At 30.4% G+C, this 230,686-nt stretch carries 202 protein-coding genes, 3 tRNA genes, 1 rRNA gene and 2 riboswitches (2 of these 208 running past the window's edge); of the genes, 86 read left to right on the forward strand and 120 right to left on the reverse strand.

What is annotated here, in order from left to right; genetic code table 11:
* Window positions 1-874, reverse strand: a 16S ribosomal RNA gene (locus WG950_RS06325); it reaches 644 nt to the left of the window's first position.
* A 768-nt stretch (window positions 875-1,642) separates the two neighbouring features.
* Between WG950_RS06325 and thrS the strand changes: the two genes are divergently transcribed.
* From thrS to WG950_RS06370, 9 genes are all read left to right on the forward strand, one after another.
* Window positions 1,643-3,583 (forward strand): threonine--tRNA ligase, encoded by a 1,941-nt coding sequence (gene thrS, locus WG950_RS06330; RefSeq protein ID WP_340934950.1) that lies wholly within the window; start codon window positions 1,643-1,645, stop codon window positions 3,581-3,583.
* 112 nt (window positions 3,584-3,695) lie between these two features.
* Window positions 3,696-4,214, forward strand: a complete 519-nt coding sequence (gene infC / locus WG950_RS06335; RefSeq protein ID WP_077811209.1) for a translation initiation factor IF-3 — start codon at window positions 3,696-3,698, stop codon at window positions 4,212-4,214.
* Window positions 4,215-4,247: 33 nt separating this feature from the next.
* Window positions 4,248-4,445 (forward strand): 50S ribosomal protein L35, encoded by a 198-nt coding sequence (rpmI, locus tag WG950_RS06340; RefSeq protein WP_077811208.1) that lies wholly within the window; start codon window positions 4,248-4,250, stop codon window positions 4,443-4,445.
* A 94-nt stretch (window positions 4,446-4,539) separates the two neighbouring features.
* Window positions 4,540-4,884, forward strand: a complete 345-nt coding sequence (rplT, locus tag WG950_RS06345; RefSeq protein ID WP_036823323.1) for a 50S ribosomal protein L20 — start codon at window positions 4,540-4,542, stop codon at window positions 4,882-4,884.
* A 95-nt stretch (window positions 4,885-4,979) separates the two neighbouring features.
* Window positions 4,980-5,564, forward strand: coding sequence for a hypothetical protein (locus WG950_RS06350; protein WP_340934956.1), 585 nt, complete (start codon window positions 4,980-4,982; stop codon window positions 5,562-5,564).
* A 130-nt stretch (window positions 5,565-5,694) separates the two neighbouring features.
* Window positions 5,695-7,095: a glycogen/starch synthase gene (locus WG950_RS06355; RefSeq protein WP_340934958.1), complete on the forward strand. Its 1,401-nt coding sequence runs from the start codon at window positions 5,695-5,697 to the stop codon at window positions 7,093-7,095.
* 4 nt (window positions 7,096-7,099) lie between these two features.
* A complete protein-coding gene (locus WG950_RS06360; protein ID WP_340934961.1) occupies window positions 7,100-8,362 on the forward strand; it encodes a glucose-1-phosphate adenylyltransferase in 1,263 nt (420 codons plus the stop codon).
* Window positions 8,363-8,395: 33 nt separating this feature from the next.
* Entirely contained in the window at window positions 8,396-10,303 is a 1,908-nt protein-coding gene (gene glgB / locus WG950_RS06365) for a 1,4-alpha-glucan branching protein GlgB (protein WP_340934964.1), read from the forward strand.
* A gap of 275 nt (window positions 10,304-10,578) precedes the next feature.
* Window positions 10,579-12,984 (forward strand): glycoside hydrolase family 31 protein, encoded by a 2,406-nt coding sequence (locus tag WG950_RS06370; RefSeq protein ID WP_340934965.1) that lies wholly within the window; start codon window positions 10,579-10,581, stop codon window positions 12,982-12,984.
* Between the two features lie 222 nt (window positions 12,985-13,206).
* Here the strand turns inward: WG950_RS06370 and WG950_RS06375 are convergent, their stop codons facing one another.
* Together WG950_RS06375 and prfA are read right to left on the reverse strand one after the other, a co-directional pair.
* Window positions 13,207-13,362 (reverse strand): hypothetical protein, encoded by a 156-nt coding sequence (locus WG950_RS06375; protein ID WP_340934968.1) that lies wholly within the window; start codon window positions 13,360-13,362, stop codon window positions 13,207-13,209.
* A 129-nt stretch (window positions 13,363-13,491) separates the two neighbouring features.
* Window positions 13,492-14,568: a peptide chain release factor 1 gene (prfA, locus tag WG950_RS06380; RefSeq protein WP_077811202.1), complete on the reverse strand. Its 1,077-nt coding sequence runs from the start codon at window positions 14,566-14,568 to the stop codon at window positions 13,492-13,494.
* A gap of 94 nt (window positions 14,569-14,662) precedes the next feature.
* On the opposite strand from prfA, the gene WG950_RS06385 reads away from it, so the two are divergent.
* Entirely contained in the window at window positions 14,663-15,094 is a 432-nt protein-coding gene (locus WG950_RS06385; protein ID WP_340934970.1) for a hypothetical protein, read from the forward strand.
* Window positions 15,095-15,158: 64 nt separating this feature from the next.
* Here WG950_RS06385 and WG950_RS06390 read toward each other — a convergent pair whose 3' ends face one another.
* Together WG950_RS06390 and WG950_RS06395 are read right to left on the reverse strand one after the other, a co-directional pair.
* Complete coding sequence (locus tag WG950_RS06390) at window positions 15,159-16,337, reverse strand: AIR synthase related protein (protein ID WP_077811200.1); 1,179 nt, start codon at window positions 16,335-16,337, stop codon at window positions 15,159-15,161.
* Between the two features lie 70 nt (window positions 16,338-16,407).
* Window positions 16,408-18,591 (reverse strand): glutamine synthetase III, encoded by a 2,184-nt coding sequence (locus tag WG950_RS06395; protein ID WP_079738213.1) that lies wholly within the window; start codon window positions 18,589-18,591, stop codon window positions 16,408-16,410.
* Between the two features lie 167 nt (window positions 18,592-18,758).
* Between WG950_RS06395 and WG950_RS06400 the strand changes: the two genes are divergently transcribed.
* Window positions 18,759-19,784 carry a glutamine synthetase beta-grasp domain-containing protein gene (locus tag WG950_RS06400; protein ID WP_079738212.1) on the forward strand — a complete coding sequence of 342 codons (1,026 nt, stop codon included), beginning with the start codon at window positions 18,759-18,761 and terminating at the stop codon, window positions 19,782-19,784.
* Between the two features lie 58 nt (window positions 19,785-19,842).
* On the opposite strand, the gene WG950_RS06405 is transcribed toward WG950_RS06400, so the two are convergent.
* Window positions 19,843-20,781: a calcium/sodium antiporter gene (locus tag WG950_RS06405; protein ID WP_340934976.1), complete on the reverse strand. Its 939-nt coding sequence runs from the start codon at window positions 20,779-20,781 to the stop codon at window positions 19,843-19,845.
* Window positions 20,782-21,271: 490 nt separating this feature from the next.
* Here WG950_RS06405 and WG950_RS06410 point away from each other — a divergent pair, with 490 nt between their 5' ends.
* From WG950_RS06410 to WG950_RS06420, 3 genes are all read left to right on the forward strand, one after another.
* Window positions 21,272-21,424 carry an SsrA-binding protein gene (locus WG950_RS06410; RefSeq protein ID WP_079738210.1) on the forward strand — a complete coding sequence of 51 codons (153 nt, stop codon included), beginning with the start codon at window positions 21,272-21,274 and terminating at the stop codon, window positions 21,422-21,424.
* Window positions 21,425-21,439: 15 nt separating this feature from the next.
* Complete coding sequence (locus WG950_RS06415) at window positions 21,440-21,670, forward strand: DUF2007 domain-containing protein (RefSeq protein ID WP_077811195.1); 231 nt, start codon at window positions 21,440-21,442, stop codon at window positions 21,668-21,670.
* A 59-nt stretch (window positions 21,671-21,729) separates the two neighbouring features.
* A tRNA-Arg gene (locus tag WG950_RS06420) sits at window positions 21,730-21,803 on the forward strand.
* A 252-nt stretch (window positions 21,804-22,055) separates the two neighbouring features.
* Here WG950_RS06420 and WG950_RS06425 read toward each other — a convergent pair.
* From WG950_RS06425 to WG950_RS06450, 6 genes are all read right to left on the reverse strand, one after another.
* Window positions 22,056-22,292: a PID-CTERM protein-sorting domain-containing protein gene (locus WG950_RS06425; protein WP_340934979.1), complete on the reverse strand. Its 237-nt coding sequence runs from the start codon at window positions 22,290-22,292 to the stop codon at window positions 22,056-22,058.
* 45 nt (window positions 22,293-22,337) lie between these two features.
* Window positions 22,338-22,610, reverse strand: a complete 273-nt coding sequence (locus tag WG950_RS06430) for a hypothetical protein (protein WP_077811193.1) — start codon at window positions 22,608-22,610, stop codon at window positions 22,338-22,340.
* Window positions 22,611-22,615: 5 nt separating this feature from the next.
* Window positions 22,616-22,891, reverse strand: coding sequence for an ATP-dependent Clp protease adaptor ClpS (locus WG950_RS06435; protein ID WP_077811192.1), 276 nt, complete (start codon window positions 22,889-22,891; stop codon window positions 22,616-22,618).
* A 20-nt stretch (window positions 22,892-22,911) separates the two neighbouring features.
* Window positions 22,912-23,745: a 50S ribosomal protein L11 methyltransferase gene (prmA, locus tag WG950_RS06440; RefSeq protein ID WP_340934982.1), complete on the reverse strand. Its 834-nt coding sequence runs from the start codon at window positions 23,743-23,745 to the stop codon at window positions 22,912-22,914.
* Window positions 23,746-23,821: 76 nt separating this feature from the next.
* The gene (tpiA, locus tag WG950_RS06445) at window positions 23,822-24,580 is read right to left on the reverse strand and encodes a triose-phosphate isomerase (protein WP_340934984.1); all 759 of its coding nucleotides are present in this window, start codon (window positions 24,578-24,580) and stop codon (window positions 23,822-23,824) included.
* Window positions 24,581-24,693: 113 nt separating this feature from the next.
* The gene (locus tag WG950_RS06450; RefSeq protein WP_340934986.1) at window positions 24,694-25,188 is read right to left on the reverse strand and encodes a TlpA disulfide reductase family protein; all 495 of its coding nucleotides are present in this window, start codon (window positions 25,186-25,188) and stop codon (window positions 24,694-24,696) included.
* 97 nt (window positions 25,189-25,285) lie between these two features.
* Here WG950_RS06450 and pyrF point away from each other — a divergent pair, with 97 nt between their 5' ends.
* A complete protein-coding gene (gene pyrF, locus WG950_RS06455; protein WP_340934988.1) occupies window positions 25,286-26,095 on the forward strand; it encodes an orotidine-5'-phosphate decarboxylase in 810 nt (269 codons plus the stop codon).
* Window positions 26,096-26,098: 3 nt separating this feature from the next.
* The gene (locus WG950_RS06460; RefSeq protein ID WP_340934990.1) at window positions 26,099-26,863 is read left to right on the forward strand and encodes a helical backbone metal receptor; all 765 of its coding nucleotides are present in this window, start codon (window positions 26,099-26,101) and stop codon (window positions 26,861-26,863) included.
* 71 nt (window positions 26,864-26,934) lie between these two features.
* On the opposite strand, the gene WG950_RS06465 is transcribed toward WG950_RS06460, so the two are convergent.
* From WG950_RS06465 to WG950_RS06490, 7 genes are all read right to left on the reverse strand, one after another.
* Window positions 26,935-28,551: a RagB/SusD family nutrient uptake outer membrane protein gene (locus WG950_RS06465; protein WP_340934992.1), complete on the reverse strand. Its 1,617-nt coding sequence runs from the start codon at window positions 28,549-28,551 to the stop codon at window positions 26,935-26,937.
* Between the two features lie 26 nt (window positions 28,552-28,577).
* Window positions 28,578-30,101, reverse strand: coding sequence for a hypothetical protein (locus WG950_RS14130; protein WP_377500657.1), 1,524 nt, complete (start codon window positions 30,099-30,101; stop codon window positions 28,578-28,580).
* 237 nt (window positions 30,102-30,338) lie between these two features.
* A complete protein-coding gene (locus WG950_RS14135) occupies window positions 30,339-31,697 on the reverse strand; it encodes a SusC/RagA family TonB-linked outer membrane protein (protein WP_377500654.1) in 1,359 nt (452 codons plus the stop codon).
* Between the two features lie 259 nt (window positions 31,698-31,956).
* A complete protein-coding gene (locus WG950_RS06475) occupies window positions 31,957-32,133 on the reverse strand; it encodes a hypothetical protein (RefSeq protein WP_340934993.1) in 177 nt (58 codons plus the stop codon).
* A gap of 68 nt (window positions 32,134-32,201) precedes the next feature.
* Entirely contained in the window at window positions 32,202-32,906 is a 705-nt protein-coding gene (locus WG950_RS06480) for a DUF4197 domain-containing protein (protein WP_340934995.1), read from the reverse strand.
* A 57-nt stretch (window positions 32,907-32,963) separates the two neighbouring features.
* Window positions 32,964-33,128, reverse strand: a complete 165-nt coding sequence (locus WG950_RS06485) for a DUF5522 domain-containing protein (protein WP_172830876.1) — start codon at window positions 33,126-33,128, stop codon at window positions 32,964-32,966.
* A gap of 63 nt (window positions 33,129-33,191) precedes the next feature.
* On the reverse strand, window positions 33,192-33,734 hold the full coding sequence (locus tag WG950_RS06490; RefSeq protein WP_079738200.1) for a DUF4136 domain-containing protein: 543 nt from the start codon (window positions 33,732-33,734) through the stop codon (window positions 33,192-33,194).
* Window positions 33,735-33,911: 177 nt separating this feature from the next.
* On the opposite strand from WG950_RS06490, the gene WG950_RS06495 reads away from it, so the two are divergent.
* From WG950_RS06495 to WG950_RS06520, 6 genes are all read left to right on the forward strand, one after another.
* The gene (locus WG950_RS06495) at window positions 33,912-37,343 is read left to right on the forward strand and encodes a methylmalonyl-CoA mutase family protein (RefSeq protein WP_340934999.1); all 3,432 of its coding nucleotides are present in this window, start codon (window positions 33,912-33,914) and stop codon (window positions 37,341-37,343) included.
* A 38-nt stretch (window positions 37,344-37,381) separates the two neighbouring features.
* Window positions 37,382-37,993 carry a TonB-dependent receptor plug domain-containing protein gene (locus tag WG950_RS06500; protein WP_340935000.1) on the forward strand — a complete coding sequence of 204 codons (612 nt, stop codon included), beginning with the start codon at window positions 37,382-37,384 and terminating at the stop codon, window positions 37,991-37,993.
* Between the two features lie 453 nt (window positions 37,994-38,446).
* A complete protein-coding gene (locus WG950_RS06505) occupies window positions 38,447-38,986 on the forward strand; it encodes a sigma-70 family RNA polymerase sigma factor (RefSeq protein WP_340935002.1) in 540 nt (179 codons plus the stop codon).
* A 68-nt stretch (window positions 38,987-39,054) separates the two neighbouring features.
* Window positions 39,055-39,618: a PAS domain-containing protein gene (locus tag WG950_RS06510; protein ID WP_340935004.1), complete on the forward strand. Its 564-nt coding sequence runs from the start codon at window positions 39,055-39,057 to the stop codon at window positions 39,616-39,618.
* A gap of 82 nt (window positions 39,619-39,700) precedes the next feature.
* Window positions 39,701-40,588 (forward strand): dienelactone hydrolase family protein, encoded by an 888-nt coding sequence (locus WG950_RS06515; protein WP_340935006.1) that lies wholly within the window; start codon window positions 39,701-39,703, stop codon window positions 40,586-40,588.
* Window positions 40,589-40,667: 79 nt separating this feature from the next.
* On the forward strand, window positions 40,668-41,489 hold the full coding sequence (locus WG950_RS06520) for a class I SAM-dependent methyltransferase (RefSeq protein ID WP_340935009.1): 822 nt from the start codon (window positions 40,668-40,670) through the stop codon (window positions 41,487-41,489).
* A 44-nt stretch (window positions 41,490-41,533) separates the two neighbouring features.
* On the opposite strand, the gene WG950_RS06525 is transcribed toward WG950_RS06520, so the two are convergent.
* The 3 genes from WG950_RS06525 to WG950_RS06535 all read right to left on the reverse strand — a co-directional run bounded on the left by WG950_RS06525 (window position 41,534) and on the right by WG950_RS06535 (window position 44,810).
* Complete coding sequence (locus tag WG950_RS06525) at window positions 41,534-43,498, reverse strand: YgiQ family radical SAM protein (protein ID WP_079738194.1); 1,965 nt, start codon at window positions 43,496-43,498, stop codon at window positions 41,534-41,536.
* A 129-nt stretch (window positions 43,499-43,627) separates the two neighbouring features.
* Window positions 43,628-44,356 carry a DJ-1/PfpI family protein gene (locus WG950_RS06530; RefSeq protein WP_340935012.1) on the reverse strand — a complete coding sequence of 243 codons (729 nt, stop codon included), beginning with the start codon at window positions 44,354-44,356 and terminating at the stop codon, window positions 43,628-43,630.
* Window positions 44,357-44,450: 94 nt separating this feature from the next.
* A complete protein-coding gene (locus tag WG950_RS06535) occupies window positions 44,451-44,810 on the reverse strand; it encodes a dihydroorotase (RefSeq protein WP_340935015.1) in 360 nt (119 codons plus the stop codon).
* 183 nt (window positions 44,811-44,993) lie between these two features.
* Here WG950_RS06535 and WG950_RS06540 point away from each other — a divergent pair, with 183 nt between their 5' ends.
* The 4 genes from WG950_RS06540 to WG950_RS06555 all read left to right on the forward strand — a co-directional run bounded on the left by WG950_RS06540 (window position 44,994) and on the right by WG950_RS06555 (window position 50,473).
* Window positions 44,994-46,907 (forward strand): CocE/NonD family hydrolase, encoded by a 1,914-nt coding sequence (locus WG950_RS06540; RefSeq protein WP_340935017.1) that lies wholly within the window; start codon window positions 44,994-44,996, stop codon window positions 46,905-46,907.
* Between the two features lie 10 nt (window positions 46,908-46,917).
* Window positions 46,918-48,735, forward strand: a complete 1,818-nt coding sequence (locus tag WG950_RS06545; protein ID WP_340935019.1) for a Xaa-Pro dipeptidyl-peptidase — start codon at window positions 46,918-46,920, stop codon at window positions 48,733-48,735.
* Window positions 48,736-48,946: 211 nt separating this feature from the next.
* Window positions 48,947-50,008 carry a VOC family protein gene (locus WG950_RS06550; protein ID WP_340935021.1) on the forward strand — a complete coding sequence of 354 codons (1,062 nt, stop codon included), beginning with the start codon at window positions 48,947-48,949 and terminating at the stop codon, window positions 50,006-50,008.
* A 3-nt stretch (window positions 50,009-50,011) separates the two neighbouring features.
* Window positions 50,012-50,473 (forward strand): DMP19 family protein, encoded by a 462-nt coding sequence (locus WG950_RS06555; protein WP_340935024.1) that lies wholly within the window; start codon window positions 50,012-50,014, stop codon window positions 50,471-50,473.
* Between the two features lie 3 nt (window positions 50,474-50,476).
* Here the strand turns inward: WG950_RS06555 and WG950_RS06560 are convergent, their stop codons facing one another.
* Window positions 50,477-50,863: a nucleoside triphosphate pyrophosphohydrolase family protein gene (locus tag WG950_RS06560; protein WP_340935025.1), complete on the reverse strand. Its 387-nt coding sequence runs from the start codon at window positions 50,861-50,863 to the stop codon at window positions 50,477-50,479.
* A gap of 135 nt (window positions 50,864-50,998) precedes the next feature.
* Between WG950_RS06560 and WG950_RS06565 the strand changes: the two genes are divergently transcribed.
* Window positions 50,999-51,205, forward strand: coding sequence for a hypothetical protein (locus tag WG950_RS06565; RefSeq protein WP_077811171.1), 207 nt, complete (start codon window positions 50,999-51,001; stop codon window positions 51,203-51,205).
* 1 nt (window position 51,206) lies between these two features.
* Here WG950_RS06565 and WG950_RS06570 read toward each other — a convergent pair whose 3' ends face one another.
* From WG950_RS06570 to WG950_RS06580, 3 genes are read right to left on the reverse strand one after another with little or no spacing between them, the layout of a single operon-like run.
* The gene (locus WG950_RS06570) at window positions 51,207-51,962 is read right to left on the reverse strand and encodes a hypothetical protein (RefSeq protein ID WP_340935027.1); all 756 of its coding nucleotides are present in this window, start codon (window positions 51,960-51,962) and stop codon (window positions 51,207-51,209) included.
* Window positions 51,959-52,519, reverse strand: a complete 561-nt coding sequence (locus tag WG950_RS06575; RefSeq protein WP_340935028.1) for a DNA-3-methyladenine glycosylase I — start codon at window positions 52,517-52,519, stop codon at window positions 51,959-51,961. The genes WG950_RS06570 and WG950_RS06575 overlap by 4 nt, the downstream gene beginning before the upstream one ends.
* Complete coding sequence (locus tag WG950_RS06580) at window positions 52,520-53,836, reverse strand: M24 family metallopeptidase (RefSeq protein ID WP_340935030.1); 1,317 nt, start codon at window positions 53,834-53,836, stop codon at window positions 52,520-52,522.
* Between the two features lie 102 nt (window positions 53,837-53,938).
* Here WG950_RS06580 and WG950_RS06585 point away from each other — a divergent pair, with 102 nt between their 5' ends.
* A complete protein-coding gene (locus tag WG950_RS06585; RefSeq protein WP_340935031.1) occupies window positions 53,939-54,373 on the forward strand; it encodes a DUF6146 family protein in 435 nt (144 codons plus the stop codon).
* Here the strand turns inward: WG950_RS06585 and WG950_RS06590 are convergent.
* Both WG950_RS06590 and WG950_RS06595 read right to left on the reverse strand, forming a co-directional pair.
* Window positions 54,366-54,857: a dihydrofolate reductase gene (locus tag WG950_RS06590; protein WP_077811166.1), complete on the reverse strand. Its 492-nt coding sequence runs from the start codon at window positions 54,855-54,857 to the stop codon at window positions 54,366-54,368. The genes WG950_RS06585 and WG950_RS06590 overlap by 8 nt on opposite strands.
* A 1-nt stretch (window position 54,858) precedes the next feature.
* Window positions 54,859-55,287 carry a hypothetical protein gene (locus tag WG950_RS06595; RefSeq protein ID WP_340935032.1) on the reverse strand — a complete coding sequence of 143 codons (429 nt, stop codon included), beginning with the start codon at window positions 55,285-55,287 and terminating at the stop codon, window positions 54,859-54,861.
* 298 nt (window positions 55,288-55,585) lie between these two features.
* Between WG950_RS06595 and WG950_RS06600 the strand changes: the two genes are divergently transcribed.
* Window positions 55,586-55,882, forward strand: coding sequence for an isoamylase early set domain-containing protein (locus WG950_RS06600; RefSeq protein WP_340935033.1), 297 nt, complete (start codon window positions 55,586-55,588; stop codon window positions 55,880-55,882).
* A gap of 39 nt (window positions 55,883-55,921) precedes the next feature.
* Here the strand turns inward: WG950_RS06600 and WG950_RS06605 are convergent, their stop codons facing one another.
* The 6 genes from WG950_RS06605 to WG950_RS06630 all read right to left on the reverse strand — a co-directional run bounded on the left by WG950_RS06605 (window position 55,922) and on the right by WG950_RS06630 (window position 62,463).
* A complete protein-coding gene (locus WG950_RS06605) occupies window positions 55,922-56,746 on the reverse strand; it encodes a thymidylate synthase (protein WP_340935035.1) in 825 nt (274 codons plus the stop codon).
* A 139-nt stretch (window positions 56,747-56,885) separates the two neighbouring features.
* Window positions 56,886-58,643 carry a NupC/NupG family nucleoside CNT transporter gene (locus WG950_RS06610; RefSeq protein ID WP_340935037.1) on the reverse strand — a complete coding sequence of 586 codons (1,758 nt, stop codon included), beginning with the start codon at window positions 58,641-58,643 and terminating at the stop codon, window positions 56,886-56,888.
* Between the two features lie 15 nt (window positions 58,644-58,658).
* Window positions 58,659-59,270 (reverse strand): bifunctional nuclease family protein, encoded by a 612-nt coding sequence (locus WG950_RS06615; RefSeq protein WP_079738180.1) that lies wholly within the window; start codon window positions 59,268-59,270, stop codon window positions 58,659-58,661.
* Window positions 59,271-59,604: 334 nt separating this feature from the next.
* A complete protein-coding gene (locus WG950_RS06620) occupies window positions 59,605-60,561 on the reverse strand; it encodes an electron transfer flavoprotein subunit alpha/FixB family protein (RefSeq protein WP_079738179.1) in 957 nt (318 codons plus the stop codon).
* A 102-nt stretch (window positions 60,562-60,663) separates the two neighbouring features.
* Window positions 60,664-61,410: an electron transfer flavoprotein subunit beta/FixA family protein gene (locus tag WG950_RS06625; protein ID WP_340935039.1), complete on the reverse strand. Its 747-nt coding sequence runs from the start codon at window positions 61,408-61,410 to the stop codon at window positions 60,664-60,666.
* A 96-nt stretch (window positions 61,411-61,506) separates the two neighbouring features.
* Entirely contained in the window at window positions 61,507-62,463 is a 957-nt protein-coding gene (locus WG950_RS06630; protein WP_340935041.1) for a hypothetical protein, read from the reverse strand.
* A gap of 239 nt (window positions 62,464-62,702) precedes the next feature.
* Here WG950_RS06630 and WG950_RS06635 point away from each other — a divergent pair, with 239 nt between their 5' ends.
* The 3 genes from WG950_RS06635 (at window position 62,703) to WG950_RS06645 (ending at window position 66,973) form a co-directional block, all read left to right on the forward strand.
* Window positions 62,703-63,743, forward strand: coding sequence for a pyruvate dehydrogenase complex E1 component subunit beta (locus WG950_RS06635; RefSeq protein ID WP_302849550.1), 1,041 nt, complete (start codon window positions 62,703-62,705; stop codon window positions 63,741-63,743).
* Window positions 63,744-63,912: 169 nt separating this feature from the next.
* Window positions 63,913-64,440, forward strand: a complete 528-nt coding sequence (locus tag WG950_RS06640) for an inorganic diphosphatase (protein ID WP_340935043.1) — start codon at window positions 63,913-63,915, stop codon at window positions 64,438-64,440.
* A 244-nt stretch (window positions 64,441-64,684) separates the two neighbouring features.
* Window positions 64,685-66,973 carry a sodium-translocating pyrophosphatase gene (locus WG950_RS06645; protein ID WP_340935045.1) on the forward strand — a complete coding sequence of 763 codons (2,289 nt, stop codon included), beginning with the start codon at window positions 64,685-64,687 and terminating at the stop codon, window positions 66,971-66,973.
* A gap of 70 nt (window positions 66,974-67,043) precedes the next feature.
* Here the strand turns inward: WG950_RS06645 and WG950_RS06650 are convergent, their stop codons facing one another.
* On the reverse strand, window positions 67,044-67,631 hold the full coding sequence (locus tag WG950_RS06650) for a hypothetical protein (RefSeq protein ID WP_079738176.1): 588 nt from the start codon (window positions 67,629-67,631) through the stop codon (window positions 67,044-67,046).
* Between the two features lie 192 nt (window positions 67,632-67,823).
* Here WG950_RS06650 and WG950_RS06655 point away from each other — a divergent pair, with 192 nt between their 5' ends.
* A complete protein-coding gene (locus WG950_RS06655) occupies window positions 67,824-68,828 on the forward strand; it encodes an App1 family protein (protein ID WP_340935048.1) in 1,005 nt (334 codons plus the stop codon).
* A 53-nt stretch (window positions 68,829-68,881) separates the two neighbouring features.
* Here WG950_RS06655 and WG950_RS06660 read toward each other — a convergent pair whose 3' ends face one another.
* From WG950_RS06660 to WG950_RS06670, 3 genes are all read right to left on the reverse strand, one after another.
* Window positions 68,882-69,043: a DUF1328 domain-containing protein gene (locus WG950_RS06660; RefSeq protein ID WP_340935051.1), complete on the reverse strand. Its 162-nt coding sequence runs from the start codon at window positions 69,041-69,043 to the stop codon at window positions 68,882-68,884.
* Window positions 69,044-69,236: 193 nt separating this feature from the next.
* Window positions 69,237-69,686 carry a ferritin-like domain-containing protein gene (locus WG950_RS06665; RefSeq protein WP_077811152.1) on the reverse strand — a complete coding sequence of 150 codons (450 nt, stop codon included), beginning with the start codon at window positions 69,684-69,686 and terminating at the stop codon, window positions 69,237-69,239.
* 154 nt (window positions 69,687-69,840) lie between these two features.
* Window positions 69,841-70,281 (reverse strand): hemerythrin domain-containing protein, encoded by a 441-nt coding sequence (locus tag WG950_RS06670; RefSeq protein WP_340935054.1) that lies wholly within the window; start codon window positions 70,279-70,281, stop codon window positions 69,841-69,843.
* 149 nt (window positions 70,282-70,430) lie between these two features.
* Here WG950_RS06670 and WG950_RS06675 point away from each other — a divergent pair, with 149 nt between their 5' ends.
* The gene (locus tag WG950_RS06675; RefSeq protein WP_340935056.1) at window positions 70,431-71,462 is read left to right on the forward strand and encodes an AraC family transcriptional regulator; all 1,032 of its coding nucleotides are present in this window, start codon (window positions 70,431-70,433) and stop codon (window positions 71,460-71,462) included.
* 93 nt (window positions 71,463-71,555) lie between these two features.
* Here the strand turns inward: WG950_RS06675 and WG950_RS06680 are convergent, their stop codons facing one another.
* The 5 genes from WG950_RS06680 to WG950_RS06700 all read right to left on the reverse strand — a co-directional run bounded on the left by WG950_RS06680 (window position 71,556) and on the right by WG950_RS06700 (window position 74,754).
* Window positions 71,556-71,756 carry a DUF6327 family protein gene (locus tag WG950_RS06680; protein WP_340935057.1) on the reverse strand — a complete coding sequence of 67 codons (201 nt, stop codon included), beginning with the start codon at window positions 71,754-71,756 and terminating at the stop codon, window positions 71,556-71,558.
* 11 nt (window positions 71,757-71,767) lie between these two features.
* Window positions 71,768-72,115 (reverse strand): hypothetical protein, encoded by a 348-nt coding sequence (locus tag WG950_RS06685; protein ID WP_340935059.1) that lies wholly within the window; start codon window positions 72,113-72,115, stop codon window positions 71,768-71,770.
* Between the two features lie 4 nt (window positions 72,116-72,119).
* Window positions 72,120-72,452 carry a YtxH domain-containing protein gene (locus tag WG950_RS06690; RefSeq protein WP_079738169.1) on the reverse strand — a complete coding sequence of 111 codons (333 nt, stop codon included), beginning with the start codon at window positions 72,450-72,452 and terminating at the stop codon, window positions 72,120-72,122.
* 217 nt (window positions 72,453-72,669) lie between these two features.
* Entirely contained in the window at window positions 72,670-74,280 is a 1,611-nt protein-coding gene (pckA, locus tag WG950_RS06695) for a phosphoenolpyruvate carboxykinase (ATP) (protein ID WP_077811147.1), read from the reverse strand.
* A gap of 93 nt (window positions 74,281-74,373) precedes the next feature.
* On the reverse strand, window positions 74,374-74,754 hold the full coding sequence (locus WG950_RS06700; protein ID WP_340935062.1) for a DUF423 domain-containing protein: 381 nt from the start codon (window positions 74,752-74,754) through the stop codon (window positions 74,374-74,376).
* Between the two features lie 72 nt (window positions 74,755-74,826).
* Between WG950_RS06700 and WG950_RS06705 the strand changes: the two genes are divergently transcribed.
* Window positions 74,827-76,197, forward strand: a complete 1,371-nt coding sequence (locus tag WG950_RS06705; protein ID WP_340935064.1) for a saccharopine dehydrogenase family protein — start codon at window positions 74,827-74,829, stop codon at window positions 76,195-76,197.
* Between the two features lie 9 nt (window positions 76,198-76,206).
* Here WG950_RS06705 and WG950_RS06710 read toward each other — a convergent pair whose 3' ends face one another.
* The 4 genes from WG950_RS06710 to WG950_RS06725 all read right to left on the reverse strand — a co-directional run bounded on the left by WG950_RS06710 (window position 76,207) and on the right by WG950_RS06725 (window position 78,181).
* Window positions 76,207-76,929 carry a tRNA1(Val) (adenine(37)-N6)-methyltransferase gene (locus WG950_RS06710; RefSeq protein WP_340935065.1) on the reverse strand — a complete coding sequence of 241 codons (723 nt, stop codon included), beginning with the start codon at window positions 76,927-76,929 and terminating at the stop codon, window positions 76,207-76,209.
* 85 nt (window positions 76,930-77,014) lie between these two features.
* Window positions 77,015-77,101, reverse strand: a tRNA-Ser gene (locus WG950_RS06715).
* 2 nt (window positions 77,102-77,103) lie between these two features.
* Window positions 77,104-77,628 (reverse strand): ribosome maturation factor RimM, encoded by a 525-nt coding sequence (gene rimM / locus WG950_RS06720; RefSeq protein ID WP_340935067.1) that lies wholly within the window; start codon window positions 77,626-77,628, stop codon window positions 77,104-77,106.
* Between the two features lie 19 nt (window positions 77,629-77,647).
* Complete coding sequence (locus WG950_RS06725) at window positions 77,648-78,181, reverse strand: 30S ribosomal protein S16 (RefSeq protein ID WP_077811145.1); 534 nt, start codon at window positions 78,179-78,181, stop codon at window positions 77,648-77,650.
* Window positions 78,182-78,486: 305 nt separating this feature from the next.
* Between WG950_RS06725 and WG950_RS06730 the strand changes: the two genes are divergently transcribed.
* Both WG950_RS06730 and WG950_RS06735 read left to right on the forward strand, forming a co-directional pair.
* The gene (locus WG950_RS06730; protein ID WP_077811144.1) at window positions 78,487-78,933 is read left to right on the forward strand and encodes a ferritin-like domain-containing protein; all 447 of its coding nucleotides are present in this window, start codon (window positions 78,487-78,489) and stop codon (window positions 78,931-78,933) included.
* Window positions 78,934-79,097: 164 nt separating this feature from the next.
* Window positions 79,098-79,724, forward strand: a complete 627-nt coding sequence (locus WG950_RS06735; RefSeq protein WP_340935068.1) for a Crp/Fnr family transcriptional regulator — start codon at window positions 79,098-79,100, stop codon at window positions 79,722-79,724.
* Between the two features lie 39 nt (window positions 79,725-79,763).
* Here the strand turns inward: WG950_RS06735 and WG950_RS06740 are convergent, their stop codons facing one another.
* The 3 genes from WG950_RS06740 to WG950_RS06750 all read right to left on the reverse strand — a co-directional run bounded on the left by WG950_RS06740 (window position 79,764) and on the right by WG950_RS06750 (window position 85,054).
* Window positions 79,764-80,807 carry an alkaline phosphatase D family protein gene (locus WG950_RS06740; RefSeq protein WP_340935071.1) on the reverse strand — a complete coding sequence of 348 codons (1,044 nt, stop codon included), beginning with the start codon at window positions 80,805-80,807 and terminating at the stop codon, window positions 79,764-79,766.
* Between the two features lie 11 nt (window positions 80,808-80,818).
* Window positions 80,819-81,823, reverse strand: coding sequence for an endonuclease/exonuclease/phosphatase family protein (locus tag WG950_RS06745; protein ID WP_340935074.1), 1,005 nt, complete (start codon window positions 81,821-81,823; stop codon window positions 80,819-80,821).
* A 69-nt stretch (window positions 81,824-81,892) separates the two neighbouring features.
* On the reverse strand, window positions 81,893-85,054 hold the full coding sequence (locus WG950_RS06750) for a TonB-dependent receptor (protein ID WP_340935075.1): 3,162 nt from the start codon (window positions 85,052-85,054) through the stop codon (window positions 81,893-81,895).
* Window positions 85,055-85,340: 286 nt separating this feature from the next.
* Here WG950_RS06750 and dnaE point away from each other — a divergent pair, with 286 nt between their 5' ends.
* The 3 genes from dnaE (at window position 85,341) to WG950_RS06765 (ending at window position 91,800) form a co-directional block, all read left to right on the forward strand.
* Complete coding sequence (dnaE, locus tag WG950_RS06755; RefSeq protein ID WP_340935077.1) at window positions 85,341-89,681, forward strand: DNA polymerase III subunit alpha; 4,341 nt, start codon at window positions 85,341-85,343, stop codon at window positions 89,679-89,681.
* A gap of 132 nt (window positions 89,682-89,813) precedes the next feature.
* On the forward strand, window positions 89,814-91,148 hold the full coding sequence (locus WG950_RS06760) for a D-arabinono-1,4-lactone oxidase (RefSeq protein ID WP_340935079.1): 1,335 nt from the start codon (window positions 89,814-89,816) through the stop codon (window positions 91,146-91,148).
* Window positions 91,126-91,800: an HAD family phosphatase gene (locus tag WG950_RS06765; RefSeq protein WP_340935081.1), complete on the forward strand. Its 675-nt coding sequence runs from the start codon at window positions 91,126-91,128 to the stop codon at window positions 91,798-91,800. Before WG950_RS06760 ends, WG950_RS06765 begins: the two co-directional genes overlap by 23 nt.
* Here WG950_RS06765 and gldA read toward each other — a convergent pair.
* The 6 genes from gldA to WG950_RS06795 form a co-directional block, all read right to left on the reverse strand.
* Window positions 91,797-92,693, reverse strand: a complete 897-nt coding sequence (gene gldA, locus WG950_RS06770; RefSeq protein WP_340935083.1) for a gliding motility-associated ABC transporter ATP-binding subunit GldA — start codon at window positions 92,691-92,693, stop codon at window positions 91,797-91,799. The two genes, WG950_RS06765 and gldA, sit on opposite strands and share 4 nt — an antisense overlap.
* 39 nt (window positions 92,694-92,732) lie before the next feature.
* On the reverse strand, window positions 92,733-93,503 hold the full coding sequence (locus tag WG950_RS06775; protein ID WP_340935084.1) for a hypothetical protein: 771 nt from the start codon (window positions 93,501-93,503) through the stop codon (window positions 92,733-92,735).
* Window positions 93,504-93,575: 72 nt separating this feature from the next.
* Window positions 93,576-96,368 carry a carboxypeptidase-like regulatory domain-containing protein gene (locus tag WG950_RS06780; protein ID WP_340935086.1) on the reverse strand — a complete coding sequence of 931 codons (2,793 nt, stop codon included), beginning with the start codon at window positions 96,366-96,368 and terminating at the stop codon, window positions 93,576-93,578.
* Between the two features lie 22 nt (window positions 96,369-96,390).
* Entirely contained in the window at window positions 96,391-97,260 is an 870-nt protein-coding gene (locus WG950_RS06785) for a GLPGLI family protein (RefSeq protein WP_077811134.1), read from the reverse strand.
* Between the two features lie 110 nt (window positions 97,261-97,370).
* Entirely contained in the window at window positions 97,371-98,213 is an 843-nt protein-coding gene (locus tag WG950_RS06790) for a GLPGLI family protein (RefSeq protein WP_340935089.1), read from the reverse strand.
* Between the two features lie 12 nt (window positions 98,214-98,225).
* Complete coding sequence (locus tag WG950_RS06795) at window positions 98,226-98,582, reverse strand: hypothetical protein (RefSeq protein ID WP_340935091.1); 357 nt, start codon at window positions 98,580-98,582, stop codon at window positions 98,226-98,228.
* A gap of 120 nt (window positions 98,583-98,702) precedes the next feature.
* Between WG950_RS06795 and WG950_RS06800 the strand changes: the two genes are divergently transcribed.
* From WG950_RS06800 to WG950_RS06810, 3 genes are read left to right on the forward strand one after another with little or no spacing between them, the layout of a single operon-like run.
* Window positions 98,703-100,301, forward strand: a complete 1,599-nt coding sequence (locus tag WG950_RS06800) for a HAMP domain-containing sensor histidine kinase (RefSeq protein WP_340935093.1) — start codon at window positions 98,703-98,705, stop codon at window positions 100,299-100,301.
* Window positions 100,294-100,971: a response regulator transcription factor gene (locus WG950_RS06805; RefSeq protein WP_340935095.1), complete on the forward strand. Its 678-nt coding sequence runs from the start codon at window positions 100,294-100,296 to the stop codon at window positions 100,969-100,971. Before WG950_RS06800 ends, WG950_RS06805 begins: the two co-directional genes overlap by 8 nt.
* 53 nt (window positions 100,972-101,024) lie before the next feature.
* A complete protein-coding gene (locus WG950_RS06810; protein ID WP_077811129.1) occupies window positions 101,025-101,639 on the forward strand; it encodes a deoxynucleoside kinase in 615 nt (204 codons plus the stop codon).
* 67 nt (window positions 101,640-101,706) lie between these two features.
* Here WG950_RS06810 and WG950_RS06815 read toward each other — a convergent pair whose 3' ends face one another.
* Both WG950_RS06815 and WG950_RS06820 read right to left on the reverse strand, forming a co-directional pair.
* On the reverse strand, window positions 101,707-102,849 hold the full coding sequence (locus WG950_RS06815) for a cystathionine gamma-synthase (protein ID WP_340935098.1): 1,143 nt from the start codon (window positions 102,847-102,849) through the stop codon (window positions 101,707-101,709).
* Between the two features lie 152 nt (window positions 102,850-103,001).
* On the reverse strand, window positions 103,002-103,457 hold the full coding sequence (locus WG950_RS06820; protein ID WP_340935100.1) for a DinB family protein: 456 nt from the start codon (window positions 103,455-103,457) through the stop codon (window positions 103,002-103,004).
* 41 nt (window positions 103,458-103,498) lie between these two features.
* Between WG950_RS06820 and WG950_RS06825 the strand changes: the two genes are divergently transcribed.
* A complete protein-coding gene (locus WG950_RS06825; protein ID WP_079738152.1) occupies window positions 103,499-103,846 on the forward strand; it encodes an arsenate reductase family protein in 348 nt (115 codons plus the stop codon).
* Between the two features lie 17 nt (window positions 103,847-103,863).
* Here WG950_RS06825 and WG950_RS06830 read toward each other — a convergent pair whose 3' ends face one another.
* The 3 genes from WG950_RS06830 to WG950_RS06840 form a co-directional block, all read right to left on the reverse strand.
* Window positions 103,864-104,340: a DUF4252 domain-containing protein gene (locus WG950_RS06830; RefSeq protein ID WP_340935103.1), complete on the reverse strand. Its 477-nt coding sequence runs from the start codon at window positions 104,338-104,340 to the stop codon at window positions 103,864-103,866.
* A gap of 65 nt (window positions 104,341-104,405) precedes the next feature.
* Window positions 104,406-105,386, reverse strand: coding sequence for a glycosyltransferase family 4 protein (locus WG950_RS06835; RefSeq protein ID WP_340935105.1), 981 nt, complete (start codon window positions 105,384-105,386; stop codon window positions 104,406-104,408).
* A 10-nt stretch (window positions 105,387-105,396) separates the two neighbouring features.
* On the reverse strand, window positions 105,397-106,263 hold the full coding sequence (locus WG950_RS06840; protein ID WP_340935106.1) for a hypothetical protein: 867 nt from the start codon (window positions 106,261-106,263) through the stop codon (window positions 105,397-105,399).
* Window positions 106,264-106,363: 100 nt separating this feature from the next.
* Between WG950_RS06840 and WG950_RS06845 the strand changes: the two genes are divergently transcribed.
* From WG950_RS06845 to mscL, 3 genes are read left to right on the forward strand one after another with little or no spacing between them, the layout of a single operon-like run.
* Window positions 106,364-106,999, forward strand: coding sequence for a thymidine kinase (locus WG950_RS06845; RefSeq protein WP_079738148.1), 636 nt, complete (start codon window positions 106,364-106,366; stop codon window positions 106,997-106,999).
* 15 nt (window positions 107,000-107,014) lie between these two features.
* On the forward strand, window positions 107,015-108,115 hold the full coding sequence (alr, locus tag WG950_RS06850; RefSeq protein WP_340935109.1) for an alanine racemase: 1,101 nt from the start codon (window positions 107,015-107,017) through the stop codon (window positions 108,113-108,115).
* A 54-nt stretch (window positions 108,116-108,169) separates the two neighbouring features.
* Window positions 108,170-108,577 carry a large conductance mechanosensitive channel protein MscL gene (gene mscL / locus WG950_RS06855; protein ID WP_340935242.1) on the forward strand — a complete coding sequence of 136 codons (408 nt, stop codon included), beginning with the start codon at window positions 108,170-108,172 and terminating at the stop codon, window positions 108,575-108,577.
* Between the two features lie 59 nt (window positions 108,578-108,636).
* Here mscL and aat read toward each other — a convergent pair whose 3' ends face one another.
* A complete protein-coding gene (gene aat, locus WG950_RS06860; RefSeq protein WP_340935110.1) occupies window positions 108,637-109,266 on the reverse strand; it encodes a leucyl/phenylalanyl-tRNA--protein transferase in 630 nt (209 codons plus the stop codon).
* A gap of 124 nt (window positions 109,267-109,390) precedes the next feature.
* On the opposite strand from aat, the gene WG950_RS06865 reads away from it, so the two are divergent.
* Together WG950_RS06865 and WG950_RS06870 are read left to right on the forward strand one after the other, a co-directional pair.
* Complete coding sequence (locus tag WG950_RS06865) at window positions 109,391-110,020, forward strand: YqaA family protein (RefSeq protein ID WP_340935112.1); 630 nt, start codon at window positions 109,391-109,393, stop codon at window positions 110,018-110,020.
* 18 nt (window positions 110,021-110,038) lie between these two features.
* Window positions 110,039-110,290, forward strand: coding sequence for a DUF1456 family protein (locus tag WG950_RS06870; protein WP_077811117.1), 252 nt, complete (start codon window positions 110,039-110,041; stop codon window positions 110,288-110,290).
* Between the two features lie 60 nt (window positions 110,291-110,350).
* On the opposite strand, the gene WG950_RS06875 is transcribed toward WG950_RS06870, so the two are convergent.
* Window positions 110,351-110,722: a DUF3127 domain-containing protein gene (locus tag WG950_RS06875; RefSeq protein ID WP_077811116.1), complete on the reverse strand. Its 372-nt coding sequence runs from the start codon at window positions 110,720-110,722 to the stop codon at window positions 110,351-110,353.
* Window positions 110,723-110,737: 15 nt separating this feature from the next.
* Window positions 110,738-111,598 (reverse strand): flavin reductase family protein, encoded by an 861-nt coding sequence (locus tag WG950_RS06880; protein ID WP_340935116.1) that lies wholly within the window; start codon window positions 111,596-111,598, stop codon window positions 110,738-110,740.
* Between the two features lie 146 nt (window positions 111,599-111,744).
* Between WG950_RS06880 and WG950_RS06885 the strand changes: the two genes are divergently transcribed.
* Window positions 111,745-112,893: a sensor histidine kinase gene (locus WG950_RS06885; RefSeq protein ID WP_340935118.1), complete on the forward strand. Its 1,149-nt coding sequence runs from the start codon at window positions 111,745-111,747 to the stop codon at window positions 112,891-112,893.
* Between the two features lie 12 nt (window positions 112,894-112,905).
* Here WG950_RS06885 and WG950_RS06890 read toward each other — a convergent pair whose 3' ends face one another.
* From WG950_RS06890 to greA, 3 genes are all read right to left on the reverse strand, one after another.
* Complete coding sequence (locus WG950_RS06890) at window positions 112,906-113,097, reverse strand: hypothetical protein (protein ID WP_079738141.1); 192 nt, start codon at window positions 113,095-113,097, stop codon at window positions 112,906-112,908.
* A gap of 2 nt (window positions 113,098-113,099) precedes the next feature.
* Window positions 113,100-113,486 carry an HIT family protein gene (locus WG950_RS06895; RefSeq protein WP_079739004.1) on the reverse strand — a complete coding sequence of 129 codons (387 nt, stop codon included), beginning with the start codon at window positions 113,484-113,486 and terminating at the stop codon, window positions 113,100-113,102.
* A gap of 72 nt (window positions 113,487-113,558) precedes the next feature.
* The gene (greA, locus tag WG950_RS06900) at window positions 113,559-114,032 is read right to left on the reverse strand and encodes a transcription elongation factor GreA (RefSeq protein WP_154066957.1); all 474 of its coding nucleotides are present in this window, start codon (window positions 114,030-114,032) and stop codon (window positions 113,559-113,561) included.
* Between the two features lie 108 nt (window positions 114,033-114,140).
* On the opposite strand from greA, the gene WG950_RS06905 reads away from it, so the two are divergent.
* Genes WG950_RS06905 through purE form a run of 3 tightly spaced genes read left to right on the forward strand, consistent with a single transcriptional unit; the run spans window position 114,141 to window position 116,295 of the window.
* The gene (locus tag WG950_RS06905) at window positions 114,141-114,560 is read left to right on the forward strand and encodes a phosphoribosylaminoimidazole carboxylase (protein WP_079738139.1); all 420 of its coding nucleotides are present in this window, start codon (window positions 114,141-114,143) and stop codon (window positions 114,558-114,560) included.
* Window positions 114,561-114,610: 50 nt separating this feature from the next.
* Window positions 114,611-115,774, forward strand: coding sequence for a 5-(carboxyamino)imidazole ribonucleotide synthase (locus WG950_RS06910; RefSeq protein WP_340935121.1), 1,164 nt, complete (start codon window positions 114,611-114,613; stop codon window positions 115,772-115,774).
* 41 nt (window positions 115,775-115,815) lie between these two features.
* Entirely contained in the window at window positions 115,816-116,295 is a 480-nt protein-coding gene (gene purE / locus WG950_RS06915) for a 5-(carboxyamino)imidazole ribonucleotide mutase (protein WP_340935124.1), read from the forward strand.
* Between the two features lie 14 nt (window positions 116,296-116,309).
* Here the strand turns inward: purE and WG950_RS06920 are convergent, their stop codons facing one another.
* Both WG950_RS06920 and WG950_RS06925 read right to left on the reverse strand, forming a co-directional pair.
* Window positions 116,310-118,751, reverse strand: coding sequence for a LamG-like jellyroll fold domain-containing protein (locus tag WG950_RS06920; protein ID WP_340935126.1), 2,442 nt, complete (start codon window positions 118,749-118,751; stop codon window positions 116,310-116,312).
* Window positions 118,752-118,839: 88 nt separating this feature from the next.
* Window positions 118,840-121,329 carry a T9SS type A sorting domain-containing protein gene (locus WG950_RS06925; RefSeq protein ID WP_340935128.1) on the reverse strand — a complete coding sequence of 830 codons (2,490 nt, stop codon included), beginning with the start codon at window positions 121,327-121,329 and terminating at the stop codon, window positions 118,840-118,842.
* Between the two features lie 168 nt (window positions 121,330-121,497).
* Between WG950_RS06925 and WG950_RS06930 the strand changes: the two genes are divergently transcribed.
* Together WG950_RS06930 and WG950_RS06935 are read left to right on the forward strand one after the other, a co-directional pair.
* Window positions 121,498-123,525: a M3 family metallopeptidase gene (locus WG950_RS06930; protein WP_340935130.1), complete on the forward strand. Its 2,028-nt coding sequence runs from the start codon at window positions 121,498-121,500 to the stop codon at window positions 123,523-123,525.
* Window positions 123,526-123,570: 45 nt separating this feature from the next.
* Entirely contained in the window at window positions 123,571-124,785 is a 1,215-nt protein-coding gene (locus WG950_RS06935) for a carboxypeptidase-like regulatory domain-containing protein (RefSeq protein WP_340935133.1), read from the forward strand.
* A gap of 3 nt (window positions 124,786-124,788) precedes the next feature.
* On the opposite strand, the gene WG950_RS06940 is transcribed toward WG950_RS06935, so the two are convergent.
* Window positions 124,789-126,030, reverse strand: a complete 1,242-nt coding sequence (locus WG950_RS06940; RefSeq protein WP_340935135.1) for a glycosyltransferase — start codon at window positions 126,028-126,030, stop codon at window positions 124,789-124,791.
* On the reverse strand, window positions 126,031-126,504 hold the full coding sequence (locus WG950_RS06945; protein WP_340935137.1) for a heme-binding domain-containing protein: 474 nt from the start codon (window positions 126,502-126,504) through the stop codon (window positions 126,031-126,033).
* A 135-nt stretch (window positions 126,505-126,639) separates the two neighbouring features.
* Here WG950_RS06945 and lpdA point away from each other — a divergent pair, with 135 nt between their 5' ends.
* From lpdA to WG950_RS06990, 9 genes are all read left to right on the forward strand, one after another.
* Window positions 126,640-128,040 (forward strand): dihydrolipoyl dehydrogenase, encoded by a 1,401-nt coding sequence (lpdA, locus tag WG950_RS06950; RefSeq protein WP_340935139.1) that lies wholly within the window; start codon window positions 126,640-126,642, stop codon window positions 128,038-128,040.
* Window positions 128,041-128,129: 89 nt separating this feature from the next.
* Window positions 128,130-129,350, forward strand: a complete 1,221-nt coding sequence (locus tag WG950_RS06955; protein ID WP_340935141.1) for an acyloxyacyl hydrolase — start codon at window positions 128,130-128,132, stop codon at window positions 129,348-129,350.
* A gap of 62 nt (window positions 129,351-129,412) precedes the next feature.
* Window positions 129,413-130,717 carry an aminodeoxychorismate synthase component I gene (gene pabB / locus WG950_RS06960; RefSeq protein WP_340935143.1) on the forward strand — a complete coding sequence of 435 codons (1,305 nt, stop codon included), beginning with the start codon at window positions 129,413-129,415 and terminating at the stop codon, window positions 130,715-130,717.
* A 20-nt stretch (window positions 130,718-130,737) separates the two neighbouring features.
* On the forward strand, window positions 130,738-130,971 hold the full coding sequence (locus WG950_RS06965; protein ID WP_340935145.1) for a hypothetical protein: 234 nt from the start codon (window positions 130,738-130,740) through the stop codon (window positions 130,969-130,971).
* 25 nt (window positions 130,972-130,996) lie between these two features.
* A complete protein-coding gene (gene tilS / locus WG950_RS06970) occupies window positions 130,997-132,316 on the forward strand; it encodes a tRNA lysidine(34) synthetase TilS (RefSeq protein WP_340935147.1) in 1,320 nt (439 codons plus the stop codon).
* Window positions 132,317-132,407: 91 nt separating this feature from the next.
* Window positions 132,408-134,378, forward strand: coding sequence for a protein-disulfide reductase DsbD family protein (locus tag WG950_RS06975; RefSeq protein ID WP_340935149.1), 1,971 nt, complete (start codon window positions 132,408-132,410; stop codon window positions 134,376-134,378).
* A gap of 50 nt (window positions 134,379-134,428) precedes the next feature.
* Window positions 134,429-134,824, forward strand: a complete 396-nt coding sequence (locus WG950_RS06980) for a hypothetical protein (RefSeq protein WP_340935151.1) — start codon at window positions 134,429-134,431, stop codon at window positions 134,822-134,824.
* Window positions 134,825-134,950: 126 nt separating this feature from the next.
* On the forward strand, window positions 134,951-137,530 hold the full coding sequence (locus WG950_RS06985; protein WP_340935152.1) for a phosphoenolpyruvate carboxylase: 2,580 nt from the start codon (window positions 134,951-134,953) through the stop codon (window positions 137,528-137,530).
* A 48-nt stretch (window positions 137,531-137,578) separates the two neighbouring features.
* Complete coding sequence (locus WG950_RS06990; protein ID WP_340935154.1) at window positions 137,579-139,114, forward strand: YifB family Mg chelatase-like AAA ATPase; 1,536 nt, start codon at window positions 137,579-137,581, stop codon at window positions 139,112-139,114.
* Between the two features lie 55 nt (window positions 139,115-139,169).
* Here the strand turns inward: WG950_RS06990 and WG950_RS06995 are convergent.
* The 22 genes from WG950_RS06995 to WG950_RS07100 all read right to left on the reverse strand — a co-directional run bounded on the left by WG950_RS06995 (window position 139,170) and on the right by WG950_RS07100 (window position 163,792).
* Window positions 139,170-139,243, reverse strand: a tRNA-Asp gene (locus WG950_RS06995).
* A gap of 64 nt (window positions 139,244-139,307) precedes the next feature.
* Entirely contained in the window at window positions 139,308-140,231 is a 924-nt protein-coding gene (locus WG950_RS07000; protein ID WP_340935156.1) for a DUF58 domain-containing protein, read from the reverse strand.
* A gap of 66 nt (window positions 140,232-140,297) precedes the next feature.
* Window positions 140,298-140,615: a thioredoxin gene (gene trxA, locus WG950_RS07005; protein ID WP_036783166.1), complete on the reverse strand. Its 318-nt coding sequence runs from the start codon at window positions 140,613-140,615 to the stop codon at window positions 140,298-140,300.
* Between the two features lie 222 nt (window positions 140,616-140,837).
* Window positions 140,838-141,794, reverse strand: a complete 957-nt coding sequence (gene metF / locus WG950_RS07010) for a methylenetetrahydrofolate reductase [NAD(P)H] (RefSeq protein ID WP_340935157.1) — start codon at window positions 141,792-141,794, stop codon at window positions 140,838-140,840.
* Between the two features lie 283 nt (window positions 141,795-142,077).
* Entirely contained in the window at window positions 142,078-144,753 is a 2,676-nt protein-coding gene (gene metH, locus WG950_RS07015) for a methionine synthase (RefSeq protein ID WP_340935158.1), read from the reverse strand.
* A gap of 13 nt (window positions 144,754-144,766) precedes the next feature.
* Window positions 144,767-145,756: a homocysteine S-methyltransferase family protein gene (locus WG950_RS07020; RefSeq protein WP_340935159.1), complete on the reverse strand. Its 990-nt coding sequence runs from the start codon at window positions 145,754-145,756 to the stop codon at window positions 144,767-144,769.
* A 50-nt stretch (window positions 145,757-145,806) separates the two neighbouring features.
* Window positions 145,807-145,918, reverse strand: a riboswitch (SAM riboswitch).
* A gap of 131 nt (window positions 145,919-146,049) precedes the next feature.
* Window positions 146,050-146,943 carry a cysteine synthase CysM gene (gene cysM / locus WG950_RS07025; protein WP_079738118.1) on the reverse strand — a complete coding sequence of 298 codons (894 nt, stop codon included), beginning with the start codon at window positions 146,941-146,943 and terminating at the stop codon, window positions 146,050-146,052.
* 4 nt (window positions 146,944-146,947) lie between these two features.
* Window positions 146,948-147,703 (reverse strand): serine O-acetyltransferase EpsC, encoded by a 756-nt coding sequence (gene epsC / locus WG950_RS07030; protein WP_079738117.1) that lies wholly within the window; start codon window positions 147,701-147,703, stop codon window positions 146,948-146,950.
* A 9-nt stretch (window positions 147,704-147,712) separates the two neighbouring features.
* Entirely contained in the window at window positions 147,713-148,042 is a 330-nt protein-coding gene (locus tag WG950_RS07035) for a 2Fe-2S iron-sulfur cluster-binding protein (protein ID WP_077811087.1), read from the reverse strand.
* 57 nt (window positions 148,043-148,099) lie between these two features.
* Entirely contained in the window at window positions 148,100-149,155 is a 1,056-nt protein-coding gene (locus tag WG950_RS07040) for an NAD(P)/FAD-dependent oxidoreductase (protein ID WP_340935160.1), read from the reverse strand.
* Between the two features lie 69 nt (window positions 149,156-149,224).
* Window positions 149,225-149,800 carry a bifunctional precorrin-2 dehydrogenase/sirohydrochlorin ferrochelatase gene (locus WG950_RS07045; protein WP_340935161.1) on the reverse strand — a complete coding sequence of 192 codons (576 nt, stop codon included), beginning with the start codon at window positions 149,798-149,800 and terminating at the stop codon, window positions 149,225-149,227.
* 9 nt (window positions 149,801-149,809) lie between these two features.
* The gene (gene cobA / locus WG950_RS07050) at window positions 149,810-150,580 is read right to left on the reverse strand and encodes a uroporphyrinogen-III C-methyltransferase (protein WP_340935162.1); all 771 of its coding nucleotides are present in this window, start codon (window positions 150,578-150,580) and stop codon (window positions 149,810-149,812) included.
* Window positions 150,581-150,584: 4 nt separating this feature from the next.
* On the reverse strand, window positions 150,585-152,687 hold the full coding sequence (locus WG950_RS07055; protein WP_340935163.1) for a HEPN domain-containing protein: 2,103 nt from the start codon (window positions 152,685-152,687) through the stop codon (window positions 150,585-150,587).
* 145 nt (window positions 152,688-152,832) lie between these two features.
* Window positions 152,833-154,080 carry a sulfate adenylyltransferase subunit 1 gene (locus WG950_RS07060; RefSeq protein WP_340935166.1) on the reverse strand — a complete coding sequence of 416 codons (1,248 nt, stop codon included), beginning with the start codon at window positions 154,078-154,080 and terminating at the stop codon, window positions 152,833-152,835.
* Between the two features lie 115 nt (window positions 154,081-154,195).
* A complete protein-coding gene (cysD, locus tag WG950_RS07065; protein ID WP_340935167.1) occupies window positions 154,196-155,101 on the reverse strand; it encodes a sulfate adenylyltransferase subunit CysD in 906 nt (301 codons plus the stop codon).
* Between the two features lie 11 nt (window positions 155,102-155,112).
* Window positions 155,113-155,727, reverse strand: a complete 615-nt coding sequence (locus WG950_RS07070) for a phosphoadenosine phosphosulfate reductase family protein (RefSeq protein WP_340935169.1) — start codon at window positions 155,725-155,727, stop codon at window positions 155,113-155,115.
* Window positions 155,727-155,990, reverse strand: a complete 264-nt coding sequence (locus WG950_RS07075; protein ID WP_077811080.1) for a DUF2061 domain-containing protein — start codon at window positions 155,988-155,990, stop codon at window positions 155,727-155,729. The genes WG950_RS07070 and WG950_RS07075 overlap by 1 nt, the downstream gene beginning before the upstream one ends.
* A gap of 209 nt (window positions 155,991-156,199) precedes the next feature.
* Window positions 156,200-156,613 carry an RrF2 family transcriptional regulator gene (locus WG950_RS07080; protein WP_077811079.1) on the reverse strand — a complete coding sequence of 138 codons (414 nt, stop codon included), beginning with the start codon at window positions 156,611-156,613 and terminating at the stop codon, window positions 156,200-156,202.
* Window positions 156,614-156,642: 29 nt separating this feature from the next.
* Window positions 156,643-157,830 carry a polysaccharide lyase family 7 protein gene (locus WG950_RS07085; protein WP_340935170.1) on the reverse strand — a complete coding sequence of 396 codons (1,188 nt, stop codon included), beginning with the start codon at window positions 157,828-157,830 and terminating at the stop codon, window positions 156,643-156,645.
* Window positions 157,831-157,888: 58 nt separating this feature from the next.
* Window positions 157,889-159,058 carry an O-succinylhomoserine sulfhydrylase gene (locus tag WG950_RS07090; RefSeq protein ID WP_340935171.1) on the reverse strand — a complete coding sequence of 390 codons (1,170 nt, stop codon included), beginning with the start codon at window positions 159,056-159,058 and terminating at the stop codon, window positions 157,889-157,891.
* A gap of 46 nt (window positions 159,059-159,104) precedes the next feature.
* Window positions 159,105-162,506: a bifunctional aspartate kinase/homoserine dehydrogenase I gene (gene thrA, locus WG950_RS07095; protein WP_340935173.1), complete on the reverse strand. Its 3,402-nt coding sequence runs from the start codon at window positions 162,504-162,506 to the stop codon at window positions 159,105-159,107.
* A gap of 11 nt (window positions 162,507-162,517) precedes the next feature.
* A complete protein-coding gene (locus WG950_RS07100; RefSeq protein ID WP_340935174.1) occupies window positions 162,518-163,792 on the reverse strand; it encodes an O-acetylhomoserine aminocarboxypropyltransferase/cysteine synthase family protein in 1,275 nt (424 codons plus the stop codon).
* A gap of 125 nt (window positions 163,793-163,917) precedes the next feature.
* A riboswitch (SAM riboswitch) is annotated at window positions 163,918-164,028 on the reverse strand.
* A 363-nt stretch (window positions 164,029-164,391) separates the two neighbouring features.
* Here WG950_RS07100 and metK point away from each other — a divergent pair.
* The 4 genes from metK (at window position 164,392) to WG950_RS07120 (ending at window position 170,967) form a co-directional block, all read left to right on the forward strand.
* Window positions 164,392-165,648, forward strand: a complete 1,257-nt coding sequence (gene metK / locus WG950_RS07105) for a methionine adenosyltransferase (protein WP_079738107.1) — start codon at window positions 164,392-164,394, stop codon at window positions 165,646-165,648.
* A 156-nt stretch (window positions 165,649-165,804) separates the two neighbouring features.
* The gene (locus WG950_RS07110; RefSeq protein ID WP_079738106.1) at window positions 165,805-168,285 is read left to right on the forward strand and encodes a zinc-dependent metalloprotease; all 2,481 of its coding nucleotides are present in this window, start codon (window positions 165,805-165,807) and stop codon (window positions 168,283-168,285) included.
* A 77-nt stretch (window positions 168,286-168,362) separates the two neighbouring features.
* Window positions 168,363-169,946 (forward strand): carboxypeptidase-like regulatory domain-containing protein, encoded by a 1,584-nt coding sequence (locus tag WG950_RS07115; RefSeq protein WP_340935177.1) that lies wholly within the window; start codon window positions 168,363-168,365, stop codon window positions 169,944-169,946.
* Window positions 169,947-170,013: 67 nt separating this feature from the next.
* Window positions 170,014-170,967 carry a tRNA-dihydrouridine synthase family protein gene (locus tag WG950_RS07120; protein ID WP_340935179.1) on the forward strand — a complete coding sequence of 318 codons (954 nt, stop codon included), beginning with the start codon at window positions 170,014-170,016 and terminating at the stop codon, window positions 170,965-170,967.
* A gap of 7 nt (window positions 170,968-170,974) precedes the next feature.
* Here WG950_RS07120 and WG950_RS07125 read toward each other — a convergent pair whose 3' ends face one another.
* A complete protein-coding gene (locus tag WG950_RS07125) occupies window positions 170,975-172,603 on the reverse strand; it encodes a mechanosensitive ion channel family protein (protein WP_340935180.1) in 1,629 nt (542 codons plus the stop codon).
* A gap of 298 nt (window positions 172,604-172,901) precedes the next feature.
* Between WG950_RS07125 and WG950_RS07130 the strand changes: the two genes are divergently transcribed.
* Window positions 172,902-173,360 carry a hypothetical protein gene (locus WG950_RS07130; RefSeq protein WP_340935181.1) on the forward strand — a complete coding sequence of 153 codons (459 nt, stop codon included), beginning with the start codon at window positions 172,902-172,904 and terminating at the stop codon, window positions 173,358-173,360.
* Between the two features lie 165 nt (window positions 173,361-173,525).
* On the opposite strand, the gene WG950_RS07135 is transcribed toward WG950_RS07130, so the two are convergent.
* Genes WG950_RS07135 through WG950_RS07145 form a run of 3 tightly spaced genes read right to left on the reverse strand, consistent with a single transcriptional unit; the run spans window position 173,526 to window position 176,965 of the window.
* A complete protein-coding gene (locus WG950_RS07135) occupies window positions 173,526-174,041 on the reverse strand; it encodes a gamma carbonic anhydrase family protein (protein ID WP_077811069.1) in 516 nt (171 codons plus the stop codon).
* Between the two features lie 7 nt (window positions 174,042-174,048).
* On the reverse strand, window positions 174,049-174,780 hold the full coding sequence (locus tag WG950_RS07140; protein WP_340935183.1) for a LytTR family DNA-binding domain-containing protein: 732 nt from the start codon (window positions 174,778-174,780) through the stop codon (window positions 174,049-174,051).
* A 1-nt stretch (window position 174,781) separates the two neighbouring features.
* Complete coding sequence (locus WG950_RS07145; protein ID WP_340935185.1) at window positions 174,782-176,965, reverse strand: tetratricopeptide repeat-containing sensor histidine kinase; 2,184 nt, start codon at window positions 176,963-176,965, stop codon at window positions 174,782-174,784.
* A 202-nt stretch (window positions 176,966-177,167) separates the two neighbouring features.
* Between WG950_RS07145 and WG950_RS07150 the strand changes: the two genes are divergently transcribed.
* Complete coding sequence (locus WG950_RS07150) at window positions 177,168-177,866, forward strand: SIMPL domain-containing protein (protein WP_340935186.1); 699 nt, start codon at window positions 177,168-177,170, stop codon at window positions 177,864-177,866.
* A gap of 46 nt (window positions 177,867-177,912) precedes the next feature.
* On the opposite strand, the gene WG950_RS07155 is transcribed toward WG950_RS07150, so the two are convergent.
* The 3 genes from WG950_RS07155 to WG950_RS07165 form a co-directional block, all read right to left on the reverse strand.
* Window positions 177,913-178,764, reverse strand: coding sequence for a glucosaminidase domain-containing protein (locus WG950_RS07155; RefSeq protein WP_340935188.1), 852 nt, complete (start codon window positions 178,762-178,764; stop codon window positions 177,913-177,915).
* Window positions 178,764-179,702 carry a 1-aminocyclopropane-1-carboxylate deaminase/D-cysteine desulfhydrase gene (locus tag WG950_RS07160; protein ID WP_340935190.1) on the reverse strand — a complete coding sequence of 313 codons (939 nt, stop codon included), beginning with the start codon at window positions 179,700-179,702 and terminating at the stop codon, window positions 178,764-178,766. The genes WG950_RS07155 and WG950_RS07160 overlap by 1 nt, the downstream gene beginning before the upstream one ends.
* A gap of 92 nt (window positions 179,703-179,794) precedes the next feature.
* Window positions 179,795-181,714: an ABC-F family ATP-binding cassette domain-containing protein gene (locus tag WG950_RS07165; protein ID WP_340935191.1), complete on the reverse strand. Its 1,920-nt coding sequence runs from the start codon at window positions 181,712-181,714 to the stop codon at window positions 179,795-179,797.
* A 76-nt stretch (window positions 181,715-181,790) separates the two neighbouring features.
* Here WG950_RS07165 and WG950_RS07170 point away from each other — a divergent pair, with 76 nt between their 5' ends.
* Window positions 181,791-182,171, forward strand: coding sequence for a DUF983 domain-containing protein (locus WG950_RS07170; protein ID WP_340935245.1), 381 nt, complete (start codon window positions 181,791-181,793; stop codon window positions 182,169-182,171).
* A gap of 1 nt (window position 182,172) precedes the next feature.
* On the opposite strand, the gene WG950_RS07175 is transcribed toward WG950_RS07170, so the two are convergent.
* The 7 genes from WG950_RS07175 to topA all read right to left on the reverse strand — a co-directional run bounded on the left by WG950_RS07175 (window position 182,173) and on the right by topA (window position 191,733).
* Complete coding sequence (locus tag WG950_RS07175; RefSeq protein WP_340935192.1) at window positions 182,173-183,219, reverse strand: FAD-binding oxidoreductase; 1,047 nt, start codon at window positions 183,217-183,219, stop codon at window positions 182,173-182,175.
* Between the two features lie 195 nt (window positions 183,220-183,414).
* Window positions 183,415-184,269 carry a gliding motility protein GldN gene (gene gldN, locus WG950_RS07180; protein WP_340935193.1) on the reverse strand — a complete coding sequence of 285 codons (855 nt, stop codon included), beginning with the start codon at window positions 184,267-184,269 and terminating at the stop codon, window positions 183,415-183,417.
* 14 nt (window positions 184,270-184,283) lie between these two features.
* On the reverse strand, window positions 184,284-185,816 hold the full coding sequence (gene gldM, locus WG950_RS07185) for a gliding motility protein GldM (protein ID WP_340935195.1): 1,533 nt from the start codon (window positions 185,814-185,816) through the stop codon (window positions 184,284-184,286).
* A gap of 41 nt (window positions 185,817-185,857) precedes the next feature.
* Entirely contained in the window at window positions 185,858-186,502 is a 645-nt protein-coding gene (gene gldL, locus WG950_RS07190) for a gliding motility protein GldL (RefSeq protein ID WP_077811061.1), read from the reverse strand.
* 32 nt (window positions 186,503-186,534) lie between these two features.
* Window positions 186,535-187,908, reverse strand: a complete 1,374-nt coding sequence (gldK, locus tag WG950_RS07195; protein WP_340935198.1) for a gliding motility lipoprotein GldK — start codon at window positions 187,906-187,908, stop codon at window positions 186,535-186,537.
* A 106-nt stretch (window positions 187,909-188,014) separates the two neighbouring features.
* A complete protein-coding gene (locus tag WG950_RS07200; RefSeq protein ID WP_340935200.1) occupies window positions 188,015-189,175 on the reverse strand; it encodes a formimidoylglutamase in 1,161 nt (386 codons plus the stop codon).
* Between the two features lie 38 nt (window positions 189,176-189,213).
* On the reverse strand, window positions 189,214-191,733 hold the full coding sequence (topA, locus tag WG950_RS07205) for a type I DNA topoisomerase (RefSeq protein ID WP_340935202.1): 2,520 nt from the start codon (window positions 191,731-191,733) through the stop codon (window positions 189,214-189,216).
* A 373-nt stretch (window positions 191,734-192,106) separates the two neighbouring features.
* On the opposite strand from topA, the gene miaB reads away from it, so the two are divergent.
* The 7 genes from miaB (at window position 192,107) to groL (ending at window position 198,689) form a co-directional block, all read left to right on the forward strand.
* Window positions 192,107-193,564, forward strand: coding sequence for a tRNA (N6-isopentenyl adenosine(37)-C2)-methylthiotransferase MiaB (gene miaB / locus WG950_RS07210; RefSeq protein ID WP_079738088.1), 1,458 nt, complete (start codon window positions 192,107-192,109; stop codon window positions 193,562-193,564).
* An 82-nt stretch (window positions 193,565-193,646) separates the two neighbouring features.
* Window positions 193,647-194,870, forward strand: coding sequence for a sigma-54 interaction domain-containing protein (locus WG950_RS07215; protein WP_077811056.1), 1,224 nt, complete (start codon window positions 193,647-193,649; stop codon window positions 194,868-194,870).
* Window positions 194,871-194,872: 2 nt separating this feature from the next.
* Window positions 194,873-195,379, forward strand: coding sequence for an LptE family protein (locus tag WG950_RS07220; protein ID WP_077811055.1), 507 nt, complete (start codon window positions 194,873-194,875; stop codon window positions 195,377-195,379).
* 15 nt (window positions 195,380-195,394) lie between these two features.
* Entirely contained in the window at window positions 195,395-196,162 is a 768-nt protein-coding gene (locus WG950_RS07225) for a hypothetical protein (RefSeq protein ID WP_340935205.1), read from the forward strand.
* Window positions 196,159-196,488: a preprotein translocase subunit SecG gene (secG, locus tag WG950_RS07230; RefSeq protein ID WP_077811053.1), complete on the forward strand. Its 330-nt coding sequence runs from the start codon at window positions 196,159-196,161 to the stop codon at window positions 196,486-196,488. Before WG950_RS07225 ends, secG begins: the two co-directional genes overlap by 4 nt.
* A gap of 177 nt (window positions 196,489-196,665) precedes the next feature.
* Window positions 196,666-196,941 carry a co-chaperone GroES gene (locus WG950_RS07235; RefSeq protein ID WP_077811052.1) on the forward strand — a complete coding sequence of 92 codons (276 nt, stop codon included), beginning with the start codon at window positions 196,666-196,668 and terminating at the stop codon, window positions 196,939-196,941.
* Window positions 196,942-197,051: 110 nt separating this feature from the next.
* Window positions 197,052-198,689, forward strand: coding sequence for a chaperonin GroEL (groL, locus tag WG950_RS07240; protein WP_077811051.1), 1,638 nt, complete (start codon window positions 197,052-197,054; stop codon window positions 198,687-198,689).
* A gap of 119 nt (window positions 198,690-198,808) precedes the next feature.
* Here the strand turns inward: groL and WG950_RS07245 are convergent, their stop codons facing one another.
* Window positions 198,809-199,213, reverse strand: a complete 405-nt coding sequence (locus WG950_RS07245) for a hypothetical protein (protein WP_340935209.1) — start codon at window positions 199,211-199,213, stop codon at window positions 198,809-198,811.
* A 194-nt stretch (window positions 199,214-199,407) separates the two neighbouring features.
* On the reverse strand, window positions 199,408-200,949 hold the full coding sequence (locus WG950_RS07250) for a glycine--tRNA ligase (RefSeq protein WP_340935210.1): 1,542 nt from the start codon (window positions 200,947-200,949) through the stop codon (window positions 199,408-199,410).
* Between the two features lie 160 nt (window positions 200,950-201,109).
* On the opposite strand from WG950_RS07250, the gene WG950_RS07255 reads away from it, so the two are divergent.
* The 3 genes from WG950_RS07255 to WG950_RS07265 are packed head-to-tail and all read left to right on the forward strand — an operon-like array spanning window position 201,110 to window position 204,324.
* Entirely contained in the window at window positions 201,110-201,796 is a 687-nt protein-coding gene (locus WG950_RS07255; protein WP_340935212.1) for a ComF family protein, read from the forward strand.
* A gap of 54 nt (window positions 201,797-201,850) precedes the next feature.
* Window positions 201,851-203,473, forward strand: a complete 1,623-nt coding sequence (locus WG950_RS07260) for an Ig-like domain-containing protein (RefSeq protein WP_340935214.1) — start codon at window positions 201,851-201,853, stop codon at window positions 203,471-203,473.
* Between the two features lie 59 nt (window positions 203,474-203,532).
* Entirely contained in the window at window positions 203,533-204,324 is a 792-nt protein-coding gene (locus WG950_RS07265; protein ID WP_077811047.1) for a THC0290_0291 family protein, read from the forward strand.
* Window positions 204,325-204,832: 508 nt separating this feature from the next.
* On the opposite strand, the gene WG950_RS07270 is transcribed toward WG950_RS07265, so the two are convergent.
* Window positions 204,833-205,435 (reverse strand): RNA polymerase sigma factor, encoded by a 603-nt coding sequence (locus WG950_RS07270; RefSeq protein ID WP_377500554.1) that lies wholly within the window; start codon window positions 205,433-205,435, stop codon window positions 204,833-204,835.
* A 172-nt stretch (window positions 205,436-205,607) separates the two neighbouring features.
* Between WG950_RS07270 and WG950_RS07275 the strand changes: the two genes are divergently transcribed.
* The 3 genes from WG950_RS07275 (at window position 205,608) to WG950_RS07285 (ending at window position 208,749) form a co-directional block, all read left to right on the forward strand.
* A complete protein-coding gene (locus tag WG950_RS07275; protein WP_340931316.1) occupies window positions 205,608-206,471 on the forward strand; it encodes an RNA polymerase sigma factor RpoD/SigA in 864 nt (287 codons plus the stop codon).
* A 223-nt stretch (window positions 206,472-206,694) separates the two neighbouring features.
* Window positions 206,695-207,351 carry a ribulose-phosphate 3-epimerase gene (rpe, locus tag WG950_RS07280; protein ID WP_340931317.1) on the forward strand — a complete coding sequence of 219 codons (657 nt, stop codon included), beginning with the start codon at window positions 206,695-206,697 and terminating at the stop codon, window positions 207,349-207,351.
* Complete coding sequence (locus WG950_RS07285; protein ID WP_340931318.1) at window positions 207,352-208,749, forward strand: exonuclease domain-containing protein; 1,398 nt, start codon at window positions 207,352-207,354, stop codon at window positions 208,747-208,749.
* Between the two features lie 13 nt (window positions 208,750-208,762).
* On the opposite strand, the gene WG950_RS07290 is transcribed toward WG950_RS07285, so the two are convergent.
* On the reverse strand, window positions 208,763-209,893 hold the full coding sequence (locus tag WG950_RS07290; protein ID WP_340931319.1) for a PepSY-associated TM helix domain-containing protein: 1,131 nt from the start codon (window positions 209,891-209,893) through the stop codon (window positions 208,763-208,765).
* Window positions 209,894-210,183: 290 nt separating this feature from the next.
* On the opposite strand from WG950_RS07290, the gene WG950_RS07295 reads away from it, so the two are divergent.
* Window positions 210,184-221,310, forward strand: a complete 11,127-nt coding sequence (locus WG950_RS07295) for a PA14 domain-containing protein (protein ID WP_340931320.1) — start codon at window positions 210,184-210,186, stop codon at window positions 221,308-221,310.
* 70 nt (window positions 221,311-221,380) lie between these two features.
* Here WG950_RS07295 and WG950_RS07300 read toward each other — a convergent pair whose 3' ends face one another.
* From WG950_RS07300 to WG950_RS07340, 9 genes are all read right to left on the reverse strand, one after another.
* Window positions 221,381-221,833, reverse strand: coding sequence for a GatB/YqeY domain-containing protein (locus tag WG950_RS07300; protein WP_340931321.1), 453 nt, complete (start codon window positions 221,831-221,833; stop codon window positions 221,381-221,383).
* An 18-nt stretch (window positions 221,834-221,851) separates the two neighbouring features.
* Window positions 221,852-222,301, reverse strand: coding sequence for a retropepsin-like aspartic protease (locus WG950_RS07305; protein ID WP_340931323.1), 450 nt, complete (start codon window positions 222,299-222,301; stop codon window positions 221,852-221,854).
* A 46-nt stretch (window positions 222,302-222,347) separates the two neighbouring features.
* Window positions 222,348-223,139, reverse strand: a complete 792-nt coding sequence (locus WG950_RS07310) for an alpha/beta hydrolase (protein WP_340931325.1) — start codon at window positions 223,137-223,139, stop codon at window positions 222,348-222,350.
* Between the two features lie 82 nt (window positions 223,140-223,221).
* The gene (gene nqrF / locus WG950_RS07315; protein WP_079738076.1) at window positions 223,222-224,532 is read right to left on the reverse strand and encodes an NADH:ubiquinone reductase (Na(+)-transporting) subunit F; all 1,311 of its coding nucleotides are present in this window, start codon (window positions 224,530-224,532) and stop codon (window positions 223,222-223,224) included.
* Window positions 224,533-224,536: 4 nt separating this feature from the next.
* Window positions 224,537-225,262 (reverse strand): NADH:ubiquinone reductase (Na(+)-transporting) subunit E, encoded by a 726-nt coding sequence (nqrE, locus tag WG950_RS07320; protein ID WP_077811033.1) that lies wholly within the window; start codon window positions 225,260-225,262, stop codon window positions 224,537-224,539.
* A gap of 27 nt (window positions 225,263-225,289) precedes the next feature.
* Entirely contained in the window at window positions 225,290-225,937 is a 648-nt protein-coding gene (locus tag WG950_RS07325; RefSeq protein ID WP_077811032.1) for an NADH:ubiquinone reductase (Na(+)-transporting) subunit D, read from the reverse strand.
* A gap of 3 nt (window positions 225,938-225,940) precedes the next feature.
* Window positions 225,941-226,687 carry a Na(+)-translocating NADH-quinone reductase subunit C gene (locus tag WG950_RS07330; protein WP_077811031.1) on the reverse strand — a complete coding sequence of 249 codons (747 nt, stop codon included), beginning with the start codon at window positions 226,685-226,687 and terminating at the stop codon, window positions 225,941-225,943.
* A gap of 2 nt (window positions 226,688-226,689) precedes the next feature.
* Entirely contained in the window at window positions 226,690-227,901 is a 1,212-nt protein-coding gene (locus WG950_RS07335; protein ID WP_077811030.1) for an NADH:ubiquinone reductase (Na(+)-transporting) subunit B, read from the reverse strand.
* A gap of 4 nt (window positions 227,902-227,905) precedes the next feature.
* Window positions 227,906-229,255, reverse strand: a complete 1,350-nt coding sequence (locus WG950_RS07340) for a Na(+)-translocating NADH-quinone reductase subunit A (RefSeq protein ID WP_340931334.1) — start codon at window positions 229,253-229,255, stop codon at window positions 227,906-227,908.
* A gap of 284 nt (window positions 229,256-229,539) precedes the next feature.
* Here WG950_RS07340 and WG950_RS07345 point away from each other — a divergent pair, with 284 nt between their 5' ends.
* Window positions 229,540-230,686, forward strand: partial view of a DUF5103 domain-containing protein gene (locus WG950_RS07345; RefSeq protein WP_340931336.1) — the 5' portion only. It continues 80 nt past the right edge of the window; the window shows 1,147 of its 1,227 coding nt (coding positions 1-1,147); the start codon lies at window positions 229,540-229,542; its stop codon lies off the right edge, out of view.

Genomic DNA, 230,686 nt, shown 5'->3' on the forward strand with positions numbered 1-230,686 from the left:
CCCAGGTGGGACACTTATCACTTTCGCTTAGTCACTGAGATAAATCCCAACAACTAGTGTCCATCGTTTACGGCGTGGACTACCAGGGTATCTAATCCTGTTCGCTCCCCACGCTTTCGTCCATGAGCGTCAGTACATACGTAGTAGACTGCCTTCGCAATCGGTATTCTGTGTAATATCTATGCATTTCACCGCTACACTACACATTCTATCTACTTCCATATGACTCAAGTCAACCAGTATCAAAGGCAGTTCCATAGTTAAGCTATGGGATTTCACCTCTGACTTAATCGACCGCCTGCGGACCCTTTAAACCCAATGATTCCGGATAACGCTCGGACCCTCCGTATTACCGCGGCTGCTGGCACGGAGTTAGCCGGTCCTTATTCTTACAGTACCGTCAAGCTAGTACACGTACTAGTGTTTCTTCCTGTATAAAAGCAGTTTACAACCCATAGGGCAGTCTTCCTGCACGCGGCATGGCTGGATCAGAGTCTCCTCCATTGTCCAATATTCCTCACTGCTGCCTCCCGTAGGAGTCTGGTCCGTGTCTCAGTACCAGTGTGGGGGATCTCCCTCTCAGGACCCCTACCTATCGATGTCTTGGTAAGCCGTTACCTCACCAACTAACTAATAGGACGCATAGCCATCTTTTACCGATAAATCTTTAATTACAACCTGATGCCAAATCGCAATACTATGAGGTATTAATCTTCATTTCTAAAGGCTATCCCTCTGTAAAAGGTAGGTTCTATACGCGTTACGCACCCGTGCGCCGGTCGTCATCTGTGCAAGCACAATGTTACCCCTCGACTTGCATGTGTTAAGCCTGCCGCTAGCGTTCATCCTGAGCCAGGATCAAACTCTTCATTGTATATCTTAAATATTTTAATGAATAAGTTTCAAAAGAATTTACATTATTAATAATGTGGTTATTCTACTCTTTGTTTACGCTGTCAATTTCAATATTTTCAATGAACTTTTAAGGTATCAAATCTTGCTCTTTAAAAACAAAACCTAAATCTTAATCTTGTAGAAATGATAGAATCGAACTACCTAACTTAAATTACCGTTATTCCAAAATCTCTCTGAACGTTTTTGCTATCTCGTTTAGCGGGTGCAAATATAAAACTTATTTCTAATCTAACAAGAAAAATAAATCTTTTTTTTAATTTAATTTCTTAACCCGAAAACAATAAAACAATGAACTTAATTACTAACCCATATTTCCGTTAGCGGGTGCAAATATACACCGCATTTTTAATCCCGCAACTATTTAATCAACCTTTTTTGAAATTATTTTAAATTAAACCATTAAACAATTACAATTCAAATACTTATAATTTACAATAATTTTAAAAATTAAAACAAAACATATAATTCCTACTACTATTTCATGTATTGACAACGATCATTAAGTTTTAAACCATTTTGTATATCACTCCAAAACAATAAGTTGACGGATTTAACACATAATCAACACCTCCATTTCTTGATCAGAATAACACAAAGACTACATTTAAACATCATGAAAATAATCCTTAAAAAAGGAAACATTATGATTTAGTTAATAAGTACATATATATATTGTGTGAAATTATGTTTTCTAATATCTTTGCAAATTCAAACATTAATAAATTAAATGATTAAAATTACATTACCAGACGGAACAGTTAAGGAGTTCGAAAAGAATAGTACTCCTATGGATGTTGCTAAAAGCATTAGTGAAGGTTTTGCTAGAAACGTAATATCTGCAAATTTCAATGATAAAACAGTTGAAACCACCACTCCGTTAACCACCGATGGTTCTTTAATTTTATATACATTTAATGATGAAGGTGGTAAAAAAGCATTTTGGCACTCATCTGCTCACGTTTTAGCAGAAGCAATCTTAAGTTTTTATCCTAAAGCAAAACTAACAATAGGACCCGCAATAGAAAATGGGTTTTATTATGATGTAGATTTAGGCGATGAAGTAATTTCTGATAAAAACTTTAAAGAAATAGAAACTAAATTTTTAGAAATAGCTCGTGGTAAACATGAATTTTCTTTAAGATCTGTTTCTAAAGCAGACGCGTTAGAGTTATATAAGAAAGAAAACAATGAATATAAAGTTGAATTAATAGAAAATTTAACTGACGGTGATATAACTTTTTGTGATCATAGCAATTTTACAGATTTATGTAGAGGAGGACACATTCCTAATACTGGAATTATAAAAGCGATAAAAATAATGAGTGTTGCTGGTGCCTACTGGCGTGGCGATGAAAAGAATAATCAATTGACAAGAGTTTACGGAATCTCATTTCCGAAACAAAAAATGTTAACTGAATATTTACAAATTTTAGAAGAAGCTAAAAAACGTGATCACAGAAAACTTGGTAAAGAATTAGAACTTTTTACTTTTTCACAAAAAGTTGGCGCTGGTTTACCTTTATGGTTGCCAAAAGGAGCTGCTTTACGTTCTAGATTAGAAAACTTTTTGAAAGCAGCTCAGAAAAAAGCTGGTTATGAAATGGTAATGACACCGCATATTGGTCAAAAAGAGCTTTATGTAACTTCTGGTCATTATGAAAAATATGGAGAAGATAGCTTTCAGGCAATAAAAACTCCTAAAATGGATGAGGAATTCTTACTAAAACCAATGAATTGTCCTCACCACTGTGAAGTCTACAACTTTAAACCATATTCTTATAAAGATTTACCAAAACGTTTTGCAGAATTTGGTACAGTATATAGGTATGAGCAAAGTGGAGAATTGCATGGTTTAACACGTGTAAGAGGTTTTACTCAAGATGATGCACATATATTTTGTACACCAGAACAATTAGATCAAGAATTTAAAGATGTAATTGATTTGGTTCTTTATGTATTTGGATCTTTAGGTTTTGAAGACTTTACAGCTCAAGTTTCTATAAGAGACAAAAGCAATCCAGAGAAATACATTGGAGATACCGACACTTGGGAAATTGCAGAAAACGCAATTATTAGTGCAGCAAAAGACAAAGGATTGGATTATGTTGTAGAAGAAGGTGAAGCTGCTTTTTATGGTCCAAAGTTAGATTTTATGGTAAAAGATGCTTTAGGTAGAAGCTGGCAACTTGGTACAATACAAGTAGACTACAACTTACCTAAGCGTTTTGATTTGACCTATAAAGGATCTGACAATCAACAACACAGACCAGTAATGATACATAGAGCTCCTTTTGGTTCTATGGAAAGATTTATTGCTGTTTTGTTAGAACATACAAGTGGAAATTTCCCACTTTGGCTAACTCCAGATCAAGTTATCTTATTGCCAATCAGTGATAAATATCAAAAATATTCAGAAAAAGTTTTAGAATCGTTAGAAAATTCCGAAATTCGCGCCCTAGTAGACAATAGAAGTGAAAAAACTGGTCGTAAGATTAGAGATGCAGAAGTAAGCAAAATACCTTTTATGGTAATTGTTGGTGAGAAAGAAGAACAAGATGGCACAGTTTCTGTAAGAAGACATGGAGAAGGAGATATTGGAACCTTTACAATTGAAGAATTTATTTCTTTAATTAAAACAGAAGAAAGTAAAACATTGAAGAAATTTTAATTAATTTTGAATTTCAACAAAAATAAAAGGTTGGTAACACAACTAAATGTATAATTTAAATTTATAAGTCATAGCAATACGTAGAAGTAGGTCGAGAAGACCGTTAAGAGTAATCAAAGAAGATCAACATAGGATTAATGAAAAAATAAAATATGTTGACGAAGTTCGTCTTGTGGGCGATAATGTAGAAGTTGGTGTATATCCTTTAGCTAAAGCTAAAGAATTAGCCAGAGAACAGGAATTGGATTTGGTAGAGATTTCACCAAAAGCGAAACCACCTGTTTGTAAAATTATTGATTACAAGAAATTCTTGTATGAGCAAAAGAAACGTGAAAAAGCTTTAAAATCTAAAGCTACTAAAGTAACTATTAAAGAAATACGTTTTGGACCTCAAACAGATGAGCATGATTATGAATTTAAGAAAAAGCATGCCATTAAATTCTTACAAGAAGGAGCTAAATTAAAAGCGTTTGTATTCTTTAAAGGTCGTTCTATTATATTTAAAGAACAAGGACAAATTTTACTTTTAAAGTTAGCACAAGAATTAGAAGAGTATGGTAAAGTGGAGCAGCTTCCAAAATTAGAAGGTAAACGTATGATTATGTTTATTGCTCCTAAAAAAGTAAAATAACAATCTTATAAGCAAGATAAAAACGAAGGAGAAATGCCTAAAATGAAAACAAAATCTAGCGCCAAAAAACGATTTAAAGTTACTGGTACTGGAAAATTAAAAAGAAAGCACGCGTTTAAAAGTCACATCTTAACAAAGAAGTCTAAAAAACGTAAATTAAAGTTAACTCATGCAGCTTTAGTACATAAAGCAGATGAGTCTAACATTAAGCAACAGTTAAACTTAAAATAAGTTTAACCAGGGAATTTAATTATTAACCATGGAGTTAGGCCAAATATGAAAAGTATTCTGAAAAGAATCGCCTACTACAAAACACATTGAAATTATGCCAAGATCAGTAAATTCAGTAGCCTCAAGAAAAAGAAGAAAAAAAATCTTGAAGGCAGCAAAAGGTTACTTCGGACGTAGAAAAAACGTTTACACAGTAGCAAAAAATGCGGTTGAAAAAGGAATGCTTTATGCATACCGTGACCGTAAAAACAATAAGAGAAACTTCCGTTCTTTATGGATTGTACGTATTAACGCTGCAGCTCGTTTACACGGAATGTCTTACTCTCAGTTTATGGGGAAAGTAAAAGCTAATAATATCGAATTAAACCGTAAGGTTTTAGCTGATTTAGCTGTTAACAACCCAGACGCTTTTAAGGCAGTTGTAGAGAAAATTAAATAAATATAAATTACTTGCTTATAATAAAAACCCAAACGTATACGTTTGGGTTTTTTTATTACTTTTATTATTTTAAAAATTATATCAAATATTATAAAATGAGATTAAAACTGATAACACTTACAGCTTTATTTATTACTGTAATTTCAATTGCACAAGAAACTACAAAACCAGAAGACACATCACTTAGCGGGCAGTTCGATAAAATATATAGAACTTCTACAACTTACCAAACATATAAGGTTATAAGTAAAGACAAGTTTTTACAGTTAAAACAAAATGTTTTAGATTCTCTTAAAAATTCTAAAGAATTAGTAATCGAAAAGAACGGACTTTTAAATACAGAAAGGGAAAACACAAAAAAAACTTTAGAAACGCTTAACGATACAAAAAACAAGTTAGCAACTGCAATAAAGAAAGAAGGGTCTATATCTTTATTAGGTGCACAAGTTAGTAAAACAACGTACAACCTAATATTATGGACAATCATACTTGTCTTATTACTAAGTCTAGCCTATTTTATATTTAAATACACTAGAAACAATATACTTACTAAAAAAGCTAAAAGTGATCTTATAGAGGTAGAATCTGAATATGAAAAACATAGAAAAAAATCTATTGAAAGAGAACAAAAACTTAGAAGAGAATTACAAGACGAAATTAATAAACAAAGAAATTCGTAATTAAAATTAGTTAAATTGAGATAAATATAAATTAAATAACTGATTATTAGGTTAATATTAATTTTTGCATTCAAAATTTATAGTTCTACTTATATTTTGTAACTTTAAGAACTAATCAACTAAATAAGTTTTGAATATACTACATATTAGTGCAGAGTGCTTTCCTATTGCAAAAGTAGGTGGTCTCGCAGATGTTGTAGGTGCTTTACCAAAGTACCAAAAAGAAATAGGCACTACCAGTAATGTGGTAATGCCTTTTTACAATAATAAGTTTACTAAAAAAAATTCTTTTGATAAAATTCATGAAAATTTTATCGCTTTAGGACACAATTATTACAACTTTAAGGTTTTAAAACTTAAAGACAATGATTTAGGTTATGACATTTTTTTTATTGACATACCAGATTTAACTCATAAAGAATATGTTTATTCTAATGATGATACAAATCGTTTTTTAGCGTTTCAAATTGCCACTTTAGACTGGATTTTATCCATAGATAATAAACCAGATATTCTGCACGTTCATGATCACCACACAGGATTAATTCCTTTTATGGTTTCGCAATGTCATAAATACATAGCTTTAAAAGATACGCCAACCATTTTAACTATTCATAATGCACAATACCAAGGTTGGTTTTCTCATAATAAAGTAAATTTAATTCCTCCGTTCGATTTTACAAAAGTTGGTCTTTTAGATTGGGACGGAAGTATAAATCCGTTAGCTGCAGCAATTAAATGTGCGTGGAAAGTTACAACGGTATCGCCTTCTTATATGGATGAATTAAAAAATAATGCTAATGGATTAGAGGCACTATTAAGACATGAAAGCAAAAAATGTATCGGTATATTAAACGGAATCGACACAGATGTATGGAACACTAATACAGACAATCGTTTAATAGAAAATTATACTATTGAAAATGCCCAAAAAGGAAAACTAACTAATAAAAAATGGCTTTGTGATAAATATAATTTAGATATCGATAAACCTCTGTTTGCTTTTATTGGACGTTTAGTTGGTGAAAAAGGTGCGGATTTATTTCCAGAGATATTCACAAGGGCGTTAGCCAATAATAATATTTCTATATTTTTATTAGGTTCTGGCCATAAAGAAACCGAAGAAAAACTTAATAAAATACCTAAAAATAACTTTAATACATTTATTGGTTATGATGAAAAATTGGCACACATAATTTATGCTGCTGCAGATTTTTTATTAATGCCATCTCGCGTAGAACCTTGTGGGCTTAATCAAATGTATTCTCTACGATACGGCACTGTGCCCGTTGTAAACGCCATTGGTGGTTTAAAAGATACAATTGTAGATATTAAAGATCAAAATGGTTTCGGAATTTGTCATAAAGGCGTAACAGTTTCTAATGTTACCAATGCTATTTTAAAAGCTACAGACTTTTATAAAGACAAGCAAAGATTTAATAATAATATTCAAAATATAATGCAAATAGACCATTCTTGGAGCAATTCGGCTAAAGAATATGTCAATTTATATAATTCTTTAAAAAATTAAACAAATGATAAACGACAAAGTACTTGGAATTATTTTAGGAGGTGGTCAAGGTTCTAGATTGTATCCTTTAACTAAAAATAGATCTAAACCTGCTGTACCAATTGCAGGAAAATACCGTTTGGTAGATATTCCTATTTCAAATTGTATAAATGCAGATATTAAAAGAATGTATGTTTTAACTCAGTTTAACTCTGCCTCTTTAAATCAGCACATAAAAAATACATATCATTTTAGCTTTTTTAGTTCTGCTTTTGTAGATGTTTTAGCAGCAGAACAAACCATGGAAAGTGATAAATGGTTTCAAGGAACTGCCGATGCTGTAAGACAAAGCATGCATCATTTTTTAGAACACGATTTTAAATATGCTTTAATTTTATCAGGAGATCAATTATATAACATGGATTTTAGAGATATGATTGCTAAACACGAAGAAAGTGGCGCAAAAATATCGATAGCAACATATCCTGTAAATGCTAAAGACGCAACTTCTTTTGGTATTTTAAAAACAGATGAAAACAACACAATAACTTCTTTTATAGAAAAACCAAACGCAGAACTTTTACCAGATTGGAGGTCTGATGTGAGTGATGAAATGAAAGGTGAAGGTAGAAATTACCTGGCATCTATGGGAATTTATATTTTTAATCGAGAATTGTTGGTAGAATTAATGGCCAACCCAGATACTATCGATTTCGGTAAAGAAATAATTCCGCAAGCAATTGGAGAACACAAAACAATGAGTTATCCATATGAAGGTTATTGGACAGATATAGGAAACATTGATTCGTTTTTCGAAGCAAACTTAGGACTAACCGACGATTTGCCTAAGTTTAATTTATACGACGAAAACAGAGTTTATACAAGAGCGAGAATTTTACCAACATCAAAAATTTCTAATACAAAACTTAACAAAACAATAATTGCTGATGGATGTATTATAAATGCAGAAAAAATAGAAAAATCTGTGATTGGTATTCGTTCTAGAATTGGTAAAGAGACAATCGTTACAAATACTTACATGATGGGTAACGATTTTTACGAATCTTTAGAAGACATCAAAGAAAATAATATCGAAAATCAAGTTGGTATTGGAGACAGGTGTACAATTAACAATTGTATTATAGATAAAAATTGTCGAATTGGTGATGATACTAAAATTAATGGCGGACCACATTTAGAAGATATCGAAACAGAAACTTATCAAATTAAAGAAGGAATTGTTGTTGTTAAAAAAGGTGCAATTATACCCAAAGGAACAGTAATTTAATATCTGATTATTTTCAATTTTTAAAAGCATTACATGTCTAAAGTTATAGCACATTCACTATTTTCAGATTTTGATATTAATTTATTTAAAGCTGGTAAGCATTACAGATTGTATGAAAAATTTGGCTCGCACATTACAACAGTTGATGGTATAACTGGCACCTATTTTGCAGTTTGGGCACCAAGTGCTAAAGAAGTTTCTGTTGTAGGAGATTTTAATTATTGGAACGACAAAGAACATCAATTAAATGTAAGATGGGATTCTAGTGGTATTTGGGAAGGCTTTATCCCTTTTGTAGAAAAAGGAAGTGTTTACAAATATAAAATACAAAGTAACAATAACAATATTGTAACAGAAAAGGCAGATCCTTATGCTCGAAGATGCGAGCATCCACCAAAAACAGCATCAATAGTTTGGGAAGATAATTATTCTTGGAAAGATCAAAAATGGATGAAATCTCGTAAAGAAAAGAACGCGTTAAACGCTCCTTATTCTGTTTACGAAGTTCATTTAAACTCTTGGAAACAAAAAATTGAAGAAAACCGATTTCTAAGTTATAATGAATTGGCCGAAGAATTGGTAAATTATGTGGTAGAAATGAATTTTACACACGTAGAATTTATGCCGATAATGGAATATCCTTATGATCCAAGTTGGGGATATCAATTAACGGGTTATTTTGCGCCAACATCTAGATTTGGTTATCCTGATGAATTTAAATATTTAGTAGATAAATTTCACGAAAATAATATTGGTGTAATTTTAGATTGGGTTCCGTCTCACTTTCCTTCGGATGCTCATGGTTTAGGGTTTTTTGATGGCTCTAATTTATACGAACATCCAGATCTTAGAAAAGGTTATCATCAAGACTGGAAAAGTTTAATTTTTAACTACGGAAGAAATGAAGTAAAATCTTTCTTAATAAGTAATGCATTGTTTTGGTTAGATCAATATCATGCAGACGGTTTAAGAGTAGACGCTGTAGCATCCATGTTATTTTTAGATTATTCTAGAAAAGATGGCGAATGGGAACCTAATGAATTTGGTGGTAGAGAAAACTTAGAAGCAATTGCATTTATTAAAGAAATGAATGTTGCCGTTTACGAAAACTACCCAGATGTTCAAACAATTGCAGAAGAATCAACATCATTTCCTAAAGTTTCTAGTCCTGTTTTTTCTGATGGCTTAGGTTTTGGAATGAAATGGATGATGGGTTGGATGCATGATTCTTTAGACTATTTTGCCAAAGAACCAATTTATAGAAAACATCATCAAAACGATTTAACCTTTAGTTTAAATTATGCATTTACAGAAAACTTTATGTTACCGCTTTCGCATGACGAAGTTGTCTACGGAAAAAAAGCAATTGTAGAGAAAATGCCTGGTGATGAGTGGCAAAAATTCGCCAACTTAAGACTATTATATAGTTTTATGTATACACATCCAGGAACCAAACTTTTATTTCAAGGTGCAGAATTTGGTCAAACAAGTGAATGGAATTTTAACGGAAGTTTAGATTGGCATTTATTAGAATATGATGTTCATAAAGGTGTTCAGAATCTGGTTAAAGAACTAAACTTATTTTACAAAACAGAACCAGCTTTACATCAAAAACAATTTTCGTTCGAAGGTTTCGAATGGATAGATCATGGCGATCATGAGAATTCTGTACTATCTTTCATCAGAAAAGGAAACGAACCAAAAAATGATGTAATAATTGTTTTAAACCTAACACCTGTTCCTAGAGAAAATTACAGAATTGGCTTACCGAAATCGGGTACATTAAAAGAAGTTTTTAATAGTGATAAACAAATTTTTAATGGAACCAATAATTACAAAAACGTTAAACTAAAATCTAACAAAAAAAGTTGGAATAATAGATTAAATTCAATCGAATTAAACTTACCTCCGCTAAGTATGTTAGCTTTCAAATTTAAATAAACTTAAAATATAAATCCTCTTTATAAAAATACTAATAGTATCATAAAAAAAGAGGATTTAAATTTTAAACTTCACAAAAATAAACGTCATTTTTAAGACTTTAAAAAATCTTTTCTTATCATAGAAAAGAAATCTTATTTGCCTAATTTTTAAATAAATAAGTAATATTTTTGTTTTTAACACAGACTTAAACGTTATCGTAGAAATAACATTTTTATTACTAAAAAATCTAAAACTTTAACGATTTTTGAATGAATATTTAAACAACCAAGATTATGATTGTTAATACAGAATTAGAACAGAAAGGAAATTTATTTCCATCAGAAATAATAAGTTACCAAAAGGATGTAGATACACTTTATTTTAACACAAAAAATGGTGTTGTTTTACAAGTTACTGTTGTTAGAGACAGTGTAATTCGTTTTCGATACAGCACAACTGGTAAATTCGAAAATGATTTTTCTTATGGTGTTACTATACACGCTAGCAGAGGATATAGTTTTTTAGATGTATCAGAAGATGAAAAAAATTATATCATTACAACATCTAAACTTATCTGTAAAGTAGAAAAACTAAGTTTACAAGTAAAATTGTTCGATGCTCTTGACAATAAACTTATTAATGAAGACGAAATTGGTTTTCATTGGGAAGAAAGCTACGAGTTTGGTGGCGACATTGTAAAAATGAGTAAAATCTGCCAAAAAGGAGAAAGCTTTTATGGTTTAGGTGACAAACCTGTAGAAGTAAATTTAAAAGGAAAACGTTTCGAAAATTGGGCAACAGATTCTTATGCTTTTGGTAAAAATACAGATCCTATTTATAAAGCAATTCCGTTTTATACAGCAATACAAGACAACAAATCTTACGGAGTTTTCTTTGACAATACTTTTAAAACTCATTTTGACTTTGCACATGAAAGAAGAAATGTAGCAAGTTTTTGGGCGCAAGGTGGTGAAATGAATTATTATTTTATCTACGGACCAAAAATGGATGATGTTGTTAAAAATTATACAGATTTAACAGGTAAACCACATGCATTACCACCGTTATGGGCATTAGGTTTTCATCAATGTAAATGGAGTTATTACCCAGAAAGTAATGTAAAACAAATCACAAAAACATTTAGAGATTTACAAATTCCTTGTGATGCAATTTATTTAGACATCGATTATATGGATGGTTTTAGATGTTTTACTTGGGATAAAAATCATTTTCCAGATCCTAAGAGAATGGTGAAAGAATTAGAAGACGATGGTTTTAAAACTGTTGTAATAATAGATCCAGGAATTAAAATAGATTTAGAATACGACGTTTTTAAAGAAGCTTTAGACAAAGATTATTTTTGTAAAAGAGCAGACGGACCTTATATGAAAGGTAAAGTTTGGCCTGGTGAATGTTATTTTCCTGATTATACAAAGCCAGAAGTTAGAGAATGGTGGTCTGGTTTGTTTAAAGAATTGATAGAAGATATTGGTGTAAAAGGAGTTTGGAATGATATGAACGAACCTGCAGTAATGGATGTTCCTAACAAATCTTTTCCAAATGATGTACGTCATGATTATGATGGCAACCCTTGTTCTCATAGAAAAGCACACAATATTTATGGTACACAAATGGCACGTGCAACTTACCATGGTTTAAAAAAATATGCATATCCAAAAAGACCTTTTGTAATTACAAGATCTGCATATTCTGGTGCACAACGTTACACATCAACCTGGATGGGAGATAATGTTGCAACTTGGGAACATTTAGCAATTGCAAACAATCAAGCGCAAAGAATGGCAATGTCTGGTTTTTCTTTTGCCGGAAGTGATATTGGCGGTTTTGCAGAACAACCTCAAGGAGAATTATTTGCTAGATGGATTCAGTTAGGTGTATTTCATGCATTTTGTAGAGTACATTCTTCTGGAGATCACGGAGATCAAGAACCTTGGGTTTTTGGAACTGAAATAACAGATATTGTTAGAAAATTCGTGGAACTTAGATATCAATTATTGCCTTATTTATATACCGCTTTTTGGAAATATATAAATGATGGTAGTCCTATTTTAAAATCTTTGGTTTTATACGATCAAGAAGATACCTCTACACATTATAGAAGTGATGAGTTTGTTTACGGAGAACAAATTTTAATTTGTCCAATTATAGAACCGAATGCCAAAGGTAGAAGAATGTATATACCAAGAGGAAAATGGTATAACTTCTGGACAAACGAAGTTGTAGAAGGTGGTAAAGAAATGTGGGTAGATGCAGATATTGATAGCATGCCAATTTTTATTAAAGAAGGTGCTGTTATTCCTAAGTATCCTGTACAACAATATGTAGGTGAAAAAGAATTTGATGAAATAACATTAGATGTTTATTACAAAAAAGGAAAAGAAACCTCTCAATTATTTGACGACGCTCACGATGGTTACGACTATAAGAAAGGAAGATTTAGCTTAAGAACTTTTAAAGTTACTGGTAAAAAAGAAGAATTAATTTTACAACAACACAAATCTGGAGATTTTGATGCAAACTATCATAGTTTTAAAATCAACTTCCATAATTTACCATTTGCAATTCAATCTGTTCAAATAGATAATGTTGAAATTGAACTAGACAATATTAATAGTGATAAAAATCAATCTATCACTATAAATAAAGAGTTTACAGAATTACACTTATTTGGAAATTAGTTTACTTATACCTGAATTCAGGGTTATGTATCCCTGAATTCGGGGATACTAAAATTTCACTGATTTCAGGGATTGTGAGATACTCTTAACTACAATATCTTTGTAGTGTTATTAGATCAAATTCCCCCAAATTGTATAATTTATTGGATTTTTTAACGAATATTTGTTTAACACGAAAAAGGCGGTTATTAGTTTGTAATGAACTTTAATCGCTTTTTTATTTTACATACTTTCATCGGTACCTAAACTTGCTTTTTCTTTTTTATTACTTTTATAAGCTACTGCAATAATTGCAATCTCTAATAAAAGTAAACCTATTTTTGCTTTCTTACTCTTTGTTAACGCAGAAGTTAATCCTATAATTTTTGTAGCTATCATAATATTTGTTTTTATGTAAAGATAACTTCAACTTAAAAATTAAATTAATTCATATCATTTAAAAAATACCTGAAATAAAAAAGCCTCAGATTTAAATCTAAGGCTTTTTTTTATGAATTAACGATAAAATTAAATTCCGTCATTTAAACTCTTTAGCTTTTCTGTATTTTCAGCAAGCATTAATTCGTCAATTATTTTCTGAATATCACCGTTTACAATATTTGGTAAATCATATAAAGACAAACCAATTCTATGATCTGTAACTCTACCTTGTGCATAATTATACGTTCTAATTTTCGCACTTCTATCTCCAGAAGAAACCATAGAACCACGTTTTAACGCATCTTCTGCATTTTTCTTTTCTAGCTCCATATCATACAATCTAGAACGTAAAACTTTAAATGCTTTTTCTTTATTTTTATGTTGCGATTTTTGATCTTGACATTGCGCCACTAAACCTGTAGGAATGTGTGTTAAACGCACTGCAGAATATGTAGTGTTAACAGATTGCCCACCAGGACCAGAAGAACAGAAAAAGTCTATTCTTACATCTTTCGGATTAATTTCTACATCAAATTCTTCTGCTTCAGGAAAAACCATACATGTTGCTGCAGATGTATGTACTCTACCTTGAGTTTCTGTTTGCGGAACTCTTTGTACACGATGTACACCCGCTTCAAATTTTAAAGTACCATATACATCATTACCAGAAACCTCAAACTGAATTTCTTTAAAACCACCATTTGTTCCTTCAGAATAATCTACAGTAGAAACTTTCCAACCTTTACTTTCGCAATATTTAGAATACATTCTAAATAAATCTCCTGCAAAAATACTTGCTTCATCTCCACCAGTTCCTGCACGTAATTCTACAACCGCATTTTTAGAATCTTCAGGGTCTTTTGGTATTAATAATATTTTAATTTCCTCTTCTAATTGAGGAATTCTAACATTAGCTTCTTCAATTTCCATCTTTGCCATTTCGTTCATCTCTGCATCAGAACCGTCGGCTAAAATTTCTTTAGCTTCTTCGATGTTGTTTGTTAAAGTTTGATATTCATCACCCTTTTTAACCACATCACCTAAATCTTTATATTCTTTCATTAATTGCGCGTAACGCTTTTGATCCATGATAATTTCTGGCTGAATAATCAAATCAGAAACCTCATCATAACGTTGCTTAACAATTCTTAATTTATCTAACATCTTCTACTCTTTTCTTGGATTGCGAATTTACAATTTTTATCGGAAAGTTAAATGTTTCGTTTTGAGTATATTTGAATATTTCTAAATTTTAAAAATGAAACCAACACTAATTTTATGCTGTTTCTTAATTATTTTTTCTTGTAATAAAGAAAAAACAATATTAGAAAAACCTTCATTTTTAATAGGAAAATGGATTCGAGTAGAAAAAGCAGATAGCACTTTAACATTAGAAACTTGGCATAAAAATTTCACAGGAGAAGGGATTACTCTAAAAGGTAAAGACACCACTTTTTACGAACAAATGGAAATTATTAATTTAAAAGATACTTTATATTTAAAAGTTACAGGCGTAAATGAAACTGCTACTCTTTTTAAATTTACAAAACAAACCGACACTTCTTTTATTTGTGAGAATTTAGAAAATGAGTTTCCCACAAAAATAAAATACTACCTAGAGAACAAACTTTTAAAAGCCGAAGTTTCTAACAACGATTTTAAGATTGATTTCGTTTTTAAGAAAAGATAATTCAATAAAAAACTCTAAACGGTAATGTTTAGAGTTTTTAGTAAAATTTATTTTTTTAATAAGCTTAATACTCAAAAGTACCAAACTCACTTTTTATTGTCAGTTTTTTAGTTTCTGATGCTTCTACTCTACCTACAATTTTAGCATCAACATTAAAAGATTTAGAAATCTCTATAATATTTTCTGCAATTTCCGGAGAAACATACACTTCCATTCTATGACCACAGTTAAATACTTGATACATTTCTTTCCAATCTGTTTTAGATTGTTCTTGTATCAATTTAAACAAAGGTGGTATTTCGAACATGTTATCTTTTACAATGTGTAAATTATCTACAAAATGTAAAATTTTAGTTTGCGCTCCGCCAGAACAATGAATCATACCATGCACTTTATCCGAAGAAAAATTATTTAAAATTTCTTTAATAATTGGCGCGTATGTTCTTGTTGGAGATAAAACTAATTTACCTGCATCGATAGGAGAATTTTCTACTTTATCTGTTAATTTTGTATTACCAGAATACACTAAATCTTCTGGCACAGCCGCGTCAAAGCTTTCTGGATATTTTTCTGCTAAATATTTATGAAAAACATCGTGTCTAGCAGAAGTTAATCCGTTAGAACCCATTCCGCCATTATATTCAGTTTCATAAGTTGCTTGTCCAAAAGACTCTAAACCAACAATTACATCACCTGCTTTAATATTTGCATTGTCAATTACATCAGTACGTTTCATTCTTGCAGTTACTGTAGAATCTACAATAATTGTTCGCACCAAATCTCCAACATCTGCAGTTTCTCCTCCTGTAGAATGAATTGTAACTCCGAATTTCTTTAAATCTTCAATTAATTCTTCGGTACCATTTATAATTGCTGATAAAACTTCACCAGGAATTTTACTTTTATTTCGTCCAATAGTAGACGATAACATAATATTATCTGTAGCACCAACACATAATAAATCGTCGATATTCATTATTAATGCATCTTGAGCAATACCTTTCCAAACAGAAACATCACCAGTTTCTTTCCAATACATGTATGCTAATGAAGATTTTGTACCAGCACCATCTGCGTGCATTATTAAGCAATAGTCATCATCGTTTGTTAAATAATCTGGCACAATTTTACAAAATGCCTTCGGAAACAAACCTTTATCTATATTTTTAATAGCATTATGTACATCTTCTTTAGATGCAGAAACACCTCTTTGTGCGTATCTTTTAGAAACTTCTTTACTCATGTTGTTGTGTTGTTGTTGATGCAAATTTAGTCTTTTGATTAAAAAAAGCCATACTTGTTCTGTTATATTTTTATCTAGTAAATAACAGCTCTCTGTATTTTGTTAAAGGCCAAATATTATCATCTACCATTGTTTCTAATTGATCGCAATGAAAACGAATTTCTTCGAAAAAAGGTTTTACTTTATTGCAATATTGTTGTGCAGATTTTAACCCATTTTGCTTATTTGCTTTCGATCTTTGTTCTTCCATTTTAATTACCAAAGCATTAATTTCTGTAATATGGTTAGAAATTACCATAATTAATTCTACTTGCTCTTTGGCTATCTTTTTAAACTCATCTCCAAAAATTTCTTTTAAATTCTTAGTATTCTCTAATAATGTATTCTGATAAATTATAGCTGTTGGCACAACATGGTTTCTTGCAACATCTGCCAAAACTCTGCTTTCTATTTGCATTCGTTTGGTGTACTCTTCTAATTTTATTTCGTAACGAGCCTCTACTTCTACTTTACTCATTACATCCATTTCTTCGTATAAGCTTACAACTTTATCCGAAGTAATAATTTTTAATGCCTCTGGTGTATTTTTATTATTACTTAATCCTCTTTTTACAGCTTCTTTTTCCCAAGCATCACCGTAACCGTCTCCATCAAATCTAATTTTTTTAGACTCTTTAATATATTCTCTTAAAACATTAAAGACTGCTTCGTCTTTTTTAAGACTTTTTGTTTCGATTAATTTATCTACTTCAATTTTAAATTCTTTTAATTGTTTTGCAACAATTGTATTTAAAACAGTCATTGGTCCTGCACAATTTGCAGAAGAACCTACTGCTCTAAACTCAAATTTATTTCCAGTAAAAGCAAAAGGAGAAGTTCTATTTCTATCAGTATTATCTAATAAAATCTCTGGAATTTTACCAATGATATTTAATTTTAAATCTGTTTTTTCTTGAGGTGATAATTTACCTTTAGTAACATTTTCTAATTCATCTAAAACTGCCGATAATTGATTTCCTATAAATACAGAAATTATTGGCGGTGGCGCTTCACTTGCTCCTAACCTAAAATCATTTCCTGCAGATACTACAGAAGCTCTTAACAGTTCTTCATATTCGTAAACCGCTTTAATTGTATTTACAAAAAATGTAAGAAATTGTAGGTTTTTCATCGGCGTTTTACCTGGACTTAGCAAATTTGTACCATTATCTAATGATAAAGACCAGTTGTTATGTTTACCAGAACCGTTAATTCCTGCAAATGGCTTTTCGTGAAAAAGAACTCTAAAATTATGTCGTTTTGCAACTTTCTGCATAACATCCATCAGTAAAGAATTATGATCTACTGCTAAATTTGCTTCTTCAAAAATTGGGGCGACTTCAAACTGATTTGGAGCAACTTCATTATGCCTTGTTTTTACAGGAATTCCTAAAAGCATGCACTCTTCTTCTAAATCTTGCATAAAGCTCATAACTCTCACCGGAATAATACCAAAATAATGATCGTCTAATTGTTGACCCTTTGCAGAAAAATGGCCTAATAATGTTCTACCTGTTAATTGAATATCTGGTCTAGACAATGCCAATGCATTATCAACTAAGAAAAATTCTTGCTCCCAACCTAAGGTTGCATTTACCTTGCTAATTGTTTTATCAAAATATTTACAAACAGCTGTAGCGTGCGTATCGATGGCTTGTAAAGCTCTTAAAAGTGGAGTTTTATTATCTAAAGCTTCACCTGTATAAGCAACAAAAATAGTAGGTATACATAATGTTCTTTCGTAAATAAAAGCAGGCGATGTAGGATCCCAAGCAGTATAACCTCTTGCTTCAAAAGTATTTCTTATACCGCCTGTAGGAAAACTAGAAGCATCTGGTTCTTGTTGCACCAATTGTTCTCCGTCAAACTTTTCCATTGCCAAACTACCATTTATAGACTCGAAAAAAGCGTCATGCTTTTCTGCAGTTGCACCGGTTAATGGCTGAAACCAATGTGTATAATGAGTAGCACCTTTAGACATGGCCCAATCTTTCATGCTAACTGCAACCTGATCTGCAATTTTTCTATCTATTCTTGTACCATGCTCAATAGCATTCATTACACTTTCATAAGCGGAACGTGTAAGATACTGTTGCATAGCATATTTATTAAACACATTCTGTCCGAAAAGAGTAGATCTTTTTTCACTTTGTTGTACTTTAATCGGTTTTCTTCTTAAAGTTTCCTGTAAAGCATTGAACCTAATAATTGACATATTGTTATTTTTTTAAGTCTTTTTTTTACTTTTAAATAAATGACCCCCATTAAAATTAGGGATTAAATTATTTTTTTACAAAATTAGACATTTTACCCCTATTTTTTTTGATATGTAGGTAAAATATTTCATTTTTGTAATGTTAACATCATACACAATTATTTATTATGGCAAAAATTAAATTAGAATACATTTGGTTAGATGGTTATTACCCTACTCAGAACATGAGAAGTAAAACCAAAGTTGAAGAACATGAAAACTTTCAAGGAACAGTTGAAGAATTAAGTAATTGGTCTTTTGATGGTTCATCTACAAAACAAGCTTCTGGAGGTGACTCTGATTGTTTATTAAAGCCTGTTGCAATCTATCCAGATCCAGCGAGAATAAACGGTTATTTAGTTATGACTGAAGTTTTAAATGCAGACGGAACACCACACGTTTCTAATGGTAGAGCTACAATTGATGATGATGATAACGATTTCTGGTTTGGTTTCGAACAAGAATACTTTATTATGGATACGAAAACTCAATTACCTTTAGGTTTCCCTATTGGTGGTTATCCAGCTCCACAAGGAATGTATTACTGTTCTGTAGGTGGAAAAAATACTCACGGAAGACTTTTAGTTGAAAAACATGCAGATCTTTGTATTGATGCAGGTTTAAATTTTGAAGGTATCAATCAAGAAGTTGCATCTGGTCAATGGGAGTTCCAATTATTTGCTAAAGGAGCAAAAAAAGCAGGTGATGAAATCTGGATTGCGCGTTACTTATTAGATAGATTAACTGAACAATATGGTTACTATATCGATTATCATCCAAAACCATTAGGAAAAGATATGGATTGGAATGGTTCTGGTATGCACGCAAATTTCTCTAACGAAGTTTTAAGAACTTGTGGTTCTGAAGAAATTTATGGTAAAATCTGTGAAGCATTTAGACCAGTTGTAAAAGAACATATTGCTGTTTACGGTGAGTTTAACGACCAACGTTTAACTGGTGATCATGAAACTGCATCTATTAACGATTTCTCTTGGGGAATTTCTGATAGAGGAGCATCAATTAGAATACCAATTATTACAGTAGAAAAAGGATGGAAAGGATGGTTAGAAGACAGAAGACCTGCTTCTAATGGAGATCCATACAAAATTGCTGGTAGAATTATAAAGACTGTAAAGTCTGCAAACATTAGCTAAGACTAATAATCAAAACTAAAAAAGCTCGCAAATTGCGAGCTTTTTTTATACCTAATTTTTAAAGAACTAAATAGATAAATAGTACATAAGCAATAAATAGAAATATACCTTTAAACCTACTTAAAACATACTTTTTAGGCAGAAACACTAAAGGAATTAAAACAGCGGCAAAACCTAGCATCCAAAAGATATCTCTTGACAAAATTTGATCTTCTGTAACATAGATGTTTTTTACTAAAGATGTTACACCTAGTACAGATGCTATATTAAATATATTAGAACCAATTAAATTCCCTAGAGATATTGCTTTTTCTCCTTTAACAGCCGCTATTACAGATGCAGCCAATTCTGGTACACTAGTTCCTATCGCAATCATTGTTATTGATATCACTCCTTCACTTACCCCCATGTTTTTAGCAATATCCTTGGCTCCGTCAACTAGAAATTCAGATCCATAATAAAGTGCAATAGCTCCAATTAACAACCAAATAAAAATTTTGCCGTAACCAATTGACTCCAAAGCTTCATCAACATCCTCTAAAGAAACATCTTCTTTACGTGCATTCCTTATTAAAACAAATAAGAAAATAGTTAAACCTATTAATAAAATAATTCCTTCTGCTGTAGTTAAAATATTGTCGTTTTTTAAGAAATAATAAAGAACCAAAGAAAACACCATCATAACCGGCCAATTCAATTTATAAAACCCTTTATCTACAGCTATTGGCCCAATAATCGCTGTAATACCTAAAACCAAACCAATATTTGCAATGTTAGAACCAATAACATTATTTATAGCAATTGCCGGAGAGCCATCTAAAGCAGCTTGTAAACTTACAAGTAACTCTGGTGCAGAAGTAGCAAAAGAAACTACCGTCATACCAATAACCATTTTAGATATATTTAGTTTAAATGACAAACCTATAGAAGATTTTACTAAAAACTCACCACCAACAACCAACATAACTAAACCAATAATTACATAAAAAATACTCATAAAATTTGTTTTTTGCGAAGATACATTATTATCACTTTAAGATAAAGGAAAAGATAGAAAGCGAAAAATACTACATATAAAATATCTGTTTTGCTTTATTTTGAAAAAACAATAAAATAAAACGCTTAATTTAATTACATATTAAAACATTATTACAGTTACTGATTAATAAAACAAACTTATATAAAGAATAATAAGTTACATATTATAACTAATTATTATTTTTTAATTACAAACTTAAAATCAATCTAATAAATAAGTATTAAAGTGTTTGGTAGCAAGCTTTCAATCTATATATATTGATAAGACAATTTCGAAATTACCTCAATTTATTAACTTTTAAAACTTATATTATGATACTTATTATTACAAAAACCGTTAAAGATATTGCAGACATTATTTTTTCTGTACTATTCTAATCTTCATATAAAACAACTCTTTAAAAAGAGTTGTTTATTTTCATTAAATTTGATATTGAAATTAACATCTAATGAAAAAACGAGTATTTAAATTTCTTGCAAAAATTAATAAACTTTTTCTACCTTCTTATACTAAAAGAGGTTTAGATCTCTCTAAAGCTACAAAACTGCAAATGGCTATCATTGGTTGGCGAGCTTTTGTAACACAGAACTCATTAGAATAAAAAAAACTATATATTATGAAAACAGAACATGTAACAATATTCTCTGGTTCTTTTATTATTGTAAAAGGACTACAAAACAGATTAGACAGCATCAACATAGGGTCAATAATTAAAGATAGAGTAGAATCTGCCAGATTAGGTGGCTTTGGAGAACATAGAACAGCTGTTGAACTACTTATCTTAAAATCTGATATTGAAAAAGCCCAAACTATTATAGATACGTATGCTAAAGAAATAAATTCGTAAAAAAACCGCATAAGATTTCTTAGTTTAAAAAAATGCATTTATATTTGCACCCGCAAAAAGGCCATGTGGCGCAACTGAATAGCGCACTTGATTACGGCTCAAGAGGTTCTAGGTTTGAATCCTAGCATGGTCACAAAAAAAGCTTCCATTTATATGGAAGCTTTTTTATTTAATTAAAAAATTAAATCCGTTTTAATAGTTATTATTCAAAAACAATTAACTAAATTTAAGTTTTTAATACTATTCTTAAAATTTATAACAATATATTATACCCCTTATCTTTACGCAATAAGCGTCCCACTTCTTTTGAAGTGGGTTTTTTTTACACAAAAAGACCTTAAACTTTCGTTTAAGGCCTTTTATCTAACCAAACTTAGTATTAAAACTAACTACTACTATCTTTAAATAATTTTTTTGAACCATAAGCTACACCTATAGCCAATAAGACACCTGTAAAACCATCTATTGGAAGACCTGGTGGCGGTGGCGGTGGAATTGGAGGTGGAACCATTTGACTGTAACCTAAAAAAGGAACCGTCAAAACCACTACAAATATTATTATAAATCTTAAATTCATTTCTTGCTTTCTATTATATAAGACACATACGAATATAAAAGTCACATGGTTTTTATAAAAAAATAAAAAAACTTGAGATTTACCTCAAGTTTAGCCTAAATATTGCCTCAATGCAATTCTATGTTCTGGTTTACTTTTATCGTAATTTTGAACTACTAATTCTAAAATTTCTGGCGCTTTTTGCCCTACTTCTTTTTTATTTGAAAATTTAGAAACATATAAATTATATATTGAATCTTCTTTCTCGAAAATTAAAAAATGAGTTTCATTTAAATCTGTAAAACAAATTTCATTCCCAGAAAAAGAACCTGACTCATCTTTAAAAAAGTCAGAAAATTCGAAATACTTAAAAACGTTTTCCATACACCTTATATTAATTCTGCTGATAAACCCAATTGTAATAATTTAGAGCATCTTGGCTCTAAATCTTTAAATTCACCAGATTTTACAGTACACTTACCTTTATAATGCACTAAAGTTGCACATTGTTCTGCTTGCTCTACTGTATGATCACAAACACTTACTAAAGAATCTATTACATGATCAAAAGTGTTCACATCATCATTATGCAAAACTATTTCGTGCTGAAAAACTTCCTGCTCTAATACGTCTACCTCTTCTTGATTTTTTTCTTTTGTGCTCATATTATAAATATATTAAAAATTTATTTATTGTACTTTAACGCCACCCAATCGTTTCTCTTAATAAAAGTCTCTAGCTTTAAATTGTATTTAGAAACTTCTGCATCTATAACAGGAATATCATCTTCATAGAACCCGCTTAATAACAAAACGCCGTTTTCATTTAAACATTCTGTATAGATTTTCATATCCATTAATAAGATATTTCTATTAATGTTCGCAATAATTACATCGAATTTTTTATTAATTAATAATGATGAATCTCCCTCAAAAACAGCAATATTCTTACAATTATTTCTAGCTACGTTTTCTAATGAATTTTCGTAGCACCAATTATCTATATCTATAGCTTCTAATTTAGAAGCTCCTTTCATTTCTGCAAAAATTGCTAAAATACCTGTACCGCATCCCATATCTAGAACAGATTTACCTTCTAAATCTAAATTTATTAAATGTTGTACCATCATATGTGTAGTTTCATGATGACCTGTACCAAAACTCATTTTTGGCTCTATAACAATATCATATTTTAAATTAGGGTTTTCATGAAAAGGTGCACGAATACTAACTAAATCATCTACTTTGATTGGTGTAAAGTTTTTTTCCCATTCTGCATTCCAGTTGGTTTGTTCTACTTCATTTTTTGAATATTCTATAGAAAACTCATCAGAATTTAAGACAAAAATAGATTCTAGAATTTCTAAATTCCATTCGCTTTTCTGAATATAAGCTGTTACTCCGTTTTCATTTTCTACAAAACTTTCAAAACCAACGTTTCCTAACTCTGCTATTAAAATCTCTGTTGCTGGTTCTTTTGGTGAAACAGTAAAATTATACTCTATATATATGTTATCCATAATTATTATATCAAAAAAAATGCATCGAGAAAATATCTCGATGCAAATTTATTGGTTTTCTTTTAAAGTTACCTAATTAGATAGCATTAATAATTCCTGTAAAATCTTCTACTTTTAAAGCTGCTCCTCCTATTAATCCTCCGTCTACATCTGGTTTAGAGAAAATTTCTTCAGCATTTGCAGGTTTCACACTTCCGCCATATAAAATAGAAACACTATCTGCTACTTCTTTAGTATACTTTTTCTCTATAATACTTCTAATAAAAGCGTGCATTTCTTGTGCTTGTTCTGGACTTGCAGTTTCACCTGTACCTATTGCCCAAACTGGTTCGTAAGCTAAAATTATGCTACCCCAATCTTTTGCTTCTAAATGAAATAAAGCGTTAGAAAGCTGGCTTTCTACTACTTTAAAATGATTATCTGACTTTCTATCTTCTAACAATTCGCCGAAGCAAAAAATTGTTTCCATACCGTTTTCTAAAACCGCATCTACTTTTTCTGCCAATGCAGCATCAGTTTCATTAAAATAAGTTCTTCTTTCAGAATGACCTAAAATTACAGTTTCTACTCCGATAGCTTTTAACATATCTGCAGAAACCTCACCTGTAAAGGCACCATTTTTAGCCTGATGCATATTTTGAGCAACTACTTCTATCACAGATTTTTTTGCCGCTTTAACAGAAGATGATAAGTTTACAAAAGTAGGCGCTACTATTACACGTGTATTTTCTAACGGTAAATTTTTAATCGCTTTTTTTAATGATTTTATTAAACTTTTACTTTCTTCTTTATTGTTATTCAACTTCCAATTTCCTGCAACAATCTTTGTTCTCATAATTATTATTTTAAAAGCCTTAACAGCTATATTTTTAATTTTAATTTCTGATGTAAATTTAAGAAATGGAACTTAAATTATTAGTTACAATCGAAATTAGTTACTAAAACGATTTATATAGCTTTATTTAGAGCATCTACAATAGCTCTATCTGAAGCCCTTGTTGCATTAAACAGTAAGATTCCTCCTTTTTCATCAACAACTAAATACCTAGGAATCCAACTAAGGTCTATAAAATCCACAAAGTCGCCGTTGTTCATTCCTTTAGGTAAATTATAATGTTCTCCATTAATTTGAAATCTTTTAATTCCATTTTTCCATGCCGTTTGACTTTTATCCACAGATAAAAACAAAAAAACTACATCTGGATATTCTTTTTGAAGATTCTTAACACTTGGCAAACCCTTTAAACAATCTGAACACCAAGAGGCCCAAACATCTATTACAATTTTCTTACCTTTATATTGATTTAAAACACTTTTAAATGTTTTTTGAGATCCATTTAAATCAAAAACAACTTCTTCTAAAGCTAAATTTGAAAATTCGGTTGGCTTTTCTAAATTACAACTAGAAATGATTACTACTAAAATTAATAAGATTTTTTTCATTAGAGATACATAATAATTTATTTTATGGTCTTCTTTACTTATTAAATCTTACAAATTAAAGTGAAATTAAGTATTTTTGTGCAACTTTATTAAAATTATGACAACACAAGAATTAGTAGCTCAAATTAGAAAGAAAAAATCGTTTTTATGTATCGGATTAGATGTAGATCTAAACAAAATTCCGGAACATTTGCTTAAAGAAGAAGATCCTATTTTCGAATTTAATAAAGCAATAATTGACGCTACACACCATTTATGTGTTGCCTATAAACCAAATACCGCTTTTTATGAAGCTTATGGTTTAAAAGGATGGAAATCTTTAGAAAAAACAATTAGCTACTTAAATAAAAAGTATCCAGAAATTTATACAATTGCAGATGCAAAACGTGGTGATATTGGAAACACCTCTACAATGTACGCAAAAGCTTTTTTTGAAGATTTAGCATTTGACTCTGTAACTGTTGCGCCATATATGGGTAAAGATTCCGTAGAACCTTTTTTAGCTTTTGAAAACAAACACACCATTATGTTGGCATTAACTTCTAATGAAGGTGCTTTTGATTTTCAAACAAAAAAAATTGATGATTTAGAAGTCTATAAACACGTATTAGAAACTTCTAAAAACTGGCAAAACTCTCAAAATCTAATGTATGTTGTTGGAGCAACAAAAGCCGAATATTTTAAAGAAATTAGAAAAATAGTACCAAATTCTTTTTTACTTGTGCCAGGTGTTGGTGCACAAGGCGGTAATTTAGAGGATGTGTGTAAGTATGGTTTATCAGAAAACATCGGACTTTTAATAAATTCTTCTAGAGGAATTATATATGCTTCTAAAGATGTAAACTTTGCCAATGAAGCTGCTAAAAAAGCCGAAGAACTTCAGGTTAAAATGGCTACTTTAATATAAGTATTGAAAGACGATTTAAGAATCATATCATTAGTACCTAGCATAACCGAACTGCTCGTCGATTTAGGTTTAGAAGCTCAAATTGTTGGTATTACAAAGTTTTGTGTACATCCTAAAAATCTTTTAAAAGAAAAAACAGTTGTTGGTGGCACAAAAAATATCAAGATAGATAAAATTGAAGCTCTAAACCCAACAATTATTCTTTGCAATAAAGAAGAAAATACAAAAGAAATCGTAACAAAATGCAGCAAAATCACTAAAACTTATGTTTCTGATTTGTTTACTATTAAAGACGTACTTAATTTAATTGATTATTACGGAAAAATTCTTTTTTGTGAAGATAAAGCTTCTGAAATAATATCAGAAATTGAATTAAAATTGAACGATTTCAATCAATTTATTAAAAATAAACCTACCTTAAATGTTGTTTATTTTATATGGAAAAACCCATGGATGATTGCTGCTAATAACACATTCATTAATCACTTATTAGAAATAAATAATTTTAATAATATTTATAAAAATTTAAGTCGATATCCAGAGATAAACATTGATGATTTAAAAACCCGAAACATAGATTGTATCTTTTTATCATCAGAACCTTTTCCTTTTAAAGAAAAAAATAAAAATGATTTTATTTCTAACTCGAAAGTATATTTGGTTGATGGCGAATATTTTTCTTGGTACGGAACCAGACTTATAAAAGCGTTTGATTATTTTAAAAAATTAAGAAACGATATAGAATCATTTAATGCTTTAAATAATTAGTTTTGTAAACTAAAATTTAGCACAAAAAAACCACCTTTTTAAAGGTGGCTTTTTACATATATAAATCAGATTTAATTTTGATCTGCTTCAGTTAAATTTGGATTTGCATCAATTTCTCTTTGAGGAATTTTCCAGATCCAAGCATCATTTAAAGAAGGTTTGTCTTGTTTAAATCCGGCTTGATACAATACTTCTGCAGCTCCAGAATTTGTTAAATCAATACCTTCATCCCAACGAATATGATCTAACCAACTAAACCCTTCTCCATATAACTCTACCCTTCTTTGAAGTTTAATTTGATTCATTAGTTTTTCTTTTGTATCGAAAACAGTTACATCAAAAGCACTATCTCTTTCTTCAGCTAAAGGTTTTAAAGCTGTTTGAGCGCCAGTTACATCGTTCATCATAGCTTCTGCTTCTGCTTCAATTAAATACATTTCAGAAGAACGCATATAAATTACATCATCTGGATCTATAGTTCCTGGATTTTTTTGTCTAAATTTCACATGCATGTATGGGTGAGTATTATGTCTTGTTGTAACACCCCATTTACTTACAATTTCTGCTTTAGCTGCATCAAACTCCTCTTCAGTATCGTAGTTAGGATCTGTTAAAAAGCTTCCTCCTTCACCATTTGCAGCTGCACCATTTGTATTAGGAGCCATTGGTAAAAATAAATCTGCCCTGTAATCTGTATCCGGAATCGCATCGTAAACTTCTTTACTTATTGTTTTAGGGTTACCTCTGTTTTGACTTCCTTGAAAGGTAGGAGAAATATAATAGAAATAAGAACGGAAAAATGTAGTTTCAGATTGAATTACATTACCTCCCCAAATTACTTCTGATAAATCTACTGTGTTAAACCCAGACTTCCAATCTGCTTCGTTAATTAAAGGATAACCTTCACGAGCTTTCTTTGCCGCATCAGAAGCAGCTTGCCAATCACCTTCAGATAAAGCAACTCTAGCTTTGATACCATATGCTGCATTTATATTTAATTGAGATTTATCTACTCTTGCAGATGCATTTTCAAAAAATTCAATAGATTTTCCTAAATCTAAATTTATCTGATCATAAATGGCCTGAACAGAAGATCTTGGTTCACTTGTATAAGGCGCTTCTGTTTTAAATAACAAAGGCACACCAGGGTCTGTAGAAGGATTACCAATTAAATATCCTTTAGCATAAGTTGTAACTAAAGAATGATAAGCCCAAGCTCTATATGCATAAGCTTGCCCTAATATATTACTCATATTAGCATCGATGGTTAAACCATCTTCTTCTACTTTATTAATTATTGCGTTACAACTAGCTATAAAATGATAACGTTGATACCATAATTGGCTTACTGATTCAGAAGTTTCTAAAGTATGAACATTCCATTGTAATTCTGCTCTCATCCATCCATTAGCCCTAGCCGTATGAATTAAATCTCCAGTTAAAACATCAAACATCGGAATCCAATATTGCATACCAGCTCTACTATTAGATCCACCAGGAATTATACCTGCTTGAGCATACATTAATCTATGTAGCCCATTTAAAACCAATGCCATATTTTCTGGCGTAGACAATGCATCTCCTGCAGAAATTGCATCTGTTGGTTTAGTTTCTAAAAAATCTTCGTTACATGATGTTAAAGTGATCGTTAAAACCACTAGCAACAATGCGCTTATTTTTTTTAACATAATTATTCTTTATTTTTTATTATTTATTAAAATGACACATTTAAACCAAAAGTTATAGTCTTAGATGGATTAAAATCATTTCCAGAAGGAGTTCCTCCTAAATTATACTGTGGATTTAAACCTGTTCTAGCACTTTGTAAAAATAAATTTTCACCAGAAACATAAACCCTTAAACTATTTACACCAAATTTCTCTGTAATATCATTATTAAAAGCGTAACCAAAGTTTGCATTTTTTAAAGCTAAAAAAGAAGCACTAGTTAAAAATCTAGTTGATTGTGCCTGAACTTGATCTGTATTTCCAACTTCTAATCTTGGTACACTTGTAATATCACCTGGCTGTTTCCATGCGTTTAAAGCATCTGGGTGATATGAATCTCCGTATGATCCTGAGTGCATCATATCTGAATATCCGTAATCTAAAAACTTACCTCCAATACCATAAGTAAATAATAAATCTAAAGAGAAACCTTTATAAGAAAAAGAATTAGATATAGAACCTAATACATCTGGAATAGTAGTCTCATCTGCATATGCTCTACCTGCATCTTGCCAACTATTGGTAGTATCGTGATTACCGTCTGCATCTAAAACAGGAACTCTATCTCCATTTTCTCCGTCTTCAAACATATAATATAATGCATCTCCGTTAGCAGGATCTACACCAGCTGAGTGAAAAATATAAAAATCATACCTAGACCTTCCTTCTTCCCATCTTTTTGATCCAGTAACAAAAGGATCTGGTAAAGACGTAATTTCATTTTTAAATGTAGAAGCTTGTACACTTAAATCCCACTTAAAATCATTCTTGTTAATTAAATGCCCTGTTAATCCTAATTCATAACCAGAATTATACATGTCTGCAATATTAAAAGGAGCAGAATTTATACCATTAGATAAAGGTATTGGTAAGTTGTATAATAAATCTGTAGAATTCTTTTTATAGTATTCTATAGAACCTTCTAAGAAATTATTAAATAAACCGAATTCTAAAGCAACATCCCAACTACCTACAGTTTCCCATGTTAATTCATTATTTCCTGGATCAGTAAAAACTAGACCAGGTGCACCTGCATTAGATGTAATACTGTATAAAGCTTGAGAAATAAAGAACCCTAAGTTATCGTTACCTACTTGACCATAAGATGCTCTTAATTTTAAACGATCTATAAATGAAACGTTTTCCATAAATTTTTCTTGGTCAATTCTCCAAGAAGCTCCTAAAGAATAAAAGTTACCCCATCTAGCGTCTCTACTAAAAGAAGACGAACCGTCTCTTCTAGCCGAAGCTGTTAAGTAATATTTATTATCAAAATTATAGTTTAATCTAGCAAAATAACCTTCTACTCTTTTTAAAGTACTAGAACCATTTAAACTAACTGGCACAGAAAAATTGTCGAATTCAAATATACCACTTGCAGTTTCTGTAGTTGCTAAAGCATTATTATTAGAAAATGCTCTATCATAGCTTTCGTGACCTGCAGTAATATCAAAATTATGCACATCATTAAAAGATTTTTTAAAGCTTAAAACTTGAGAAAAGTTTTGCACATCTCTTCTAAATCTAGTTTCACCATATCTAGCCGTAGGTTGTCCGTCTCCAACAATTGGATTTTCATAACTTTTATTAATTCCTTCATTAATATCTCTACCATAATTAAATTTTAAATTTAGCCCTTCTGCTAATTTAAAATCTGCATAATATCTAAAACCATAAGTATTATTTCTATTTAACTCATCGTTTAAAATAGCTTCTGCTATAGCATGACGACCAGCATTGTATGGTCTTTAACCTTGATTTAAAGAAAAATCTCCTTCTCCAAGATCATACTGAGGATTACCAGCAGCATCTAATATTAAGTTACCATTTGCGTCATTTAAGTAAACTGGATAAATTGAAGCTATGTTTTTAGCAAAAGCAAATGGATTTGCGATACTAGTTCCTCTAGACGGTGGTCCTTTAGATTCTGATATCGAAACGTTTGCACTACCTCCAATAGACAACCATTTGTTAACATCAAAATCTGCATTAAGACGAGTAGTAATTCTATCGAATTTAGATGTTATTATATAACCTTCTTCTTCTAAATAAGATGTAGAGAAAAATACTTTGTGATTCTCACCACCAGTAGCCACATTTACAGAATGATTAACTCTTGTACCAACCTGATCTAATTCGTCATACCAGTTTAAACTTTTATAAATTAAATTAGCGTTTGGATTTAATTTACCATCTACACCAACTATTTGATCATTAGCAACATTAAAAGGATTATAACCTAGACGATTATAAATTTCTGCTGAAGCTCTCGATTCTCTATCCGCTCCTGTTAATGAGTTCTTGTAAGCTTCCCACATTAACTCGTAATATTGACCAGGATTGGCATAATCATATTCTGGTATACCTCTAGTTACTAAACCATACTGTGTAGAAAAGTTTACTTGTGTTTTACCTTTAGTACCACTTTTAGTAGTAATTAAAACTACACCATTTGCAGCACGAGCCCCATAAAGAGCTGTTGAAGCTGCATCTTTAAGAATAGTCATAGATTCGATATCTTCTTGATTTATTGTATTTAACGAACCTTCAAATTGAATACCGTCTACAATATATAAAGGTGTAGCTGAACCATTTAACGTACCAACTCCTCTAATAACGATTCCTGGGGAAGAACCCGGTTGACCAGAAGAAGATACTATTTGAACACCAGTAGCCTTACCTTCTATAGCTGCAATAGGTGATGTAACATTTCTTAATGCTAAATCTTTAGCACCAACTACGTCTGCAGAACCAGTAAATGCAGCTTTTGTTGTTGTACCATAAGCCACAACAACAACTTCATCTAAAACACTACTATCTTCTTTTAAGCTTACGTTAATAACATTAGAGTTACCTATTATTTTTTCAATAGTTTTATAACCTAAATAACGAAATACTAAAACATCTCCCTTGCTTGCATTTATCTTGTAAACACCATCAAAATTTGTTTCTGTACCATTGGTAGTTCCTTTTACCAAGACACTAACACCTGGCAAAATACCAGAGGGGTCAGTTACTGTTCCAGATACTGAAACTTGCTGCGCATTTGCCACAATTGCTCCCATAAAGAGAAATAGCAACAAAACATTCTTTTTAATTTTTTTCATAAAATATTTGAGTTGAATTATTATTATAAAACGAATCTAAATATTATGTTAAGAATGAAGGTTGCAAAAGAAAAAATTAACACAGGCGTGGTAGATACTTTAACAATTCCTTAACTAATCGGGATTGTAAGTTGAATTTTTTAAGGAAAATTTATTAAAACATAAAATCTACAAAGAATAATTTAACAAAACTTGTTAAATAAAAGTTAATTAAAAACTTAAAAAACTAAAAATGAGAGACATAACTTTGAAAAAAAAATTAACGTTGCAAGTAATTAAGTTTGTTTAATTTTTCTAAAATTCTCATGGCTTTATATGCAGCAAAATCGCTTATAGTTTCATCTATAAAACGATAGCTGTTAGATTTTTCTAACAATTTAAAATAACTGTCTTCTAAATGCTTACTGTAGGTATGTAGTTGATGTATACGTGACATAATTAAAACAATTTGTCTTTAAATATAATAAAATATTTAAAGACAAATTGTTAAAAATCAGTATTTTATTAATCTTGTAAAGCAAAAACTTGCTTTAGTAGCGCTGTATTTCTTAATCCAACTTTTTCTCTAATTCCTTTTTCTTCAACCTCTATCATCGTAAATACTCCTTTTAAGGCTTCTGTAGTTACATAATTCGTTAAATCTGGATTTACTTTTTTAACAAAAGGAATATTATTGTATTTTGAAATTAAATTATTCCAAACCTTATCTGCACCAACTTTAGAAAAAGACTTATCTATTACAGGTGTAAAACTTGCATATAAGTTTTGCTCTGTCTTTGTTTGCAAATAATTAGTTGCGGCGTTTTTATCTCCTAAAAGGATGTTTTTTGCATCATTAAAAGTTATTTCTTTTACCGCATTTACAAAAATTGGTGTGGCAGTTTTAACAGCATCCTCTGCCGCTCTATTTAAAACCTTAATACCTTCATCAGCTAAATTACCTAACCCTAAACTTCTTAAACCTTTATCTACAGCCTGAAGTTCTTCTGGTAAAATTATTTTAACTAATTCATTTCTATAAAAGCCATCTTTAGAGGTTAACTTAGTAACTTGATTCTTGATACCGTTATCTAAAGCTTGTCTTAAACCATTACCAATTTGATCTTGGGTTAAGCCACCTCCACTAGGTAAATTCTTTACTACATTTTGCAACTCTGCACAACCTACAAATTGAAGCGCTACAACTAAAACTAATATTCTTTTTATCATTATTTATTTTTTATACTTTATATTATTAAGATACTTTTAAAATTTTAAAGTCACTATTTATTTAAAAGAATCTGTTTTTTTATCATAACCATAAGGGCAATGTTTACAACCACTTTTACAACAGTAACCTCTTCTAAGATGAAACTTTTCTGTAAAAACCTTATAACCCTGCTCGTTTATATAGTAATCGCCTTCTTCTAAAGGAATTCTTTTATTATACATCCTGCAAAAGTATCAATTTAAAACATAAAAAAAGCGCTCTTACGAACACTTTTCAATTAAATATTATTCTTTTTTTTCTGGAGGAAATTTAGACACAATTTCTTTTACAAACTCCTTTATTCTTTCTTCCTTTTTTTCTCTGTTCTGAACTTTTAAGGCACCCGTACCAACACCTTGCCAAACCAACTCTTTTTTATTTTTATCTATAAAATCAATAAATAAAGTACCTTCTGTATATTGCGAAACGTTAATATTATTGTTGCCATTCCACATCCAAGGATTCCATCCCCAACCAAAACCATAACCTAAATTATTATTTTGATTTACATTTACTTTTTCTCTAGATTTTGTAAAAATACTCACTAACATATCTGGGTTTGTAGACTTTGTGAATCCTAAAAGCAACAACTCACTTTCTATAGCATTCAAAATTCTTTTTTTATCCAAATCTGAAATAGCTGCTTTATCTATGCCTGTTTTATAAAAAGCAAAGGTTTTGTACTTATTAAAGTCTACTTTTGTATCGTAATCTGTAACTACTTTTACAGAATTACACGACGAAAAAACAATAACAAATAGCAATAACGTAATTTTAATATATCTCATAATGATTATTTTAACAGTTAAATTCTGCTTTAAAATACACCAATTATTATGCCATATTTAAAGAAATTAAGCAACATCAACTTAATAAGATATTTTTAATTTATAAAACCATAAAGAATTGTAGAATTTTTTAAGATTTTCGTAAATTGCAACTTCAAATTATAACATTTATTACGAATGGAACAAATTACACCATATAAACCTACATATAAAGTTAGAATAGTAACAGCTGCCGCTCTTTTTGATGGACACGATGCTGCTATTAACATCATGCGAAGAATTATACAATCTACTGGCGTAGAAGTTATTCATTTAGGCCATGATAGATCTGTAGAAGAAGTTGTAAACTGCGCAATACAAGAAGATGTAAATGCCATTGCAATTACTTCTTACCAAGGTGGTCACAACGAGTATTTTAAATACATGTACGATTTATTAAAAGAAAAAGGCGCTGGACACATCAAAATTTTTGGTGGCGGTGGCGGTGTAATTCTTCCGGAAGAAATAAATGAATTAATGGATTACGGTATTACAAGAATTTATTCTCCGGATGACGGTAGAGAATTAGGTCTGCAAGGAATGATAAATGACTTGGTACAACAATCTGATTTTGCAATTGGAGATAAACTTGATATTGATGTATCTAAATTAGCCGAAAAAGAAATCGGACATATTGCAAGAGTTATTTCATCTGCAGAAAACTTTCCTGAAATTGCAAAGGACACTTTAGATGACATCCATAATAAAAATAAGAATTCTAAAACTCCGGTTTTAGGAATTACAGGAACTGGTGGAGCAGGAAAATCTTCTTTAGTAGATGAATTGGTTAGACGTTTTTTAATCGATTTTCCAGAAAAAACAATTGGTTTAATTTCTGTTGATCCATCAAAAAGAAAAACTGGTGGTGCACTTTTAGGTGACAGAATAAGAATGAACGCAATTAATAACTCTAGAGTTTATATGCGTTCTTTAGCAACTCGTCAATCTAACTTAGCTTTATCTAAATATGTAAACGAAGCGGTAGAGGTTTTAAAAGCTGCTGAATTCGATTTAATTATTTTAGAAACTTCTGGAATTGGGCAATCTGATACAGAAATTATAGAACATTCTGATACTTCTTTATATGTTATGACGCCAGAATTTGGTGCTGCTACTCAATTAGAGAAAATAGACATGTTAGATTTTGCTGATTTAGTTGCAATTAATAAGTTTGATAAAAGAGGTGCTTTAGATGCTGTTAGAGATGTAAAAAAACAATATATGCGTAATAATAATTTATGGCATATACATCAAGATGACTTACCTGTTTATGGCACAATTGCTTCTCAATTTAATGACCCAGGAATGAATACTTTGTATAAAAGTATTATGGATAAATTGGTAGAAAAAACAAATGCTGATTTGAAATCTAAAATGGAAATTACTAAAGAGATGTCAGAAAAAATCTTTGTAATTCCGCCGGCAAGAGTTCGCTATTTATCTGAAATCGCAGAGAATAACAGAGCTTACGACAAAACTGCTAATGACCAAGTTAAGGTTGCGCAAAAGTTATACGGAATTCACAAAACTATCGAATCTATTGTAGAAAAATCCGTAGCAATTACAAAAGCTGGTATCGATTTAGATACAATAATTAATGATTTAAACAATGATGATACTGATTTTGTAAAATTATTAGTAGCTCAATTTGAAAAGGTTAAACTAAATTTAAATCCTTATAACTGGGAAATTATTTTAAATTGGCAAGAAAAAGTAGAAAAATATAAAAACCCTATTTATACGTTTAAAGTACGTGATAAAGAAATTAACATAGAAACACATTCAGAATCACTTTCTCATACGCAAATACCAAAAGTAGCATTACCTAAATATGAAGCTTGGGGTGATTTATTACGTTGGAATTTACAAGAAAATGTTCCTGGAGAATTTCCGTTTACAGCAGGTTTGTATCCGTTTAAAAGAACGGGTGAAGATCCTACAAGAATGTTTGCTGGAGAAGGAGGACCAGAAAGAACCAACAGACGTTTTCATTATGTAAGTTTAGGAATGGATGCCAAACGTTTGTCTACAGCTTTCGATTCTGTTACCTTATATGGTAATGATCCTGGTGAAAGACCAGATATTTATGGTAAAATTGGTAATGCCGGAGTTTCGATTTGTTGTTTAGATGATGCTAAGAAATTGTATTCTGGTTTCGACTTGAGCCATAATATGACATCAGTTTCAATGACAATTAATGGTCCTGCACCAATGTTGCTAGGTTTCTTTATGAATGCTGCCATCGATCAGAACTGCGAAAAATATATCAAAGAAAATAATCTTGAAGCAGATGTTGAAGCAAAATTCAAAGAAATTTATGATGATAAAGGATTAGAAAGACCAACTTATCAAGGTAATTTACCAGAAGGAAACAATGGTTTAGGACTAATGTTATTAGGTTTAACTGGTGATTTGGTTTTACCTTCGGATGTTTATCAGCAAATTAAAAAAGACACTTTAGCGCAAGTTAGAGGAACTGTACAAGCAGATATTTTAAAAGAAGATCAAGCACAAAATACTTGTATTTTTTCTACGGAATTCGCATTACGTTTAATGGGTGATGTACAAGAATACTTTATAGAAAAACAAGTTAGAAATTTTTATTCTGTTTCTATTTCTGGCTATCATATTGCAGAAGCTGGCGCAAACCCAATTACCCAATTAGCGTTAACTTTATCTAACGGATTCACCTATGTAGAATATTATTTAAGTAGAGGAATGGATATTAACAAATTCGGACCAAACTTATCTTTTTTCTTCTCTAACGGAATTGATCCTGAATACTCTGTAATTGGTAGAGTTGCTCGTAAAATTTGGGCAAAAGCCATGAAAAATAAATACGGAGCAAATTCTAGAGCACAAATGTTAAAGTATCATATTCAGACTTCTGGTAGATCTTTACACGCTCAAGAAATAGACTTTAATGATATTAGAACTACGTTACAAGCTCTATATGCAATAAACGACAACTGTAATTCTTTACACACAAATGCCTATGATGAAGCCATTACAACACCTACAGAAGAATCTGTAAGAAGAGCAATGGCGATTCAGTTAATCATCAACAAAGAATTAGGTTTAACTAAAAACGAAAACCCAATACAAGGTGCTTTTATTATTGAAGAATTAACAGATCTTGTTGAAGAAGCTGTTTTACTAGAGTTTGATAGAATTACAGAACGTGGTGGTGTTTTAGGAGCTATGGAAACAATGTACCAACGTTCTAAAATTCAAGAAGAAAGTTTGTATTATGAAACACTTAAGCATAACGGAGAATTCCCTATTATTGGTGTTAACACGTTTTTAAGTTCTAAAGGTTCACCAACAGTGCAACCGGCAGAAGTTATTAGAGCAACAGAAGAAGAGAAAAAACATCAAATACAAACTAAGGAATTATTAAATAAGGCGAATCCTGAAAAAGTTGCTGCTCAAATTGAAATTTTACAAGAAGCAGCAATTCAGAACGAAAACTTATTTGATAAACTAATGGAGGCGACCAAAGTTTGTTCTTTAGGACAAATTACAGAAGCGCTGTTTAAAGTTGGTGGACAGTATAGAAGAAATATGTAATATCTTTTTATTACCTTAACAATCTCAAAATTATTTACATGAAAAAAAAACTCACTATTCTACTAAGCTTTTTATTATTAAGTTTTGGTATTAATTCTCAATCACAAAAAATCACTATCAAAGTAAAAAACCAAAGAAATAAACCTATTTCTGGTGCAATTATTTTAATAGATGATTTAAAGCAAGATAAAACTACTAATTTTAATGGAGTATTTAAAACTCGATTAAATAAAAAACCAAAAACAATTAGTGCATTTCATCCAGAGATTGGAATTACTAAAATTGCATACAACGGAAAAGAGAAAATTAACATTTACATAAGAGGTGGTAATGAAAAAGTAATAGTAAAAAATGCTGCAAATGAAGTCTCAGGAAACTCAATACAGTTTAATTCTATTTATGACTATCTAAGAGGAAAAGTTTCTGGAGTTAGTATTTCTGCTGATAATGTTATAAGAATAAGAGGTTATAATAGTTTCTCTGGAAATATGGATCCGTTATTCGTTCTTAATAATATTGAAGTACCAGAAAGTGTATTTGCAGCTATAGATCCAAATGAAGTAAAAAAAGTCACCATACTTAAAGGACCAGATTCATCTAGCTATGGTGTTAGAGGAGCAAATGGTGTTATTGTTATTAAAACTAAGTAATTTACTTTTAAGTTCTAATAAGTCTAAAAAAATCATTCTTTTAATAATTGATAAACTCCGCATAAATTATGCGGAGTTTTTTTTATAAACTTACTGCGTTACTTAAATCTTTTTAATAGCGTTTTTATCTGTTTTTTACTTCAATCAATTATACTTTAAAATTCAAATCTCCACTCTTTTTTAATAATACTATTATTTTAAATAAAAAAGATTTTAAATTAATGCGTCTTTTTAAACTTTTTTGAGTCTATTATATGAACATTAAAACAAATATCATGAAAAATAAAAATTGTACATGCGATTGTAATGGCTGCAAAAACGGATCTTGTAAAGACTGCACTTGCGTTAATTGCACATGTAATTCTTGTAATTGCTAAAAATTAATTCACAAAAAACGAAACAATCTTAACACTTTAAAATTGTTTCGTTTTTTATATTTTTTTACATTTAAAAATGACTACAAAAGAAGTTTGGACATCTTATTCTGATGATTTAAAAAATTTTATACTAAGTAAAGTAAAAAACTCTGAAATAGCAGATGATATTTTACAAGAAACTTTTATAAAAATACACACCAATCTTCATACTTTAAAAGATTTAAATAAATTAAAATCTTGGTGTTTTACCATTGCTAGAAATTCAGTTTTAAATTATTGGAAAACCACAAATCAAACTTTTGAAATCGCAAATTTCGAATCTGAAACGAACATTACTCTAAATAACCACACAGAAAAAGATTGCCTTAGAGGAATTATACAAAGTCTGCCAGAAAAATATAGAAAACCATTATTTTTATCTGATATCAAAGGTCTAAAACAACAGGATATTGCCTTTAAATTAGAACAAAGTTTATCAACCACAAAATCTCAAATTCAACGTGCAAGAAAACTAATTGCAAAAGGCTTTATTGATTGTTGTGGCTTTAAATTCGATAAAAAAGGGAATTTAATAGGTGAAATTCAAGATAAAAAGGACTGTAAAGTCTGTAAATAAGTTTTTTAACACAAATTCTAAGCATTTTTTTATAGCTTAGCTTTTTAATTTAAAAAACTCTTTTTATTATGAGAAATAATTTGGCTGGTATGATGTGTTTAGATTTGTTTATGTCTTCACAAAATGAACACGATTATACGTATTTAAAAAGTCAAATTTCATCTTCGGATTTTCTTAAAGCCCCAATAAAAAGTTTTGACTTTTACATAGATTATTTTACTGATGAAATAAAAAAAATCAACAGAAAAAACGATATCAATACAATAAAAGACTTTGCAAATAAGTTTAATTGGTGTAATGATGTAGATGCTATTTTTAAAAATCAAGATTTCGAAACAATTGTGCTTACGAATAAAGCTCAGGAAATTATTTGGGTGAATGATGGCTTTAAAAAAATGACAGGTTTCAGTAAAAAGTACGCTATTAACAAAACACCAACTTTTCTTCAAGGAGACAATACTTGTGAAGAGACAAGAGCTAGAATTAGAAAAAAATTAATAGCAAACAAGCCTTTTGAAGAAACAGTTTTAAATTATAAGAAAGACAAAACTGCATATAAATGCGAAATTAAAATCTTCCCTTTATCAATAGAAAACACAACGCATTATATAGCTCTCGAAAAGGCAGTTTAACTTAAACTTAAACGTTAAATATAATATTTTACTTCATTTTTAAGTACTTTAGATTTAAATTAGAATCCTAAATAAAAGCAACATGCAAAATTTAAAAAAAGAAGATATAAGTCAAGAAGTTTTTGATTTATATGACGATTATGCGCACAATAAAATGGACAGAAAAGAATTTTTACAAAAACTTTCTTTATTTGCTGTTGGTGCAATTACCTTACCTTCTTTGTTAAGTTTTATTTCTCCTAATTATATTGATGCCATTACGGTTCGACCAGACGATCCAAGATTAAAATCAGAAACAATACATTACGAATCTCCAAAAGGAGGTAAAAAAATGAATGGATTACTTTCTAAACGTGCAAAAAATATTAGAAAACTACCTGGCTTAATAGTAGTTCATGAAAATAGAGGTTTAAATCCGTATATAAAAGATGTTGGTAGAAGAGCAGCTTTAGATGGTTTTATAACATTAGCTCCAGATGCATTAGCCCCTTTAGGAGGTTACCCAGGAAGTGATGATGAAGGTAGAGCAATGCAGAAGAAAAGAGATCGAATAGAAATGCTAGAAGACTTTATTGCTGGTTACAATTATTTAAAAAATCATAAAGATTGCAACGGTAAAGTTGGTGTTGTAGGTTTTTGTTTTGGCGGATGGATTTCTAATATGATGGCGGTAAGATTACCAGAATTATCTGCTGCTGTACCTTATTACGGTAGACAACCAGAAGCAAAAGATGCAGTTAAAATAAAAGCTCCTTTACTTTTACAATATGCTGGTTTAGACAAAAGGGTAAACGAAGGTTGGCCTACATTTGAAAAAGTATTGAAAGAAAATAAAATAACATATACTGCACATTTTTACCCAGAAGTTAATCATGGTTTTCATAACAATACAACACCAAGATTTGATGAAGCTGCTGCAGATTTATCTTGGGAAAGAACTATAGCTTTCTTAAAAACACACGTTAGATAATATTTATTTACAATCACTTTTACGGTTTTATACTTAATTGTTTTAAATTATTTACTTTTAACTTTTTTAAAAGTACAACTTGAAGAAACAGCAATTAATTAGTAAAGAATTAGAAGATTTTTACAACAAAGCTTCCGAAGAAACTCGCCTAGAAAAAGGTATGGGAATTTTTGAATTTGAACGTATTAAAGAATTAATACAACTTCATATTTTAAAAGATAAAATTACTGTTGTAGATGTTGGTGGTGGAACTGGCAAATATTCTGAATGGTTAGCGAAACAAAATCATACAGTGCATTTAATAGAACCTGTTTTAAAACATATAAAGCTTGCAGAAAAAAGAGCAAAAAAATTAAAAAAACCTTTTTCTGTAACTATTGGCGAAGCAAAAGAACTTCCTTTCAAAGACAACTCAGCAGATTTAGTGATATTACATGGCCCTTTATATCATCTACAAAAAAGAGAAGATAGAATTGCAGCAATACTAGAAGCAAAAAGAGTTCTTAAAAAAGGCGGAATTATTTTAGGTTTCGCAATAAACGCAACTGCATCTACTGTTGTTGGGCTAATGAACGGAATGATACATGCAAATTCATTTTTTGATATGTGTAAAAAAGAATTAACTTCTGGTGTGCATAATGCGCCTAAAGATTTTCCTTTTTTATTAGCTGATTCCTATTATCATAAACCTGCAACTTTAAAAACAGAGTTTTTAGAGCAAAACCTTTCTTTTATAAATCTTTATGCTGTCGAAGGTATGATTTGGTTAGACAATGAATACTTTGCAAATATGTTAGATAAAAAGAAATCTAAAACTTTAAAATCTTTACAGAAATTAACTCAGAATGACGAGTATTTACTTCCATTTAGTCCGCACATGATGATTGCTGTAAAAAAATAACCATTAAATCATAGTAAATTTAATGGTTATCACTTTTTATTAATTTATCGTCTTCTTTTTTTAGAAGAACTTCTACTAACTTTTTTCTTTCTTCTATTAAAAGGAACAGCATCATCAAAAGTATTTTTAGCAGGTTTTGCTTTTTTATTCTTTTGCCACGAATTTGTTTCGGGTAATAATACTTTTAATAAATCTGGCCTACCAACTTTACTTAACGTATTTCGAATCCAATCTTTATTTTCTTTTTTGTACCAAAAGAAAAATTTATGCTGATCTTCTCTTTCCTTTTTTGTTTTAGGAGTTTTGGTTGGTTTTAATGTATATGGATGATAACCTGAATAATAAATTACGGTTGCAACAGTCATAGGCGTTGGTGTAAACCCCTGAACTTGCTCTAACTGAAACCCCATATCTTTGGTTTCTGCAGCTAAATTTGCCATATCTTCTACTTCACTTGCCGGATGACTTGAAATAAAATAAGGTATCAATTGTAGGTTTAATCTTCTCTTGATATTTATTTTGTCAAAACGCTCTTTAAATAAATGAAAATATTTAAACGAGGGTTTACGCATCAATTTTAAAACAGGATCAGATGTATGTTCTGGCGCAACTTTTAAACGCCCAGAAACATGTTTTGTCATTACTTCTTCTGTATACGCATCTAATTCTTTTGCATCTGCATTTTTATTGAATTCTGGCACCAACATGTCATGTCTAATTCCACTACCAATAAAAGATTTTTTTATCTTCGGATGTTTATCTACAGCTTGATATAATTCTGTTAAAGGTTTGTGAGAAGTATCTAAATTAGAACAAATTACTGGCGAAATACAACTTGGTGCAACACACTTATCGCAAATAGATTGTACTTTACCTTTCATTTGATACATATTTGCAGACGGACCACCAATATCAGATAAATATCCTTTAAAATCTGGCATATTTGCAACTTTATCAACCTCCTTTAAGACAGATTCTTGACTTCTACTTGCAATAAATTTACCTTGATGCGCAGAAATTGTACAAAAGCTACATCCACCAAAACATCCTCTATGTATATTTATTGAGAATTTAATCATTTCAAACGCAGGTATTGGTCCACGTTTGTTATATTTTGGATGCGGTAAACGAGTGTAAGGTAAATCGAAAGACCCATCAATTTCCTTTTCTGTCATTGTTGGGTAAGGCGGATTAATTACCAAGGTATTCTCTCCTATTCCTTGTAGAATTCTTCTAGCTTTTAACTTGTTAGATTCTTGTTCTATCACTTTAAAATTAGAAGCAAATGTTTTTTTATCTTTTAAACATGCTTCATGAGAATTAATTGTAACATCTTCCCAACCATTAACTACAGGTATTTTTTCTTCTTTTTGATTGATTAAAACCGCAGTTTGTTTGATGTTTTTTAAGCTAGAAAAAGGCACACCTTTTTGCAACAACTCTACAATTTCACGCAAGGGTTGTTCTCCCATTCCGTAAACCAACATATCTGCTTTAGAAGTTTCTAAAATAGAAGGCAGTAACTTATCCGACCAATAATCATAATGAGTTACACGTCTTAACGATGCTTCAATTCCTCCAATTAAAACAGGTACATCAGGAAACTTTTCTTTTAAAATTTTAGAATATACAGAGGTTGCATAATCAGGTCTAAAACCTTTATCTCCGTTAGGTGTATATGCATCTTTATCTCGTCTTTTTTTACTTGCTGTATAATTAGAAACCATCGGATCCATACAACCACCAGTAGCGGCAAAGAATAAACGAGGTTTACCTAATTTTTCAAAATCTTGTAAGTTATCGTTTACACTTGGTTGTGGTACAATTGCCACACGCAAACCATAACTTTCTAAAATTCTACCAATTACAGCAGGCCCAAAAGACGGATGATCTACATAAGCATCTCCGCTAAATAGAATCACGTCTAATTCTTCCCAACCTCGAATTTTAACTTCTTTGTTTGTAGTTGGTAACCAATCTGTTAGTTGATGTTTCTTTGTTTCTTGCATAGTTTGCAAAAATAAGGAGAAAATCTGTCAACTACTTAGACTTAAAAGGAATTTTTCTATTTTTTGATGAAAAACAAGCTCTACAAGAAATGCGCAAGTAAATAGGAATTTATTACGCAAAATTATTGCTTAATCTACAATTAAATGTGGTACATTTTCTAAATTCCAATCTATAACTAAACCACCTGCTAACGATTTTGCTATTTCCTTTCCGTACAAATACTCGCATAAATACAAAGCCGCTTCAAAAGATTTTGCGCCACCAGCAGAGGTAATTACGTTACCGTCATGCACAAATAAAACTTCTTTTCTAATGTCTAAATCTGGAAACGTTTCTCTCATTTTATCTATATCACTAGGGAAAGTTGTCGAAATTTTATCTTTTAACAACCCTGCTTTGGCTAACACAAAAGCACCGTCGCAATGTGAAGTAATAAAACTTGCATCTTCAGCAACTTGTTTTAAAAAATCTATCATTTTTGTATCATCTAAATCTGTATCTAAATGATGTTCTGCAGACGGAACAACTAAAATATCTATTTTAGGTAACTTATCTTTTAGATAATTATAATCTGGTAAAATCCTCATTCCTTCAAATGTTGTAACAGCTTCATTTGTATTTGCTACCGTAAAAACATTCATAGCTTTTATATTTTTTCTAAAAATAGTATGCTGAAAAATATCAAATGGTGCTGTTAGTTCTGTATTAAATGTACCATCCATAATAAGAAATGCAACATTATATCTTCCGTCTACTAATGTTGGTAATGGTTTTTCTTTTATGTCTACTTGTTCTACTTTTTTATTTGAGCAACTCAAGCTAAAAAAACACAAAAACAATAAAAATATATTTTTCATAAGTATAGAATTTTAAGAAATCACAATATAAAGCATAAAAAAAACTTTCTAGGAAGAAAGTTTTTTAATTTTAATTTAGTTTATAAAAGCAAAATTAACTTGCAATTAATTCTTTAGAATTTAATGCTTTATTTAAATCTACTTTAATGTATTTGTGGCTTTTAAAAAAATAACGTCCAGATGTTAGTTCAATTACAGCTTCTAAACTACCATCTTTTTTTTCTTCTAAAGAAGTAACTTTCACTTCTTTATTTACAACATTTTTATAAGTTGCAATACCACCTCTTTTAATAATAAAGTTATTTCTAGGAAATTTAATGTGCTTATAATTATTCATTTCAACTTTGCCTACTGTAAAAACATCACCTACTTTAATAGCGTCACTTTTAGATTGAGCAAAATTAGAAAATGACAAAAAACAACACATCACAAGTGTAAAAATTGAAGTTTTCATAATTTATAGTTTTTAAATTTATCTATACAAAAATAAAAGATAAAGTCTAAAAAACCATGTATAACTAGAAGACACAATCAATTTTAAGAAATAATTATGATTTTAACTAAGCCTCTTCTATGCTTTACTGGAGCAATTTAAGTTAAGTTTTTGTAGTTTTATAACCACAAACCAATCATCATTATGAAAACAAAATTTATCTTATTATTATTTAGCATTTTTATCATCACTTCTTGTGAAAAAACAACAGAAGAAGAAAAGAAAAAAGATTCTTACGTTGCAGATAATTACACAAAAAAAGAGGTTGATATCGAAATGCGAGATGGTACTAAATTGCATACCACAATTTATTCTCCAAAAGATACTTCTAAAAAATATCCTATTCTAATGCAAAGAACTCCGTATAGTTCTACGCCATACGGAGAAGGTAAAATGAAATCTAAAATTGGCCCAAACGTTCATCTAATGAAAGAAGGCAACATTGTGGTTTACCAAGATGTTCGTGGTAGATGGATGAGTGAAGGTGTTTATGATAACATGCGCGCCTACATCCCTAATAAAGAAGCAAACCAATCTGATGAAGTTTCTGATACTTACGATACTATCGATTGGTTGGTTAAAAATGTTGAGAATAATAACGGAAACGTTGGTACTTGGGGAATTTCATATCCTGGACATTACGCTACTGTTTCTTCTATAGATGCACACCCGGCATTAAAAGCAGCTTCACCGCAAGCAAGTATTGGTGATTTTTTCTTTGATGATTTTCATCATAACGGAGCTTTTTTATTAAGTTATTTTAGAGCAATTTCTTTATTCGGAACTTACAAAGACACACCAACAGATTCTGCTTGGTACTCTTTTCCTAAAATGGAATCTAAAGATCAATATCAATTTTTCTTAGACAAAGGACCTTTAAAGAATTTAAATGAGTATTTTCAATATGACAAATTAGATGTAACTTCTGCTGAAAATAAAGATAGAATTGATGATTTTTTCTGGAAGGAAATCGTAGAGCATCCTAATTATGATGAAAACTGGAAAAGTAAAGGAATCATTCAGCATTTAAACAGAGTTCCATCTACAGTTGCAACAATGGTTGTTGCTGGTGAGTTTGATGCAGAAGATTTATACGGACCTTTAGAAACTTACAAAGCTATAGAAAAACACGGTAAAGACAATTACAACACGTTGGTTTTCGGCCCTTGGGATCACGGTAAATGGTCTAGAACTGGCGTAGAGAATTATGTTGGTAATTATTATTTTGGCGACTCTATTTCTTTAAAATTTCAAAAAGAAATTGAAACTAAATTTTTTAATCATTTCTTAAAAGGAAGTGGAGATAAAAACTCTGGTTTACCAGAAGCTTATGTTTTTGATTCTGGTAGAAAAGAATGGAAATCTTATGATACTTGGCCACCAAAAAACATTGTAAAAGAAAACTGGTTTTTATCTGAAAACCAAGAATTAACTGCATCAAAAAAATCGACGAAAGCTGTTAAGTTTATTAGTGATATTAAACATCCTGTACCTTATTCTGAAGACATTAAAACGGTTTTTACACCAAGAAAGTACATGACAGATGACCAACGTTTTGCCGCTAGAAGACCAGATGTTTTAGTATTTGAAACAGATGTTTTAACTGAAGATTTTACATTAGCAGGAGACATCTTAGCAAAATTAAAAGTAGCTACTACAGGTTCTGCAGCAGATTGGGTTGTAAAAGTTATAGATGTACATCCTGATAATGTGAAAGAAGACAATAAAAAACTTCAAAACCACTTAAAAATGAGCAACTACCATTTAATGGTTAGAAGTGAAGTTTTAAGAGGAAGATTTAGAAATAGTTTTGAAAAACCAGAACCTTTTACTCCAAATAAAAAAACAGCTGTAAATATTAAACTACAAGACGTTTTTCACACATTTAAAAAAGGACACAAACTACAAATACAAGTGCAGAGTACATGGTTTCCTCTAATCGATTTAAATCCGCAGACCTATGTAGATAACATTTACAAAGCAGATGAAAAAGATTTTAAAACTCAAACACACACTGTATTTACAGATTCTTCAATAGAATTTTCTGTTTTAAAATAAATAATAACGTATGAAAAAAATACATCAATTTTTAATTATCTTTCTTATTGCTTTTACCATTAGTGCTCAAGAAAAATCGAAACCTTTTTTTAAAGATGGCGAAGCACAAATTGTTGAAGGTTTTAAAGATTCAAGCAAGTGGATTCGAACAGATTTATGGGTAGAAACCACCTTTGACACCGATGGTGACGGAAAACTAGATAGAATGCATGTAGATGTTACAAGACCTCTACAAACAGAAACAGAAGGTTTAAAATTACCTATTGTTTACGAATCTAGCCCTTATTATGCAGGAACAGCAAGTGACACACCTGGTTTATTTTGGGATGTTAAACATGAAATTGGCGCAAAAGAAAAACAAAGAACAAGAGTAGAAGTTGTTCGAAGAGGAAAAAGACCTATAATTTCAAATTCCCAAGTTAGAACTTGGGTTCCTAGAGGTTATATTGTTGTGCATTCATCATCACCAGGAACTGGTTTATCTGATGGATCTCCAACTGTTGGAGGAGACAATGAATCTTTAGCGCCAAAAGCAGTAATAGATTGGTTAAACGGACGAGCAAAAGGTTATACCGAAAGAGAAGGAAACAAAGAAGTTAAGGCATATTGGAGTACCGGAAAAGTTGGTATGACAGGTACTTCTTACAATGGTACAATTCCGTTAGCTGCAGCAACAACGGGTGTTAAAGGCTTAGAAGCAATTATACCTGTTGCACCAAATACTTCTTATTATCATTATTACAGATCTAACGGTTTGGTTAGATCTCCTGGCGGATATTTAGGTGAAGATATTGATGTTTTATACGATTACATTCATAGTGGTAAAGAAGAAAATAGATCACATAATAATAAGGTTATTCGAGATACTGAACTGGCCAACGGAATGGATAGGCAAACAGGAGATTATAATGATTTTTGGGCTGGTAGAGATTATCTAAATGATATGAAACCAATGAAAGCTGCATTATTAATGTCGCATGGTTTTAATGATTGGAACGTAATGCCAGAGCATAGTTACAGAATTTATGCAAAAGCAAAAGAAATGGGACTTCCATCTCAGATATTCTATCACCAGAACGGTCATGGTGGTCCACCGCCAATGAAAATGATGAATCGTTGGTTTACGCGTTATTTACACGGTGTTCAAAATAACGTAGAAAAAGATGATAGAGCTTGGATTGTAAGAGAAAATGATAAAAGAACGCAGCCAACTCCGTATAGAGATTATCCAAATCCGGCAGCAAAACCGGTAACTCTTTATTTAGAATCTGGTGCTCCAAAAGCTGGGAAACTAATAACAACTAATTCGTCTAATACAAAAGAAACTTTAGTTGATAATTATTCTTTTTCTGGCGAAAGTTTAGCGCAAGCAGAGAACACAAATCATCGTTTAATTTATGTTTCTGAGGTTCTAAAAGAAGATTTACATATTTCTGGTTTGTCTTCTATAACAATTAAAGCATCAAGTAGTAAACCTGCAGTAAACTTATCTGTATGGTTAGTTTCTTTGCCATGGACCAAAGGTAGAAGAGCCAAAATAACAGACAATATTATTACTCGTGGTTGGGCAGATTTACAAAATCATAAATCCTTAACTAAAAGTGCTCCTTTAAAACCAGGTAAATTTTATGAAATGACTTTTGATTTACAACCAGATGATCAAATTATCAAAAAAGGACAACAAATTGGGTTAATGATTTTTTCTAGTGATAATAATTTTACTTTATTACCAGAACCTGGCACAGAACTAACTGTAGATTTAAATGGTACTTCTATAACATTACCAATTGTTGGCGGAAAAAACGCTTTTGATAAAGCAACAAAATAAAAACAATTCTACACACATACTAAAAGTCTTGATATTAATTTATCAAGACTTTTTTTTGCTTAGAAAAATTAGAAGAAAACTCTTTACTAAAAATTTACGTACTTATAAAAGAGACTTCAGAATAGATTCAGTAATTTAGTAGAGCTTAAAAAAAGGTTTGTTCTGAAAACATTGAAACTCTGTTTTACAAAAATTGCAAACTAACTATAAAATGAAAGAAAAATTAATTTACGGTATTCAGCAAATTGGTATTGGTGTAAAAAATGCAGACATTGCTTTTAAATGGTACGCAACAAAACTTGGTGCAGATGCTTTAATTTTTGATGATAGTAATGAAGCAACATATATGGCAAAATATATGGGCGGTAAACCAAGAAAAAAAAGAGCTTTACTAGGCTTAAACATGCAAGGTGGTGGCGGTTACGAAATTTGGCAATACACAAATAGAAAACCATCTAAACCAGAAAATGAATTTAAAGTAGGCGATTTAGGCATTCAGTTTCCGTTTGTTAAAACAAATAATATTACAGCAACCTATAACCGCTTAAAAATTAGCAACGAAAATATTCTTTCTGAAATTAAAAAGGATCCAAGCGGCGTAAAATGTTTCTTTTTAAAAGATCCTTTTGATAATATTTTAAAAATAAAAGAGCACACTTCTTTCTATCAAAATAAAAAAATTGATGTTGGTGGTATTTTTGGAGCAGCAATCGGAGTTTCTAATATTGATGTTTCACTAAAACTTTATAAAGACGTTTTGGGTTATGATAAAGTTATTTTCGATAAAACTGATAATTTTGATGATCTTGAAAATTTAAAAAATGGTAGTAAAAGGTTTAGACGCATTTTACTTACACATTCTAAAAAGCGAGTTGGTGGCTTTTCGAAGTTTTTTGGAACCAGTGAAATAGAACTTATTCAGTGTTTAGAAAACGAGCCAACAAAAATATTTAAAAATAGATATTGGGGAGATTTAGGCTATATTCACTTATGCTTTGACGTTAAAATTTTAAAGGTATTAAAAGAAGAATGTAAACAAAAAGAAGTTCCTTTTCAGGTGATTAGTCAACCTTCTTTTAATATGGGTGATGCAAATGGGCATTGGGGATATATTGAAGATAATGATGGTACGCTTATCGAATTTATCGAAACAAATAAAGTACCGCTAATTAAAAATTTAGGCATTCATATCAATCTAAAAAATAGAAACCCTAAAAAACCTTTACCCAATTGGATGATTAAAGCTATGGCATTAAAACGTGTGAAAATATAATTTATGACATCAACAGAAATTGCACTTTTATTAAATGATGATTCTGAAAAAATTAAAAGAATTGGAGAAATTATTGGTAAAAAAATACCTGAAAAAAATAATTTTGAAAATTTAAACGAATTTGAAAAAACGTTTATTTATATAGATATTTTAGAAGATAATGTTACAAATGGCGGATTTATTCAGTTTTTTTTTAGTTCAGCAGGTGAATTTGCACATGAGATTTTTCATGCGTACTTAGCTATAAATGCAGAAAAGACAATAGATATTCTATCTGAAGCGATTATGTTATTTCCGCAAATTCCAGTTCCAAAAGATCAAACAATAAGACAACGCATCTTAATGCAAAAGGAATCTAATATCGATCTTTGGGATGAATTAGATCATCGATTTTATAAATATGAAGACGATATTGTAAAGTTGACTTTAGCTTATGTTGAAAAAAATATATCAAATTTCGATTGAGTTTTATCTATCTAATATTTCTTTAATATTTGGTTTAAAATAATCAGGTCCTTTTAAAACTTTACCATCTTCTCGGTAAATTGGTTTTCCGTCTTCGCCTAACTTACTCATATTACTCCTATGAATTTCGTTAAAAACTTCGGTAATTTTATCTTGCATACCGTGTTCTATGATTGTGCCACACAAAATATATAGCATATCACCTAGAGCATCAGCAACCTCTACCAAATCGTTATTATTGGCAGCCTCTAAATATTCTTCATTTTCTTCTTTCATTAAATTATAACGAAGCAAATTTCTACTTTCTGTAATATTTGCAGTTGGTTCATTTTTTATTCCTGCACCAAATGCTGTATGAAAATCGTGTACAGAATTAATTTTATCTTTCATATATATTTTAATTATTAGAAGTTTATAAATTCGTAATTTTGCAACTTATAATGTTTGTTACATCTTTACAAGGTATCGAAAAATCTTAGATAAGAAAAAATAATAATTATTCAATTTTACAAAAAATTATAACCTATGTTTTTAAGCGCTTATTTTACAACCGGTAGAATTATTTTTATGATTTTCTTTATTCTATCATTTATAGCTTTAATGGTTTATAGCTACAGAAAAGATATTAAAAGTCATGAAAGATATTACAAAAACGCTGGTAAAAAAGTACTAATTTATGGTAGTTTGGTTATCATTATATTTGTAACTATACGATTATTGGCAGGTAGTTAATTTATATCTTTTCTATATTCTTTAATCTTTTCCAAGCTATTTTATTGCGTTGAGTATAGATAAAGAAACAACCAATATCTAATAAAAAATAGAACAAGCTAATACCACTTGGCGGATTATTACTAGGTAAAAAATCGAAAACACCAAAGGCCGTACTTGGCCATTTCCAGCAACCAAACGCTGTACCTCCTATTTCTAAAATCGCCACCAAAATGTACATCGAAAAAAAGAATAATTTTTCTTTTGGACGAGTCCACAGTAGCAAGAAAACTACAATAGTCATTACAAAACCAAACACATCGTTAAAGAAAACTACATAAACTGTTGCCAATAAAACAATTATTAAAGCAAACAGTCCTTCTACTACCTCGTGGTATTTTCTAACTATTGGTGCTTTGCTAAACATAAAAATTCTACCATATAATGCTGCATGACCAAATGGTACATATAAAGGCACATTTTCTAATCTATATGTGTACATATTTAAAAGTCTCGAAAAAAGATACTCGCCTCCAAAGCCTAAAATTACCGCATAAATCATTAACTCTTGGGTTCTTTTATTCGCTCTAAAATACATTACTACAAAGCCAATTAACATTAAAATATTAATGGGTAATTGAGAGTTTGTAACGTTTTCTGCAAAATATAAACTATCAAAAAATAGAAAAAACACAAATATTACAAATATGCCTATTCTTCTACTAAATGTATAAAATATAGCTTTTAAGTCTTTAGCTGGTACTTTTAAAATTTTCATTCTGTTGGATATTTAAAACAGTTTGTTGTGTGATCGTTAACCATACCGACAGCTTGCATATAAGCATAAACCACGGTAGAACCAACAAATTTGAATCCGCGTTTTTTTAAATCTTTAGAAATAATATCAGATAATTTAGTAGTTGCTGGCACGTCTTCTCTTTTATGAAATTTATTTAAAATTGGTTTATGATCTACATATGACCAAATAAACTTAGAAAATGAACCAAACTCTTTCTGTATATCAATAAACAATTGCGCATTTGTAATTGCACTTCTTATTTTTAATTTGTTTCTGATAATACCAGCATCTTGAAGCAAAGATTCATATTTTTTTTCTGAATATTTAGAAATTTTTTGATAATCAAAATTATCAAATGCTTTTCTAAAGTTTTCTCTTTTATTTAAAATTGTTATCCAACTTAAACCCGCCTGAAAAGTTTCTAAAACTAAAAATTCAAAGAGTGTTTCATCATCAAAAACTGGTTTTCCCCATTCGTTATCATGATAATCAATATATAATTGACTATCACTAACCCAAAAACACCTATTTTTCATCTACTTAATTTTAACTGGTATAATTTCAGTTTGCCTAGAATTTACATATTCAAAAATATTATTTCCAAAAAAACCAGCTTCTTCTAACATAATTCTAATGTTTTTGCCCCATTCTTTTAAAGCTACAGTTGTATTTAATTCTATGGCATATACTGTATTTTTATGTAAAGGATAATCTCCGTTTACTGGCACTCCGTTTTGAGAATCCCACATACCAATTGTTGTACCAGCACTATGCCCAAACATACCCAAAGGATGCGTATATATAGAAGGAACAAAACCTTCTTTTCTTCCTTGAATTAAAGATTCTTTTAATATTTGATTTCCTGTTTTACCAACTTTCATGTTAGAAGTTAAAATATCTTGTACTCGATTTCCTTTTTTAAAGGCATCTACTAAAAATGTTGGCACAGAATTCTCGTTATCCTTTAAAACATATGCGTGCTGCTGGCAATCTGTATTTAGACCAATATAGGTAATTCCGAAATCGCAATGTAATAAATCGCCTTTTAAAATAATTTTCTTCTCTTTTCCTTTAGAAAAAGACTCTATGTGCGATTTTAAAACTTCGTTATTTCTTTGGATATCTATAGTAGGATGAAACCATGTTTCTAAACCTAAATCGGTTACTTTTTGACGTAGACACCACACCAAATCTTCTGTAGTAGTTTTACCTGGAATGATTTTTTTTGATGAAAAAGTATCTGCAATAATATTGTGTGTAATTTGTACTAGCTCTTTGTACAATTTCATTTCTTTGGCAGTTCTTGTTTCAATCCAACCAATGGCAAGTTTTTCTGCAGAAACCACTTTATTAACATACGATTTTGGTAGATTTTCTAATAACTCATCATAATCTGTTTTAACCAAACCATCTGCCAAAGCAAAATATTTAGAAATATTAACTCCTATTTTATTCGGATTTCTATTCTTTATAATTTCCGATAAAGCTTTCCATTGATCTGGCTCTTTTTCTTTATCCCAAGCAGATTTTATATTTTTACCAATATCATATCTTGCAACAGCTAATCTTTCTAACGTATTTTTAGCTTTATCTCTATAAAAAACAATAATAGTTCTTCTTCGCGCATTTAACCAAGTAGCGGGTAACATGGTTTTTAAAACAGGATCTTCGTTGTATTCTCTAGAAATTAACAGCCACATATCTATGTCTGCAGCATCCATTAATTGTGGCAATAAATTAGTAAATCGGTCTTCTAATAAATTATCTTTTAATATTGCTCTTTCTCTTTCTGATAAAATCTGAGCTTGAGAAAATTGAAAAGTAAAGACAAAAAGTAGAATTAAATATTTCATAATTAAAGGTTGGTTAATGGATAAAATTAATGTTAAATCAATTAAAAATCAATCTATTTTAGATTATTTTTTGCAACTTTACTAACATTAAAATCTCTGATTATGAAAATCTTAAAATATATTTCTTTTCTAATTTTATCTTGTATTGTACTTTTTTCTTGTGCATCTACATTAAGCAACTCAAATAATAACACTAAAGAAGAACCTGTTGTAATTGCAAATGATAGTTTAGAATACGAAATAATTATTATTGATCCGGGTTTTTCATCTTACCTTGCTAGTGTTGCAAAACCAGAAGGGTTTTATGACCAAAATTATCTAGAAGCTAGAAATAAAGCTTGGGTACTTACCTGGAATCAGCGCGCTCAGAATCCAACAAATTATAATCAAGGAGTTTATGAAAACATAATAGATTATAATTCTAACACAGATTATGGCTATGAAGTTAACTACAAACTTTTTAATTATTTTTTATTTGCTCAAAGAAAATATAAAATGAGTTTGGTAGGCGGTTTTAGAACCGGAAGAATTAATTAACTTTTGTATAAGAAACAAAACTGTAATCTAATTTATTTTTTTCATCCGCTGTAAAATCTTCCCTTGAATCTTCTTTCCAAATTTTTGGGTCTATTTCCGGAAAAAATACATCCGCTTCAAAAGATTTATGAACCAATGTAATATCTAGTCGATCTGCTAAATTTTTAGCAATTGTTTCTTTGTAAATTTGTGCACCACCAATTATAAAAATCTTTTCTTCTTCTTTCGCCATTTCAATAGCTTCTTCTAAACTATTAGCAATTAAGCAACCATCTTTAAAGTAATTTTTATTTCTTGTAATAATAATTGTGGTTCTATTTGGCAAAGGCTTACCAATAGATTCAAAAGTATTTCTACCCATTAATATATAATGACCAGTTGTAACTTTTTTAAATCTTTTTAAATCTGCAGGTAAATGCCAAATTAAATCGTTGTCTTTACCTAAAGCGTAATTTTGTGCAATAGCAGCTATAACTGTAATCATATTAATTGAATAAATTATTAATTTTACTATTTATCTTAAAAGGTAGAATAAATGTTACTGCCACACTTTTGCCATTTAGCTTTGCTGCTTTTTTAACTTTAAACTCTTCTACCACTCGTACGATTTCCTTATGTAAATCTTTATCTTTCTCACTTGTATTTATAACTTTTACATTCTTATTTAGATCAATATGAATTTCAACATAAAATTTATAATCAGTTATTACAAGTCCTAAAATTTTATAATCTACTTTAGATAGGAACTTTTTTTGTAAAAAGGAATTGAACTTTGCTCTATTTTTTGAATACAAAGCCTTTGTTCCTTTAAATAATGGATACTCATCTACTTGAATTAATTTATAACTCTTAGTTTCTTGAGCATTACTGTAACAGGTAACTATTAATGCAATTATTATAAATATCTTTTTCATTATACAAAAATAAGAGAAACTTTACTTAGTTACACTTTTTTATGCCTTTTTACAATTATACAAGAAAAAATTTAAATCGATTTCGTTAGAAACTACTGATTTTCAAGTGATAAAAAGATTAAAAACTATTGTATAAATACTAAATTAAAAGAATCATTTTATAGATTTTATAATATAATTATATCAGAATTACAAAAGTGATAATTCTTTATTAAAACACTAATTTTAGGCTTGTTATGTTCTAATACTTGTATACTTTTACTTAAAAATTTGAGACAATTTTTAAATACAAAATACTATGGCAATTAAAAAACAATTTTTAAAAAGCAAACCTGTTTGCAAAGTAACTTTCTCTATTTCACCAAAAGAAGCTAGTAATGTAGCTGTAGTAGGAAGTTTTAACGAATGGAATGCTGCTTCTACTCCTTTAAAGAAATTAAAGAACGGTACTTTTAAAACAACTGTAGATTTAGAAGCTAATAATTCTTACGAATTTAGATATGTAATAGACGGCGTTTACACTAATGATGCAGAAGCAGATAGTTTTTCTTGGAACGATTATGCAGGTGCAGAAAACAGCGTATTAACTGTATAAAATAAAAAAGACTCTCAATTAATTGAGAGTCTTTTTTATTTAAATGGCAACTTTTCCTTTTATATGAGGATGCGGATTGTAGTCTAACAATTCGAAGTCTTCGAATGTAAAATCTTCAATATTTTTTATATTCGAATTCATTTTCATTTTTGGTAAAGGCCTTAAATCTCTAGACAATTGCAATTCTAATTGTTCTTTATGATTATTATAAATATGAGCATCACCAAATGTGTGAATAAATTCTCCTGCCTCATAACCACAAACTTGTGCAACCATCATTGTAAATAAAGCATAAGAAGCAATATTAAAAGGTACACCTAAAAATATATCTGCACTTCTTTGGTATAATTGACATGATAATTTTCCGTCTGCTACGTAAAACTGAAAAAAAGCATGACAAGGAGGTAAAGCTGCTTTTCCGTTCGCTACATTTTCAGAAAATGAAACTGACGTATCTGGCATTACAGAAGGATTCCAAGCAGAAACCATCATTCTTCTAGAATTTGGATTTTCTTTTAAAGTTGCAATTACATCTTTTAATTGATCAATTTCATCACTATTCCAATTACGCCATTGATGCCCATAAACAGGACCTAAATCTCCGTTTTCATCTGCCCACTCATTCCAGATTCTTACGCCATTTTCCTGCAAATATTTAATATTTGTATCTCCTTTTATAAACCATAAAAGTTCATAAATTATAGATTTTAAGTGTAATTTCTTTGTGGTAACCATCGGAAAACCTTCACTTAAGTCAAATCTCATTTGATAACCAAAAACACTTTTTGTTCCTGTACCTGTTCTATCTCCTTTTTCGTTTCCGTTTTCTAAAACGTGCTTTACTAAATCGTGATATTGTTTCATTTTATGATGTAAAGTGTTAATTAGATTTATTTTTCTAAAATAAATAAGTGTAAAAATAAAAAAAGCTTCAAATGGTTTTATGAAGCTTTTTAAATAATATTTTAAAGTTATTAACTATTTAAAAAATAGTTTTTTTGTCTTAACCAATAATCATACCTGCAATAGTTGCAGACATTAAAGAGGCAATTGTACCACCAATTAATGCTTTCATTCCGAATTCTGACAATACTTTTCTTTGACCAGGAGCCAAAGAACCAATACCACCAATTTGAATACCGATTGAAGCAAAATTCGCAAAACCACATAACATATAAGTCGCCATAATTATCGATTTATTATATGCTAAATGTGTTGCATTTGCAACATTTTTTAATTCTGCTAACTGTATGTAACCAACAAATTCACTTGCTGCTAGTTTAATACCTAATAATTGCCCCATAAGTGTCATATCTTCTGTTGGCACACCTATTAACCACATTAAAGGTGCAAAAACATATCCTAAAATAAACTCTAAAGACAACTGATCATATGCTGTATTATTTGCTATAATTTCATTTAAAGAAGTTAAATCTCCTATTAAACCTAAACCTCCGTTTATCATTGCAATTACAGCTACAAAAACCAATAACATTGCACCAACATTTACAGCCAATCGCAAACCTTCTGTTGTTCCGTTTGCAATTGCATCTAAAATATTAGAACCTATTTTTTCTTGCGAAACGGTAACATCTGTATTTACCTCTTCTGTTTGCGGATATAGAATTTTAGAAATTACAATTGCACCAGGAGCTGCCATAACAGACGCTGCTAATAAATGCTTTGCAAAAACCAATTCTAATTCTTTGTCTCCGCCACCCAAAAAGCCAATGTAAGCAGCCAATACTGCTCCGGCAACTGTTGCCATTCCGCCAATCATTACTAAAAGCATTTCAGATTTATTCATCTTTTCTAAATATGCTTTAATTAATAATGGTGCTTCTGTTTGTCCTAAGAAAATATTACCTGCAACAGATAAACTTTCCATACCAGAAATACCTAAAAACTTAGACAATACAATTGCTAAGATTTTAACCATCCATTGTATAATTCCTAAATAAAATAACAGTGAAGTTAATGCAGAGAAAAATATAATTGTAGGTAAAACTTGAAAAGCAAAAATGTATCCAAACGTGTCCATATCTGCAATTAAACCATCAAATAAAAACTTACTTCCAGCTTTTGTATATTCTAAGATTTCAATAAAAAGCTTACCAACCAATTCAAATGCTTTCTGAATAAAAGATACTTTTAAAACGCCAATTGCAATAATTAACTGTAGCGCTAAACCAATTCCTACTTTTTTCCAATCGATAGCTTTCTTTTTAGAACTAAATAAAAAAGCGATTACAATTAAAGAAAACATACCTAATGCACCACGCCAAAAACTCGTAAAAGTAAAGCTACCACTTTCTATAATACCTTCATTTTCTACAACTGATTTTGTTTCTTCTACTTCTTCTACCTTTTTAATTGGTGTTACGTTATCTGTTTCTGCTAATACAATTTTAGTATATTCTGGCGATGCTAATGTATATGTTACATCTCCTTCAGATAAAACCAAGCTTGCATTATCAAAAGATACAATATTAAAATATCTTAATTCTTCTTTTGGTGTTGTAGCATTAAGAATTATAAGATTATTTTGTCTTAAGTAAGTTCCTGTAGAAGCTGGTTTATATGCGTATGCAGGAAGTTGAAATTTACCATCGGATAAAGAAAAAACTTTTGTTTCTTCTGATTGAAGTAAAGATGTCCCGTCTGATTTTTTTACTGAATTAAAGGTCCAATTTTGTTCTAAATCTTGCCCAAAAATTGAAATTGAAATAAAACAAAAGGCAATTAAAAATATATTTTTCATAAGGTAAGTTTCGTGTTAAGACCGTTTACTAATTTCGTCTCTAATTTTTGCTGCCAATTCATAATTTTCATTAGCAACTGCTTTGTCTAACTCTTGATTTAGCTCTGTTATAGATTTTTCTGCATAAGAATCTGATTTATCTACTTCTAAAATTGTATCAATTTCTGATGTAATTTCATCTTCAGCATCATCTGTTAAACCTAATTCTTCTTCAATTTTTAAATAAACACCTGCTTTGTCTAAAATGTTTTCGTAGGTATAAATTGGTGCTTGAAAACGTACTGCAATTGCAATTGCATCTGATGTTCTTGCATCTATAACTTCTTGTTCTCCGTCTTTTTCGCAAATTAAACTAGAAAAGAAAACACCGTCTACTAATTTATGAATAATTACCTCTTTTATTTCTATTTGAAATCTATCTGAAAAGGTTTTAAACAAATCGTGTGTTAATGGTCTAGGTGGTCTTATTTCTTTTTCTAAAGCTATGGCTATAGATTGTGCTTCAAAGGCTCCAATAATTATTGGTAAAGTTCTACTTCCTTCCATTTCACTTAAAACTAATGCGTATGCACCAGTTTGTGTTTGGCTGTAAGAAATTCCTTTTATGGTTAGTTTTATTAAACTCATATATCTTTCTGCGGGAAATAAAATTAGCTTTTTTTAAAATTATTTTAGGCTAATTTTTAAGGGCACAATTTACTAAAAAATTAGATAGTGAAAACAGTTATTTTTTATACTTTACTTTTTTAGTTATAATAAAGCCTGCCTGAAGGATAGAGCTATTGTTTGAGCTCTTTTGTTTTGTGAAATAAAATGGAACAAAACAAAAAGCGAGTAGCGAAAGCCTGACGAAATTATGATTTTAGAAATTGTTTAATTTAAAAAAACCTATCAAAACAATAAATTCTGATAGGTTTTTGAAATGCTATTACTTCATAATTTGGGCACGCCCAAACTATTTTTAAGCAGCTTTAAACGCTTTTAATTTTTCTATTAATTTAGGTACAACTTCAAAAGCATCTCCTACAACTCCGTAATCTGCTGCCTTAAAAAATGGTGCTTCTGGATCTGTGTTAATAACTACTTTTACTTTAGATGCATTTATACCTGCCAAATGCTGTATTGCACCAGAAATACCAATTGCAATATATAAATTAGAAGCAACTGGTTTACCTGTTTGCCCAACATGCTCTCCGTGAGGTCTCCAACCTAAATCTGAAACTGGTTTAGAACAAGCTGTTGCAGCGCCTAAAACTTCTGCTAACTCTTCTACCATTCCCCAATTTTCTGGTCCTTTTAAACCTCTACCAGCAGAAACTACAGTATCTGCATCTGCAATTGTTACTTTACCGGTTACTCTTTCTATATTTTCTGATGTTACGCCTGATGCAGCAACTTCTGCATCAAAAGCCTCTACAGTTCCTTCTACTGCATTCTCATGTATACCAAAAGAATTTTTTGCTAAACCAATAACTTTTTTGTCTGTAGAAATTACAGTATTAGAAAATGCTTTGTTAGAAAATGCCTTTCTTTTTACTGTAAAAGGACTTGTACTAGATGGTGCAGCAACTACATTAGATGCATAACCTGCTTCTAAAGAAACGGCTACTAAAGGTGCTAAATACAAACCATCTATACTAGAATCTACAACTACAACAGATGCACTTTCTTTTGCTGCTGCTTGTTGTACTACTGCTGCATATTGTTTTGCATTAAATGTTGCTAAACTATCGTTAGAAACCGCTAAAACTTTTTCTGCACCATATTTATGTAATTCTGAAGAATCAGCAGCGTTTATTGTTAAAACAACAACATTTTCACCTAACTGTTCTGCAACTTTTTTTCCGTAAGAAACTACTTCAAAAGCAGTTTTCTTAAATTTTCCGTCTGTTGAATCGGCAAATACTAAAACTGACATATTTTTTATTTTTATATTTTCTAAAGCATTAAAGCGCTTAGAGAAAATGAATTTTTAATTATTTTTTTGATAAAATTTAGAATGTAAAACTTTTACCGAAACTTAAATAACTTTAGCCTCGTTGTGTAATAAGTTAATTAACTCATCTAAATTATCTGCATCTACTAATTTAACAGCTCCTTTTGGTGCTGGTTTTTCGTAAGTTTGAATATTTGTTGATGCATTTGCGCCAGTAGCTTCTACTACTTGTAATGGTTTTTTACGTGCCATCATAATTCCTCTCATGTTAGGAATACGCAAGTCTTTTTCTTCTACAATACCTTTTTGTCCACCAACTACTAATGGTAAAGTTGTTGCTAAAGATTCTGTACCACCATCAATTTCTCTTTTTGCATTTACGCTTGTACCGTCTACTTCCATCTCTACACAACCGTTAACAAAGTTAAAATCTATTAATGATGCTAACATTCCTGGTACCATTTGACCATTATAATCTGCAGATTCTTTACCTGCTAAAACTAAATCGAAACCACCGTTTTTTACAACTTCTGCTAATTCTTTAGCTACTAAAAACCCATCTGTTGGTTTTGCATTTATTCTAATAGCGTCATCTGCACCAATTGCCAAAGCTTTTCTTAGCGTTGGTTCTGTTTCTGCACCACCAACATTAACAACCGTTACTGTAGCACCTTGCTTTTCTTTAAACCACATTGCTCTTGTTAAACAAAATTCGTCATAAGGATTAATTACAAACTGCACACCGTTTTTATCAAACTCAGCATCATTATTTGTAAAATTAATTTTTGAAGTGGTATCAGGTACGTGACTAATACAAACTAATATTTTCATAAATTATAATTTTATATTCTTTTCTTGTTGACGAAATTACGGCTTTTTTTTAAAAAATACTATGCGTGCATAGTATTTTTTTATTTATTTATCAATTTAAGATAAATTGTTGTTTAGATTTTTAGCCTTTTCTAAAAAATACATGAGAATAAATGGAAGTATCATAGACAAATACGAAATATCAAATAAATTACCATGTATGTTTGCATAAAAACCTTCCTCAATTACATTTAATATAAAAGTAACAAACATTAATCCTGATAAAATATAGGTTGAAAACAAAAACACATCACTACTATTTTTAACTTTAAACGAAAAAACGAATGGAAGTAATAGAGAAATTAAGATTAAAATCTTTGGAGCATATCTGGTTTGATGATTAAACGGATTGTGTTCTTTTATGAATGTTAAACTTGGTAAGTCTATAAAAACAGGTAATGAAATAAAAATTAATGACATTAAAAAACATAAAATAAAAAGCAACTTCTTATAAGGTTTTACTTTTATAAATTCTGAAAACATAAATATGGTTAAGGGTATTGCGACAATACCTCTTGTTAATACTAAAAAAGCAGAAAAGAATGCAATTAAATAGGACTGTTTAAAAATATTATTCTTGAATTTTTGCTGCCAAATTGAAATAAAAAGAAGGACTAAAATACAATTACTCATCAAATCGCTTTTACCAATAACTTCCCAAAAATATGAAGGTGCTAACGTAAATAGTAAAAAAATAAAAACCTTTTCATCATTTTTAATTTTAGAAAGTATAATAAATATAGACAAAAACAAAAAAGTAAATGGTTGTAAAAAACCAACATCTCCTAACAAATAAAATGGCAACCCAACATAAAATAAACCTGGTAAGTTAGAGGTAGTATTGCCCAAATGATCTAAAATAGCATAAGGATATTTTCCTTCTAAAATACTTTTTATTAAAACCTCTAAAGCAGACCATCTATCCGTATTTAAGCTTAATCCGTCTACTTTTAAATTAATAAACATCAACAAGCAAAAAAAACACAAAGAAAAAGCAAACAAGATAAAATTCATTTTTTTAACATTGTTTAAAATTGCTTTTACTTTATTATACAGTAATAGACTAAAAATAATTAAAACAATATAAAATAGCATAAAAATAAAACTAGGTAACCCCTCTATTCTATTTGAATACTTTAAAACAAAAAGTGAATTTATAATTATATATACAATTAAAAAAAACTTTTTTTTACTAACAAAATCAATAAACATGTTCAAAATATAAAATTCTTCTATTTTTGATATAAAAGTACATTTTATTTACTCATAAATTCCTTACTTTTGCTTATCAAAAAACAAACAATAATTTAGATTCAATGAAGACAGTTCAATTTAGAGAGGCAATTTGTGAAGCCATGAGCGAAGAAATGCGCAGAGATGAAAGCATTTACTTAATGGGTGAAGAAGTTGCAGAATATAATGGAGCTTATAAAGCTAGTAAAGGAATGTTAGACGAGTTTGGTGCAAAAAGAGTTATAGATACTCCTATTGCAGAACTTGGTTTTGCAGGTATTGCAATTGGTTCTGCTATGAATGGCAATAGACCTATTGTAGAATACATGACTTTTAACTTCTCTTTAGTTGGTATTGATCAAATTATTAACAACGCAGCAAAAATTAGACAAATGTCTGGTGGGCAATTCAATTGTCCTATTGTTTTTAGAGGACCAACTGCATCTGCAGGTCAATTAGGAGCAACACACTCTCAAGCATTTGAAAACTGGTTTGCAAACACACCTGGTTTAAAAGTTATTGTACCATCTAACCCATACGACGCTAAAGGATTATTAAAAGCAGCTATTAGAGATGATGATCCGGTAATTTTTATGGAGTCTGAACAAATGTATGGTGATAAGATGGAAATTCCGGAAGGAGAGTACATTATACCTATTGGTGTTGCGGACATTAAAAGAGAAGGTACAGATGTAACTATTGTTTCTTTTGGTAAAATTATTAAAGAAGCTTACAAAGCTGCAGACGAATTAGCAAAAGACAATATTTCTGTTGAAATTATAGATTTAAGAACTGTGCGCCCAATGGATCACGCAGCTATTTTAACTTCTGTAAAGAAAACAAATAGATTGGTAGTGTTAGAAGAAGCGTGGCCATTTGCAAGTGTAGCGTCAGAAATTACATATAGAATTCAAAACGAAGCATTCGATTATTTAGATGCTCCAATCAAAAGAATAACTACTGCAGATGCACCAGCACCTTACTCTCCGGTTTTATTCGAAAAATGGATTCCGAATGCACAAGATGTTATAAAAGCAGTAAAAGAAGTAATGTATATTTAATACATAATTTTACATAAATTTTAAAAATCCTTTTTTCTTAGTTTGAAAAAAGGATTTTTAAATTCTAGATAAGTTCGAAAACCATTGCGCAAATACACTATAAAATATATTGAAAAACTTATAAGATTTACTACTTTTGCAATAAGTTTAAAAGATAAATAAGAAATTTATGAGTTCAGAAGATAAGAAGACTTTTGATGTTTTAATAGAGATACCTAAAGGAAGTAGAAATAAATATGAGTATGATTTTGATTTAAATAAGATTCGTTTTGATAGAATGTTATTTTCTTCTATGATGTACCCTGCAGATTATGGTTTTGTACCAGAAACTTTAGCTTTAGATGATGATCCGTTAGATGTATTAGTATTAGGTCACGAGCCAACTTTTCCTATGTGTGTTATCGAAGTAAAACCAATTGGTGTATTTCATATGACTGACGAAAAAGGACCAGATGAAAAAATTATTTGTGTGCCAATTTCAGATCCTATCTGGAACAATAAAAGTGATATTTCTGACTTAAATCCTCATAGATTAAAAGAAATAGAACATTTCTTTAAAGTTTATAAAGATTTAGAAAAGAAAAAAGTAGATGTTGGTGGATGGGGAGATGCTAAAGAGGCTTACCAAATATTCTCTGAATCTGTAAAAAGATATGAAGAAAGCGACTACAAAAAAGTAGATCAATTTAAAATCTAAATACATGTTATAAGTATTTTAAAACTCTTTAAATAATTTTAAAGAGTTTTTTTTTGTTTCAAACTTTATTCCAAGTCATATTTTTATCATATTACCACAAATCAATTATTCAGAATAACTATCAAAAAAATTACATAATCCTTTATTTTAAGCCTATTTTATGTGAAATTTATTTTTTTATACACTTTAAATTGAATTTATTACATTTACAATCATTTTTTAACTAATCAAATAAATTTAATATATGGAATCACTAATGATTTGGATGCCGATTGCAATGGCAGTATTAGGTTTAATCTACATGTGGATTAAACAAACTTGGGTAATGAAACAAGATGCAGGAGACGGTAAAATGAAAGAAATTTCTGATTACATTTATGAAGGTGCGCTTGCTTTTCTAAGCGCAGAATATAAGCTATTAGCAATTTTTGTAGTTATTGTTAGTATTGCACTAGCAGCAGTTTCTTTTATTGTACCAACCACTCACATCTTAATTGTTGTTGCTTTTATATTTGGTGCTGTTTTTTCTGCTTTTGCAGGTAATATCGGTATGAAAATAGCTACAAAAACAAATGTTAGAACTACACAAGCAGCCAGAACAAGTTTACCAAATGCATTAAAAATTTCTTTTGGCGGTGGTACTGTTATGGGACTTGGTGTTGCAGGTTTGGCTGTATTAGGCTTAACTGCTTTCTTTATTGTTTTTTATCAAAAATTTATGGGCGGAGTCTGGACTTCTACCACCGATATGACAATTGTTCTAGAAACTTTAGCTGGTTTTTCTTTAGGTGCAGAATCGATTGCTCTTTTTGCTAGAGTTGGTGGCGGAATCTACACAAAAGCTGCAGATGTTGGTGCAGATTTAGTAGGTAAAGTAGAAGCAGGAATACCCGAAGATGATCCTAGAAACCCAGCAACTATTGCAGATAATGTTGGTGATAATGTTGGTGATGTTGCAGGTATGGGAGCCGATTTATTTGGTTCTTACGTTGCTACCGTATTGGCAGCAATGGTTTTAGGTAATTATGTTATTAAAGATATGGGCGGAAGTATAAACGACGCTTTTGGAGGAATTGGCCCTATTTTATTACCAATGGCAATTGCAGGTGCTGGAATTATAATTTCTATTATCGGTACAATGTTGGTAAAAATTAGTGATAACAACGCTAAAGAATCTCAAGTTATGGGAGCTTTAAATAAAGGAAATTGGACTTCTATTATTTTAGTTGGTCTTTCTTGTTTTGGTTTAGTTACTTGGATGCTACCAGAAACTATGACTATGGAGTTTTTTGGTGAAGGTCTACAAGAAATTTCTTCTATGAGAGTGTTTTACGCAACTTTAGTAGGTTTAATTGTAGGTGCAGTAATCTCATCTGTAACCGAATATTATACCGGTCTAGGAAAATCTCCTATTCTTAAAATTGTGCAACAATCTTCTACAGGTGCAGGTACAAATATTATTGCAGGTTTAGCAACAGGTATGATTTCAACTTTTCCTTCAGTATTATTATTTGCTGGTGCAATTTGGGCTTCTTATGCTTTTGCTGGTTTTTATGGAGTCGCATTAGCTGCTTCTGCAATGATGGCAACTACAGCTATGCAATTAGCTATTGATGCATTCGGGCCAATTTCTGATAATGCAGGTGGTATTGCAGAAATGAGCGAGCAAGAACCAATTGTAAGAGAGCGTACAGATATTTTAGATTCTGTAGGTAATACAACAGCTGCAACAGGAAAAGGTTTTGCGATTGCTTCTGCCGCTTTAACTTCTTTAGCGCTTTTTGCTGCGTATGTAACATTTACAGGAATAGACGGAATTAACATTTTCAAAGCTCCGGTTTTAGCAATGTTATTTGTTGGCGGTATGGTACCAGTTGTTTTTTCTGCTTTGGCAATGAATGCCGTAGGTAAAGCTGCTATGGAAATGGTACAAGAGGTTCGTAGACAATTTAGAGATATTGCAGGTATTATGGAAGGCACAGGAAAACCAGAATATGATAAATGTGTAGCAATATCTACACAAGCGTCTTTAAAAGAAATGATGTTACCAGGATTATTAACTATTGGTTTCCCTTTAGTAATAGCATTTCTTCCTTTGGCTTTTGGTATGGATAAATTAGCTATCGCAGAAATGTTAGGTGGTTATATGGCAGGTGTAACAGTTTCTGGAGTTTTATGGGCAATTTTTCAAAATAATGCTGGTGGAGCTTGGGATAATGCAAAAAAATCTTTTGAAGCTGGTGTAGAAATTGATGGAGAAATGACGTATAAAGGTTCTGATGCACACAAAGCAGCTGTTACCGGTGATACTGTTGGAGATCCTTTTAAAGATACTTCTGGTCCGTCAATGAATATTTTAATTAAATTAACTTGTTTAATTGGTTTGGTTATAGCTCCTATTTTAGGTGGACATACTGAAAATAAAGTTCAAGGTAAAGAGGTTAAAAAAGAAATAATAATAAAGCAAAAAGACAATAAACTTGCAAAAGTTTCTAAAACTGAAACTGTAAACAAAAGTTATAACTTGAAATAAAATACTTTAAAAATAAGAGCATAAAAAAAGCTGCATTAACTGCAGCTTTTTTTATCAATAATAAGATAAATTATTTCTTATAAATTACTTTGTAATCATCACCAATTTTTTGGTTTAAGTCTTCTATTGTTTTAAAATACTTATATCTTGTATTAAAAATTCTATCTGGTTTTTCACCAACAATATAATATTTTACATTTAAATCTGGCGCGTTTAATGTAATCTGATCTGAGATTCTCATCTTTTTATCATTTATAGATTGATCCATTTCTTCTAACATAGAAATAACAACTAAATTATTGTTCATGGCTCTAATCTCTTTAATGTCAATCTTGTGCTCTTTATCTGTAACTTCTACTTCTACCATTAAAGTTTGCTCTTCCTTTTCTAACGTATCATCATCATTTGGCATATCTACGTCTACATAAGGCACTTCTACCTCTGTTTCTTCCATTACCACCACTACTTTAGGCACTTTTACAGTTTTAGTAGTTGTACCTACGTTTACATCTGCCCAATCTACATCAAAAGATGGTAATTGTCCTGCTTCTGTATCTACATCAATATCTACATCTGGTAATTTAGTTTTTTTCGTTTGATCTACATCACAGCTATACAATACAGTTGCTGCCATTATTGTCATAATAATTTTTTTCATAATATTTAAAATTTTGGTTAAACTTAATATGCTCTTTATAAAAGCACATGCCAAAACTAAAGGTATTTAACAGTTCTTATTAGCTCAAAAAAAAATCTTCTTAACTCAAATAATAGTAAGAAAATTCATTACTTCCTCTATACAATTAGTATTTTTGTTTGAACCTAATTAATTTATAAACCCTAATAATACATGTCACTTTTCAGTAAAGATCCTTTACAAATAATTGTTTTTAATAGTTATGGTAGCGATACACATTTTTATGTTAGAGGTAGAGCTTTACAAGATGAAAATATCAACCTAGAAAAAAACAATATTTTTAGTTTGTTTGTAAATACCTGGAAACGCTTTGAAAGTGATGAAGTTCGAAATACAGCCTTAACAATTCAATTACCAAATAACCATAAAATTGAAACTAAAACAGATAATAAAGGTTATTTTGAAGTTTCTGAGACCTTAAATAATTTAACTAGTTTAACTGATACCGAAGGGTGGTTAAACTTTGAAATTTCGTTTACCGATACTAATATCAACAGAAAAATTACCAAAAACAATAGATTTTTAGGTAAAATGTTGATACCTAAATTGACAGTAGACTACGGAATTATAAGCGATATAGACGACACCATTTTACATACAGGCGTTATTTCTAGAATGAAATGGCGTGTACTTATAAATACATTTTTTGTTTCGCCTTTAAAAAGGAAAGCGCTTGTTGGTGCTGCAGAATTTTACAACTTGTTACATCTTGGTAAATCTGGCAAAAACGCAAACCCTTTGTTTTATGTTAGTCATAGTCCTTGGAATTTATATCGATATTTAGACTTTTTTCTTGAAAAAAATAATTTTACGGAAGGAGCTGTTTTGCTAAGAACTGCGGGTAGTCTTTTTAAGAAAAAAACTATTGAAGAAAAACCACAAAAACAAAACGAAATTAGAAATATTCTTAACACTTATAACGATTTAAAATTTATCTTAATAGGAGATGCGGGTGAACATGATGCTGATATTTATATGGAAATTACTAAAAATTATCCCAATAAAATAAAAGCTATTTATTTAAGAAGTGTGCTACACAGTAAAAAAATGGAACGCATTAAGTTATTGATAGAGAATTATAATGACACCGAATTTTTTATTGTTGATTCTTCTAAAGAAGCTATAGAACATGCAAAAAAACATCATTTTATTGCATAAAAAAAACTGTTTAAATTTAATTAAACAGTTTATTTATATATAAAGTTTTAGTTTTATCTTTTTAATCCGCCTCTAATTAAAGAAAGCACAAATAATACTAAAAATACAAAAAATAATATTTTAGCAATTCCTGCAGAAGCTCCTGCAATTCCTCCAAATCCTAATACAGCAGCAATTAATGCAATTACTACAAATGTGATTGTCCAACGTAACATAATTTTAAAGTTTTAATGGTTAATATATAAATAGATATTCCTATTTCTTACACTACAAATTTACTTGGTTTATAGTGCTTTACTTAACTCTAATAGATTGATTATTAACTCTAACAGAACACAAGAAGTAACTCTAACAAAAAAAAAAAATGCTTTGCAGCATCTTTTTAGAGTTCTAACTAAAGTTTAAATCTTATGATATTTCTTCTAAAGATTTAATATTGTAAAGACCTGTTTCTATAGTAGCTTTTTGCGATTCTAACACATCTTTAGTACTACTTGGTAAACTTGTTTCTTTTAAAACATCATTATATTCTTCAATAGAAGCTTTCTCTCCTCGTATTGCTTCTTCTAACATAGACTCTTCGTCATCTAAAGAAAATAAAGATTTAACGTCCATCCAAGCTCTGTGAGCTGTTCCTGTTAAACTACCACCTTTATCTACATCTTGGTTAAAAGATTTGATTTCTTTTTTTAATTCGTGCCCAAAAGTATATCTTTCTTCTGCCTTTCTATTAAAGTATATTTTAAGAGAATTGTTCTCTATATTTTCTGCAGCTTTTTTAAATCCTTTTTCTGCATCGTATGTTTTCTCTAAAAGAGCATTTAATTTCTGTCCAACTTCTTGTGTGTAAGTATTCATTTTTCTATTTTTTTTAATGAACGCTCGTTTCGTTTTAAGATGCCAAACGCTTTACATCTATTTGATATTTCAAAATTAGCTCTTATCTAAAAGAACTATTAGTGCAAATACTTTTATAATTAACTCTATAAATTTTTAGAGTTTTTTTTGATATTTATACAGCTATGTTCTCTTTCATGTACTTTCTATAGCTAGTTGCCAAAGTAGTTTTTTCTTTTTCTGAAAAAACTTTACCTGATAATTGAAAAAACTGATGTTCTTCATCTTCTAGATGATGCTCTACTTTTTCTTTTAAATCTTTTGCTGTTTTTAACCATGCAGAAGAATCGTAGTCGGTTTCTTCTAATTTTTCTATCAACTCATCTATTTCATGATGTTCTGCAATACCGTGTCTTGCTTTTTCCTGCATCATATCATTAGTAATTAAAGGCTTGTAAAAATGACGTTCTTCTGCGTTTGCATGCACTTCTAACTCTTCTTTTAATTCTTTAAATAATTGATCTCTTAAGCTTGTGTCTCCAGAAGTATCAACTAATTTGTCTAAAAGTTCTCTTTGCTTGTCGTGGTCTATTCTTATTTCCTCGTAAATGTTCATGATATATTTTTTTTATTTGTTCAAATTTACAGCCGAAATCGAAAATTTTTTAGCTCTTTTCCTAAAAGTATTAATCGATATGATTTTTCTAAATAATTTTAAGTTATCTTTATAAGTAGAACATTTACAGTAACTTCAAGTATTTAATTATGATAACAATTGATATAATTGCGAACAGTCAGAAAGATTTACTTGAACAAATACAGCAAAAAATTGGCGGTTCTATTATAAATAATTGGAACGAAAGTATTCTAACCATAGACAATGAAAATGCTATAGGCACTTTACGATTTGTACCTTTTGATTGGGGCGTGAATCTACTAGATTTTGACATTACACTTCGAAAAGAGTTTGTTTTTAAAATCTTAGCGCAACCAGAGTTTAATCCTATCCGATTTTTATATCCTTCAGTTGGTTCTTTTAAACATCGATTTGGTGTAGACAATACAGAAAAAAAGGTAGAACAATTTCAATCTTTAATTTTCACAAATAAATCAGGCGGTTATAATTACCTACATTTCATCAAAAACGAACACTTAAATCTAAATTTAATAGAAATTGTAAGAAAACAATTTTTACAAAAGAGAACCTCTAACGTTTCTAGCCTAAACAAAAAATTATATGAAGTTTTTGTTGATACAGATCATGAAAATCGTTTTTCTAATTATGGTACGCTTAATTTAAAAATGGCCGATTTAATTAAGAAGCTCAAAAAAGTAAAAGGCAAAGGGATGCTTAGAATTCTTAAAATTGAAGCTGTAGTGTACGAAATATTGTCTTTACACATACAACAACATAATAGACTTTTAGCTGGTGTACCACTACCAACTTCTTTAGATAAAAGCGAATTAAAAATTATTAGAAAATTAAGTGTACTTATTTTAAAAAGACCAGAAAAAGATTATTCTTTAGAAGATTTATCTTTAAAATCTGGTTTAACGCAATCGAAATTACAAGATGGTTTTAAATTTTTATACAATAGAACAGTTACAGAATATATAAGACATGTTCGATTAGAATCTGCTAGAGATTTAATTAGAACTACAGATTTAAATATTTCTCAAATAGTATATTCAATCGGTTTTAGTAGCAGAAGTTATTTTTCTAAAATATTTAGAGAAAAATATGATATTACTCCTAATCAGTTTAAGAAAAAATTAACCGCAGTATTAGAGCAATAAAAAAACCTCAGCGCATTCACGCTGAGGTTCATCAATCAACCAACCACTTATTCGAATATTATAAAAACAATCGAATAACTTTGCTGTTATATTTTATTTAAAAATCTTTTTTATAAACACTAAAGCACTGTATTTACTTAAAAACTTTAGAGAACTACTTAAAATATTTAATGGCTTTAAGCTTTCTTCAAAATCATTTTTCACAACTTTTAGTTCTTCTAATGCGATGTCTCTTTCTAAAGCTAATTGCTTTAAGTCTCTATCAATTTCTTCGAAACTAGTATAGTTTTTCATAACTTTTATATTTAATTAAAAAATACATCAGACATTTTACTAATAACTTTTTTATCTAAAGTTTTTCTAAAAAGATAACAAAGCAATGCAACGACAATTATAATTCCTGCTACAGCTAAATACCCTAAAGCACTACTGTTAAAAAGTTCTCCTAATGCTATTGCTGCCGATATTGATAAGAAAACAAAGCCAATAAAAGCCAAACCTCCTATTAAAAGTATTTTAGCAATCATACCTATAGTTAAGGCAGATATTTGAAACGCTTTTAATTTTGCATGCTCGTAAGATTTTGAAACAAACTCTTTACCAGCATCTGTACCTTTGTCTGCAGAATTACTAAAACTTTTAAAAATGCTCATCTATTTAGACAGATTTTTGTAATTTTTTATTTTTCTCTTTTAACTCTTTCAGCTTTTTCTCTAAAGTAGTAATTACATCTTCTGCTTTATGACTAACGTTAGAAACTACATTTTCTAATTGCGTATCTAAAGTTTCTTTTTTGTCTGAAACAGTAGAAGAAACTTGACTTTGCAATTCGGAAGCTCTTTCTGTCATTTTGTCTTTTGCTGCAATCGCTTCTTCAGAAATTCTCTTTCTTGTTTTTTCTCCTTTATCTGGTGCAAATAAAATACCTAAGGTTGCCCCTATTACTGTACCTGCTAATAAACCTACTACTGTGTTGCTACTATTGCTCATATTTATTTTTTTTATGGTTAACTTTCTCTGTTGTTCTAATTATTGCAATTTCTGTACCATTATAAGTACACCGCAAAGATAATTTGAAAGAGTAGTTTACATTAACTCTATAACTTCAAATCTTGACTCAAACCAATTTTTAATTAAAAATATGCTTAAAAACGCAAAAAACACCTCAAAAAGAGGTGTTTTTATTAAAAAAATATGTTTTTTTTATCTAAAAAGCATAACGCTGTGGTCCTCCTCTTCGGATGTCTTCACTAGCTACATCTTCAAATTGTTTAAAGTTGTGTCTAAATGCATTAGATAATTTAAAAGCTGTTTTATAGTAGGCTTCATCATTGTTCCATGTAGCTCTCGGACTTAATAATTCCGTTGGTACACCAGGACAACTTCTAGGTTGCGCCACACCAAAAACAGAGTGAATATGATAATCTTCGTATGTGTAACTTCCTAAATCGCCGTTTAAAACAGCAGAAATCATTGCTCTTGTATATTTTAATGGCATTCTTCTACCAACACCATATTGTCCACCAGACCAACCTGTATTAATTAACCACACGTTTACACCTGCATCTTTCATCTTCTTACTAAGCATTTCTGCATATTTAGTTGGATGTAAAGGCATAAAAGGCGCACCAAAACACGCAGAAAAACTTGGTGTTGGTTCTGTTACACCTGCTTCTGTACCTGCAACTTTAGCTGTATAACCAGATATAAAGTGATATGCAGCTTGGTTAGGTGTTAATTTAGATATTGGAGGCAACACACCAAAAGCATCTGCCGTTAAAAAGAAAATATTTTTAGGATTTTTACCAATTGATGGTTTTTTAATATTTTCTATATGATAAATTGGATAACTAACTCTAGTATTTTGTGTTATTGATATGTCTGCAAAGTCTATTTCACCTTTATCGTCCATAATAACATTTTCTAAGATTGCTCCTTTTTTAATGGCTCCAAAAATTTCTGGTTCTTGCTCTTTAGAAAGGTTTATTACTTTGGCATAACAACCTCCTTCAAAGTTAAAAACAGAGTTTTCTGCAGTCCAACCGTGCTCATCATCACCAATTAAACTTCTATCTGGATCTGTAGAAAGTGTTGTTTTACCTGTACCAGATAATCCGAAGAAAATAGCCGTATCACCATCTTTACCAACGTTTGCAGAACAATGCATTGGTAAAGTGTTTTTATAAACTGGTAAGATAAAATTCAAAGCAGAAAAAATTCCTTTTTTAATTTCACCAGTATATCCTGTACCACCAATTAAAGCAATTTTTCTTGTAAAGTTTAAAATTGCAAAGTTATGCTGACGTGTACCATCTACCGCTGCATCTGCCATAAAACCAGGTGCATTAACAACTGTCCATTCTGCATCAAATGTTTTAAGTTCTTCTTCTGTAGGTCTTAAAAACATATTATGAGCAAACATATTACTCCAAGGATATTCGTTTACAACGCGAATATTTAATTTATAATCTTCGTCTGCACAAGCATAAGAATCTCTTACAAATAATTCTTTATCCGAAAGGTAATCGGTTACTTTGTTATAAAGTGCATCAAATTTATCAGCGTCAAATGGTAAGTTAATATCACTCCACCAAACTTGGTCTTTGGTAATATCATCTTTTACGATAAACCTATCTTTTGGTGATCTTCCTGTAAACTCTCCGGTATTAACCGCAATTGCGCCTAAAGAAGATTCTACACCTTGTTCTTTTTCTAAAGTTTCTGCATGCAGTTCATCCGAAGTTAATTGGTAACGAACAGTTGCATTTCTGATTCCTAAATTTTCTAACGAAATCGATTTCGTATTTAGATTTATCATTTCTATAATTTTAGTTGTGTTTCTATTATTACACGACAAAATTAAACAATATTTTTTTACAGAAAAGTTATTTACCTCTTTTTTATGAATATATTATTTATTTGATATTTTTTTTACGAATAGTGTAATCATTAAAATCCAACCAATTATAAAAAACAAACCACCCAATGGTGTTACAAACCAAATAGATTTTGCCGTAATTGAAGTTAAATTTATTGCATAAATAGAACCTGAAAAGAATAAAATTCCTAAAAAGAAAAATAAACTTATCTTATTTTTTTGAGAAATTGTAAATCCGTTATAAGTATTTACAAAAAGTAAAACTATTACATGATACATTTGATATCTAACCGCTGTTTCGAAACTAAGCAACTCTGTTGCAGATAAACTTTCTTTTAATGCATGCGCGCCGAAAGCACCTAAAACAATAGCCAAAGCACCAAGCACACTAGTAATAATTAAATTTTTAAACATTTTTAATGGTTTTTGTTTAATTTTAAACAATTAATGTATATTCGTATTACATACAAAAATACATCTTATTCCATGAAAAACATTCTAATTATTGGCGCAGGTAAATCTAGTTCTTCTCTTATAAAATATCTTTTAGACAAATCTGAACAAGAAAATATCTACATTACAATAGGTGATGTATCTGTTGATAATGCAAAAAAATTAATTGGAAAACAAAAGAATGCAAAAGCTATTCAATTGGATGTTTTTGATCAAGAAAATCGCTTAAAGTGTATTGAAAATGCAAATATTGTAATTTCTATGTTACCTGCAAGATTTCATATTGAAGTAGCAAAAGATTGTATCAAATTAAAAAAACATTTGGTAACCGCTTCTTATATATCCGAAGAAATGAAAGCCTTAGATTCTAAAGCAAAAGAAAATGGTTTGGTATTTATGAATGAAATTGGTGTAGACCCAGGAATTGATCACATGAGTGCAATGCAAGTTCTTGATAAATTAAGAGAAAAAAATGCCAAATTACTTTTATTTGAATCTTTTACAGGCGGATTAGTAGCACCAGAAAGCGACACTAACTTATGGAATTACAAATTTACTTGGAATCCGAGAAATGTAGTTTTAGCAGGACAAGGCGGTGCCGCAATGTTTATACAAGAAGGAACTTACAAATACATACCTTATCATAAATTATTTAGACGTACAGAGTTTTTAAAAATTAATGGAAGCGGAAATTTTGAAGCCTATGCTAACAGAGATTCTTTAAAATATAGAAATGTTTACGGTTTAGAAAACATACCAACAATGTACAGAGGCACCATTAGAAAAGTTGGTTTTTCTAGAGCATGGAATATTTTTGTGCAATTGGGTATGACAGATGATACATACATCATAGAAAATTCTGATAAAATGAGCTACAGAGATTTTGTAAATCTATTTTTAGCCTATTCACCTTCAGATTCTGTTGAACTAAAACTACGTTCTTATTTAAAAATTGATCAAGATGATATAATGTGGCAAAAATTAGTTGAGCTTGATCTTTTTAATCCTAAGAAAATTATTGGTTTAAAAAACGCAACCCCTGCACAAATGCTGCAAAAAATTTTAGAAGATTCTTGGACATTGCAAGAAGATGATAAAGACATGATTGTTATGCAACATTTATTTGGTTACGAATTAAACGGAGAAAAAAAACAAATAGAAAGTAGCTTGGTTGTTATTGGCGAAAATCAAAAATATACTGCTATGGCAAAAACCGTTGGTTTACCGGTTGCAATTGCTGCTTTAAAGATTTTAAAAGGCGAAATTAAAACTCCGGGAGTACAACTACCTATTTCTAAAGAAGTGTACGAGCCAATTTTAAAAGAATTAGAAAATTACGGAATAAAATTTAAAGAAAAAGAAGTGCCTTATTTAGGTTATAATCCAAATAACGTTATTGGCTAACATATAAATTTACATATTTAAATAAAAATCTTTTGTAAGATTTTTATAAGCTTCTGTATATTCATGTCGAGAGATTTCTATTGTTAAATTTTCTAACGAAAATTCTTTTTCAATAAAAGAAAACTCTAATAAACTTCTTTTAATTTCTGATGTTTCTGTGCCTTTAACTCGGCAAATTCTAGTAGGAAATAAATGATTTTTTTTTGCTAAATCAATAAAACTTGTTTCTTCTTTAAAAGGAATAATTACAGAAAAAACACCCGATTTAGATAAAATTTTTGCTGTATTACTTATTAAATCTTCAAATGATAAAGCCGATGTAAATCTAGCTTGATTTCTGGCATTGTCGTCGGTTTCGAAATTATCTGTATAAAATGGCGGGTTAGAAACTATAACATCATACTCTTCTTCCTCCTCCTCTATTTCGTCTGCAAATTCTTTAAAAGTTGCATTGTAACAATACAAACGGTCTGCCCAATCAGATTTTTCAAAATTATCTACACTTTGTTCGTAAGCACCTTCATCAATTTCTACAGCATCAATAGTCATTGCATCACAACGTTGTGCTATCATTAAAGAAATAACACCTGTACCAGAACCAACATCTAAAACAGTATCTGGATACTCACCTAAAGAACACCAAGCTCCTAATAAAACACCGTCTGTACCAATTTTCATGGCAGTTTTATCTTGATGCACCGTAAACTCTTTAAATCTAAATGGTTTTGACAAAATATTAGTTTTTTAAACTAAAAATTCTGTGTTTAATTACACAGAACTTTTTAAATAATTAAATTTTAAATATATATTTTTTTAGCAGAGAGAAAGGGATTCGAACCCTTGGTACCGTTACCAGCACACTACCTTTCCAGGGTAGCCTATTCGACCGCTCTAGCACCTCTCTTTTTATAGATAAAGCTCTATAAGTCCGTTAGGAGTTTCTACTTCTATAGTTTTATTTTCTCTATCAACTTTTTTAATAAAATCGTCTACCATTGGTATAAACACCTCGTTACCATCTCTATCGATTTCAAATAATGGTTGAGCAGCTTTGTCATTTATATGAACAATTGTACCGACTTCGCCAAAATTAGCATCAACCACTTTAAAACCTATTACTTCGTGGTAATAAAACTTATCTCCGGTTAGTTTTGGTAACATTGTTGTGGGTAAATAAACACCACATTTTAAAATTGAATCTGCCTCTTCTTCAGAGTAAACATCTTCAAACTGCACACGTAGTTGATTACCTTTATGTAGCGAGCTTTTATCAATAAAAAATGGAACCAGGTTTGTGCCAAATTCGACATAAACTGATTCCATATTTTTGTACAACTCGGGTTCGTCTGTATCTAACTTGATAACAACTTCACCCTTAAAACTATATTTTGTTACGATTCTGCCCAAATAAAAACAATCTTCTTTACGCATATTCGTATAACTTTATAATTTATTCTGCTGCTTTTTCTGCTGCTTCATCAATAGTTTCTGGAGCTGCTTCTTCTGTAGCTACTTCTTCAGCAACCTCTTCTACAACTGGTTTAGCTGCTTCAATTCTTGCTTCGTTAACTGCTTTTTCTGCTGCTAAAGCTGCTGCTTTTGCATCAGATTGAGCTTTAGATAAACCTGCTTCTTTATCAGCTATTTTTGTAGACTTTGCCTCTAACCAAGCTGCAAATTTTGCATCTGCTTGCTCTTGAGTTAAAGCACCTTTTCTAACACCACCAGCTAAATGATTTTTTAACATTGCACCTTTGTAAGATAAAATGTTTTTTGCAGTTTGTGTTGGTTGTGCACCATTTTGTAACCATTGTACAGCTTTATCTACGTTTAAGTTGATTTCTGCAGGGTTTACGTTAGGATTGTAAGTACCAATTTTTTCTAAGTATTTACCATCTCTTTTTGCACGAGCATCAGCGGCAACGATCCAATAGAATGGTTTCCCTTTTTTACCGTGTCTTTGTAATCTGATTTTTACAGACATAATTTGTTAATTTTTTAAGGTTCTCGACCTTGATTATTAATAATCTTACCATCTCGTGGTAAGTGGGCGCAAAAATACAACTTTTTTTCTATTAATCAACTATTATATTGGCTCACAATGATTTTGATAAAAATGTTAAAGCTTAACCCACTATTTTAACATTAAGACCGTTAAAAATAGTTAAGAAATCACAAACCTTGTTAAACATCTTTTATCTTCTAATTTAGCTTGTATCTTTGAGTTGCAGATGCGAAACAATACACATCTATAAAAAACGATATTGAAATTAAAATGAAAATGACACAATGAAGTACACAGAAAAAATTTCGAATAAGTTAAACGAATTACTAGAGAAAAATTACGATGCAGAGAAAGGATATTTAAACTCTGCAGAAAACGTAGAAAGTTCTAATTTAAAAATTTTCTTTAAAAATAGAGCTTCAGAAAGAAGCCAATTTGCTAAAGAATTAAGAACAGAAATATTGTCTTACGGCCAAATTCCGGAAGATGACGGATCTTTTAAAGGTGCAATGCACAGAAACTGGATGTCTTTAAAGTCTTTATTTAGTACAAATGATGAAGAGGCAATTTTAGAGGAAGCTTTAAGAGGTGAAAAAGCAAGTTTAGAAGAGTATAAAGAGATTTTAAAGGAAGATGCTTTTGCACCATCAACAAGAAAAATGTTAGAACAACAACAGCAAAAAATTCAATCAGCTATTAATATTTTAATGGTCGAAGAAGAATTAGCATAGTTAATAAATAGTGAAATTTGAATTTGATAATAGTTAGTTAATTAAAAGTCAATCCTTAATTGGATTGGCTTTTTTTTTTATAAAATGATGTTAAATAATAATTGCTTAACATTAGAGCATGCGTAAAAATTTACATTTATCTGCTAAATCAATTAAACAACATAATGAACGATATTAGACCGATTAATAAAGGTTTTGAAGATTTTAAGCTTTTACCCTATTTACAAAGTTTAAACAAACCAATTAATGATCAATTAATATTTGAGATTGATGTAAAAAAGAACGATTACATCTATTTACCACCAAACAAAGACAATTTTATTTACGAAATAATAACAGGTTCAGTAAAATTAGGTGGCTATTCTGATGACGGTGATAGTTTTGTATATGAAGTTTTACCTCATAATGAGTTTTTTGGTAATTTAAAATATCTAAATGGTATTTTTAATGAATACGCAAAAGCTTTAATCGATTGCAAAATAAGATTATATGACTTAGATTTTTTTAAAAACTTAACCACAACAGAACCCGCTGTTACAAATTGGTTTATTTCTTACATTGTAAAAAGATGGTGTTCTGCAGAGGTGAAATTAAAGACGATTAAAGAAAAAAATATTGAAGATAAAGTAAAGTCTTTGCAAGAATATTACAATATCGAAGTTACAAATACAAAAGGACAACGTTTTTTATTGAGTAATCTACTTTCTAAAAAAGACATGGGTGACCTTATTGGAGTCACCCGTCAAACTGTTGCTACAACACTTCAAAAAGAAAAACAGCTTGTCTTTTAAATACTGAAATTAAATAATATTTAGAGTAAACGTTTTTAATTATTTTAAAGGATAAACTTGCTCTATTTTTTGCTGCAAAGTATCATCATCTCCTCGCATTTCCATTTCTACACTATTTTTGTCAAAATTAATTTTTAACACTCCGAAACTTATTGACGACACAACCTTACCAATTCTTGCCGGATTGTATTCTTTTGTAAAATTCTTACTTGCATGCGTCATTCCACTAGAAGTAAAATCAATTAACGGATATGCTAAACCACTTACTTCTTCTTTAGAAAACTCTGATATATGACGATCTCCAGATAATAGAATTACATTATTAGCTTTTGAAGACACAATTAAATCTAACATTTTTTTACGTTCTAACGGAAAATTTGCCCATTTTTCATACGGATGCTTTTCTGCTATTACTTGTATACTACTTAAAATGATATTAAACTGTGCGTTAGAATTAACTAATTCATTTTCTAACCAAGCCCATTGTTTTTCCCCAAGAATCGTACGATTCTCTTGATCTCCGTTTACACTTTTTTTACTGATATCTGTTCTAAAATAACGAGTATCTAACAACATAATTTTCACCGAACCTTTAGCCGTTTTTATAACTTCAGAATGATAAACGCCTTCTCTATTTCTTCTAGCAGAGTTTTTATCAACTCCTAAGAAATCTAACAATAACTCCTGACTTTTTTCTTTTTTCGGATATTCTACACCCGCATCATTTGCACCAAAATCATGATCATCCCAAACTCCTAAAATTTTTGTTTGTTTTAAAAGAGCATCATAACCTTTTTGCTTTTTTTGAAGATTATAATCTGCTTCCATTTTAGCCATATCTTCTGTATCTGCATAAATAATATCTCCTCCCCAAAGCCATACATCTGGGTTTACAGCTGCAACATCATCCCATAATAAATTCTTTTGATTCGGTTTGTTACAAGATCCAAAAGCGAGTGTAAAATCTGCAGTTTTATCGTTTGTAGATTGCTTTGAAGCTGTATTGTTTTCAGTTGATTTAAAGGTTGTTTTACATGAATATACTGTAAAAGCAACAAATACTATTATTATAATTTTTTTCATTGATATTTTTTCTAATTAATGTTAAATTTTGCTACAACAGGTAAATGATCACTAATAATACTCATTTTATGTGCATTGTATAATTGAGGTACACTTGCAGATTTTTGAATATATTCTTTAAACATATTTGTGTTTATCAAGATATAATCTAATCTACGTTTAGGATCTTTAGAATTGTGCGTCATGATGTTTTTTGGCAAAGGATCGATAAATCTTTCTTTCTTCACTTTTTCATTTAAAAACATATTTATTTCTTCACTGTTTTGTACACTATTAAAATCTCCAAGAACCATAATGTTTTTATTTTTATCCTCTTTTAAAAAACGTTTAAACTGCTGTTTTAAAAAGTTAATCTGTCCTTTTCTCATTGCTATATTTCTCTCTCCTCTACCAGCTTTTAAATGAACTCCCGTAAGAAGAAAATTATAATTTTTACTTGGATACACTTCTATAGACCACATTCTGGTATTTAAATTATTTTGAGTTTGCGCTAATCCGTTTTCATCTTTATAATTTAAAACAGGCGTTGTTACATTACCATAACCATATATTACACCCAAAGGCACTTTGCTCATTACAACTACATTCATATACCAACCATGACTTGGTATATCTGCAAAGTGTTTATATCCCATATTTTGCAATTTAGTTGCTGCAATATTTTTTAAAAAGCTAGCACTTTCAAACTCTTGAAGCACAACAACATCTGCATTTATCTTAGTTAAAGCATCCGCTAGATAAGCTACTTTATTACTCATTAAAGAGTCTGGGTTATTCTCTCTTTTAGAATTTATGTAAGGGTTATCGAAAGCATCCACAAAATGCTCTACATTCCATGTTAAAACTTTAAAACTTTTTTTATTTACAAACTTATAATCAACAGGTAAAACGGCTCCGGTTTTATTTGCTAGATAATTTTCTTTAGCAAAAGAATTATCTGTATCGATAAGATTTTTAGATTGAGAACAACCAATAATCATTAATAAGGTTACAACTATATATATGCTATATTTCATAAATTTCATTTTGTTAAAAAAAAGCCTGATAAAAATTTACCAAGCCTTAAAAACTAAATCAACACTATTTTAATTAAAAGAATATCTAACACCTAATTGTAATCTCCATGGAGTTCCATTAATTGGTTCTGTACCCGCACCAGTTTGTACACTATAAGTATAACTTTTGGTATTTTGATCGAAACCAGTGATATTCATAAAATTTCTTCTTCTACTAAAATTATTTGTTCTTCCCCATTCTTTGTTAAGTAAGTTCATAAAATTGAAAACATCTGCAGAAAACTCTAAAGCACTTTTAGAACCATTAAATTCAATTTTTTTCTGAAGACGAAGATCTACAGTTGCTCTAAATGGGTTTTTACCACCATTTCTTTCTGCAAAACCACCAAAACTTTCTCTTAAATACTCTTTAAAACCATCTGTAGTTTCTGGATCGTTTAAAATTTCGTTGTAATCATCTACAATATTTTGTGGTGTACTTGGATCTGCTGGATCGTAGATATATGCAATATCATTGCTCAAGTTAAAATCTCCGTTTGCACTTTTGTTTCCTGAAGTATGTAAAGAATATCTAGATCCGCCAGTACCAACAACAGTAGCACCTAAGGTAAAACCTTTCCAAGTTGGTGTTGCTCCGTTTACAACAAGTTTAGTATCAAAATGATTATCAGAATACCCATAATTTAAATCTCTAGGATCTCCTGTAACAGGTAAAAAAGTAGATGTATTTGCAACACAACAGTTGTAAGAAGAATTATCTTTAGAACTATTTACGGTAAAACTTGCGTTTAAATAACCGTCTTCACCAATTTTTGCAGAACCTTCTACAACTAAAGCTAAATTATCTAGAATTCCATCAGAATTTAAAACCAACGTTCTTCCAACTAAATCAGAAGCTCTTGACGCCGTCCAATCTGCTCTTCCGTTTGAAGGAATTGTATTTGCAGGCACAAAAACTTCTCTTCCTTCTGGCGTTACAAAATAAGGCTCTGAAACTAAATTAGCTTCTTGATAAACATAATTGTTCTTAGTGTGACTAAAAATTGCATTTACACCTAAACTATATTTATCTCCGAAAAAGTGTGTATAATTTACGTTTGCCTTGTATATTGTTGGAATTTCGAAATCTGGACTTACAGCATTTATTGTAGAAAACGGTGTAACACCCGCTGGCACACCAGGAACTGTATTTGGATCGTTTCTGTAACCAGGAAAATTTGGAGAAGGAACATCTGCACCTGTAACATCAACAGCACCAATTAATGTTCCGCTATTTTGTATATTATTTACTTGCGCATAATAATGTGGCTGAGAAGTAAAAATACCTCCACCAAGTTTTAAAATATCTGTGTCTTTTCCTTTTATATTCCATATTAATTGAAACCTTGGCTGAATATTATCAAAATCTTCTGGCTTTACATCTGTACGAATTCCTAATTCTTGAAAAACTAATGGATTAAATTCTGCAGAATTAACAAATGCTGTTGCATCATATCTAACACCTGCAGAAAAATTTAAATTAGGATTGATATCAAATTCTACTTGTCCAAAAACTGATAAATCTAAAACAGTTTGCTTTACCAAAGTAGAACCTTGTAACGGAACTTCTCTTGCAAATCTAGACGGATTTAAATTATCGAAATCATCTAAAGAATCGAAGAAAAAACGACCATTTTGCTCATTTGACAACTGCGTTTCTAATGCAGTTATCATATTATCTGTACCAAAAGTAAAATTAAACTTTCCTTTAGTTAAATAGGTTGTGTTAGAAATTTGTATTTGATTTTCTAAATTTGTTTCTGGTGTAAAACGCTGTCCACCTAACTGCACACTTCTATTACTTGTTTTTCCGTTTGGCAAAACAGATTCTACTTGTACAATTGCTCTTGGTATGTTTTGAGAAGGCAATTCAGAATTTGGACTAAATATACGTTCTGCACGCTGATATTGTACTTTAAATTCGTTGGTTACACTTGGCGTAAAAACAGAACGTAAAGACAAAAACATACTATTTTCTTTTGATACAAAATCAGAAAAAGATTCTGCAATCTCAATACTAGAATTATCACTTACACTAAAAGGATTGTCCCATTTATTATACAAATTTCTAAATGTTAATCTATGCTTATCATTTATTTGCCAATCAAGTCTAAAGAACAGGTTATTTGCCTCTGTTACTCTATCAAATTGACCAATTTGCTGTGAATTACTTACACCATATTTATCTCTACCAATCTGTAAAAATCTATTTAAATTACCTTCAGATATTCCTAATCTATTCGCATCGTCGTCACTTTCTATATTTGCGATAAATTGAGGATCACCGGCATCTTGTCTTTCGTAAACTAAGAAAAAATGTAATTTATCTTCAATTATTGGTCCTCCAATACTTAAACCAGATTGCGAATTGTAAAAATCTGCACTTCTTTCTTGACCTTGTATTGTATATTGACTTTGTAAATTATCTGCTCTGTGATAAAAAAATGCACTTCCTTCAAAATTATTTGTACCAGATTTAGTAACCGAAGTAATAGAACCACCACCTTGTCTACCCTGCGTAACGTCATAATCGTTTGTAGACACTTCAAACTCTCTAATTGCTTCTTGAGAAATTGTATAAGGTCCACGACCAATTTCACCTGCTGTTAGTGTATTTCTAAAATTTACACCATCAATAGTAACATTTGTAGACGTTCTTCTTTGCCCACCAAGATTTATGCTTCCGCCACCTTGTAAAGGAGACAGGCTTGTTAATCTTGTAAAATTTCTTCCTTCGGATGGTAAATTTTTAATTTGACCTGCGCCAATTTTTGTTGAAGCGCCTACTTGTTGTATTCTTTTTACAATACTATTTGTAGAAATTACAATTTCACTTAAAGAAGTAGAAGATTCTTGTAAAGTAAAATCTAAAGAGATTGCATCGTTAAGATTTAACATAAAACCTTTTTTTACAGCATCTTGAAAGCCCAAAAATTTAGCAGTTACATTATAAGGACCACCCAAAGGCAATTGCTGTATTTTATAATTACCGGTTTCATTAGTTGTTGTACCAGATGTAAAACCAGTAGCCGTGTTTTTTACAATAACAGTTGCACCCATTAAAGGCAAGCCTTCTGCATCTATAATTTTACCTTTAACAGTCGCATTTGTAGCCTGACCATAGGTTTGATTACTGTTTAAAAACAACATACCAAAAGCAAATAATGCTACAATGGTTATTCTTGTTTTCATTATTGATAGTTTCATAATTTAAATAAAAGTTAGGTTTTTAATTAACCTCAAAACTATAATCCAAAACAGCATAACCGATGTTAAATATTAACATTGATAAAGACTTAATATTAACTTAAGATAGATTTAATATTAAAAAGAATAACCAAAATTGTTATTTTTAAGCAATAAAAAAGTGGTTTTTAATGTTGATAAAAGATTGCATTGTTAGTCTAAAAATCAATAACAAAACTCTAAATTTACAGTCCTTTTCAAAAGAATAAAATCATCAAACTAAAAGCAATTTATGTACTTAATTTTTGATACAGAAACTACTGGTTTACCAAAAAGCTGGAACGCACCAATTACCGATACAGACAATTGGCCAAGGTGTATTCAAATTGCATGGCAATTGCATGACAAAATGGGAAATGTGCTAGAACACAACGATTTTCTTATTCAGCCAGATGGTTTTAATATTCCGTATGATGCAGAAAGAATTCACGGTATTTCTACTGAATTGGCAGAAGAACAAGGTATCAAATTAGATAAAGGTTTAGAACTTTTTAACGAAGCTTTAAAAAAAACAAAATTTATTGTAGGTCAAAATGTTGGTTTCGATATTAATATTATGGGCTGTGAGTTTCATAGATTAGGTGTAGAAAACAACTTAACCTCTTTACCTCTTTTAGATACTTGTACAGAAAAAACAGCTACCATGTGTCAAATTCCTGGTGGTCGAGGTGGTAAATTTAAATTACCAACATTAACAGAATTGCACAATCATTTATTTGGCGTTGGTTTTGGTGAAGCTCACAATGCAACTGCCGATGTTGAAGCAACTACACGTTGTTTTTTAGAGTTGATTCGTTTAAGAGAATTTACGCAAGAAGAATTAGATGTAGATGCAGATTATTTTAAGAATTTCTCTGAAGCAAATCCGAAACCAATTCAAGTAATTGGTTTAAAACACATCAATCTAAAACAAGAAAGCGATAAGATTCGTAAGCGTTTAGAAAAATTAAAAGGAGTTTCAGAAACTAAATCTACATCAGAAGGTTTAGCAGAATTAAAAGATGTACAGTTTTCTCATTTACACAATCACACACAATATTCTGTTTTACAAAGTACCATGCAATTGGGTAACATTGTAAAAGCTGCAGCAAAATATAACATGCCGGCGGTTGCTATGACAGATACTGCAAACATGATGGGTGCTTTCCATTTTGTAAACGCAGTTTTAAGTCATAATAAAAATGCCGAAACTCCTATGAAACCAATTATTGGTTGCGAGTTTAACATTTGTGAAGACCATAAAAACAAATCACAAAAAGACAACGGATATCAAGTAGTTTTATTAGCAAAAAATAAAAACGGATATCATAATTTGGCTAAAATGTCTTCTGCAGCCTTTGTAGATGGTTTTTATTATGTACCAAGAATAGACAAAGCTTTAGTAGAAAAATATAAGGAAGATATTATTGTTTTAACCGGAAATTTATATGGTGAAGTTCCTAGTAAGATTTTAAATTTAGGTGAAAAACAAGCAGAAGAAGCTTTACTTTGGTGGAAAGAACAATTTAAAGACGATTTTTATATCGAATTAATGCGTCATGATCAACAAGACGAAAAAATTGTTAACGAAACTTTACTTAAATTTTCTAAAAAACATGATATAAAAGTTATTGCGACAAACAATACTTTTTATCTAGATAAAAAAGATGCCAATGCACACGATATTTTATTGTGTGTAAAAGATGGTGAAAAACAAGCTACTCCAATTGGTAAAGGTCGTGGTTATAGATATGGTTTGCCTAATCAAGAGTATTATTTCAAATCTTCAGATGAAATGAAAAAACTCTTTGCAGATTTACCAGAAGCCATTATCAATATTCAAGAAATTGTAGATAAAATAGAAATATTTACGCTTGCTAGAGACGTTTTATTACCTGCTTTTGATATTCCAGAAGAATTTTTATCCGAAGAAGATAAAATCGACGGAGGAAAACGTGGAGAAAATGCTTTTTTAAAACACCTAACTTTTGAAGGTGCCAAAAAACGTTACGGAGAAATTACAGAATCTATCAAAGAAAGGTTAGATTTTGAATTGGAAGTTATTGAAAAAACAGGATATCCTGGTTACTTCTTGATTGTTGAAGATTTTATTAGAGAAGCCAGAAACATGGATGTTGCAGTTGGTCCTGGTCGTGGTTCTGCCGCAGGTTCTGTAGTTGCATATTGTCTTTGGATTACAAATATTGATCCCATTAAATATGATTTACTTTTCGAGCGTTTCTTAAATCCAGAACGTGTTTCGATGCCCGATATTGATATTGATTTTGATGATGAAGGTCGTGGACGAGTTATGGATTATGTAATTGACAAATACGGCGCAAACCAAGTTGCTCAAATTATTACTTACGGTACAATGGCTGCAAAATCTTCTATTAGAGATACTGCCAGGGTTTTAGATTTACCGTTGTTTGAAGCCGATAGAATTGCAAAATTAATTCCAGGAATTAAACTAAAAAATATTTTTGGTGACGATCCTAAAAGTAAAGGAAAAGTTGATGGTTTAAGAGCTGAAGAGAAACAACTTGTAGAAGAACTAAGAACTATTTCTTATGGTTCTGATTTAGCATCAGAAACTGTAAATAAAGCAACAATATTAGAAGGTTCTGTTAGAAATACTGGTATACATGCATGTGGTGTAATTATTACGCCTGGTGATATTACTAATTATGTTCCGGTTTCTTTGGCTAAAGATTCCGATATGTATGTTACCCAATTTGACAACTCTGTGGTAGAAAATGCAGGTTTGTTAAAAATGGATTTCTTAGGATTAAAAACGCTTACTTTAATTAAAGATACCGTAAAAATTGTAAAAGCTAGACATGGCGTAGAATTAGATCCAGAAAATTTTTCTTTAGATGATGTAAAAACTTACGAATTGTTTCAAAGAGGAGAAACAGTTGGTGTTTTTCAATATGAATCTCCCGGCATGCAAAAACACATGCGTTCTTTAAAACCAACGGTTTTTGCAGATTTAATTGCAATGAATGCTTTGTATCGTCCTGGACCAATGGAATACATTCCGAGTTTTATTAATAGAAAACACGGAACTGAAGATATTGAGTACGATTTACCTGCCATGGAAGAATATTTGGCAGAAACGTATGGAATTACAGTTTACCAAGAGCAAGTAATGCTTTTATCGCAAAAATTGGCAGATTTCACCAAAGGTGAAGCCGATGTTTTACGTAAAGCAATGGGTAAAAAACAAATTGCCGTTCTAGATAAAATGAAACCTAAATTTGTAGAACAAGCAGCTGCAAATGGTCATGATCCTAAAAAACTAGAAAAAATCTGGAAAGATTGGGAGGCATTTGCAAGTTATGCTTTTAACAAATCGCATTCTACTTGTTATGCTTGGATCGCGTATCAAACTGCATATTTAAAAGCGCATTATCCGGCAGAATATATGGCATCTGTACTTTCTAACAACATGAACGATATTAAATCGGTATCGTTCTTTATGGAAGAATGTAAACGAATGGGACTAGAAGTTTTAGGGCCAGATTTAAATGAATCTTACTTGAAATTTTCTGTAAATAAAGAAGGAGCTGTTCGTTTTGGTATGGCTGCTGTTAAAGGAGTTGGTGCAAGTGCTGTAAGAGCAATTATTAAAGAAAGAGAAGAAAACGGAAACTATACTTCTATATTCGATTTAGCAAAACGTGTAGATTTAAGAGCTGCCAATAAAAAATCTTTTGATAGTTTAATTAAAGCAGGTGCTTTCGATTCTTTTACAGATACACACAGAGCGCAATATTTTGATACTGACGAAAAAGGACAAACGTTTTTAGAACGCGCCATGAAGTTTGGTAGTAAATATCAAGAAAATGAAAATTCTGCACAAGTTTCTATGTTTGGTGAAGCTTCTACGGTTCAGTTTCCAGAACCAGATATTCCGCAATGTGAAACTTGGGGAACTATGGAATTACTTTCGCAAGAAAAGGAAGTTATCGGAATTTATATTTCTGCACATCCTTTAGATGATTTTAAAAATGAACTTAAATTTTGTAACGCTTCTTTAAAACATTTTAAAGGTGATCTTGCAAAATATGTTGGTATGAACATGGCTTTTGCAGGTATTATTACCGATGTACAACACAGAGTTTCTAAAGCAGGAAAAGGTTGGGCAGCTTTTACAATAGAAGATTATGGTGATAGTCACGAATTTAGAATTTTTGGTGAAGATTACCTAAAAATGAAACATTTCTTAGTACCAAATTCATTTTTATTTGTAAGATCTACCATACAACCTGGTTGGACGAACAAGGAAACAGGTGTTGCTGGCGAACCAAGATTAAAGTTTACAGAAATGAAATTACTTCACGACATTATGGATGAACTTTGTAAAAAAGTAACTATTCAATTACCGTTAAGTGACATTAAAGAGGATACTATTTTAAATTTAGAATCTATTCTAAAAAACAAACCAGGTAAACAAAACTTAAACTTTACAATTTGGGACGAAAAAGAAAAATTAGAAATCAGTTTGCCAAGTAGAAATACAAAACTGCACATTACTAATGAGTTATTAGCAACTTTAGAAAAACAGCAAATTAAGTATAAATTGAATTAGTTAAACTTATAAAATTGACCTAACTAATAAATTTTAACTATGAAACTATAGCTACTATAAATCAAAAAAAAACAAAATAATAGTAACATAAAACTATTTATTACTATTTTTGTTTAACAAAAATAGAATATCATGAAACAAAAAGAAAACGGAGTTTGGGTAAGTTGGAATGAAAACTTAAAACACAATTATAAGTCTTTATTTAAAATCACCACAGAAAATGAACTACAAGATGTAATTGCAAACAATGATAAAATCCGTTTTTTTGGAAACAAACAGTCCTCTGCAGATATTGCAGCAGGTACCAATGCTTTGTTAGACATGAAAACCTATAACAAAATAGTTTCTTACAATTATAATGACAAAACAATTACTGTGCAATCTGGCGTAATTTTAGGTGATTTATTAGAAGCTATCGAAAAAGTTGGCTGGTGCATACCTTGTTTGCCAGATATTAATACAGTTACAGTTGGTGGCGCTTTAGCTACAGGAACACATGGTACAAGTGGTAAACTTTTATCAGAATACATTACCTCTTGTAGATTGGTTTTGGCAGATGGATCTGTCAAAGAAATTAAGAGTTCGGATGAATTAATGAATGCTGTAAAAGTTTCATTAGGAATGTTAGGAGTGCTTTCTGAAATAACTTTTAAATGTGAAACAGAGTATACTTTACATGTTAAAGAACGCCCAGAAAATGATAAAGAATGGTTACCAAAAATAAAAGATCGTTTAAAACAGCACGATTTTTTACGTGTTCTATGGTTGCCTCATACCAGTAAAGGTTATGTTATAACTGGAGATAAAATTGATAAGGACAAAGAAATTAATGTAAACAACGGACCAAAGTATTTAAAACATAGAAGAACAGCTTCTAAAATTTTATATAAATATTCGCATAAATTTCCTTGGATTACGGCAATTGCAAACAATATTTTAGCTAAAGCTTTTTTTAGTTCGAAAAAAGAACACAAAGGTTCTTTATATCAAGCGACGGTTACAAAATCTAGAGGTTCTACTTTAGAATTAGCAGAATGGACGATAGGTTTAGACAAATTTCCGCAAGTTTTTAAAGAACTAAAAGAAGAAGTAAATAAATGGGACAATAAATCTTTTATTCACATACCGATGGATGTACGTTTTGTACAAAAAGACAACGCTTGGTTAAGCTACGCTTACAAAGAAGATATTGTTACAATGGGTTGTGTATCTAGAAATGCTGCTACGGCAGATACTTATGAGGCATTTAAAAGTGTAGAAAGAATTTTTCTTAAACACGGTGGTAGACCACATTGGGGTAAAAGGTTTGCAGCAAAAGATGCGCAATTATCTAAAATATATCCTAAATGGGAAGATTTCAAAGAACTAAGAAGAGAATTAGACCCAACAAATAAATTTTTAAATCCTTATTTATCTAAATTGGTAAATGAAAAGAAGTTAGCAAATGTTAAAAAAAGTATTGCCTAAAGGTTTTTTATTCGATTTTGATGGCGTAATTGTGCATAGTTTTAAAAGCCACGGAAATGCTTGGGCTAGTGCTTTTAAAGAATTATTTAATAAAGAAATTCCTCCTTTTCCTAAAAGTCATGCAGGTAAATCTCCAATGGTAATTGCAGCTTATTATTGTAGCACAATTGGTCAAGAAAATAAAGCCGAAGAATTGTTTTTACTAAAGGATATTCATCTTGATAAATTTTTTACGATTCCGGACTTATTACCCGGAGTTAACGAATTTACAGATTTTTTATCCAAAGAAAATATACCTTATGGTATTGCTAGTAATGCAACTAAACAGTTTTTAAAAAATAGTATTACCCATTTAAATCTAAATTTTACTACTGTATTTGGTGTACAGGATTATGAAAAACCTAAACCAGATCCAGAGGCATATAAAACTTTAGCCAGAGCATTAAACTTTAATGAAGAAGATTTTAAAGATTTATGGGTTTTTGAAGACAGTTTAACAGGCACAAATGCAGCAAAAGCTGCTGGTATGATTCCGATAGGAATTACAACACAATATACAGATACAGAACTTAAAAGCGCGGGAAGTAGTATAACTTTTCCAACACTTTTAGAAGCATACAACTATATAATAGAAGAAAAAACTAATGATTAATCATTAGTTATTTCTCTAAAAAAAGTTTCTAAATTTTTATTCTGCTTATTTAGACTTAAAATTTTCAGACCGTTTTCTTGAGCAAAATCAAAAATTATGGGTCTCATATCTTGTTCACTTTCAAAAGTAATATACCAAGTATTGTCGTAATTGTTTTTGTAAGAAACCACATTTTGTAGTCTACTTATAAATTGTTCTTCAATCTTATAATCAAAAGTAACTTCTATAATTTGCTCTTTAGTTTGTGTAAGTTCTGCTAATTTTTTATCAATTAAAATCTCACCTTTTTTTATGATAATTACTCGATCGCAAACAGCTTCTACTTCTTGCATGATATGTGATGAAAACAAAACAGTTTTATTTTTTCCTAACTCTTTAATTAAAGCTCTAATTTCTACTAATTGATTAGGGTCTAAACCTGTAGTAGGTTCATCTAAAATTAAAATTTCTGGATTATGTAAAATTGCAGCCGCTAAACCAACTCTTTGTTGATATCCTTTAGACAGTTGATTAATTTTTTTATGTGCTTCTGCAGTTAAACCAACTTTTTCTATACAAATATTAACTTCTGATTTATCGATTTTATGAACTGATGCTTGAAACTGCAGATATTCTTTTACATACATATCTGTATATAAAGGATTGTGTTCTGGTAAATAACCGATGATTTTTTGTACTTCTAAAGGAAATTGTTTCACATCAATTTCATTTACAAAAACTTCACCATCAGTAGGTTTTATAAAACCCGTTAAAATCTTCATTATTGTAGATTTCCCTGCTCCGTTAGGACCTAAAAAGCCAACAATTTGTCCTTTTTCTGCAGCAAAAGAAACATTATTTAAGGCTTTTTGAGTTTTATATATTTTTGAAACTGATTTTACATTTATAGACATTTAAAACCTCTTTTAATACAAAACGGTATTACGTTTATTTTAGTTTGTAGTTTTTGATAAATTTAATCGAATCTTTCGAACATTCTTCATTCGAGACCAAGCTATTTTATGACGTTTTTTATACAGCCAAAGTGTGCCTAAATCTAATAAAAAATAGAAAAAACTTATACCACTTGGCGGATTGTGACTTGGTAAAAAATCGAATACACCCCAAGCCGTAGATGGCCATTGCCAACATAAATAATTAGTACCTACAATTTCTAAATAAGCTACAGTTATGTACATAGATAGATAAAACAATCTTTCTCTTGGCTTCTTTCTTAAGATTAAAATTGTTGCAATAGTCATTACAAAACCAAAAACATCATTTCTAAAAATTAAGAAAACAGTTGCATAAATCAATATAAAAATTGTGAAAAATTTTTCTAGCTTAATTTTATTTTTAATAATTGATGATGCTTTAGAAAAGTATAAAACGGCTACATAAACCAAAGCATGACCTGGTGGCACGTAATGAGGCACGTTACCCAATCTGTAAGAATACATACCCATAACAATAGAAAACAAATACTCGCCAATAATACCAATTAAAACAGCGTAAATCATTTGTTCTTTAACTCTTTTATTTACTCTCCAAAAAGTAATTAAAAAACCAATCATCATGCTAATAGTTGCATATAACTGTGCATTATCTGTAATTTCTACCATGTAGAAACTGTCTAAAAAAAGACCAAAACCTATAAATAAAAATAGTGCTCCTAAACTTTTAAAAGTTGCAAAAAAAGGAGACTTTGTAGCTAACAAACTCATACGGCTAAAATAATTAAAGTAAATAAAAAAAGGCTCAATTTCTTGAGCCTTTTTAATTTTTACTAAAATATTTTATAATTGATATCTTACTCTAAAAGTAACTAACCTAGGCAAAATAAAAGTTTCGTTAATCGAATTTGAAATATTTCCATTATTAACACTTACTCTCGATTCTGTTCCTAATATGTTACTTGCTTGAAACTCATACTCCCACTTTGCATCTTTATCTTTTCTATATGATAATGATAAATCCCAAATTTTAAAAGAATTTTGATGCTGACCATTTTGTCTAACTTCATTGTAAGTAAAATCAGAAGTTAACGTTAGAGAATTCCAAATATAAGCATCAAAATTTATAGAAGGTGCATGCGTAACAGATTTAAAATTAGAAACATTATTTGTACTTAATTCTGTTCTGTTTTGATCTGAAAAAGAAGCTCTATAGTTTAAACTAACATTAGGCGCTTTTGTATAGTTAGTTCTAATACCTGGAGTAATAGAATAACTTTGGGTATTTAACTTTGTAGTTTCCGTACCAAATAATTGATAGGCTTGAGAATCTGAAAAGCTTGCTGCCAAACTTGTTCTAATTTTTCTAAACGTTTTTGTAAATCGACCAAAAGCACTAATAGATTCTATATCATAAGGCAGGTTTAAATTAGTATTAGTAGAAACATTAGATCTTACATTTGGGTTATTTGCGTCTGGAACAAAATCTGCAATTGAAGCAATTTGCTCCATCGTTTTGTTATAGTTTAATCCACCAAAAACAAACATATTGTTAAATAAATTAAAACTACTATAATTTAAACTCATAGATTCTACTCTAGCATTCATAATATCATTATTTCCAAAGAAAAATGAATTATAACTTCTAGCAACGATACCTTCTGCTAGTTGATTTACATCCGTAAAATTAACTTGCTGTCTGTAATTGAAACGCAAACTTTCACTCTTTTTAAATTGAGCAATAATATTTAATTCTGGTAAAATTTTAGTAAAAGAATCTTTAAAATCTGTTATTGCACCAACTTGGGTATTATTAATATTGTAAGAATGTGCCGTAAAACCTGGCCTAAAAGTAAAAATACCTGCTTTAACACGATAACGCATACCTGCATAGATATCTGTAAAATTGTATTCTACATCATTTGTAGTGCTTGGGTTTGCTAAATTAGGAATATTTAAAGTTGGATCTAATGAACTGCCATTATCTAAAAGTTGAAAAAACCTAGAATCAAAGTTTTGCTTACTTAAAATAGTACCACCTACAAAATTAAAGTTGCTTTTATTATTTATAATATAATAGTAATCTAATTTTGCATCTAATTGATTAGATTTTACTCGTCTGTCTTGTTCTAAAGTATAAAACTGTTGTGATTTATCTAAACCTAAAACATCTGCTGCAGAATCAAAACCATCTACATTATTGTTTGGATCTTGATCTAAATTCTCTATAGAAGATACATAAAAAGGATCTTCGTCTTGCAATTGATGTTGTACTTCTAGGGCAAAAATATTGTTTTCGTTTGCTGTATAAAAGTAACTTAAGTTCTGATTGATTGTAAATGGTGTTGCGCTCTCGTTTTCTACAATTGGCACATTATTACCTATTATTTGAGATGTACCATTATCTAATCTAAACTCGTTTGTAAAGCGACCATTTAAATCGTAATTTAATTGATTGTTTATATTTTTCTTATAGATCGTTTTAAAGTTAAATAAACCAGAATTACTTGTTTGATCTGTTGTGTTATCTGTAACATCATCTGGTATAGATGGATCATTATAATCTATAATATTTCTATTTCTTTGTCCGTTACTATTACTAGACCAAATTAAATAACCACTAAAATCTAATTTTTTATTTGGCGAGTAACTAAAGTTTAAAGCGGTTAGTTTTGTTTCTATTCTATTCGCATTTCTAGCATTTGGTGTTAAAAAACCAATGCCAGCACTTGCTAAATTTATATTTGTTCCATTTGACGGACTTTGACTTCTAAAACCTCCGCTAAAACCTCTTAAATCTCTTCTATTTAATACTGCTTCACCTAAATTATTGATATCTCCAATTACATTTAATGTATATTTTGGATTGTAATAAAATAGTTTGGGCTGAAACAAGTATAAATCATCACTTGGTGTAAATCCAGCACCTGCATAGACATCTCCAAACCAAAAATTCTTTTTCCCTTCCTTTAATTTTATATTAATAGCTACTCTATCTTGATTATTTTGAACACCGCTTAACTGATTTACATCAGAAAAATTTCTTAGTACTTGTATTTTATCTACTGCATTAGAAGGGATATTTTTAGATGCTAATTTTGTATCTCCACTAAAAAACTCTTTACCATCTACAGTAATTTTTTCTACGACTTTACCTTCCACCTCAATTTGTCCATCATCATTAATTTCTACTCCGGGTAATTTTTTTAATACATCTTCTAGTTTTCGTTCAGAACCATTTTTAAAAGAATCTGCGTTATACACTATTGTGTCTCCTTTTATGGTAACCGGCATTTTAGATACAATTGTAATTTCATCTAAAGAATTATCTTCTTTAAGTGTAATATTTTTTACAATATTCTCTGATTTAGTTTCTACAACAAAATCTACAGTTTTAAAACCAATGTAACTTATTTTAATTTCGAAAGTTTGATTTTTATCTAAATCTAATTTGTAATTTCCTTTTACATCTGTAAAACCATATGAAGACATTTTTTTTGTTGCCTTGTTTACAGCTAAAATGTTTGCCATTTCTAGAGGTGAGCCGATACTATCTTTTACAACTCCTGTAAGAGTAATTTGCGCACTAGAAATAAATGAAACCATAAAAATGGTTAATAGTAGTAATTTTTTCATTGTGTATTTTATGTTTTAATAATTAAAATCTACCTCTTCCACCTCTACCTCTACCTCTGCTATTTCTAAACTCTTCCATTTTTTTAGTAATTGCATCTGTGTATTCTTTTCTTGTAACTTTATCTCCTTTTGTTGGCTTCTCAATTTCTAATTTTTCTGAGGGATTTAGTACAATTTCTGTACATAAAATAGTAGTTCTTCCTTCATTAATTTCTAAAATTAAACCTGGCAATCCCCAATACTCTCCAGGACCATTACTTACCGGTATTTGTGGTGTATACCACGCTGTAACCGTTATTTTTTTTGGTATTTCTATATCTTCTGTAACTTTTACTGTCTCTGTAGTGTCTTTGTTAGCATCCTTTTTCTTCTTATCATCATCTCTGTTTCTTCTTCTCATGTTTCTCCAATCTGTAGCATCTACATCTTTGGTAAGTGTTGCTTTATAACAAATATAGTTTCCTATTTTTTTTGTTTCGCTACCTAACTCCCACTGCGGCATTTCCATAGTATCAGAAATCAAAAAGTTTTTACCAAAAAACTCTTTAGACTCTAATGCTACAAGTTCTTTTGTATTTTTATACTTAGTACCTCCATCAGTTAAACCTCCCATTCTAAATCCACCACCTGCACCAGGCGCTTCTAATTTTTCATCCTCTTTATAAATAGATGCTGTTTTATCAAAACTTAAAATAAATGTTTTTTCTAACATCGATTTCATCCTATCTGCAATTTGTTTCTTTTGTGCTTCAGACATGCTATTCATTCTGCCTCCCCAACTACTCATATCTAAAGTAGTTTTAGACATATAGGTTGCTTTTCCTTGAAAATTTTTCTGAGCAAATACACCAATTGTAACAAAGGCTAAGAATAATGTAATTAATTGTTTCATGATTTTTTTATCTTTTTTCACTAAAATAGTATTAGTAATTTCTAATAAGACTTAAAAAAAACTTAAAAGTTTAATTTGCTCGTTTAATTTTTTACTAGAACTAAAAAAGATTATCCTCCCATTTTAATATTTATGCCATTTCCTAAATCCATACCATTTCTACTTTTAAATTTTTCCATTAATTCGTTAGACTTTTCTTCCTGAATTTTATTAAATTTTTTCTGACTAACTACCTTCCCTTTTTTTGGCTCTGTAATAGCTGTTTTTTCAGAAGGATTTATAATGATCTCTGTGCAAACAATTGTGGTTTTACCATCATTAATTTCTAAAATTAAACCAGGTAAACCTTGATAGTTATCAGGACCATGACTTAAAGGTATTTCTGGCGTATACCAAGCTGTTGTAGTTACCTTTTCTTTTGTAGTTTTTATTTCTGATTTACCATCAACAAGCGTCATTTTTTTATTTTCAACTTCTTTTGTATAAGTTGCTTTATAACAGGTATACTTTCCAATATTTTTTGTTTCTGAAGACATTACCCAATCCTTTTTATTTATTTGATCTTTTATTAAAAAGCGTTTGCCTTGTATTTCTGTTTGTTTTGCGTATCGCTTTTCTTTTATATTTTTATACAAAAAAGCACTACTTCCACCACCAAAAGAAATCATTTTTATCTGAGCACCACCAACTTGAGTTCTTGGTGCACCTAATGCAACATCTTGTTTATAAACAGATTCATATTTGTTAAAATCTAGATTATAGGTTTTCTGATTCATTTTTTGCAATCTAGCTTGTAGTTTTAACTTCATTTCATCTGACATTGTAGATTTTTTATCGTTGCCAAATTTAACGTTCGATTTTCTACTAGTTTTATAAATAGCTTTTCCTTGAAAATTTTGAGCATTGAATGATACTACCATCAAAAATGCAAATGTTGTTAATAGTGTTTTCATAATTTAGTGGTTTTAGTATTTTTTAGAAATTTTAATTAATGTCTTTATTATTTTTTTTGATTTATATATTAAAGAATCAATGTTTTTTGTTTCTCCAGAAACTTCCATTTTACCTTTAAATTTATTTTTAGAATCTTTCAAATCCAACTCAAAACTCAATGCAATTTTTTCATTAGGTTTATTGTGTTCAAAAATACTTTCAATGTCTTTCCAATTAATCTTTTCTAAATCTTTTACAGAAGTTGAAGTAAAAGCCAAAGAAGTTATTTTAGAAATTTCATCTTTAGAATAAGCTGCTTTTGTATTGCTTTCTTGTGCATTTATAAGTAGCGAAATAAAAAGTAAAAATAAAGTAGTTAGTTTTTTCATAATATTGTTTTTTAAATTGAACACTACAAAGGTGCAACACAACAAAACAATTTATAGTTAACGAGTGTTAACGAGTGTTAACCGACTCATTTTATAATATTTAGAACCTATATTTGTAACATGACAAGTAAAAAACAAAAGTGGATTTTATACTTAATTACCATTACAATTTTTGCAACTATTGCTATACAATTCTATTGGAATTATAAAAACTACGAAGAAAATAAAAGACAGGTAACAAACGAAATTCAGTTAAGTTTAGACAATGCTGTAGAAGAATATTACTCTTCTTTGGCAAAAAGTAACTTCTTAACTATTATAGAGAACAAGCCAAATAACAGTAAAACGATTGAAGAAAATTCTATCGGTAAAATTTTACAAAAGTTAAAAGAAAACAACTCTGAAAAAGTAAAACCAAAAGTTACTATCAATAATATAAAAATAACTTCTAATGATAACCTTTCTAAAGAAAAAATAGATTCTATGATGAATTCTACCAAGGAATTTGTTACTAATTTTAACACTAAAATAGACAGTGTAGTCGTAAAAAAACAGAAAAAAAGTAAAGTTTTAACGCAACTTTTAGATTCTAAACAAGGTATTACAATAAATAATGATGGCTCTAAAACTAATGTAAAATATTTTAAGGGTAAAAAAGCAGCAGATAGCTTAAAGTTTTTAAAAAACATAAAACCAATTTTTATTTCTTTTATAGATGAAAGTATAGAATATGATAAGATAGATTCTTTAGTTGAAAAACAGTTATCACAAAAAAAGATAATTCTAAAAACAAGTTTTCATCATTTTAAAAATGATACTTTATTTCATAAAACAAAAGATTCTATTTTAGATGAAGAGTTTTTTTCCGTTAGTTCTAAGTCTACCTACGTTAAAGACAACGAAGAGTTTAAACTGATCTACAACAACCCCAATATTGAAACTTTAAAACGAAGTACTTTGGGTATATTTTTATCTTTTTTACTATCATTAGCAGTAATTTACAGTCTATTTTATATGCTAAAAGTAATCAATCAACAAAAAGAATTGGCAATCATAAAAAACGATTTAATTAGTAATATAACACACGAATTTAAAACACCAATAGCCACAGTTGCTACAGCCATAGAAGCCATAGAAAATTTTAATGTTTTAGATGATAAAGAAAAAACTAAAAAATACCTTTCGATGTCTTCTGTTCAACTAAAAAAATTGCATCAAATGGTAGAAAAACTACTAGAAACTGCAACATTAGATAGTGAACAATTAATCTTAAAAAAAGAATCTATAGATATTACAAATACCATAGAGAAATTAGTAAATAAACATCAATTTTTAAATACTGATAAAGAAATTAACTTTTCTACAAACCTAAAACCTATCTATTTAAATGTTGATAATTTTCATTTTGAAAATGCTGTTTCTAACTTAATAGATAATGCTGTTAAATATGGCGGCAATGCCATAGAAATTAATATCAATTCTATTTTAAATACCACAGAAATATCTGTTGCAGACAATGGTAACGGAATCAACAAAAATCTACAAGATAAAATTTTTGATAAATTTTACAGAGTACCTAAAGGAAACACACACAATGTAAAAGGCTTTGGAATAGGACTATATTACAGTAAAAAAATTATTGAAAAACATGCTGGTTCACTAACTTTATCTTCAACAAAAAACAACACAATATTTAAAATAAACTTGCCAAATGAATAATATAAAAGTTTTACTTGCAGAAGACGAAGCTAGTTTAGGTATGATTGTAAAAGAAAGTTTAGAAACTAGAAATTTTACAGTATTTCATGCAGAAAACGGTAAAATTGCACTCGAAAAATATCAGAAAGAAAAACCAGATATTTTAGTTTTAGATGTAATGATGCCAATTAAAGATGGTTTTACACTTGCCAAAGAAATTAGAGCAGAAAACAAACATATTCCTATTATATTTCTTACCGCAAAATCGCAAACGTCTGATGTTTTAGAAGGATTTAATAATGGAGGCAACGATTATTTAAAAAAGCCATTTTCTATGGAAGAATTAATTGTAAGAATTAAAGCTTTGCTAAATAGAATTGAACTAAAAACTGATACAGAAAATATAAAAATTGGAAATTACTTATTTAATTTAACGAAACAAACTCTTACTTTTTCTGAGGAAGAGCAACAACTTACACACAGAGAAGCGCAATTATTATTCTATCTTTTCGAAAAGAAAAATGAAGTTTTAGACAGAACTTTTATTTTAAATAAATTATGGGGAAACGATGATTTTTTTAATGCAAGAAGTATGGATGTTTTTATTTCTAAATTAAGAAAGAAATTAAACCAGGATGAAAATATTCAAATAATTAATGTGCGTGGTTTTGGTTATAAATTAATTTGTTAATTATAAAATTTATGTACCTTTATCCACCGTTTTAATTTTATACCTTTTTATATATGCACGTTGCAATTGCAGGAAATATTGGCGCTGGTAAAACTACGCTAACCAAACTTTTAGCGAAACATTACAATTGGAAACCTCATTTTGAAGCTGTTGATGAAAATCCTTATTTAGATGATTTTTACACAGAGATGGAGCGCTGGTCTTTTAATTTACAAGTATATTTTTTAAATAGTAGATTTAGACAGATCTTAGAACTAAGAGAATCTGGACAAAACATTATACAAGACAGAACTATTTATGAAGATGCTCATATTTTTGCACCAAACTTACACGCAATGGGCTTAATGACAAATAGAGATTTTAGCAATTATTCTTCTTTATTTGAATTGATGGAAAATTTAGTACAACCACCGGATTTATTAATTTATTTACGTGCAGATATTTCTACTTTGGTTGGCCAAATACACAAACGTGGTAGAGAATATGAAAACTCTATTTCTATTGATTATTTAAGCAGACTAAACGAGCGTTATGAAGCTTTTATTTCTAAATATACCAAAGGAAAGTTATTAGTTATAGATGTTGATAATTTAGATTTTGTTAAAAATCAAGAAGATTTAGGATATATTATAGATCGAATAGATTCTCAAATTAATGGTTTATTTTAATTGAGAATTACTAGAAACAAAAAAGGGAGAAATTTTAAAATTTCTCCCTTTTTTTGTGTCTTAAATATTATGCTTGTAAAGCATTTTCTAGATCTTGTATTAAATCTTCTACATCTTCTATACCAACACTTAAACGAATTAAAGAATCTGTAATACCAATTTTTAAACGTTCTTCTTCTGGTATTGATGCATGCGACATTGTTGCAGAATGGTTTGCTAAACTTTCTACACCTCCTAAAGATTCTGCCAAAGTAAATAACTTTGTGTTTTCTAAAAATTTAAAAGCAGCTTCTTTAGTTTCTTCTTTTAAAGAGAAAGAAACCATTCCGCCGAAGTCTTTCATTTGTTTTTTTGCTAATTCAAAATTTGGATGTTCTGCTAAACCAGGATAATAAACTTTACCAACTTTTGGATGATTTTTAAGAAAATTAGCAATTACTTTACCATTTTCGCAATGACGTTGGATTCTAATATGCAAGGTTTTTATACCTCTTAGAGCCAAAAAAGAATCCATTGGACCTGCAATTGCGCCTGCAGCAAATTGAATAAAATGAATTTCTTCTGCTAATTTAGCATCTTTAACCATTAATGCGCCCATAATAATGTCTGAATGCCCACCAAGATATTTTGTGGCAGAATGCATTACAATATCCGCACCTAAATTTAAAGGTTGCTGTAAATAAGGCGTTGCAAATGTATTGTCTACTGCTATTAAAATTTCGTTATTAATTTCTTTTACAGCATTAGAAATTGCATTTATATCTGCAATTTTCATTAACGGATTTGTTGGTGTTTCTAACCAAATTAACTTGGTATTCTCAGTAATTTTATCTGTAATATTTTTTAAACTATCTGTATCTACAAAAGAAAATTCTAGACCATATTTTTGAAATAATTTTGTAAACATTCTATACGTTCCGCCATACAAATCGTCTCCTGCAATTATTTCGTCTCCGGGTTTTAAAAGTCTTAAAACTGCGTCTATTGCAGCTAAACCAGATGAAAAAGCAAAACCTTTTGTACCATTTTCTATTGCAGCAAAACTATCTTCTAAAGCTTTTCTTGTTGGATTTTCTCCTCTTGAATAATGAAATTCTTGATCTGGGTTTGTTTGTGCGTATGTTGATGTTTGAAAAATTGGCGGCATAATTGCGCCTGTTGATTTTTCTGGTTTTTGGCCTCCGTGAATAGTTTTTGTATTAAATTTCATTGTTTGATAGCTTTTAACTTCTAATTGCTAATAACCAGCAAATAGTTTAGCCCAGATTGAACGGTTTGTTTGAGCTCTTTTTAGCTGTAAATTTTAAAAAAATTTACAGCTAAAAAAGCGAGTAGTGAAAGCTGGAAATAGCTTCTAAAAAATTATAAAAATTTCTTTATAGATCTTATAATTCCGTAGTGAATTCCTTCGTGAAAATTGTTAAAAGCAATTGCATTTTCTATAGAGCTTAATACAAAACCTGTGCTTGTTGGGTATTCTGTAAATTCTTTAAAAATACCAGCTTCGAAATCTTCTTCTAAAGTATCTGGCAAACCTATTAAAAGTTCTTTTACTTCTTCGAATTCTTCTTCTGTAAATTGTTTTGTTGGTACAGTTCCTTTTTTAAAATCTGTAATTAAATCATCTGGACACAGACAGTTTAAACCCGACATTTTGTAATGTAATAATTGTTGTGTGACTACTAAATGAGCAACATTCCAAGCAATATTGTTTTTAAATCCTGCAGGAATTACATGAATTTGCTCTAATGTTAAACCTTCTAATTCTTTTATTACTAAATCGCGAGATTTTCTTAAAACATCGAATTGTGTCTTCATTTTTTATGTTATTTTTGAGTAAACAAATATAATCGATTCCTATGAGAAAAGTCTATTTTTTACAAACTTGTGATACTTGTAAACGTATTTTAAAAGAGGTAAATACAGATGGTTTTGAGCGACAAGAAATAAAAGGAAATCCTGTAAATGTTGCGCAATTAGAAGAAATGCACAAGCTTGCGGGTAGTTATGAGGCGTTGTTTAATAAACGTGCGAAATTATATAAAGCTATGGATTTAAAAAATCAGGAAATTTCTGAGGCAGATTACAGGCAATATATTTTAGATGAATATACTTTTTTAAAACGACCTGTTTTTATTGTTGATAACGAAATTTTTATTGGAAATAGTAAAAAAGTGGTTGCAGAATTAAAAGAGAAGATTGGTTAAATCTTCTCTTTTGTTTTTTATCTAGATGTTACTTCTATGTTTGAAGATGATATCATTGCTGCTAATTCTTCTTTAGTAATTTTAGTTTTTAAACCGAATAACACTAATTTATCGTTATTACTGTTTGCTCTAATTATAATTTCTCTAATAAGATTGTTTTTTTCTACAAAATACAATTCTGCTTTACTACCATTGTCTTTAACTCGAACATAGGTTTTTAAATTATTTCTTCTTTTAAACTTTTTAAAGCCTTTTGCAACAGTATAATCATCATTATTAAAAACCATAAGTTTAAAATCGCTCGATTTTTTAATAACATTCATTAAATCGCTATCATCTTCATCATCTAAAAATGAACCTGCCAAGGATGCAGATAAATTTATAGAAAAAGTAGATTTCTCTTTATTTGATTTATAAAATTTTTCGAAAGCGGCATCTTGTGCCGAAGTTGCTGTAATAATAAAAGCGAAAAGAATTGTGGCTATATTTTTCATAATTAGTAGGTTTTAAATTTAAGACGACTACTAATTAATTTTGTTACAGAGTTTTACCTTAATTACTAATTCTGATATACTTTTATAAGGTTTTCTGCTTCTTTTAAGGCACTCCAGTTTTTTAAAATCTCTTCTCTTGCTTGTTTACCTAAAAGTGGTAATTCTCCGTTTATAGAACTTTCAAGTAGTTTTTCTAATTCGCTGCTATTACCTGAGGCAAACAAATAACCATTTTTTGTGTTTTCTATTAATGATGAATGTACGCCTACTTCTTTTGTTGCAATAACAGAACATCCGCATGACATTGCCTCTGCGGTTACCAAAGAAAATCCTTCAGAAAAACTTGGTACAACTGCTATTTTTGATGCTTGATAATATGATAATATATCTGGAGTTTCGTTAACAAAATAAACTTGTTCGTTAACCTTTTGCTCTTTTGCAATTTGTTGTAATTCTTCTAAAAATGCAGGTTTATCTACTTTACCCACTATTACCAAAGCCCAGTTTTTATGATTTTTTAAAATTTTAGCAGCTTTTAGCAATGTTACTTGTCCTTTGGCTTTTCTAACTCTACCTGCACATAAAATAATATGATCTTGTTTTATATTTTTTAAAGTAACATTTTCTTTAGGCTTAAAATAATCTACATCTACTCCGTGACCAACAACTGTATTTTTAATACCCAATTTTTGACTCATACTATTTATCAAAGTAACAACTTTATCTGCTTTTTTTAGCAGTTTCATTGTTAAACCAGAAGGAACAGTTTCTGCATGTCTTGTTGCTACTAATTTAAATTTTGCGCCCAAAAACCTAAAAAAAAGCATACGCATAATTTCGTTATTACGATGACAATGCACAACAACTTCTCTATCAGAAAACAATAACTTTCTTAGCTCTTTGGTCTTAATATGTGTGCCTTTTGCACCATATCCGTATAGATACGTTTCGTATGTATCAGAAAAAAAAGGTAAAACATTTTCTATACTTCTTGTAACACCAGTTCTGCGTTTATGAAAATGTGTATGTATTAAAATTGGTTTCAAATAAATGGTTTTATGCGAATCTTCTTTCTATAATCTCTAACAATCTATTTTCTAATTCTTCTTGATTAGACCAATCATAATCTGGCTTTACCATTTTAATGATAAACTTTTTTGCTTCTTTTTCTGTCTTAAATGTATTTAATTGAGAAACGACACGATTAAAATCTTCTTGGCTACCTTCAAACAAATTTTTCACAAAAACAATTCTATCATTTAAACCAATTTGAATATTAGTCTGTAATTTATCGTTTAAAGATTTTGGTTGCACAGGTTCAAACAAGTTAGCAATAACATCAACCGGAATTGTGTCTTCCAATTCTTCCTCTAAAGTAATTGCATTTTTTTCGCCAACATCTTTGGGGTCGTCTTTAAATTTTGTGGGTTTTGTATCGCCAAAAATTAGTTCTTCTAAATCATCAAAAGGTTGTTCTATCGGTTCTTCTTTTTCAACTTCTATTTTCTCCTTAACTACTTCTTCTTTTAAAGTTTCAATAGTAACTTCTTCTTCAAGCGGTTTCATAATTTCTGATGTTTCAATTTCTTGCTTTAAAAAATCGTCTCCTATTTCTGCAGCAAACTTTTCATTTACATCTATAAAATCTTCTTGTACAACTTCTGTTTTTACCTCTTCTTTATCATCAGCAGCAATAATAGTGTGCTTTTTATCAAATGCAGAAGTTACCTTTTCTACAAGTTCTTCTTTTGTTTCGTCTAAGTTAGGATTGGTGTTTACATAATCTTCTACAAATGCCAAAAGTGATAATTTCTCATAAATTTGCTGCGATTTGTCTTTTAAAGCTTTTACATCTTGTTTATTTTTCATCTGTAAAATGCTATGAGCTAAACTCATTAAATCGTTTTCCAATTTTTTGTGCATAAGTTGTAAGTTGAAGTTATAATTTACTCGTAATTTTTAATAAATTTGTTGATTACGAAAGTAAAGCAAAATTTAAATTTCTAAAGCCTAAAATTACAAAATGTTTCTTGAAAATACAGTAAATCATACAGAACAATTTGGTTGGATAGAAGTAATATGCGGCTCTATGTTTTCTGGTAAAACAGAAGAACTTATTAGACGTTTAAAACGTGCACAGTTTGCAAAACAGCGTGTAGAAATTTTTAAACCAGCTGTAGATACTCGTTATGACGATGAAGAAGTTGTATCGCATAACGATAATAGAATTAGATCTACACCCGTACCTGCATCTGCAAATATTAGACTTTTAGCCAATAATGTAGATGTTGTTGGTATAGATGAAGCACAGTTTTTTGATGATGAAATTGTTGCGGTTTGTAACGATTTAGCAAATAGAGGAATTCGTGTAATTGTTGCTGGTTTAGATATGGATTTTAAAGGAAATCCTTTCGGACCAATGCCTGCGTTAATGGCAACTGCAGAATACGTAACTAAAGTGCATGCAGTCTGCACGCATACAGGTAATTTAGCGCATTACAGTTTTAGAAAGGCTAAAAACGACAACATTGTAATGTTAGGTGAAACGCAAGAATATGAACCGTTAAGTCGAGCGGCTTATTACAAAGCATTACAAAAGCAACAACAAGAAGTTGTATCTGCTACAGAAAAAGATTCTGCTACAAAAGATTCTGACTAAAATACTGCATTAAATATGAATAACCACGTAACCGTTTTAGAGATTGATGGTACTGCTTTAGACCATAATCTTAATTATTTTAAACAAAAAATTAATCCAGAAACAAAAATCTTAGCAGTAGTTAAAGCTTTTGGTTACGGTAGCGATGGCGTACAAGTTGCAAAGCATTTAGAGGATAAAGTAGATTATTTTGCTGTAGCTTACACGCACGAAGGTATTGCTTTAAGAGAAGCCAATATTTCTAAACCTATTTTAGTTTTACATCCGCAGATACCAAATTTAAAAGAGGTTGTTTCTTATCGATTAGAACCAAACTTATACAATTTTAAAATATTTAATGCATTTTTAAAGTTAGCAGACGAAGCTCCTTTAATGAATTATCCTATTCATATTAAATTTAACACAGGTTTAAATAGGTTGGGTTTTTGGCACACAGATATTCCTGCTATAATTTCTGATTTAAAGAAAACAAATCATATTAAAGTACAATCTTTATTTTCTCATTTAGCAGCAAGTGAAGATCTAGAAGAACAAGAGTTTAGCATTAACCAAATAAACAACTTTGCATATATTGCCCAACAATTTTACAAGCATTTAGGCTACGAACCCTTATTACATATATTAAATACTTCTGGCGTTGTAAATTATGCAAAAGCACAATTTGATATGGTTAGAGTTGGTATTGGTTTGTACGGTTTTGGTAATGATGATAAAGAAACTGCAGCATTAAAAAACACTCACAATTTAACATCTATAATATCTCAAATACACACAATTAATCCAGGAGAAACAGTAGGTTACAATAGAGCATTTGTGGCAAAAAGACCAACTAAAACTGCAACTGTACCTATTGGGCACGCAGATGGTTTGTCTAGAAAAATTGGCAATAAAAAAGGATATGTTTTAATTAACAACCAAAAAGCACCTATTATAGGTAACGTCTGTATGGATATGATAATGGTTGATGTAACTAAAATTAATTGTAATGAAGGTGATGCAGTTATAATATTTAATAATCAACAAATGATACAACATATTGCCAACGTTTCTGAAACAATTGTTTATGAAACTTTGACTGCAATCTCTCAACGTGTTAAAAAAGTGTTAAAGAAATAATTTTTTTTAGTATTTTAGCCATTCATTAATCAATTAAATACTTAGAAAATGGGAATGCTTAAAGAATTTAAAGACTTTGCAATGAAGGGAAACCTTGTTGACATTGCAGTAGGTTTTGTTATGGGTGCAGCTTTTAAACAAGTTGTTACTTCTTTTACTGGTGGAATTGTTTCACCTTTAATTGGTCTAATTTTCAATGCCGATTTAAAAGACTTAAAATATATAGTTAAAGACGGTGTTGCAGATGAAACTGGTAAAGTTGTTGGTGAAGTTGCTGTATTATACGGAGACTTTTTAACAAACGTAATTGACTTTATTATTGTTGCCTTTGTAATGTTCTTAATTGTAAAAGGTTTAAATAACTTAAAGAAAAAAGAAGAACCAGCTCCAGCTCCGGCACCAGCAGGACCTTCTCAAGAAGAATTATTAGAGCAAATTAGAGATTTGTTAGCTAAGAAATAAGCAGTAATTCTTACATATAATATAAAAATCCTTGAGTTTAATTACTCAAGGATTTTTTTTTATTTTTCTTTTAATATTGATAAAAATAAAGCCCTATCAATTTCTTTAGCACCTAAACTTGCCAAATGATTGTTATAAACTTGGCAATCAATTAGCTTGTATTTTTTAGTTTGCACCAAGTAAATAAAAGCCAATTTAGATGCATTAGACACTTTACTAAACATACTTTCACCACAAAATACGCCGTTAACCTCTACACCATATAAACCACCTACTAATTCGTTATCTAACCAAACTTCTATCGATTTTGCAAAACCTATTTTATGCAAATTTATGTAAGCTTGTTCCATATCATTAGTAATCCAAGTACCAAGATCATCTTTTCTATCAATATTTTTACAATTATAAATTACCTCTGCAAAAGCTTTATTCTCGGTAATTGTAAATTTATTTTTATTGAGTATTTTTCTCATGGATTTGGATACTTTTAAATCTTCTGGAAAAAGCACCATTCTATCATAAGGACAATACCAAACAATTGGATCATCATCAGAAAACCAAGGGAAAATTCCGTTTTGATAAGCGAAAATTAATCTTTTTTCAGATAAATCTCCTCCCAAAGCAATTATGCCCTCTTTTGTGGTATATTTATAATCAGGAAAATCAATTTTATCTGTAAGCCAAATCATGAAAATAGAATTAAGAATTAGAAACAAACTTACATATTTCTTAAAAAACAGTTAATCTAAAATTCTATTCTTATTTATTTAGAATTTGTTACTATTTTTGCAAATTAATTAAACAATTGTCTTCTTGGAAAAAAAGAAAAAAAAGAGAAAGAAAAAAACCGCATTTATAGGTAAAAGGCTACATAACTATTATGGTAGAACAGGCTTTTATATGTTTGTTTGGGAAAGTGTAAAAAAAGCTTTCTTACCAATTGTACTTGTAGTTTTAGGGCTATTTTTATTTAATAAATACGTTTACGATATTAATAATGGTTTAGAAACAATTACAGAAACTTTTTCTAGAGTTGGTATTTTAATAACATTTTTTATTTCTGAAACTGTTTTAGGTTTAATTCCGCCAGAAATATTTATTGCTTGGACAAAGAAAACAGACGAACCTATTTTAAATTTATCAATTTTAGCTGCATTATCATATTTTGGTGGTTTGTTATCTTATTTTATTGGTAAAACCACTTTAAAAATAGAATCTGTAAAGAATTATTTAGAAGTTAAAATGGCAGCAAATCTTAAAAACACAAAAAAATGGGGTGGCTTTTTAATTTTAGTTGGTGCACTTTTACCTTTGCCTTTTTCTATTGCGTGTTTAGCTGCAGGTATGATTAAATATCCTTTTAGAAATGTTGTCTTTTTTGGATTATTCCGTTTTTTAAGGTTCGCAATTTATGCTTGGGCTATATTTAAAGTAGTTACATAAAAATAGTACCTTTGCAATATGGGATTAACAAATAACGATATTTTAAAAAAATTACGTGTTGCGCATAAATTGCGTGATACAGATATTATAGAAATCTGCGCTTTGGTAGATTTTAAAGTTTCTAAAGGAGAATTAGGTGCTTTATTTAGAAGTGAAGATCATCCGAAGTATGTAGAATGTGGAGACCAAATATTAAGAAACTTCTTAAATGGCTTGGTTATTCATCTTAGAGGCCCAATGCCAAAGAAAGAAAAACCAAAAACAACATAAAAAAAGAGTGCAATTTAATAATTGCACTCTTTATTTATATCTAATTTAAATTTCTAGATTCTAGAAAGGTAAATCGTCTGGCTCTTCGTTAGAAACGTTAGATGCTGGCTGAAACTGATCTACTGGAGGTAAGTTTTGCCCTTGTGTGTTAGACTGAGATAAGTTTTCTATTCTCCAACCTTGTATAGAGTTAAAGTATTTTGCTTCACCTTGTGGGTTAATCCATTCTCTACCTCTTAAATTGATAGATACTTTTACATCTTGCCCAACAGCGTAATTGTTTAATAAATCTACTTTATCTTGTACAAATTCAATCATAATCATTTGAGGATATTGATCATCTGTTGTAACAACTAATTCTCTTTTTCTAAAACCATTTGCACCAAAAGTTTGTACATCTCCGATTAACTTAACTTTACCAATAACTTCCATAATATATAATCTTAACTATTTAATTAAAAGCACTTTCCAAGCACTTTCTACATCATTCTTTTTTAAAAAATCTTGTGCAAATGTATGTTTTTTTGCGGTTTCTAACCCAATAAATTTAGGATGTTCTTTCGCAAAGTTATTAACACTTTCTTCGGTAGGCAATTGTTCTATGTTGCCTAACATACCCAAATTATTACCTGTTAAAACTGTACTATTTCTAATGTCTGCACTTATTGCATCAACACCAATACCTAATGTAGAAATTGGTTTCGGTATTTCGAAAAAACCATCTCTTGCTCTCGAATAATAACTTCCGCCGGCTCTTGCAACCAAGTCTATTTTATGTTGATCTATTGCACCGTTTTCATCTAAAACATCATCAGAAATATGAATTTTAACCACTTCACAAACAACCAAATTACCTGCCCCACCATTTTCTCCTGTAAAAATTACGTCGTTAACTTTACATTCAAATTGCACAGGTGATTCTGCAACTCTAAATGGTTTTACAATATCCGATTTTAGCATTGTAAAGCCCGCTTTATCAAACTCATTTACACCTTCTGGGTACTCAGTAGAACTTAAAGACATCTGCTGTACAATATCGTAATTAACCATATTAATTACTACTTCTTTAGTTTCTAAAGCATTTTCTAAAGTATGTTTTGTAGTATTATCTCTTACTCGTCTTGCAGGAGAAAAAATCATTATCGGCGGATTTGCACCAAAGACATTAAAAAAACTAAACGGAGATAAATTCGGATTTCCATCTTTATCTATTGTACTCGCAAAAGCAATTGGTCTTGGGGCAACGGCACCTAGTAAATAACCATGTAATTTTGCTGTAGAAACTTCTTTTGGGTCTATTGTAAGCATATCTTAAGTATTTAAAAATTCAAAAAAATCTTATTTATTAAAAACTTTAAAACAATTCAATTTTAATAAAAAAGAAAATTTTAGACTGTAAAGATACTATCAAAATAGGAAATGAGTTATATACTGAAAGCTTTATATTTGTTTTTATGAATTTTCTAACCAATACACTTTTATTTAAAAGAATTGCCGTTTTAATCTCTTTGATAATCGTTTCTTTAATTCTATGGAATACCTACATATTTTTTCAGAAATTTAAAAATGATGAAAGAGTAAAAATGGAAATTTTAGGAATTGCTCAAAAGCAGTTGGCAAATTCAGATCTAAACGCAGATATAACTTTACCAGATAAAATTATTGTTGCTAATACGACTATTCCCTTAATTTTGGTTGATGGAAAAGGTAACATCGAATCTTTTCAAAATTTAGACTCTTTAAAATCTTTAAACCCTAAATATTTAGAAGAGCAACTGCTAAAAATGAAAGAAGAAAATGCGCCTATAGAAATTAGTTACAATGGTAAAAACAAGCAATATATTTATTATCGAAATTCAGATCTACTAAACAAACTAACCTATTACCCAATAGCATTAATCTTAATTCTAATCTTATTTTTAAGTGTTATTTACCTGTTTTATAACTCTAATAAAGCAGCAGAAACTAACAAATTATGGACAGGTATGGCCAAGGAAACTGCGCACCAAATTGGCACACCATTATCTTCTTTATTAGGTTGGATTGCCATTTTAAAAATGGAAAATGTAGACGATAAATATGTAGAAGAAATAGAAAAAGACGTAAATCGATTGAATATAATTGCCAACAGGTTTTCTAAAATTGGCTCTATACCTGAGTTAAAATCAGATAATATTGTTACCATTACAAAAAATGCATTCGACTATTTAAAATCTAGAAGCTCTAAACAAATTAGCTTTTCGTTTACCACTTCAGATACCGAAATAAACACTAAAATTAATGCCGAATTGTATGGTTGGGTAATAGAAAACCTCATAAAAAATGCAATCGATGCGATGCAAAGAGAAGGTTCTTTAAAAATCCGAATAGAAAATACAACTAAAAAAGTTAAAATTATTGTTTCTGATACCGGTAAAGGAATGCCAAAAAAATTATTTAAACAAATCTTTAAACCCGGTTTTACGACGAAAAAGCGTGGTTGGGGTTTGGGCCTATCATTATCTAAAAGAATTGTAGAAGACTATCACAAAGGTAAAATTTATGTTCAAAAATCTGAAATAGATAAAGGAACAACCTTCGAGATTTTATTAAATAAAGCTTAAGAATTCAAAGAACTAATTCCCCTTATATTTCTTATATTTTGATGATACATAACCAAAAATAAACCCAGATAACATCAAAAAAATAAATTTTACAAATATTCTATTTAAAGTAATCTTTTCACCATCAATTAAAGGCCAAATAAAAGCCATACACAAGAACATCCAAACTCCCCAGCCTAAACCGATTTTCTGCCATTGTTTCATATCTAAAAGTTCTTAGCAATACTTGCTGCCAAAGAATTAAACTCTTCGTTAGATAATTTTACTTTTTTAGAAAACTGAATATCTGCCATTTCATTTAAAGGAATTAAATGAACATGTACATGTGGTACTTCTAAACCAATTACACTCATACCAACTCTTAAACAAGGCACTGCTTTTTCTATTGCTTTAGCCACTTCGTACGAAAAACTCATTAGTGCATTGTACTCTTCTTTAGATAAATCAAAAACCTTATCAACTTCTTTTTTTGGCACAACCAACGTATGACCTTTCGCATTTGGGTTTATATCTAAAAAGGCTATAAAATCATCATTTTCTGCAACCTTATAACTTGGTATTTCTCCTGTAATTATCTTTGTAAAAACGCTCATAATAAATCGATTTTTAGTAAAAATAAAAAACGCTTTTCAATGAAAAGCGTTTTAAATAACATTTTATATAAATTATCTCGAAATTTCTACAATTTCGAATTTCATCATACCATTTGGCACCTTAATCTCTGCAATTTCTCCAACTTTTTTACCTAATAAACCTTTACCTATTGGCGAGTTTACAGAAAGTTTTCCGTTTCTAACATCTGTTTCTGAATCTGCAACCAATCTGTATTTAAACTCCATTCCGTTAGCTGTGTTTTTAATTACAACGTTAGAATGTATTAAAACTTTAGAGGTATCTAATTGACTTTCATCTAAAATACGTGCACCAGAAATTACGTTTTTTAATTTCGCAATTTTAAATTCTAAATGAGATTGTTCTTCTTTTGCAGCATGATACTCTGCATTTTCACTTAAATCTCCTTTATCCCTTGCATCTGCAATTTCTTGCGTTACTCTTGGTCGCTCTACTTGTTCTAAATGAACTAGTTCTTCTTTTAGTTTTTTTAATCCTTCTTCAGAATAATATGAAATTTCACTCATGTTGTTATAATTTAAAAATCTCATTGCCTTTACAGGAATGAGATTGTATTACAAATGTACAAAATATTTGTAACTTGCATTCGTTATTAAGAAAACAAAGATAATTTTATGTTTAAAAAAGTGCTTTTTTTTATAAGTTTAGTGTTGTTTTTTGCCTGTGCAGAAAACAATTTACCAGCTAACTGTTTAAGACAATTCCCTGTTAGTTTAAGCACAGATTTAAACAATCCGCAACTAATAAATGTACAAACACCAGGTGGTTTTGCAAATCTTACAGGTGGCGCTAAAGGTATCTTTCTTTTTAATATAAATGGCTCAGAATTTGTTGCTTTTGATAAACTATGCCCTCAAAACGATTGCAACTCTCCTATGACGTTCGAAAAAGGAACTGTTTTAAAATGCTCTTGTGATGAAAGTGAATACAGTGTTCACTTTGGTGGTGCACCACAAACAGATGATTTTGAGTGTCCGGCAAGACAATATAAAGTTACAAAATCTGGTTCTTCAATTAGAATCAGTAATTTTTAGTGAAAATGATTTGAGTTGTGTATTTTTGCTGAAACACAACAACTTCAACAGTGAAAAATTATTATTCTTCAGATTTTAAATTGGGCGTTCTTGGTGGTGGCCAATTAGGACGAATGCTTTTAGCAGAAACCCAAAAATTAGATATTTACACTTCTATTTTAGACAGTAATACAAATGCACCTTGTGCACAAATTTGCAACAATTTTGTTATTGGAGATTTGTTAGATTTTGATGCTGTTTATAATTTTGGTAAAACCGTAGATTTACTTACTATAGAAATAGAAAATGTAAACTTAGATGCTTTAGACAAATTAGAAAGTGAAGGTCTAGAAATTTACCCAAAACCGAAAGATTTAAGAATTATCCAGAGCAAAGCAAGACAAAAAAACTTTTACTTAGATCATCAAATACCTACTGCGGAATTTTCTCATTATGCTTATCTAGAAGAATTAAAGCATTCTTTCGAAAATAATATTATAGATTTTCCTTTTGTTTGGAAAGCCGCAAGATTTGGGTACGATGGAAATGGTGTAAAAATTGTTCGAAACATTAACGATCTAGAAAGCTTACCTAATGTAGAATGTATTACAGAAAAATTAATTCCGTTTAAAAACGAATTGGCTGTAATTGTTGCTAGAAATAAAGATGGTAAAGTAACTACCTATCCTGTTGTTGAAATGGAATTTCATCCGGAAGCAAACCAAGTAGAATATGTAATTTGTCCTGCAAGAATAGAGAGTAAAGTAGCAGAAAAAGCAAGAGAAATTGCTTTAAAAGTTGTTAGCGATTTAGATTTTGTTGGTTTATTAGCAGTAGAAATGTTTCAAACGGTAGACGATAAAATATTGGTAAATGAAGTTGCACCAAGACCTCATAATTCTGGACATTATTCTATAGAAGCTAGTTATACCAATCAATTTGAGCAACATCTACGCTCTATTTTAAATCTTCCTTTAGGCAATACAGAAAGTAAAGTTGCCGGTATTATGGTAAATTTAGTTGGTGAAGAAGGTTTTGCTGGAGACGTAATTTATGAAAATATTGAAGAAATTTTAAAAATAGACGGAGTAACGCCACACCTTTATGGAAAAAAAGAAACGCGTCCGTTTAGAAAAATGGGGCATGTTACAATTGTAAATGCTGATATAGATACTGCAAGAAAAGTTGCCCAAGAAGTAAAAGAAAAAATAAGAGTAATTAGTAAGAATAATTAACAATTTAAAGTTATTTCTGATAACTGAAAACATATAAAAATATGGTAGGAATAATAATGGGAAGTGATTCTGATCTTCCAATAATGCAAGAAGCAATAGACATTTTAGAGAGTTTTGATATTCAAATAGAAGTTGATATTGTGTCTGCACATAGAACTCCAGAAAAATTATTAGATTACTCTAAAAATGCACATAAAAGAGGCATAAAAGTAATTATTGCAGGTGCTGGTGGTGCTGCACATTTACCAGGAATGGTAGCTTCTATGAGTCCGTTACCAATTATTGGCGTACCTGTAAAAAGCAGAAATTCTATAGATGGTTGGGATTCTGTTTTGTCTATTTTACAAATGCCAGGTGGCGTGCCTGTAGCAACAGTTGCTTTAGATGGCGCAAAAAATGCTGGTATTTTGGCAGCTCAAATTATTGGTGCTTCAGATACTTGTGTTTTAGATAAAATTATTGCTTATAAAGAAGGTTTAAAACTAAAAGTAGAAAAGGCTTCTGAAAATGTTAGAAAATAAAAAAATACTGATTGCTAGTTTGCAATCAGTATTTTTTTTGTGAAATTTCTATTATCAATTAATGTTGTATTTACAATATAAGTACCTGTCTTTAAGTTAGAAATATTTTTAGCATCTGTACCTAAAAACGTTTTTACTTTTCTACCTTGAATAGTATATAAAGTTACATCTTTAATATTGTCAACATCAAAATCATATTCTACAATTAACTCTTTTGCGCCGTCTACATAAACTGCAAAATCTTCTGAGTCTACTTCTTCCACTAATATAGCTTCTTTACCAGTTTTCTTTGTAGCTCTTCTTTTATCTTTAGTATAAATAATTTTAAATCTTGTGTTATTTTCACCAACAGTATCAATTGTAAAGGTGTAATCTCTTTGTCTTAGATCTACTGTTTTCTTAGCTTCTGTATCTCTTAAATAAATGTAGTAATCTTCATCTATTTTCTCATCTTGAATTCCGATAGAATATTCACCTAATTCATCAACAACAAAACCTAACTTCACCACTTTTTTATCTCTTTTTAAAACTGGCAAACCTTGTATAGATGCTTTTGCACCTCCTCTAACATGAGAATAAAAACCCATAGATTTTTGACTAATATCAAAAGGTGCGTCATAAAGCCTATCATATCTATTTGTTGCTCCCTTAAGAAAACCAACTAATAAAGTATTTGTTTTATTGCCTTTGTTAAAAGTAAACCAAGATCTTCCTTCTCTCTTTTCTGTGACCTTAGCTTTATCAGACTTATAAAACTGTGTGTTATTTGCCACAATTTGATGCGTAGTTTTAAAAGTTAACGTACTATTAGTTGAAGTTCTAACAAAGAAACCTTGCCCAGAACCAATCTTACCTGTTGTAGTATTACTTAAACCACCAGTTGCATTGTACTGTAGGTAATCAGAAACATTATTATCTCCAACTTCTGCAGTATTTTGATTCCATAAATAAATGGTTCCATCAATATCTGCATTGTCTGTATCTGCGCTTACCAAATCCCAATCTATTGCAGAAAAATAAGGATTACCAACTAGATTATCTCCAGAAGTAGACCAAACATTATCTGGATCTGTACTTGCTAAATTACTAGAATTAAAAACATTTACAACTACATCACCCTCATTTAACTTTCCTGTAAAAGTTCTTAATTGACCGCCTACACCTTCGTTCTGAATTGCATAACCAACACCTGGGTTAAAATCTGCAGTACCATGAAAGGCCCAATCTGAATTTGTACTACTAGCATCAAACCTGTAAATTAACTCTGCATCAGGAAATACAGTGGCAATATTAGAATCTGTAGCAATTACAGGAGAACTCCAATAAGAATAAAAATCGTTTCCAGAATAATTTGGTGTTGCTCTTTTAATATTAAAATCTCCAGAACCTGCAATTGTTGCATTACAAGAGTTAAAAATTAAAGCGCCGCCATCTTCGACTGTAATTGTACCATTATTAGTTAAACCATAAAAGATATTTAAAGTTCCTCCACTTTTTACAACAACCTCTGCTCCTGCTTCTATTGTTAATCTTCCTATTTTAACTTCTGATGTTATTTCTGGATTATTTGAACCATTTTGAATCACCACCGTTTGTGTCTTAGAAACCTCTGGTGATGTTGCAGCCCAATTTGTATCGTTAGAAAAATCTGAAGAAGTACCACCATTCCATGTATAACTTGTATTGCTTCCGTTTGCTGTTGTAGTTGCAGCAATAGAAGAAGCCCCATTTGCTTCATAGTTAACTTGATCGCCATCTTGATAAGCAACTAAACTTGTGCCAGCAGTAAGATATGTAGATTTATTAGTATCTATTTCTGCTGCTGTTCTTGCAACGTTCCAGATTCTTAATAAAGATATATTACCATCAAAATTATTGTCAACATTATTTTGACCAGAGAAAGCTCCGTTGTAAGTAGAACCACTTGAAAAACTTGTTGGATACCTTACAGCACCACCGTTTCTACCTATAGAAATATTACCAGAGTGAGTACTTACCTGTAAACCATCTTGTTGATCTTTTTCTACGCCATCTAAATACCATCTAAAGGTTACATCTGGCGAAGCTGTATCTTCTATTGTTAGGGCTACGTGTGTCCATTTATCAACAGTAATTTCTCCTAATTCAGATCTAAAAAATCTTCTTCTAGCTGCTGTATCAGCATTATTTCTGTACCCGCCTAAATAAATCCTTCCTGCTTCTATATAAAATAAAATCACGTTTACTTGCGCACCTTCTTCATACAGAACTTGTCTTGTAGTAATATCCGAAGGTTTAAACCAAAACTCTACAGTTCTGTTTTTTGTGTTCTGTAAATTAATAGCATCTGTATTTGGTATTGTAATATAATCGTTAGTCCCGTTAGCTTCAAAACCAGCTGAACATGGAATTTGAGCTTGTAAAGAACTGTAAACAATTATAAAAATATACAAAATATAAATTGTAATATTCTTCATAATTCTTTTTTTTAAAATGTGTTATAACACTATTGTTATGTCGTTTAGCTTTGTAAAAGCTTACAAAAACGACTAAGAAATTAATATCTTAATAAATAAGAATTTTCTTTCTAAACTCTTGCTTATCGCTAAAAGTTACTTTAACAAAATATACGCCTTTACTGTAGTTTGAAACACTTTTTAGATCTTCACTTTTAAAAACACTTATAAGTCTACCTTGTAAATTATAAACTTGAATATTTTTGATTTCTTCTTGCGTATTTTTTTTGATAATCAACTCTCTATTTGAGTTGACATATAGATTTAAAGTATCATCAATATTTTCTACTACCTCTGTACTTAAAGTTGTTTCTTCTTTACTAGCTTTCGAATACTTTATCTCGAATCTCTCATTATTTTCTCCTAAGGTTTCTATAGAGAAATTATAATCACCTTCTTCTAGATTGAATAATAAATCTAGTTCTTTATCAAATAAATAAACAGTGTAATCATCATTTATAGTTTCTTCTTGAATTCCGATTGAATACTCACCTACTTTATCTACAATAAAACCTAAGGGTACAATTTCTTCATCGTTCTGTAAAACAGGCAAACCTTGTATAGATGCTTTTATAGAATTATTTATCAACGAATAGAAACCTAAAGATTTTTGATTTGTATCAAAACCAGCGTCATAAATTCTGTCTACACCTTCTGTTGCTCCTTCTAAGAAACCTATTAATAAAGTATTGGTTTCATTTCCTCTTGTAAATTTAATCCAAGATCTATCTTTTTTCTCTTCGAGAGTTTTTTTCTGATTAGACTTATAAAATTGCGTATTGCTAGACGCAATTTGATGTGTTGTTTTAAATTTTATCGAACTATTTGATAAAGCTCTTACAAAAAAACCTTGGCCAGTACCAATATTTCCTGTAGCAGTATTTGTAACACCACCTGTTAAATTATATTGCAGATAATCTGAAACATTGTTTTCACCTACTTCTGCAGTTGCTTGGTTCCATAAATATATGGTTCCTAGAATTTCTGTATTATCTGGATCTGTAATTACTAAATCCCAATCTATTGCTGCTGGGTATGGATTACCAACTAAATTATCTCCATTTGCAGACCAAGTATCTCCATCATTATCAGAACCTGATAAATTTGATGTATTGTAAACATTTACCGAAATATCTCCTGAATTAACAACACCTGTAAAAGTTCTTAACTGACCACCTATACCTTCATTTTGAACAGCATACCCCATTCCTTTCTCGAAATTTGAAGTACCATGAAATACCCAATCTGAATTTGATGAACTAGCTTCGAATGCATATATAAGTTCTGCATCAGGAAAAACTGTTGCAATATTTGAATCTGCACTAACAACTGGCGAACTCCAATAAGAATAGAAATCGTTACCATTATATGTAGGTGTATTTCTTTCAACAATATAATCTCCTGTACCGCCTAAAACTTTCTTTTCTCTTAACACTAAACTGCCACTTTCTTTAACATCAATAGTACCATTGTTAACAATATCATAACTAACCTCTAAAGTACCACCACTTAGAACAGTAATACTTGCACTTGCATTAACTTGCAGGTCTCCGGCTACAATATGAGTTCCAGAAGTTATTATTGGATAATTTGTTGAAGCTTGAATTTCTACAGCCTCTTTTGTTAATATGTCTGGCACAGCACCACCTACCCAATTAGAACCCGCATTCCAATCTGTAGATGCAGCAGTTGCACTCCAAATAATTGTTGCTACAGGAGAAACTGTTGCTTCATTAGTACTTACATTATCATTTGCTAAATATGTAAATGTATCTCCATCTAAAATTGCCACTAAATCATCTGTACCAACTGTAGTAATTATATCTGATTTGTAATCGTCTATTTCTTGTGGAGTTCTCACTCGATTCCAAAGTCTAAATCCCCATAAATATCCTTCAAAATAATTAGTCCCTGAATTACTAGTTACAGTTGATGAACTATAGAAATAATCAGAATCTAATTGATTTGTCCACCCTGGCGCTGTTATACTTGGAAATCTTATACTAGTATCTTTATACCCTAATCTAACAGTATTGTGTGGTCCAAATTGATATCCAGAATTTTCACCGATTAAAATACCATTTAAATAAAATTTTAAGGCTGTATTCTGATTAGCACCCATTGGGTTTGTTGTATTATTTGCAGCTTGGGCATCATCTAAAACAAGAGCCACATGATACCATGTATCGGCAGTAATTGCCTTTCTAAAATAGGTTCCTTCCCATCTTGGTGTGTAGTCTGCTCTATTATATCCTCCTACAACCAAATACCCACCTTCTATATAAATAATAACAGCTCTAGTACCAGCACCCTCTTTCATAATAAATTGTCTGGTAGTAACTTCTGCTGCTTTAAACCAAGTCTCGTAAGTTCTATTGTTTGTAGTTGTACTATTAATATTTGAAATATTTGTATTTGAAGCACCACCTACATTTATAAAATCATTTACACCATCAAAATAAAAACCATCATTATCTGTTTGAGAAAAACTGCAAACCGTTAGGGTTAAGAAGATTATATTTAATAAAAAATTTTTCATAGTAGTTTTGGGAGATTTTAGAACCTAATCAAAAATAAATACATTTTATAATAAAACCAATAAAACTTCGATAAACGGTTGTTAAAATAAGTTTAACAGATGTTTGTTTTAGATTACAGAATAAAAAATAAGTTTTTTTTATCTTTGAAAACTGATATACACACATTTATGAATCCACTTTTACAAGACTTTAATACAGCTCCTTTTTCAAAAATTTCAACTAAAGATTACAAACCTGCAATTCTAAAAGCAATAGAAATTGCAAAGCAAGAAATAAATGAAATTGTAAATAACTCAGAAACACCGAGTTTCAAAAACACAACTGTTGCATTAGATTTTTCTGGTGAAAAATTAAATAGAATTACAAGTATATTTTTCAACTTAAATTCTGCAGAAACTAATGATAAAATTCAGAAAATTGCACAAGAAATCTCACCTTGGTTAAGCGAGTTTAGAAATGACATCACACTAAACGAAGAACTTTTTAATCGTGTAAAAGCTGTTTTTAATAATAGAGAAAATTTAAAATTATCGCCAGAGCAAGAAATGTTGTTAGAAAAACAATATAAAAGTTTTGCAAGAAATGGTGCTAATCTAAATGAAGAAAACAAGAAAGAACTTAGAGATATAGACGCTAAACTATCTAAGCTTTCGTTAAAATTTGGCGAAAATGTACTTGCAGAAACCAATGCTTTTGAAATGCATTTAACCAAACCAGAAGATGTAGCTGGTTTACCAGAAAGTGTTAAAGAAGCGGCTAAAGAAGTTGCCAAATCTAAAAACAAAGATGGTTACATTTTTACACTAGATTACCCAAGTTACATTCCGTTTTTAACTTATGCTGATAATAGAGATTTAAGAAAAAAAATGGCAATTGCAGCGGGTAAAAAAGGTTTTCAAGAAAACGAATTCAATAACGAAAAAATTGTTTTAGAAATTGTTAATCTTCGTCATAAAAGAGCAAATTTACTAGGTTACAAAACGCATGCTCATTTTGTTTTAGAAGAAAGAATGGCAGAAACGCCTGAAAAAGTAATCGAATTTTCTAATAATTTATTAGAAAAAGCAAAACCTGCTGCGCTTAAGGAATTTGAAAACTTAGAAAAATACGCAAAAAAACTTGACGGAATAGATAAATTACAAAAATGGGATGGTGCTTATTATTCTGAAAAATTAAAGAAAGAATTATTCGATTTAGATCAAGAATTATTAAAACCATACTTTAAATTAGAAAACGTTATTAATGGTGTTTTCGAAATAGCAAATAGATTATTTGATTTAAATTTCGAAGAAATAAACTCTATCGATAAATATCATGAAGATGTTAAAACTTATAATGTAACAGATAACGAAGATAATTTTATTGCTGTTTTTTATGCTGATTTTCATCCTAGAAAAGGTAAAAGAAATGGTGCGTGGATGACTTCTTACAAGTCACAACAAATAAAAAACGGAATTAACGACAGACCACATGTTTCTATAGTGTGTAACTTTACAAAGCCCACAGAAACCAAACCTTCTTTACTTACTTTTAATGAGGTTACAACATTGTTTCATGAGTTTGGGCACGCTTTACATGGTATGTTAGCAAACACAACCTACAATAGTCTGTCTGGAACTTCTGTTTCTTGGGATTTTGTAGAATTACCAAGTCAGGTTTTAGAAAACTGGTGTTACGAAAAAGAAGCTTTAGAATTGTTTGCAAGACACTACGAAACTGATGAAGTTATACCTATGAAATATGTAGAGAAAATTAAAGAATCTGCAAGTTTTCATGAAGGTATGCAAACATTACGTCAATTAAGTTTCGGGCTTTTAGACATGAAATGGCACTCAGAAAATCCATCAGAAATAAATTCTGTAAAAGAGTTTGAAAACGACGCTTTTTCTAACACAAAATTATATCCAGATGTAAAAGAAAACGCAATGAGTACTGCTTTTTCACATATTTTTCAGGGTGGATATTCTTCTGGATACTACTCTTATAAATGGGCAGAAGTTTTAGATGCAGATGCATTTGAATATTTTTTAGAAGAAGGAATTTTCAATAAAGTAGTTGCTACAAAGTTTAAAGACAATGTTCTTTCTAAAGGTGGTACAGAAAAACCAATGAAGCTATACAAACGTTTTAGAGGAAAAGAACCAAAACCAGATGCACTTTTAAAAAGAGCTGGTTTGCTTAATTCTGAACGTTAATTGATTTATTTTGTTATAAAATACATTTTTATACGTTATTAAAGTATGAAAGATTGTATTTACATTATTGTCTTATTTTTTTCGTTACAAATTTCTTCACAAATAACCATTAAAGGTACAGTGTTTGAAAAAAGTGATCCATTAGAGGGTGCAGATGTATATTTTAATAATACAATGCTTGGTACAACTACTAATTTTAATGGTGAATTTTCTATTAAAGTGAAAGAAGGACAGTATGATTTAATTGTTTCTTATTTAGGTTATAAAAAAATAAACTATACTTTAAACACATCAAATTATACCAAACCTTTAGTTTTCAATTTAAAACAAGAAAACAATACTTTAGACGAAATAATTATACGAAAAACAGTTTATAATGACGAGTGGAAATACAATCTTTCTACCTTTAAAAAAGAATTTATTGGTAGAACAGAAATTGCGAAAGATTGCGAAATTTTAAACCCAAAAGTTTTACATTTTACCTATAACTCTAAAAAAAATATTCTTACCGCAGTTGCAAAAAAACCTCTAGAAATAAAGCATAAAAGCTTGGGGTATAAAATAATTTTCGAACTTGAAAAATTTGTAATAAATAACAAAACTGTTACGTATTTAGGCTATTCTAGATATCAAAATTTAAAAGGAAGCAATAGAAAGAAGCGTAAATGGCAGCAAAAACGTTTAGAAACTTACAACGGTTCATTTACTCATTTTTATCAATCTTTATTAAAAGGTACAACTTATTTAGATGGATTTTTAATGCATCAATTTGAAAGGGTTTTAAACCCAGATAGACCAAGTGAAAGTGTTATAAAAAAAGCTAGGGAATTGGTGAAATTGCACAGAAATAAAATCAACTTTTTAAAAAAGATTGAAATACCAAAAACACCTTTAGATTCGGCTTTGGTTACTTTAAAAAAAGCTAGATTACCCAAATTTAAAGATTATTTATACAAATCTAAAGTGCCAATTAAAGACATCTTAAAATTTAAAAACGGTGTTTCTTACCTTAATTTTAAGAACAATTTAAGCATTGTTTACACAAAAGAATTAGAAGAAGAAGGTTATATTTTAAGAGCTGCATTTAGCAAACCAAGAAAAGCATTACCGCAAACCTCTTCTATAATTCCTTTAAAACTGCCTACTATTATAGATAAAAACGGAACATTAATCAATCCGTTAAATGTTTTTTATGAAGGATATTGGTCTTACGAAAAGTTTGCAAATTCACTTCCTTTAGATTATGACCCTAAAATATAAATGCTAGTTACTATTCTTAGCTTCAATCCATTTACTCATATATTTTGTTGCTTGTAGTGTTTGATGTTGCAACAAACTTCCAAAGAAATTAGAAGCCCTATGTTTCTCTAAATTTTGTTGAATTTCTTGAATTTTACTTGACAAAACTACTCCATTTTTCTTTTTACTGTAAATAGAATTAATAATATCAATTCCTTTTTGCTGAGAATTCTTCCAAGTTGACTCATCGTTATAAAGTAGAACTGCTTTGTTTGCAAAATCAGTATAATCGTCTTCTATAAAACCATTCCACTCAAAATTATTTGCCATTCCTTCTGCACCAATACTTGTTGTTACACTTGGCGTACCGCAAAGCATAGCTTCTGTTAATTTGCCTTTTATACCTGCACCAAAATTTAAAGGAGCTAAAACTACTTTGGCATTTTTAACTACATTATTTGCATCCTTTGCAAATCCTTTAATTAAAAAACCTTCTTTTTTATTATTTAATTCTTGTATTTGTTGAGTAACATAGGCACCATAAATATGTAACTCTGCCTTAGGAAGTTGTTTTCTAACTTTTGCCCAAATTTCTTTTTTTAAAGTTAAAACTGCATCAACATTTGGTTTATGAAAAAAATTTCCGATAAATATAAAATGTTCTCTTTCTGCAAAATGATGCCACTTTACTGTTTGTAAGGCATCTATTTCTTCAAACATAAAAGGTAAATACAGAATCACATTAGAAGGTATTTTAAAGACCTCTTTTAACAATTCCATTTCATAAGTAGAAATAATTAAAGACAAATCGCATCTTAAAATAGATGCAACTTCTCTCTTTGTAATGTCTTGTTTTAAAAGTTCTGAAACTGAAAAAGGAAGCTCCTTTTTAACACAAAACTCTCTGGTTTTACGCAAACAATGCAAGTCTTCTGTATCTAAAATTGTAATTGCATTCGGACAATGTTCTGCAACACGCCAACCAAATTGTTCTTCGATCATAAATCGATCAAATAAAACTATATTGGGTTTAAGTTTCTTTACAAAAGCATCAAAAGAAATATTGTTAAGCTCGATAAAAACTTCTTCTATACCTAAAGATTTTAAATCTAATGCTTTTTCACTTTTTTGTGCCACACATGCAAAGGTTATGTGATATTCTTTTTCTAAAAACTGGTCAATTAACTGCAACATTCTTTTGCCTGCAGCAGAAGAATTAGGTTCTACCCAAACAGCACCAATAATTAAAACTGTGTTATTTTGCAATTATTTAGAATTCATTTGAAGTTTATAATCAGCTTGTACCTTTTTACCCCAAGTAACAACAGCATTAATTTGCTCTTGCGTAAGATTTGCATCGGCATGCGTCCAAGTATAAGAATCTAATGGCATTTCTCCTTTTTCTACTTCTTCGTAAAGTTCGTCCATTTTATGTTCTTTCTTTTTTAAAGAATAAGAGCTCCATTTAGAAAAGTTTAAATGCTTTTTACCGTCTTTAATATGATCGTCTAACCAATAATTTACAGGTGTAATGTTACTGTACCAAGGATAAACTGTTTTATCTGAATGGCAATCGTAACAAGTTGTTTCTAATACTTTTTTAACATCTTCTGGCGGATTTGTTTCTGACACAAAAGCAGCTACAGAAGTCATTTCACCATCGTTTTTTTCTGGACCAAAAAACTGAGCAATTACAAGTACAACTAATAGAAAAACTAATATTTTTTTTAGGGTTTTCATCTGTAAATTTTAAGAATATTTTATACTGTAAAACTACTAAATTCTTACTTTATTTTATGAAAATATCCGTATTTTTGTCAATTATTATTAAAAAACAAAGCATTAGGTTGCAAAAAACACAAAATAAACTTACTTATGAAATATGATATTATTGTAATTGGTTCTGGTCCTGGAGGATATATAGCTGCAGTTAGAGCTTCTCAATTAGGCAAAAAAGTAGCAATTATAGAAAAATATTCAACTTTGGGTGGTACCTGTTTAAATGTTGGTTGTATACCTTCTAAAGCTTTATTAGATTCTTCTCATCATTATTACGATGCAGTTCATCATTTTGAAGAACACGGTATTTCTGTTGAAAAACCAACTTTCGATTTTGGTAAAATGGTAGATAGAAAAGCTAAAGTTGTAGAAACAACTACAGGCGGAATCAAATACCTTATGGATAAAAATGACATCGATGTTTTTGAAGGATTGGGTTCTTTTGTAGACAAAACTCATGTTAACATTGCTAAAAACGACGGTACATCAGAAGTAATAGAAGGTACCGATATTATTATTGCTACAGGTTCTAAACCTTCTACGTTACCATTTATTACGTTAGATAAAGAACGTGTAATTACATCTACAGAAGCTTTAAAATTAAACGAAGTTCCTAAACATTTATTAGTAATTGGTGGTGGTGTTATTGGTTTAGAGTTAGGTTCTGTTTACAAGCGTTTAGGCGCAGATGTAACGGTTATAGAATATGCTCCAAAAATCACACCAACTATGGATGCTGATGTTTCTAAAGAATTACAAAAAGTTCTTAAAAAACAGGGTATTAAATTTGCTGTAAGTCATGGTGTAACTTCTGTAGAAAGAAACGGTGAAGAAGTTACTGTAAAAGCAAACAACAAAAAAGGAGAAGAAGTTACTTTTACCGGAGATTATTGTTTAGTTGCTGTTGGTAGAAAAGCATATACAGAAGGTTTAGGTTTAGAAAAAGTTGGTGTAGAAGTTAACGAACGCGGACAAGTTGCTGTAAATGATCATTTACAAACAAATGTACCTAATATTTACGCAATTGGAGATGTAGTTAAAGGTGCAATGTTGGCACATAAAGCAGAAGAAGAAGGTGTAGTTGTTGCAGAATTTTTAGCTGGTGAAAAACCACATATCGATTATAATTTAATTCCGGGTATTGTTTATACTTGGCCAGAAGTTGCTGCTGTTGGTAAAACAGAGCAAGAATTAAAAGATGCTAAAGTAGATTACAAATCTGGTAAATTTTCTATGAGAGCTTTGGGTAGATCTAGAGCTAGTGGAGATATTGATGGTTTTGTTAAAGTTTTAGCAGATAAAAATACAGACGAAATTTTGGGTGTACACATGGTTGGTGCACGTGTTGCAGATTTAATTATGGAAGCTGCAGTAGCCATGGAATATAGAGCGTCTGCAGAAGATTTAGCGAGAATTTGTCATGGTCATCCAACATATTCTGAAGCTGTTAAAGAAGCTGCAAAAGCTGCTTGGGATGGTAAACCGTTAAATGCATAAAACTGTATTTTTAATTACAGTCATTGATAAAAAAAGCACCTAATATTTAGGTGCTTTTTTTATGTTTAAAAGTTTCCTATTTTTATAAAATGAAAAAGAAACTTTTTATGCTATTATTTTTCTTAGCAAGTTTATCCATTAACGCTCAAGAAAATACAGATTTCAAAACACAACCAAACTCCTTTTTATCAAAAGCATATTATAGTATTAATTTTGGCGGAATTTTTTATCCTTTTTCTAATAATAATTTAAAAGAGGGTTACCAAACAGACACGTTTGCTAAAAACATTTTTTCTGGACGATTGCTACTAGGTTATAAAATCTTACCCGATTTAGCGGTTCAATTTGGTACATTAAGACCTGCTTCTTGGTTTCAATACACAAACGTAAACAATGTTGGCTATCATAACAGCGTTTGGATAAATGCTTGGTCTTTGTCTTTAAAGAAAAATATAAACTTAAATGATAAATTATCTTTTTTTGCTGAGAGCGGAATTGCCAACGTAACCAGAGTAGGATTTTCTATAAATGATAAAGTTGTATATTCTGATGCGCATTATGCAAGCTTTCTTTATGGCTTTGGATTTAACTATAAATTGAACAAAAAATGGAAGTTGAATTTAAACGGAACATTCTTACCAAAATCAACAAAAGAAAATCAACCTTCTATATCTCAAGTAACTTTAGGTTTCGAATACCATATCAACAAATTATCCGAAGAAAAAGCTGATAAATTTCGCAAAAATGGTCATTTTTTTCCTAAAAACATGCTACAAGTTAGTTACGGAACAAGTAAAATTGGCTTTGGTGTCAATCGGTTTTTTGGTATGAGTTTAAAGGTTGGTAACTTCGAAAGTTTCGGCATACCAGTATTTTGGGTTGGCGAAGTTAAGGCAGCCAATTCTTTTTCAATTACCTACCAACAATTACTTTTTAGAACAGAAAAAATATTCTCTTTAGACTGGGGTGCAAGTATAACTGCGTTTAATACAGAAGCTACCAACGAGAAAGTGCTTGCTTTTTCAATTTTTCCTTCGATGCGTTTTTATCTTTTAAGAAGAAATAAGTTTGATATGTATGCAAATTACTCGCTTATCGGACCAACATTTTTAACAAAAGGAAATTTAGACAACCTTAATACCGGCCCAAAAATTACATATCAAGACACAATGGGACTTGGTTTTTTCTTCGGAAAAAAACGACAATACAATGCAGAATTTAGAATTATGCACTACTCTAACGGAAACATTTTTACAAATAACTCTGGTGTTGCAGTGCCAATTCAGTTTACATTTGGTAAAACTTTTTAGCCAATAAATCTGCATAAAAATTTCTATTTCTAAACAATAAGAATTGTATTTTTGCATTAATTATGCAAAGAACTGTTCGTACTTTTTCTATTGAAAACATCGCTACTTTTAAACAAAATTTACTGTGTTGGTCTCAACAATTTGAAACAGCACTTTGGTTAGATTCTAATAACTATAACCAAACATATACTAGTTTTAATAGCGCTTTGGCTGTTGAAGAATTTACATCTATAAAAACAGATTACACCAACGCTTTTGATAAATTAAAAGAATATCAAACTACAACAAAAGATTATATTTTTGGATATATTTCTTATGATGTAAAAAATGATGTCGAGCATTTAAAGTCTAAAAATTTAGACAATTTAGGTTTTGCCGATTTGTATTTTTTTCAACCTCAAAAATTAGTTTTTATAAAAGAAAATTCCGTTGAATTTCATTATTTAAGAATGGTTGATGATGAAATTGAAGAAGACTTTAAAACGATTAAAAATATTAATCCTTCAGTTTTTGAAAATTCTAAAAGCGACATCAAAATAAAATTACGAATTCATAAAGATGAGTACCATCAAAAAGTATCAAAAGTTTTAGAACATATTAAAAGAGGTGATATTTATGAAGCTAATTTTTGTCAGGAATTTTATGCCGAAAACGCTACTATAAATCCGTTGCAAGTTTACAAGCATTTAAACGATATTTCTGAGCCACCATTTGCTGCTTATTTAAAGTTAGAAAATCAATATGCTTTGTGTTCATCACCAGAAAGATATATTAAAAAGGAAGGCAGTAAAATAATTTCGCAACCTATAAAAGGAACCGCAAAACGATTAATTAGCCAAATTGATGATGAGAAAATTGCACGAAATTTAATGAGAGATGAAAAAGAACGTGCAGAAAATGTAATGATTGTAGATTTGGTTAGAAACGATCTTTCTAAAACTGCAACTAAAGGCTCTGTAAAGGTTGAAGAATTATGTAAAGTGTATTCTTTTAAACAAGTGCATCAAATGATATCTACGGTAGTCTCTAATATAGATACAGATTTAATGCATCCGGTAGAAGTTTTACGAAGCACTTTTCCTATGGGAAGCATGACAGGCGCACCAAAAGTTTCTGCAATGCAAATTATAGAAGACTTAGAAGAAACCAAAAGAGGTTTATATTCGGGCGCAATTGGTTATTTTACGCCAGAAAACGATTTCGATTTTAATGTTGTTATTAGAAGTATTCTATACAACGAAGAAAAAAAATACGTTTCATATTCTGTTGGTGGTGCAATTACTGCAAAATCTATTGTAGAAAACGAATATGAAGAATGCTTACTTAAAGCAAAAGCAATGAAATACGTTTTACTAAACGCCCAGTAAAACCAAAAAATATACTTATTATGATATTTAATAAAGAAGAACTTTTTCAGAAAACTTTAGAAAGTTTATCAGAAACACCAACAGAACAAAATATGTTTAATAAGTTTTTAGAACTGTATCCTGCAGAATGGAAACAACTAAAAGTTACGTTTTCTAAATTTAACAGAAGTAAACAGTTTGGTAAAACAATTCCGTTACCAAAACCAGAGGTTTCTCTAAGAAAAGACATTAGAATTTGGTTAAGAAAACAGTAATAGATTACGTATTTTTAAAATTGTTATGCGTCAAAAATTATCTAATCATATAAATAGTAAACTTCCTTTTTTAAAGGATAAAAAGCTATTGATTGCCATTTCTGGCGGCATAGATTCTGTTGTATTAACCCATTTATTAGCAACATTAAATTTTAATATTTCTTTAGCGCATTGCAATTTTAAATTAAGAAATTTAGAAAGTGATTTAGATGAAGAATTTGTAAAAAACCTAGCCAAAAAATTACAAATTGATTGCCTCTGTATTTCTTTTGAAACAGAAAAAATAGCACAACAAAATAAAGAATCTACACAAATTGCCGCGAGAAATCTTAGATATAATTGGTTTAAAGAATTAAGTAAAAAACACAATTTCGATTATGTGTTAACTGCCCATCATGCAGATGATAATTTAGAAACTTTTCTAATTAATTTAACACGAGGCTCTGGTTTAGATGGATTTACAGGAATTCCAGAAATAAACAATTCTATTGTTCGTCCGTTTTTACAGTTTTCTAGAGATGAAATTCTAAACTTTGCTACCTCTAATAATATTTCTTGGCGAGAAGATAAAAGCAACGCTTCTACAAAATATGTTCGTAATAAAATAAGGCATCAAGTTTTACCGGTTTTAAAGGAAATAAATCCGAATATATTAGCAACATTTTCTAAAACTGTAGCAAATTTACAAGAGAGTAAAGAAATTATTAAAGATAGAATTGAAATTGTTTCTAAAGATGTTATCCAATATTTAGATGATAAGAATTCATTTAAAATTAATATTGATAAAATTCAGCAATTAAAAAACCCAAAAGCTTATTTATATCAACTTTTAGAAAATTATAATTTTACTGAATTTAACGATGTTCACAACTTGCTAAAAGCGCAATCTGGTAAACAAGTTTTTTCTAAAACACACGTTTTATTAAAAGATAGAGAATTTTTAATTTTGTCTGAAAGAGATTTTTCGACCTTACAACAAAAGACTTTTAAGATTGATGAAAAGGATACTGAAATTTTAGAACCTATTCATTTAACTTTAGAGCATTTGGCAGAAAAATCAACAAAAAATAAAAATACAATTTACGTTTCTAAAAAGCATTTACAATTTCCTTTAGTTGTAAGAAAATGGCAAAATGGCGACTATTTTTATCCGGCAGGAATGCAAGGAAAAAAGAAACTGAGTAAGTATTTTAAAGACGAAAAAATGTCTTTATTAGAAAAAAATAACACTTGGCTTTTGTGTAATGGTTCCGATGAAATTATTTGGATAATTGGTAAAAGGCAAGACAACAGATTTTTAACATTTTCTAACGATGCTTCTCTTATAAAAATTAGCCTTTTATAAAAGGTTTACGTATTTTTAAAAAATTATATATCAATTCTATTATTGATACAAACCCATTTAATCATCTCTAAAATAAGAGATTTACCGAAAAATGAAGAAACTATTTTTACTGCTTACATTATGTTTTACAGTTTTTGCAAATGCACAAACAGAAGACAATCCTTTAGTTTGGCAAACATCAATACAGAAAATTTCTGATACAGAATACGATGCTGTTTTTACTGCAAAAATCTTAAAAGATTGGCATTTATATTCGCAATACAATCCAGAAGATGCATCACAAGCTTTAGAAATTGTAATTCCTGAAGGTAAAAAAGGATACAAATTAGTTGGCAAAGCGAAAGAAAGTGAAACAACTAAAGAATATTCTGAAGTTTGGGAAAAAGAAGAAATTTTCTTTAAGAATAAAGCTACCATTACACAACGTGTTTTAATTGAAGATACAAATATTGATAATATAACTTTAGAAATTTACGGGCAAGTTTGTAAACAAGCTTGTATACAAATAGAAGATTCTTTCTCATTTTCTTTAAATGGTAAAACTCTAGAAAAAGAGGAAGTTATTTTAGATGAAAAAAGCAGAAAATTAACCGAAAAGTTAAAATTAAATTTAAAAAACACAGAATTACTTAAAACAGATACTACATTAGATAATAACGATGGTAGCTCTTTAATGAATATATTTCTTTTAGGTTTTATTGGTGGATTATTAGCACTTTTAACACCTTGTGTTTTCCCTATGATACCTTTAACAGTATCATTTTTTACAAAACAATCTCAAAGTAAAAGTAAAGGTATTTTTAATGCAATTTTATACGGATTATTTATCGTGATAATTTACATGCTTTTAAGTGTCCCTTTTCACTTAATTGATGGCTTAGACCCAAGTATTTTAAATACAATTTCAACCAATATTTGGTTAAACATCTTCTTTTTTATCATTTTAGTGTTTTTCTCTTTATCATTTTTTGGTTTTTATGAAATAACGTTACCAAGCTCTTGGGGAAATAAAATGGATGATGCATCCAACATTGGTGGTTTTATTGGCATTTTCTTTATGGCTTTAACTTTAGCTATTGTTTCATTTTCTTGTACTGGTCCAATTTTAGGTTCTTTGTTAGCAGGTTCTTTAGGTACAGTTGGCAATCCTGCTTTTCAGCTTTCTGCTGGTATGACTGGTTTCGGACTCGCTTTGGCTTTACCTTTTGCTTTATTTGCATTGTTTCCTAACTTGTTAAACGCCTTGCCTAAATCTGGCGGTTGGTTAAATACAACCAAAGTTATTCTTGGTTTTTTAGAATTGGCTTTTGCTTTTAAATTTTTATCAAATTCTGATTTAGTTGGCCATTGGGAAATTTTAAAACGTGAAATTTTTATAGGAATTTGGATTGCTATTTTTATTGGTTTAGCACTTTATTTATTCGGTAAAATTAAATTCCCACACGATTCTCCTCTTAAGAAATTGTCTTTTTTTAGAATTTCTTTTGGTGTATTAGTTTTTGCTTTTGTGATCTATTTAATTCCGGGAACATTTAAAAATCCTACTTGGAGTTTAAGCGCTTTAAGTGGTTTTCCTCCACCTCAATTTTACAGTATTTATCAGCAAGAATCAGATTGTCCTTTAGGTTTAGATTGTTATAAAGATTTTGATGAAGGTTTAAAGGCAGCACAAGAAACAAACAAACCTATTTTATTAGATTTTACAGGTTGGGCATGTGTAAATTGCCGTAAAATGGAAGAAAACGTATGGAGCGATCCATCAATTTATAATATTTTAAAAGACGATTATATTCTAATTTCATTGTATGTAGATGATAATGAAAAGAAGTTGCCAGAAGCAGATCAATTCAGTTTTAAAAAAGCAAACGGTAAAATAAAAAAGATTAAAACTTACGGTGATAAATGGTCTACATTTCAGGTTGTAAATTTTAAAAACGCATCGCAACCTTATTATATTTTGATGAATGCCAATTTAGAAATTTTAAACTCACCACAGCAATATACAGACATAGAAACGTATAAAAATTGGTTAGAAAAAGGAATTTATAATTTCAAAAATTAGAATTCGGTATACAAATTGATGCTATTATTTTGAAAACTAACATTTTAATCATGAAAGCAAAACTTTTCTTTTTAACAATATTTATGCTAATCAGCAACCTTATCTTTTCTCAAGATAAAGATATCAAAGTAACAAAAGCACCAACAAGTATTTATACAATTAATAGTTTTAGCAACAACCCAAATAGTTTTTATAAACTGAATTCTAAATTAAACTTAAATTCTTTTGATTTTGTAACACTTAATGTAGAAGATATCGAAAACAACATAATGGCTATCAATTTTCTAAATATTGATAAAAAGCCATCAGAATTTATTTATGATGATTACAACAATTATCAAAACAACTACTATTTAAAGGGTTTTAGATACAAGAACGACCCAACAAGATGGAATCTTCAATGTATAGAAAATAGAATTCAGCCATATTTCTTGAATAAACAATAAATTCTATATTCATCAAAAAAACATAAAATTTATATCGTTTTCGTAATTTTTTTGTTAATTATTAGTAAAAACCTAAGTTCTGAAACCTTGCTTTTTTGTAGATTTACTCTATAAAAATAATAGAATATGTCAGGATTACCTAAGCTAGCTCGTTTTAACGAAAACGTATTGTCTAAATATCAAATTTACAACAGTATTTTTATGACTTTGCCATTCGACACCATAAATAATACCGGTGTTTTATTGCCATTGTTTAATGAGTTATGTAAAAAAGGTTTTCAAGAGGGTAAAAATCCTACAGAAATTGTAGATGCTTTTTTTAGCAAATACCAAGAAAATCCTTCAGAAAAAGAAAAAACAGATTTATTATTTCGTTTTATACAATATATAGAAAGACAAGTTGTATTGTTTGATGCTATAGAAGACGCCGCTTTTCCTGTTGTTAATAATATGGATGGAGTTGGTACACTAAGAAACTCTAAAGAAACTGCCATTTTAGGTGAAAAGAAAGAAGCATTAAAAGCTTATTTAGAAGAATTTAAAGTTCGAGTTGTTTTAACTGCGCATCCAACACAATTTTACCCAGGTTCTGTTTTAGGTATTATTACAGATTTAGACAAAGCAATTCAAAATGACGACTTGCTTTTAATTAAAAAACTTTTAGCACAATTAGGTAAAACGCCTTTTTATAAAAAATCGAAACCAACACCTTTTGATGAAGCTGTAAGTTTAATTTGGTATTTAGAAAATGTCTTTTACCATTCTGTAAGTAAAATATACAACTACATTCAAAACAATATCTATGACGGAAATCCGATGGATAACGAAATTATAGATCTTGGTTTTTGGCCTGGTGGTGATAGAGATGGTAACCCATTTGTAACAACCCAAATAACTTTAGACGTTGCAGAAAGGTTAAGACAATCTGTTTTAAGAAGTTATTATAGAGATGTTAGAAAACTTAAAAGACGTTTTACTTTTGATGGCGTTCAAGAGATTTTAACTAAGATTGAAAAGCGACTTTACAAACACGTTGTAAGAAGTTATAGTAAAGTAAACTTTTCTCAAGGCATATTATTACAAGAACTTGCAGAGGCAAGAAAAATTGTAGAAACAAAACATCAATCTTTATTTATAGAAGAATTAGATGATTTTATTAACAAAGTTAGAATTTTTGGTTTCCATTTTGCAACTCTAGATATTAGACAAGACAGTAGAGTGCATCATAAAGCTTTTACTCAAATTGTTAAAGATTTACAAGAAACTGGCGATACTACTTTTCCTAAAAACTACGAACATTTACCAGAAGATGAACAAATAGAAATTTTATCTGTTGTTAAAGGAAGCATCGATCCAAAATCTTTAAGCGATGAAACTTCTGTAAGTACAATAGAATCTATTTATGCTTTAAAAGAAATTCAAAAAAGAAACGGAGAAAGAGGTGCAAACCGTTACATTATAAGTAACAATCAAACCGCATTAAATGTTATGGAAACATTTGCAATGCTTAACCTTTGTGGCTTTGAAAATGAATTACCAGTAGATGTTATTCCGCTTTTTGAAACAGTAGAAGATTTACAAAACGCAGAAGAAGTAATGCGTAAATTGTATAGTAATAGAACGTATAGATATCATTTAGAAAAGAGAAAAAACAAACAAACTATAATGTTAGGTTTTTCTGATGGAACTAAAGATGGTGGATATTTAATGGCAAATTGGGGGATTTTTAAAGCAAAAGAAGCATTAACAAAAGTTTCTAGAGAATTTGATATTGAAGTAATATTCTTTGACGGACGTGGAGGACCTCCTGCACGTGGTGGAGGAAAAACACACCAATTTTACGCATCTTTAGGACCAACAATAGAAGACAAAGAAATTCAACTAACAATACAAGGTCAAACAATTAGTTCTAATTTTGGTACAGAAAATTCTGCACAATACAACTTAGAGCAATTATTAAGTTCTGGTATTAAAAATGATATTTTTACAAAAGATCAATTAAACGAAAAAAATAGAGAATTAATAGAAGACATGGCAGCTACCAGCTACCAAACTTATGTCGACTTTAAAAATCATCCGCAGTTTTTACCGTACTTAGAAAAAATGAGTACGTTAAAATACTATGCTAAAACCAACATTGGTAGTAGACCAAGTAAACGTGGTGGTTCTGATAAATTAGACTTCTCTGCTCTTAGAGCAATTCCTTTTGTAGGAAGCTGGAGCCAGTTAAAACAAAACGTACCAGGATTTTTTGGAGTAGGAACTGCTTTAAAGAAATATGAAGATGCAGATAGATTTGATGAAGTAATTGCATTCTACAATGAATCTGACTTCTTTAAAACCTTGCTAGAAAACAGTATGATGAGTTTAACAAAATCTTTTTTCGAATTGACAGCATACATGGCTAACGATAAAGAATTTGGTGATTTCTGGAAACTAATTTATGAAGAATACAAGACAACCAAAAGGCTACTTTTAAAACTTACTGGTCACAAAGATTTAATGGAAAACTTTCCAGTTGGAAAAGCTTCTATAGAAATTAGAGAACAAATTGTTTTACCACTTCTTACAATTCAGCAATTTGCTTTAAAACAAATTCAAGAACTTCAAAATTCTGATGAAAACTCAGAAAAATTAGAAGTATATGAGAAAATGGTGATGCGTTCTTTATTTGGAAATATTAACGCAAGTAGAAACTCTGCATAAATAAAAAACTAAAGCATACTTTTTTTCTTTATATTTAAAGAAAAAAGTATGCTTGTAAAAGTTTATGGCTCAGCCGTTTTTGGTATTGAGGCAACTACAATTACCGTAGAAGTAAATATAGACAAAGGTATTGGCTACCATTTAGTGGGTTTGCCAGACAACGCTGTTAGAGAAAGTTCTTACCGAATTTCAGCAGCATTAAATAACAATAACTATAAACTTCCTGGTAAAAAAATCATTATAAACATGGCTCCTGCAGATATTCGTAAAGAAGGAGCTGCTTATGATTTAACATTGGCTGTAGGTATTCTTGCCGCTTCTAATCAAATTAAATCACCAAACATAAACGAATACATAATTATGGGAGAACTTTCTCTAGACGGAAGTTTACAACCCATAAGAGGAGCATTACCTATTGCGATAAAAGCGAGAGAAGAAGGTTATAAGTACTTAATTCTTCCGAAAGAAAACGCAAAAGAAGCAGCAATAGTAGATAATTTAGAAGTTTTAGGTGTAGAGAACATTCTTGAAGTTATCAATCATTTTAATGATGATGAAAAAATTGAACCTACAATTGTAGATACGCGCGCAGAGTTTTACAAAAATATCGATTTCCCAGAATTTGATTTTTCGGATGTAAAAGGACAAGAATCCATAAAACGTTGCATGGAAATTGCAGCCGCTGGTGGCCACAACATTATTCTAATTGGACCACCAGGATCTGGAAAAACAATGCTTGCAAAACGATTGCCTTCTATCTTACCACCAATGACATTGCATGAAGCATTAGAAACCACAAAAATACATTCTGTAGTGGGTAAAACTAAAAATGAAGGTCTTTTATACCAAAGACCATTTAGAAGCCCACATCATACAATTTCAAATGTTGCATTAGTAGGTGGCGGACAATATCCAAGACCAGGAGAAATTTCTCTTTCTCATAATGGTGTTCTTTTTTTAGATGAATTACCAGAATTTAAAAGAGATGTTTTAGAAGTTATGCGTCAACCACTAGAAGATAGAGACGTTACCATTTCTAGAGCTAAATTTACAGTAACTTATCCTTGTAGTTTTATGTTGGTAGCTAGCATGAATCCTAGTCCGAGTGGTTTTTTTAATGACCCTAACTCACCCATGACTTCTACTCCGCAAGAAATGCAACGATATTTAAGTAAAATTTCCGGTCCATTATTAGATAGAATAGACATTCATATAGAAGTTACACCGGTTCCTTTTGATAAATTATCAGAAGAAAGAAAAGGTGAATCTTCTGTAGAGATTAGAAAGCGAGTAACTGCATCTAGAGAGTTACAATCTAAAAGATTTAAAGATTTTGAGAACATTCATTATAACGCTCAAATGAACGTGAAACAAATAAGACAATTTTGTAAACTTTCTCAAGAAAGCAAAACCCTTTTAAAAACTGCTATGGAAAAATTAAATCTGTCTGCCAGAGCTTACGATAGAATCTTAAAAGTTTCGAGAACAATTGCAGATTTAGCCAATACTGAAGAAATAGCACCAGATCATATTGCAGAAGCAATACAATATCGAAGTTTAGACAGAGAAGGTTGGTTGGGGTAGAATTCACAAAATATTCTAAAATGAAAAAAGCATCTCAAAATTGAGATGCTTTTTGCGGTCTGGACGGGACTCGAACCCGCGACCCCCTGCGTGACAGGCAGGTATTCTAACCAGCTGAACTACCAGACCGTTGCTCTTAGCGGTTGCAAATATAACACAGTTTTTAATATCTGCAAGCATTTTTTTAAAAAAATTAAATATTTTTTTTTCTACTGATTAAATAAGCAGTTAAAACATCATTAAAACCTTTATTAATATCTACCGGAACATAATCTATCTTATACTGTAAACATTTGTTTTTTAGATTTTTAAAATACTCATTTACTAATTCCTGGTATTTTTCCTGAACATTTTCTGCAAAAACATTAATTTCTTGACCAGTTTCTATATCAATAAATTTTTTTGGAGAATTATCGAAATTAAAATCAAATTCAGTTTTTTGATCATAAGTATGAAACAAAACAACCTCATGTTTATTATATTTTAGATGTTTTAGTGCTTCAAATAAAGAATCATTCTGTTTATTTGGCTGAAACATATCTGTAAAAACAAAAATTAAAGATCTTCTATGAATCTTTTCTGCAATTTCATGAAGAAATTTATACGTTTCTGTAGTATTTTTAGAAGTAGTTGTTAATAATTGCTCTAATTGATGTAAAAGCATTTTTCGATGTCGATCACTTCCTTTCTCTGGCGCGTAATATTCATAAACATCAGAATAAATACTTAAACCAACCGCATCTCTTTGCCTCTTAAGAATCTCCATTAAAGCAGCAGCGGCAATTGCAGAAAAGCCAACTTTGTTTAAACTATTTATAGTCTGTTTTTTTACGACAGGATAATGCATAGAAGCAGAATTATCAATAATAATATGACATCTTAAATTTGTTTCTTCTTCGTATTTTTTGGTGTATAATTTTTCGGTTTTAGCAAATAACTTCCAATCTATATGTCTTGTACTTTCGCCTTTATTGTATAGCTTATGTTCAGAGAATTCTACAGAAAACCCATGAAAAGGACTTTTATGAATACCTGTTATAAAACCTTCTACAACTTGTCTTGCAAGAATGTCTAAGTTTTTTATTTCTGATGATTTAACTTCGGATGAATTTACCATACTACCAAAATAAAAAAAGGTTTGACGTTAGCCAAACCTTTATCTTATTTAATATGTTAATGCTACTTATATAGCAGCATCAATTTTACCTGTGTAAACGTTTTTAGGTGCAACACCTACTTGCTTATCTACAACTTCTCCGTTTTTAAATATTAAAACTGTTGGTATATTTCTAACACCATATTTAGCTGCAAATTCTTGGTTTGCATCTACATCTACTTTACCTACAACAGCTTTACCGTCATATTCAGTATGAATTTCATCTACAATTGGCCCAACCATTCTACAAGGCCCACACCAAGCAGCCCAAAAATCTACTAATACTGGTTTATCAGATTTTAATACTACCTCTTCAAAATTTGCGTCTGTTATTTCTAATGCCATTTTTTTATATTTTAAAAGTTCTTATTTCTAATTTTGTACTGCAAAAGTAAACAAAAATTTTACTTTCTATATTTCAAAAAAATTACTTTTTACTATTAGTCTATCAATAGTTTTTATGCTTACAAATATAGATTATGTTATAAATCAAGCCATTTCAAATCAAAAATTAATAATTCTTCATCTAAAACTAGCACCTTTTAAAGATATAAAAAATTTAAACCTTTAAAAAAGTTCAGTAGCAATAGCTTGTACATTATCACTTTTTCCCATAGAATAATAATGTAAAACAGGCACACCTGCAGCTAACAATTCTTTAGATTGCTGTATTGCCCACTCAATACCAACTTGTCTAACAGCTTTGTTATTACTACAATCTTCTATAGCAATAATTAAAGGCTCTGGTAAATCAATTTTAAAAACTTGTGGCAATAACTGTAAGTGACGTTTAACTGCAATGGGTTTAATTCCTGGTATAATAGGCACATTTATACCTGCATTTTTGGCCGCTGCAACAAATTCAAAATATTTCTGATTATCAAAAAACATTTGAGTTACAACATAATCTGCCCCAGCATCAACCTTTTCTTTTAATCGTTTTAAATCGGTTTGTAAAGATGGTGATTCTAAATGTTTCTCTGGATATCCTGCAACACCAATACAAAAGTCAGATTTATTAGACGCCTCTACAACCTCGTGTAAATATTTTCCGCAGTTTAAATCCTGAATTTGAGAAACCAAATCTTTTGCATAATGATTTCCGTCTTTGTTTGGTTCAAAATACTTTTGATGGCTCATCGCGTCTCCTCTTAACGCCATAACATTATCAATCCCAAGATAATGGCAATCTACCAAAACATACTCTGTTTCCTCTTTACTAAAGCCACCACAAAGCACATGTGGCACAGTATCTACATCATATTTATGTTTAATTGCAGCACAAATACCAACTGTACCTGGCCGCATTCTAGTAATTTTTCTATCTAACAAACCGTTACCTTTATCTATATAAACGTATTCTTCTCTAGAAGTTGTTACGTCTATAAACGGAGGTTTAAACTCCATTAAAGGATCTATGTTGTTGTATAATTCTTGAATATTATTTCCTTTTTTTGGCGGAATAATTTCAAATGAAAATAATGTTTTTCCGTTGGCTTCTTTAATATGATCTGTAATCTTCATCGTTCCTGAATTTATTCAGTATTCTAGATGAAATAAGCTATTGTTAATGCAGTTACAGTTAATGTTAAAAGCCTTAGAAAGAAAACTATTTCAATTCTATGTTTTTTCATTTTTTTAATATTTACTGCAAAACTCTTATTTCTTCTTTTATTAGTTGTTAGTTTAAATAAAATTAATTGTTAATTAATTATTTCTTTTGGGCGTTCCCTTTCAGGTCGCGCTTTTCGTTATATCTTTTTCTCGTTCCTTAAAAAAGGATGTCACTACAATCGCTAACGCAGGCTTACTCTTCTGCTAAATTTGGATGCAACCATTTTCTAGCTTTTTGTTTCGAAATTCCTTTACGTTGTGCATAATCTGTAACTTGATCGTCTGTTATTTTACCCAAACCAAAATATTTAGCTTCTTTATTTGCAAAATAATAACCAGAAACAGCAGCTGCAGGCCACATTGCCAAACTTTCTGTAAGTTTAACATCTATTTGTTCTTCTACGTTAAGTAAGCTCCAAATTGTTTCTTTTTCTAAATGATCTGGACAAGCAGGGTAACCTGGCGCCGGACGAATACCTTTGTAATTTTCTTTAATTAAATCATCATTAGACAATTCTTCATCAAGAGCATACCCCCAATGTTTTGTTCTAATTTGTTTGTGCAAATATTCTGCAAAAGCCTCGGCAAAACGATCTGCAATTGCTTGCGCCATAATTGCATTATAATCATCTTCTTTAGCTTTATAACTTTCTGCCAATTCTTGTGCCCCAAAAATTCCGACACAAAAAGCACCCATAAAATCTTTTTTACCAGATTCTTTAGGTGCAATAAAATCTGCTAAAGCATGGTTTGGTATACCTTCTCTTTTCTTTAACTGCTGTCTTAAAGTTCTAAAAACAAATTCTTCTCCTCCTTTTTTATGTACAGAAATATCATCTTCGTTAATAGTATTTGCTTCGAACAAACCAAAGATTGCTTTTGGTTTTAAAGATTGATTTGCTATAATTTCATTAATCATAACATTTGCTTCTTTGTACATTATTGTTGCTTGCTCGCCTACAACCTCATCTGTTAAAATATCAGGAAATTTACCATGTAAATCCCAACTTCTAAAAAACGGACTCCAATCTATAAAAGGCACTAATTCTTTTAAACTTAACTGTTCTAAAGTCTGAATTCCTAATTCTTTTGGCTTTACAATTTCAGTAGTTTGCCAATCAATTTTGTATTTACGTGTACGAGCTTCTTTTATAGAAATGTATGATTTCTCTTTACCTCGTTTTAAAAACTTGGTTCTAAACTCATCATAATCTTTCTTTAATTTTGCTACATAATCGTTATTGGTTTTTTTATTCAGCAAATCTCCAACAACAGTTACTGCTCTAGAAGCATCATTTACATGAACCACAGCGTTTTTATATTGTGTATCTATCTTAACTGCTGTATGTGCTTTAGATGTTGTTGCACCACCAATCAATAACGGTAATTTAAAATTTTGACGCTCCATTTCTTTGGCTAAATACACCATTTCGTCTAAGGACGGAGTAATCAATCCGCTTAAACCAATTGCATCTACATTTTCTCTTTTTGCAGCTTCAATAATTTTTTCTGGCGGAACCATAACTCCTAAATCTACAATCTCGTAATTATTACAGCCTAAAACAACAGAAACAATATTTTTACCAATATCATGAACATCTCCTTTTACTGTTGCCATTAATATTTTACCTAATGCTTTTTGTTCTTCGCCTTTTTCTGCTTCTATAAAAGGATTTAGATAACCGACCGCTTTTTTCATAACTCGAGCAGATTTTACAACTTGTGGTAAAAACATTTTTCCTGCACCAAATAAATCTCCAACTACATTCATACCAATCATCAAATTTCCTTCGATAACCTCTATTGGTTTTTCTGCTTGTTGTCTTGCTTCTTCTACATCTTCAATAATAAATGCGTCAATTCCTTTAACTAAAGCGTGCGTAATTCTATCTTGTAAAGGGTTTTCTCTCCAAGATAAATCGATAGTTTTTTCTTTTTTGGTTCCTTTTACCGTTTCTGCAAAATCTAATAAACGTTCGGTAGCATCTTCTCTTCTATCTAAAATTACGTCTTCTATATGTTCTAATAAATCTTTCGGAATATCATCATACACTTCTAACATTGCTGGGTTAACAATACCCATATTCATACCTGCTTGTATCGCATAATACAAGAAAACAGAGTGCATTGCTTCTCTAACAGTATTATTTCCTCTAAAAGAAAACGACACATTACTTACTCCTCCACTTACAGAAACGTTTTCTAAATTCTGACGCACCCAACGCGTTGCTTCTATAAAATCAATAGCATTTTTTCGATGTTCATCCATACCTGTTGCCACAGGAAAAATATTTAAATCGAAAATTATATCTTCGGATGCAAAACCAACTTTGTTTACTAAAATATCATAAGAGCGTTTGGCTATTTCTATACGTCTTTCGTAATTGTCTGCTTGTCCAACTTCATCAAAAGCCATTACAATTACTGCGGCTCCGTACCTTTTTATTTGAGTTGCTTCCCAAATGAATTTTTCTTCTCCTTCTTTTAATGAAATGGAATTTACAACGCATTTTCCTTGTACAACTTGTAAACCAGCTTCAATAATTTCCCATTTAGAACTATCTATCATCATAGGAACTCTACAAATATCTGGTTCTGCAGCTATTAAATTCAAAAAACGAACCATGGCTTCTTTTCCATCTATCAAACCATCATCCATATTAATATCTACAATCTGCGCACCACCGTCTACTTGATGTCTTGCAATATCTAAAGCTTCATCAAATTTCTCTTCTTTAATAAGTCTTAAAAACTTGCGTGACCCTGCAACGTTGGTTCGTTCTCCTACATTTATAAAATTGCTGTTTTCATTTAGAATTAAAGGTTCTAAACCAGACAATTTCATATATTTTGTTTGTTTTATCTTCATTAGGCTACCTTTATTAAAGTTTACGTGGCTTATATTTTGAAGCTAAATTTGATATTACTTTTATGTGTTCTGGCGATGTACCACAACAGCCACCAATAATATTTATCAAATCTTTTTTTAAATACTCTTCTATTTGTTCTCCCATTTCTTCAGGAGATTCATCATACTCTCCAAAAGCATTTGGTAAACCTGCATTTGGATGTGCAGATATTGCAAAGTCGGTTTTATTTGCTATTGCCTCTAAATGTGGTTGCAATAAATTGGCACCTAAAGCACAATTAAACCCTACAGATAACAACGGAATGTGAGACACAGAAATTAAAAAAGCTTCTGCAGTTTGCCCAGATAAAGTTCTACCTGATGCATCTGTTATTGTACCACTTAACATAGTTGGAACTTCTATATTTCGAGCAGTTTTTACTTCTTCTATAGCAAATAAGGCTGCTTTTGCATTTAATGTATCAAAAACGGTTTCTACTAATAAAATATCTGCGCCACCATCTAACAAGGCTTCTACTTGTTGTTTGTAAGCAATTCTTAATTGATCGAAAGTTACTGCTCTAAAACCAGGGTCGTTAACATCTGGAGACATACTTGCAGTTCTATTTGTTGGCCCTATAGAACCTGCAACAAAACGAGGTTTATGTGGTTCTTTTGCTGTAAATTGATTTGCAACTTCTTTCGCAATTTTTGCAGATTGATAATTTAGCTCGTACACTAAATCTTCCATTTGATAATCTGCCATTGCAATTGTAGTACCAGAAAAAGTATTGGTTTCTATAATATCTGCACCAGCTTCAAAATATTTTGCGTGAATAGTTTTTATAGCTTCTGGCTGTGTAATAGACAATAGATCGTTATTACCCTGAAGCGGACTAGGATAGTCTTTAAAACGTTCTCCTCTAAAATCTTCTTCTGTAAATTTATAAGCTTGTAGCATTGTGCCCATTGCACCATCTAAAACTAAAATTCGTTCTTGTAAAGCTTTGTATATCTCTGACATTTTTTGATATTTTTATCAATATATGTCATCAGGAAAGGTAAAATTCTTTGCTGTTATCTGTCAAGTTTAGAAAAAACTTGTAGAATGTAGCACCTTTCTCATAAAAATGAGAGGTTGCCAAGGCTTCATCGGGTCTAATCCCTCTACCTTTCGTGATAACGTAATTAATAAGTTTATGAACTGAACTACAAATAAACGCATTATTTATTTATTTGTAGAATTATTATATTAAAAATTTAAATAACTTTTGCTTTTATAATTCTTATAAATAACAAAAGTTACTTAAATATTTGTTAGTCTTTTTCAAATAAAGTTGAAGATAAATATCGATCACCTCTATCACAGACAATTGCAACTACTACTCCTTTTTCTAATTTTTCTGCAACTTTTATAGCAGTTGCTATAGAACCTCCACTACTCATACCTGCAAAAATTCCTTCTTCGGATGCTAATCTTTGTGTCATCGCCTTTGCTTCTTCTTCACTTACTTCTATTACCTGATCTACTTTAGATCTTGTAAAAATTGCAGGCAAGTATTCTTGTGGCCATTTTCTAATTCCTGGTATTTTTGCACCATCTACAGGTTGAGCACCAACTATTTGAATTTCTTTATTTTGCTCTTTTAAATAATCAGAAACTCCCATTATAGTTCCTGTAGTTCCCATAGCAGCAACAAAATGTGTTACCTCTCCTTCTGTATCTCTCCAAATCTCTGGACCCGTTGTTTTATAATGCGCTTTAGAATTATCTGTATTATCAAACTGATTCAATCTAAAATATCCTTTTTTATATTTTAATTTTAAAGCATAATCTCTAGATCCTTCAATACCTAAATCTGCAGGAGTTAAAATAACTTTAGCGCCATATGCACGCATCGTTTTTACTCTTTCTACTGTTGAGTTTTCGGGTAAAACTAATACCATATTTACACCTAAAACTTTAGCCATAAGAGCCAATGCTATTCCGGTATTACCACTTGTTGCCTCTACTAAAGTGTCTCCTTTCTTAATATTTTTTCTTCTTAAAGCTTCAGAAATCATATTATAAGCTGCTCTATCTTTTACACTTCCGCCTGGGTTGTTACCTTCTAATTTTAAAAGTAGTTTTACACCGTCTTTTTTAAAGATATTTTGCGCTTCTACTAATGGTGTATTACCTACAAAATCTATGATACTTTTTGTTTTCATTTAATTAATTTCTTTGAAAAATTTTATTTTCTGATTGCACAGTTACAACAGAATTTTCTAAAATAGTTTCTGTTACACAAACATTTGCACCAATAACAGAATTTTCTCCTATAACAACATCTCCGCCTAAAATTGTAGCATTTGCATAAATAACTACGTTATTTTCTATTGTTGGATGTCTTTTGGTAGAAGCCATGCTTTTTTTAACTTGAATTCCTCCTAAAGTTACACCTTGAAATATTTTAACATTGTTTTTTATAACCGTTGTTTCTCCGATAACTATACCTGTTGCATGATCAATAAAAAAAGAATCGCCAATTTGTGCTCCTGGATGAATATCTGTACCTGTTGTGCTATGAGCAAATTCACTCATCATTCTTGGTAAAACAGGTATTTTTTGTTTTAACAATTGATTACTTAATCTATACACTGCAATTGCATAAAAACCAGGATAAGCTAAATATATTTCTCTTAAACTCTTTGCAGCAGGATCACTATTTAAAGCCGCCAATGCATCTAAATCTAATTTTCTTCTAATTTCTTTAAAAGATTTTTCGAAATCTAGCCAAAAGCATGCCTCATTTTCAATAGATAATCTCTCTAAGATTTTTAAAAATTTATTTTTAGTAGCTTCACCATTAATACTATTATAATTAGTATCAAATAAGCAATTAATTAATTCTTTTGTAAAAACCTCTACAGCATCTCTTAAACACATGCTATAGTTTTGTTCTTTTATATTTGCAGAAACCTCATTCATATATATAAATTAAGATTCTGGAGCCAATTCTACTTCTAAACCGTCTATTTCTGGCGTAATTTGTATTTGACAACCTAATCTACTATTGTCTTCTACATTAAAAGCTTCTGCCAACATTGCATCTTCATCATCTGTCATTTCTGGCAAATCATGTTCAGAATTCACGTAACATTGACAAGATGCACACATTGCCATGCCACCACAAATACCAATTGTACCTTCTTCTGCTAACTCGTAGGAACGAACAACTTCCATTAAGTTCATTGCCATATCTGTTGGTGCAACTACATCATGTGTTACGCCATTTCTATCTGTAATTTTTATGTTGATGTCTTGCATCTGCTTCACTTTTAATAATATTGTCTGCAAAGTTACGGAAACCTAACAGATAACCGACTACTCTATTGCTTTTACAACAGCTTTTGGCGCCTCTTTTCTTGTTCCGTCAAAACCATCTACGCCTCCAACAGTAGTATATTTCATTACATATTTTTTATCTGGAAAAATTCTTTTGTAGGCACTTTGACACATTAAAGTTGCTTCGTGAAAACCACATAAAATTAATTTTAATTTACCCGGATATGTATTTACGTCTCCGATTGCATAAATACCCGGAATATTAGTTTGATAATCTAACGTATTGTTAACCTTAATAGCATTTTTCTCAATTTCTAATCCCCAATTACCAATTGGCCCTAATTTTGGTGACAAACCAAATAACGGTATAAAATGATCTGTATCAATAATAAAAGCATCTTCACCTTTCTTTTCTACAGCAACACCTGTTACTTTATCTTTACCAATAATGCCTTTAACTTCTGCAGGTGTAATAATATTAATTTTGCCTAAGTTTTTTAATTCTTGTGCTTTTTCTACAGAATCTAAAGCACCTCTAAACTCATTTCTTCTATGAATTAAAGTTACTTCTGATGCTACATCAGATAAGAAAATTGCCCAATCTAAGGCTGAATCTCCTCCACCAGAAATTACAACTTTTTTGTCTCTGTATAATTCTGGTTCTTTTATTATATACTCAACACCTTTATCTTCAAAACTTTCTAAATTATCAATTTTCGGTTTTCTAGGCTCAAAAGATCCTAAACCACCTGCGATTGCAACTATTTTAGCGTGATGTTTTGTTCCTTTATTGGTTGTTACAATAAAAGTACCATCATCTTGTTTGTCTATTGTTTCTGCTCTCTCTCCTAAGGTAAAGCCTGGTTCAAACTGTTTGGTTTGTTCTAATAGTTTAGTTGTTAAATCTCCTGCTAAAATTTCTGGATAAGCAGGAATATCATAAATAGGTTTCTTAGGATAAATTTCTGAACACTGACCTCCTGGTTGTGGCAAAGCATCAATTAAATGGCATTTTAATTTTAATAAACCTGCTTCAAAAACTGTAAATAAACCTGTTGGTCCTGCACCAATAATTAATATATCTGTTGTAATCATAATTGTTTGCTTTTGACTTTTCGCTTTTGGCCTTTTGCTTATTACAAAAGCTAAAGGTTAATAGCTATTTTATTTTTCTACTAAACTTTTTGTGAATTCGTTTAGCTTTTCTACTTTTTCCTCAAAGTCTCCTTTGATAGTTTTTCTGTACTCGTTTAAATTCTTTACTAAATCATCTATGTTTTCTGGAATAACTTCTTCAAAAAACTGACGTAACCTCTTAGCTGTTGTTGGTGATTTTCCGTTAGTAGAAATTGCAACTTTTACGTTTCCTTTAGTTACAATTCCGCCCATATAAAAATCGCAAAAAGGCGGATTATCCGCTACATTAACCAAAATACTTCGTTTTCTACAATGTTTGTAAACGGTTTCATTTATTGTAGGAATATCTGTAGTTGCAACAACTATATGTTTCTTTTTTAAATACCGTCTGCTATATTTTTTCTTAATTAACTTTACATTTCCGGTTTTTGCTAAAGAAATTGTACCTGATCTAAACATTGGCGAAACCATGGTAACATTTGCATCCGGACTAGATTTTAGCAAAAATGTAAGCTTCTCTTCTGCCACAAAACCACCACCTACAATTAAAACCTCTAAATTTTTAGTTTTTAAAAAAATCGGATATAAATTATTTCTTTCCATCAGCATATATTATTGCATTAAAACTCTAGAGTAATCTTGCTTAACTTCTGATAAAATTGCTCTATGGTTAACAACTTCACCTAAAATAATAATTGCAGGATTACTCAATTCCCTTTTCTCTACAATCTCTACAATTGTATCCACAGTTCCAATACCAACTTTTTCGTTAGTTCTTGTACCGTTTTGAATGATTGCTACAGGTAAATTATTTTTATTTTCTTGTTGAAACAATTTAATTATTTCCGGTAATTTACCCATTCCCATTAAAACCACTACTGTAGCATTCGATTTTGCTGCTAATGCAACATCATTAGATAATTTATGCTCTTTTGTAGTACCTGTAATAACCCAAAAACTTTCTGAACTACCACGTTTTGTTAAGGGAATATTTTGATATGCTGGCACTGCTAATGAAGATGAAATACCAGGCACCATTGCAGTTTCTATTCCATAATTTGCTACATATTCCATTTCTTCTGCACCACGACCAAAAATAAAAGGATCACCACCTTTTAAACGAACCACGTGCCCATGAGATTTTGCTCTCGCTACAATTAAGTCATTAATTTGTTCTTGTTGATACCTATAACAACCTCTTCTTTTACCTACAAAAATTTGTTCTGCATTTGGGTTGATATAATCTAACAACTCTTCATTTACCAAGGCGTCATACAATACTACATCTGCAGATTTTAGAACCTTAATAGCTTTTAATGTGATTAAATCTACATCTCCGGGGCCTGCCCCTACAACTGTTAATTTCGGAATTTTTTGACTCATCATTTTAACTTACACTTTCAGCTAAATTATTAGATAAAACTCTAAATTCTTTAACTTTTTTCAACAAAATTTCAGAATCATTGATATATTGCAAACAAAACTCTTTAGATGGTGCATTTTTATTAATTTGATAAATTAACTCACTAAAAGATGTGTTTAACTCAATTTTACCAGACCCCACAAACAACTCATCAAACTGCTTTATAATTCCTGCGTGGGTGTTGGTCTTTTTACTTTCTGCCAATAACATTGCTTTAGCAGTATTTACTAAAGATTGATATGCATAATATATGGCCCCAGAATAAATCTCGTTTTTATAAGATTCTTTAGCATTTTCAATTTTCTCTTCACTTTCTAAAAATAAAGTAGCTATTAAATCGATAACAACACCAGCACACTCACCTATACCAATTGCTTTTACATATTTTTCTTCTTCACCCCAATCGATAAAATCTTCTTGGGTTAAATTGGTAACATCTTGTAAATCATGTAAAAAATTATAAAAATACTTTTCTCCTTTTTCTTTGTAATAATCTACAAATTGTTTTCCGTTGGCATTTGATTCAAAATCATTTAAAATTCTGCGCAACGCTTCCGGACCTCTTCTACTTGGTACTTTTACAACTTTGTCGGCTAAAAGAGCATTTCCGTCACCTAAATTACCTCCTCCTAGAAGAACTTGTAACGCTGGTGCTATTAATTTATCTTTTGTTCTTACAGTCATTCCTTGAAAACCAATGTTTGCCATATTATGCTGCCCACAAGCATTCATACATCCACTAATTTTAATTACTAAATCTTGGTTTTCTAAATACTGAGGATATTCTGTAGTAATTACTCTTTCTAATTCTTTAGAAATCCCTGTACTACTTGCAATCCCTAAATTACAAGTATCTGTACCAGGACAAGCCGTAATATCTACTGCTTTGTTATAACCTGCTTCTGCAAAACCTAATTTTTCTAATTCTTGATAGAAAAAAGGCACTAATTCTTCTTTTACAAACGGAATTACAATATTCTGACGTAAAGTTAATCGGACTTCGCTAGCGGCATAATTATCTACTAAATCTGCTAATAAACGTGCTTTATCTGTATAAAAATCACCTAATAAAACTTTAATTCCTATTGCTACAAATCCTTTTTGTTTTTGCGGAATTAAGTTTGTGGTTTTCCATAACTCAAATGCTTCTTCGTTTTTAATTTTAACCTTAGGAACATCAACAGAAACAGGAGTTGAAGCAACAAAAGCATCAGCATTTATAACAACAGTTTTAAACTCTATTGCTTCTTGTTCTTTGGCTATCAACTCTCTAAAAGCCTCCAAACCAATATCTTTTAATAAAAATTTCATTCTTGCTTTGGCTCTACTTTTACGTTCGCCATAACGATCAAAAACTCTTAAAACACCTTCCATTACAGGTATAATTTTATCTGATGGTAAAAACTCATATAAAACATCTGCGTGTCTAGGTTGCGAACCTAAACCACCAGCAACCATTACTTTAAAACCTCTAATACCGTTTTGAATCTTAGCAATAAAACCTAAATCGTGCATATAAGACAAACCAGTATCTTCATCCGTAGAAGAAAAAGAAACCTTAAATTTACGTCCCATTTCTTGACAAATTGGATTTCGTAAAAAGAATTTATAAAGAGCGTCTGCATAAGGCGATACATCAAAAGGCTCGTTTACATCTATTCCTGCAGTTTCTGATGCAGTTACATTTCTAACAACATTACCACAGGCCTCTCTTAAAGTTACATCATCTCTTTCTAATTCTGCCCACAATTCTGGTGTTCTATCTAAATCTACATAGTGAATTTGTATATCTTGACGGGTAGTAATATGTAATCTACCTCTTGAATATTCATCAGAAACAGCTGCAATTCTATTTAATTGATTTGTTTTAAGTTTACCATAAGGCACCTTAATACGAATCATTTGAACACCTTGCTGTCTTTGGCCATAAACACCTCTAGCTAATCGAAGACTTCTAAATTTTTCTTCATCTATTTGTAGATTTTTGAATGCAGCAATCTTATCTGCTAATTCTATAATATCTTTTTCTACAATCGGATTTTCTATTTCTGTTTCAAAACTTCTCATAATATGCCCAAACTAACCTCTTATTTAAGAGAGGAACTCTTACTTGGGTGTAAGAATTTTATTTATAATTTCTTTTTTACCTATAGGATTAGTAGGTTTATAAATTCACGAATACTACTTTATTTTTTAAATAAATTAAAAACTTTTATTTTATGAATCCGACACCAACTGTGTTGTTGGTTTTAGGGTTAATCAAAATAAATAAACCATTTGATTTGTTATCTTTAAAAGAATCGAATGTTAATGGTTTGCTTAATTTTAAGTGAATATCTCCTATTTGATTTAGTTCTAATTCTGAAGGATTTTCTTCTATACCAGAAAAATCGGTTTTAATGATACTTGATAATTGAGTTATTTTTGCCTGAGCATCATTTACACCATGTTTAATATAATATTTTTGTGATGGTTGTAAAGATTCTTTATCCATCCAACAAACAGTAGCTTCTAACTGTTTTGAAATTTTTGGTTCTTCTTTCGATTTCACCAACATATCTCCTCTACTTACATTAACATTGTCTTCTAAAGTTAGTGTTACAGAACTTCCTCTTTTTGCTAATTGATATTCTGTATCAAAAAAATTAATTGATTTAATTTTTGATTTTGTTTGAGAAGGTAAAACAGTAATTTCATCTCCAACTTCTAAATCTCCACCATAAATTTTACCTGCATATCCTCTAAAATCGTGGTACTCTTCGGTTTTAGGTCTGATGACAGTTTGAACCGGAAAACGAGTTTGAGAAGCATCATTAATAGCGGAAGCATCTAAATTTTCTAAATGATGCATTAAAGTTTCTCCTTTATACCAAGGCATATTATCAGATTTATCAACAACATTATCTCCTTTTAATGCTGATAAAGGAATGAACGTTAAATTCTGACCTTTGTACTCGCTTTTACTTGCTAAATATTCAATTTCTCCTTTTATTATGTTGTATTTTTCTTCAGAAAAATCAACTAAATCCATTTTATTAACAGCAATTACAACATCTTTAATCCTTAATAAATTATTGATAAAAAAATGTCTATATGTTTGTTCTACAACTCCGTTTCTAGCATCAATTAAAACGATAGAAGCTTGTGCTGTAGAAGCACCAGTAACCATATTTCTTGTGTATTCTATATGACCTGGTGTATCTGCAATAATGAAACTTTTACTTGGTGTAGAAAAATAAATATGTGCAACATCTATTGTAATACCTTGTTCGCGTTCTGCAACCAAACCATCTGTAGCTAAAGAAAAATCTAAATAATCAAAACCTCTTTGTCTACTTTTTTCTTCTATAGCTTCTAACTTATCATCTGTTAATGATTTTGTATCGTATAAAATTCTACCAATTAAGGTACTTTTACCATCATCTACACTTCCTGCTGTTGCTATTTTTAGTACTTTCATTTTTTATCAGCTCTTTGCTATTCGCTTTTGGCTTTTAGCTTATTTTGTATTCTTTTTATTTTTGTGCTAATGACTAAAGCCAAAAGCTAAAGACTTAAATTTTCTGAAGAAAATTTTAGAAATATCCTTGTTGTTTTCTTTTTTCCATTGCCGCCTCAGAACGTTTATCATCAATTCTTGCTCCTCTTTCTGATATCGAGGAATCTCGAATTTCTTCTACCACCTTTTCTATATCTACGGCATCAGATAAAACAGCAGCGGTACAACTCATATCGCCTACGGTTCTAAAACGAACCATTTTCTCTATAACTTCCTCTTCTTCATCTCTGTAAACTACCTCATCATCCGCAGACCAAATCATGCCATCTCTCACAAAAATTTTTCTTTTATGAGCGAAATATATAGACGGAATTTCAATTTTTTCTTCTTTTATGTACGACCAAACGTCAAGCTCTGTCCAGTTTGATATCGGAAACACACGTACATTTTGCCCTAAATCAATACGTCCGTTTAGCATATCGAAAACTTCTGGACGTTGATTTTTCTCATCCCATTGCCCAAAATCATCTCTTACAGAAAAGATTCTTTCTTTAGCTCTTGCTTTTTCTTCATCTCTTCTTGCACCACCAATACATGCGTCAAAACCAAACTCTTCGATAGCGTCTAACAAAGTTTCTGTTTGTAACATGTTTCTACTTGCGTATCTACCAGATTCTTCTTTAACACGACCAGAATCTATGTTATCTTGTACATTTCTAACAATTAATTCTACGCCCAACTCTTTAGCTAAACGATCTCTAAACTCTATAGTTTCGGGGAAATTGTGCCCTGTATCTATGTGCATTAAAGGAAAAGGAATTTTTGCAGGATAAAATGCTTTTTGCGCTAAACGCACTAAAGTTATACTGTCTTTTCCGCCAGAAAAAAGTAACACTGGTTTTTCGAACTGCGCAACTACTTCTCTAAATATATATATTGCTTCACTTTCTAAAGCATCTACTTGTATTGTTCTTTGATTCATAATCATCTCTTTTAGATATGCAAACCACATTCTCTATTACTTTCTACTTTTGTTGGATCGAAATATGTGAACTCGTTTGGTAAGTTTTTTTCGATTAAATAAGCATCTAATTCTTTGTCTGTGCTATTGTAAAACGGACTGACTTTTAAAATACCATCTTTACTTACAGATACAACATCTATACTATCTCTAAATGCAGTTTGTCCTTTTCTTAAATTTGTAAACCAAACATCTGGTTGATGTTCTTGCATAGCTCTTGTAAAAGGCTCTAACTTAACTTGCTTTGTAAACTCTGCATGTTTTGGATCTTCGATTGACGGAACACCTAACACAACATTTCTATGAGCAACTGTTTGCTTAGGTGTGTATAATTGAATGTTTAAATTCAATTTTTCAATCAATTCTTCTGCGTGTCTGTATGTTTGTACTGTGTTATAACCTGTATCGCACCAAATTACTTTAATGTCTTTTTTTACTTCTGTTACCGCATTTAAAATAACAACCTCATAAGGCCTAAAATTTGTAGTAATTACTGCATTTTTAGCGATTGAAATTGCCCAAGAAATTATTTCTTTTGGGCTTTTGTTTTTTAATTCAGCATTTATTTTATCTAAATCTAGGTTCATTATTTTCCCCATTTTATTTTGTTCCAAATTCTTTCGTGAAAAAAGTATAATATTAACTTCGTTACAAAGTCTACAGATGCAATAGAAGTTGCCAAACCTATTTTACCAGTTAAAAAATAAGACACAACTAAAGTATCTAAAGTACCTATAAGTCTCCAGCTTAAAGCTTTTATTACACTTCGTAAAGGTTTTTCAGACGTTTTATCTTCTGTAAAACCTCTACTTTGTGTTTTTTTACTAAAAATGATTTGATTTAAAATCATAGTTATTAATTAATTCAATTACCTACTAGTTTGGTAGGACAATGCAAACCTACGGTAATTTTTATTAGTTTAACAAGGATTCTTGTCAATTTTCATTTAAACCCTATAGATTTAATAGATTAATAAAAATAATAAATAAATTTTGCGAATCTTAAACCTAAAACGACTTAAGACCAACAATTATTTACCAATAAAATTCAAATATTATTTTAGCACTTACAGAGATCTGCTAATGAAGTATTTCTAAAAATATCTAGCGTATTATCTCTCACCTTAATCATTAAACGATGCACAGAACATGCATTTTCATCTGGGCAATCATCACATTTTTCGTAAAAGTTTAAACTTACGCAAGGCACCATAGATATTGGCCCTTCTAAAATACGCATAACAGTTGTCATTGGAATATCCGAAGGACTTTTAAGTAAATAATAACCACCGCCTTTTCCTTTTTTAGAACCTAAAATTCCGTTTTTACGAAGTGTTAACAAAATAGTTTCTAAAAATTTTAGGGAAATATTTTCGCTCTTAGAAATTGTAGCAATTGCAACAGGATTTTTATTTTCTTGTTTTGCTAAATAAGTAAGCGCTTTTATTCCGTATTTTGTCTTTTTTGAAAGCATTAATTTACTAGATTTTTAATAAATATGTACTATTTAGTTGTGTGGCTTTTATCTAAATTATAGAAAGTAGCTTGTGCAAAATCTGTAGCATCGCCAGAGTTATTTAAATGGTAAACACCTGCTTTAAAATACATGTACTGCCCACCAACATTATAACCGCTATTAACCATATCTACAGTTTTAGATACATCATCTTTACCGTCTCTACTAATTGTTATTGTTAAATTATCTCCAACAACTTTTATCGAATAAGTAAACTTTTCATTCAGTGCAATTCCGTCTGTCGGATTGGAAGCACTACTGCTTCTAGAACCAATTAACTCGTACCATTGCTCGCTACCATTACCGTCTGTTGGTTCGTGTGCAAAATAAATAGAACCTAAAGCATTGTCTTTTAATTTTCTGTAGTAAATTCTTACAGGCTCATCATCATTTGCATGAATTTGACCAATTACTAACCTACCAACATGACTACTATTACCTGTAGTAGTAACATTATTAATAGCAAGTGTTGCATTCATTTCTCCGTCGAAACCAGCTGCTGCATTTAAATCCGCAGAAGGGGCAGTACCAAAAACCCAATTATTTTTATTTACACCTTTAGTACTAATACTTGTATTTGTACCGCGTAACATTTCTCTTAACTCAACTCTGGTGTAACTTGTGTTTGCAGAAGTTTTAAAACCATCTACAGGACATTTAAAAACTATTCCACCATCATCCGAAGTATAAAAATATTTATTATTTTGATATTTATTATTTAATTCGCTTACAGTAATTGTAGTTGCTATACCGTTTCCGTTATTTTCTGGAATACTTAAATTCCAAGTTGATAAATCAAAGTTTTCTGATGGTGCTTTCGTAACATTTTCTCTAGCCGCTTGCTTTACCTCTATTGTTTCTGATAAACTTAAACCAGAAATTTGTATCGTTCCTGTTCGGGCATTTAATGTTGTGTTTTCTGAAACAGTAACATCAATTTTACCATTATTAGAACTAGAAGCTGGTGTAACAGAAATCCAATTTTGGTTTGCGGTCACACTCCAATCAATATTAGAAGAAATATTAACTGATTTTGTTTCTTCTTGAGCCGAAAATTCTGACAAAGAATTTACAGTTAATTTTTCTATAAAAATATCTTCTGTGGTTTCACTAGAACCACAACTTAAGATTAATGTTAGAAAGATAAAAGAAAAAATATTTTGTAATAATCGCATAAAATCTTTTGATTTAATAAACCTTAAAGGTAGTAAAAAGAATAATTAAATATTAATTTTATTGCAATGCTTGTTTTAAATCATCAATAATATCTTTTACATTTTCTAAACCTACAGAAACTCTAACCAAACCATCTGTAATACCAACTTCTAAACGATCTTGTTCAGACAAACGACCATGTGTCGTAGAAGAAGGATGCGTTACAATGGTTCTAGTATCGCCCAAATTAGCAGATAAAGAACACATTTTAATTTTATTTAAAAAATTTCTTCCGGCTTCAATACCGCCTTTAATTTCAAAAGCAACAATATTACCGCCTAATTTCATTTGCTTTTTTGCAATTTCATATTGTGGATGCGATTTTAAAAAAGGATATTTCACCAAAGTTACTTGTTCATTTTCTTCTAAAAACTGAGCAACTTTTAAAGCATTTTCTGCATGTTTTTCTACTCTAAGTGCTAAAGTTTCTAAACTTTTAGACAAAACCCAAGCGTTAAAAGGCGACATTGCTGGTCCTGTATTTCTAGCAAATAAATAGATTTCTCTAATTAAATCTTTACTACCAACAGTTACACCTCCTAAAACTCTACCTTGCCCATCCATTAATTTTGTAGCAGAATGAATAACCAAATCTGCACCAAATTTTATTGGTTGTTGCACGTAAGGCGTTGCAAAACAATTATCAACAATAAAAATTAAATTATGCTTTTTTGCAATTTTACCTATTAGTGCTAAATCTAAAATATCTACTGCCGGATTTGTTGGTGTTTCTATATAAAGAATTTTAGTGTTTTCTTTAATTAAACTTTCAACTAAATCTACTTCATCTACCTTAAAGTAAGAAGTTTCGATATTCCATTTTGGCAAATATTTTGTGAACATGCTATGCGTAGACCCAAAAACCGATCTACAAGACACAATATGATCGCCTGCGTTTAATAATGCCGCAAAACTTGAAAATATTGCAGACATACCAGTCGCAAATGCATAACCTGATTCTGCGCCTTCCATAGTAACCACTTTATCTACAAATTCTGTTGTGTTTGGGTTTGTAAACCTACTATACAGATTGCGTTGTTTTTCTTCGGAAAAAGAAGCTCTCATTTCTTCTGCATCATCAAAAACAAAACTCGATGTTAAATATAAAGGTGTAGAATGTTCTGAAAACTGACTTCTTTCTGTCTGATTTCTTATTGCTGATGTTTCAAAATGTTTGTTTTTACTCATTTTTATTTTTTATGATTCTGAAACAAGTTCAGAGTGACACTTAGTGTCAATTATTATGTTTTGCCAATCTTAAAATATCACCAAAAACGCCTCTTGCAGTAACGCTTGCTCCGGCTCCGGCACCTTGTATTACAATTGGTTGCTCGCCATATGATTCTGTATAAATTTCAAAAATAGCATCAGAACCTTTTAGAGATCCTAAGGGAGTAGATTTTTCTGTAGAAACTAACTTTACTTCTAAATTACCTTTTGATTTTGATAAATCTCCGCTTAATTCGCCAATATATCTTAAAACATGATTTGGTTTTTGATTTTCTTTTAAAGTCTGATATTCGGTATTTAATAATTCTAAATTTTCTAAAAAGCTTTCTGCTGAACCTTCTCTTAAATTCTCTGGAATTAAATTTTTGATAACAACTTCATCAAATTCATTTTCTAATTCTAATTCTCTTGCAAGTATCAATAATTTTCTAGCAACATCATTACCGCCTAAATCTTCTCTAGCATCTGGCTCTGTAAATCCTTTATCAATTGCTTCTTTTAAAACTTCAGAAAAAGGAACATTTTTATTAGAAAAATTATTAAATAAATAACTTAAACTTCCAGAAAAAACACCTCTAATTCTAGTTATATTTTCTCCGGATTCATGTAATAATCTAATTGTATCTATCAAAGGTAAACCTGCACCAACATTGGTTTCGTATAAATATTGTTTTTTATATTCTTTTAATTTAGCTCTTATTTCTTTGTAAAAATCAAAAGATAAAGTATTTGCAATTTTATTACAAGAAACTAAATCGAAACCAGCTTCTATTAAAGGTAAATAATTCGCTACAAAATTTACACTAGCAGTATTATCTACGGCTATTAAATTTTCGAAATGATGTGCTTTTGCAAAGGCAATAATATCATTAACGTTTACATTTTCTTCACCACTTTCTAAAAGATTCTCTTTCCAATTTTTAGAAACGCCATCTTTTTTTAACAGTACTTTTTTAGAATTTGCTACAGCAAAAACATTCAATTGTAATTTTCTTCTTTCTAAAACAGACTGCGTATTTTCTATAATTTGGTCTATTAATGTACCACCAACTAAACCTTTACCAAAAACAGCAATATTAATTTTCTTAACAATACCAAAAACTTGCCCATGAATTACATTAACTGCCTTATGTAATTCTGATTTCTTAACAACCAAACTAACATTTTTACCTGTAACTGTATTATTGAACAACAAAGGCACAATTTGATTTTTAATTAAAGCATTATAAGGATGATGAAACTCACTTAAATCTTGACCAATTATAGAAATTACAGCAACATCTTTAACAACAGAAATCTGATTTACATCTTGTGAATAAAAGTCGTTTTCGAACTCTTTTTCAAGGGCATTTATTGCTTCTTCAGATTCATTTTCTGCTATAATTAATCCAATTCCTCTTTCTGATGAACCTTGCGAGATAATACTAACACTTATATTTCTATCGCTTAACGCTTTAAAAATTCTTGCATCTACACCAACTTTACCTAGCAAACCTCTACCTTCAAAATTTAACAGAGCAACATCATTAATTGTAGAAATCGATTTAATGCCTTTTGATGAAGATGCGGAAGTGATAAGCGTACCTTTATCTTCTTCTTGAAAAGTATTTAAAATTCTAAGATTGATGTTTTTTTCTATAAGTGGTATAATCGTTTTAGCGTGCAAAATTGTTGCCCCAAAGTTTGCCAATTCATTTGCTTCAGAAAAAGACAACTGCTCTATCTTTTTAGCATCTGCAACCAAATCTGGGTTTGCCGTAAAAATTCCGCTTACATGTGTATAATTCTGTAACTCTTCTGCATCTAAATAATTGGCTAATAATGCGGCAGTATAATTGCTACCATTTCTACCCAATGTGGTTGTTTCTCCTTTTTTATTTGCAGCTACAAAGCCACTTACAATATTTATTACGTTGTTGTTTTTCTTAAAAAATGCTGTTACATTCTCTTTTGAAACTGCTGTTATTGGTTGGGCGTTTCCAAAATTTTCGTCTGTAATTATTAAAGATCTAGCGTCTATTGCATTTGCCGGCACACTAATTTGTTCTAGTAAACTTGCTACTAATTTTACAGACAATAATTCTCCTTGCGCTAAAACTTCATCTTTAATTTTACTACTGTAATCGCCTAATAAAGAAACCCCTTCAAACAAAGTTTCTAGTTTTGTAAATTCCGATGTAAAATCTACTTTATTTATTGGCGTTTGCTGATATTTTTTAAACTCTTCGAATTTAGATTTGTACTCTTGTTTAGCTGCAGCAGTATTTAAAATATCTTCTAAATTGTTAGTTGCATTGCCTCTTGCAGAAACTACAACCGTAATTTTTTTATTCTCTTTGTATTTTTTTGCAATAATACGTATCGCATTTTCTAAGCCTTTTCCGTTGGCTAAAGATTTTCCTCCAAACTTTAAAACTTTCATCTTCTTTTCTCTGTAATCTTTATTAAAAATAGGTGCAATAATTTTTTCTAATTGATCATATTCTATTAAAAAAGCATCATGACCATGCACCGAATTTATTTCGTTATAAGTAACATTGTCTTTTGTTAATGCTAACTTTTTATGTGTTTCTCTGTTTTCTTCCGCAGTAAAAAACAAATCAGAATCTACCCCAATAATATGAATGTTGGCTTCTATCTTATCTAAGATTTCTTCAGGTTTTAAACCTCCGTTGGTAACATCAATCGTTTTTAATAATTGATTCATTAATTTATAAGACGATAATTGATAACGTTCTTGTAACTTTTTGCCATGATGTAACAACCAACTTTCTACATCAAAAATATCTGAATTCGCTTTTTTTGATCGATGAAAACGCTCTTTAAAACTTTCTGGCGTTCTATAACATAACATTGCATGCATGCGTGCATCATGCACCGGATTGCTAGAATTTACCAAAAATTGTTCTTGAATTTGGCAATTGGCTATTAACCAATCTGTAGATTTCCAATCTGTTGCTATTGGTAAAAAATGTTTTGTTAATTTTGTATTTAAGACCAACATTTCCCAAGCAATTCCGCCACCTAAAGAACCTCCTATCAAAGCAAATATTCTATCAATTTTTAATAGATTCAATCCTTCTAAAAAAATATTGGCAACATCTCTTGCTATAAAATCTTTATAATTTTCAATTAAAAAACTATCAAAACCATTGCCTGGTATATTAAAAGACAAAATGGTATAAACCTCTGTGTTTATTGCTTTATCTAAACCTACAATATCTTGCCACCAACCTTCTTTTCCGGCAACATTAGAATTACCTGTTAATGCATGATTGATTAAAACCACAGGAGCCGACCCTAATTCTTTACCAAAAACTTGATAACTCAAATTTAATTCAGGAATTTTTACACCAGCTTCTGTGGTAAAATTTTTTATTTTGATATGTTTTAGTAATTCTTTCAAGTAAAATCGGTTTATATTTCTGAAAAAGCTGCCTTTAAATCTGCTTTTAAATCTGCTATATCTTCAATACCAACAGACAAACGAATTAAATCTTGCGATACACCTGCACTTTCCTGTGCCGTTTCATCTAATTGTTGATGTGTTGTACTAGACGGATGAATAATCAACGATTTTGTATCACCAATATTTGCCAACAAAGAGAAAACCTTTGTTTTATCTGCTATTGTTTTTGCCGCTTCAAAACCGCCTTTTGGCCCAAAAGTTACAATACCACTTTGCCCCTTTGGCAAATATTTATCAGCTAGATCTTTGTATTTACTGCTTTCTAAACCAGGATAATTTACCCAAGCAACCTCTTCTTGTGCTTCTAACCACTTTGCTAATTCTAAAGCATTTTTAGAGTGTTGCTGAATTCTAACCGGCAACGTCTCTAAACCTTGAATAATATTAAATGCGTTTGTAGGACTTAATGCGCCACCAAAATCACGCAGTCCTTCTAAAATCAATTTAAAAGTATAGGATGCAGCACCTAAAGCCTCGTGATATTTTAAACCATGATACCCAGCAGAAGGTTCTGTAAATTCTGGAAATTTACCATTTGCCCAATTAAAAGTTCCTGCATCTACAATTGCGCCTCCTAACGAAGTTCCTTGTCCGCCAATATATTTTGTAAGTGAATGTATTACAATATTTGCACCATGTTTAATCGGATTCAATAATGCAGGTGTTGCTACCGTGTTATCTACAATAAAAGGAACTTCTGCAGCTTTAGAATGTACAGCAATTGCTTCTAAATCTAAAACATCTAACTTCGGATTTCCTAAAGATTCTACAAAAAATGCTCTTGTATTTTCTTGTAAAGCTTCTGCAAAATTATCAGGATTAGAAGCATCTACAAAAGTTGTAGTAATACCAAATCTTGGTAACGTAACGCTTAGTAGATTATACGTTCCGCCGTATAAACTGCTCGAAGCTACAATATGATCTCCTGCTTTTAAAAGCGTTAACAAACCTGTAGAAATTGCTGCCGTACCAGAAGCAAAAACCACAGCTCCAATACCGCCTTCAACTGCGGCTAATCGATCTTGTAAAATTTGATTTGTAGGGTTATTTAAACGCGTGTAAATAAAACCTAATTCTTTAAGCGAAAATAAATTTGCTGCGTGTTCTGAATTGTCAAAAACATACGAAGATGTTTGATAAATAGGAACTGCTCTTGTTCCTCCGTTTTGTGTTACGTCATGCCCTGCATGTAATGCGTTTGTTGCTAATTTTTGAGTACTCATTTTTCTATTTTTTTGAGTTAATAAATGATTAAAACAAAAGTTGAATGCATCAATTTATGATTGATGTACTTACTAGAAAAATGTTATTAAGAAAATAGAAGTTTCCAGAACAGGAAAATTCTTTTTTGTTATCTATCCAAATACAAAGTATTTAGGTAGAATGTAGCACCTTCTTTATTTCTAAAGGGTTGCTAAGGCTTCATCGGGTCTAATCCCTTCACCTTTCTTGATAACATTTCAATAAGTTATTGAACTTTGTGAGTACAAATATATGTTCAGAAAAATTTAATATCCTAATAAAATCGTAACTATTTTTTTACGGCTACAAATTTCACATTTTATTATACTAAGTTTTAATTATTCCTTAAAAACAGCGTTTTAAAACTCTTAAAATTGATTTATTGATGATGCTATCATAAATAATTATGATAAAAAAGTGTGGCTTTTAATTTTATAGTGTACTTTTGCAGTCGAATTAAGAGGAAAAATTTGAACTGATTGCAACCTCAATAAAAAAATGCTAAAGCAGTAATTATCTACTTCTTTTAGCGACTATGCAATCAATTTTAATTTCCTACAACATTTAAAAGAAGAATATTATGTCATATTTATTTACCTCAGAAAGTGTTTCTGAAGGACATCCTGATAAAGTAGCAGATCAAATTTCTGATGCTTTAATAGATAATTTTTTAGCCTTTGATAAAACAAGTAAAGTAGCTTGCGAAACATTAGTTACAACTGGGCAAGTTGTATTGGCTGGAGAAGTAAAATCTAAAACTTATTTAGATGTACAGCAAATTGCAAGAGATGTAATTAATAAAATTGGTTATACAAAAGGAGAATATATGTTCGACGGAAATTCTTGCGGTGTTTTATCTGCAATTCACGAACAATCGCCAGATATTAACCAAGGTGTTGATAGAGCAAAACCAGAAGAACAAGGTGCTGGAGACCAAGGAATGATGTTTGGTTATGCTACAGATGAGACAGAAAACTACATGCCTTTGGCTTTAGAATTGTCTCACAGGCTTTTAATTGAATTAGCAGCTTTAAGAAGAGAAAACAAAGACATTACTTACTTAAGACCAGATGCTAAATCTCAAGTAACTATAGAGTATTCTGATGATAATGTTCCGCAAAGAATTGATGCGATTGTAATTTCTACTCAACATGACGATTTTGACAAGTCTGATGATGTTATGTTAGCAAAAATTAAAAAAGATATCGTTGAAATTTTAATTCCTAGAGTTGTAGCAAAATTACCTGCTCATATTCAAAAATTATTTACAGATAATATTACGTATCACATCAACCCAACAGGCGTTTTTGTTATTGGTGGACCTCATGGAGATACAGGTTTAACTGGTAGAAAAATTATTGTTGATACTTACGGTGGTAAAGGTGCACACGGTGGTGGTGCTTTCTCTGGAAAAGACCCTTCTAAAGTAGACAGATCTGGAGCTTATGCAACTAGACATATTGCAAAAAATTTAGTTGCTGCCGGTTTATGTAAAGAAGTTTTAGTACAAGTTTCTTATGCAATTGGTGTTGCAAAACCTACAAGTATTAACGTAGAAACCTATGGTACAGCAACTGTTGGTTTATCCGACGGAGAAATCAGTAAAAAAGTAGAAGAAATTTTTGACATGCGTCCTTATTTTATAGAACAACGCTTAAAATTAAGAACGCCAATTTACTCTGAAACTGCTGCATATGGCCACATGGGTAGAACTCCAGAAATTAAAACAGTAACTTTTTCTAATCCAATGGGAGAAACTGTTTCAGAAGAAGTAGAAACTTTTACTTGGGAAAAGTTAGATTATGTAGACAAAGTAAAAGCGGCATTTAATCTATAAAATTAAACAAACTTTTAAAAGCCTTTAGGTATATCTAAAGGCTTTTTTTATGCTCAAAATTTAACAGTAAGCAGGTTTTCTCTTTAACAATTTTTTAAGAAGTCTTAACTTTTTGTTTACGTAACTTCGAAAGTTATAATATTAATCAAATATATCATGACAAAAAAAATACTTACTAGGCTGCTTTTAGTAGCTTTCGTATTTGGTTTTTCTACTGAATCTTCTGCTCAATTTTGGAAGAAAAAGAAAAAAGAAGCACCGAAAACTGCAGCAAAACCGAAACCTAAACCTAAAAAAGGTGGAATTCAGCCTTATAGTAAGGTAGTAACCAAAGAACACAAAACAGACGAAGGTTTGTTTAAAGTGCACCAAAAAGATAATTCTTATTTATTTGAAATACCAGATTCTCTTTTAAGAAGAGAAATGTTAATGGTAACAAGAATTGCTAAAACTGCCAGCGGTATTGGTTTTGGTGGTGGTAAAACAAACACACAAGTTTTACGTTGGGAGAAAAAAAATAAACAAATCTTATTAAGAGTTGTTTCGCATAGCGTTGTTGCAGATACTTTGTTACCTGTGCACGAAGCGGTAGTAAACTCTAACTTAGAACCAATTTTATTTTCTTTTCCTATCAAAGCATTTAGTAAAGATTCTACTGCAACTGTTATAGATGCAACTTCTTTATTTTCTACAGATGTAAAACCTTTAGGTTTCCCTAATTTTTACAGAAGAGCTTACCAAGCTACTAGAATGGATAAGACTCGTTCTTACATAGATAGAGTAAGTAGTTACCCAAGAAACATAGAAGTAAGACATGTAAAAACTTACTTTGCAAACAAAGCGCCATCTAATAGTGCGGTTGGTTCTATTACTTTAGAAATGAGTAATTCTATGGTTTTATTACCAAAAGTACCAATGAAACGTAGATATTTTGACGAACGTGTTGGTTGGTTTGCTAGAGGTCAAACAGATTATGGTTTAAAAGATCAAAAAAGTAAAACGGTTAGATATTTAGATAGATATCGTTTAGAAGTTAAAGATGAAGATATCGAGAAATTTAAAAGAGGAGAATTAGTAGAGCCTAAAAAACAAATTGTTTATTACGTAGATAGAGCAACTCCTAAAGAATGGGTACCATATATTATACAAGGTGTTAACGACTGGCAAGTAGCTTTTGAAGCAGCTGGTTTTAAAAATGCTATTGTTGGTAAAATGGCACCAACTAAAGAAGAAGATCCAGAGTATAGCCCAGAAGATGTGCGTTATTCTGTAATTAGATATTTAGCATCTCCGATTCCTAATGCAAACGGACCTCACGTAAGTGACCCAAGATCTGGAGAGATTTTAGAATCTGATATTAACTGGTATCATAATGTAATGACTTTATTACACAACTGGTTTTTTGTACAAACAGCTGCAATTAACGAAGACGCAAGAAGCAATAACTTTAAGACAGAAACTATGGGACGTTTAATTCGTTTTGTTTCTTCTCACGAATTAGGTCATACTTTAGGTTTACCTCATAACATGGGAAGTTCTGTAGCTTATCCTGTAGACTCTTTACGTTCTGCAACTTTTACAAAAAAATATGGTACTGCCCCATCTATTATGGATTATGCTCGTTTTAACTATGTTGCACAACCAGAAGATAAAGGTGTTGCTTTAATGCCAGACATTGGTCCTTATGATAAATACTCTATCAATTGGGGTTATAGACCAATTTTAGACAAGACTGCCGAAGAAGAAAAAGAAACTTTAGATAAGTGGATTTTAGATAAAGCAGACAACCCAATGTATCATTTTGGTCGTCAGCAATTTGGCGTTGTAGATCCAAGTGCACAAACTGAAGATTTAGGAGACGACGCTATTAAGGCGAGTGATTATGGTATTAAAAATTTAAAAAGAATTTTACCTAGATTAGAAGAGTGGACTACAGAAAAAGGACAGACTTATGACGAAATGGCTACAATGTATGGTCAAGTTATTGGTCAGTTTGGTAGATACATGGGACATGTTTCTTCTAATGTTGGTGGTATTTACGAAAACTATAAAACTGCAGATCAAGAAGGTGCTGTTTACACACATGTAGACAAAGCACATCAAAAAGCAGCTTTAAAATTTGTAATCAATCAATTATTTAAAACCCCTACTTGGATGTTAGACAAAGACCTTTTCTCTAAAACACAATCTAGTGGTGCTTTAGAAAGAGTTAGATCTTTACAAGTAAGAACTTTAAATAGTCTTTTAAGTGCAGATAGAATGGCACGTATGATAGAAAATGAAACTTTAAATGGCGCTAAAGCTTACAATTTAGTTTCTATGTTTTCTGATGTAAGAAAAGGTATTTGGTCTGAATTATATAGCGGTAGAACTATAGATACATATAGAAGAAATCTTCAAAAAGCACATGTAGAGCGTTTAGACTTTTTATTAAACGATGCTAAAAACCAAAGAGGACGTTTTGGAACACCATCTGTAAATGTTGGTCAGTCTGATATTAAATCTTTTGCAAGAGGAGAATTAACTAGATTAAAAAGAGATGTTAGAAATGCAGCTTCAAGAGCTTCTAACACAACTTCTCGTTACCACTTACAAGATGTTTTAGCTAGAATTGAAGTAGCTTTAGATCCAAAGTAAGAAAAAAATTAATGTTCATTTAAAAAACCACGCCCAATTTTGGCGTGGTTTTTGCTTTTTAAATCGAAAAAAATAGCATGAAAAAAATTACCTTTTTATTTTTTCTTACCTCGTTTGTAAACTTTTCGCAAGAAAAAATCTCTTTTAAAGTTTTAGATAAACAAACTAAAAAACCCGTTGTATATGCAACGGTTATGTTAAAAAAAATAAAAAGAGGCACGCATGCAGATGTAAATGGTAAATTTCAAATTCCAATAAAATATAAATCAAACGGAATTATAAGAATTTCTTCTATCGGCTATAAAACCAAAGAAATTAAATTATCAGCATTAAAAAATAAAAAAGAGCATATAGTTTATTTAACTGTTTATAATAACAGTCTTAACGAGGTAGTCATTTCAACATCAATAAAGAAAAGAAAGAAAAAACTTTTAGGTGTACAAATTGTTAGAAAAGCAATAGAAAACATCTTAAATAACTACCCTACAGAACCACATTCTTATATTGGTTATTACAGAGATTACCAACAACCAGTTGGAGACTCTTATCAGAAAAAAAATAATTATAAAGAAAAAATAGATTACATAAATGTTAACGAAGCAATAATTGAAACTTTTGACAATGGTTTTAAAACTGATAAATTAAAGAGTAAAAAAAATCAATCTTTATTATATAATTACATTGAAAACGATAAATTTATTAAAGATTCTACACTTACAATACCTTATGATAATGCTGATAAGAAATTTTCAGAAAGCGTATATATTAGTCCGTTAGGTGGTAATGAATTAAATATTTTATCCTTAACAAACACAATTAGAAATTACAATAAAATGTCTTTTTCTTTTAGCAATACATTTAACAAGCATTTTATTAGAAATCATAAATTTAAACTTAAAAAAATTATTTATTCTGATAAATCACCATTGTACGAAGTAACTTTTAACTCGATTAAAGGAAAAACTAGTTACGAATATGCAGCTTACGGAACCATTTATATTTCTAAACAAGATTTTGCAATTCATAAATTAAACTACAATTTGTATTACAGATTCAAAAAGAATCCGCAGTACTCTGTTACCATAGCATACAAACCTATTAAAGACAAAATGTATTTGAACTACATTACTTTTAATAATTTTTTTGAAGCAACAAATGGTAACTATTTTAAAATTGATAAAACAACATTTAACAAAAAAAATAAAACTTTTAAGGTTTCTTTTAACAGACCAATCAATTTAAGAAGTATAACACCAATAAGGTCGAAATTTAAAATTTATTATAAGAACCAAAAATTAAAAATTAAAGATGTACAAGCTAGTATAGAAAATTCAAGAACTCTAACTATTCATATTGATAAAGAATCAATAGAAAAAATGGATTTAAATAATAGCGATACTGATAGCAACTATGCAAACAATTTTGTTTTTGATATTACAAATATAAAAGACATCGGAGGCTTTAAAATTAATGAAAGAGCAAGTTTAAAGCTAAACCAATATAGAGAATTTTTTGTACAAGAAGTCTTCGAGCATAAACTTTTACCCGTACAAAAAGAGTTTGTAAACAAGAGTTTACCTTTGTCTAAGTCTAAAGTAACCGATTTAAAATTAGAGAATGATTATTGGATAAATACACCTTTAAAATCTTCTAAAAATTAATAGATTCGATATTTATATTTAGTATTTCCTTTAAAAAGTATTCTATATTTGCAGCTCAATATTTGTCATGAGTCAAACATTACTTTCTTCTCCTTTACAAGGTTTTACAGATTATAAATTTAGAAATGCTTTCAATCATTTTTTTGGCGGAATCGATACGTTCTACGCTCCTTATATTCGATTAAACGGCAAACTTGTTATTAAAAATTCTTACAAGCGAGATATTGAATTGGCAAATAATACAACGCTAGAAGTTATTCCGCAAATTATTACAAATGATGTTGATGAGTTTTTATTTGTTGCAAAATATATAAGAGAATTAGGCTACAAAGAATTAAACTGGAATCTTGGTTGCCCTTATCCAATGGTTACCAAACGTGGTATGGGTTCTGGTTTAATTGCAGATCCAGAAAAAATAAATAATATTCTTCATAAAGTTCATAATGAATCTGATGTTTTGGTTTCGATGAAAATGAGAATGGGTTATGAAAATCCTGAAGAAATTTTAAAAACTTTACCTGTTTTAGACAAGTACCCTCTTAAAAACATTGCAATTCATGCAAGAATTGGAAAGCAGTTGTATAAAGGCGGAACAGATTTAGATTCTTTTCAGAAATGTATCGACAATACAAAACACAAATTATATTATAATGGCGATGTTACCTCTGTAAATGCCTTTAAAAAGCTACAAGAAAGATTCCCTACAATAGATCATTGGATGATTGGTAGAGGCTTAATTGCTGATCCTTTTTTACCTAATATGATTAAGAAAGATACTTTAGAATATCCAAAAAATAGATTTGATATTTTTAATGAATTTCACGATCGTATTTTTACTGAATATGATGCAGCTTTATCTGGACCAACTCCCATTAAAATGAAGATGCTTGGTTTCTGGGAATATTTTTCTAAAAGTTTTGCCAATCCGCAAAAAACCTATAAAAAAATTAAAAAAGCTCAAAACGTAAAAAAATACGAAATTGCAGTTAGAGAAATTTTTAAAGAAGCTAAAAACGGTTAATTAAAAATTAATCTTCTTTAGGGTTTTCTTTATTAAATTCTTCTAAAACTTTTGTAATTGCGGTATCTATTCTACCAGCATCCGTGTTATATTTAGGATTTAAACCTTGTTTCTCTGGAAAATGCTCTATAGTAACTGTTGTAGACGGAAAAGCAAAATCTACTCCTAATTCTTTTGCCAACTTTACTATTGCAATGTGTAATCGATGTTTAGAAGATTGCTCTACACCCCAAGCCAAACTTTTAAAGTATACATTTACCATTACCAACAATGCCGAATCTCCAAAACCAGTAAATTCTACATTGTAAGAATCTGATCTTGTTTCTGGATGTGCAATAATTATTTCTCTTACACCTTTTACAAATGCCTCGATTAATTCTGGCGGAGTATCATAGCGCAAACCTAAATTTGTGTTATAACGTCTAAACAAACGTAAACCTTTGTTATTGATAACAATTTCTGATAGTTTACTATTTGGTATTTGGTATACAGATGTATCTGCTGCACGCACACTTGTAGATCTAAAACCTACTTTTTCTACAGTACCAACAACTTCTCCGGCTTCAATCCAATCTTCTATATGAAACGGTTTGTCTAAAAAAATCATAATTGTACCAATTAGATTTTTTACTGTGTCTTGAGACGCCAAAGCAACAGCTAAACCACCAATAGTAGCACCTGCTAAAATTGTTGTAGTATCTACACCAAATAAAGCTACTAACCTTAAAACACCAATAAATATAACCAAGCCAACAAAGAAGTTGTGTAGAATTGGAGATAATTGATCGTCTAATCGGTTATGTGTTTTTTCTGTAAAAACACTGTAAAACTTCATTAAAACATGAACTAAATTTATTAAAACGTATGTCCAAAAAACAACCTTAGCAATATCTATAAACAAGAAAACCCATTTATTAATTTCTAAACTAAAGTATAACGAAGGAAAAACACTATCTAAAAAACTAATAGCAATTAATAAACTAATTGGTCTTGCCAATTTTTTTAAAGATTGATCAAAAGTAATATCTGTAGTTTTCGTAATTTTTTGCTGTATTCTATTTAAAATTACAAACGTTAATTTTCTAAAAACAAAAAATATAAGTACGGTTAATACCATAAAAATAAGCACAGAAAATAATTGCCAATATTCTATGGTCCATAATTTTTTATGTCCAAATTCTGGAATAAAATCTTGAATCTTTTGAACATACCAAGGAAAAACAGCATTGTATAAACTATCTATTTTAGCAACCGTTTCAGAAGAATAATACCATTTGTTTTCTATTTTTTCTACAGATATTTCTGGCATTCGCTGCGGAAAAGGTGTATATTTTTCATATGAAGAATATCGAACAGTATCTTTATAATTGGCGTTTTTTGGCACTTTATTAAAATCTACATAAAGACCTTTACCGTCTAAAACCTTTTTAATTCTTACAACTTTTTTTATCGCTTCTTTTTCTGGTAAACCTAAAATTGTCTTAGCAGATTTTTTAGGCTGATAAGAATCTGATTGTAAAAAATATAAATGCGTATACAAAGTAGCATTAGGGTTACTTAAATCGACTCTTACAGAATCTTTTTGAGCGTTTATTATAAATGATACTAAAAATAATAACCAAAATATTTTACGCATAGAAATAATAATTTTGAAAAATTTAATTACAAATTTAAACCTTTTGACTTTTTTACAGTCAAAGAAGTATAAATATTAAAAAAATAAAACACTTACAACAATAATAAAGCTTAACAGTTGCTAATTTTTTGGGTTGATTAATTAGTATATTGTAATACTCGAATTCTTAATTGAATTCGAGTTTTTTTTGCTTTAAACACAAACCTTAAAATACTGTTAATTAGAAATATAAATTAAACCTTTTCAATTTTGCACAGTCTTAGAAGTATAAAATTAAAATAATTAAAAAGATAAAAACATGAAAAAATTAGCAAGCATTTTAGTATTCGTATTCGCATTTACAGTAAGTACGCAAGCCCAAAGAGGTAAAACTGATAAACGTGCAAGATTAACAACAGAACAACAAACAGAATTGACTGTTAAAAAAATGACCCTAGCTTTAGATTTATCTAGAAAGCAACAAAATCAAATTAAGCCTTTAATTTCTAATCAAATTGCAGAAAGAAAAGCCGAGATGGAAAAGAGAAAGAAAGCTAGAAAAGATAAAAAAGGACCTACTTCTGATGAAGTTTTTGAAATGCAAAATAAAAGATTAGACGCTCAAATAGCAATGAGAAATAGCATGAAAGATATTTTAAACGACGAACAGTTTAAAAAATTTGAAAAAATGCACAAAAAAAGAGCTATGAAAGGTAAAAAAATGGCGAAAAGAAAAGGGATGAAAAACCGCAAAGAAGGTAGAAGAGTTAGAAAATAAATATTTGAATTAGTTGATTAATAAAAAGACCAATTTCTGTTAAGAAATTGGTCTTTTTTAATTTAAAAATCTTGGGATTGCGTTAGGGATTGAAATGGCATCCTTTTTTGAGGAACGAAAAAAAGATATAATGTAAAGCCCGACCTTGTGTAACGCCAAAAAAAATTACTCTTTAAACCAGCTAGAATAGGTAACGTAATTGTCTGCAATTCTGTTTATTTCTCCAGAAATTAATTCTTCTGAAATATCTTTCACTTTTTTAGCAGGTACACCCGCGTAAATACTACCACTTTCTACTATTGTGTTTTTTGTAACTACAGCGCCTGCTGCAATTATAGAATTAGATTCTACTACGCAATCATCCATAATAATACTTCCCATACCAACCAAAACATTGTCTTTAATTGTACAACCGTGCACAATTGCATTATGTCCAATAGATACGTTATTGCCAATAGTTGTTGGCGATTTTTGATACGTTGCATGTATTACAGCGCCATCTTGAATATTTACTTTATTACCAATTTTTATAAAGTGTACATCGCCACGAATTACCGCATTATACCAAATTGAACATTCTTTACCTAAAGATACTTCGCCCAAAACTGTTGCATTTTCTGCTATAAAACAATCTGATGGAATTTGTGGGTGTTTACCTCTTACTGGTTTTATTATTGCCATATTTTTTTTATTTAAAATAAGAGAGTAGGTTACTTTTTTGAGATGCAGAAACCAAAATTTCTTTTCCGTTTGATACAATAACGCTACCGCCTTTACCTTTTTTATATTTAATTATTGCGTTTACATTAACTAGATATGATTTATGTATTCTAACAAAAGTATATTCTTTTAAAATACCCTCGAAATGTTTTAGTGTTTTGCTAACTAGTTTTTTAGAATTAGATAAATGAATTTCTGTATAATTATCATCTGCTTTACAAAAAATAATATCGCTTACATCTAAAATTTCAAAACCATCTTGCTGCGGAATTGTAATTTTACCATGTACAGCTAAACTTTTTGTTTCTAGAATTTTATTTTGAAGTTGCTGTTCTTTTTGTTTAATTTCTAAAACAGTATTTACTGCTTTTATTAATTGATCTATAGAAATGGGTTTTAATAAATAATAACTTGCATTATTATTTAATGCTTCTATTGCATAATGGTCGTAAGCTGTAACAAAAATGACTTCAAAAGTTCTATTTTCTATTTTTTCTAACAAATCGAACGCGTTACCAAAAGGCATTTCTACATCTAGAAAAACTAAATCTAAGTTGTGTTTATTTATTAAATTGTAACCTTCTTCTATGTTACTAGCTTCACCTAATAAATTAACATTAGGGCAATATTTACTTAAATAGTTTCGAATTATATCTCTACTAATTCCTTCGTCTTCTACTATAATTGCATTTAATTTCATTTCAATTCTTTTTCAAAATCAATTCTACTTTTGTTCCTTCACCGTTTTCTAAAGCATTAGAAACTTTTACAGAAATTTTATCTTTGTACATACTATTTAAAATAGCTATTCTATTTTTTATAGTACTCATTCCTTTAGATTTTTGTTTTAATTGATTTTTAGTTTTTAATTTTTCAGAATTTTTTCTTCCTATACCGTTATCTAAAATCACAACAGAAAGCACATCCGGATTTTTAAGTTTCATAGAAATTTCTAATTTTCCTTTCTCTTTTCGATACCTTAAACCGTGCCAAATTGCATTTTCTATATAAGGCTGTAATAACATTGGTGGTATAGCAAATTGTTCTAAGTTAATGTCTTTACCAATCTTTATTTCATAATCAAATTTATCTTTAAATCTGTTATGCTCTAATTTTACATATAGTTCTAACAATTCTAATTCTTTAGTAAAAGGAATAAAATCTTCATCAGAATTTTCTAAAACAGATCGCATTAATGTAGAAAATTCTGATAGATATCTATTGGCATTTCTTTCATCATTAACAGCAATAAAACTGTTAACAGAATTTAGAGCATTAAAAATAAAATGCGGATTCATTTGCGATCGCATAGATTTTAAAGCTAATAAATTATTGGCAATTTTTTGTTGCTGGCTATTTCTGTACATAAAATAAACTAACAAAATCATTAAGAAAAAACCACCAATTAAGGAGTAAATAATTATCCTTTGGCTTTTATTACTTTCTTCGGATAACCTAGAATCTATATAAGCTAAATTAATTTTGCTATCTGCTAATTCTTTATCTTTTTCTAGACTTAAAATTCGGTTTTGATTGTCGGCAATTTTTTTTGAAAATCGTTTTACTTGCTGTATTTCTTGCTCTTTACCGATATACAATGAATCTACTAAGGCTACATATTTTTGATAATTTTTTAATGCTTTGTCATACTCACCAAGATTTGAAAAAACTTCTGAAATTCTTCTCGTAGCATCTTTTTCTACTACAATATCTTTGTTCTTTTTGGCTTCTGCCCTACTTTCTTCTAGGTAAGAAATAGCTTCTTTGTAATCTTCTTTTAAAATATAGGCATTTCCTATTTTATAATTAATTTTTTGCGGAGTTACAGCGTCTTCATTGTTTATTTTTTCCTTCGAATTATTTTCTTGTGCTGTTTTTTCTAAACTCTTTTTTCTTAACTCGATCTCTTGGTCATATTTTTTTGATGAATTTAAAAACTCTGCAACCTTTTCTTCTTCTAACAACACTCTATTTAAATCTTCTTTTTTAGCAAAGTTTAATGCTTTGTTAAACCCTTTTGCAGCCAATTTAATTTTACCTTCTGCAGAATAAACAGTTGCCAGTTTAGAACTTATATCGGTTAATTTAGAAGTTACATTGTGTTGTTTTGCTTCATTAAAAGCTAAATTGTAATACTTCTTAGTTTCTATATATTTCTTTTGCGCAAAATAAATATCTCCCAAACTTTCTAAAACAGTTATTTTCTCATAAAAACTTAGATTTTCATCTTTAATCTTTAAGAAAGTTTTTTTACTTTCTTTGTATTTCTTTAATAAATATTGCGCCGTTCCTAATTTTATTTTAGTAGAAAGGTCTTCTTTAATTTGATTTGATAACTTATAATTAGTTACCGCTAAATCATACTGTTTCCAGTGTAAATATATATCTGCTAACACTTTATAAGTATGAGAGTTTCTTTCTTTCGAGTTACCGCTTTTAATCGCGTTTTCTATAAAATATAAACTTTTGTCAATATCAATTTTCTTGTAAAACTGTGCAGAATCTAAGTATGTGTTATAATTATCTTGTTTTCTATTCTTTCTTTTTAATAGTTTAGATGAGATTTCTGTAATACCTTCTACTAAGATTTTAATTTCTTCATTAGATTTTATAGTGTAATAAACGTCTTCAAAATCAGAATGACTTACCACTAATTGATCTCCTATTCTGGCTTCAACGTTGTAAAAATCTTTAATTTCTGAATAATAAAATTGTTTTCCGTTTACAAAAACATCTGCATTTTTAACAGTAGCTCTTGTTGCTTTCAGCTCTATTTTAACCTGAATAAAAAAACTTTCTTGCGTTTGGTTTGTAGTATTTTCTTGAGCATAAAATAATGCTACAAAAAATATAAAATAGATTATTATGTATTTTCTAATATTCATTTATAGAAATTAATTACTGTAAACATACACACAAAAAAGCATCTAAAAAAACATCAAATCTTTAGAAAATCATTTAAAAAACTAATAAAAGTAACTTTTACTAATTTTTTGGTACACATACCTCATTAGAAAACAGTATACACTAAATCTAGATTTTTTCTAAAAAAATTCAAACTTATTTTTACAACATAAAAACATACACATGAAACAGCTTACATTTTTATTTTTACTTTTCTTGTCATCATTTATTTTAAGTCAAAACAGCAATCTCGAAAATTCTTATATCGAAGTTTTAGGTAGTTCTGTAAAAAAAGTTGTCCCCAACGAAATCTATTTGGATATTTTTTTAAAAGAACGAATAGAAAAAGGGAAAAAATTAAATTTAGAAACATTAGAAAATCAATTAAAAAATGCATTGATTAATATTGATATTTCAGCAGAAAATCTTTTTATTTCTGATGTAAATGCGGTTATTTCAAAAACTGGTTGGTTTACTAAAGAGATGTTTTCTACTGCTAAATACACTCTTAAAGTAAGCAGTCCAAAAAAATTAAAAAGTTTTTTTAATTGTTTAGATGAACTAAAAATAACACAAATAAACATAACAAAAGCAACGCACTCTAAACTAACCGAATTAAAAAAAGAGAATAAAATAGCCGCAATTAAAGCTGCAAAAGAAAAAGCTTATTATCTGTTAGATGCAATTAATGAGAAATTAGGTAAACCTGTTTTTATTAAAGAAACAGAATCGAATAAAAACCAGAATTTTGCCAATACGAGCAATTTGTTACTAAACGGTTACACGAGTGGGATTTCTAAGTTAAAAAGAAATAAAACTATCACTCAATTTGAAGAGATAGTTCTAAAAACTTCAATCTTTATAAAATTTAAAATTGAATAAAAAACAACTAATCTTAAGATTAGTTGTTTTTAAAATCATATTTTACTTACTTTTTTACCAACAATTTTTGTCCTACAGAAATAATATTACTGTCTAAATTGTTAATTGCTTTTAAGTTGGCTACAGATATATTAAATTTTCTAGAAATAGAATACAAGGTATCTCCTTTTTTTACTTTATAAAAACTGCTTGTAACCTTTGGTATAACTATTGGTTTTTCTAACTTTTCTCCTTCATTCAGGTTTTTTACTTTTTCAACAAAATTTCCTTTCTTAATTTTGTCAAACTCATAAAGTTGATAGTCTTTAATTATTTTTATAAGCTTAACAGGATATTTTCTATCTGTTGCATAACCTGCTTTTCTTAAGCCATAAGCCCATTTTTTATAGTTTTTAATATTGTAATTAAACAAAAAAGCATATCGACTTCTTTGTGTTAAAAAAAGTGAATGGTCGTTATAAGAAGTTTCTGGATAAACGTATTTTCTAAAACACTCTCCTTTTTCATCATCATCATGATAGACTCTTTCACCTTTCCAGGCAGTATGACATTTAATTCCGAAATGATTATTAGACTTTAAAGCCAACTCACTTTTACCTTTACCAGATTCTAAAATTCCTTGAGCTAAAGTTATACTTGCCGGAATTTTATATTCGTGCATTTCTTTTACTGCAATTGGCGCATATTTTCTAATATAAGAAAGCGTTTCTTTATTTAATCTAGGATTATTTTTGTTTAGTTTTTTTGTTAATTCTACTTCATTAACAGATGGCAAATCTATAGGTGCTGGCTCTACAATTACCACACCCGGATTTTTCTTGTTTACAACCTTTTTCTTAGCTCCACAGCTACATAAAATCAATAAAAAAACACAACTAAAAATAATTTTTAACTTCATTACACATTTATAATTTGTAGATTCTTTTTAACTAAGTTTGCGTTAAAACCATCAATTCCTTGTATACCACCAGTATGAATTGCTAAAATTTTAGTGCCTTGTTCAAAAGTATCTTTTTTAATTAAATCTAAAATACCAAACAACATTTTACCTGTATAAACTGGGTCTAATAAAACACCTGTTTTCTCTTTAAATGTATTGATAAACTCTATCAACTCATCATTAAATTTTGCATAACCTCCAAAATGATACTTTTTTTGTAAGCTCCAATTGTCTTTACGAATGGTATATTTTTTAATTTCTTCGGATAAAAAAGCTCCTTTTAAAGCGGGAAAACCAATAACTTTTTGATGTTTTTCTAAAGATTTTATTATTCCAGAAATAGTACCTCCAGTACCAACAGCAGCACAAATATAATCGAATTTAGAATCTTGTTCTGTTAAAATTTCTTGGCAACCATCTACTGCCAAACCGTTGGTTCCTCCTTCAGGAATCATATAAAAATCTCCCCATTTATTTTTCATCTTTTCTATAAAACCAAAAGACGTTTTTTGCCTGTACAATTCTCTTGACACAAAATGAAATTTCATTCCATTTTCTGCTGCTTTTCTTAAAGTTGGGTTCCCTTCTAAAGTTTCTTTAATATTTTTACCTAACTCGTCTCCTCTAATTACAGCAAACGTTTTTAAACCTGCTAACTTACCCGCTACAGCAGTTGCAGCGATGTGGTTAGAGTATGCGCCACCAAATGTTAAGACAGATTTTTTCTTTAACTTAATTGCTTCTTCAATATTATATTTTAGTTTTCTAAACTTGTTACCAGAAACAAACGGGTGTATTAAATCTTCTCTTTTAATAAAAAGTTCTACATTTTTTTCTTTTAATAAAGAGAGTTCTATTTGTTCGTTTTTTGATACAATTGTTGCGTTTAAATCCATGGGCATTTATTCTTGCGACTACAAGAATTTTTAAAATTTTAGTATTTAGTTTAAGTTTCCTGATTAAAATCAGGAATAAAATTTAGATAGAATTATGAGAAGTTAGAAACTTGCGCTTCTATTTTTTCCCAATCTTCCATTGCAGCATCTAATTTTGCTTTTTTAGCTTTGTATTTTTCAAAGAAATTTGGTCTAGATGAAACTTCATCGTAATTATTAGCCAATTCTAAGTCTATTTTTTCTATTTCTTTTTCTAAATCTGCAATTTCGGTTTCTACTTTAGAGAGTTTATTATTTAGTTTTTTCAACTCTTTTTCTTGTTCTCTAGATAATAAATGTGCTTCTTTTTTAGAAGTGTCTTTAGCAACTTTTACAACCGTTCTTTTTTCTGCTTCTCTTAAATTTTCTAATTTATGTTGATCTAAGAAATAATCGATATCACCTAAATATTCTTTAATTTCTTTGTCTTTAAAACCATAAACTGTGGTAGTTAAACCTTGTAAGAATTCTCTATCGTGAGAAACTACAATTAATGTACCATTAAAGTTATTTAAAGCTTCTTTTAAAACTGTTTTAGAGGCAATATCTAAGTGGTTTGTTGGCTCATCCATTATTAAAACATTAAATGGTTGCAATAATAATTTACATAATGCCAATCGATTTCTTTCTCCTCCAGAAAGTACTTTTGCTTTTTTATCTACAGCATCTCCACCAAATAAGAAAGACCCCAACATATCTCTAACACGCATTCTGTTAGTATCTGTTGCTGCATCTTCCATGATTTCTAGAACTGTTTTTTCTGGTGGTAAATGTTCTGATTGGTTTTGAGCGAAATAACCAACTTCTACATTATGACCTAATTTTAAATGACCTTCAAACGGAATTTCTCCAACCATCATTTTTGCCAGTGTAGATTTTCCTTGTCCGTTTTGACCAACAAAAGCAATTTTACTATTTCTTTCTATTAATAAGTCTACACCTTCTAAAACGTGTTTATCGCCATAGCTTTTACACAAATTTTCTGCTTCAACAATAATTTTACCAGGTTCTCTAGAAATGTTAAATCGAACATTCATTGCCTGATTATCGTCTTGATCTACTTCAATCAACTCAACTTTATCTAGTTGTTTCATTAAAGATTGCGCCATAGAGGCTTTACTAGCTTTGGCTTTAAACTTATTTATTAAGTGTTGTTTTTGCTTTATTTCTTTCTCTTGATTCTTTTGAGCTTGTAATTGCTTTTCTTTAATTTCTCCTCTTAAAAGCAAAAATTCTGAATAAGGTTTTTTGTAATCGTAAATTTGCCCTAAAGAAATTTCTATAGTTCTATTTGTTACGTTATCTAAAAACATTTTATCGTGAGAAACCAATACAATTGCACCAGCGTATCCTTTTAAAAAGTTTTCTAACCAAATAATAGATTCGATATCTAAGTGGTTTGTTGGCTCATCTAAAAGCAAAATATCATTATTTTGTAATAATAATTTTGCCAATTCAATTCGCATTCTCCATCCTCCAGAAAAAGTATCGGTTAGTTTGTCAAAGTCTTCTCTTTTAAAACCTAAACCTTGTAAAATTTTTTCCGTGTCTCCTTGATAGTTGTAACCTCCTAAAAGCTCGTAACGTTCTGTTTTTTCTGTTAAATCAATAATTAATTGGCTATAAGATTCACTTTCGTAGTCTGTTCTTGTAGCTAATTGTTCGTTTATTTGATCTAATTGTAGTTCTATTTCTTTAATTTCTTCGAATGCTTGATATGCTTCTTCTAAGATAGTTCTTCCTTCAACAAAATCTATATCTTGTCTTAAAAAACCAATTTGCACATCTTTATCAAACGCCATTGTACCTCCACTACTTTCAATATCCTTAGAAAGAACTTTTAAAAGTGTAGATTTTCCTGCTCCATTTTTACCTATTAAACCAATTCTGTCTCCTTTATTTAATTTGAAAGTAATACCAGAAAACAAATCAGTTCCCATAAATGAAACTGTTAAATTATGAACGTTTAGCATGAAATGTAATAATTGTTACTAAATTAAAGATGTAAAAAATTTACCTTTGCAAAAGTATATAAATTTTAAGGTTAAGATGTTTAAAAAAGGAACAAAAATATATAGTATTGCTAAAGGAAAGTGCCCTAAGTGCCACGAAGGTGATTTTTTTAAATATAAATTCACTTTTAATCCTTCTAAAATTACACAATTGCACGATAACTGCCCAAACTGTAATTTAAAATATATGATGGAACCTTCATTTTTTTATGGAGCAATGTATGTTAATTATGGTATTACAGTTGCGCTTTCTGTAGCTACCTTTTTAATTTCATCTTTAATATTTAACTTAGGCTTATTACAATCTTTTGCTACTATCATTGTCACTTTAATTTTATTGGCACCAGTAAATTTAAGATTGTCTAGAATTTTATGGATTAATATGTTTGTTTCTTACGAACCTAAAACTAAAAAGTAGTTTATACATTCTGAAATCTTTTTATATCTGCTGCTTCATCTAAAGCAATATTATTTTCTATAAAATCATACAAATTAGAAGCTAGTTTGGGTGCTATCATTACACCTCTTGTGCCTAAGCCATTTAAAATTGCCAAGTTTTTATGCGTTGGATGCACTCCTACAAAAGGTCTTCTATCTGCAGTGGCTGGTCGAATACCCGCAGTTTGATCTAATATTGTATACGGTACGTCTATAACTTTTTTAAGTTTTAACACCAATTCTTCTCTACCAGATGCTGATGCCACTGATGTTTTATCTTTATGATTAAAAGTTGCACCAACCTTGTATTTATTTTCACCTAAAGGGATTAAAAATAACGCTGATTTTAATAAAAAATCGATATTTAATTCCGGAGCATGAATTGTAATTAACTCTCCTTTTACTTCATCTAAAGGTAAATAATTAAAGAAAGGATTTTCTTTTAAACCAAAGCCCTCGCAAAAAACAATTTTAGAAGATGTAATTGATTTATAAATGATTTTATTTTCTGATATTTCTAAAAGAGAGTGATCGAATTTTTCAAATTGAATTGCATTATTGTCTTCTAAATAATTACGATATGCATTTACAAGTTTTAACGTATCAATTCTTCCGGTTTCATTTACAATTCCGAAACCAAAATCACCAATTACGCCATCTACCTTTTTATGTTCTAAATCTGAATTTAAAAATTCTTTTAATCTTGTTTTATCAGATGCTGCAAACCAATTGTTTTGTTCTTCGACAGACTTAAATGCTCTTTTGATTTCTATTTTCTGATCAAATTTTTCTTGTAATTTCTCTTCTAAACGCTTATAAAATGGCATTGCAATTGCTAATTGTTCTGCAGCTTGCCAAACAGGTGTAAATCTTCTTAAAATTACAGGATTATAAACTCCGCCAGCAACTAAAGATGATGTTTGCGACGCATCTTCGAAAACAATAAATGTTTTGTTAGCTTTTAATAACTCTTCTGCAAAAGCTAAACCTGCCAAACCTAAACCAACTATAATATAATCTACTTTCATAATAATTAATAGTACATAAATAAGCTTTAATAAGCTAGTATTTCTAATTGTTGCAAACAAGTTTAGCCCTGATTGAAACATTTGTTTGAGCTCTTTTTGAAGAATGAAAAAAAGCGAGTGTTGAAAGCAGGAAATAGCTTCAAATAAAAAAAACGCTTGCTTACGCAAACGTTTTGTATGAATTTAAATTGCGAATTAATAATTCCACATATCTATTTCTCTGTTTCTAATGTCTTCTTTAATCTTGTTTGCTTCTAGCAACTGAAATAAAGAATTACCTCTAACATAGTCTTCTATGGCTCTATTACCGTAAATATTTTCTTCTCTAATAATAGTAGAGCTAAACCTTCTTGCATTTAACAAATGATCGAAAGATATTGGTTGTGATGCATTTTTTGGATTAAAAACTTTAGCATCGTGTAATACTTCTCTTGCCGAAGGAAAGAAAATCCAGAATAATTCGTACAACTCATCGTCTTCAATTTCTTGAACGCCTAGTGTTTGAACATCTTTACCCATTGGCGCTAAAGCTAACATTCTGTATTTTAACTCGCCTTGACGCTTATCAAAATACCACATACCTTTAATCATATAACCTGCAACATCTTCTGTTTGGATTCTAAAAGTATCTGTATAACCATTCTCTTCACGAACGTTAATTAAACGTTGGTCTATTTCTTGTTGTGTAATTTTTGAAGTAAAAAAAGAATCGTCGTATGCTTCTTTAATTTTACCTTGCTTTATACCTTTTATGATTGTGTAAAACAAAGATCTTCTATCAGAAGAAATATTAGTTGTATCTATAGGAAAGTAATATGGTAGGTTTATCTTTTGATTTAAATCGATAAATTCCCACACAACTTTAGACCATAAAACGTCTCTGTCGTCTACGTAACCATAAGGAATTGGACCATCATTATCTGCTGCCAATTGCTGATCGCTTTTTACACCAATTTGGTCTACAGATTTTGCGTTTAGTAAATTTGCTTGCGCATTTACAAAACCTGTTGTTAGGATAGCGAATACTATTATTACACAATTTTTAATCATAACTATGTTTATTTCTAGTTTGTTAACTCTATATTAACTGGTAATACCTTTTTTAGTTTATAAGAGTTATTTTTTATTACTGCTTGAATACCGAAAATATTAATTATATCTCCTCTTCTTGCTTTAGAAAGTGCTTTTTTGGCTGCTGCATTTAATTTAGAACCATTTACAATTATTGCTAATTGACCTGGCACTTTTACTTTAAAGCTTGTTACTCTTAAATCTAAGTCGAATAAGAAATCTGGCAAACCTGCACCTATTGGCGTATTTGCTAAACCAGATTTAGGCATTCTTACTGTCCCAAATTGTCCTCTTACTGTTCCCATTGCTGCTGGTATATCTTTAATTCTGAACACAGTTTTTGTGTTTACATTTTTACCATCTGCTAATTTTGCAGAAACATTAATACTAACTGTATTTCCTGCTTTTGGTCTCATCATGTATTTACCAGAACCAGTTTTTTGCAATCCTGGTGCACTTGCTCTAACATCTTTATCTGGCACACCTGGTAAAGAAATAGATATAGGATTTGATAAACCTCTATATACTACATTCATTTTATCTGCAGATACAACAGGCGCGTTTGGTTTAGAAATTACAGAATAAGAACTTTTAAAAGGAACCGGAACTTCTTCTCCGTTTTCCATAAAGTAAATTGTTCCTTTAATATCTTTTTCTCCAACACTACCAGCTCTTAAATCTAAAACTACGCTACCATCTTTAAAGTTATCGTATTTTTTACCATTTAATTCTACTCTACTAGGTTTTAAGCTTGGGTCATACCTTCCTAAAACAACACTTCCTGTAACTTTATCACCAGGATAAAAAGCATTCTTATCAAGTTGTACAACACCATTATAATTAGACATAGAAACTTCACTTTCTAATTGTCCGCCTAATAAATCTGAAATTATATCGCTTTCAGTATTTTTTACATCAGCTTGTATTTGTGTAAAGTTTGTTAATGAAGCTACCATCGGAAAACCTTCATACCTTGCTCTTAAAAATGGAATTTCTTTCCCTGTTTCTTGATCTACTACATCGTCTGTAGAAAACCTGTTATTTAAGACAGGTGCAAATTTACTATCAGATCCTAATGCATTTAAAACATTATTTCTGTAACCATCCATTTTATCTAAAAACTCTTGCCCTTCTGCTGTATAATTGTCTCCTTTAAAGAAATAAGCATCTAACCAATCTGTTTTGTCCATCTCTTCATAATTGTCTTTATCTTCTATATCTGCAGTCATTTTAGACTTTAAATCTGCTAAATATTGATAAAACTCAGAAGAGTATTCTTTTACTTTGTCTGCTTTCTGCTTTAATGGTCCAAATTTTTCTGGTTGTTCAGAAGCCTTTGTTGCCAAATTTGTATAAGCTAAAGCATTTTTTTCTGCTGTAGAAAGGTTGTTTTCTACTAATTTTTCGTTCATAAATCCAAAAGCAGATAAAACTTCTTTACTCATATTCATTGCTAACATTGCAATAAATACAAGATACATTAAGTTAATCATCTTCTGTCTTGCGGACATTTTTCCTCCTGCCATTCTAATTAGTTTTTAAGTTAAATATACATTAGTGAAACTAATTATTTGTTTGACATTGCAGATAGCATGTTACCATATACTCCGTTTAAAGAAGACAAGTTGCTTGCTAAAGCTTTCATTTGCTCGTGTAATCTTTCTGTATTTTCTACAACAGAAGTATTTAATTCTGCTTGTTTGCTTGTATTTTCTACCTGAACTTTGTATAAATTATTTAAAGACTCCATTTGTAATGCAGCTTTAGACATTTCTTCGTTATATTTATTGGTAGAAGCAACAGAACCAGATGCTGCAGATAATCCTTCTGCTGCATTTTGAAAGTTTTTCATGCTAGAACCTAAACTTGCCATTAAGTTAGAATCTATTTTTGCTTCTTGTAATAAACTATCTAATTTTTGAGAAAGCATTCCTTCTGCTCCTAATTTTTTAGTTTCTTTTTTAGAAGAAATTCCTCCTTCTGCTAATTCTGGATAAACTTTAGACCAATCTAAATCTTCTTCTGGTGCATCAAAAGCAGAAATTAAGAATACTATCGCTTCTGCAATTAAACCAATTGTTAGCATTAAACCACCTGTAATTGGCCCGATATTTATATGTTGAATCTTGAATAAAGCTCCAATAATTACTACTGCTGCTCCAATTCCGTAAACGAAATTCATTCCTTTTTTGTACGCTCTTGACTGTGCCATTTTTCTTTAAATTAATTTAGGGGTTTTTATTATTATTTATTTCCTGTTCCGATATAGTTTTGAACGGTTCTAAAACCAATGTAGCTTCTTGCAGTATCTGCATATTCATAATCTCTAGAACTTACTTCTAAAAAGTATGCTACATCTTTCCATGAACCACCTCTTACAATTTTTCTTTTATTTTTTCTATCCTCAACATTAGGGTTCATTGTAGAAGCCATGTAGTAAGAAGATAAGTTATATGCTGTATTTGTCCACTCAGAAACATTACCAGCCATATTGTACAAACCGTAATCGTTTGCATTAAAAGACTTAGCTTCCATAGTATATAAAGCACCGTCTACAGCATAGTTACCTCTAACAGGCTTAAAGTTTGCTAAAAAGCAACCTCTATCACTAGTTGTTCCTCCTGTTCCCCATGGATATGTTGCAAATTCTAAACCTCCACGTGCAGCATATTCCCATTCTGCTTCTGTAGGCAATCTAAAATCTGGTACTTGAGTAGCGTTTTTTCTTCCTTTTAAATAATCATTTTTCTTTTTAGTTCTCCAATTACAGAAAGCATTTGCTTGCTCCCAAGTTATACCAACAACAGGGTAATCTCCATAAGATTGGTGATAAAAATAATCTTGGTGCATAGGATCATTGTAAGAATAATTAAAATCTTTTACCCAAGCAGTTGTATCTGGGTAAATATTTAAAACTTCAGTTTGAACAAAATCTTTTCTATTCCCTCCTTTTCTTGCTGCATTATCTCTATCAAACCAAGAATATCTATACTTTAAGAATTTAGGATTAAAAGTTCTAATACCGTCAACAGCTTCTTCTCTACTAATATATAGAGAATCCATTACCTCTACATAATCAATATCTGGATATTCTTCTTTTTTCCAAACTAATTCAGTTTCCCAATTTAATGGTTTTATAGAATCGATACCATCGCCTAAGCTCCAGTAGTTTTCATACATATATCTTTGGTAAGGTGTTGCATCTGTGGTATCTACTGTAGCAAAAGCATACTCATGTATTCCACCAGAAGGTAAAGCTCCATCAGGATTTGGAGTAGCACTTAAAGCGGCAAACTCTGCTTGATATCCCAATCTTGTTCTTACGATAGAATCTCTAACCCAATGAACAAATTCTTTGTATTCATTGTTAGTAACTTCAGTTTCATCCATATAATAAGGCCTAACAGTAACTGTTTTTGTTGGTGCATTCATAGTACCAATAATATCTTGATCTTGCTTACCCATTGTAAATGAACCACCAGGAATTAAAGCCATACCGTATGGTTTTTCTGAAAACCATTTCTTCTTAACTTTAACACCCACCAACTCTCCTCTATCATTAGAGCCACAACTGTAAATTACTGCTAATAAAAGTGCAAATATTGCTGCTTTCTTCATATTCTGTTTATATCTTAACTAAAAGTTCGTAAACCTATTATTTTTTTTGTTAAAAAACAATATTGAAATCGCATTTAACGTATTCATTTTTTTATAATCTTGTAAACTATACCATCTTTTTCATTGCTTTATACCATTTTTCTGGTATAATTTGCTTGGTTGCTTCTGTATAATCTTGATATGTACATGGTATTAACGCATGTCTTTTGTATTTATTATTTGACAAAATATTTATTTCTACCCACCATCTACCAGATTTATTACTCTTGTAAAAAGTTAAAGGTTCATCATCATCAAATAAAACTGTAAATTTCTGATAATTTTCTTTACCGGAAAATGGATAATCTTTTACTCTGTAGTTAACTCCTTCTATAAAATACCAAATAATTTGTGCGATTAAATGTGCTGTTTGATTGTTATTATCTAGCTTAGAATTGTATTCGTAAATACCAAAAGACGAAACTTTATCGCTAATACCTGCATATCTAGAAATTGCACAAAGTTCTTGACCGTAAAATCCGTTTGGAGAGGCATTATTATTAGCGGGTGCTTCACTTTGTCGAATAGCACCAATATCTATAGAAACAATATCTGCATTTCTAAATGCTGGCTCTATATTTTCTAATTCTTTAGATTTCCCTAATCGATACGCATCAAAAAATAAATTATCTAACAATGCTATTTCTTCTTGCGAGTTAAAATAGGTTTGGTACCCAACGTTGCAGTAATTAAATAAATTATTAGGCTCTTGCATAATAATTTTACTTAAGTAAGATTGAGAACTTAATTCGCCTTCTAAATTACCTAAATCGAATCTACTATCTACAGCCGTAATATTTACAGATTGCTCTAGCTCGTCATAAGCTCTGTAATTTACGTAAGTAATATCTTGACCACCGCCAATAATAACAGGAATAATGTTTTCTTTGATTAAAGAAGTTATAATCTCTTTAACGGCAAAATAAGTATCAGAAACCTTATTACCTTTTTCTACATTTCCTAAATCTACAATATTTGTGTGCCAATTTCCTGGAAATAATTGATAAAACTTTTCTCTGATTTTAAACAAATCTTCACCACAACCAAAGTTGTTATGTGAATTTCGATCTTCTTTTACTCCGAAAATAGCTATTTGAACATTTTCTAAATCAGGAAAGCCTTCTTCTTTAGAATGAATTTGAATATGTTGCCCCAAACATGACTGAGATTGCTGCAATAAACTTGCAACAACCGAATCTTTTATAGGGGTTAAAAAGTCTTGGCTCATCAATTTTTTATAAATAAAGTATGCAAGATACTAACTAATTATTTCTTCTTTGTCGTTTTTTTAGCTGTAGTTTTCTTTTTGGCTGCTGATTTTTTCTTTGCTGCCTTTTTCTTAGGTGCTTTAGCTTCTATCATTTTGATAGCTTCTGCTTTGGTTAGTTTTTCTATGGCTGTAGTTTTAGGTAATTCAATTTTAATTTTACCTTTTATTACATTAAAACGACCCCATCTTGCTTTTTCAACTCGAATACCTTCGTCTTCCCAATTATGAATAACTTTATCTATTTCTTTTTGCTTTTTCACCTCGATTAACTCAACAATATCATCATCAGATAAATTATCGAAATCGTATTTTTTATTTACGTTGATAAACATTGAGTTCCATTTAATAAATGGCCCAAAACGCCCAACACCTTTTTGTACTGGTAAATCTTCGTAATGATAAATTGGCGCATCTGCTTTTTGCTTAGCAACAATTAATTCTTCTGCTCTTGGCAAATCTACTTCCATCGGGTTCTCTCCTTTATCAAGAGAAACAAACATTTTTCCGAAACGGATGTATGGCCCAAAACGACCATTAGAAACAATAACTTCTTCGCCTTCGTATGTACCTAAAGTTTTTGGTAACAAAAATAATTCTAAAGCTTCTTCTAAAGTAATTGTACCTAATTGCTGATCTTTGTTAAGACTCGCAAATTGTTTTTCTTCGTCTTCTGGCGCACCAATTTGCGCTATAGGACCAAATTTACCCAAACGTACTAAAACTGTTTTGCCAGACTCTGGATGTTTACCTAAAATACGTTCTCCGGATTCTCTTTCTGCATTTTCCTTTACATCTTCAACATTATCATGAAATTTGATATAGAAACTTTTAATCATTTCTATCCAATCTTCATCTCCTTCAGAAATATCATCAAAAGAATTTTCTACTCGAGCTGTAAATCCGAAGTCTAAAATATTAGAAAAATTAGCTACCAAAAAGTCGTTTACAATATTACCAATATCTGTTGGCACTAATTTGTTTTTATTAGAACCTGTTTTTTCTGATAACGTTTCGCTTTTTACGGCACCATTAGCTAAAATTAATTGCTGATATTCTCTTTCTATACCTTCGTTTTGTCCTTTTTCTATATAACCTCTTCTTTGAACCGTAGAAATTGTTGGTGCATACGTAGATGGTCTACCAATACCTAATTCTTCTAATTGTTTTACCAAAGAAGCTTCTGTAAATCTGTATGGCGGACTAGTAAAACGCTGTGTTGCGTTTATAAATGTATATTCTAAAGCATCGTTTACTTTTAAATTTGGCAACATACCAGCTTGTTCTTCACCATCTTCATCATCATTACCTTCTAAATAAACCTTTAAGAAACCTTCAAACTTAATCATCTCTCCGTTTGCAGTAAAGATTTTATCGTTTTCAGAATTTTCTATTTTAACGTTTGTACGCTCTAATTGTGCATCGCTCATTTGAGACGCCAATGTTCTTTTCCAGATTAAATCATACAATCTATTTTGATCGTATTCTGTATCTATAGAATGCATTTTCATGTTTGTTGGCCTAATCGCTTCGTGAGCTTCTTGGGCTCCTTTTGCTTTCGATTTAAAAACACGTTGCTTACTATATTCTTTTCCGTAATAATTGCTTATTTCTTCTTCGGCAGCATTTCTTGCGTCTACAGATAAGTTCACACTATCTGTTCTCATATAAGTAATTAAACCGGCTTCATACAAACGCTGTGCTACTTGCATTGTTTTACCTACCGGAAACCCTAACTTTCTTGATGCTTCTTGTTGTAATGTAGAAGTTGTAAACGGTGCTGCCGGAGATTTTTTTGCAGGTTTTTTAGTTAAATCTGCAATTTTAAAACCTGCATTTGCACAAGAATTTAAGAAACTTTCTGCCGCTTTTTTAGAGTCGAAGTTTTTTGGTATTGTTGCTTTAAAAGATTTTCCTTCTAAATTAGAAAACTGTGCTACTACTTTATAATGTGTAGCTGGTTTAAAATCTAAAATACTACGTTCTCTTTCTACAATTAACCTTACAGCAACAGATTGAACCCTACCTGCAGATAATCCTCCTTTTACTTTACGCCATAAAACTGGCGATAATTCGTAACCAACAAGCCTATCTAAAACTCTACGCGCTTGTTGTGCGTTCACCATATTATAATCTATATCTCTAGGATTATCAACCGCTTTTAAAATGGCATTTTTAGTAATTTCATGAAAAACGATACGTTTTGTGTTATCGTCTTTTAAATCTAACTGCTCTTTTAAGTGCCACGCAATAGCTTCTCCTTCTCGATCCTCATCACTTGCTAACCAAACAGTGTCTGCTTTTTTCGCTAAAGTTCTTAACTTTTTTACAACGGGTTTTTTATCGTCTGATACTATATATTTAGGACTAAAGTCTCCATCTACATCAATTCCTAATTCTTTAGAAGGTAAGTCTGCAATGTGCCCATAGCTAGACTCTACTTGAAAATCTTTTCCTAAAAATTTTTCTATCGTCTTCGCTTTAGCTGGTGACTCTACAATTACTAAATTCTTTGCCATTTATCTTTCTGTTTTCGTAATTAATGCAATCGAAATCGCACTTTATCCAACTGCAAAAGTATGTAGTTTTTTTTATTAATTCTTTTTTTAGTTTCTTTTTACATCATTTTTAATACAAAAAGACCTTTAAAATCAACTTAAATTTACATTAATTACACTTTTATATTCTGTTTTATAAATTTTATTTTTTTGATTTATTTTGAAGTATATCAAAGTAAATCTTAAAAACAGGATTCAAAAGATTGAATAAAAATTAGAAAAAATGAATGTTCTTTATATTTCTGTTAATTTATAATTGATAATTATTTGTTTTCTGCCAATTTGTCATTCAATTTGAATTTTGGTTGTATATTTGCATCTCATTTTTTGAATTATGGAGCAAATCGAAAAAGTAATAGACGAAAGAATACAAGGTAAAGCACTTGTTACAGAAAATAAAGAACAAAACACTAAAAAATTATTTATTGAAAGCTACGGTTGTCAAATGAATATGAATGATAGTGAAATTGTTGCTGCTATTTTAGACAAGCAAGGTTATAATACAACCCAAATATTAGAAGAAGCAGACTTGGTTTTGGTGAACACATGTTCTATCCGAGAAAAAGCAGAAACTACTGTTCGTAAACGTTTACAAAAATACAATAGAGTAAAAAGAGAATCTAATAAAAATATGAAAGTAGGCGTTTTAGGCTGTATGGCAGAACGTCTAAAAGAAAAATTTTTAGAAGAAGAAAAAATTGTAGACTTAGTTGTAGGCCCAGATGCTTATAAAGATTTACCTAACTTATTAGAAGAAGTTAATGAAGGTAGAGATGCCGTAAATGTAATTTTATCTAAAGAAGAAACTTACGGAGATATTGCACCTGTTCGTTTAAATTCTAACGGTGTATCTGCATTTGTTTCTATCACCAGAGGTTGCGATAATATGTGTACTTTTTGCGTAGTTCCTTTTACACGTGGTAGAGAAAGAAGTAGAGACCCTAAAAGTATTTTAGAAGAAATTGGTCAAATGGTAGATCAAAATTATAAAGAAATTACTTTGCTTGGTCAAAACGTAGATAGTTATTTATGGTATGGCGGTGGTTTAAAGAAAGATTTTAAAAAAGCTTCTGAAATGGCACAAGCCACTGCAGTTGGTTTTGCAGAGTTGTTAGATATTTGTGCTACTAAATTTCCAAAAACTCGTTTTCGTTTTTCTACATCGAATCCGCAAGACATGCATTTAGACGTTATTCATGTAATGGCTAAACATAAAAATATTTGTAAATATTTACACTTACCTGTTCAAAGCGGAAGTAACGCCATGCTAAAAGCAATGAACAGACAACATACTAGAGAAGAATATATGGAGCTGGTTGACAATATTTTTAAAATTGTACCAGAAATGTCTTTATCTCAAGATATGATTGTTGGTTTCTGCGGAGAAACAGAGCAAGATCATCAAGATACTTTAGACTTAATGAGATATGTAAAATACGATTTTGGTTTTATGTTTTCTTATTCTGAAAGACCAGGTACTTTAGCCGGTAACAAAATGGAAGATGATGTACCGCAAGAAGTTAAAAAAAGAAGATTACAAGAGGTTATAGATTTACAACAAGAACATGCCTTATACAGAACTCAACAACATTTAGGTAAAGTAGAAGAGTTTTTAATTGAAGGTACATCTAAGAAAAACCCTAACGAATGGAAAGGTAGAAATACCCAAAACACCGTTGCTGTTTTTGATAAAGGAAACTATAAATTAGGAGACTTTGTAATGGTTAAAATAGAAGATTGTACTTCTGCAACCTTAAAAGGAACTGTTATTGGGTATTCTGATAATAATTAATTTTTAGAAAAGAAATCTAGAGATAGGTTTTAAGAAAAATCTTATCTCTTTATTCTTTTTTCTCTATTCTAAGAAAAAGAAAATGGAAAACTTACAAGCAATCAAACAACGTTTTGGCATAATTGGTAACGATTTGCAACTTAATAGAGCTTTAGAAAAAGCAGTAAGAGTTGCACCTACAGATATTTCTGTATTAGTTACCGGAGAAAGTGGTGTTGGTAAAGAAAGTATTCCTAAAATAATACACTCTTTATCTCATAGAAAACATGCAAAATACATTGCTGTAAACTGTGGTGCAATACCAGAAGGAACTATTGATAGCGAACTTTTTGGTCACGAAAAAGGATCTTTTACAGGTGCTACACAAGACAGAAAAGGATACTTTGAAGTAGCTGACGGTGGTACCATATTTTTAGATGAAGTTGGTGAGTTACCTTTAACAACCCAAGTAAGATTATTACGTGTTTTAGAAAACGGAGAGTTTATAAAAGTTGGTTCTTCTAAAACTTTAAAAACGAACGTTAGAATTGTAGCTGCAACTAACGTAAATATGCAAGCAGCTATAGAAAAAGAACGTTTTAGAGAAGATTTGTATTACAGATTAAGCACTGTAGAAATTCAATTACCTGCCTTAAGAGATCGTAATGAAGATATTCATTTATTATTTCGAAAATTTGCAGCAGATTTTGCTCAGAAATATAGAATGCCTTCTATTCGATTAGATGAAAATGCAGTAAATGTTTTATTAAACTATCGCTTTCCGGGTAACATTCGTCAGTTAAAAAACTTAGCAGAACAAATTTCTGTAATCGAAGAAAGTAGAACCATTACAGCTTCTAAGCTAAACCAATACTTACCAAATAACAACGGTAATTTACCAGCAGTTGTTGGTGGTAAAAAAGAAAATGATTTTTCTACGGAAAGAGACATTATGTACAAGATTTTGTTTGACATGAGAAACGACATTAACGATTTAAAAAAGTTAACGTTAGATTTAATGAAAAACGGAGATATAGAACAAGTACAAGAAGAAAATCATCAATTATTAGAAAAAATTTATAGCGATAAAGAATTAAAAGAACACGATATCGAAGTTCTAAATATTCCGCAAAATAATTCTGAAGACAAAGAATACGATTTTATAGAAACTATAGAAGAAGATGAATCTTTATCATTACAAGACAAAGAAATTGAAATGATAAAAAAATCTTTAGAAAAGAACAATAATAAAAGAAAACTTGCTGCTAAAGAACTAGGTATTTCTGAAAGAACATTGTACAGAAAAATTAAACAATACGATTTATAATTATGAAAAAATTAATTTATACAGTACTTTTTACAATTAGTTCTTTTTTATTAATTGGTTGCGGAATTTACGGTTTTACAGGTGGTGATGTTGGTAATGCAAAAACAATTCAAGTAGATTTTTTTCCTAATCAAGCCCAATTAATAGAGCCAACTTTAAGTCAGCAATTCACAAACGAATTACAAGATTTATTCACAAGGCAAACAAATTTAACATTAACGCCAAATAACGGAGACTTGCATTTCAGCGGAGAAATTACAAGTTACAGAATTGCGCCTATGAGTGCAACATCTGCGCAAACTTCTGCCCAAAACAGGTTAACAATTACCGTAAACGTTAGATATATTAATAATACGGATGAGAAAAAAGATTTCGAAAAATCGTTTTCATTCTATTCTGATTATCCAGCAACATCTCAATTAACCGGCAGCGTGCAAGAAGCAGCTTTTGAAGAAATTATAGACAGAATTACGCAAGATATTTTCAATGCTTCTGTTGGTAAATGGTAAACTAAATTTTAAATATTGAAATCTTCTACATTCATACAAATCGCCAAAGGCAAAACAGATATTCAGCAGATAGAAACTGCCGAATTAAAATCTGTAATCGAAGAATTTCCTTATTTTCAAGCAGCAAGAGCTTTGTATTTAAAAGGCTTAAAAAATCAAGACAGTTTTAAGTATAATAATGAGTTAAAATTAACGGCAGCATATACAACAGACAGAACTGTTTTATTTAATTACATAACATCTTTTAAAAGTGAAATTTCTAAAGAAGAAACTATTCACGAACAAATTTCATCTAAACTAGAAAACAATCATCAAAAAGAAACTATTCTTTCTGTTAATGCTGATGAAGAAACGAATACAACAACGATTATTGATAAGGCAGAAGAAAATTTAGAAATAGGCAAACCATTGTCATTCTCTAACTCAGAAAGTCACTCTTTTCAACAATGGCTACAATTATCTACTAAAAAAGCAATTGTAAGAACAGAAAAAAAACCAGTAAAAAAGACAATCAAAGCAGAAGATATTATTAATAAATTTATTAAAAATAATCCTAAAATAGAACCTTTAGAAAAAGGAAAAACGATTGCTGTACCAGTTACAAAAAACAAACAAGACGCTGCTTTAATGACAGAAACTTTAGCCAAAGTTTATCTAGAACAAAAGAAGTATGAAAACGCAATACAAGCTTATCGAATTTTAAGTTTGAAATATCCAGAAAAAAGTGGTTTCTTTGCAGACCAAATTAAAAGAATACAAATTTTACAAAAAAATAAATCATGAGTTATACAGCTTTTTTAATCCTTATTTTGATTGTAGCAGTAGCTTTAATCCTAATTGTTATGGTACAAAACCCTAAAGGTGGAGGATTATCTTCTTCTTTTGGTGGCGGTGGTGCACAATCTTTAGGTGGTGTACAAAACACAAACAACTTTTTAGACAGAACAACTTGGACGTTGGCAATTGCTATGTTTGCTTTAATTTTATTAGCAAATTTTGCAATTCCTAGAGATGGCGATAATAATTTTCAATTAGACAATACTTTAGACGGTGTAGAAACTACAACGCCAGCAGAACCAACTACAAGCACAAACGATAGTTTAAAATAACTATTATTTATAAAATTTAAAATGCCAACGTAAATGACACGTTGGCATTTTTTTTTGCGCAAAAATCAGCTTAATTATTTCTAATATTGAAAAAATGTCAGTTATAATCTAATGGCATAATTTCTGACTATTATGAAAGTATAAAAAAATTAATTTAATCAATAAAACGTATTAAAAATGGGATTAAACATTAAACCTTTAGCAGACAGAGTTCTTGTAGAACCTGCACCTGCAGAAACAAAAACAGCTTCCGGATTAATCATTCCAGACAATGCAAAAGAAAAGCCACAACAAGGTACAGTTGTAGCCATAGGTAATGGTAAAATAGACGAGCCATTAACTGTAAAAGTTGGTGATACTGTTTTATACAGTAAATATGGCGGAACAGACCTTAAACTAGAAGGTAAAGATTATTTAATGATGCGCGAATCTGATATTTTAGCGATCATATAAATAATGCTATTTGCTTTTGACTATTTACCTAAAGCAAAGAACAATAAAGTAAAAACAAATTATTTTAGCTAAAAGCCTAGAGCCAAAGCTAAAATCAAAAAATAAAAACAATGGCAAAAGATATAAAATTTGATATTGAAGCAAGAGATGGTTTAAAACGCGGTGTAGATGCATTGGCAAATGCCGTAAAAGTAACTTTAGGACCTAAAGGAAGAAATGTAATTATTTCTAAATCTTTTGGTGCACCAACTGTAACTAAAGACGGTGTTTCTGTTGCAAAAGAAGTTGAATTAGAAAATGAGCTTGAAAACATGGGAGCTCAAATGGTAAAAGAAGTTGCATCTAAAACAAACGATTTAGCTGGTGATGGTACAACAACGGCTACTGTTTTAGCACAAGCAATTGTAAAAGAAGGCTTAAAAAATGTTGCTGCAGGCGCAAATCCTATGGATTTAAAACGCGGAATTGACAAAGCTGTAGAAGCAATTGTTACAGATTTAGAAAAGCAAACTCAAAAAGTTGGTAATTCATCAGAAAAAATACAACAAGTAGCTTCTATTTCTGCAAATAACGATGCAGTTATAGGAGATTTAATTGCTACTGCTTTTGGTAAAGTTGGTAAAGAAGGTGTAATTACTGTAGAAGAAGCTAAAGGAACAGATACTTATGTAGATGTTGTAGAAGGTATGCAGTTTGATAGAGGTTATTTATCGCCATACTTTGTTACAGATGCCGATAAAATGATTGCAGATTTAGAAAATCCTTATGTATTATTATTCGATAAGAAGATTTCTAACTTACAAGAAATTTTACCAATCTTAGAACCAGTTTCTCAATCTGGTAGACCTTTATTAATTATTGCTGAAGATGTAGATGGACAAGCATTGGCAACTTTAGTAGTAAACAAATTAAGAGGTGGATTAAAAATTGCAGCTGTTAAAGCACCTGGTTTTGGAGACAGAAGAAAAGCAATGTTAGAAGACATCGCTATTTTAACTGGCGGAACTGTAATCTCTGAAGAAAGAGGATTCTCTTTAGAAAACGCAACTTTAGATTTATTAGGTACAGCAGAAAGCATTACTATTGATAAAGATAATACTACAATTGTAAATGGTTCTGGTGATGCAGATACTATTAAAACAAGAGTTAGTCAAATAAAAGCTCAGATAGAAACTACAACATCAGACTACGACAAAGAAAAATTACAAGAACGTTTAGCTAAATTAGCTGGTGGTGTTGCTGTATTATATGTTGGTGCTGCCTCTGAAGTAGAAATGAAAGAGAAGAAAGACAGAGTTGATGATGCTTTACATGCAACAAGAGCTGCTGTAGAAGAAGGTATTGTTGCTGGTGGTGGTGTTGCCTTAGTTCGTGCTAAAAAAGTATTAGAAAAATTAGCTACAGAAAACTTAGATGAAACAACAGGTGTACAAATTGTTAACAAAGCAATTGAGGCTCCTTTAAGAACTATTGTAGAAAACGCTGGTGGCGAAGGTTCTGTTGTAATAAACAAAGTTTTAGAAGGTAAAAAAGACTTTGGTTATGATGCAAAATCAGATCAATATGTAAATATGTTAGATGCTGGTATTATCGATCCTAAAAAAGTAACTCGTGTAGCTTTAGAAAACGCAGCTTCTGTTGCTGGAATGATTTTAACTACAGAATGTGCTTTAATTGATATTAAAGAAGATGCACCTGCAGGTGGCGGAATGCCTCCAATGGGTGGTGGAATGCCAGGAATGATGTAGTAACATACTTCTACAAATAAATTCATCTTTTATCATTTTGATTTTAAAGAGAAATATTAAATAAAAAAATCCGTTAGAATTCATTTTCTAACGGATTTTTAATTTTAATAAAATATCGATTAACCTCGAGAACACATTGCGTCCCAAGTTGTCCAGAATTTCACATTAACACCTCCCATTAAAGGTTTTTCATCGGCTATTAAACCAACAAAAGAGGCACAATTAGCATTACAGCCAATTACATTTTTACTACCAGATTGTGCAGGAACATTAACTCTCATAGGTGGGTTTGTAGATGAATTTAATGCAGTAACTTCAATATTAAAGTCTCCTGATAAATTTGGAGTTTTAATTTGTTTTGTAGGGTTTTCTGAAGTTATTGTATCACTCCAACTTCCTTGAGAAAATGTAACCGACCAACCTTTTACAACATTTGCTGTATCATTTTGTGGCGATATATAAACCCAAAACTGAGCTCCTCCTCCTAATTTAACTTCATTTTCAATATTTGCAATTACAGACATAATAAATTGTTTTTATAGTTTCTTACTCTTTTGTAGGTTTTTCAGATTCCACCTTTTTAGAGTTGTAAAATTGAAATAAAACAATTGATAATTTTAGCGTGTAATTACTCTTTTTATAAATTCTAGTACTTGTACTTAAGTAAAATACCCCATCAATTATGATGAGGTATTTATACTTTATAGTTAAAATTTAATTACATTTTTTGCAACCAAGTTTTAATATCTACTTCTGCTTTTATAATATCTTTTAAATCAGAAATTTTAACACGCTTTTGCTCCATGGTGTCTCTATGTCTTATTGTAACAGATTTATCTTCTAAAGAATCATGATCTACTGTTATACAAAACGGTGTACCTGCAGCATCTTGTCTTCTGTAACGTTTACCAACGGCATCTTTTTCATCATAAAAAACATTAAAATCCCATTTTAAGTCATCCATAATTTGCCTTGCAACTTCTGGTAAACCGTCTTTTTTAACTAACGGAAATATTGCTGCTTTAAAAGGCGCTAAAACTGCTGGTAATTTTAAAACTGTTCTTGTTGTACCATTTTCTAAAGCTTCTTCTTGTAAAGAATTAGAAAAAACAGCTAAAAACATTCTGTCTAAACCAATAGAAGTTTCTACTACATAAGGTGTGTAATTTTTGTTCTCTTCGTGATCGAAATATTGTAATTTCTTACCAGAAAATTCTTCATGAGCTTTTAAGTCGAAATCTGTTCTAGAATGAATTCCTTCTAATTCTTTAAATCCGAAAGGAAACTTAAATTCGATATCTGCAGCAGCATCTGCATAATGAGCTAATTTATCATGATCATGAAAACGGTAATTATCTGCACCCATACCTAATGATAAATGCCATTTTAAACGCGTTTCTTTCCATTGATTATACCATTCTTTTTGTGTACCAGGTTTCACAAAAAATTGCATTTCCATTTGTTCAAACTCACGCATTCTAAAAATAAATTGTCTTGCAACAATTTCATTTCTAAATGCTTTACCAGTTTGAGCAATTCCGAAAGGAATTTTCATTCGTCCGGTTTTCTGAACATTTAAAAAATTCACAAAAATACCTTGTGCAGTTTCTGGTCTTAAATATACTTGTGTAGAACTATCGGCTGAAGCACCAATTTGAGTACCAAACATTAAGTTAAACTGCTTAACTTCTGTCCAGTTTTTAGAACCTGTTAACGGGTCTGCAATTTCTAATTCTTCAATTAATAATTTAACATCAGCTAAATCTTCATTTTCTAAAGATTTACCCATTCTAGATAAAATAGTATTAATTTTTTCTTGATAACCAAGAACTCTACCATTAGTAGCTAAAAATTCTTCTTTATTAAATGCATCACCAAAACGTTTTGCAGCTTTTGTTACTTCCTTGTTTATTTTACCTTCAATTTTGGCACAATAATCTTCTATTAAAACATCTGCTCTATATCTTTTTTTAGAATCTTTATTATCAATTAAAGGATCATTAAATGCATCTACATGGCCAGAAGCTTTCCAAGTTGTTGGGTGCATTAAAATAGATGCATCTATACCAACAATATTTTCGTGCATTTGCACCATTGCTTTCCACCAATAATCTCTAATATTTTTCTTTAACTCAACACCATTTTGAGCATAATCGTAAACCGCACTTAAACCGTCATAAATTTCAGATGATTGAAATACATAACCATATTCTTTAGCGTGCGATAATACTTTTTTAAATTGATCTTCTTGTTTTGCCATAATGGCGACAAAGATAAACGTTTAGACAACTTTTTCAAGAAAAAAATAATTTCATTTTAACAAAAATAGTAGGTTATTATTCCGATTAATCATAGTCAATCTTAAAAATCAAACTAAAAAAAATAAAGTATCTTTAATAAAAAAAAGCGAACAAGGAAAAATGAAATTTTTAAAGGATTTATTACATCTTTTTTATCCTGAAATTTGTGCAAATTGCCAAAATCAATTGCTTAGAAATGAAACCATATTGTGTTTATTATGTAGACACGATTTACCTTTAACTAATTTTGATAGTTATACTGATAATAAAATTACCAACTCTTTTAAAGGTAGAGTTTTAATTGAAAAAGCAAATGCATTATTATTTTTCAGAAAAAAAAGTATTACAAAAAATTTAATTCACGAGCTTAAATATAAAAACAATGAAGATATTGGCTTGTTTTTTGGAAATTGGCTTGGTGAAGTATTAGCAAATAATAAAGAATTTTCTAAAATAGACTGCATTGTTCCTGTACCTATTCACGCTAAAAGAAAACGTAAAAGAGGTTATAACCAAGTTACCAAATTTGGTGAGACTTTAAGCAAACATTTAAACATACCGTTGGTTGAAGGTGTTTTAATACGGAATTTAGACACTAAAACACAAACCCGAAAAAGTAGGTTTGAACGATTTAACAATTTAGAAGCTAAATTTGAAATTACAGACAATTCAATTTTAAAAAATAAACACATTTTAATTATAGATGATGTAATTACAACAGGAGCAACAATAGAGGCTTGCGCAAAAGAACTTTTAAAATCTACCGGAATTAAAATTAGCATTTTAGCAATGGCTTACACAGATTAAATTTTGTGATTTATTTTGAAAAATAAATTGTTAATTTGTAGAAAATTTACTTTTGTGAAATTCATTTATAAATCTCTTTTTTTTATTGTTCTTGCTACTTTAATAGTTAGTTGTGCAAAAACAGGTAGACCAGATGGCGGACCTAAAGATGAAAAGGCTCCTTTGTTTGTAAGCTCTAATCCGCCTTACAAAACAATCAACTTTAATAAAAAAGAAGTTAAATTAGAGTTTAACGAGTTTATAAAACTAAAAGATTTAAACAAACAATTAGTTGTTTCTCCGCCGTTAAAAAATCCATTATTAGTAACACCTCAAGGAGCAGCTAGTAAGTTTTTAAAAATAGAAATCTTAGATACTTTAGCAAAAAACACAACTTACATTTTTAACTTTGGTAATGCTATCGAAGATAATAATGAAAACAACAAATTAGAACAATTTAAATACATCTTTTCTACAGGAAGTTATATTGATTCTCTTGAAACATCGGGAACTATTAAAGACGCTTTTTTAAACAAAAAACCAAAAAACACAAGTGTTGTATTGTATAAGTTAGACAGTACTTACACAGATTCTATAATTTACAAACAAAAACCAAATTACGTAACTACTGCTATAGACACAACCACTTTTAGGTTTACAAATTTAAAAGAAGGAAAATATCTTTTAATGGCATTAGAAGAATCTACTAGCGATTATATTTTTAATCCTAAATTAGATAAAATTGGTTTTTATACAGACACAATTACATTACCAAAAGATAGTATTATTAATATACCTATTACACTTTTTAAAGAAAAACAACCTTACGCTTTTAAAAGGGCTAAAGAAATTACAAAAGGTAAAATAGAATTTGGATACGAAGGTGAAATAAAAGATTTTAAAGTTTCTCTATTATCAAAAGTTCCAGAAGATTTTAAGAGCATTTCAAAGTTCGAAACAGATAAAGATACTTTAAACTATTGGTATACACCTTTAGAATTAGACTCACTTAATTTTCTAGTTACTAATGATATTTTTATAGATACAGTAACAGTTAAATTTAGAAAGAAAAAACTAGATTCTTTAACTCTAAAACCTTCTGTTGGTGGCACCTTACAATTTAGAGACACCTTTTTCATAAAAAGTAACAACCCGATTACAAAATTAGATACCAGTAAAATTTCACTTATAGATAAAGATACAATTGCAGTAAATTACTCGAGTTTTCTTTCTAAAAAAGAAAACAAAATTGGTTTTATATTTAAGAAAAATCAAAAAGAAAACTACACATTAAAAGCATTACCAGGAAGTTTTACTGATATTTATAATATTGAAAACGACACCTTAAATTATAATTTTAAAACTTTAGAGTTAGAAGATTATGGTAAAATTACCTTAAACGTTGTAAATCAAGATTCAGAAAACTTAATTATTGATTTACTAGCTGGCAAAGATTTTGATCAAATTGTTGAAAGAAAATATTTAAACAAAACAGAAAAATTGGTTTTTACACTTTTAGAACCCAATACTTATATGGTTAGGGCAATAATTGATAAAAACAATAATAAAAAGTGGGACACTGGAAACTTTTTATTAAGACAAAAGCCAGAAAACATTATTTATTATCAAGAAGAGCTAAAAGTAAGAGCTAACTATTTTTTAGAGGGTAACACATTCATAGTTAAAAACTTAAAATAATCTTGCAACTGTAAAAAATTTATTTATCTTTGTTTTTTTACTTTTAAGACCCCTAAATCTTGAGAACCCCTATAACAATTATTTTTGTAATTGTTTTTATTCTAGAATTTAAGGCGCAGCATTACACACACGATATCGGTGGTTTTGTTGGCACCACTAGTTTACAAACAGATTACGGTGAGAGAAACCATTTTGGAAGCGAGTATAACAACAAAGGTATGTCTTTTGCTGTTGCTCATTATCTTCATTTTTTCAACAGAACATTGCGTTGGGATCCTAATGATATAATGAGAAATCACTTAATGGTTAAGACAGAAATTCAGTATGTAAAAAATACCGAGTTAGAACATCATGGCTATTGGGCTTCTAAACAAAGTTATGGTGGCGAGCAACTAAGAGCCATGAAAGGAAGTATAAGAATGATAAATTTAGGTTTGCATTTAGAATACTTTTTAAGACCTCTAGAAGAATTTGTTTATCCTTACACAGATATTTCTTTCAATCCATTTTTTACTTTTGGTATTCAGTATTCATTTTACAACAACAGTTTAAAATCTGAACTTGGTAATTGGCAAGAAGATATAGCGGTCTTACCTAAAAAATATACAGAAGAAAATTCTTTAGATATTGGTAGCGGAGAAGCTTTTGCTTTTAATATTGGTTTAGGAACCAGATATAAACTTACTGAAAAACTAGACTTATCTGCTCAATTTAATTATTCTTATTTCTTTTCTGACACAATAGATGGGTTAAAAGCAGAAGTTTTTGAAAATAGAAACAATGAATGGGCATTAACCATGCAAGTTGGTTTAATATATCACCTTAACTTTAGCACTCCGTTATTCTACTAAAGCTAATAATATCTTTATTAAATTGAATAAAAGCACTATAAATCGATATGGTTTTTTTTATTTGATATGAAGATATTTAGTCAAAAAATACTATCATATTATTTTAAAAAATTAAGATTCAGTATAAAATAGTTTTAGTAACTATTTAGTATTTGAAGAGGGAATTTAATATAGTTTACAGCTTACTAACTTGTGCTAAATATAGTTTTAGTGTTCAATATCGAAAACTAAAATTTAATCAAAGAATTGAATTTATTCAAACTTGACTACTATATAAGGTAAAAATTTAAAAAGGAAAAAATTTCTAAATGTAGAGGGCAATTTAAAGTATAACTTACTTTAAATTAATATAGAAATTAGTTAGGGTTCTTGGATATTTTAAGACGTATTGGTCTGCTATTTCAAGTGTATGTTTTATCATTCTAGCATCTACTAAAACCTTGTGTTTAACATTAGAGGAAACTTTGTGCTTTGGTAGAATTTTCTTGAATGGATTACTCATAATTATTTATAATGATTCGTATACTTTAACAACCTTGGCTTTGGCTCGTTTAACTCTCATTTTAACTGCACTTTCACCAATATTTAAAACTTCTTTTATTTCTTTAATACTCTTATCATCTTGGTATTTCATCAATAAAATCATTTTATCCGAAGGATCTATTAAAGATAAAGCTTTTGCAAGTTTAGCAGATTTTAATTCTAATAAATTAGCATCTTCAATTTCTTCAAAAGAATCGTTATTCTCTTTAATTTGATCTGTTACAATTGTAACTTTCTCTTTTTTCTTATGGCTGTTTCTTTGCACATAATTTACACAAAAATTATATGTAAAAGAATACAACCAAGTAGAAAACTTAGAATTACCTCTAAAAGTTTTTAATTTAACAAATAGTCTAACAAAAACATCGTGCATTAAACCTTCTGCTTCTTCTTTGCTTTTTGAAAAACCATAACACTTATTATATACAACGCTAGAAAATCTATCGTATAATGTTGCAAATAATTCTGTATTATTAGTTCTAACTATTTCGAAAACTAATTCTTCATCTGTAATTTTTAATTCTATCGTATTCACTTCGGTTGGTTTTATGACACTAAATAACAACATAAGTCACACTTAAAATTTTTAAAAAGATAAACGGTTACTATTTATCGGTAAACGGTTAAATATTATCTTTTTGAAAAAAAAATCGTTTCTTTTTGTAACATAATGTTTCGTTCTTCCGTATAAGTAATTGTAGCAAGAGTATTAATCCTTAAAAAAAGGTTAGAGAATTTAGATGAGACAACTAAAAATTACCAAGCAGGTTACTAATAGAGAAACCGCTTCATTAGACAAATATTTACAAGAGATAGGAAAGGTAGATTTAATTACTGCCGATGAAGAAGTAGAATTAGCACAGTTAATTAAAGCCGGAGACCAAAGAGCTTTAGAAAAATTAACAAAAGCCAATTTACGTTTTGTTGTATCTGTTGCAAAACAATATCAAAACCAAGGATTAACATTACCAGATTTAATTAACGAAGGTAATTTAGGTTTAATTAAAGCCGCTAAACGTTTCGATGAAACTCGTGGTTTTAAATTTATTTCTTATGCCGTATGGTGGATTCGTCAATCTATATTACAAGCACTTGCAGAACAATCTAGAATTGTACGTTTACCATTAAATAAAATTGGTTCTATTAATAAAATTAACAAAATGTACGCTTTCTTAGAACAAGAAAACGAGCGTCCGCCTTCTGCAGAAGAAATTGCTAAGAAATTAGACATGACTATTAATGACGTTAAAGAATCTATGAAAAATTCTGGACGTCACGTATCTATGGATGCACCTTTAATTGAAGGTGAAGATTCTAATTTATACGATGTTTTAAACTCTGGTGAATCACCAAACCCAGATAGAGTTTTATTACACGAATCTTTACGTATAGAAATTAATAGAGCTTTAGAAACATTGACTCCAAGAGAAGCAGATGTTGTAAAGTTATACTTTGGTTTAGGTGAGCACCAACCAATGACTTTAGAAGAAATTGGTGAAACTTTCGATTTAACAAGAGAGCGTGTTCGTCAAATTAAAGAAAAAGCAATTAGAAGATTAAAGCACACGTCTAGATCTAAAATTTTAATGACTTACTTAGGCTAGTAATTGCAAATTGCACTAAGTATTTTATTCATACTCTTAAAAAAGTATAAAAAACTTAAAACTCTCGAAATTCTTTTCGGGAGTTTTTTTTTTGAAGTTATTACCTGTTTTCCGTACTCGCTTTTTTTTCTTATCAAACAAAAAGCCAAGAAATTAAAACCTTGGCTATCGACCTTCGATTAATTACCTTTGCAAAACTAAATAACAACACAACAACAAATACATGAGTAATTTAATTGCACCTTCGGTTTTAGCAGCAGATTTTGCCAATTTACAGCGCGATATAGAAATGGTTAATAATAGTGAAGCAGATTGGTTTCATATAGATATTATGGATGGCGTTTTTGTACCAAACATTTCTTTTGGAATGCCTGTTTTAAAAGCCATCAAAAAACACGCTACTAAAACAATCGACGTACATTTAATGATTGTAAATCCAGATCAATACATTCAAACATTTGCCGATTTAGGTGCAGATATTTTAACAGTGCATTATGAAGCTTGTACACATTTACACAGAACAGTGCAAGCCATAAAAGCTACCGGAATGAAAGCAGGAGTTGCCTTAAATCCGCACACACCTATTGCTGTTTTAGAAGACATTATTGCAGATTTAGATTTGGTTTGTATTATGAGTGTTAACCCAGGTTTTGGCGGACAATCATTTATAGAAAATACGTACAAAAAAGTAAGCCAATTAAAACATTTGATAGAGTTTACAGAATCTTCTTGCCAAATAGAAATAGATGGCGGTGTAACCAATTTAAATGCTAATAAATTAATAGAAGCTGGTGCAAATGTATTGGTTGCCGGTAGTTATGTTTTTGGAGCAGAAACCCCTACAGAAACAATTGCCGATTTAAAAAATATTATACAGTAATTGCTATATACAGTAGTAGACATAGAAACCACAGGAAATGGATATAAAGGTTCGAAAATAACCGAAATATCCATTTTTGTTTTCGACGGAAAAAAAATTGTAGATGAGTTTACATCCTTAGTAAATCCAGAACAAAATATACCTGCATTTATAACTAATCTTACTGGTATTACAAATGCCATGGTTAGAAATGCACCGAAGTTTTATGAGATTGCTAAAAAGGTCGAAGAAATTACAAAAGACACCGTTTTTGTGGCACACAATGTTAATTTCGATTATAATATAATTCACGAAGAGTTTAAAAATTTAGGTTTTAATTTTAAACGAAAAAAACTGTGTACGGTTCGTTTATCTAGAAAAATTATGCCCGGTTTAAATTCTTACAGTTTGGGTAATATTTGTACTGTAGAAAACATTCCTATTAATGGTAGGCACAGAGCAAAAGGCGATGCCGAAGCAACTACAGAATTATTTAGACGATTGATAGAAAGAGATGATAATTTTATGATTAATTCTTTTTTAAACCCTCGCTCTAGACAAGCAACCTTACCACCTTTATTAGATAAAAAAATTGTAGACAATTTACCTGAAACATTTGGAGTTTATTATTTTAAGAATAGCGATAAAGAAGTAATTTATGTTGGTAAAGCTAACAATATAAAACAGCGTGTTATTAGTCATTTTTATGACAAAAAGAAGAAAGAACAAAATATGTGTTTAGAAACTGCTGATATTTCTTTTATCAAAACAGGTAGTGAATTATTAGCATTATTGCACGAATCGGAAGAAATTAAAAGTATTTATCCTAAATATAATAGAGCACAAAGAAAATCTGGAGAAGCTGTTGGTTTATTTTTTTACGAAGACCAAAAAGGAATCATTCATTTGGCATATAATCGGTTAAAATTAATTCCGAATGCAATGATGAAATATTACTCTGTTGCAGAAGCTAGAAAGCACATAGAAAATTTGTGCGAAGAATTTGAACTTTGCCCGAAATATTGCCATTTACAAACAAATGTATCTAGCTGTTTTCATTATCAAATTAAAGAATGTAAAGGAGTTTGTTGCGGTAAAGAATCTGTAGAAAATTATAATTTACGCGTAAAAGATGCAATAAATTCTGTAGGAATTGGGGCAGAAAATCTAGTAATTAAAGAAACTGGAAGATCAGAAAATGAAGTTGGTTTTGCTTTAATTTTAGACGGAATTTACAAAGGTTTTGGTTATGTAGATTCTGATCAAGCGAATCAACTAACTAATCCAGAAGATTATCAATTTTTTGTTCAGCCTAAAAAAGACAACAGAGATGTACAAAGAATTATTGCAGCATATTTAAAGAAAAAAAATACTTTTAATGAAGATATCAATAGTATTGAATCTTCAGAAAAAGTATAAGTTTATTATCTTTCTACTTCTTTTTTTTATTTTTCTTTAATTTATTCAACCAAATTATTGTTCCGGTAACAGGTAAACTTGTTGCAATTAAACATGCTAAGAAATATATAATCTTAGAAAGCATTCCGTATATTTCTCCTGTATGTAACGGTTTTATTAAAGAAGCTATTTTTACATTAAACGGTTTGTCTTTAAAATAATCTACAGCCAAAACTTTGCCTGAGACATCTAAATATAATTTATCTGTAAAAACTGGTGAAAAACTAGAATCATCAGACTTTCTAAAACTATAATAGTTGTTTCTTTTATTCGGAAAAGTTACCGACAGCTCACCTTTATAATCTAAAGTTTTATTAGCGGTAGCAATCAACTCATCTACAGTTAATATTTTATCCGTAGGTATTTTATCTACATTAAGTTTAACACTAGAACGATTAAAAACCTTTGTACCAAGAACAGTGCTTAAACCTTCTCTATAACCTTCAAAAGACCAACATAAACCAGTTAAACCCATAATTACAATAAAAATACAAGCGTAAAAACCTAAAGTATTATGTAAATCATGATTTATTCTTTTCCAATTTGCGTTGAATTTTATTTTAAATCCTTGCTTAAAGTTTTTTAATTTAATTTTTCTTGGAAACCAAAGAACAATTCCGGTAATAGAAAGAATCAAAAATATTATTGTAGCAATACCTACAATTGGTCTACCAACAGTTGTATCTAACATTAACCACCTGTGCAATTTAAACATAACAAGTAAAAAAGCATCTGCACTTGTTTTTTGTACTTTCTTTACTTCTGCATTAAAAGGATTTACCAATACTTTTGCACCTCTTCTTTCTTTTAAATCTTTTTTTACATTAAAAACATAAGGCTTTAAATCGTTTGTAGGAAGTGTAACTCCGGTAACAAAGCCTATTTCTTTTTCTTTTAGCGTATTAACAAGAGAAGAAATGGCTATTTTTTCATTTGTTTCTTCAATTGTAAGCTTTTCAGCAAAAAAATCTTTTATCTCGTGTTCAAATGCTAAAACTGTACCCGTTAAACAGACCACAAAAAGTACAATTCCACTGGCTAAACCGAGCCAAAGATGAATATCGTTAATTAGTTTTCTAAAAGTATATGTATTTTTTTGTTTCATCAATAGAAATTATATGTATTTATTTAGACTCACTTTAAATAGTGATGCAAATATAAAAATTACTTTGACAAATACAATTTTATTTAGAATTAATATAAATAATTATTCAATAGGGAATATCTTCATTTTTATTTAATTATAATTAATATTTATGTGACCATTATAACTTATTGGTGTCAAAACAATGATGCACGATAAATAATGATTACTTTTGTGCTCTTAAATTTTTTTATTTTATGTTAACATATGTAAAGAAAGCGAAAATATTTGGGGGAATACTTCGTTTTAAATTGCATACTACCCTAGTCCTATTCACACTAATAGGTATTTTAAATTCATCTAACGTTTTAGCTCAATCAAGTATAGATTGGAGTACAGCAAATTGGCCACAAGGTTCTACTTCTGGTACAGTTAACTTAACAACGCCTGCTGGTTTTAAACAAGAATCGGTTACAATTAACATTACTCGTAACACGGCAGATGGTAATTTTTACTCAAGTGCTGCTACCGGAACTTTTCCAAAAATAGATCTTGCTTCTGGTGGTTTATTTGGTGGTGTTGATGATCTTGGAGTTGCGTTTGACCCAGCAGATACTGGTAGAGCAAATGCAAATTCACCTGTAAGGATTACATTAAATTTTAGTCAAAATATAACAAACCTTAGATTTGGTATATCAGACATAGATCATAGTAATGGTAGGGTCGATAGAGTTACTGTTACAAGTAATGCAGGCTCACCAAACTCAATAACAATAGTAGACCCACCAAATACTACGGTAACTTCTACAACAATCAATTCTGCACAATCATCAACTGCAAGTGCAGATTCTAACAATAATGATAACGGGTCTATCATTGTAGATTTTGGTTCTAAGTCAGTAAGAACGGTTACAATTGTTTATACAGATAATAATAATTCTAGTGGCCCAAGGGGTACTGGTTTTTTAGGTAATTTTACATTAACAACCGCAAATATAATAGATGCAGTAAATGATTCTGCTACTACTACTTATGGCATTGGTGGTACTGCTGTAAATAATGTTTTGTCAAATGATATTTTAAAAACTGTAGCACCAACGCTGTCAACAGTTAATTTAACACAAGTTAGTACAACTAACTCAAATATTAGCTTAAATACATCTACAGGTGAAGTAAATGTTTCACCAAATACACCAGTAGGAACTTATACTTTAGTATATCAAATATGTGAAAAAGCTTCAACTTCTAATTGTGATACTGCTTCTGTTACAATAACTGTAACACCTCCAGATAATGACAATGATGGTATTGCAGACGATGTAGATTTAGATGATGATAATGATGGTATTTTAGATACTGATGAAGGATATACATGTCCTAGTTCTAACTATGTTAATTTAGGTCAAAGTTTTACCAATGCCAATACAAATACAAATGGTGGTACAAATTCAGGAACAGTTTTAAACACGTATTCCTTTAATGATGCAAATGCAACTTTATCTTATGAAGTAACAAACGGAGCTACTTGGTCTAGTGGTGTTGCCAGTGCAGGACCAACAACGGGTGTTGATGGTAATTATGTTAATGTACAATCTAAAGACACAAATTTTCCTTACGGTTCAAATTATCAAAATAATGCTAGCTCAATTAAAGTAGCCGTTTATACCTTAACTTTTAACAAGCCTGTATATAATTTAGAATTAAAGTGGTCTGGTTTAGATAATCAAGATAGAGTAGATTTTATAGGTAGTTTAGATGGTACAAATGTTCCTTTAGTAGTAAATAATAACACTTTACCTAACAATACTTTTTTAATAGAAAATCAATCTGTGTATAGTATTGCTAATGCAGGTAATGCACCTAATAACGGTGTAATTGTTTCAACTGCGCAACCAATTAATAAAATTACATTTGTAACAGGTAAATATAATGGTAATGCGGGTAATGTTACCATGCAACTTTATGAATTAAAATATTGTTTAGCTCCAGACACAGATGGTGATGGAATTGCTGATTATTTAGACTTAGATTCTGATAACGACGGAATAACTGATGTTATCGAATCTGGTGGTACAGATACAAATAGAGATGGTCAAGCAGATGGAAATGTTGGTACATCTGGTTCTACAAATGGTGTACCTAGTTCTGCTGGCACAGGAAATACTCCTGCTAACTCAGATTCTGATACATTACCAAATCATCTAGATATTGATGCAGACAATGATGGTATTCCAGATAATATAGAAGGTCAAACTTCAAATGGTTACATCGCTCCAAGTGGTATCGCAAATAATATTACAGATACTAATAATAATGGTGTAGATGATAATTATGAATCTGGTGCAATAATAGGTTTCGATCCAGAAAACACAGATGGTATAGACAATCCAGATTATTTAGATTTAGACTCAGATAATGATGGCATAACAGATATCAGAGAAAATGGAAATGACAAAAACTCTTTAACTGGTTCAGATTCAGATAATGACGGTTTAGACAATGCTTTTGATGACAATGACGATTCTAGCATTTCTGGAGCTACCGTTAATGACGGATTAAACAGTGGTAATAAGGTTACAGATATCAACTCATTAGAAAATGCTTATGGTGATAACGATGACAACTTTAATCCTGGAGACGGAGATTTAGACTATAGAGATTTTAAAGATTCTGATAAAGACGGAATTGTAGATTCTGATGATTTAGATGATGATAATGATGGTATTTTAGATACAGTTGAAATAGCCTCTTGTGTAGGTAGTTTAAATTATGAATTTTATGATAGTGTTCCTAGCGGAAATACAGTAGATAATATTCCTACTACTGGTGCTACTGCTACTGGTACAGTTACTAATTTTGATGTAACGGCTTTACAAGAAATGGTTACACCATCAGATAACCAAACGTATAGTATTAGATATAGTGGTTATATAAATATTCCATCAACTACAAATTATACTTTTTACTTAAATTCTGATGATGGTTCTAAACTTTTTATAGACGGAAATCAGGTAGTAGATTACGACGGTTTACATGGAGCCGGTGGATTAGTTACTGGAGACAACATTCCTTTAAAAGAAGGTTTACATGAAATTACTGTTTTATTTTTTGAAAATACAGGTGCGCATTCATTAGATGTAGAATACTCTAGTTCAACCATTTCAAGAAGAAATTTACCATTTTCAATATTATCACCTAATTGTGATACTGATGGCGACGGAATTTCTAATCATTTAGATATAGATGCAGATAACGATGGTATACCAGATAATATAGAAGGTCAAACTTCAAATGATTATGTTGCACCAAGCGGAATCGGAACATCAATTACAGACTCAAATAATAACGGTGTAGATGATAATTATGAAAATGGTCAAGTAGGCTTAACTCCTGTTAATACAGATGCTTCAAACGATTCTATTCCAGATTATTTAGATTTAGACTCAGATAATGATGGTATAGATGATGTTTTAGAAAATGGAGATACTGATAATGGCGCATCTGGTAATGATACTGATGGTGACGGTTTAGACGATAATTTTGATGACAATAACGATAGTAACACAGAAGGCTCTACTGTAAATGATGGTTTAGGTAGTGGTAATAAAGTTACTAATGCAGCTACTCTAGATACTGCTTACGGCGATCAAGACAATGATTTTCCTGGTTCTGGCGATTTAGACTACAGAGATAAAAATGATATTGATAATGATGGTGTAGCAGATCTTTTCGATTTAGATAACGATAATGATGGTATACCTGATGTAGACGAAATGGATTGTAGTGGTAATAACCTAGGTAATTCAGCTCCTTTATTGGGTGCTTTTAGAGACAATATCTTTTGGTTAAATTGGGATGGAGATTTCACAAACGGTATAAACTTAGGAGACAGCAAAACATTTACAATGCCAGATGGCTCTACTATAACAGCTACTGTTGTTTCAGCATCAGCTAAAAATGGGTTAACAACAGATTTTGTACCTGTAGATATGGCTGCTTGGGATGCAAATCCAAATCCACATTTAAAACAATATTACGATACAACACCAGATAATGAAGTTATTTACAATCCTTCTGGTAAACCTTCTTCTGAAATCGACTTTACAATTCGATTCACAGGTTTAAATAATAATATTGTATTCACACCAAACCTTGTAGTTGCAGATGGTGAAAGTACAGATGAAATTACAGAAAAAGCACAATACTATACTTCGGGTACAAACTGGGAATTATTAGATAATATACCTAATACTTTTACAAATTCTAGTATAAATGCTAAAGAAGCATTTTTAGAAGGAAATGACACTGGCTCTGGAGGAAATGGTTTTTATGTTTTAAAATCAAATAAAGCAAATACAATTAGAGTTGTTCTTAAAAACACTGTAAATGGTTCTTCACAAGGTGTTGCTTTCGGAATTTTCTTAGACTGTTTACCTATAGATTCAGATAACGACGGAATTCCAAATCATTTAGATTTAGATTCTGATAACGATGGAATTCCGGATATTGTTGAGGCAGGTGGAACAGATACAAACGGTGACGGTAAAGTTGACAATATTAATGCCAATGGTACTTTAATTAATGATGCTAACAATAACGGTTTAGATGATTTATATGATGTTGATAACGGTGGTAATACAATACCTAACTTAGATTCTGATGGAGATGGTGTTCCAAATACCCAAGATTTAGATTCAGATAATGACGGTATTGCAGATATTGTTGAAGCTGGTGGAACAGACACAAACGGTGACGGTAAAGCTGATAACTTCGTAGATACTGATAATGACGGATTTAATGATGTTGTCGATGGTGATGTTGGTCAAGATGGTACTTCAGAAAATACTGATAACGCTTTAATCGTTACTGGTGCTGATACAAATAACGATGGAACTCCGAATTCTTATCCAAACGGTGATACTGATAACGACGGAATCTTAGATCATTTAGATTTAGATGCTGATAACGACGGAATTGCAGATGTTGTTGAAGCTGGTGGAACAGATACAAACGGTGACGGTAAAGCTGATAACTTTACGGATGCTGATAATGACGGATTTAACGATGTTGTCGATGGTGATCCTACAAATGCTTTAGCTAACGGTAGTGATGCCAATGGTGCTAATACTGATAACGCTTTAATCGTTACTGGTGCTGACACAAATAACGATGGAACTCCGAATTCTTATCCAAACGGGGATACTGATAACGACGGAATCTTAGATCATTTAGATTTAGATGCTGATAACGACGGTATCGCTGATGTTGTTGAAGCTGGTGGAACAGATACAAACGGTGACGGTAAAGCTGATAACTTTACGGATGCTGATAATGATGGATTTAACGATGTTGTCGATGGTGATCCTACAAATGCTTTAGCTAACGGTAGTGATGCCAATGGTGCTAATACTGATAACGCTTTAATCGTTACTGGTGCTGACACAAATAACGATGGAACTCCGAATTCTTATCCAAACGGGGATACTGATAACGACGGAATCTTAGATCATTTAGATTTAGATTCAGATAATGACGGTATCGCTGATGTTGTTGAAGCTGGTGGAACAGATACAAACGGTGACGGTAAAGCTGATAACTTTACGGATGCTGATAATGATGGATTTAACGATGTTGTCGATGGTGATCCTACAAATGCTTTAGCTAACGGTAGTGATGCCAATGGTGCTAATACTGATAACGCTTTAATCGTTACTGGTGCTGACACAAATAACGATGGAACTCCGAATTCTTATCCAAACGGGGATACTGATAACGACGGAATCTTAGATCATTTAGATTTAGATTCAGATAATGACGGTATCGCTGATGTTGTTGAAGCTGGTGGAACAGATACAAACGGTGACGGTAAAGCTGATAACTTTACGGATGCTGATAATGATGGATTTAACGATGTTGTCGATGGTGATCCTACAAATGCTTTAGCTAACGGTAGTGATGCCAATGGTGCTAATACTGATAACGCTTTAATCGTTACTGGTGCTGACACAAATAACGATGGAACTCCGAATTCTTATCCAAACGGGGATACTGATAACGACGGAATCTTAGATCATTTAGATTTAGATGCTGATAACGACGGTATCGCTGATGTTGTTGAAGCTGGTGGAACAGATACAAACGGTGACGGTAAAGCTGATAACTTTACGGATGCTGATAATGATGGATTTAACGATGTTGTCGATGGTGATCCTACAAATGCTTTAGCTAACGGTAGTGATGCCAATGGTGCTAATACTGATAACGCTTTAATCGTTACTGGTGCTGACACAAATAACGATGGAACTCCGAATTCTTATCCAAACGGGGATACTGATAACGACGGAATCTTAGATCATTTAGATTTAGATTCAGATAATGACGGTATCGCTGATGTTGTTGAAGCTGGTGGAACAGATACAAACGGTGACGGTAAAGCTGATAACTTTACGGATGCTGATAATGATGGATTTAACGATGTTGTCGATGGTGATCCTACAAATGCTTTAGCTAACGGTAGTGATGCCAATGGTGCTAATACTGATAACGCTTTAATCGTTACTGGTGCTGACACAAATAACGATGGAACTCCGAATTCTTATCCAAACGGGGATACTGATAACGACGGAATCTTAGATCATTTAGATTTAGATGCTGATAACGACGGTATCGCTGATGTTGTTGAAGCTGGTGGAACAGATACAAACGGTGACGGTAAAGCTGATAACTTTACGGATGCTGATAATGATGGATTTAACGATGTTGTCGATGGTGATCCTACAAATGCTTTAGCTAACGGTAGTGATGCCAATGGTGCTAATACTGATAACGCTTTAATCGTTACTGGTGCTGACACAAATAACGATGGAACTCCGAATTCTTATCCAAACGGGGATACTGATAACGACGGAATCTTAGATCATTTAGATTTAGATTCAGATAATGACGGTATCGCTGATGTTGTTGAAGCTGGTGGAACAGATACAAACGGTGACGGTAAAGCTGATAACTTTACGGATGCTGATAATGATGGATTTAACGATGTTGTCGATGGTGATCCTACAAATGCTTTAGCTAACGGTAGTGATGCCAATGGTGCTAATACTGATAACGCTTTAATCGTTACTGGTGCTGACACAAATAACGATGGAACTCCGAATTCTTATCCAAACGGGGATACTGATAACGACGGAATCTTAGATCATTTAGATTTAGATGCTGATAACGACGGTATCGCTGATGTTGTTGAAGCTGGTGGAACAGATACAAACGGTGACGGTAAAGCTGATAACTTTACGGATGCTGATAATGACGGATTTAATGATGTTGTGGATGGTGATCCTACAAATGCTTTAGCTAACGGTAGTGATGCCAATGGTGCTAATACTGATAACGCTTTAATCGTTACTGGTGATGACACAAATAACGATGGAACGCCGAATTCTTATCCAAACGGGGATACTGATAACGACGGTAAACTAGACTTTATTGATATCGATGCAGATAACGATGGTATACCAGATAATATAGAAGGTCAAACTTCAAGTGATTATGTAGCACCTAGTGGAATTGGTTCATCTATTACAGATGCTAACAACAATGGAGTTGACGATAATTATGAAGATGGTCAAATAGGTTTAACTCCTGTAAATACTGATAGTAGTGTAGATAACATACCAGATTATTTAGATTCAGATTCTGATAATGACGGTATTTTAGATATTGTTGAAAATGGAGATACAGATAATGTTTTATCTGGATCTGATATAGACAATGATGGTTTAGATGATAATTTTGATGATAACAATGATACTAGTATACAAGGTTCAACTGTAAATGATGGTCTTGGTAACAGTGATAAAGTTACAAATATTACAAATCTAGAAAATGCTTACGGAGATGCAGATAACGATTTCCCTGGAGCTGGAGATTTAGATTATAGAGATACATCAGACAGAGATAACGACGGTATCGCAGATAATATAGATATTGATGATGATAACGACGGTATTTTAGATCTTGTAGAAAATGGAAATAATGATGCTGATGGTGATGAAGATGGAGACGGAACACCTAATTACAGAGATACTACAGATAATGGAAATGCTGGTGATGGTTCTGTAACTAATTATACTGACTCAAATTCTGATGGAATTCCTGATGTGTATGATTTTGATAATGACGGAATTGCAAATCACATAGATTTAGATGCTGATAATGATGGAATACCAGATAACATTGAAGGGCAATCTACTATAGATTACGTTGCTCCATCTGGAAATGATACTGACAACGATGGTTTAGATGACGCTTATGATGCAACACCAAATGGTAATGCAAATGGTTTAGGATCTTTAGGGTTAACTCCTGTAAATACAGATGCAAGTGCGGCTGTTGGCTCAGATACAACTCCAGATTATTTAGATCTTGATTCAGACGGTGATGGTTTATTTGATGTTGTAGAATCTGGTGCTGGTTTACCAAATGACGGTAACGGAACATCAACAGGTACATTTGGTGCTAACGGATTAAATGATTTAGCTGAAACTGGAAATACAGATTTAGGTTATACAGATATCAACGGAGAGTACGACAATACACAAACAGATAATTTTGACGATAACGATCAAGATGTTTTAACTGTTGGTGATGTAAATTATAGAGATATTACAGATGATGGAATTCCTATGATAACACAAGTATATCAATTTGAAGCAGAAAGATGGATTGAGATTACAAATATCCATCCAACAAAAAGTATTGCTGCTAACCTTATCAATATACAATTATATAAAGATAAAACTGGTGCACAAACTACTGCGCCAGATGTAACCCACACAGTAACATCTGCATTAGCTCCAGGTCAATCGGTTATCTTTGGTAACTCTAACAATACGTTAACTAACATCAATAGTAATGCAATTGCTGTTAAAAACAACGATTTAACTGATATTAGTGGTGCTAATGATATTATTACATTATCAAAAGTAAATGGAGTTTCTTCTTACGAAAATAGATATGATATTATCGAATCTTTTAATGATAAAACATCGTATGTAAGAATAGATGAAACGCTACAGCCTAATGTAAATTATACAGAAAGCGAATGGGTAGTTTTTGTAGATGATGCGTTAGATCCTTATAATTTCTTAATTGATTCTGCTGAGAGACATCCGCATGATCCGTTAATTTCGGAGATTGAAAGTTCGAACTCAGATGCAAATACCTTATTAGGATTGCATAGAATAGAAAAAACAACAAGAACTGGTGGTAACTGGAATAATGGTTATCCTGATAGATCTAGATATGTTTCTGTTAATGAAAATTACGAACATCAAAATGAAAGATTGAGTGCGCGTAAATTAGAGATATTAGGTTCTAATATTCTAGCAATAGATAATCAATTGTTAGTGGTAACTAATAATTTAAATATTACCACAAATGCAGAGATTCGATTGGTTGGAAAAAGTCAGTTTGTACAAACGCATACAGGAGTTGCCGATATTACAGGTAACGGAAAAATGTATGTCGAACAAAACTCTGAACTTGCAAATATTTATAGATACAATTACATGAGTTCTCCTGTAAGAACAGTCGATTTACAAACGTATTCTATAGAATCAGTTTTAAAAGACGGTACAAACCCGGTTAGTTTTGCAGGTATTGTTGGTCAAGGAGCATCAAACATTGCAAGAGATATTAATTTTGTAGGCGGTTATGATGGTAGTACAGGTACACCAATAAATATTGCAGATTACTGGATTTATACTTTTGCTAGTACAAGAGGACAAAGATCTAATTATGAACACAAGTATAAGTCAGGAACAATAGCGCCAACAGATGGTTATATTTTTAAAGGACCAGAAGTAGCACAAAACTATACTTTTGTTGGTAATCCTAATGATGGAGAATTAACTACAGCAGTTGGAGGAAGTGACTCTTATTTAATAGGAAACCCATTTCCGTCTGCTATGAATGCTTTAAAATTCATTAAAGACAATATCAATTCTATCGATGGTAGTTTATACTTCTGGGATCATGTAGGCGAAGAAAACACTAATTCTGAAACTAGCGGACATAATTACCAAGGTTATGTTGGTGGTTACTCTACAATTAATCTTTCTATGGCTGTAGCTAGTTTAGGTAAACCTGCTGTTGGTGCGTTTAGCATTACCTTAGAAGCTGAACAAGCGACAACTAATACTTCTTCAATTACAGACCAATCAAGAGAGGTTGTAAGATTGAATACAAGTATAGAATTTTTAGAATTTAATAGAATTACAAGAGCTACAGATGAAATAAATATTAATTACAAATCTGCTACAGGTAAGACTTTAGTTTTCCTTAAAGACAATGTAGAAGTTGGTACTTATGATTTACCTGCAACATCAGGTTATGAAACATTTACTATTAACGATTGTGTTATTGTTGGTTCTACTATAAGATTTGAATCTTTAGATTCTAAAACAATTGATATTGACTTTATAGAAATGAATGACGATGATGGAGATGTTTCCTGTGCACCATCAAGTGGTACAGATAGTAGTTTGTTTAAAACTCCTGGAACTTACATTCCTATCGGTCAAGGATTCTTTATTGGAGGTGATTCTGACGGTGGACCAATCGTGTTTAACAACAGTCAAAGACAATATGTTACAGAAGATAGTGGGAATGCTGTATTCTTTAAATCTACAAGAAAAAAGGTTGTAGAACAAGATAATGGTGACTTTAACACATTGCCTTTATTAAAAATAGGAATGGACTTTGTTAGCGAAGATAGAGAGCCATTACACAGACAAATTGGTGTGTCTTTTAGCCCGAACAATACTTTTGAATTTGAAAAAGGTTTTGATAGTCCTATAAACGATTTAGGTGCAACGGATGTTTATTGGAAATTTGAAAATAGTGACAACAAGTATGTTATTGCAGGAATTCAAAGTGTTTCAAATTCTTTAGAGATTCCTTTTGAAATAATAATGGATTATAAAGGTGCTGTTATTTTAAATTTAGATGATATCAAAAAGGTAAACAACACTATTTTTGTAAAAGATAAATTGAATAACAAAACATACGACATTACAAATAACGAAGTTGTTTTACAATTAGATAAAGGAGAGTATTTAAATAGATTCTCGATAGTATTTAGTCAAGACACTGTGTTAAGTGTTGATGATGCAAATCTAGAGAATCCAATAAATGATTTAATAACTACTTTCTTAGACAAAACTACTAAAGAGTTAGTAATTGATAATAAAAACAATTTAAACATCGAAAACGTAGTATTATTTAACCTTTTAGGTCAAAAAACAAACAGTTGGAACATTGATTCTACTGATAGTGAAAACAGACTTAAAGTTAAGAATATAGCTAACGGAGTATATATTGTAAACATTAAAACTGAAAAAGGTGTTATCAGTAAAAAGGTTTTGTATAACAAATAGTTATAGAAATACATAAAAATAAAAAAGCCCAAACTTATAAAAGTTTGGGCTTTTTTTATTCTTTAAAAAATTACTTCATCAAATGCTTTCTTACTAAGGTCGAAATAATTTTACCATCTGCTTGTCCTGCTAATTCTTCTTGCATAACCGCCATAACTTTACCCATATCTTGCATCCCAGAGGCGTTTAAATCATCTATAGTAGCAATAACTACTCCTTCAATTTCTTCTTCTGATAAAGCTTCAGGTAAAAACTGTTCTAATACAGCCAATTCTGCAAGTTCTGGTGCCGCTAGGTCTTCTCTACCCTGCTTAATAAAAATAGCAGCACTATCTTTACGTTGTTTAACTTGCTTCTGAATAATTTTTATTTCTTGCTCTTCTGATAATTCTACTTGAACAACAGATTCTGTTTTTGCTAATAAAAACGCCGATTTAACTGCTCTTAAAGCCTGTAAAGCAACAGTATCTTTTGCTTTCATTGCTTCTTTCATTTTATTCATTACTTCTTTTTGCAAACTCATATTTACTTTATTAAATTATTATTTTTTTGTCTTTTTTAAATATAAAACATTTTTGTTGTAGTCTATAAAGGCTTTACCTTTCTGTAAAATATCTGCACCTATAATTCCATCAACTTCATCTGCATTATGCTGTTTAAGAGCAGTATTAACATGCGACAAGTCAAATAAAACAAGGTGTAATTGATTTGTTTTCCAACTACCAATTTTTAAATTATTATTTTCAGACATCTGAGTATCCATATCAATAGCTCCTGCACCCGCTGCTTTTGTTTCACTTTCTTCTGCAATTAACTTAAAATTAGAGATGGCATTTAAACCAACACAAGAATTAGATGCACCAGTATCTAATATAAATCGGCCTTTAACACCATTTATTTTAGCTTTTAATTCTAAATGATTAGTAGCTAAGGTTTTTAGTTTAACCTTTACGTATTTCTTTTTTTTTAATATTTTTTCTAATTTCTTCATAAAATAATATCAGAAATCAAAAATACGATTTAAAACAATTATAAAATTAATACGATAAAATTTCTTTCATTTTGTGTTTATAAATATCAGACTCTTTAATATTATGGTGCGTCCCACCATCAATAATAAAACAACTATTTTGTTTAGAAATATGTAGATTAATTAGTGCTATTGAATCTTTATAAGAAGTAGTAACGTCTCTATTACCATGAAATATTATAATTGGTGATTTTACCTTAATAATATCATTATCTGTTCTAAATTTATATTTAACTAAAAAAAGCGGAATAAATTTAGAATAGTTATGTATTGCTTTGGCTAAATTAAAAAACGGAGCTTCTAAAATTAAAATTTTTGGTTGGTTATGGCTTGCGATATGTGTTGCAAAAGTTCCTCCTAAAGAAAAACCATACACAATAATATTATTTTCTTTAAACAGATTTTTTAAATGATTATAAACACAAAGAGCATCTTTATACATTCCGTTTTCATTAAAATCACCGGTGCTTTTACCATAATTTCTATAGTCGAATACTAAAACTTCGTAATTGTTATCTAGAAAAAATTGCACTCTTTTACCCCAAGTAGATAAATTACCTTTATTTCCGTGGCAGAATAAAATTACTCCTTTAGGTTTTTCTAATTTAAAATGAATTGCATTGATTTCATTGTCTTCAGAAGTTTTGATAAAAACTTCTTCAAAAGTATTTTCAAAATTAAAATTGTAATTTCTATCTAATTTTTCTCCATTCTTGAATATAAATTTCTCCTGATTAAAGTATAAAACAAGAAAATAGATGATAATGAAAAATGGTAAAGAAAAATACAACACAATCATAAATAGATAAAGTTTCTACAAAATTAAAGCAATAAAAAAACCGATACAATTAGTATCGGTTTTTTTATAAAGTAATTGAGGTTTATCCTCCAAAATCATCAAAACGAATATTCTCGTCTGCAAGACCAAAATCTTCACCCATTTTCTGAACCGCTTTGTTCATCAATGGAGGTCCACAGAAATATAATTCTAAATCTTCTGGTGCATCGTGGTGATTTAAGTAATTATCGATAACACAATTGTGAATGAAACCAACAAAACCGTCTCCAGATTCATCATGAATGTCTTTTTTAACTTTCCAGTTATCTGCCTCTAAAGGATCTGATAAAGCTATATAAAATTTAAAGTTTGGAAAATCTTTTTCTAAAGCTCTAAAATGTTCGATATAGAATAATTCTGCTTTAGAACGACCACCGTACCAATATGTAACTTTTCTACCTGTTTTTAAAGTTCTGAATAAATGATATAAGTGAGAACGCATTGGTGCCATACCTGCACCACCACCAACATATAACATTTCTGCATCAGATTCGTTAATGAAGAATTCTCCGTAAGGTCCAGAGATCACACATTTATCACCTTTCTTTAAGTTAAAAATATAAGATGATGCTACTCCTGGATTTACATCCATCCATCCGCCTTTAGCTCTATCAAAAGGAGGTGTTGCAATACGAACATTTAACATAATTTCTCTACCTTCTGCTGGGTAAGAAGCCATAGAATAAGCTCTTTCAACAGTTTCAGTATTTTTCATTACTAACGGACGTAATTTGAACTTGTTCCACTCTGCTTCGAACTTATCTGGTGTTTCATGTTCTTCTGGGTGAGCTGTAATATCCATATCTGCATATTTAATCTCACAAGGTGGAATTTCAATTTGAATATAACCTCCGGCCTTGTAACCCATATCTTCTGGAATTTCAACAACAAATTCCTTGATAAAAGAAGCTACGTTGTAATTTCTTACAACTACAGCATCCCATTTCTTAATTCCGAAAATTTCTTCTGGAATTGAAATATTCATGTCTTGTTTCACTTTAACTTGACAAGCTAAACGTGCTCCTTCTTTTAATTCTTTTCTAGAAAAATGAGGTAATTCTGTTGGTAAAGCTTCTCCACCACCAGAGTTTACATGACATTCACATTGAATACACGTACCACCACCACCACAAGCAGATGGTAAAAAGATTTTATTACTACCTAAAGTCGATAATAAAGAATCTCCAGATGCTACTTCAATTTCTCTTTCACCATTAATCATAATCTTTACAGGACCAGATGGTGATAATTTTTGTTTTACAAATAGTAGTAATGCTACTAATACTAAAGTTAATAGTAAAAAAGCTGCTACTGTTGCAATAATGGTTCCTGTTGTACCTGCTGCTAATATCATGCTACTATTGGTTTATATTTGTATTTTCAGCTACAATTTCTTTAGCCTCTTTAATTTTCTCTTCTTTTTGCACTTTAGCTTCTTCTACTGGTTCTCCTTCTTTCTTCTCATCACCTCCAGTTAACATTCCACCGAAACTCATAAATCCAATTGCCATTAAACCAGTAATTATAAATGTAATTCCTAATCCTCTTAAAGCAGGTGGAACACTAGAGTATCTAATTTTTTCACGAATTGCAGCAATAGCTAAAATTGCTAAAAACCAACCAATTCCTGAACCTACACCATAAGTTAATGCTAAACCTAACGTAGGAATCTCTCTTGATTGCATAAATAAACTTCCTCCTAAGATTGCACAGTTTACCGCAATTAATGGTAAGAAAATACCTAATGAGTTGTATAATGATGGTGAAAATTTTTCAACAATAATTTCTACCAATTGTACCATTGTTGCAATTGTTGCAATAAACATGATAAAAGATAAGAAACTTAAGTCGTAAGCTGCATATTCTGGACCTAACCATACCAATGCTCCTTCTTTTAAAATATATTGATCTAATAACCAGTTTAAAGGTACAGTTACTGCAAGTACAAAAATTACTGCAGCACCTAAACCAACAGCTGTGGCTACTTTTTTAGATACAGCAAGGTAAGAACACATCCCTAAGAATGTAGCAAATACCATGTTGTCTATAAATATCGATTTGAAAAATAATTCTATATGTTCCATATTCTATATTATTTAAACGCTTAGCGTCTAGTTTTCTTCTATTAATGATTTATTTTTAGAACGCTGTATCCAGATAATAATACCTACAACAATTAATGCCATTGGTGATAATAGCATAAAACCATTATTTTCATAACCAATTGCATACAATCCTGTTTTCTCTATTGGATCTCCTAAAACTTTAAATCCTAATAAAGTACCAGAACCTAATAATTCTCTAAAGAAACCAACAATTACTAATATTACACCATAACCAACTGCATTACCTATACCGTCTAAGAAAGATCTCCATGGCCCGTTACCTAAAGCAAAAGCCTCAAAACGTCCCATTATGATACAGTTTGTAATAATCAATCCCACAAAAACAGATAGTGTTTTACTTAGTTCGTAAGCAAAAGCTTTTAAAACTAAATCTACTATAATTACAAGAGTAGCAACTACAATTAGTTGTACAATAATTCTAATTTTTGATGGTATAATGTTTCTCATTAAAGAGATCACTACGTTTCCTAAACCTAATACAAACATTACAGAAATTGCCATTACAATAGATGCTTTTAACTCTGCTGTAATTGCTAATGCAGAACAAATACCTAATACTTGTATAGTAATTGGGTTATTATCTGCTAATGGGTCTGTAAGTAATACTGCGTCTTTTTTTGATAAAAGTCCCATAAATTATTTTTTTAAGTTTTTGAAGTAAGGCACGTAAAGTGCTAAATCTTTCTTTATCATAGCAGAAATACCATCACCAGTAATTGTTGCACCAGCAATTGCGTCTACTTCATAATCTGTTTTGTCTTCGTTTTTTGGATCGTTGTTTCCTTTAGCAACAGTAATCCCTTTAAAAGCACCAGATTCTGTCATTAAATGTTCGCCAATAAAGTCGTCCATAAAATAACGTTGTTTGATGTTTGCTCCTAAACCAGGTGTTTCTCCTTTATGATCAAAATAAGCACCTTGAACAATCATGTTTTCATCCATAGAAACATATCCCCAAATAGCATCCCATAAACCTTTTCCTCTAATAGGAGCTACGTAATATGTTTTACCATCTTTTTCTCCAACAAATAAAGGTAATTTTCTTACTTTACCTGCTTTAGCGTTTGCTTGCTGCTTTTTAACATCAATTAAATACGCATCATCACTTTCAGAAACTTTGTCTCCTTCGATAACGATTTGCTTTTTTATGTATTTAGAAAACTCTTCTCCTGCGATTGATGTAGATACAAAGTTTGCACTAGATTCGTCGTTTTCATTAACACCCATAGCATACAAAATATTTTGTTGCTTTTCTATTCTCTCATTTTCTTTGATTGTAGGCTTTAAAGACGATGCTAAAAAGGCTAACAAAGAACCAACAATTAATACCATTACTACGGCAAAAACCATTGTATAACCATTACTATCTGTTCTCTTACTCATAATTAGGCAGTTTTAACTTTAGTACGTTTTAATCTTCTTTTTACGTTTCCTTGAACCACATAATGGTCTATTGTTGGAGCAAATACATTCATTAATAAGATTGCTAAAAATACTCCTTCTGGGTAAGCTGGGTTAAATACACGAATCATAATTGAAATAAAACCAATTAAGAAACCATAAATCCATTTACCTTTATTTGTTTGCGATGCTGTTACAGGATCTGTTGCCATAAATACAGCACCAAATGCTAAACCACCAATCATTAAGTGTTCCCACCAAACAGTGTTCATTAATCCGTAGAATTTACTAGAATCTGTAATAATTTCTGCTGCTACAATTTGATTAAAAATTAATCCCATAACTGCTGCTCCTATAAATGTAGAAACTATAATTCTCCAGCTTCCTATTTTGGTAAAAATTAAAAAGGCTGCTCCTAAAAGAATTAATAATGTAGATGTTTCTCCTACAGAACCAGGAATAAATCCTGCAAACTTGTCCCAAGTAGAATAAATTACTTCTTGATTTTGTGCGTAACTACCTAAAATAGTTTCTCCAGAAATTGCATCTGCAGTACCTACTCTATTTACTGCATCATGAACCCAAACTTTATCTCCAGACATCCATGTTGGATATGCAAAGAATAAAAATGCTCTAATAGTTAAAGCTGGGTTTAAAATATTCATACCTGTACCACCAAATACTTCTTTACCAATTACAACTCCAAATACAACTGCAACTGCTAACATCCATAAAGGTGTGTCGATTGGTACAATTAATGGCACTAACATACCTGTTACTAAATACCCTTCTTCTACTTCATGACCTTTAATTACAGCAAAAATAAATTCTACAATAAGACCAACTCCGTAAGAAACGATTACTAAAGGCAATACTTTAATAATACCTATCCATAGATTATCCCAAGTTAAAAAAGAACCTAACACTGTAAATTCTGATGTAATACCTTGAGCTCTTTCTATAGCTGCATAATGCTGGTAACCTGCATTAAACATTCCGAAAAGCAAACATGGTATTAAAGCCATAATTACAATATTCATTGTACGCTTTAAATCATCTGCTGCTTTAATATGAGTTCCTCCGTGAGTCACTTCATTCGGCAAATATAAAAAGGTATGGATTGCGTTAAACGCAGGAGCCATTTTTGTTCCTTTATATTTCTCTTTTAAATTATGTAAGTTTTGTTTTAAGCTCATAACTTTATCCTAATTCTTCTCTCATTAAATCTAAACCTTCACGAATAATCTTCTGATGTGGTTGTTTAGATACACAAATAAATTCTGTTAGTGCAAAATCTTCTGGCGCTACTTCGTAACCACCTAAAGCTTCCATTTCATCTAAATCTTTATACATAAATGCTTTTAATAATTGCATCGGATAAATATCTAAAGGAAAAACTTGCTCGTAAGAACCTGTAACAACAAAGGCTCTATGCTCACCATTAGTATTGGTGTTAAGATCGTATTTTTTCTTAGGGTTTAACCAAGAAAAAGTTAATGCTCTAGAAGTAGATACTTTATTAAAAACTGGTTTATTCCAACCAAAAAATTCATAATCATCTCCTTCTGGAATTGCAGTTATTTGATTATCGTAATAACCTAAAAACTCATCTAACTTTACTTCTTTACCCGTAAGTACGTTTCCAGAAATAACTCTAGTATTATCGTTTTCTACATTATTAGCAACTAAATCTTCTATCGATGCACCAGCAATTGCTGTTACATATTGAGGTTTGCTAAATTTAGAACCTGTTAAAGCAACTGTTCTAGTTAAATTTAACTTTCCTGTTAAGAATAACTCACCAATAATCACTAAATCTTGTGGTGTAATAACCCAAACAACTTCACCTTTATTAATAGGATCTATTTTTGCAATTTGAGTACCAACATTACCAGATGGATGCGGCCCAGAAACTTTATGCAATTCTACTCCTGTTAATTTTGATAAAGGAGAAACTGAATTTGAACCAACAGATACGTGTACTTTACCAGCTGTTAATTTAGAAACAGCTGTTATAGCTGCTTGTAATTCTGCTTCTTTACCAGCAAGAGTGTAATCTAAGTCTGCTGCTAAAGGTGCACTTGCATATGCAGAAACAAATATTGCTTTTGGTGCTTGGTTTGGATTTGCAACAATGTCATAAGGACGTTGTTTTACAAATGGCCAACAACCAGAAGCAAATAAGTAATCTTTCACCTCATCTGCAGACATATTGCTTGCATCTTTAGCACCAAATTCTTTATATACTTGTGTAGCATCTGCAGCAATTTTAACTGCTAAAACTTTTCTTCTTGCCCCACGTATTACCTCTACTACTTTACCAGAAACCGGACTAGGAAATAAAATACGTTCGTCACTTTTTGAATGGAAAAGTGATTCTCCTGCTTTTACCTCTGCACCTTCTTTGGCTGTAAGTTTTGGTATTATTCCGTGAAAATCTTCTGGCTTAACTGCATAAACACTACTTTGTGAAACCTTAGTAGTATTTTTTTCTGCAACGCCAACAAGCTTAATATCTAAGCCTTTTTTAATACGAATGTCTTTTGACATAGTAAATTGGAATGTTTAGTTATCTAAAAAAATCAAGCAAAAATAAAGATTTTGACGATGAAGATTCACATAAATGAGGCTTAATCTTGGTTAAATATTCTTATTTATATTTATTCTAAATAATTTATTATTTAGAAAACCTTGTTGTTTTTTTGATAAAAATAAAAACATCCTAATTAAAATTGATATTTGAATAATTATTCTTATTAATTTTACAATTTCAATAAAAAAGGTACAGTCTTTGCTTTTAATACCAGTGTAATAAATTTAGTATTTTAAAAAATATGATAAAATTCATCCTTAAGAAATTTACTTTTATTTTTTTAATCTTTTGCTCACTTACAAATGCGCAAAACATTAAAACAATTCAATTAAGGCCGCTACAAGAAAACAATTTTGTTGCTATTGTTCCTCTAGGCACAACTTTAGAACTTTCTTTTGATGATTTAGATGCAGACAGCAAAGAGTACCAATATAAAATAGAAAGAAAAACGCACGATTGGAAAAAAAGCCGATTACTTTCTAGCCAATTTATAAATGGTTTTGATCAAAATACAATTATAGATGTTACAAATTCTTTTAATACACTGCAAAATTACACACATTATAAAGTACAAATACCTAACGCAAATACAGCAATTACTAAAAGCGGCAATTACTTAATATCAATTTTAAATACTTATGATGAAGTTGTATTTTCTAGAAGATTTGTATTGTATGAAGACAAAGCAATTGTGCCAGTTTCTGTTGTTAGAAGCAGAAATACGAAGACGTTAAATACACAACAAACTGTTCAATTTTCAGTAAATTATAACGGGTTGAGAATAAATAATCCTAACCAAGAAATTAATGTTACCATTTTAAAAAATAACAATTGGCAAGAAACAATTAGCAATTTATCACCTACTTTTTATAAACCGAATCAGTTATTATATACTTACACAAATAAAACAAATTTTTGGGGCGGAAATGAATATTTAAACTTTGATAGTAAATTAATAAGAAATACAAGTTTAAATATTGTAAAAGTTTTAAGAGACGATATTTATCATCATTATATTTATCCTTTCACTTATAACAAATACAGACAATATAGCTACAACCCTGATATTAACGGACAATTTCTAGTCAGAAATTTAGAAGTAAACAACAGTAACACAGAAGCAGATTATGCTTTAATGCATTTTACATTAGAAGTAGAAGAAATGTTTAAAGAAAAGGAACTTTATATTTATGGCGCTTTTAATAATTTTACTATTTCTGATGAAAACAGAATGTATTTTGACCCAAAAACAAATACATACAGAGCAAATATTCTACTAAAACAAGGTTTTTACAATTATACTTTTGCATCCGTAGGAAAAGACAACGTTCTAAACACCAACGAAATTAACGGTAGTTTTTTTGAAACAGAAAACGAGTACACTGTTT

The sequence above is a fragment of the Polaribacter marinaquae genome, assembly GCF_038019025.1.
Classification (GTDB): Bacteria; Bacteroidota; Bacteroidia; order Flavobacteriales; family Flavobacteriaceae; genus Polaribacter; species Polaribacter marinaquae.

Coding starts and splice junctions, on each gene's coding strand:
- thrS (WP_340934950.1), top strand. CDS start 1,643: ATGATTAAAATTACATTACCAGACGGAACAGTTAAGGAGTTCGAAAAG.
- rpmI (WP_077811208.1), top strand. CDS start 4,248: ATGCCTAAAATGAAAACAAAATCTAGCGCCAAAAAACGATTTAAAGTT.
- rplT (WP_036823323.1), top strand. CDS start 4,540: ATGCCAAGATCAGTAAATTCAGTAGCCTCAAGAAAAAGAAGAAAAAAA.
- WG950_RS06350 (WP_340934956.1), top strand. CDS start 4,980: ATGAGATTAAAACTGATAACACTTACAGCTTTATTTATTACTGTAATT.
- WG950_RS06360 (WP_340934961.1), top strand. CDS start 7,100: ATGATAAACGACAAAGTACTTGGAATTATTTTAGGAGGTGGTCAAGGT.
- glgB (WP_340934964.1), top strand. CDS start 8,396: ATGTCTAAAGTTATAGCACATTCACTATTTTCAGATTTTGATATTAAT.
- WG950_RS06370 (WP_340934965.1), top strand. CDS start 10,579: ATGATTGTTAATACAGAATTAGAACAGAAAGGAAATTTATTTCCATCA.
- WG950_RS06375 (WP_340934968.1), bottom strand. CDS start 13,362: ATGATAGCTACAAAAATTATAGGATTAACTTCTGCGTTAACAAAGAGT.
- prfA (WP_077811202.1), bottom strand. CDS start 14,568: ATGTTAGATAAATTAAGAATTGTTAAGCAACGTTATGATGAGGTTTCT.
- WG950_RS06385 (WP_340934970.1), top strand. CDS start 14,663: ATGAAACCAACACTAATTTTATGCTGTTTCTTAATTATTTTTTCTTGT.
- WG950_RS06390 (WP_077811200.1), bottom strand. CDS start 16,337: ATGAGTAAAGAAGTTTCTAAAAGATACGCACAAAGAGGTGTTTCTGCA.
- WG950_RS06395 (WP_079738213.1), bottom strand. CDS start 18,591: ATGTCAATTATTAGGTTCAATGCTTTACAGGAAACTTTAAGAAGAAAA.
- WG950_RS06400 (WP_079738212.1), top strand. CDS start 18,759: ATGGCAAAAATTAAATTAGAATACATTTGGTTAGATGGTTATTACCCT.
- WG950_RS06405 (WP_340934976.1), bottom strand. CDS start 20,781: ATGAGTATTTTTTATGTAATTATTGGTTTAGTTATGTTGGTTGTTGGT.
- WG950_RS06410 (WP_079738210.1), top strand. CDS start 21,272: ATGAAAAAACGAGTATTTAAATTTCTTGCAAAAATTAATAAACTTTTT.
- WG950_RS06415 (WP_077811195.1), top strand. CDS start 21,440: ATGAAAACAGAACATGTAACAATATTCTCTGGTTCTTTTATTATTGTA.
- WG950_RS06430 (WP_077811193.1), bottom strand. CDS start 22,610: ATGGAAAACGTTTTTAAGTATTTCGAATTTTCTGACTTTTTTAAAGAT.
- WG950_RS06435 (WP_077811192.1), bottom strand. CDS start 22,891: ATGAGCACAAAAGAAAAAAATCAAGAAGAGGTAGACGTATTAGAGCAG.
- prmA (WP_340934982.1), bottom strand. CDS start 23,745: ATGGATAACATATATATAGAGTATAATTTTACTGTTTCACCAAAAGAA.
- tpiA (WP_340934984.1), bottom strand. CDS start 24,580: ATGAGAACAAAGATTGTTGCAGGAAATTGGAAGTTGAATAACAATAAA.
- WG950_RS06450 (WP_340934986.1), bottom strand. CDS start 25,188: ATGAAAAAAATCTTATTAATTTTAGTAGTAATCATTTCTAGTTGTAAT.
- pyrF (WP_340934988.1), top strand. CDS start 25,286: ATGACAACACAAGAATTAGTAGCTCAAATTAGAAAGAAAAAATCGTTT.
- WG950_RS06465 (WP_340934992.1), bottom strand. CDS start 28,551: ATGTTAAAAAAAATAAGCGCATTGTTGCTAGTGGTTTTAACGATCACT.
- WG950_RS14135 (WP_377500654.1), bottom strand. CDS start 31,697: ATGAAAAAAATTAAAAAGAATGTTTTGTTGCTATTTCTCTTTATGGGA.
- WG950_RS06475 (WP_340934993.1), bottom strand. CDS start 32,133: ATGTCACGTATACATCAACTACATACCTACAGTAAGCATTTAGAAGAC.
- WG950_RS06480 (WP_340934995.1), bottom strand. CDS start 32,906: ATGATAAAAAGAATATTAGTTTTAGTTGTAGCGCTTCAATTTGTAGGT.
- WG950_RS06485 (WP_172830876.1), bottom strand. CDS start 33,128: ATGTATAATAAAAGAATTCCTTTAGAAGAAGGCGATTACTATATAAAC.
- WG950_RS06490 (WP_079738200.1), bottom strand. CDS start 33,734: ATGAGATATATTAAAATTACGTTATTGCTATTTGTTATTGTTTTTTCG.
- WG950_RS06495 (WP_340934999.1), top strand. CDS start 33,912: ATGGAACAAATTACACCATATAAACCTACATATAAAGTTAGAATAGTA.
- WG950_RS06500 (WP_340935000.1), top strand. CDS start 37,382: ATGAAAAAAAAACTCACTATTCTACTAAGCTTTTTATTATTAAGTTTT.
- WG950_RS06505 (WP_340935002.1), top strand. CDS start 38,447: ATGACTACAAAAGAAGTTTGGACATCTTATTCTGATGATTTAAAAAAT.
- WG950_RS06510 (WP_340935004.1), top strand. CDS start 39,055: ATGAGAAATAATTTGGCTGGTATGATGTGTTTAGATTTGTTTATGTCT.
- WG950_RS06515 (WP_340935006.1), top strand. CDS start 39,701: ATGCAAAATTTAAAAAAAGAAGATATAAGTCAAGAAGTTTTTGATTTA.
- WG950_RS06525 (WP_079738194.1), bottom strand. CDS start 43,498: ATGCAAGAAACAAAGAAACATCAACTAACAGATTGGTTACCAACTACA.
- WG950_RS06530 (WP_340935012.1), bottom strand. CDS start 44,356: ATGAAAAATATATTTTTATTGTTTTTGTGTTTTTTTAGCTTGAGTTGC.
- WG950_RS06535 (WP_340935015.1), bottom strand. CDS start 44,810: ATGAAAACTTCAATTTTTACACTTGTGATGTGTTGTTTTTTGTCATTT.
- WG950_RS06540 (WP_340935017.1), top strand. CDS start 44,994: ATGAAAACAAAATTTATCTTATTATTATTTAGCATTTTTATCATCACT.
- WG950_RS06545 (WP_340935019.1), top strand. CDS start 46,918: ATGAAAAAAATACATCAATTTTTAATTATCTTTCTTATTGCTTTTACC.
- WG950_RS06550 (WP_340935021.1), top strand. CDS start 48,947: ATGAAAGAAAAATTAATTTACGGTATTCAGCAAATTGGTATTGGTGTA.
- WG950_RS06555 (WP_340935024.1), top strand. CDS start 50,012: ATGACATCAACAGAAATTGCACTTTTATTAAATGATGATTCTGAAAAA.
- WG950_RS06560 (WP_340935025.1), bottom strand. CDS start 50,863: ATGAAAGATAAAATTAATTCTGTACACGATTTTCATACAGCATTTGGT.
- WG950_RS06565 (WP_077811171.1), top strand. CDS start 50,999: ATGTTTTTAAGCGCTTATTTTACAACCGGTAGAATTATTTTTATGATT.
- WG950_RS06570 (WP_340935027.1), bottom strand. CDS start 51,962: ATGAAAATTTTAAAAGTACCAGCTAAAGACTTAAAAGCTATATTTTAT.
- WG950_RS06575 (WP_340935028.1), bottom strand. CDS start 52,519: ATGAAAAATAGGTGTTTTTGGGTTAGTGATAGTCAATTATATATTGAT.
- WG950_RS06580 (WP_340935030.1), bottom strand. CDS start 53,836: ATGAAATATTTAATTCTACTTTTTGTCTTTACTTTTCAATTTTCTCAA.
- WG950_RS06585 (WP_340935031.1), top strand. CDS start 53,939: ATGAAAATCTTAAAATATATTTCTTTTCTAATTTTATCTTGTATTGTA.
- WG950_RS06590 (WP_077811166.1), bottom strand. CDS start 54,857: ATGATTACAGTTATAGCTGCTATTGCACAAAATTACGCTTTAGGTAAA.
- WG950_RS06595 (WP_340935032.1), bottom strand. CDS start 55,287: ATGAAAAAGATATTTATAATAATTGCATTAATAGTTACCTGTTACAGT.
- WG950_RS06600 (WP_340935033.1), top strand. CDS start 55,586: ATGGCAATTAAAAAACAATTTTTAAAAAGCAAACCTGTTTGCAAAGTA.
- WG950_RS06605 (WP_340935035.1), bottom strand. CDS start 56,746: ATGAAACAATATCACGATTTAGTAAAGCACGTTTTAGAAAACGGAAAC.
- WG950_RS06610 (WP_340935037.1), bottom strand. CDS start 58,643: ATGAAAAATATATTTTTAATTGCCTTTTGTTTTATTTCAATTTCAATT.
- WG950_RS06615 (WP_079738180.1), bottom strand. CDS start 59,270: ATGAGTTTAATAAAACTAACCATAAAAGGAATTTCTTACAGCCAAACA.
- WG950_RS06620 (WP_079738179.1), bottom strand. CDS start 60,561: ATGTCAGTTTTAGTATTTGCCGATTCAACAGACGGAAAATTTAAGAAA.
- WG950_RS06625 (WP_340935039.1), bottom strand. CDS start 61,410: ATGAAAATATTAGTTTGTATTAGTCACGTACCTGATACCACTTCAAAA.
- WG950_RS06630 (WP_340935041.1), bottom strand. CDS start 62,463: ATGAATTTTATCTTGTTTGCTTTTTCTTTGTGTTTTTTTTGCTTGTTG.
- WG950_RS06640 (WP_340935043.1), top strand. CDS start 63,913: ATGAGTTCAGAAGATAAGAAGACTTTTGATGTTTTAATAGAGATACCT.
- WG950_RS06645 (WP_340935045.1), top strand. CDS start 64,685: ATGGAATCACTAATGATTTGGATGCCGATTGCAATGGCAGTATTAGGT.
- WG950_RS06650 (WP_079738176.1), bottom strand. CDS start 67,631: ATGAAAAAAATTATTATGACAATAATGGCAGCAACTGTATTGTATAGC.
- WG950_RS06655 (WP_340935048.1), top strand. CDS start 67,824: ATGTCACTTTTCAGTAAAGATCCTTTACAAATAATTGTTTTTAATAGT.
- WG950_RS06660 (WP_340935051.1), bottom strand. CDS start 69,043: ATGTTACGTTGGACAATCACATTTGTAGTAATTGCATTAATTGCTGCT.
- WG950_RS06665 (WP_077811152.1), bottom strand. CDS start 69,686: ATGAATACTTACACACAAGAAGTTGGACAGAAATTAAATGCTCTTTTA.
- WG950_RS06670 (WP_340935054.1), bottom strand. CDS start 70,281: ATGAACATTTACGAGGAAATAAGAATAGACCACGACAAGCAAAGAGAA.
- WG950_RS06675 (WP_340935056.1), top strand. CDS start 70,431: ATGATAACAATTGATATAATTGCGAACAGTCAGAAAGATTTACTTGAA.
- WG950_RS06680 (WP_340935057.1), bottom strand. CDS start 71,756: ATGAAAAACTATACTAGTTTCGAAGAAATTGATAGAGACTTAAAGCAA.
- WG950_RS06685 (WP_340935059.1), bottom strand. CDS start 72,115: ATGAGCATTTTTAAAAGTTTTAGTAATTCTGCAGACAAAGGTACAGAT.
- WG950_RS06690 (WP_079738169.1), bottom strand. CDS start 72,452: ATGAGCAATAGTAGCAACACAGTAGTAGGTTTATTAGCAGGTACAGTA.
- pckA (WP_077811147.1), bottom strand. CDS start 74,280: ATGATAAATCTAAATACGAAATCGATTTCGTTAGAAAATTTAGGAATC.
- WG950_RS06700 (WP_340935062.1), bottom strand. CDS start 74,754: ATGTTTAAAAATTTAATTATTACTAGTGTGCTTGGTGCTTTGGCTATT.
- WG950_RS06705 (WP_340935064.1), top strand. CDS start 74,827: ATGAAAAACATTCTAATTATTGGCGCAGGTAAATCTAGTTCTTCTCTT.
- rimM (WP_340935067.1), bottom strand. CDS start 77,628: ATGCGTAAAGAAGATTGTTTTTATTTGGGCAGAATCGTAACAAAATAT.
- WG950_RS06725 (WP_077811145.1), bottom strand. CDS start 78,181: ATGTCTGTAAAAATCAGATTACAAAGACACGGTAAAAAAGGGAAACCA.
- WG950_RS06730 (WP_077811144.1), top strand. CDS start 78,487: ATGAAGTACACAGAAAAAATTTCGAATAAGTTAAACGAATTACTAGAG.
- WG950_RS06735 (WP_340935068.1), top strand. CDS start 79,098: ATGAACGATATTAGACCGATTAATAAAGGTTTTGAAGATTTTAAGCTT.
- WG950_RS06740 (WP_340935071.1), bottom strand. CDS start 80,807: ATGAAAAAAATTATAATAATAGTATTTGTTGCTTTTACAGTATATTCA.
- WG950_RS06745 (WP_340935074.1), bottom strand. CDS start 81,823: ATGAAATATAGCATATATATAGTTGTAACCTTATTAATGATTATTGGT.
- WG950_RS06750 (WP_340935075.1), bottom strand. CDS start 85,054: ATGAAAACAAGAATAACCATTGTAGCATTATTTGCTTTTGGTATGTTG.
- dnaE (WP_340935077.1), top strand. CDS start 85,341: ATGTACTTAATTTTTGATACAGAAACTACTGGTTTACCAAAAAGCTGG.
- WG950_RS06760 (WP_340935079.1), top strand. CDS start 89,814: ATGAAACAAAAAGAAAACGGAGTTTGGGTAAGTTGGAATGAAAACTTA.
- WG950_RS06765 (WP_340935081.1), top strand. CDS start 91,126: ATGTTAAAAAAAGTATTGCCTAAAGGTTTTTTATTCGATTTTGATGGC.
- gldA (WP_340935083.1), bottom strand. CDS start 92,693: ATGTCTATAAATGTAAAATCAGTTTCAAAAATATATAAAACTCAAAAA.
- WG950_RS06775 (WP_340935084.1), bottom strand. CDS start 93,503: ATGAGTTTGTTAGCTACAAAGTCTCCTTTTTTTGCAACTTTTAAAAGT.
- WG950_RS06780 (WP_340935086.1), bottom strand. CDS start 96,368: ATGAAAAAATTACTACTATTAACCATTTTTATGGTTTCATTTATTTCT.
- WG950_RS06785 (WP_077811134.1), bottom strand. CDS start 97,260: ATGAAACAATTAATTACATTATTCTTAGCCTTTGTTACAATTGGTGTA.
- WG950_RS06790 (WP_340935089.1), bottom strand. CDS start 98,213: ATGAAAACACTATTAACAACATTTGCATTTTTGATGGTAGTATCATTC.
- WG950_RS06795 (WP_340935091.1), bottom strand. CDS start 98,582: ATGAAAAAACTAACTACTTTATTTTTACTTTTTATTTCGCTACTTATA.
- WG950_RS06800 (WP_340935093.1), top strand. CDS start 98,703: ATGACAAGTAAAAAACAAAAGTGGATTTTATACTTAATTACCATTACA.
- WG950_RS06805 (WP_340935095.1), top strand. CDS start 100,294: ATGAATAATATAAAAGTTTTACTTGCAGAAGACGAAGCTAGTTTAGGT.
- WG950_RS06810 (WP_077811129.1), top strand. CDS start 101,025: ATGCACGTTGCAATTGCAGGAAATATTGGCGCTGGTAAAACTACGCTA.
- WG950_RS06815 (WP_340935098.1), bottom strand. CDS start 102,849: ATGAAATTTAATACAAAAACTATTCACGGAGGCCAAAAACCAGAAAAA.
- WG950_RS06820 (WP_340935100.1), bottom strand. CDS start 103,457: ATGAAGACACAATTCGATGTTTTAAGAAAATCTCGCGATTTAGTAATA.
- WG950_RS06825 (WP_079738152.1), top strand. CDS start 103,499: ATGAGAAAAGTCTATTTTTTACAAACTTGTGATACTTGTAAACGTATT.
- WG950_RS06830 (WP_340935103.1), bottom strand. CDS start 104,340: ATGAAAAATATAGCCACAATTCTTTTCGCTTTTATTATTACAGCAACT.
- WG950_RS06840 (WP_340935106.1), bottom strand. CDS start 106,263: ATGCACAAAAAATTGGAAAACGATTTAATGAGTTTAGCTCATAGCATT.
- WG950_RS06845 (WP_079738148.1), top strand. CDS start 106,364: ATGTTTCTTGAAAATACAGTAAATCATACAGAACAATTTGGTTGGATA.
- alr (WP_340935109.1), top strand. CDS start 107,015: ATGAATAACCACGTAACCGTTTTAGAGATTGATGGTACTGCTTTAGAC.
- mscL (WP_340935242.1), top strand. CDS start 108,170: ATGCTTAAAGAATTTAAAGACTTTGCAATGAAGGGAAACCTTGTTGAC.
- aat (WP_340935110.1), bottom strand. CDS start 109,266: ATGATTTGGCTTACAGATAAAATTGATTTTCCTGATTATAAATATACC.
- WG950_RS06870 (WP_077811117.1), top strand. CDS start 110,039: ATGGGATTAACAAATAACGATATTTTAAAAAAATTACGTGTTGCGCAT.
- WG950_RS06875 (WP_077811116.1), bottom strand. CDS start 110,722: ATGGAAGTTATTGGTAAAGTTAAGTTAATCGGAGATGTACAAACTTTT.
- WG950_RS06880 (WP_340935116.1), bottom strand. CDS start 111,598: ATGCTTACAATAGACCCAAAAGAAGTTTCTACAGCAAAATTACATGGT.
- WG950_RS06885 (WP_340935118.1), top strand. CDS start 111,745: ATGAATTTTCTAACCAATACACTTTTATTTAAAAGAATTGCCGTTTTA.
- WG950_RS06890 (WP_079738141.1), bottom strand. CDS start 113,097: ATGAAACAATGGCAGAAAATCGGTTTAGGCTGGGGAGTTTGGATGTTC.
- WG950_RS06895 (WP_079739004.1), bottom strand. CDS start 113,486: ATGAGCGTTTTTACAAAGATAATTACAGGAGAAATACCAAGTTATAAG.
- greA (WP_154066957.1), bottom strand. CDS start 114,032: ATGAGTGAAATTTCATATTATTCTGAAGAAGGATTAAAAAAACTAAAA.
- WG950_RS06905 (WP_079738139.1), top strand. CDS start 114,141: ATGTTTAAAAAAGTGCTTTTTTTTATAAGTTTAGTGTTGTTTTTTGCC.
- purE (WP_340935124.1), top strand. CDS start 115,816: ATGGTAGGAATAATAATGGGAAGTGATTCTGATCTTCCAATAATGCAA.
- WG950_RS06920 (WP_340935126.1), bottom strand. CDS start 118,751: ATGAAGAATATTACAATTTATATTTTGTATATTTTTATAATTGTTTAC.
- WG950_RS06925 (WP_340935128.1), bottom strand. CDS start 121,329: ATGAAAAATTTTTTATTAAATATAATCTTCTTAACCCTAACGGTTTGC.
- WG950_RS06930 (WP_340935130.1), top strand. CDS start 121,498: ATGAATCCACTTTTACAAGACTTTAATACAGCTCCTTTTTCAAAAATT.
- WG950_RS06935 (WP_340935133.1), top strand. CDS start 123,571: ATGAAAGATTGTATTTACATTATTGTCTTATTTTTTTCGTTACAAATT.
- WG950_RS06945 (WP_340935137.1), bottom strand. CDS start 126,504: ATGAAAACCCTAAAAAAAATATTAGTTTTTCTATTAGTTGTACTTGTA.
- lpdA (WP_340935139.1), top strand. CDS start 126,640: ATGAAATATGATATTATTGTAATTGGTTCTGGTCCTGGAGGATATATA.
- WG950_RS06955 (WP_340935141.1), top strand. CDS start 128,130: ATGAAAAAGAAACTTTTTATGCTATTATTTTTCTTAGCAAGTTTATCC.
- pabB (WP_340935143.1), top strand. CDS start 129,413: ATGCAAAGAACTGTTCGTACTTTTTCTATTGAAAACATCGCTACTTTT.
- WG950_RS06965 (WP_340935145.1), top strand. CDS start 130,738: ATGATATTTAATAAAGAAGAACTTTTTCAGAAAACTTTAGAAAGTTTA.
- tilS (WP_340935147.1), top strand. CDS start 130,997: ATGCGTCAAAAATTATCTAATCATATAAATAGTAAACTTCCTTTTTTA.
- WG950_RS06975 (WP_340935149.1), top strand. CDS start 132,408: ATGAAGAAACTATTTTTACTGCTTACATTATGTTTTACAGTTTTTGCA.
- WG950_RS06980 (WP_340935151.1), top strand. CDS start 134,429: ATGAAAGCAAAACTTTTCTTTTTAACAATATTTATGCTAATCAGCAAC.
- WG950_RS06985 (WP_340935152.1), top strand. CDS start 134,951: ATGTCAGGATTACCTAAGCTAGCTCGTTTTAACGAAAACGTATTGTCT.
- WG950_RS06990 (WP_340935154.1), top strand. CDS start 137,579: ATGCTTGTAAAAGTTTATGGCTCAGCCGTTTTTGGTATTGAGGCAACT.
- WG950_RS07000 (WP_340935156.1), bottom strand. CDS start 140,231: ATGGTAAATTCATCCGAAGTTAAATCATCAGAAATAAAAAACTTAGAC.
- trxA (WP_036783166.1), bottom strand. CDS start 140,615: ATGGCATTAGAAATAACAGACGCAAATTTTGAAGAGGTAGTATTAAAA.
- metF (WP_340935157.1), bottom strand. CDS start 141,794: ATGAAGATTACAGATCATATTAAAGAAGCCAACGGAAAAACATTATTT.
- metH (WP_340935158.1), bottom strand. CDS start 144,753: ATGAAGATAAAACAAACAAAATATATGAAATTGTCTGGTTTAGAACCT.
- WG950_RS07020 (WP_340935159.1), bottom strand. CDS start 145,756: ATGTCAGAGATATACAAAGCTTTACAAGAACGAATTTTAGTTTTAGAT.
- cysM (WP_079738118.1), bottom strand. CDS start 146,943: ATGAAAACAAAAAGTATCATAGATTTTGTAGGTAATACACCATTAGTA.
- epsC (WP_079738117.1), bottom strand. CDS start 147,703: ATGAATGAGGTTTCTGCAAATATAAAAGAACAAAACTATAGCATGTGT.
- WG950_RS07035 (WP_077811087.1), bottom strand. CDS start 148,042: ATGCAAGACATCAACATAAAAATTACAGATAGAAATGGCGTAACACAT.
- WG950_RS07040 (WP_340935160.1), bottom strand. CDS start 149,155: ATGATTACAACAGATATATTAATTATTGGTGCAGGACCAACAGGTTTA.
- WG950_RS07045 (WP_340935161.1), bottom strand. CDS start 149,800: ATGGAAAGAAATAATTTATATCCGATTTTTTTAAAAACTAAAAATTTA.
- cobA (WP_340935162.1), bottom strand. CDS start 150,580: ATGAGTCAAAAAATTCCGAAATTAACAGTTGTAGGGGCAGGCCCCGGA.
- WG950_RS07055 (WP_340935163.1), bottom strand. CDS start 152,687: ATGAGAAGTTTTGAAACAGAAATAGAAAATCCGATTGTAGAAAAAGAT.
- WG950_RS07060 (WP_340935166.1), bottom strand. CDS start 154,080: ATGAAAGTACTAAAAATAGCAACAGCAGGAAGTGTAGATGATGGTAAA.
- cysD (WP_340935167.1), bottom strand. CDS start 155,101: ATGAATCAAAGAACAATACAAGTAGATGCTTTAGAAAGTGAAGCAATA.
- WG950_RS07070 (WP_340935169.1), bottom strand. CDS start 155,727: ATGAACCTAGATTTAGATAAAATAAATGCTGAATTAAAAAACAAAAGC.
- WG950_RS07075 (WP_077811080.1), bottom strand. CDS start 155,990: ATGATTTTAAATCAAATCATTTTTAGTAAAAAAACACAAAGTAGAGGT.
- WG950_RS07080 (WP_077811079.1), bottom strand. CDS start 156,613: ATGCTTTCAAAAAAGACAAAATACGGAATAAAAGCGCTTACTTATTTA.
- WG950_RS07085 (WP_340935170.1), bottom strand. CDS start 157,830: ATGCGATTATTACAAAATATTTTTTCTTTTATCTTTCTAACATTAATC.
- WG950_RS07090 (WP_340935171.1), bottom strand. CDS start 159,058: ATGAGTAAAAACAAACATTTTGAAACATCAGCAATAAGAAATCAGACA.
- WG950_RS07100 (WP_340935174.1), bottom strand. CDS start 163,792: ATGAGTACTCAAAAATTAGCAACAAACGCATTACATGCAGGGCATGAC.
- metK (WP_079738107.1), top strand. CDS start 164,392: ATGTCATATTTATTTACCTCAGAAAGTGTTTCTGAAGGACATCCTGAT.
- WG950_RS07110 (WP_079738106.1), top strand. CDS start 165,805: ATGACAAAAAAAATACTTACTAGGCTGCTTTTAGTAGCTTTCGTATTT.
- WG950_RS07115 (WP_340935177.1), top strand. CDS start 168,363: ATGAAAAAAATTACCTTTTTATTTTTTCTTACCTCGTTTGTAAACTTT.
- WG950_RS07120 (WP_340935179.1), top strand. CDS start 170,014: ATGAGTCAAACATTACTTTCTTCTCCTTTACAAGGTTTTACAGATTAT.
- WG950_RS07125 (WP_340935180.1), bottom strand. CDS start 172,603: ATGCGTAAAATATTTTGGTTATTATTTTTAGTATCATTTATAATAAAC.
- WG950_RS07130 (WP_340935181.1), top strand. CDS start 172,902: ATGAAAAAATTAGCAAGCATTTTAGTATTCGTATTCGCATTTACAGTA.
- WG950_RS07135 (WP_077811069.1), bottom strand. CDS start 174,041: ATGGCAATAATAAAACCAGTAAGAGGTAAACACCCACAAATTCCATCA.
- WG950_RS07140 (WP_340935183.1), bottom strand. CDS start 174,780: ATGAAATTAAATGCAATTATAGTAGAAGACGAAGGAATTAGTAGAGAT.
- WG950_RS07145 (WP_340935185.1), bottom strand. CDS start 176,965: ATGAATATTAGAAAATACATAATAATCTATTTTATATTTTTTGTAGCA.
- WG950_RS07150 (WP_340935186.1), top strand. CDS start 177,168: ATGAAACAGCTTACATTTTTATTTTTACTTTTCTTGTCATCATTTATT.
- WG950_RS07155 (WP_340935188.1), bottom strand. CDS start 178,764: ATGAAGTTAAAAATTATTTTTAGTTGTGTTTTTTTATTGATTTTATGT.
- WG950_RS07160 (WP_340935190.1), bottom strand. CDS start 179,702: ATGGATTTAAACGCAACAATTGTATCAAAAAACGAACAAATAGAACTC.
- WG950_RS07165 (WP_340935191.1), bottom strand. CDS start 181,714: ATGCTAAACGTTCATAATTTAACAGTTTCATTTATGGGAACTGATTTG.
- WG950_RS07170 (WP_340935245.1), top strand. CDS start 181,791: ATGTTTAAAAAAGGAACAAAAATATATAGTATTGCTAAAGGAAAGTGC.
- WG950_RS07175 (WP_340935192.1), bottom strand. CDS start 183,219: ATGAAAGTAGATTATATTATAGTTGGTTTAGGTTTGGCAGGTTTAGCT.
- gldN (WP_340935193.1), bottom strand. CDS start 184,269: ATGATTAAAAATTGTGTAATAATAGTATTCGCTATCCTAACAACAGGT.
- gldM (WP_340935195.1), bottom strand. CDS start 185,816: ATGGCAGGAGGAAAAATGTCCGCAAGACAGAAGATGATTAACTTAATG.
- gldL (WP_077811061.1), bottom strand. CDS start 186,502: ATGGCACAGTCAAGAGCGTACAAAAAAGGAATGAATTTCGTTTACGGA.
- gldK (WP_340935198.1), bottom strand. CDS start 187,908: ATGAAGAAAGCAGCAATATTTGCACTTTTATTAGCAGTAATTTACAGT.
- WG950_RS07200 (WP_340935200.1), bottom strand. CDS start 189,175: ATGAGCCAAGACTTTTTAACCCCTATAAAAGATTCGGTTGTTGCAAGT.
- topA (WP_340935202.1), bottom strand. CDS start 191,733: ATGGCAAAGAATTTAGTAATTGTAGAGTCACCAGCTAAAGCGAAGACG.
- miaB (WP_079738088.1), top strand. CDS start 192,107: ATGGAGCAAATCGAAAAAGTAATAGACGAAAGAATACAAGGTAAAGCA.
- WG950_RS07215 (WP_077811056.1), top strand. CDS start 193,647: ATGGAAAACTTACAAGCAATCAAACAACGTTTTGGCATAATTGGTAAC.
- WG950_RS07220 (WP_077811055.1), top strand. CDS start 194,873: ATGAAAAAATTAATTTATACAGTACTTTTTACAATTAGTTCTTTTTTA.
- secG (WP_077811053.1), top strand. CDS start 196,159: ATGAGTTATACAGCTTTTTTAATCCTTATTTTGATTGTAGCAGTAGCT.
- WG950_RS07235 (WP_077811052.1), top strand. CDS start 196,666: ATGGGATTAAACATTAAACCTTTAGCAGACAGAGTTCTTGTAGAACCT.
- groL (WP_077811051.1), top strand. CDS start 197,052: ATGGCAAAAGATATAAAATTTGATATTGAAGCAAGAGATGGTTTAAAA.
- WG950_RS07245 (WP_340935209.1), bottom strand. CDS start 199,213: ATGTCTGTAATTGCAAATATTGAAAATGAAGTTAAATTAGGAGGAGGA.
- WG950_RS07250 (WP_340935210.1), bottom strand. CDS start 200,949: ATGGCAAAACAAGAAGATCAATTTAAAAAAGTATTATCGCACGCTAAA.
- WG950_RS07255 (WP_340935212.1), top strand. CDS start 201,110: ATGAAATTTTTAAAGGATTTATTACATCTTTTTTATCCTGAAATTTGT.
- WG950_RS07270 (WP_377500554.1), bottom strand. CDS start 205,435: ATGTTGTTATTTAGTGTCATAAAACCAACCGAAGTGAATACGATAGAA.
- WG950_RS07275 (WP_340931316.1), top strand. CDS start 205,608: ATGAGACAACTAAAAATTACCAAGCAGGTTACTAATAGAGAAACCGCT.
- rpe (WP_340931317.1), top strand. CDS start 206,695: ATGAGTAATTTAATTGCACCTTCGGTTTTAGCAGCAGATTTTGCCAAT.
- WG950_RS07290 (WP_340931319.1), bottom strand. CDS start 209,893: ATGAAACAAAAAAATACATATACTTTTAGAAAACTAATTAACGATATT.
- WG950_RS07300 (WP_340931321.1), bottom strand. CDS start 221,833: ATGAGTTTGCAAAAAGAAGTAATGAATAAAATGAAAGAAGCAATGAAA.
- WG950_RS07305 (WP_340931323.1), bottom strand. CDS start 222,301: ATGAAGAAATTAGAAAAAATATTAAAAAAAAAGAAATACGTAAAGGTT.
- WG950_RS07310 (WP_340931325.1), bottom strand. CDS start 223,139: ATGATTGTGTTGTATTTTTCTTTACCATTTTTCATTATCATCTATTTT.
- nqrF (WP_079738076.1), bottom strand. CDS start 224,532: ATGATATTAGCAGCAGGTACAACAGGAACCATTATTGCAACAGTAGCA.
- nqrE (WP_077811033.1), bottom strand. CDS start 225,262: ATGGAACATATAGAATTATTTTTCAAATCGATATTTATAGACAACATG.
- WG950_RS07325 (WP_077811032.1), bottom strand. CDS start 225,937: ATGGGACTTTTATCAAAAAAAGACGCAGTATTACTTACAGACCCATTA.
- WG950_RS07330 (WP_077811031.1), bottom strand. CDS start 226,687: ATGAGTAAGAGAACAGATAGTAATGGTTATACAATGGTTTTTGCCGTA.
- WG950_RS07335 (WP_077811030.1), bottom strand. CDS start 227,901: ATGAGCTTAAAACAAAACTTACATAATTTAAAAGAGAAATATAAAGGA.
- WG950_RS07340 (WP_340931334.1), bottom strand. CDS start 229,255: ATGTCAAAAGACATTCGTATTAAAAAAGGCTTAGATATTAAGCTTGTT.